This is a genomic window from Maribacter stanieri, from assembly GCF_900112245.1.
Taxonomy (GTDB): domain Bacteria; phylum Bacteroidota; class Bacteroidia; order Flavobacteriales; family Flavobacteriaceae; genus Maribacter; species Maribacter stanieri.
Genome location: NZ_FOYX01000001.1, coordinates 763,556 through 994,241 on the forward strand (window position 1 = coordinate 763,556; position 230,686 = coordinate 994,241).

Sequence of the window (230,686 nt, forward strand, 5' to 3'; positions counted from 1 at the left end):
TATGTTTCTTAATTAATTCTTTAGTGCTGAGTTTAGATAATGATGTCTGATTCATGTGCCTTTAATTAAAATAATTTCACCAGTTTCCCTTTTCATAGGTTAGTGCTATAGCTTTCTTTTAAAATTTATTTGCAGTTCGCTTGTGTTGCCTTATTCCTCCATTGAATCCAGTATTCTTGTAAGCCTTCTGGTGTGGTTTTCAAATCACTAATATGCAGTTCATCGTCAGGTAGTAAAACATTGCTTAATTCTTTCTTTCTAATCGCTAATAACGGGGCATGGTTCCAATCGCCCACATGGTCAAAAGAAGTAAAGGCATCGCATGGTTCGGTAACTGAAATAAAAGGAATTAGCAGTTTATGGGTAACCATACCTGAGCCCATACCCAATGTGGTCATTTTAATACTAGCAAAATCAACCTTGGTATATAAGCCCTTGTTATAGTATTCTTTTAATTTATCGCCAACTTTATGCGACATAGTGTTGGAGAACTGATGGGCAACATCAGATCCGTTTATAAATTCCGATCCATAATACGTGCCCTTACAACCATTTTCATCACATTCAATAGTAGTAGTGTTTGTATCATTAGCCAGACCATAAACCGTAGTTGGTAAGCAGCTTAAAATAAAGGGTAACAATAAATAATATCGTAACATAGAAATCCATTACTTAAGCTTCATTAATACTATTGCTCGTTCTCTTCTTCTTTAGACTTATTGTATTTAGTAAACTCTACCTTTTTATCTTCCAAAATTTTATAAAAGCGTCGGTGAGATATTTTAAGGTCTTTCGTTATTTGAGCTACCTTTTTCTTTTTCTTCTTGTACAGTTTAATCTCTGCAGTTACTGCCTTATTAAAATAATAGTTGTGCAGGGCATCCACAACCTCTAGTTCTGTCTTATTACTTGAATTTACAAGGTGGTCTATTTCAGATTTTATATTTTGTAAGCCTTTCATTTCTTTGGTTATTTTTCGGGCACAGGATCCGTGAACCTTTGTGTAAGATCGGCGTACTTTTCTAAATCTTCTAGGGAATGATTTCCATAATCATTGACAACATTGAATTTCACATTGTTGTTTGCTAAGAAAGTGGCTACTCTTTCTAATTCTTCTGGGGAACCTTTAATTTCAATCTTTGCCATTATTTACAAATGCATTTAGTTTAGTGTTTGCCTAATTTAACATTATTCTTTTGAATATGGGCAAGGCAGAGCCCAACCAATAGGTCTACCTCTTAAAGTTAATTCTTTTTTTAAGTTCCTTTCTACCACACTATCAATTCTATATGTTTTATTAAAATGGTTGAATTATTTTTTCTTGTATTGTGGTAACGGCTTGGTAAATCAGATTCTTTTACAAAACTATCTAAACAAAAAAAGCAGCCCAAAGGCTGCTTTTATATTATTCAAAAAATATCATTATTCTTAGTCACCGTAATAGGTAAACGTGGTTAAGTACGTTACGTTATCGCCACCATCTGCAGATACTGAAGAAACAGTTGCCGCTGTTGGATAATCGCCATCATAAGTATAAGACAGATTTATAGTGTATTCAATTTCACCTTCTGCGTTTTTATATACTATTTGAGATGGGTTGTTGTTTGGGAATAATGCTTTTGCCCTTACAATTTCTTCTGCCTGCGGTGCCGCTGCAAAGTTTAATTTAATTTGATCCAAGACATCGATCATACCTGCAGCCTCAGCTGTTTTGTAAAACGGATTCGGTTTGTTGTCATAAGAGATTTCTGCCGTATAATACACCACTTCTTCTTCCCCGGTCATATAATCATAATCGTACTCAATAAACTGCAACACAGATGGGTTTCCGTTCTCATCATACTCTTCTATTTGTCCGGTTTCAAAAGCATCATACGGAGATTCGTATAATTCTTCTACGTTTCCATTGTCTCCGTTACCGGTTACATTACTTAGGTTTCCATCTTCATACGTGAAATTGGTAGTTTCGGTTCCGTCGAAAATAGAGGTCAATCGTAAATCTCCGTTATAAGAAAATAAAATGTTATTACTCTCATCTGGATCTTCAACAGACGTAACATCAATAGAAGTAATTAGCTTTGTTTCTACATTTCCGTTTACATCTTCAAATTCTTCTGAAGTAGACTTCTCACAGCTAAAATTTATAACTGCAATCGATGATAATAATAGTAGGTGATTAATTCGTTTCATAGGTAAATTTTGGTTTTAATTTATTTGTTAGGTCTATACTTAACACATGTATTTTATAAATATTGCACGTGCCTTTATTACGGATTTCCGTAATATTTAGAACAAGTCAACCGCTATGGGATTTGTAGGAATATTTTGATGTAAATCTTTCTTGAAATTTTAAAAATGGCAACTATTTCTTAACATCCAATATTACATAAAACAGATACTTTGTGAGATACCTTAATTCCCTGTTAAACTTTAAAACAACAGGGGGCACCTACTATTATAATTCTTATTTTTAGTTAAGATACATGGTTCATGTATCACCAAACCAACAAACTTAAATCAACAACAACATGAAAAAATTACCAGTTTTCCTCATGGTCTTTTTATGCACCATAACTTCTTCAATTGCAAAAACTACAGATGTACTCCCCGAACCTGAAAACACCTTTATTGGCACTTGGACCATAGATGTCGTCGGTGGCGGTGTCGCTTGGCTAAAAGTGCATGAAGACCAAGGCGTTTTAGATGGAGAATTATTATGGATAGGAGGCAGTGTGCTTCCAATATCCGATGTGTATTTGGTAAATGAGAATACTTTGATCGTTACCCGTACTTCTGATGAAAAGCTTAAAACAACTTCAGGAAATGAACGCACACACACCAGAACATGGACAATGCGCATTACCAAAATAAATGAAGCCATTGCTGGTACCATGACCGGACCTGCTTGGGGAAAAACAGGCGAAAACATAAGTTATTTTACAGGTTCCCGTATGCCTGCTGTTGGTCATGCACCTAATTTGAAAGCATTAAAATATGGAAAGTCTATAAAGTTATTTAACGGAAAAGACTTGACCGGATGGAGAACCATTGACCCAAAAAGCCCGAACGGATTTAAAGTGGTAAACGGAACCATGCAAAATAACCCGGTACAACCTGAAAATGGAGAGCACATTTATTATGGAAACCTACGTACCGACCAAGAATTTGAAGATTTTAATCTAAAATTAGAGGTTAATGTACCTAAAGGAAATAATAGCGGTGTTTACCTTAAAGGGTTATATGAAATACAAGTTGTGGACTCTTACGGTCTAGAGTTAGACAGTCATAATATGGGAGCATTATATAGTCGTGTTACTCCAAGTGAAAATGCGGAAAAACCTGCAGGCGAATGGCAAACCCTAGATATTACCCTTGTAGACCGTCATGTAACGGTTATTTTAAATGGAAAAAAGATAATTGACAATGCTGCCGTTGAAGGTCCTACTGGTGGGGCAATCAGTTCTGATGTATTTGCTCCGGGTCCTATTTACTTACAGGGCGACCACGGTAATGTAGCTTATAGAAATATTGTATTGACGCCAATACAAAAATAACTCGTCTAGAATACAGAAAACACTCAATAATGACATCGTTATATAACAGTGTCATTATTTTCTGTGGTTTTAGATGTCACATAACAACTTATTAAAATCAACCTATGACCATCAACTTTAAAATCAAAAACCGACTGCCATTTCTTACCACAATGGTATGTGCTGTTTTATTCATTCAGTGTAAAACAGAACCCAAACCTGTTGCAAAAACAGTTATTAATGAAACCATTTTAAAAGCTCCCGACGGATTTTCAGTTGCCGAAATCGGTAAAGATTTGGGTGCTGTGAGGCATTTGACCGTTGCAAAAAACGGAGACATTTATGCCAACAGATCTGTATTAAAAGACGGTAAGGCAATTATCTTACTTAAAGACAGCAATAACGATGGCACTATAGATGAACAACAACAATTTGCCGAGTTGCCAGGCACCGGAATTTTAGCTACCGATGACTACCTATATGCTTCTTCTAATTCTGCCGTATTCCGTTATCAGCTAAATGAAAACCATGAGATTGTTGACACAAATTCTCCGGAAAAATTAGTGGACGGACTCATTGATATGGGTATGGACAATGCCAAGCCTTTTACCATTGACAATAATGATAACCTATATGTAACCATTGGTTCTTGGAACGACGCCTGTAGGGATGATAATTCAGGTATGATGCCGTGTACTTTATTGGACTCTGCAGGGGGTATCTGGAAGTTTAAAGCCAATATGCTCAATCAAACTTTTGCTGATGGTTCGCGATACGCTACGGGACTTAAAAATGCGGTGGGTATCAACTGGAATGCTAAAACGAATTCCTTATTTGCAACAGATCATGGTCGCGGTGGATTGCACAATTTTTATCCTGATGTATTTACCCAAAAACAGGATGGTGAATTACCTGCTGAAACTTTATATGAGCTTAAAGAAGGCGATGATGCGGGATGGCCTAAAACCTATTACGATCATTTTAAAAACAGTCGATTGCTTGCTCCTGAATATGGTGGTGACGGTGAGCAAATAGCCGAAGAAAATTTTATAAAACCTATAGCAGCCTTTCCTGCACATTTAGCCCCTAATGATTTGTTGTTCTATACCGGTGATATGTTTCCTGAGAAATATAAGAACGGAGCGTTCATTGCCTTTCACAATCAATCGTCTGAACTTAAAAAAGGATTCTTTGTAGCTTTTGTTCCTTTTAAAGATGGAAAGCCTAGCGGTGATTGGGAAATTTTCTTGGACAACTTTGCTGGATTCGATTTAGCAAACCCATCAGAAGGTACATTAAAACATCGCCCTTGTGGATTAGCACAAGGTCCGGATGGCGCATTATATGTGTGTGATGATTTTGGCGGAAGTATATTTAAGGTAACCTATTAATTTTCACACATGAAAAAGCATTTTATTCTAATCATTGTTGCCGTTTTTCCTTTGTGTGGGTTCGCTCAAGATGTTACGATTGTAAATCAATTTATCAGCTCGTTGACAGCGCCACAAAAGTCAAAAATAGTACATGAATTTAAAGAAGATACACGAGAAGATTGGCACTTTCTACCTTGGAGTTCTTATGAACGACAGGGACTTCCTTTAAAAGAGCTAACCGCAAATCAAAAGAAATTGGTTCACAAGCTTTTGCAATCTTCATTAAGCGAAAAGGGCTATAAGCAGACCACCGAAATTATTGGTTTAGAAAACGTATTGGCTGCTATTTCTGGAGACTCGGTCTATAGAGATCCCCAAAAATATTACGTTTCTATTTACGGCAACCCTGCAAATGAAGATACATGGATGTGGACTTTTGAAGGGCACCATGTGTCTTTACATTTTACAACCGTTGCCGATATGGTTTCCTATTCACCAAGATTCTTTGGTTCTAATCCTGGAAGAATAATGGATGGGAAACATAAAGGATTTAGTCCGCTGGTAAATGAAGAAGACTTAGGGCTAGCGCTCGTAAATATGTTAAGCGATAACCAGAAAAAGATTGTAATTTTTAATGACAAAGCATATAACGATATTCAAAGCTGGAATAATTCTGTAGCAGAAAAACTTCCCTCTGAAGGCATTTTGGTGAGCGATTTAAACGCAAACCAGAAAAAACAGGTTATGCGTATTATACATGAATATGTATCTACCATACCAACAGATCAAGCCAAGGAAAAAATGGATGCAATTAGAAACGAAGAATTAGATGACATGCGATTTGCATGGGCTGGGGCAACGGTTCTTGGTAAAGCACATTATTACCGTATTCAAGCCAAATCATTTATGATCGAATTTGATAATAGCCAAGACAATGCCAACCACATACATTCTGTCTGGCGCGATTTTGATGGTGATTTTGGTAGAGATTTATTAAAAGAACATTACAAAAACAGTACACATCATCACTAAGGTTTTCTTAGAATATTAAAAAAAAGCCCATCAGAATCTGATGGGCTTTTTTGTATTTAATTAATTATTTCTAAAATCACTTACTCTGCAGCACCTTCAAAAATGCTGTTGAAAATAAGCTTGTACGTTCCTCTTGGTTGCGCTCTAAATTGAGGTCTAAATGCAAACAACACTACAGAACCTTTACCATAAGTTGCTTTTACCATAGCTGGCTTTTTAGCAATGTACTTTTTCTCGCCCATTGCCCAGCCGCTCATTAATAAATCTTTTTCTGCATAGTTGGCAATAACTTCAACCTGTGGTGCCGGAGCATCTTTGATATCTTCTGTACCGCCTTCTCCCTTTTTCTCTTGTTTATCTATAACAAAAGCACGACTCTTATTAAAAGAAACCGCAACAGTGTCTTGCATACCAAAAGCCAACGGATGGGTTGTGTCTATCCCTGTTTTTATCAATGATCCAGGTATAAAGAACTCCTTACTATCCGTGCCTTCCGTAGCATCTTTAATTGGCAAACCAAATTGCTCTATTACATAATTACTGGCATCATCAAAAGCAATTAACGTTCCTCCATTTTTTACATAGTTGCTTAATGCTAAAGATCCTTCTAAACCAATACCTCCTGTAAATTTCTCTGGCATTTTTAATGGCGAATTACCATGTAAGATTGATTTTGCACGTTGAGACGGAAGTATTAAAACATCATACTGAGACAAATCTTTTGTTTGAATATCTTTATCATGAAGCGTATCTGTTTCAAAAGCATATTCATCCATTATAAAACGTGTCCATCCTTCATCCATATTAGAAACCCAAGACTTGTATAGCCCTACTTTTGGAGCATGCACCTTGGTCAATTCTACTTTTGGCTTTGCCGATAGCCCTGTAACTTCAAGACCATATTCGTTTGCCAAATCTTCTATAGAAGCACTACCACCAGATACAATATAAGAACCTGCAGGATACTCTGTTTTCCCAGATTTAAAGGATGCTTTCGTTTTATATGCCGTACCACCTGCTTTCAACACTTTATTTGTTGCTACTACAGATGCATTGCTATTGGCACTTAATAAATATCCAAAAGAAGCATTGCCTTTTACCTCACCTTCATAGTAAGATGCTAAATCTGACAACTTCTCTGTAACCACTTCAAAAGGTTCCGCAATTTTATCTACCGTAACTCCCATTTGCATAGGTAGTGTCCAACCAGCTAAATCATACGGAGTATCTGGAGGACCTCCAGGATATTGAAACCGAGTTGGATAATTTTGCTTTTCCATCAAGTCCATTAAATAGGGTCTAAACGCTTGTGCCGTATAAATTACATAAGCTCCTTTTTCATATTTCTTTCCGTTGATTTCAACGTTTTTGGTCGTTCTTTCTATTTCAATTCCACCTCGTTGCAACACATTTACAAGATTTACAGACTCAAAAGCATCCCATTGTTCTTTTCCGATTACATAAGCAAACGGACCTTCTGTTTTAGACTCTTCAATTGCAGAAGCACCCATTTTGTAGATATTATGCAAATAGTTGCTTTTGCGGTCAGCTGCTAAATCTAACGTTGCCCATGTAGCGGTCAACATATAATCTACGGCATCACGAAAATGAGATTCGCCACCTTTCCAGGGATCTGGGTACATAATATCGGTACCATCTGTAGGAGTACCACCGGCAACTGTTTTAGGTAGTTTTTCTGGATCATAGAATCTTGGTGTTGGTGAGGTATGACCCACTTCTGTCAAAATACCGATCATGTTATGGTAGTAAGGTGTTGTACGACCTCCACCGTTCCAAAACATGGTATAAAAGTTATCGGCAATTGCACCAGGCATATTCTCCAATGAAAAACGTTTGGTCATCGCAGAACCTACTTCACTAACTCCCGCAGTAATCGCTGGATGAATTTTAGGGTTCACTGGATCTGCATATGGGGGCAAAGATATTTTTGTCCACGATGGAGAAGATTGGTGGTGGTTATATACAATCTGCGGATACCACTCGTTGTATAAAATCTTAGTGACATTGTACGTCTCTGGCATGGTATTCATAAACCAATCCCTATTATTATCATGACCCATATAGTAGTGATATAAAATTGGAGGTCTAGATGTTTCATAGGCGGTACCTAAATTTTTCTTGTACCAGTCTACCACAATATCCAAACCATCGGGATTCATTACCGGCATTAAAATAGTAATGACGTTTTCCCTAATTTTTTTCATTTCAGTACTTTCAGAAGTGGTCAAGGTATACGCCAATTCTGAAGTCATTTGACCGTGAGCTAATTCGGTAGAGTGCATTCCGCCATCTACCCAAACAATTGCTTTACCTTCTTCAGATAATTTTAAAGCTTCATCTTCAGAAACTTGTACTCGTGCTAATTTGGTGCTGATGTCTTTCCACTTGTCTAAATCTTTTAAGTTCTCTTCACTAGAAATAAACAGGATGTACATTTTTCTACCCAACACCGTTGTGCCTATTTCTACTTTTTTAACCCTATCGGATGAAGCATCTAATTGAGATAAGTAATCTTCAATTTGGCTGTAGTCTGCCAATTTATAATCGTCGCCGACCTTAAAGCCGTAAACATCTTCTGGAGAAGGTACTTTTTGCGCCATCGAAACAGATATGCACGAGAGGGCTAGTACAAGGGTCAGTAACACCGACTTGCACTTAGAGTTTTTTGTAGTCATTTTCGAATTAGTTTGTTTGAACTAGGAATTTAAGAAATAGTAGAGAGCTAGATAAATGTTACGAAGAAAGATTATGTTAAAAGAAATGTTAATTTCTAAGTCGGTAATCTAACGGGGTTGATTTTATTGAATTGTATGTTAAGCTGAATTCTATCAGTAATTTAGAAAACACTTACGAGCTAATACTACCTAGTGTAAAAAGAAAATCACTTTACAATATTGTTATTTATTGGACCAGGCTGTTGAACTTTAATAGCGCGATTATAGGCAGGATTATTTTGAAAATACTCCGCCCGAGTAATTTTAGAGGTTTTGTGATCTCCCGTATGGCTCCACCCTGGTGGCATAAAAACATACATAATCTTATTTTTTATTCCTGGTGCCCTACTTACATCTTTAAAAAGAGCCGCGAACTCACCAAAATAGACATCAAGAAAATTACCCGAATCCATTTCTCTAGTAATACCATATTCTATTTCAATTTCTTTCTTCTCTTCTTGATACGTACCAAAAGCATGGTCCCATATATTCAATAGATTACAGAAATTAGTATCCATATACAACGGATTTCTTGCATGATGTACACGGTGGTGAGATGGTGTAAGTATTATCTTGTTCAAAGGTCCAAAACGTGCATCTTTAATTACATTCTCGCCTATATGGATAAATGCTCCATAAGTACCATCTATAAACATAATTAAAAACAACAGTTCTGGTTGAATACCCAATAAAATACAGACCGTAGTACGTATAATATCTGCATAAGGCGCCTCTAAAAAGAAATGTGCATGCGTTACCGAAAGATTCATGTTTTCAGGTGCATGATGTGTGGAATGAAGACACCAAAAAAGACGGACTTTATGACCCCAATAGTGATATAGAAAATGAGCAAGCTCCCACACGATATAGCCATAAATGAACCAATACCAAGTCATTTCTGTCTGGAACGGTGCATAAGATTGAAATAAGCCAATGCAAATTGTTACCATTGCAATAGCGATAAACCTACCTATAAATCTATTAAACACATATATTAAGAAATTTACCTTGTAAACTTTGGTATCTGGCTTTTTATAGATTAAACCTAGAATCAATTCTAATATTAATAAGAGTGGTATAATAGGGTAGATGAGCGATACTACACCATCAAATGTTCTGAACTTACCATAGTCTCCTGTCTGTAGTATTTCAAAAGCATTTGAAATACCTAGAAACCCAATTATTTCATTAAAAAATGTTTCGAAAATTTCCATGCTTATTGTTTTAGTAAAATATTAATGACATCACTACAAATACGTCATTAATTCTGATCTGAAATTATAAATATGGTTGATTCTACTAAAGAACTTTAAAAATAACAAAGGCATAAACAAATTCGACGAACAAGAGATCGGGGTCGACCGAAGTTGGAATTTATTGAATGGAGTATATTCTAATAAAACAGGTTTCTAGGCTTAAATTATTACGGGAACTTTGAAAAAATTAGAGGTTGAGCAAGTAGATATAAAGCGTATACCTGAATTACGACATTCTTAAAAACAAAAAAGAGAAGCCTTTTTGGCTTCTCTTAGTGGTCCCACCTGGACTCGAACCAGGGACCACCTGATTATGAGTCAGGTGCTCTAACCAGCTGAGCTATAGGACCGGTTACAATTCTATATGTTGCTCTGTAAACTCTTTTTTCGATTAAAATCGATAAAGACTGGTGCTCAAACCAGCAATTACAGAACTCGCGAATTGCGGATGCAATATTACTACTTATTTTTAACTGACACAAACAAAATAGTCCTTACTCCCTAATTTCTTGACACAGCTCGACCAATACCCCATTTGCAGTTTTTGGGTGAACGAAAGCAACTAACTTATTATCAGCTCCTTTTTTAGGCTTTTCATTCAGAAGTGTAAACCCTTCAGACTTTAATCTAGCTATTTCTGCTACGATATCTTCTACCTCAAATGCTACATGGTGTATGCCTTCTCCCTGTTTTTCTAAGAATTTGGCAATAGGTCCATCTGATTCTGTGGCAGCCAAAAGCTCGATTTTATTAGGTCCGTTTTGAAAGAAAGAAGTCATTACGCCTTCAGAAGCTACTTCTTCTTGTTTATAGGGTGCTACACCCAATAATTTCTCAAAAAGCGCATTGGAATCTTCCATGTTTTTCACCGCTATACCTAAATGTTCAATCTTTTTCATGTCTAAATTTGCTTCAGAGTGCATCACATAGGGGTTAAGATACATTTTAATATGTATTTTTGCAGTATGGAAACGCAAAGACAACGTAAAATAGCTGGGGTCATTCAAAAAGATATTGTAGATATTCTACAAAAAGCTGCCATTGATGGTGGACTTCGTAATACCCTTATATCTGTGTCTAAGGTTGCAGTGACCACAGATTTATCTATCGCGAAAATTTACCTAAGTATTTTTCCGAACGATAAAGCAGGTGAATTAATGGAAGGTATTAAATCTAACCAACCATTAATTAAACACGAACTTTCTCAACGTACCAGAAACCAACTGCGTAGGGTGCCAGAATTATTATTCTATTTAGACGATTCATTAGATTATATCGAGAATATTGAAAAGTCTTTAAAAAGAGAAGAAAACCCTATAGAGAATAGAGATTTATTACCTAAGCGTAAAAAGTCTTAATCGGTTGAATTTTCCGCTCTATATCGCCAAAAGATATGTACGTTCAAAAAGTACCCAGAACGCGGTTAACATCATTAATTTTATCACCTTTTTAGTTATAGTTATTGGTTCTGCAGCACTGTTTATTGTGCTTTCGGCTTTCGCCGGATTAAAAACCTTTAGCCTTTCCTTTACCGAGTCTTTTGATCCACAATTAAAAGCACTACCCGCAACTGGAAAGATTTTTACCCTATCACCAGAGCAAGAACAACGTTTACAATCTGTAGACGGACTCGCATTTTACTCTAAAGAAATAGAAGAGAAAGTATCTCTTGAACATCGAGGCAAAAATCATATTGCATATATAAAAGGTGTGGATAGTAACTACACCAAGGTTACCGGTGTAGACAGCACGCTCTATATTGGAGATTGGACTATTAACGACACTCAAGTTGTAGCGGGTTTGGGTATTGCCAATATTCTTGGGGTAACCATTAACCAGTTTCGCAGTCCAATGCAGATTTATGCTTTTAAACCCGGTAAAGGCTCTATATCTCAACAAAGTATATCATCGCTCTACAATCAATTGCCTATGGTTATTGGTGGGGTATATGCCGTAGAAGCTGATTTGGATAATAAATATGTATTTGCCGATTTACGTTTGACTCAGGCATTATTAGAAAAAGATTCCCTACAGATTTCTGGTATTAATTTTAAGATGGATGATGGTGTTGAACCTAGTGCTGTACGCTCAGAAATTCAGGCTGTTTTAGGTTCTAATGTGCAATTAAAAAATAGACAACAGCTGAATAGTACCCTCTATAAAATGTTGAATACCGAAAATGTAGCTACGTATCTTATTTTCACCTTAGTACTTATTATTGCTCTTTTCAATGTTGTTGGTGCTATCATTATGATGATATTAGACAAGCAACAGAATTCAAAAACACTGTACAGTCTTGGTACAACGATTAAGGAGTTAAGACGTATTTACTTTGTTCAAGGAATTCTTGTTACAGGTTTTGGAGGATTAATTGGCGTGCTAATAGGCGTGCTAATTGTATGGTCACAACTGGCATTTAGTTGGCTAAAAATTACACCATCACTAGCCTACCCAGTAAAGTTTGAGTTCATTAATATTACCATTGTTTTGGCAACAATTATTGTACTTGGTGTTATTGCTTCTAAAATAGCTAGTAGCCGTATCAATAAAAAATTGGTAGACCTTTAGAAGGCCCTCATTATCTGCCCAATACAATATCCCACCTTTGTTTTTGTTATCTTATAGCACAATTAACCATTAACAAAGGCATGAAGATTTCAAAAGTACCCTCCCCTACACTTTTAGTTATAACATTAATTATCTGTTCTCTTTTCACCACAAACGCACAGAAAGCTGGTGGGTTTTACGAAAAGCTACGAGAATTTAATTTCCCGTATTCCCCTGCTCCTGCTGGTGTAGTATATTACAAAATGGACCACAATTTAAAATCTGGTAGTATTACCATGAAAGACTACCGTGGTGAAATTGTTACTATCGATAATTTTAACCATAAGCGTCCCACTTATCATCCTGACTATAAAAATTATACGAATCCGCTTAGTGTGCTTCAAACGTATGATGACTTAAAAAGCAATAAAACCAACACCATTTATTACAACCTAAACAGTAGTAATATTGAATTGTATTACAATAAAGGTGAAAGCGATACTATCTATGATGTGTTCGCCAATTTTAAAGCTAAATATACTGCCAAATACCATGGCAAAATTATAGCTGAAGATTCTTTAATATTTAACGACAAAGTAGGCGAAATTGTTAGTAAGCTTAAAGGCAAAGATTTTGCTATAGTAGCTGTAAATAAAAGTAAAAATGTTTCCTACGATGCAAATGACCAAATTCTTGTAACGGTACATAATGCTTACCAAGGTTTTGTAAGAAGAGCACAAATGTCTTATGGCAAAAACAATATGGCTTTTATTAAGCTTAAGAAAACAAAGAAACTTGCTTCTGAAGATGACGTAAACCAACTTACGGAAGCTATTAAAAACTTGCAAGCCATAGATACAGGTCTTAAATCTAGAAATACAAGAAACGAAGAAGTACAACGGTTAATTGAAAAAATTACTGCCTTAATTGATTCTGAAGATTACAAGACATACGATGATTACAAAGTGTTTGTACACGGAAATTTAGGCTCGTTATATACTCTTCTAGAGGATTATGACACAGCAATAGCTCAATATGATTTAGGCGCATCACATAGCTCTCGTGGCGGTCTAAGTTCTTACCTGAATGATGGTAAACATAAAGCCGAATTTAGAAAGGAACGAAAAGAAAAGTTGTTTCTCGATGGAGAAAACAGCGTTAAACCTGAGTTTAGCGAAAGATACAATAAGCGATACCAAGGCAACTAACCAAAATTTATCTATAGACAGTATTTCATTTTCAGAACATGAAATACCCTAAAACATCTAACCAATGATCAAGAAAATCATTCCATTACTATTTGTTGTTCTCTTTAATTTACAGCTACAAGCTCAGTCTTTAAAATCTAAAGGTTTCAGGGTGTATATGCCCAACTATGCTGAACAATTGGCGCCCAGACAAAGCGAAACCTATTGGGCAGAAGTAGTATTAGGACCAGAAGAGGTATTAAACTTTACAAAAGACGAATTTCAAAAAGGTCTTCAGCTTGAGGATTTTAAAGAAATAACAGGTGAACAATCTCCAGATATGTTTTTTGCCATAAACGGTATATCAGCAGATGACTTAGAAGTTACAGGTACAATTGCACCTATAGCAGGTGATACCTATAGTATTGATATATCTCCAAAAGACAATAAAAGCGTAAAACTCCTTTTCTATTATAAAGAAGAATTGACACAATTATGGCAAATACCCCTTTTGCCAAAAGTAGATGTGCAAGGAAATAAAATTCCAATCACCATCAACTTTCCTGAAGATGAAAAAGAAAAGTATCTAATGTTAGAAAGTGGGCGTGCGGTGCCAGATATAAGTCCGTATATGGTAGAAATGTACTTGGATAAAAAGCTTGGAGAATCTTTTCTTTCGAAAATCATAAATACAATACAAGATATCTACGATAATAATATGGTGGAGATTTATACCAATTTTTACTTTGTAAAAGACAAGAAAAACAAAGCATTGGCAGATGAAACCAAAGACAAGCTTTCTGAGATGTCAGAACTATCTAAAGCCAGTTTATCTACCCTGAGTGCGGTAAGAGAAAATAAGAAGGAGATAGATGCACATATCACCTATTGGAAAAATTTATTACCAAATTATAAAGATACCAGTGACAAAAAAATAGCTAAAATTAGATGGGGTATACTTATGAACCTATCACAGTTGTCACTAATGGTAGAAGATTTTAAAAATGCAAACACCTATTTAAACCAAGCTTCTGAACTAGATGTAAAATCTAACGCAGTAAAACAATCACAAAAAGATTTAAGTAAGCTTTATTCTGATTACATGTTAAACTATAACGAAGCAACTGGAGAAAGAAAATATTCCAAAGGCTATGAAGTTAGCACCTCTGCAAAAATAATAAGAGTGTTATAATCTTATAGAGATTATGGATTCACAAATTCGTGATCTCCAAACTTTTGCATCACCTCATCAAAGGCTGCAAATACCGATGCAGAATCATCACTGGTCACCATCTTCATGCGATATTCCTTAAAATTTGGAATTCCCTTGAAATAGTTGGTATAATGTCTACGTGTCTCAAAAACACCTAGTATTTCTCCCTTCCAGTCAATGGACATTTGTAAATGACGACGAGCGGCATCTACCCGTTCTTCCATAGTTGGTGGAGCTAAATGGGTTCCTGTTTCAAAAAAGTGCTTAACCTCTCTAAATATCCAAGGATAACCAATACTTGCCCTGCCGATCATTGCTCCGTCCAAGCCGTATTCATCACGCATTTTCATGGCTGCTTCTGGAGAATCTACATCACCGTTACCAAATACAGGTATATGCATTCTAGGATTGTTCTTAACCTCTCTAATCGGGTTCCAATCTGCATTTCCCTTATACATTTGTGCACGGGTTCTACCATGTATTGAAATTGCTGCACAACCTACATCCTGTAATCGTTCTGCAACCTCAACAATTTTTATAGAATCATCATCCCAACCCAACCTAGTTTTAACGGTAATAGGCAAGTTGCTATGTTCAACCATAGCTTTGGTCAGAGAAACCATTAAATCTATGTCCTTTAATATTCCGGCTCCAGCACCTCTAGAAACCACCTTTTTTACCGGGCAACCAAAATTGATATCAATAATATCTGGTCTTGATTTCTCTACAATCTCTACAGATTGTAACATACTTTCTAAATTAGCCCCAAAAATTTGAATACCTACAGGGCGTTCCTTTTCATAAATATCAAGCTTCATAACGCTCTTTGCAGCATCACGGATTAACCCTTCAGATGATATAAATTCAGTATAAACCACATCGGCTCCCTGCTCTTTACAAAGGGCACGAAAAGGTGGGTCACTAACATCTTCCATTGGCGCTAAAAGCAATGGAAAATCTGGCAGTTGTATGTCTCCTATTTTTGGCACTGGTGTATTCTAATTTTCGGGTGCAAAGTTATATAAAAATAAGAGAAGCTCATTACATGCCAATTTTAGTAAACCTGATGGTTTTGAACCTCATGTTATATAATTAAATGCTAGTTTCTAGAAAGAATGTAAATTAGTGCCAAAACCAACCTTCTACTGTGCACATGCGCACAATCTAAAAAATCAGCTATAAAGTTTTAGACAATAATCTTATGAATAGTGCTATGCTTATTGTCTCCATTCCCTTTGAACCTATTGTATTTGGGATTAAATTAAACATGCACCTTATTCTTGAATACCTAGCCTTTTTTATAGGATTCAGGTATTACGTTTACTTACGTAAAAAAAGTACCGATATAATTTCTTCTAATAATCGCCTATCAATTATAATAGGTGCTGTTTTTGGTGCTTTGGTGCTTTCTAGAATCGTTGCCTTTTTTGAAAATCCGATAGCTCACCATAATGAGGATTGGCTTTTTAACCTCAACAATAAAACTATTATGGGCGGACTCTTTGGTGGGTTGTTAGGGGTAGAGCTTGCCAAAAAAATTATTGGTGAAAAACATTCTTCTGGAGACCTTTTTACGTTACCTATAATTCTTGGTATTATCATTGGTCGCTTGGGTTGTTTTCTCGCAGGTATAAAAGAGTTTACCTATGGAAAAGAAACTTCATTTTTTATGGGCATGGATTTAGGTGACGGAGTTACAAGGCACCCAATAGCGCTTTATGAAGTAGTTTTTCTTATACTTCTTTTTATAATCATAAAACGCCTTCAAAAAACAGCTATCTTTTTTGTAAATGGGAATTACTTTAAGCTTTTTATGGTCAGTTATTTCTCATTACGTTTCTGTATAGAATTTCTAAAACCAAATAGTTTTTATATGCTAGGTCTCAGTAGCATTCAATTATTATGTTTAATTTGTTTGATTTACTACTATAAATTCATCCTTCAGGGAATTACATATGTCCGAAAAAAACTATACGTATTATGATTTTACACTAAGTCTTTGTCCAGAATGTCTTAGAAGGGTAGATGCCAAAATCGTTTTTGAAAACGAGAAAGTGTATATGCTTAAGAACTGCAAAGAACATGGTAGGTCTAAAGTTTTAATTGCTGACGATATTGAATATTATAAGAACATAAGAAACTATAACAAAGCTTCTGAGTACCCAAAAACCTTTAATACAAAAACACACTATGGTTGCCCTTACGATTGCGGACTATGCCCAGATCACGAGCAACATTCATGTTTAACCGTAATTGAACTTACAGACCGTTGCAACCTTACATGCCCAACCTGTTATGCAGGATCTTCGCCCACTTATGGCAGACACAGAACCTTAGAGGAAATTAAAAAGATGTTGGATGTCATCGTTAAAAATGAAGGCGAGCCAGACGTTGTTCAGCTTAGTGGTGGTGAGCCAACTATACACCCAGAGTTTTTTGAAATACTGGATTACGCAAAATCACTTCCTATTCGGCATTTGATGTTAAATACGAACGGAATTAAAATTGCAAAGGATTTTGAATTCGCAAAACGATTGGCAACCTATGCCCCAGATTTTGAAGTGTATTTACAGTTCGATTCATTGGATAACAAAGTATTAAAAACACTAAGAGGCGCAGACCTGGCAGATGTTCGTTTACAGGCCCTTGACCATCTTAATAAATTAAACCTTTCTACCACACTTGTAATTGTTATACAAAAAGGTCTCAACGACCATGAAATGGGTAGCACTATTGACTTTGCCTTAAAACAGAAATGTGTACGTGGTGTTACGTTTCAACCCACGCAAATAGCTGGGCGATTAGAGAATTTTGAAGTGGATGAAAACCGAATTACATTAACCGAAGTACGACGAAAAATACTTGAGCAATCTCCTATTTTTGAATCTGATGATTTGATACCTGTACCATGTAATCCTGATGCTTTGGTGATGGCTTACGCCTTAAAATTAGGCGATGAAGTGAATCCGTTAACACGTTTTATAAACCCCGATGATTTATTGAACGAAGGTAAAAACACTATTATTTACGAGCAAGATGAGCAGCTACATGGTAAAATGATCGAACTTTTTAGCACAGGAAATTCTGTAGAAAAAGCATCGGAAAATCTTAAAAGTATTATGTGTTGCCTACCAGAAATTGATGCTCCAGAATTGGGTTATGACAATTTGTTTAGAATTATAATCATGCAATTTATAGACGCTCATAACTTTGATGTTCGTGCTATTAAAAAATCATGTGTACACATTGTAAACAAAGATTATAAGATTATTCCGTTTGAAACAATGAACCTTTTTTATAGGGATGATAAGATTGAACGTTTAAAAGAACTACAAAACGAAATGCTATGATATTAGAAGTTGGTAATCTAGACGGTCTTGCTACTTTATTGTTTCTTATAATGTTTGGTCCCGCAATATTGTTCATTATTATTGGAGCTATTTTGTTTTATTATAAGAAGAAAAAAGCGGGGAAAGTCTTTATGATTTTAGCAGGTGTATATTGCCTAATTAGCTTAGGAGTCTGTGGTGCAATGATGGCATAAACAAATTATAGACGTTTGCCTTCTTCAGTGTTTTTTCGTTTGTAATTGTCCCGTATTTTGGTATTTCCAAACTTATATCTAAAGCCAAATACGAACAATCGGGTCTCTTTTCTAGTACTTGTAATGTTATTTTGATCTAGATAATCTCTAGTAGAAAACATATTTCCGTTATTAAAAATATCATCAACACCCATAGAGATACTGGCATCTTTGTTCCAGAAAGTTTTTCTAAAATTTAGCCCTAATTTACTATACGATTCATAAGTAGCGTTTCCTTGAATAGATGGAGACAAATAAGTAAATGTTACATCTGCATAGAGCGATTTATCCTTTAAAAGTGTAAAGTAATTATTAGCGCGAAGATGAGTGGTCCAAATAGAATTTTCTATGGTAGTGTTTGTTTCTACATCTATAAAGCTATCCTTATCATGATAGTGGCTTACAAGAAAATACAAATACCAAAACGAGGTTAAATCTTTAGAAACACTCGCATCTATACCGTAAAAATAATTGGTTTCTAAATTTATATATTGAGCCCTAAGGGTATTGGTGGCATTGTCCTGAAAAATTTGTTGCACTTGCTCGTTCGATTTTTTATTGGCAAAGACTAGAACTTTAAAATCTCGGTCATAAACATAGTCAAACTGGACATAGTCACTATAGGCCGGTTTTAAACTAGGATTCCCTTCAGAAATAGAATTTGCTGACAAGTAAAATTGAAACGGATTTATACTACTATATCTTGGTCTGGTTATACGTCTATAATACTTAAAGTAAATAGCATTTTTCTCTTTCGTATAAGACATCGACATATTTGGGAACAGGTTAAAATAAGAACTGGTGTTTTGTAATGAAAGATTGTCTAATTCTCCTTTTGTATCTATATACTCCGTTCGTAAACCCAAATTTAATTTCCATTTATTCCAGCTGCTGTTTACACTAGCATAGCCTGCGTAAATTTGTTCGTCGTAATCAAATATACCCGAGCCTGTAGGGTTTATACCTTCTAAAGTATCGTCAAACCCAGATTGTATAATACTTGCCTCTGAATTTATCGTTGCAATTCTTAAACCTGTTTCCATTGTGGAGTGTTCAGATAACGGTAATGTAAGATCCGTTTGGGCACTAAAAAGATTAATGATTTGGTCAGAATTTATATTCAAGGTATTCTCGGAAGTGTTTTCTGTAAAACCTTGCACAATATCATTATTTACTTCTTGGTTTAGTTTAGAATCATAATATGTAAAGTGTGCATTAGTAGATAATTCCGCTCCTTTATCATTCAGCTTATAAACCCAATCTAAATAGTTAGACGAGTTGAATTTATCTGAATTCAAAATATTAAGTCCGTATAAACGCGCCATAAATTCACCCGTGGTGTCTTCTATATCAGTTATTGAAGAAAAATTTATTCCGCCGTTAGGTGAAAAGCTTGATGTGGAAGAAAGGCTAATTGCATTTTTCTCGTCTAATTCAACATCTAAGAAAAGGTTTAGATTATGGCTTCTTTTATTGCTTATAGATTTCTGTTCGGCCGTCCAAACTTCACTTTCTTGTCCGCTTTCAAAATAGGTAGTAATATCAGAATATCTCGTCCAATCTCTATCATGACTAAAACTGTAATTGGTAGAAAAATCTATCTTTTTTCCCTTAAAAAAATGATCCATACCCAAAGTATGTTTAGGTAATACTCCTTGTGTATATCTATTAAAAAGGGCTCCATTATACCCAGCAACTAGGTTTTTTTTCATTTTTATGTCAATCAACAAACCGCCTTCTGCACTGTATTTAGCCGGCGGACTCGTAATCACTTCTATAGATTCTACGTTGCTTGCAGAACTGCCCGTAAGTAGATTAATAATATCATCTTCCGGTAAATTAACGCGTTTACCATTGATCATAATATTCACCTTAGAACTACCATTTACATACAAACGATTATTCATCACCATTACACCCGGAGTTCGTTTTAGAACATCCCAAATATCACCATCAGAAAGTGCGGTATTTTCAACATTAAAAATATGACGATCTGCTAATTGTTCTAGTTTTGGTTTTTTTTGGGTTACTATAACCTCATCTAATTCTTGTGAGCTCTGTAGTATAAGAGGTGATATTTCAATACTTTCTGTAATGGTAGTTAATGGACTCTCTACCGTATTGGCAATATAACTTGCAACTATACGATAACTACTAGGTGATATAGCCTTAAATTCATAATATCCTTGATCATTTGTAACGGTACCCTTTATAAATTCACCTTCTTCACTTAGTAAAATTACATTTGCAAGAACCACAGGCTCGCTATTGTCATCTATCACTAAACCGTTTATAATAAAATCTTGAGAAAACGCCAGGGTAAACGTAAGACAAAGTAGTAATGTTATATAAGTATCCCTAGCCATTAAGTGTGCAAATTGTATTTAAATGTAGGAAAGTAATATTGAATTATCTTACAGTATTCTTAAATTTTTCTTAACAAATAAATAACCTGCTGACTACGAATATTTTAGCTCTATTCAAGGCGTTCGCGCTCAATTTTTTCAATATCACGTTGGTTGTCTTCTAGGCGAAAATTACCAAAGTTGTACGTGAATCCGAACTTTACATATTGGGTTTCTGGAACCGTTAAATAACCGTTGTCTTGGTTTAAATATTTAGAAGAAACAAACGCATTGCTTTTATTTAAAAGATCATTAGCGCTAATACTAAGTACTGCTCTATTTTTTAAAAAAGATTTTCTAAGACCTACGGTTAGGTTGGTAGATTCTTCTTGTATAAATGAGCCCTGCAAAAAACCAGAGAGATAAGTAAATCCCAATTCTCCTTTAAAACTACCATCTTTAGAAAGTGTAATATAATTGGTAAGATCAACGTACGCTCCATTAAAACTATTCTTATAAGAATATTCATCGCTTTGTAGAGCAATAAAAGATTCATCTTCATGAAAAATGGAAATATAGCTATACAAATACCAATTGTTTGTTATCGATTTACCGTATGTAAAATCAAAACCATACGATGTGCTTTCTAGAACGTTTTGAGTAATGTCTCGTAAAACAAAATTATCATTGTCCTGAAAAGTGAGCGTAGAAATATACATTCCATTATCACGATAATAGAAGTCAAAAAAGTATTCTTGATTAAGGGTATAGTTTAAGTTAAGATTGTGGCTAAAACTAGGTGTTAAATTAGGATTTCCCTCTTCAAAAGTTCGTTCGTTTATATAGGTTCTAAAAGGATTTAAATCTTCGTATCTAGGTCTTTGTACTTTTCTAGCATAATCAAAAGATAAGCTATGATGCTCATTAATATTATGAAGAACATATAATGAAGGAAAAAGTTCAAAATAACTTAACTTATTCATATCAGCAACATTTACAGATAACCCAGAACTTTCTGTCTGTTCTGCCCTAAGACCTGTTTTTAAGCTCCATTTTTCCCAATCTTTTGATAAGCTAAAATAACCAGCATAAACACTTTCATCATAGGTATAATCATCAGATAAATTAGGTATAAATTCTGTACCGTTATTCTGTAAAAAATAATCTAATCTACTTTCAGAATCAATAAAAGAACCTTTTACACCCGTTTCAAAAAATACACTACCTAAATAATCAGTATAATCTATTTGCGCCGTCTTTATATCTATTTGTTGATCTGCAAGGGTAGAGAAATTGAAATCGCGTAAAAAAGAACCACTAGGTAAAAAATAATTGGAATTAACATTTTGGTTACGATCTAAGTCGAAATAGGTATAGTGCGCATTTGCAGTTATATTTCCTTGATTTTTAAATTGATGTTTAAAAGTAAGGTCGCCCGAAATGTTATTCTTTTTTTCATTAAAAAAGCTGTTGGTGTTAAAAATAGAATCTAGAACTCCCGCGCCATTTTTAATTGTTGTCTCTTGAAAAAAATCTGCATCTCGCTTTGGCTGAAATTGTGCATTACTAGTTAAACTAAGAGAATTCTTATCATCAAATTCATAATCAACAACAAGACCAGCACTATGGTTATTACTTCTAATCACTTGGTCAAAATCAGTATCCCAAATAGAAACAATACCGCTGTCGTCCATAAAATTTGTGTTATTTATAGTGTTCTTATACTCCTTTTTGGGAGCATAATTATAACTGGCATTTAGGTTTAACTTCTTGGTCTTATAAAAATGAGAAGTGCCAAAATTATATTTAGGAAATACACCTTGAGTATACCCTGCATTAACATTACCCTTATAGCCTATTGATAGATTTTTACTGGTAACAATATTTAAAATTGAACCTCCTTCGGCATCATAACTTGCTGGTGGATTATGAATAACCTCTACCGATTTAATATTCTCGCCCTGGTAATTTTCTAGAAGACTTCTTACCTCTTCTGCAGATAATTGAACTTTTCGGTTATTAATATATACTGTAGTAGCTTGGTTTCTAACTTTAAGGTCATCGTTCATAACAATAACTCCAGGTGTTTGGCTTAAGATATTCCAAGAACTATTCTGAGAAAGCACTGTGTTTTCCACATTAAAAACAATACGGTCTACCTTACGTTCTACCACAGGCTTATTGCTTACAACGGTTACTTCGTTAAGCTCTTCTGTATGTTGTTCTAAAATTAAGGCTCCAATTTTAGTGTCTTTTAAAATCTCAATAGCTAAATTATCTGACATTTGACCAACGTAAGATGCCTTTAAAAAATATAGCCCTTCAGCAATATCTGAAAATAAAAAAACTCCATTTTCATCGGCAGAAGTACCTTTTACCAATACAGAATCTGTTACTGTAAGTAGAAAAATAGAAGCAAAAGCTACGGGTTCTTGATATTGGTCTTTAACCTCACCTTTAAGTTCAAAGGTTTGGCTATGTCCATAATGAGATAACCCTATGGTAAAGAATAAAATAGCAATTATTAGTTTCAAAGGCAATTTGGGGTTGATAGTCAAATCTAATTAAAAAAACGTTGTAATCCTTTACAATATATGTAATCCAAAGTAATCTAGACAACAATAATTAGGCAACCACACTAAAGCTTAGCGATATAAATTAGATTATATTTGCAATTGCTCTTTAGTGCCGGGCATTATTTCTAATATAAATTGGCATTATTATTACTGTTACCGCTATGAAAAACATTAGAAATTTCTGCATTATTGCACATATTGACCATGGTAAAAGCACCTTGGCAGACAGACTGTTAGAATTTACTGGTTCTGTTACCGATCGAGAGAAAAAGGAGCAATTACTTGACAGTATGGATCTTGAGAGAGAACGTGGTATCACCATTAAAAGTCATGCCATACAAATGGACTATACTTATAAGGGTGAACAATATATTCTTAATTTAATTGACACTCCTGGTCACGTTGATTTTTCATATGAAGTTTCTAGATCAATAGCGGCTTGTGAAGGTGCATTGTTGGTTGTAGATGCGGCACAAAGTATACAGGCACAGACCATTTCTAACCTGTACTTGGCTTTAGAAAATGATTTAGAGATAATTCCTGTTTTGAACAAGGTAGATTTACCTAGTGCAAACCCAGAAGAGGTAACAGATGATATAGTTGATCTTTTAGGCTGTAAAGCTGAAGATGTTATACCTGCCAGTGCAAAAACTGGTATAGGTATCGAAGAAATACTAAGCGCAATTATTGAAAGGGTACCCGCTCCAAAAGGAAACCCAGATGAAGCTTTACAAGCACTTGTGTTTGATTCTGTTTACAATCCTTTTAGAGGGGTTGAAACTTATTTTAGAGTAGTAAACGGGTCTATTAAAAAAGGACAAAAAATAAAATTCGTTGCAACCGATAAAAGTTATTTTGCCGATGAGGTAGGTACTTTAAAATTAACGCAACATCCAAGGAAAGAAATTCATGCAGGTGATGTTGGTTATTTAATTACTGGTATTAAAGATGCACGTGAAGTAAAAGTAGGTGATACAATTACTGATTCTGCTCACCCAACCACAAATGCAATTGCTGGTTTTGAAGATGTAAAACCAATGGTATTTGCAGGTATATATCCTGTTGACACCGAAGATTTTGAAGAATTAAGGTCTTCAATGGAAAAATTACAATTAAACGATGCTTCTTTAGTTTTCGCTGCTGAAAGTAGTGCTGCCTTAGGTTTCGGTTTTCGTTGTGGATTCTTAGGAATGTTACACATGGAAATCATTCAAGAGCGTTTAGAGCGTGAGTTTGATATGACCGTTATTACAACGGTACCCAACGTTAGTTATCACGCCTTTACACGTAAAGACCCTGATGTTCCCCTGATTGTCAATAACCCTACGGATTTACCCGATCCATCAACAATAGATCGTGTAGAGGAACCATATATTAAAGCAACCATTATTACAAAATCTGATTTTGTTGGTAATGTGATGTCTCTTTGTATAGAAAAAAGAGGGTTGATTACCAATCAAACTTATCTGACTACAGAGCGTGTTGAGCTAAATTTTGATATGCCACTGGCGGAAATAGTATTTGATTTCTATGATCGCCTTAAAACGGTTTCTAAAGGGTATGCTTCTTTCGATTATACTCCAATTGGTATGCGCGAATCTAAATTGGTTCGTGTAGATATTCTTTTAAACGCACAACCGGTTGATGCACTTTCCGCATTAATACATTTTGATAGTGCTACTACCATTGGTAAAAAGATGTGTGAGAAATTAAAAGAACTAATACCAAGGCAACAGTTTGATATTCCTATTCAAGCAGCAATAGGTTCTAAAATTATTTCTAGAGAAACCATAAAAGCTTTACGTAAAGATGTAACCGCTAAATGTTATGGTGGTGATATTTCTCGTAAAAGAAAATTATTAGAAAAGCAAAAGAAAGGTAAAAAACGAATGCGTCAGGTTGGTAATGTAGAAATTCCACAAGAGGCGTTTATGGCTGTTCTAAAATTAAACGACTAGCACTCCCGTAATATAATTTAATTTATTTGGCAGGCCAATTCTCTAAAGACCTCTTCATCTGTTGAGTTTTCCTTTAATTAGATAGCTGTTGTAGTATAAAGTAAAAATCTGCTCATGACCTTAAAATGAGCAGATATGAAAATACCATAGAAATTATTCTATGGTATTACAAATGAAAAGAACTTTGTGGTTATTTCGTATTGTCGTTGACCTCTTCTTTATCAGGGTCTTCCATAGGGAACATTTTACCCAAGTAAGCCAATTTGTATCCTTTTTGAATGTCGGTAAAGTCTTTACTGAAAGCAGTTATAATTTGAATATCTCCATCTGGATCTATTAAAAATAACGGCACAATGTCAGCATCAGCCTTTGTTATTTCTATTAAGCCTTCATAATGTTCTGTATCATGAAGTTCAATTTCGTGTATGGAAGGATATTTTCTTGCCGCTTCTGTCAATTTGATAAAATCATCGGTATGTGAAAACAATCCTTCTTTAGGGTTGTTTTCTGGGTCTCCCATTTCATCTGTGTCAACTAATCTAAAAGAACCATTCTCGCCAAATACGTCTTGAAACTTATCTATGGCATATCTATTTATATCAGAATTTGGGGTCAAAGCCATTAAATAACCTATATCGTTAAGCTCTATATTATCGGTTAGATTATCAGAATATATATTGGCTGAAATCGCCTCTAATCCTAATTTATTCGCCTTTTCGATGTTAGATTGATTGTTGTCAATAAGCACTACATGTCTATCATTTTTATGTAAATAATCTCCAATTAATCGAGATACTTTAGAAGCTCCTAAAATCAATATCCCTTCAGACTTATTAAGAAAAACACCAACTAGTTTAGCAAAAATTCTAGCGGTAGTCGCATTTAATAATACTGTACCTAAAACAATCATAAATACTAAAGGAGTAATATATTCTGCACCAGCTTCTCCCCTAGACAGTAATTTTGATCCAAAAAGTGAGGCTATCCCTGCCGCTACTATACCTCTTGGCCCTACCCAACTAATAAACAGTTTTTCATTTAATTTTAAATTAGAGCCAATAGAACTCAAAAACACTCCCAATGGTCTAATTATTAATACGATGGACAGGAATAATGCTATTGTTTTCCAAGTGTATATTAACTCTAAGTCTGCTATATTGATGTTAGCCGCCAATAATATGAATAATATTGATATTAGAAGAATACTCAATGATTCTTTAAAATAAAGCAACTCTTTAATGTTTGGCAAGTTTGTGTTCCCCATTACCATACCCATAACCACAACTGCTAAAAGACCAGATTCATGTGCAAAAACATCAGACATTACAAAAACCCCCAACACCACAGAAAGGGATACCACGTTTAATAAATAATGCGGAATGAAACTCTTTTTAATTAAGAATGTAAGCGCATGGGCAAAAGTAAATCCGAAGGTAAAACCAAATAACAGAATTTTTCCAAACTCTATCAGTGCCGTAAGTGTATATGCCTGACCTTCACCTACACTAATAAACTCATACACCAAAACCGCAGCCAATGCACCTATAGGATCAATTAGAATTCCCTCCCATTTTAAAATTGCCGAAACATCCTTTTTAAGTGGAATATTTCTTAAAATAGGGGTGATAACGGTAGGTCCCGTTACAATAATCAAAGCAGAAAACAAGAAACAAAGTTGCCACGAGAGTCCGAATAAAAAATATGCAGCCAAAGAGGCTCCAAAAAAAGTAGTTAAACTACCAAGTGTTATTAGTTTGGTTATAACTGGACCAATGTTGCGTATCTCTGATCGCTTTAAGGTTAGACCCCCTTCAAATAAAATTATACTTATAGCTAACGATACAAAGTAGTATAAACTTTCGCCAGGAAACAAACCATTGTTTCCATTCCAAATTGGTTCTATAAGTTTAGATCCATCTTCGGTATATAAAGTGGACAACGGACCTACAATTAATCCTATAAGAATTAGAGGTAAAATTGCTGGCAATTTTAATCGCCATGCAACCCATTGAGCAAGTATACCCAAAATGATAATTCCAGCAAGCTCTATCATTTAATTAGTTTTGGATAAAAATAACAATTAAACAGCATTATATCTCATAAAATCCAAAGCCATGAACGGCTATTTTAATTGTTTGATTTAACGGGGTTGGCCCTACTTCTTATTAATTAGCCTTACCTTGGAAGACACAACCTAATAACCGTTCACTTATCAAGTTATATAACTCCATTTTATTCGGCTTTGCATTTTCCCCTTCTCTAAAGGTAAATATATTAGAATCTACACGTATTGCATATTACTTAAACTGCAAACTTATTTTACTTCATGTAGGTGAAAAAACAGCTGAGAAGTCTGCCAAAATTGATGAAATTATTTCTGAAACAGATTATAGTGACAGTTTTATTGAAGTAATATGGAAAGAAGGTAACCCTGAGACCGTAATTACGAAAGCCTGTTTGGATCTTAAGATAGATTTACTGATTTTAGGAGCCCTTCAACATGAAAATAAATTTCAATTTTATGTTGGTTCAATTGCTAGAAAACTTACTAGAAAAGTAAATTGCTCTGTACTATTACTAATAAAACCCGCTGAAAAAAGAGTGCCCTGTAAGCATGTAGTGGTAAACGGGTTAGACGCTCCTGAAACACCCTTGGCTATTGAACATGCTTTTTTTATTTCTAATCTATTAGGTGCACAACAAATTACCATTGTAGAAGAAATCCACACAAAAGAGATTCATGTTGCTGTTGAAGATGATCGCTCATTAAAAAAAGCTAACATTATAAAACAACGCTTAAGGCATAGAGAAGATTCTAGGGTAAATAACATAGTAGGTACATTACCCGAAAATATCACCAAGGGCATTAAAGTAAAAACACAAAGTATTTTTGGTAAAAGAGGTTACTCCATAGGGCACTATGCAGAAGTGGTCAGAGCTGATTTACTAGTTATGAACGCCCCTATTAAAACAAGTATTTGGCATCGCATTTTTCCCCATGACATCGAATATATTCTTTCTGATTTACCAACCGATTTATTAATTGTTAGAAAATAGATTTGATCGCTAAAAAAAGTAAAAAAGCAAGTTTCATTTCAACGCTTCCTAAGAATTTATTTTCTGGATTCGTTGTTTCACTAATAGCGCTTCCTTTAGGTTTAGGACTGGCTCTTGCTAGTGAGGCTCCTCCTATTTCAGGTATTATAGCCGCTGTAGTTGGTGGTGTGGTCGTTGCGCTGTTAGGAGGTTCTAATGTAACTATAACCGGACCAGGCAATGGTTTAGTAATTGTTCTGTTGGGAGCTATTACAACGTTAGGGGGCGGAGATCTCTATGCGGGATATCTATTTACACTTGCTGCCATTGTTTTCTCTGGAATATTGATGCTTATTTTAGGTTTTCTAAAAATGGGACGATTAGCAGATTTTTTTCCGGCATCTGCTATTGAAGGTATGCTAGCAGCAATTGGGTTGGGTATATTGGCCAAGCAGTTTCATATAATGATTGGGCATAATAATGAACATGGTAGTATAGTTCAGCTTTTAATGCAGATTCCCGAAGGCTTAATAGATCTCTATCAAAACTTTCATATAGAAGAATTTATAGCTGCAATTATTGGTGTAATTGCACTTTTAATTATGGCAAATTATTCTAAAATTAGAAACAAGTATCTACACTTGATTCCCGCTCCTATGTGGATTCTAATCCTATCCGTAAGCTTTAGTTATATTTTTGTGTCGTTAGACTTACCATACCCATTAGAAGATAAGTTTTTGGTTAATATCCCAGATAACGTATTATCTAATTTGGCTTTTCCAGATTTTTCAAAAGCACTGGAAATTGATTTTATAATGACTGTTTTTGCTATTACCCTTATTGCCAGTATAGAATCTTTATTAAGTATAAAAGCTGTTGATAAACTAGACCCTGAAAGAAGACGATCTAATGTAAATAAAGACCTTAAGGCACTTGGTTTAGCTACTTCTCTTAGTGGTTTGGTGGGTGGTTTAAATGTCGTTACCGTTATTGCCAGAAGCTCAGTAAACGTAAATAACGGAGCAACCAATAGGTCTGCCAATATTTTTCATGCACTTTTCTTAGTCATTTTCGTATTGCTTTTTCAAGACCAATTAAGACGTATACCATTGGCTGCTTTGGCAGCGATACTAGTATATACCGGTTATAAACTTGCTACGCCAAAAAACCTACAAAAAATTGCTCTTATAGGTAAAGAGCAGATTATTATATTTTTGGCTACACTACTAACTACGCTGTTTACCAACTTAATAACGGGAATTGCAATAGGTATTTTAGTTACGTTTATTATACATGTAGTTTTAAATAGAAGTATCTCCCTTTTTGTAAATCATCTGGCCAAACCAAACATATTAATGTTCAAGGAAAAGGACGCTGGCAACTACTATATAAGCATTAAGTATTTTGCCACTTTTCTTAATTTTTATAAACTAAAAAACAAGCTAGACATTATCCCAGAGAACGAAAATGTAATCTTAGACTTTTCTTTATGCAGTTTTGTAGATCATACAGTTATGGAAGGATTAGAAAACTACGTAGATACGTTTAGTAAAAAAGAGGGAAGCATTGAAATTATTGGACTTGACAAGCATGGCGCAGACTCTAAACATCCCTTTGCTATTCGTAAATTATTACCGTTTAGTAAACTTGGTTCCATTGAAAAATACTTTACCAAAAGGCAACGATTATTAAAAACATTGGCCCAAGAATACAAGTGGTCTTATGAGCCAAAAAGGTCAGATAAAACTAAGTTTTTAAATAAATTCATATTCTTTAAAAACAGAAGAGTTCCTTATTTCTACAATAGTTTTTATGATGATTCTAAAACCTTTCATCTATTTGATGTAGAGTTTAATGAAGGGGAGTTTATCGCCAAAGAAATTGTTAAAACCACCATTTTACATATTAAATTAAAGCAAACTATACCTGTATTTTCCTTGGACAAAGAAGGCCTTTTGGATTTTGTATATGGAATGGCAGGATTTGAGGATATTGAACTAGAAAACCATCCGGATTTTAACAAGCGTTTTTTCTTAAGCGGTGAGCATAAAACAGATATTCAAGATTTATTTACAGACGAGTTAATTCTCTTTTTAGAAAGTAACCCTTATTACCATATTGAAACCAATGGTAATTCTATTCTGATCCTAAAGAAAGAGCGATTACTAAGCGTTAAGGAGATTAAGGCTATGCTTTACTTTGGAAAACAACTTAATCTACTATTATCTGAGAGTGTTTCTATATAAATGTAGAACAAAATAAAAGCAATTATTTAAATGATTTTGAGTGCTTAAGAAGTACTTTATTAATATCAATTTATGAGTATTGAACAAGTGTCTAAACTTTATAAAATCATAACCCTCTAATATACAATTCTTAAGTGTTTTTCTTACACTACTTTTTTATCTTACAAAAGACGAAGAAAATACGCCATTTTAGACAATACTTATTTAACTTAGCATAGCTCCCCAAAGCTCAACCGAATATTGTTTTAGGTAAAATGATTTCAATTGTTATTTATTCTTCTTTTATGGGGAAAGTATGTTGTTATCTACCAAAAACAGCCACACATCTTGTATGGTATAGTAGAATTAAATAATAAACCTAGTTAACCACAAGTATAATTGAAAAAACCAAAAATGTCTGAACCCGAAAAGAGTTCCGTCTTTAAAAACCCCTTATTATATGGTTTTTTAGCGTTTTTTCTTGTGCTCATTATTACCCAGTTCATTGCCTTTCAAAAATACCAACTTCATCAAAAGACAGAAAGACAAGAAATAGAACAAAGAGTTGCTACCTTAAAGGTGGACTTACAGAATGTATTAAGTCAAAGCTTTTACGCCACACAAACTTTATCCTTTATTGTTGGTCAATATGGAGTACCAAAAAATTTCGATAGCGTTGCACAATTACTTTTAAATAGTAACAAAAGTATTGATGCTCTTGAGTTAGTAAATAGTGATGGAGTAATTACCCATGTTTATCCATTAGAAGGAAATGAAGTATTAGGTCTTAACATTTTAAATGATCCAGACAATAAATTTGGAGCAAAGACCACTCTTGAAAAAGGAGATTATTACACCGCCGGACCTATATATTTAAGACAAGGTGGCTCTGGTATTATTGGAAGAAGACCTTTATATAAAGAAGGTGAATTTAATGGTTTTGTAGCAGCCGTTGTACGTTTAACAACCGTAGTTGATGAAATACAAATAGATACTATTAAAGAAGCTCCATTCGCTTATCAACTAGTTAAAATCAATCCAGATAATTCTGAAGAGACCTTTTACGCTTCTCAGGACATTAATAAGAATGAAGCAATATCTGTTCCACTTATAGCAAGCCAAGGAGAATGGAAACTATATGTTTTTTCAAATAACAACAGTTCGTATTCAACATCTATTCTATTTTCAGTGTTAGGCTTTTTATTATCTCTAGTTTGTGGAATTCTGTCTTGGTTTTTGATGAGGCAGCCGGCAAAATTAAACAAACTGGTAGATGAGAAAACAGCACTGTTAAAATCAAGTCAAGATAGATATCGCCTTTTAATAGAAGAGGCTTCCGACTGTATTATTTTAAGTGATTTTAGTGGTAATGTTTTAGACATCAACCCTTATGGGGTTCAAATGTTTGGTTATACTAAAGAACAATTGTTGACCAAAAACTTAAAGGATCTTGTTTCTGCCGAAGACTCAATTCAACTTCCATCTCGTTTTTTTAAATTAAAAGAAGGCAACACCATTCGTTCAGAGCGAAATTTCATTAAAAAAGATGGCACACCATTTTATGGGGAGGTAAGCGCAAAAAAATTAAATGAAAATGCGGTTTTAGGTATTATAAGAGATATTACCGAAAGAAAAGAACTTGAACTAATTGCCGAAGAAAATTTAGCGAAATTCAGTAAAGCTTATAATAATCGTTTTGTAGGTATGGTCATTAAAGACCACAATAACCGTTTTGTAGATGCTAATTCTTATTTTTTAAATTTAACGGGTTACACGTTAGAGGAAGTAAGAGGTAAAACAATTTCAGAATTAGGTTTAATGAATTTTGAAGAAGCACTTAAAAAGAATCCTAATCTAAATGTCTTTACAAATTCCAACCAAGTAGATAAAATAGAGGTTGAATTTACGGCCAAGAACGGTAAAAAACTTCATTTAGTCACCTCTATAGAACCATATGAATATTTAGGCACAAAATTTAGCTTAAGAACTTATATAGACCAAACGGAGGCTTATAATGCAAATTTAGCTACACTACAAAGCGAGAAAAAATATAAACAGTTTACAGAACGAATTTCAGATGCTTTTGTTGCTTTTGATAATGAATGGAATTTTGTTGACATCAATGCAAAGGCGGCCAAAATCGTTGGCATGGATGTTAATGAAATGCTAGGGAAGAATGTTTGGGACGAGTATCCAGATTTTAAAAACACAGAAGCTTATGCCATGTTCAAAGGTGCAATGGCAAGGCAGGTTTACACTTATTTTGAACAATATCATCCCAAAACAGATCGGTGGATTGAAAATCACATTTATCCCTCCACAAACGGATTATCGATATATTTTAGAGACATCACCCATAGAAAAAAAGAAGATCAGGAAAAACAAAAACTTATTTCTGTAATAGAAAATAGCCCTGGGTTTATTGGTTTGGCCACTATAGATGGCAAACCCATTTTTTTAAATGATGCTGGTAAAAAACTGATTGACTTACCATGCGATTTCGATATAAAAAATGCCACAATACATGATTTCTTCGCAGAGGAGTATAAAGATGTTATAACGAATGAACACCTACCTACCATCATGAAAAAAGGATTGTGGACCGGTGAAGTTCCCCTTAAAAATTTAAAATCTAAAAAAACAATTCCTCTAGAATTTTCGGGTTTCATAATAAAAGATAAAACTACTAATGAACCCATAGGTATTGGGTCTATAGGGTTTGATCTTACCGAACGTAAAAAATCACAAAAAGAAATTCTAGAACTGCAGGGCAAAATGAATGCAGCTATTAGAATTGGTAAAATTGGGTATTGGGATTTTGATGTAAAAACAGAAACATTTATTTGTTCCCCACTAATGTATACTATTTATGATATTGCTCCAGATAACGTACTAACAATTCCATTCTTAGAAACAATAATTCATCCAGATGATGTAGAAAAGCACCGCCAAAATGTTAGAGATTTAATAATAGAAAAAAGCACACATGCATTTACATACAGAATAATTGTTACTGATGGTTCTATAAAACATCTGATGGTGGAGGTTGAAGTTATTAGAGATCCAGAAAATATGGCCGTTAACTTTAGGGGTACCGTAATTGATATTACTAAAGAAAAAGAAGCCGATTTTGAGATTATAGAGCTCAAGGACAAGATGGATATTGCCATGCGTATTGGTAAAATAGGGTATTGGGATTATGATTTTTTTACAAAAATTCTTTATTGGTCTCCTAGGTTATTTGAAATATATGATGTTGATCCAGGAACAGAAATAACCTTGTCGTTCGTAGAAACTTTAATACACCCTGATGATTTAGAGAAACACAGTGAAATAGTGTATAATATAAGTGAAGACATTGATAACTATTCCATGTCATATAGAATAATACACAGAGACGGCACAATAAAATATTTGCTTGCCGAAATGGAAGTTGTACGCAACAAAGAAAAATCACCCTTAAAATATAGAGGTACTATTGTAGATATTACTAAGCAGAAAGAGGCTGAAAATGAAATACTATCGCTACAATCCAAAATGAATGCGGCAGTACGAATTGGAAAATTTGGATATTGGCATTGGGAAATGGACACCAACGTTGTTGAATGGTCAAAAGAAATGTATGAAATACATGAAATTGATCCAAGTGTTGTAATGACACCAGAATTGGTACGGGAAACAATCTATTCTGAAGATGTAGGTCTCATGGAAGCTAAAATTGCACAAAAGAAAGACCAGGGCAATTCAACTCCAAGTTTTTATAGAATTCAGCTAAAAGACAAATCGTTTAAATACTTTTTAGCATATTCAGAATTGGTTTATAATGAGAATAACGAGCCTATAACATACCGTGGTACGGCAATGGATATTACCAAAAGTGTATTAGCTGAAGAAGCCCTCAAAGAAAGTCAAGAGAAATTCTCAAAGGCCTTTCAAACAAATTTAATAGGTATGCTAATGTTAGATAGTTCCAGAAGAGTTATTGAAGCAAATGAAATGGCATACACTATTCTAAATACTACTAAAAGCAAGCTTATTGGTAAAACAATGCTGGAGAATAGAGACATTATTGTCAATGAAAATGAGCGTGAAAGATTATGGAAAAAGCTTAATATAGAAGGAGAAATTGTAAATGAAGAATACAAAATTGAATTAGAATGTGGTACCAAAAAAACTCTTTTACTATCTATGACTCCTCTGTATCTTAATGGAAAGAGAAGTTATCTTGTAAATATTTTTGACGATTCTAAAAGAAGAGAAGCAGAGAGAAATTTAGAAAATCAATATTTTGAGCTTCAAAAAACCAACTCAGAACTTGATAGTTTTGTTTATAGTGCCTCTCATGAATTAAGGGCTCCATTATCTTCTGTTCTAGGTCTAATTCATTTAATACAAATGGAGGAAATAGACCCTAAACTTTTTCAGCATATGAACATGATGGAAAAATCAATTGAAAGGTTAGACAGCTTCATTAAAGATATAATTGAATATTCTCGAAATAAACATGTTCAGGTTAAGCTAGAATCCATAAATTTTACTAATTTAATTGAACAATCGCTTGAAAGCTTCTGGTATTTAGAAAACACCAGTAAAATAAATATAGAAATTAGCGTAGATGAAATAATCGAATTTGTATCGGATAGTAAACGAATTTCAATTTTATTGAATAATTTTATATCAAACGCTATTAAATATCATGATGTGAATAAGGTTTCACCTTCAATTTGGATTAGTGTAAAAACGACCAAAAAAGAGGCAATCATTGAAATTAAAGATAATGGTGTTGGTATGGCCAAAGATCAATTAGAAAAGATTTTTAAAATGTTTTACAGAGTCTCATCTAAAGTTATGGGGTCTGGTATAGGGCTATATATTGTTAAAGAAGTAATTGTAAAATTAAATGGTAAAATAGAAGTAAAATCAAAGCTTGGAGAAGGTTCAACTTTTACTTTAAAAATACCAAATGAATCAAGTAGATTATAATATGACTAAGGATATAAATATTTTATTGATAGACGATTCCGATGTGGATAATTTTATAAATAAAGCCATCATTTCAAAAGAGGATAATATTTCTCAAATTACCACTATGACCTCTGGTCAAGATGCCTTAGAATATTTAACAGGTATAGTTGAAAATACCGAAGCTTACCCAGATGTAATTTTTCTTGATATTAAAATGCCAGGCATGAATGGGTTCGAGTTTTTAGATGAATATCAAAAAATGCCCGATTCAATTACCAACCATTGTAAAATATATATTTTAAGTTCTTCTATAGATTCAATAGATTCAGACAAGGGAAAACAATACCCTGTCGTTAGAAAACATTTAACTAAACCATTGGCTCATCATCAAATAGGGAATTTACTTGCAGAAGACTAATTACTTTAATGTAATTTGACATTGAAGTCCACGTAGTCTTTTATCTTGTTAAATTCAGTTTAGTAAGTACAAAATTAAAATTGTCCTTATAATCTGATGGTTAAATGATAATATCTTCTTAATATTTCTAAGATTACATGCACTTTTATTATTTTGCCCTTTATGAAAATTTATCCCGTTGAAACCGGTAATTTTAAACTAGATGGTGGCGCTATGTTTGGCGTAGTTCCAAAGACCATTTGGCAAAGAACAAACCCCGCAGACGATAATAATTTAATTGATATTGCAGCTAGAAGTCTTTTAATTGAAGACGGTGATCGATTAATTTTAGTTGACACCGGAATGGGCAATAAACAATCTGACCAATTTTTTGGATACTACTACCGTTGGGGAGATTTCAATATTGACTCGTCATTAAAAAAGCACGGGTTTCATAGAGATGATATAACCGATGTTTTTTTAACTCACCTTCATTTCGATCATGTTGGTGGTGCCATTCAATGGAACAAGAATAGAACAGGGTATGAACCTGCTTTTAAAAATGCCAAATTCTGGACCAATGAAAAGCATTGGAAATGGGCTACAGAACCAAACCCACGCGAAAAAGCATCATTTTTAAAAGAAAATCTAATGCCAATGAAGGAGAGTGGTCAATTAAACTTTATTGATCACACCAATGAAAGTTTCTTAAAAAATAGCCTCCTCGGTTTTGATATTCGTTTTGTTGATGGCCATACAGAAAAACAAATGCTACCCCAATTTTCTTATCAAGGAAAAACAATAGCTTACGTAGCAGACCTTATACCTACAGTAGGTCATATTCCTTTGCCATATGTTATTGGTTATGATACAAGACCGTTGATAACTATGACAGAAAAAGAGCTGTTTCTAAACGAAGCTGTTGAAAATAACTATTATCTATTCTTTGAACATGACGCACATAATCAACTTTGTACTTTAAAACATACAGAAAGAGGTGTGCGGTTAGATCAAGTTTTTACATTTGATCAACTCTTCAATTAACATTACACTAATAAACACAAACTATAAACATTTACTAAAAGTTACCCTCATATGACAAACACATATTTTAAATCAATTTTTGCCTTTTCTATTGCAGCAATATTAACTGGATGCGGAAGTACAAAAACTGCAGGTGGAAGCGGCTTGGTACTTACCCCTGTTGAAAACATTGATACAACACCTCTAAAAATTTCCGACTTAACCACAAGCGAGAAAAACAACTGGGGACATTTAGATTTGGTTACCGACACTATACCGGGTATGAGTGTTGATAAAGCATACTCAGAAATCATTAAAAACAAAAAAGGAACAAAAACTATTGTTGCTGTTTTGGATTCTGGTATTGATTTAAACCATGAAGACCTAGTAAATGTATTATGGACCAACACTAAGGAAAAAGCGGGTAATGGTATTGATGATGACGGAAATGGCTTTATAGATGATATACATGGGTATAACTTCTTAGGTGAATCTTACAATGAGCAATTAGAATATGTTCGTATGCTTCGTTTAAATATTGGAGATGCAGCGACCTTGTCTAAAGCGAAAGCAAAACTAGACTCAAAATATAATGAAGCATTACAAGGTAAAGAGCAGTATGAATCTATATACCAAGCTGTAAAAAATGCAGATGCAGACGTTCAAAAGTATTTAAAGAAAGATGTTTATACCAAACAAGATTTGTCTAGCATAAAAGCAACAGATGAAGCTATGCAACGTAACGTTGCCATATTAAATCAAATGTTCGGAATTAAAGAAACTATTCCAGATGTACTTAAAGATTTAAAAAATGGGCTTACTTATTATACAGAACAACTTAATTATAATTTAAATAAAGATTTTAATGGTAGAGAGCCTGTAGGTGATGATGCCTATGATATTACCGATGTTAATTACGGAAATGGAAACCCTATGAACAGGGTTGATGATGAAAGCCATGGTACCCACGTAGCGGGTATTATAGCCGCAGAACGTAATAACGGTAAGGGTGTAAACGGGGTTGCCAATAACGTTGCAATTATGAGTATAAGAGCTGTACCTAATGGTGATGAATACGATAAAGATATTGCAAGAGGTATTAGATATGCTGTGGATAATGGCGCTCGTGTAATAAATGGTAGTTTCGGAAAATCTTTTTCACCGAATGCAGAATGGGTTAATGAGGCTATAAAATATGCAGCAGATAACAATGTGCTTTTTGTTCATGCGGCTGGTAATGATGGCGCTAATTTAGATGATCCTATCAATGCAAATTTTCCTAATGATCAAATAAATAACGGACCAGAAATTGCCGACAACGTAATAACAGTTGGTGCTTTAAATCCTAAATATGGTTCTGAATTGGTGGCTAGCTATTCTAACTACGGTAAAATAAATGTTGATGTTTTTGCCCCGGGTACAGATATCTATTCTACTTACCCAAATAATGAATATGAATATTCTCCTGGTACTTCTATGGCTGCTCCTGGTGTTGCCGGTATTGCCGCTTTAGTTATGTCTCAATACCCAAGCCTAACGGCTGCTCAGGTTAAAAAAATAATTCTACAATCTGGTTTACCTATAAAGTCAAAAGTTGTTTTAGGCTCAGCGGGTAACAAAAGCGATACATTAGATCAAATATCTACATCTGGTAAAATTGCAAACGCATACAATGCATTGGTTCTTGCAAGTAAAGTAGCTGCAGGACAGGTAAAATTATAATAATTACACAACTCACATGACTAAATCATTTTTTACATTATTTACGGTATTATTTACAGTTGGATTGTTTGCTCAGAATAAAACCGACTATTGGCAACAACATGTAGATTATACCATGGCTGTAGATATGGATGTTGACAATTTTCAATATACCGGTACGCAGACCTTGGTCTATACCAATAATTCTCCCGACGAGTTAAATCGCGTGTATTTCCATTTGTACTTTAATGCTTTTCAGCCAGGTAGTGAAATGGATATTCGTTTACAAACTATTGCAGATCCAGACGGACGAATGATTACCGTAGACAAAAAAAGTAAAATCTCTTTACTTACCGAAAGTGAAATGGGTTACCTACATGCTACCTCATTAACACAAGATGGTAATAAAGTTTCTTATTCAGAAGAAGGTACCATTTTGGTTGTTGATTTAGCTAAGCCTATACCTGCAGGAGGAAAGTCTACTTTTAATATGGAATTTAAAGGGCAGGTACCATTACAAATTAGACGTTCTGGTAGAAATAGTGAAGAAGGTGTTGCCTTATCAATGAGCCAGTGGTTTCCAAAATTGGCTGAATATGACTTTGAAGGTTGGCATGCAGACCCTTATATAGCTCGTGAGTTTCAAGGTGTATGGGGTGATTTTGATGTAAAATTGACTATCGATAAAAATTATACAGTTGGTGGAACAGGTTATTTACAAAACCCAAACGAAATTGGTCATGGCTATGAGACACCAGGTACTAAGGTTAAAAAGCAAAAAGGTAAAACGTTAACTTGGCATTTTAAAGCCCCAATGGTACATGATTTTATGTGGGCTGCAGATCCAGAATACATTCATGATATTCAACAAGTACCTAATGGACCCGTGCTTCATTTTCTTTATAAGGACAATCCTAAAATCTTAGAAAACTGGAAAAAACTTCAGCCTAAAACAGTAGAGGCAATGGAGTTTTTCAATAAGAACATTGGTCAATATCCTTATGATCAATACTCGGTAATACAAGGTGGTGACGGTGGTATGGAGTATGCCATGTCAACACTTATAACCGGTGATCGTAAATTTGGAAGTCTAGTTGGTGTAATGGCGCATGAAATGGCGCACTCTTGGTTTCAACATATCTTAGCAACAAATGAAGCTAAACACGAGTGGATGGATGAAGGGTTTACTTCTTTTATCTCAAAGCTTTGCATGAGCGAAATAATGGATTATGAAAAAGAAAATCCTTTTGAGAGTACGTACAAAGGCTATAGAAACTTAGCTCTTTCAGGTAAAGAACAACCTCAAGGTACATATGCAGATCGTTACGCTCTTAATTTTGCATATGGCATTTCTGCATATAGCAAAGGTTCTATTTTTCTATCTCAACTAGGTTATGTTATTGGTCAAGATAAATTAATGGAAACTATTCGTAGGTATTACGATGAGTTTAAGTTTAAACATCCAGTACCAAATGACGTTAAACGTGTTGCGGAAAAAGTATCTGGCTTTGAATTAGATTGGTATTTAACAGATTGGACACAGACAACAAATACTATTGACTATGCAATTAAAGAAGTTGCAACATCAGAAAATACTACCAAAGTTACCTTAGAGCGTGTTGGTTTAATGCCAATGCCTATGGATATTTTGGTTGTTTACAATGATGATACAAGAGAAACTTTTTATGCGCCGTTACGTATGATGCGCGGAGAAAAAGCAAACCCATATGATGGTATTGAAAGAACGGTTATAGAAGACTGGGCCTGGGCTTACCCTACCTACGATTTTGTAATCAATAAACCAATGTCTTCCATAAAAGCAATTGTTTTAGATCCTTCTCAGTTAATGGCAGATGTGAATTTAGAAAATAATGTTTGGCAAGCAGAATAGTATCTTCTTCTAAAGTTTTAGATATTTATGCCCCCTTATTGGGGGCAAATTCTTTTTAATATTTATTTTATAATGGATAAATCCTTCGGAAAAAAGGAAAAACTTAAAAGCAAAACACTCATCACACAATTGTTTGAAGAGGGTAGCGGTATTTCTGTATATCCGTTGAAATTAATTTATCTATCCGTAGAGAATATTGAAGTACCAATTAAAACCGGGGTTACAGTTGCCAAACGTAATTTTAAAAGTGCAGTAGACAGAAACAAGATTAAACGTTTGCTTAGGGAGTCTTATAGACTTAATAAAGCACAGGTTTTTAACAATACAGATGCAAACTTTGCGTTTCTATTTTTATACCTTGGTAAGGATATGCCCACCTTTGAGCAGTTAGATCATAAAATGAAGCTCGTTTTAAACAAGTTTAAGCTACAGATTGATGAAAAAAATAATAAGTAAAAAAGTACTTGTACCCATAATTGCCATTGCCTTTCTATTTATTGGAAGTAGTTATAAAAGTGACTTTTTTGAAATAGCTAAACAGATTGAAATCTTTACCACCCTGTTCAAGGAATTGAACATGAATTATGTGGATGAAACTAACCCGGCAGAATTAATGGATACAGCCATTAAAAATATGCTAGAGGAATTAGATCCTTATACCAAATTTTTAAACGAACAAGACGTAGAGACTTACCGAATAAATAATGCGGGAGAATACTCTGGTATTGGCGCAATGGTACGTTCTTTTGACGATAAATTACTAATTATTGAACCACACCAAGGTTACCCGGCAGATAAAGCTGGTTTAAAGGCCGGTGACGAAATAATACAGATTGGAGATATCAAGGTAGCCGATTTTGAAAATAATGCCAGTGAGCTTTTAAAAGGGGCTAATGGCTCTACGGTCAATGTAACATACAAAAGACAAGGGAAAATTAATTCTACAAGTATTACCCGTGAAGGAATAGAGGTAGATGCAGTTCCTTTCTTTAAAATGATCGACAACAAAACCGGATACATTGTTTTGGCCAAGTTCAATGCCAAAGCTACAGAGCAAACAAAATCTGCCCTATTAGACTTAAAAGGAAAAGGTGCCGAGAAAATCATTTTAGATCTAAGAGGCAACCCTGGCGGATTATTATCTGAAGCTATAAATGTTACTAATCTTTTTGTTCCAAAAGGAGAGTTAGTGGTTACCACAAAATCTAAGGTCAAGAAATTTAATCGTGAGTATCATACCAACAATCAACCTGTAGATGAAGAAATTCCATTAGTTGTTTTAGTAAATGGTAGTAGTGCTTCTGCCAGTGAAATTGTTTCTGGTAGTTTACAAGATTTAGATAGAGCAGTAATTATGGGTGCCAGAAGTTTTGGAAAAGGCTTAGTACAACGCCCTCTTAAATTAACTTATGGTACACAATTAAAAGTTACTATTTCTAGATACTATACCTCCTCTGGTCGTTGCATACAATCGTTAGATTATTGGAACAGGGATGATAGTGGTAACGCCGTTCGCAATACTACTTTTAATGATTTTACAACCCGTAACGGTAGAAAAGTACAAGATGGTGGTGGTATTTTACCAGACATAGAAGTAGCAACTTCCAAAACCAACGACCTTACTTTAGCATTGCTACAGAACAATGTCATATTCGATTATGCTACCAATTATCATTATGCTCATAATTTAAATAACGTAACAGATTTTAAATTCTCTGATTCTGATTTTAATGAATTTAAAAATTATGTAAAGCAAAGTAGTTTCTCTTTTGAAACCAAGGCAGAGCAGGCAATTAAAAAGGCACTCTCAGGGGATGAAAACGACTTTTTAGGTTCTGATGTAAAGGATAGTTACAAAACCTTGTTAGCGAACATTGAAAAAGGTAAAATAAATGCGTTAGATAAGTACCAGAGCGAAATACAAAAGAATCTAGAAGATGAAATCGTAAAACGTTATTTCTACAGAGACGGTCTTTATCAATATTACTTAAATAATGACGACGCTATTCTAGCGGCTACAGAATTATTAAGCAACAATTCTAAGTATAGCGCTATTTTGAAATAGTTTACTTTACTTAATTCTTAAGTGACCGATCTAATTATAGGTACATGCTTTTGTATCTGAAACCTGGTAATACTCCTTATAATTACTTGCTTTTGGATCAGTGCACCCCTTTAGATTCCTGATTTTAATATCTCTAAAATCAATTGGCTGACCTTCACTTTGTAAAGCAATAAAACCTTCTTTCAAAAGCTTACCATCTTGTTTCATTTTAGGATCATAACCATTTGCTACCTCACCCCCAATTTGTGGATTTGTGTATTCTAACACTGTTTTACCATTAATGATGTGCTTAACTAACGAATCGTGATAAACTACTAACTCTGCTGTTACCCACTGATTCCCATAATACGTATCAGAAGTTGAATTGATACAATGTCTAGGATCAATTTTACCTTCAAAAACTACATCGGTACCTGGTGAACACATATTACCGGTTGGGCGTTCTTTACCCTCTTCTATACCTGCTAAAAACTGTATTTCTACACTTATAGGCCAATCTTGTTCTTTCAACATTGTCCGTGGGTCTTGCGAATGAAACATTACACCGCTATTCAAAATGGTATACTCTGGTGCGCCAGTATATAATTCCCCAACAAATCTATATTGTACCGTAAAATGAAAATCTGAAAAGGGTTTATCATAGTATAAATGTGAAAACCTATTATTAAAATCTCCCTCATATTTATCATATCTCACTTTCACCATATCATCTTCAGCGCGAAAGGTATCTGCATAATTATCCCCAACTTCATAGTGGTGAACTTTTGTTGTCCATCCGTTTAAATCATTTCCGTTATACATGGTTTCCCATCCATCATTTGTTTCTTGAGAATTGATAACTCCGCATCCTAATAACAATAAAAGAGAAGCGCCTAGTACTTGCGATTTAAGTTGTTGTTTATTCATGTTGATGGTGTTTAGTTGAATTATCAAGAAAGGGAACTGAGGTAAAAAATACATATATAAATATACTCAATGTTCTGATATCTTAGATGAGGCGATTATTAAGATGTATTCCAATCAATACCAGAATATCCGTTCATATATTATCATTACTTTTAAAAGTACAAACTAACAATACCATCAATACTTTTACTCAAAATGAGAAATCTACTATTATTAGCTACCAGCCTATTGTTTCTTCAATTTTCGCAAGCTCAAGAACCAAAAAAGGAAACTAAAAAGAAACCCATATCAGAAGCAAAATCTTTTATTACCAAGCACAAAGGGGTTTTTGGTGGTACAGCTATGGACTATACTACAACAGCTAAAGAAACTTTTTTAACCAATAAGGATGGCGATTCTATTGCTACATTTTGGTCTGTGGCGTATACAAAATCCAATATAGGAGATGTTACCAAAAGACCAGTTACGTTTGTATTTAACGGTGGTCCGGGTTCTGCATCAATGTGGTTACATATGGGATTTTTTGGACCTAAAATTGTAAAAGTAGATTCTGATGCTAAAAACGATGATGGTGCAGCACCTTACAATTTAGTAAACAATGAACATGGACTATTAGACATAACAGATTTGGTTTTTATAGATCCTGTAGGTACAGGCTATAGCAGATTAGTTGGCAAGGGTAAAGGAAAAGATTTTTACGGTTTAAAAGAAGATGTAGATTCATTTGCACAATTTATAAGAAAGTGGGTTACCGAAAACGAACGTTGGTTTTCTCCTAAATACTTAGCGGGTGAAAGTTATGGAACTACACGTGCTGCTGCACTTGGAAAAACCTTAGAGGGTTCTGGGCAAAATATGGCTTTAAATGGAATGATTTTAATTTCTCAAGCATTAGATTATGCCGGGTCTACTTCTGTAAAGAACAATATTACTTCATTCATTACTTATTTACCCAGCATGGCTGCTACTGCTTGGTATCATAAAAAAGCAGGTCAGGGCAAGTCTTTAGAAAGCTTTACACAAGAATGTAGAGATTTTACATACAACACCTATATACCTTCTTTGTATAAAGGCAATTCGTTAAGTGAAGTTGAAAAGAACACGATAGCAGAAAAACTATCTTATTTCACAGGGTTGGAAAAGAACTATATTCTACAATCTGATTTACGAATTTTAATGGGCCGTTTTCAAAAACAATTATTGTCTGACAAGGGTTTAGCCATTGGTAGATTAGATGGGCGGTTTATGGGTGATGAAGCTGATAAACTATCAGAAAATCCTCATTTGGGCGATGCTGCAAGTTATCAAATAAGTGCTGCCTATACTGCTAGCTTAAATCATTATTTTGCTTCAGAATTAAAGGTTAAAATGGATAGACCCTATATAACTTCTGGTGGTGGGTCTAATTGGAGATGGAGAACAGTACCCGATGGTAAATATTGGGAACCTATGCCTGTAAATACTGCTCCAGATTTAGGTGAAACTATGCGTAGAAATACTGCAATGAAAATAATGGTTGCAAGTGGATATTATGATTTAATTACTCCGTTTTTTGATGCAGAATATACTTTTGATAGAAATGGTATAGTAAAAGAACGTGTTGATATGAAATATTATGAAGCGGGCCATATGATGTATACACATGAGCCAGATTTAATAAAATTGAGCAAAGACATTCGTGAATTTATTGCTTCAGAATAGATAATTTAAAAAGGAATTATTACTGGTTTTTCTTTAGGATAACCGCCTGCTGCTCATTACACTTAAGATTGTAAAAGTTGACTATGTCCTTAACATGTTTTTTCTTAAACTCTTTGTTCTGAATCTTAGTTACTAAAACAGGACAATCAGAAAAATATTCTGATGCTGCATTTTTAAAATTTTTGCTAAAAAGTTGATTTGAGCCTAAATGCGTAATTTCTCCACTGTTTCCTTTACTTACATATAAATTGTTTATGTCGTAAAAGTTGCTGTGCATCATATTCATTTGACTATTTGCACCACCCACATACATTGGTGCTGAATAACCTCTTTGTTCAAGAACATATAAACTTACAGGTCCTATTTCTAGTTCTCTAACAACATTAAAAAAACCTTTGCGAATTTCTAAATAGATATACGTGGAAGGTTCTTCCCTATCGTTGATAACTACCTGTGCTAAATCTTCAAAATGATATCGTTGGGCTTTCTCTCTTTTTGCGTTTCTAAACTTTACTTGATCGCCATTTATAAGCTTGGCAAGACCATGAAGTTTCCTACCATCCTTAAAATATAATGTACCAACATCGTTTTGAGCAATAGTTGTAAATGATCCTAAAAAACAGCAGATTAAAACAAAGAATAACGTTTTTTTCATAGCAAGTTATTGATAGTGAACTATCATAAAACGAGCTTAACATAACAATGTTATAATTTTTATCTTAAAAACGATGAACTACCAATTCTATAAACTTAGGTTAATCTTTTAGAGGTTTAGTGATATTTAAATTCTTTAGTAGCGGATCTTCTTGATTTAATAATCGTTGCGTTCTTAAATAACGTCCAACATTAAATTCATCGTAATTTGGAGAATCTTTATCAACACTACTTATACGTACCATTTCAGATGCATGTATAAACTGATTATCACCAATCCACATACCAACATGAACTACCTTCTCTGAAGTTGTTTCTGTTGCTTTTCTTCCAAAGAACAACAAATCGCCTTTTTCTAATTTACTAAAATCTGAAACTGAATCTATTGGCATACCAGCATGTACTTGTTGTGATGCATCTCGTGGTATTACCATACCGTTTAAAAAGTAGATGGTTTTGGTATACCCACTACAATCAACTCCTTTGGTAGAAGTACCACCCCATAAATAAGGAACACCTATTAGAGTTCTTGAAGTTTCTATAAGTGAATCTGCTTGGTAATCTATGTTTGATAACCAAGTGTTATATTCTAGAGCCTCTTCTTTAGAAACATAAGCTTTTCTTCTATCTGGAAATTCTACTTCAAAAAAATTATCATCACTATTCAAAACTTTTAATAAGCTTCCTGCAACTAGATCAGACACTCTATTTTTAGCATCTATAGATGTAAATGCATGCCCATATGTATTAGTATAAATAATCTTTTCTGATGCTGTCCATTGCGCTACATCCTCTTCTGTCATCAACTGTATTCCACCTGGATCTACCCATGCTAAATACATATCTGGTGTTTGAATCAAATACCAATCTCCTTCTTTCTTTAAAACATTAACAACAGTCCCCAAAGTAGCTTGTGTTGCCAACTCTGCAGAGTGTTTTGGATTGCTTCTAAGGTTTGCTGCAGAAATGTTGATAATTGCTTTTGTCATACCTTCTAAATCATTAGCAGGTAATATTCTTACTTCATTCTTAGCTTTTATACCTTTTTCTTTTAAAACAATTTTCAATGAATCTATTGCTTTTGGCAAGTTGGTTTCGCCAACCAGAGTAAAACCTGATGGACCATCTAATACTTCTATATTAAAAAGAGCCGTTCGTTTATCTGGTGCAAATACATTCTTGACACCTTCAATTTCATTTGCCATCATTTTTTTTTCGTCCATATGTACGCCACATGCAGTATTTAAAGCAATCAAAATCAACACAAAAGTCTTCTGTAACAGTATTCTCTTCATCTCTAAAATAATTTCTAGTAGTATTTACCATGTGAAATTATGTAATTTTATCGCAAATGAAGAAACTAAAGGTCATAGAGCTTTTTGCAGGTGTTGGTGGATTTCGCTTAGGATTGGAGGATACTGATAGCTATGAGGTAGTTTGGAGCAATCAATGGGAACCCAGTACTAAAATACAGCATGCCTCAAAGGTTTATGAAGCTAGATTTGGACCCCAAAACCATCGCAATAAAGATATTTCTGAAGTGCCTACCAAGGATATTGCCGATGCAGATATTCTAGTTGGTGGTTTTCCCTGCCAAGATTACTCGGTTGCATCAACACTAAATAATTCTAAAGGTCTTATTGGTAAAAAAGGGGTTTTATGGTGGAGTATTCATAGAATTTTATCGGAAAAAAAGAACCCACCAAATTACCTATTTCTTGAAAATGTAGATCGATTACTAAAATCTCCTTCTAATCAACGCGGGAGAGATTTTGCCATAATGCTTAAAAGTTTAGATGACTTAGGTTATGCAGTAGAATGGCGGGTTATTAATGCTGCAGATTACGGAATGCCGCAAAGAAGAAGACGTATTTTTTTCTTAGGATACCATAAATCTACTCCGCTTTATAAACAATTTAAAAAAGCTACAGCCAAAGAGTGGATTTTTGAAAAGGGAACTATAGCAACCGCTTTTCCGATAACAAGCACTTCTTTAAAAATGACTTCTTTCGATATCACCGATAACTTAGTATCGCTATCTGAAAATTTTAATTTGGGTGAAAAATTATCTCCCTTTCAAAATACCGGCGTATTCATTAAAGGAAAAGTATACACCACTAAAACTACGGCTAGTTATATTGGTAAAAGAACAGTTTTAGCTGATGTTTTACAAAAAGGTCGTATACCTGAAGAATTCTACATTCCTGAAGAAGAACATGATAAATGGTATTATTTAAAAGGATCAAAAAAAGAAACCCGAACTTCTAAATCTGGTTTTGCTTATCATTATAATGAAGGTAATATGATTTTTCCTGATGCTCTAGACAATGCTTCAAGAACAATTATTACAGGGGAAGGTGGTAAAAGCGCATCAAGATTTAAACACGTTATCAATACTAAAAAAGGACTGCGCAGATTAACACCTGTTGAATTGGAACGCTTAAATATGTTCCCTGATAATCACACATTACTAGATGGTATTTCAAATACAAAAAGAGCATTTTTTATGGGTAATGCACTAGTAGTTGGTGTTGTAAAAAAAATTGGTGAAACCCTTGCCGAAAAAATTAAAACAACCTAGTTAATCTTCTTACTTTTCTTATTTTTTAGGATATACTTGTTTTTTAAAAAAACGTACTTCTTTTTAATTATTAACCACAACATATTGTTAATCAACGTTTAAAATTAGGAATTGTCCTTTTTTTTGTTATTTTATTAGGTATGGTAAAAGTAGAAAAGTCAGAAAATATAGAATTTTTAGAAAAATCAATTCAACATCTAGAAGCCACTGGGTTCGAGAATATAAAAGCTGATATGGAGGGTTACGAAACTCCTAAATCTTATTCTAGAAAAGGAAAAGAGGATAATATTACACCAGACATAGTAGCTATTAAAAATGGTAGAAAATATTATTTTGATATTAGTCTTAAATCTCCTAAAACGAGATTACTTAAATCTAAATGGCTCTTTTTAGATACCTTAAGTAGAATGAACTCTAACAGATTTAGAATTATTACTACCAGGGGCCATTATAAATTTACAGATAGTATGTTAGAGGATATTAATCTAACCAACAAAACACCAATTAAAATTTAAATATTCTATTTCAATAAAACTTATAAAAAAGCCCGCAAGTTGCGGGCTTTTTTATTTTTTGATCATTGCTATATGAGGTATACCGTCTTCTAAATACTCTTCTCCTGTTGCATTAAATCCTAAATCAGTATAAAATTTGGTAAGGTATTTTTGAGCTGAAATTTTTATTTCATTTTCACTAAAACGTTCTTCTACAGCTTTAATAGAAGCTTCCATAATTACTTTACCATAACCAAACTTTCTATGTTGTTTATGTACAGCTACTCTACCAATACTAGCCATATCAAAATAGATACCCGATTTAAAAATACGTGTATAAGCAACTACCTCATTATCATTTAGTCCTATAACATGAAGGGCCCTATCATCTTTACCATCTATATCTTGATAAACACAATCTTGTTCCACTACAAAAATCTCACTTCGCAATTGTAGTACTTTGTAAAGCTCTTGAATATCTAATTCTTTAAATTCTTTAATCTTAATATCTAGCATTAATTTGTTTATTTAACCAGTTATGTTCATATCTATAAACTAATAACTATTTAAAAATGAAATAGTTAAATATCTAATTTCAGGTTATTAACAATGTTAACAACAGATTATTGTAGTGGAATCTTTTCAATTCTGCGTTCATGCCTACCACCTTCAAAAGAAGTATTTAAAAAAGTAGAAACCATTTCAAGTGCTTGAGGTAGTGCTATATATCTAGCTGGTAAACTTAAAACGTTAGCATCATTATGTTCTCTAGCTAATTTAGTTATCTCTTTTGTCCAACATAAAGCAGCTCTAACATTTTGTTGTTTGTTTGCGGTCATACAAGCTCCATTACCACTACCACAGATTAAAATACCAAAATCTGCGTTACCACTTTCAACATCTAATGCAACGGGGTGCGCAAAATCAGGATAATCAACACTATTAGTGCCATCGGTACCATAATTTATAACTTCAACCTGTTTAGATTTTAATAGACCTATAATAGCTAACTTATATTCTGTACCAGCGTGATCGTTTCCAATAGCTATTTTCATATGCGTAATATTTAAAGGTTAATTGTTCATGATTTATATCCAGTGGGGGTGGAACTAAACCATGCTAAAGGTACAATAATCAGCGTTTCACAACAAAATTAGAGGGGTTGACAACAATAGTTACCTAGTAAATAATAATAATTGTTAATTAGTATGTTATAAGCAAGATTACTTCCTGCATAAATTGTTTAGAAAAAGTTGCTTAAAAATTTGGTTATTAAAGTTGACATCTGCTTACACTTTTAATCTACTTAACACGAATTTAAATATTATAAAGTGTTAGATGATTTTCATCAAATTAACAACCCTAGTTAACATTAAAATTACATTTAGTTATTAATAAATTCATGTTAATAGCAGTTATAAACCACGTTTAATAACTTCTCAAAATACTGATTCTCAATTGTAGATTATAAAAATAGATCGTCAACAAGTATTAGTATCTCATAATGTCAAGTAATATCCAAATAAGTTATTGCAGATATTAACAAGCTATAATAATCATTAATATTTAATTTAATTTAAAAGAAAAAATGCCATTTATGATATATATGTTAATAACAACTTATTTACTTAACTTTTCAATAAGAAGTAGACTAACAGGTAGTGAATTATAATTCGTAATTTTCCAATAAATTAAAAGTTTAATGTCAAAAAGAAATAAGAAGGCGAATAATCATAAAAAGAACGAAATTACCAAGGGTATTTTTACCGTTCTAGAGAAGGACCCGAATAAAAGTTTCAACTATAAGCAGATTGCTGCTAAGATTAATATTACAGAAGCTCAAGATAGAAATACCCTGATTAAAAGATTAACGGAGCTTAAAGAGAAAAAAAGAATTCAAGAAGTAGAAAGAGGTCAGTATAAAGTTTTAGAAAATACAAAATCTTACTACGAAGGCACAGTAGATGTTACAGGTAAAGGAAATGCCTATATTGTTGTTGATGGTATGGATGATGATATATTTATCCCTGCCAATAAATTAAACAAAGCTTTTCATAAAGATAAAGTAGAAGTTTATATCTACCCGAGAAGTAAAAGTAAAAAACTTGAAGGTGAGATAGTTAAAGTACTTGAAAGATACAAAACCACCTTTGTTGGTATTGTTGATATGCAAAAGACTTTTGCTTTTGTAAGACCTTCTGACTTTAGAATGTATACCGATATTTTTGTTTCTAAAGATAAATTAGGTGATGCAAAAGATGGTGAAAAAGTACTGGTAGAAATTACAGATTGGCCAGATGATGTTGATTCTCCCTTTGGTAAAGTAACAGAGGTCTTAGGTATACCTGGAGAACATGATACTGAAATTCATTCAATTCTGGCTGAATACGGTTTACCATATTCTTTTCCTGCAGATGTTCAGAATTTTGCTGATGGATTAGATACAAGTATAAAAGAGGAAGATATTAAAAAACGTAGAGATGTACGTGATGTGCTCACATTTACTATAGATCCAAAAGATGCCAAGGATTTTGATGATGCATTATCTTTTCAAAAATTAGAAAATGGGAATTATGAGATAGGTATTCATATTGCCGATGTATCTCATTACTTACAAAAGAATACTATTTTAGATGATGAAGCTTATGAAAGAGCTACATCTGTATATTTAGTTGATCGTGTGGTACCTATGTTACCAGAGGTTCTTTCTAATAATGCATGTTCACTAAGACCTAATGAAGAGAAATATACCTTTTCGGCCATTTTTGAACTGGATACTAATGCAATAATAAGAAATCAATGGTTTGGTAGAACTGTAATTGATTCTAACGAACGTTTTGCCTATGAAGAGGCTCAATATATCATTGAGACCGGTAGCGGCGATATACCGCAAGATATATCTATAAGAGATGCTGCTTATACAGTTTCTAAAGATGTTGTTGAGGCTACTTTGGAAATGGATAGATTAGCTAAAATTATGAGAGATAAACGTATGGATCAAGGAGCATTATCCTTTGATAAAGTTGAAGTACGTTTTAATTTAGATGAAAACAGTAATCCAATAGGTGTTTACTTCAAAGAATCTAAAGATGCTAATAAGCTTATAGAGGAGTTTATGCTGCTAGCGAATAGAAAAGTGGCAGAATTTATTGGAAAACAAAAACCTAAAAAGACTTTTGTTTATAGAATTCATGACGATCCAGACCCAGATAAATTAATGGCTTTGAATGGTATCGTCTCTAAATTTGGTCATAAATTAGATTTCAAGGATAAGAAATCTATAAGTTCTTCTTTAAACCAATTACTACAAGATGTAAAAGGCAAAAAAGAACAGAATATGGTAGATACGCTAACAATACGTAGTATGAGTAAAGCTATTTATACAATTGATAATATTGGTCATTATGGTTTAGCTTTTGATTATTATACTCATTTTACTTCTCCTATTCGTAGGTATCCAGATGTGATGGTGCATAGATTATTACAGCATTATTTAGATGGTGGTAGTTCTGCCAATGCAGAGGAGTTTGAAAAGAAATGTAAGCATTCTTCAGATATGGAGTACTTGGCTTCTAGCGCAGAGAGAGATTCTATTAAGTACATGCAGATTAAATTCATGCAAGATCATAAAGATGAAGAGTTCCGTGGTGTTATTAGTGGAGTTACCGAGTGGGGAATTTATGTGGAAATCATAGCTAACAAATGTGAGGGAATGATTCGTATTAGAGACATAAAAGGAGATTATTATATCTTTGATGAGAAGCAATATGCTATTATTGGTGAACGTACCAAAAAGAAATATACTTTAGGTGACGAGATAACTGTTATGGTTAAGAGTACCGATTTAGTTAAAAGGCATTTAGATTTTGCTTTGATTCCGGATAGTAATAAATAGTTTGGAATAGATTTTGGTATATGATGGCTGAATAGGAAAAACTATTGTTAAAAAAGTTTTTCTACAAAAATTACACGTAAAAGAATGAAACAAGTTTTAGTAATAATGTTTCTCTTAGGATGTCTTTTGGTTACTGGCCAGGATAATAAGATTACCCAAAGTTTAGAACCTTTTAAAGAATTGAAAGGATTTGATGGGTTATCCATTAACTTAATAAAGTCTACAGAAAATAAAGTAATCATATCAGGTGAAAATACTGATAAGGTAGCTATCGTTAATAACGAAGGTGTTTTAAAAATCCGAATGCAAATCGGTAAAATCTTTAGTGGATATAAAACCTTTGTAGATTTATATTATGCTGGCGATATTTTGGTGATAGATGTCAATGAAGATGCTAGAATTGTAACTGAAGATTTAATTCAACAAGATGTATTAGAGTTAAAAGCTCAAGAAGGTGGAGAATTAATAGTTAGTGCCAATGTTGAACAGATGTTAATAAAGTCCGTTTCTGGTGGAATAATAAGAACTACTGGTACTTCTAATCTACAAGATGTTCAAATAAACACTGGTGGTGTTTATGAAGGTAAAAATTTTGAAACGAATTTTTCAACTATCAATGTAAATGCAGGATCACGGGCGGAGATTAATGCTAGGGATTATGTGAAGGCTACGGTTAAAGCTGGTGGTGAGGTATTAGTATTTGGTAATCCAAAAAAGTTAGAAGAAAAAACAGTTTTTGGTGGTACAATTAAAAGAATGTAATAGTAAATGTTAGAAGATATACAGGCAGCAATTCCCTTAGGTTTTTTCTTAAGTTTTATGGTAGGTCCTGTATTCTTTGTTCTTTTACAAACAAGTGCTGTTAAAGGATTTAGAGCTGCTATAACTTTTGATTTAGGTGTTTTATTAGCTGATATTCTCTTTATATTAGTTGCTTATTTTAGTAGTTTTCAACTTCTAGAAAACTTAAGTAACCAACCGGGTTTATATGTTTTTGGTGGTGTTATTCTTTTGATTTACGGACTTTTTACTTTTTTTAAAGTTGATAAAAAGGTTATACCGGTGGAGTCTAAAAAAATTAGAAAATCAGATTTTTTTAGTCTTTTTATAAAAGGTTTTTTGCTGAACTTTATTAATATTGGAGTATTAGTATTTTGGTTAGGTATAATTATTATTGTTGGTCCCAGTTTAGATAATGAACCCAATCGTTTCTTTACTTTTTTCTCCACGGTACTCCTATCCTATTTTGTAACTGACATTTTCAAAATACTCTTAGCAAAGCAATTAAAGCGTAAGTTAACTCCTGCTAGGATATTATTAGTTAAAAAAATTATAGGTATCATCCTTATTATATGTGGACTAGTTCTTGTCGTTAAAGGTTTTTTACCTAAGAATAAGTTTAATATTGAACATGAGTTGGAAAGATTTGAAACCAATATTATAGAATAAAAAAAGCCGGCTATTAACCGGCTTTTTTTATTCTATATAAGTTTTTATTATTTCTTGTATTTATCGTTAAGAAGCTTAACAATATCAGCTGTAAGGTCATTGTCCTCTGTACCGTACAGTACACTACCACCATCTCCTCCACCTAAAATATAAGAGTATCCATTAGATTTTCCGTAAGCTTTAATTTCTTCTTTTACTTTAGAAACTATGCTGTCCATTTCAGTTTGACCTTCCATTTGTAATTGTTGGTCTTGCTGTTGAAGTTGTTGACCAATAATTTGTCCTTTCTGTTGCATAGCGGCATATTCCTCTTGAGCTTTTGATTGAGACATAGATTGTGCTTTTGTTTGGAATGCTTGCGCTTCCATTTGAAAAGCTTGAGATATACTATCTCGGGTTTTAGCTAAGGCATCTGCCTTTACTTTGAATTTAGATTCAACATCAATTTTTTGTTGATATTCATCCATCAATTTTACGTTATCTACGTAACCAATTTTTTCTTGTTGACAAGAAGCTAATAATGCAATAGCTAAAATTACAATTAGGTTTTTCATTTTTTTATTTTTGTGAGTTGCAAAAGTAATAAAGGTTTTAGAATGTAATTGTTTTAAAATTGATAATAGTAATGTGATTTTTGATTAAATAAGATATTCTTATATTAAATATTATTATAATAAATAAATCTTATTTTAAGTAGCTATTTTAAGTTGTATTTAATAGCTTTTTATAAAATTTATGATTAAGAGTATGATAATGGATTCAAATCTCCTTAAATCGTTTTAAAATGGCTTTTTACTTCTTTTTAAGGATGTATATAAGAGAAGAATACTCACCATTTGATTTTGCCTTAATATTTGATATCAAACCTCTGTAAAATGCTTTTAGATAGTTTGACTTTCCATTTTTGTATTTCTCGGATAAAAGAGAAACATAAAAAGAATCAAAATACATAGGTAGTGTTTTAGTTACTTTGAAATTATGTTTCTCAAATAGTATTTTAATTGCATCTTGTGAGAAGTGCCATAAATGTCTAGGCGTATCATATGCTGCCCAAAATTCTTTATAATGTTTTGCATCATAGGATTTATAATTTGGTACCGCTATAATTAAAATTCCATTGTCATCTAACTTTGTTTTAATAAGAGATATTTTTTCGTTTAAATTAGGCAGGTGTTCTAGTACATGCCATAAACTTATTATATTAAATTGTCTGTTTGGTAAATCTTCTAAGCTCTTATATATTTTAAGGTTTTTATTTGATGCTTTATTTCTTGCATTCTGATTAACCTCTACCCCAACAGTATTCCAATTTTTATTTTTCGCATAAGCTAAGAATTCACCTGTACCACATCCAATATCTAAAAGGCTTTTCTCATCTAATGAATATTGGTCGATTAGTTTTACCTTTTCGTTTAATGTTATTTTTTTTACTTGTTGATATACTTTTTCTATAACACTATTTTTATCATCTGAATGAGAAATATAGTTTTTAGGGTCGTAATATTTTTCTATATTTTCTGGTTGTGGTTCAGTTATTAGCATGTCGGATTCTTTATCAAAAATTAGATTGAAATATTCCTGGCTTACTAAATAGTCTTTTGTTTTGAATTTTATTTTTTTATCAAGCATATTTGGCTTGGTTGATGTATTTGATATTGATTAAATTTTCAATGTTCCACGTGGAACAATTTGTCCTACCTTCCGAGATATACTAAAAGAACACTGATGTCGCTTGGTGTAACTCCGCTAATTCTTGATGCTTGTGAAATTGTAACAGGTTGAATTTTTGTCATTTTTTCTCTTGCCTCAAATGACAAAGATTTCAATTTTGAGTAATCAAAATTGACTGGAATCTTTACAGCTTCTAGTCTATGTAGCTTGTCTGCATTTACTTTTTCCTTTGCTATATATCCTGAGTATTTAATTTGTACTTCTGCTTGTTCTAATATTTCGCTATCAAAATTGTTTTCTTTTACAAAGTTCGAAACATCTTCTAGTTGCAACATGTGGTCCATGGTAACGTTAGGTCTTGAAAATGCTTTGTACATTTTATCAGATTGTTTTACTAAAGAAGAATCAACGCTTTCAAAAATGGGATTAATATCTTTAGGAAGTACACTAGTTTCTCTAAAGAAGTTAACTAATGCTTCAGATTGCTCTAATTTTTCTTCCATCCTTTTCATGCGAGTATCTGTGGCTAAACCTATAGAATGACTTAATGGTGTTAATCTTAAATCGGCATTATCTTGTCTTAACAATGTTCTATATTCTGCCCTAGAAGTAAACATTCTATATGGTTCTTCTGTGCCTTTGGTAATTAGGTCATCTATAAGAACACCAATGTAGGCTTCATCTCTTTTTAATATTAAAGCATCTTTTTCTTGCAGTTTTAAATGTGCATTTATCCCAGCCATTAAACCTTGAGAAGCTGCTTCTTCGTAACCTGTAGTTCCATTAATTTGACCAGCGAAATATAAATTTTCAACTAGCTTAGTTTCTAAGGTATGTTTCAACTGAGTTGGTGGAAAGTAATCATATTCTATTGCATAACCTGGTCTAAAGAATTTTACGTTTTCAAAACCAACAACAGATCTTAATGCTTTAAACTGTACATCTTCTGGTAAAGAAGTTGAAAATCCGTTCACATAGACTTCTACAGTTTCCCAACCTTCTGGTTCAATAAACATTTGGTGACTGTCTTTATCTGCGAATCTGTTTATTTTATCTTCTATGGATGGACAATACCTTGGTCCTAAACTTTTAATTCTCCCATTGAACATTGGTGATCTATCAAATCCTTCTCTCAATAAATCATGTACCATGGCACTGGTATGTGTCATGTAACAATCTCGTTGATGAGTTAATGGTTTTGTTTTGGTATAAGAAAATTTTTCAGGGATAACATCTCCTGGTTGTACAATCATTTTAGAATAATCTAAGGATCTACCATCCACTCTTGGTGGTGTGCCGGTTTTCATTCTCCCACTTTCAAATCCTAATTCAACTAGTTGTTCGGTTATTCCTGTAGCTGCTCTTTCACCTGCTCTACCTCCACCAAATTGTTTTTCACCAATATGTATCAATCCATTTAGGAATGTTCCGTTAGTTAAAACAACAGATTTTGATTTTATATTTATTCCTAAGGATGTTTTAACTCCAACAACTTTATTGTTTTCTATTAACAATCCAGATACCATTTCCTGATAAAAATCTACGTTTTCCGTTCTTTCTAACATTAAACGCCATTCTTCTGCAAATCGCATTCTGTCATTTTGGGTTCTTGGACTCCACATTGCAGGACCCTTAGATTTGTTAAGCATCTTAAATTGTATAGCAGATTTGTCTGATACAATTCCGCTATAACCTCCTAGAGCGTCAATCTCTCTAACAATTTGCCCTTTAGCAATTCCTCCCATGGCTGGGTTACATGACATCTGTCCAATATTTTGCAGATTCATGGTTACTAATAAGGTTTTTGAACCCAAGTTTGCAGCTGCTGCTGCCGCTTCTGCACCGGCGTGTCCTCCGCCAACTACAATTACATCATATTCTTCTTCAAACATATCTTCTATTGTTCCACGTGGAACAGCTTTATTTTTTCTTCTTCTTTAGCGCGCATTTCGGTAGTAGCTGTATCCGATTTATCCGAATAACCCATAAGATGTAAAACCCCATGGATCATTACGCGCTTTAATTCGTTCTCAAAAGTTACATTAAATTCTGTTGCGTTCTCTTTAACTCGATCAATGGAAATGTATAAGTCTCCAGAAATATTTTTTCCAGATACATAGTCAAACGTAATAATGTCGGTTAAATAATCGTGTTGTAGGTAATCTTGGTTGATTTTAAGTAGATAATCATCGTCGCAAAAAATGTAATTCAATTCTTGAATTTTATATCCTTCCGTTTGGCAAGATGCTGTTATCCATAAATTGAATTTCTCCTCTACATCTAATTTAAAATCGCTTAGGTAATTATAATTAATCATTTGCTTTAAAATACTCTTTAACCTTTGTTTGAAAATTTTGCCGCAAAGGTAAGCTTTGCCTATTTAAAATTTCAACTTCATTATGATAATTATCTAATAATGAGGGTTTAGTAGTAATGGGGTTTGTGAAATCTTTAGTATTTCTACTACTTTCTCTTTCAGATTTCTCCCCTTGTTTTAAAGCTGCGTTTTCTAATTTTAATAATTCGTATTGTATAGTGTTGACTTTGTTGATAGTACGTTGTGTAATTCCGTTTTCTAGCAAGTCGTTCTCAAAATCTTCCATTTGTTTAATAAGCTTTTGACCAAGTTTTTGATCACCGCTATTAATCATATTTTTTAATTGATTTTCTAATTCTTGTCTGATTTTTTGTTGACTTTGGTAGATTTCGTAAATTTCTTTTAACTCAGCTTCACTTATTGAACCTTGTCCCTCCCCACCATTTATACCGTTTTGTCCATTTCCTTTCCCATCATTTCCACCTTTTCCATCTTTGCCGGCTTTTCCATTTCCCTTTCCTCCATTTTCACCTTCATTTTTTCCCTCGCCAGTTCCTTGCCCGCTCTTTCCATTAGCGCCTTGTTTTCCACCATCTCCTTTCTCCCCATTTTCACCCTGTTTTCCTTCACCCTGTTTTCCTTCCTTGCCTTCTTTTCCGGAATCACCTTGCTGACCCATTTTTTCTCCCAATTCCTGTTGACCTTTTATAATATCTGGTAATTGAAATCCACCTTCGCTTTGTCCAGAACCTTTTCCCATTTGCATACTTTCTTGCATATTATCCATAACTCCTGCTAGGAAATCCGCAAGACTATTTGCAGCTGTTAGAACATATTTTTGATGGGATATCCCTTGAAACATCTGTCCATCGGCCATTGTTTCTAATGATTTATCGATATTGTAATAGACTTCAGTAATTTGCTCGTTCACAAATTCAGAAAGTTCTGCCTGTCTAAGTGATAGCGCGAAAAGGCTGTCATCTACATGTTCAAAAAGACCCCTTAATTCATTTTGGTCACGAACTGTTTCTGAATATTGAGTAGCATCTTGGTCTTCTCGTGCAGTAAGTTTATCAAAGAGCGTCTCTTGTTTAAATGAAAATATGATAAGGTTATCAAGAATTTGTCGAAGCATTTCTGCATCTTCGGCAACAGATGAACCACCTCCACCTCCAGAAGAGGATTCTCCTAATTGTTCACTCATTTCCTTCATTTTATCCGCAGCAGATTTTTGTTTTTTACTCGCGTCAGATTTTGATTTGGATTCTGATGATTCTTCAGAATCTTTTTCTTTTTCTAGTTGTTTAAGCGCATCGTTTAGGTCTTCCTTTACTGCTTCTTTCTTAGCATTATCTAATTTTAGATCAATCGGATTTTTTAGCTTTTCATTGTCTCTTTTTAGGTCATTCAATTCTTCTGAAATCTTTTGAAATTCATCATTTAATTTTTCTTGTTTTTCAGGAGTATTTTCTTCTTTATTTTTTTTAGATAATTCTTCTTCCTTCTTAGCAATCTCTTCTAAATCTCTTGCTAATTGCGAAGCTTTTTCAGTAACATAATACCGTTTGGTCAATTCTAATAATTGCTCTAAACTTCTTTCACTATTTTGTTGCTTCTTTCCCAGTTCTTCTAGGCGTTTAGTTAAATCTTCCTTTTTGATTTTATCAGCAACTTTATTTAATTCTTCTAGAAGTTTTTGATTCTTTTTGGCTTCTTGTTCTTGACGTTCTAATCGCTCTTGTAACAATTGGTTTAATTTGTTATCCTTATTTTCATTATTTAGATTTTCTTTTAATTCCCGACTAAATTTTTGCATCTGTTCTTCTTGACGCTCTTGCTTTTTTAAGTAGTCTTTTATTTGAGTTTTATCATTAAAATTTAGACTGGTTTTTTCTTTCTGATTTTGGTTAATTTCTTTCAAAGATTCTTTTTGTTCTTTAGAACGTTCTAGAGAATTATCTAAATCTTTAATTAATGATTGTTGAGACTCAAGTTCGTTGTTTTTAAGTTGATTTTCATCCAGCAATACTCGTTGGTATATTTGACTTTTTGTTTTCTTACCATTATGTATTGCATCATTGTCAGTTACTTGAAAATAGAAATCGTAATTTTTTCCGGCTTCTATTTCTAACCCAGATGGAAAGGTGTAATAAAATTGTTGGTAGTTATTATTTGGTTTGGTAAGACTAATTGATTTTGACTCGTTTTCATTTCCAACCTCAAAATAAATTACATCTATATTAGTTAATCCGTAATCATCAGTTGCACTTCCTATATAGTATGATACATTCGGATTTATAGAATCCAAAACCTGATTCACTTTAATTGTAGGATAGCTATCTTTAATAACTTTAAAATCATAAGATAGTCGCTCATAATCTTGTGCGTTTTGGTTGGTGGTGGTTAATTCATAATTAAGGTTATTGTATACACGTTTTTCAATTGAAAACGTGTTTTCATCCTTATTAAATGGAATTATAGTGTCATTGGTTACTAGATTAATCTTATCGGTATTTTCTCCTAATATTTTCCAAGTAATTTTTGTCCCTTCTGGTATTACTGCGTTTCCGGTGCTTTTTATAGTTTCGTTTTTCTTTTTTAAATAGGAAGGATATGTTAAATCCATAATGAAATCTACAATAGAAGGAGTTTCTAATGCTATAAGGGAGTATTCTCTTGATGTAACTTCATTTGCACTGAAATTGAAGTTTGTGGTAGTAAGTGGCGGTGAAAAAGTATACTCAAAAAATCCATTTTGTTGTTGTAATAAAATTGATTTTCCATCAATTACAATAAATACATTTTCTGGTTTTACACTTCCTTTTGTAGCAACTTGAATAGTAAAAGATTCGTCTTGTAAAGTGCTTAGGTTATTTGTTAAAATTTCAAACTGAAATGGTGCAGGTTTTTCGTAAGCCATTTCATAATTAACAACACGCTCATAGGTTCCAAAAAAGTTATTCCAATTCCCAGAGATATATAATACCCCAATAATAAGAAGTGGGATAATTGCATACTTCAAATATTTTAATGAATCCTTAAAATTTATGGCACTAGAAAAAGGAATGGTATCCATTTGTTTGGACCGTTGAGCAATACTTGCCAATAAAAGTTCTGATTGTTGAGGATTTTCGGCTAGGTCTAATAAATTTTTAAGCTTATCTCCTACTTCTGGGAAGTGCTTGCCTATAATTGTAGCGGCATCTTTTGGACCAATTCCCTTTTTTAATTTTAGAAGATAAAAAATAGGAGTAAGTATATATTTAAAGAGTAAAAAGAGTTCGACACCTATAAAAATGGCAAATAATACCAATCGGCCTGTTGTATTTAACCATAGGTAGTACTCTATGCCTAATATTATCAGAAAAAACAACAATCCAAATGCAAAAAACAATAATACTCCTTTTAAAAGTACTTGAGAATAATGCTTTTGAATGAACTGATTTAACCGGTCTAAAATGTGCTTATAGTCTTGCAATTGCGTTTTTTATACCAAGATAACGGATTAAAAGACTGATTAGTAGGAATTATTTGTTAAAAGGAATTTCTAATCATTAACTGTTTATAAGAAAAAGGTGCGATATATATTAAATATACATAGCACCTTTTGTAGAAAATAATACTTGATAATTCTAATTAGTTTCCAAAATAACTTCATAATTAAGTTGGTTAACTACACCATTATCTTCAATAAGAAAGTAACCTGTTTTATTAGCAGCTATTGCGTTGTAGTTTTCTTCACTTAGAACGCTACTTGATACTGAAGAATTATAAATACTGTAGTTAGTTATTTCATAATTTACCGCAACCCATTTGTCAATATCAAAATTGACTAATTCTTCTGAGAAAGTAACGTTTAATTGCCCTGGAAAATACTGACTGTCCGGTGTAATTAATTTTGCCTCCAATACTGTTATATCTGGATGTACTGGGTAATCGTTAGTGGTAGTGAAGGAAGCTGTAGATTCTTTGGTTTTATAAGTATTTTGTGCTCTTGCGGTAACTATGACTTCATAGTCAGTATTTCTTTCAAAATCTGTTGGTAACGGAAATGGCTCTTGAAAAAATGTAATTTCTTATTCTGTTTCTGCCCCGCTATAGCTAATAGCTATAACTTTAATAGAGTGTTCTTCGCCCTCAGGATTGTAAAACCTGTGGTTTCTGTTGTGTAAGAACCGTAGGTCTTATGATATTCACCGTCTGTAAAAAGTTTGTAATAATCATCAGAACCATCTTCAATAGTAGGTGTTTGCCAGTCAATACCAACTACGTCATAAGTAATAAAATCATAGGTAATAGGAAAAGCAGATGGTGGCGTACCCAAAGTATGAAGCTCCGATGTATTTATACTGTCTTCTGCATCTTCAGCGGTTGTAACCACCTTTACAGGATAATTTCTAATTCCTCAACATTGTATTCTATTTCGCTAAGAATTTCTGCTAGTAATTCATCATCTAGAAACAAACTGTAACTTACAGTACTATTATTAGATGCGGTAACTTTTGTCCACATAATTTTAGCACTAGTTTGTGATATGTCTTGAAACTCAATTTCTAAAGAAGTAGCGTAATTTCATCGTTTGTGTTATCTACCTCAGTCATAGAATCGTCAGTAGAATCTGAGCTACAGCCTGTAACTAATAGAATTTAAAACACATAAAGGAAGTTCAAATAGTATTTCATTTTTCTTGGTTTAAGATTTTTAATTAACGTTGAACAAATTGTAATCGTATATGTTTTTACAATTTTATAAATCAGATATTTCATGTCGTTTTTATCTAGAATTTTCACTTGGTTTTTGGGGTCAAATATTCTTTTTTAATTCTAATCTGTACTAGATTATTGAATACTAGAGTTGTAAAGGGAATTTGTAAATATTTTTGATTTTCAGAAATTAATTAATGGACCGTAGATATATGGCTAAAGGTGTTTTTTATACCTTTGCCAAATGACAAAGAAAGTTCGTGTTCGTTTTGCCCCTAGTCCTACTGGGCCTTTACATATTGGTGGTGTGCGCACTGCCCTATTTAATTATTTATTTGCCAAAAAACATGGTGGAGATTTTATTCTAAGAATAGAAGATACAGACCAAAATAGATATGTTGAAGGTGCCGAGCAGTATATTATTGATTCTTTGAATTGGTGCGGAATTCCTTTTGATGAAGGTATTGGTAAAGATGGCGGTTTTGGTCCGTATAGACAGAGCGAGCGTAAATCGTTGTATAAAAAATATGCAGATGATTTGGTTGATAGCGGTAATGCATATTATGCTTTTGATACTTCTGAAAGTCTAGATGGGCACAGAAAAGATCATGAAGAAAAAGGTAAAACCTTTATTTACAATTGGCATAATAGATTAAAGCTTGATAATTCATTGTCTTTAATGCCAGAAGAGGTTAAAGCAAAGTTAGATAATGGCGATGATTATGTTATTCGTTTTTTAACTCCGCCAGATGAAACTTTACACTTAAAAGATTTAATACGTGGATCAATTAAAATTGATACCAACGTTTTAGACGATAAGGTTTTATTTAAGAGTGACGGTATGCCAACATACCATTTAGCAAATATTGTTGATGATCATTTAATGGAAATTAGCCATGTAATTCGTGGAGAAGAATGGTTGCCATCTATGGCGTTACACAAACAATTGTATGATGCTTTTGGTTGGGATTCTCCAGAATTTGCGCATTTACCATTGATAATGAAACCTGTTGGAAAGGGTAAATTAAGTAAGAGAGATGGTGAAAAAATGGGCTTTCCGGTTTTCCCTCTTTCTTGGAACGAATCCGTTGGGTACAAAGAATCGGGTTATTTCCCAGAAGCAGTTATAAATTTCTTGGCTTTATTAGGATGGAATCCTGGTACGGAACAAGAATTATTTTCTTTAGATGAATTGGTAGAAACCTTTAGTTTAGATCGTGTTAATAAATCTGGAGCGCGTTTTGACCCAGAAAAGACTAAATGGTACAATCAGCATTATCTTCAAGAAACAGCTGACAATGAGTTGGCTAAGTTATTTTTACCGACAATAAAGGAGAACATTTCTGATGATGATAAACTGAATTTAGATTATGTTACCAAAGTGGTTACGCTTATAAAAGAACGTGCAGTTTTCGTTTCTGACTTTTGGAATTTGAGCGATTATTTCTTTGTTGCTCCTACTGAATACAATGAGAAAGCAGCGAAAAAACAATGGAAAGAAGATACCGCTTCAATCATGAACGATCTTATTTCAGTCTTAAAACCTGTAGAAGATTTTTCTTCAGAAAACACGGAAAGTATAGTAAAAGCTTGGATTGGTGAGAAAGAATTATCTTTTGGAAAAGTAATGCCTCCTTTACGCCTATTCTTAGTTGGTGATATGAAAGGACCTCATATTTTCGATATTATGGCAATGATTGGAAAAGAGGAAAGTGTTTCTCGTATAAAAACAGCCCTAAATAAATTAGGTTAATTATTAATTTTCAAGGAAATAAAAATTGCTTATTTCCTTGAAAATTTACCTAAAACTTATTACTGTCTTATTCTATATTTTTAGATACAAAGATTTGATTAAGATAATTTGTTATAAATAGATTGTTGTTCTCTCTGCGCTACTTTAAATTATACGCTAAAGGAATTAGTGACACTTTAAAATCGGTTTCTGCTGCTGTAAGAACGATTTTGCGGGTTTAAAAAATAAAAATCGACCCTTCGGGTCTTTTAATAATTTAGAACGGCTTAAAACACGGCTATTTTAAATCTATTAACGCTATTATTTATTTTCCCAACGTTCATCTGCCCATACTTTCATTTCGGTTGGTGATAGAAAGGTCCAAGCAATTATTCTGCTCATTTTGTTTCCCTGTCCCATTGGTGTAGTCTTATGTTCTACAACGCCAACTTTTTCTAATCGGTCGTAGAATGAACGTAGATTTGATTGCTTAGACACCAATGTAGAAAACCAAGCGGAATTTTTTGAGAATTGTGTGCTTTCATTGATCATGTTTAAAACAAATCGTTTTTCTCCCCCATCTGTCCACAGTTCTCCACCTTGACCGCTAAAATTCAGTTCAGCTTTTTTAACCCTCTTTTTCTTTAGATTACTCAACTTACGTAAAGTACCCGCCTCGGCTTCTGCTTGCGTAGCATGAAATGGAGGGTTGCAAATCGTTAAATCAACTTTATCGGATTCATTTAAAATTCCAGAAAAAATATGCTCAGGTTTTGACTGTAATCTAAATGCTACTTTACCGTGAAGAGAAGGGTTAGAGGTTACAATTTTTTGTGCAGCTTCAATTGCCTTTGCGTCAATGTCTGAACCAATAAAGGACCAACCGTATTCGTTATTTCCAATGATAGGGTACACACAATTAGCTCCTACCCCAATATCTAAACATTTTATGGCATCCCCTTTTACTAAAACTCCGTCATTACTAGAGGCTAAAATATCAGAAATGTGGTGTATGTAATCTGCGCGCCCTGGTATTGGCGGACAAAGAAAACCATTAGGTATATCCCAAAAATCTAATCCGTATTGAGATATCAATAATGCTTTATTTAAAGCTTTTACAGCTTTCGGATTAAAGAAATCAACAGTAAAATTTCCGTATTTATTTTTGGTAACAAACTCCTTTAGTTCAGGATTTACCAGCTTTAATTGTTTTAGATCGTAACGACCGGTATGTTTGTTTCTAGGGTGTAAAGTTGGTTTTTCTAATTCCTCTTTCTTCTTTGAGTCTGCCATAATAATAATTGATTATTGAGACTTCAAAGCTAAAGCTAATTTTTAAGCAGTAGCTTTATTTCTTCGCATCCTCTTTGGTCCATACCAAAGCCAGAATCCAGTAATCGTAAAAACTAGAAGGGCCACACCCATAACCGTTGTGTAAAATACTTTTATTTGATTATTGCTAGTACCTAAATAATCATCTAAAATAGAACCATCGTGTATTTGTTCGATAAGATCAGAGTACCTTCTTTCTACATGTAATATTTCACCTGTGGTGCCATCCAATTGCAGACTCCAAATGTGGTCGGTATAAATAAATTTTACCATCCCTTTTTCTTTTCTTATATCTATTCGGTCAATTTCTGTAGATAAATCAGCTGATATAGAATCTAAAAGATAAGTATTTGCAATGATGTGTAATTGGTCAACGGGCATCCAATCTTTTAAGTTAGTGGACACTCCCTCATATGATTTAGATAAAATGATTCCGCCACTATGTTTTTTCCAACCTAAGAGAAGCCCGCTAATGGCAATAAAGAAAAAGAAGACAAATAATGCAGCTCCCGTAATCCTGTGTACTTTTCTAAAATTACGCAACCATTTGGCCTGTGTCTTTCTTTTAGTGTCTTTATGCATTAGTTTGGGTGGTTAACAGGCAATATAATCAGATTTAAAAAAGCGATATTAGAAGGAATTGTTAAAATATAATGTTTAACATTTTACAGCTCTTTAAGACCAATTGATTTAGTCTATTTTAATTGGAATTTTCGTTTGAAAGTTCTGGGTTTTCTTTAGTTATTGGTTCTTCGGTAGAATTCCACTCTTTTAAAGATTCATGGTTTTTTGCGATAGAATTTGTGTATAACAAAGCGTTGAATAAAGCTCTATAGGTTCCCATAGATTGTCCTCGCCATTGGGGCTGAAATCCAAAAAGAATAACATGTCCATCTTTATAGCGAACATCTACAGCCGCAGCTTTGTCATTCATGTATTCTTCACCTACCAAATAACCAGATAGTAAAGGCGAACCTTTTTCTTGATATTTTGATAGTATTTCGCCATCAAAACCATCAAGTGTTTTAAAAACGGGACTACCAAAAACAAATACACCAGATTTTTCTGGCATACCCGCCATAATAGGATGTTGATTATTATTGGTCACTTCTAGTATTGAACCACCCGTGAAAAATTGACTTTTTGTTAATTCTTGTACATTGTTTTCTATTGGTAAGTGAAGTTCATTTATTGCAAAATTTGTGCTTTTATTTAGGCAAACTAATGTTCCGCCGGCACTTACAAACGAGTCAATGTTTCTAACGCCCAATCCTTTTAATCCTCCTGCATACTGTGGTGGAGCCATACCTTTTTGAAAGCCATCTTCAATGATTCCCGGTCTTTCCGAAGCCATTAAAACAACGTCAAACCTGTCATTTAGATTTCCGTTATTAATATCTGCATTTCTAATTATAACATATGGTATATTAAAATTATCTAAGAGCCACCTTGTCCAGCCCATATCCATACTAGCCGTCCACGGATCATAAACTGCTATTCTAGAGTGCACATTAGTTTTAGGTTTGGTTGATGTAAGTCTAGCATTTACGGCATAATCTTTCACCCACTTTTGCATTTGTGATCTTGATGCATTACTTATAGCATACGTTTGTTGTTTTGGATTAAAACCAATAGCTAGATTTTGGTTCATTGCATCGCCAATAATTCGAAATGAATTGTTCTCTTTTGGGTCAATAACCATGGTACCACCACTACCCTTTAAAGTTCCGGGTAACGGCACTATTCCTGCAGCTACTTCATTAGTGTCAAAACCCGCTCCGCCTATAAAATCTGCTTTACTTAAATCTATACTGGTATCTGTGTTTTCCTCTAATGCTATTCCCTTAACCGGAATTAAAGATGAAGATATTGATTCTGGTAAAGGAGACATGGCTGCAACAACATCTACTTCCATTTGATATGGTAATGTCCAACCCGCAGCATCATAGGGTCGTTCTAAAGGACCGTCTGGTGATTCCCTTAAATCTGGATATTCTTGAATGTCTATTAGTTGTCTTGCCAACTCTCCAAATTCCTGAGCCATAGGTATAACCCATGTCCCTTTCGGATAGGTATTCCCTTCGAAAAATGTTTCAGAATCTAATTGAGAAATTTTAATTCCGTTAAAAGCTAGTCTTTTCAAGAATTCTACCGGGCGTACGGGATCGCGTTGTTTTTGTTTTATAAAATAGGCATAAGGTGGTTCTTGCTTATATTTTTCAATTGTGGTTACGCCTGCCTGATACTTGTTGAAAAGTAGGGTTTCTTTATATTTTGCGGCATAATCTAGAACGGCTATAGATGCTGTTTGCATATATTGAACAGCATCTCCTAGACGCCACCACCCACCTTTCCATGGGCTAGAGTACAGAGATTCAATACGTAAATCTGCTCGTTCTTTCGGAAAATCCTTAATGGTATAAAAGTGCGGAGTTGCAAATTTATAAAGGGATGTTTCTGTCCAGAACGATGGTATGTTCTGCATCATTGGCATGTAATCAATATAACCAGGGTACCAAGCATCAAAACCTTTACCCATATGTACAGCGCCTGGCAAGCCTTCCGTTTCTAATTCTTGTGCCATAGCCATACCAATCATATTTACTTCTCTGGCCATTAATGGCGGAGTTTGGGGAGCAACTGGTTCTGCAAAAGGTGGCAGCCAAATTCTAGTAGGAAATGGGGAAGATTGATGATGTACATGAATAATACTTGGTTCCCACTCACGCCAAGTGCTACCAACAACACGAGATTCAAGCTGATTTAGCATATAGGCATCACGATTATTATCGTGACCTACATATTTTTGATATAACCACGGTGTAGGCGCAGTTTCATAAGGGGTACCCACATTTCCTAAATACCAATTGGCAATGATATCTTGTCCATCAGGGTTTAAAGAGGGCCATAGAATAAGTATTACATCTTCAAAAATGGTCTGGTACTTTTCTGTTTTGGCTTTATTTACCAATTCATAGGCCAAAGTTATAATGTGTTGTGCTCCGGCAACTTCTGAGGCGTGTAGACCACCACTAATATCCACAATTGCTTTTCCTTCTTTTGCCAATGCTTTTGCCATCTCTCTTGTTAAGTTTTCAGGATGCGCTAATTGCTGTGAAATAGATTTATAGTGATCTATCTTTTGTAGATTTTCTGGTGTAGAGATTAATACATATTGCCATTCCCGTCCTTCAGATGTTTTTCCGGCATATCTCATCTCTACCATATCACTTGTGGCAGCTAGTTTTTCAAAATAATTAATTGACTGATCGTAAGTTGCTAAATTAAAATCCGAACCTATTTCAAAGCCTATTACCTCGGTTGGATTAGGAACTGCTTGAGCATTCGATTGCTGTATGAAGGAAAGAATTAGGAATAAGGGTGATAATATCAGATGTATAAATGCCACTTTTATTTTTGTGAATTTTGATAATATACTTTTATCAAATGATTTCATGAGGTTTGAATGTTAGTTTGTCTTACTAAATTATTAATTATGAGATAGCTAGTGTTATAAACAGGCTATAAGTGATTATCTTTATGATATTCTAATATTTACGGTAATAATTAAGTCAGTTTGATAATCGAATTGGCGTGATGCAAAACAATTAAATATTATACAATAGATTTTATCTATTTAAAACGAAATATTGATAAGTAAAATATTTATAATTTTACTATTGAGAAGTAAAAACAACTTAAAATTTATATAATCATGAGTAGTACTAACGGAAAAGGTGAAGCTTGGGATGTAAATGATCCCGCTGCAGCAAATTGTCCATTTTTAAATGGTGAAATGCATCAGGCAGCTGGTGGTGGAACAACTAACAAAGATTGGTGGCCAAATATGTTGAATCTTAATATTTTAAGATTGCATTCTAAAATGGCAGATCCAATGGATGATGATTTTAATTATGCTGAAGAGTTTAAATCTCTAGATTTAGCCGCCGTTAAACAAGATTTGACAGATTTAATGACGAATAGTCAAGATTGGTGGCCTGCAGATTATGGTCATTATGGACCATTCTTTATACGAATGGCTTGGCACAGTGCTGGAACGTACCGTATATCTGATGGTAGAGGTGGTGCGAGCGCAGGTAACCAACGTTTTGCCCCATTAAATAGTTGGCCAGATAACGCCAATCTAGATAAGGCCCGTTTATTATTATGGCCTATTAAGCAGAAATATGGCAAGAAAATTTCTTGGGCAGATTTATTGATACTTACTGGTAATGTTGCTCATGAAAGTATGGGATTGCCAATGTTCGGATTTGCCGGTGGTCGTGAAGATATATGGCAACCAGAAGAGGATATTTATTGGGGATCTGAAACAGAGTGGTTAGGAAACAAACAACGTTATGATGAAGATGGCAATGAGTTAGAAAACCCTCTAGGTGCTGCACATATGGGCTTAATTTATGTAAATCCAGAAGGGCATAATGCAAATCCTGATCCATTAGAAGCCGCTCATTATATTAGACAGACATTCAAAAGAATGGCAATGGATGATTATGAAACCGTTGCGCTTATTGCAGGTGGACATACATTCGGAAAAACACACGGTGCTGCAGATCCAGAAAAGTATGTAGGTTCTGAGCCAGCTGCTGCAGATATTACAGAACAAGGTTTAGGTTGGAAGAGTACTTATGGTACTGGGTCTGGTGCAGATACTATAACAAGTGGTATAGAAGGCGCATGGTCACAAACACCTACAAAATGGAGTCATTATTTCTTTGAAAACTTATTTGGTTTTGAGTGGGAATTAACTAAGAGTCCGGCTGGAGCTTGGCAATATAAGCCAGTTGGCGATGCCGGTGCTGGTGAAATGCCAGATGCTCATATACCAGGTAAGACACATCAACCATTTATGTTGGTTACCGATATGTCGCTACGTTTAGATCCTGAATATGAAAAAATTTCAAGAAACTTTTTAGAGAATCCAGACGAGTTTAAAGATGCCTATGCAAGAGCTTGGTATAAACTAACTCACCGTGACATGGGACCTACTAATCGTTATTTAGGACCAGAAGTACCAAAAGAAGTGCAGATATGGCAAGATCCAGTACCTGCCGTTGATTTTGATTTGATTGATGATGCCGATATTGAAAATTTAAAGACATTAATTTTAGCTTCAGGACTTTCTACGGCAGAAATAGTTTCTACTGCATGGGCTTCTGCATCCACTTTTAGAGGGTCAGATAAGCGTGGTGGTGCTAATGGTGGTCGTGTGCGTTTAGCTCCTCAAAAAGGTTGGAAAGTTAACAACCCTACACAGTTGGCTAAGGTTACCGCTACTTTAGAAAGAATTCAGAAAGAATTTAATGATAATCAATCTGGTAACAAAAAGGTGTCTTTTGCCGATTTAGTTGTTCTTGCTGGTTCAGCTGCTGTCGAAAATGCCGCAAAGTTGGCTGGTTTTGATACCAAAGTTGCTTTTAACGCTGGTCGTACAGATGCAACTCAGGAGAGTACTGATATTGAATCTTTTGATGCGCTTGAACCTATGGCAGACGGATTTAGAAATTATACAAAACAAAAACTATCTGTTCAAGCAGAAGAGTTATTAATTGATAGAGCAAACCTATTAACTTTAACTGCACCAGAAATGACTGTTCTTGTTGGTGGTCTTCGTGTACTTGGCGCCAATTATGATGGTTCTGATTACGGAGTATTTACTGATAAACCAGGATTGCTTACAAATGATTTCTTTATCAATTTATTAGATATGGGAACTACGTGGAAGGCTGCTTCTGACAACGATACTGTGTTTGAAGGTAGTGACCGTAAAACTGGTCATGTGAAATGGAAAGGGACTAGAGCAGATTTAATATTTGGTTCTAATTCTGAATTACGAGCATTGGCAGAAGTATATGGTACGGAAGATGCAAAACAGAAATTTGTTCGTGACTTCGCAAGAACTTGGACCAAGGTTATGAATTTAGATCGTTTTGATATCTAAATATATTCACTTTATAAATATTAAAAAGACAGCTATAATTAGCTGCCTTTTTCTTTTTAATATCTATCATTTGTTCAATGATTCTCCAAATGTCAGTAAGTTACTATCGGGGTCTAATAGAGCAAACTCCTTTTGTTTCCAAGGTTTAAGCTCTAGTTTTCCATTAGGGTGTATAGCTACATTGATATTTAATAACGATTGGTATAAGGTTTCTATATCGTTGGTGCGGATATAGACCTGTCCGTAGTTCTCTTTTGGATTTAGAGCTTCGAACAAAAAGAAATGTATTTCGATGTCATCCTTTTCTACCATCAAATACTCAGGATAATCTATTGTGCCTACTTTTTTAAACCCGAGTGAATTAACATAATAATCTATGGTAGCACTTTTGTTTCGCATCGGTAACTTCGGATTTATAGAGACAAGCATAGTTTGTGTGTTTTGATTAGCTCTAAATTAATCAATCTAAACCTAAGTTATGAAAGTCAGAAGTTCATTGATATAGTTTGAAAACCTATCGTAATCACAAAGTAGATTGAAGATTATGTATTTCTAGGCGCTATTCTGTAACAAATATGAAATAAATGCTACTAATACTATGAAGGCATTTAGTATCTTTCAATATTAACCTTAAAAGAAATAATTATGGGCTCATTTATTTGGATTCCGATTGCGTTTTTAGTGATTGCCACTATTCTATCGGGTGTATTTATTGTAAAACAGCAAACAGCGGTATTAATTGAAACATTCGGAAAATTTACTAGTGTAAGACAATCTGGTATTCAATTTAAAATTCCTTTTGTGCAACGAATTGCCGCACGTATTGGTTTAAAAATTCAACAATTAGATGTTATTATAGAAACTAAAACCTTAGATGATGTTTTTGTGAAACTTAAAGTATCAGTACAATATGTGGTGATTAAGGAAAAAGTTTATGAAGCATATTACCAGTTAGAATATCCACATGAACAAATTACTTCTTATGTATTTGATGTGGTTAGGGCTGAAGTACCTAAAATGAAATTGGATGATGTTTTTGTTAAAAAAGATGATATTGCCATAGCTGTAAAATCAGAATTGCAACAAGCAATGTTAGATTATGGATTTGATATTATTAAAACCTTGGTTACCGATATTGATCCAGATGCACAAGTAAAAGAAGCCATGAACCGTATTAATGCTTCTGAGCGTCAAAAAACTGCTGCGCAGTTTGAAGGTGATGCTGCACGTATTTTAATTGTAGAGAAAGCAAAAGCTGAGGCTGAAAGCAAAAGATTACAAGGTCAGGGTATTGCAGATCAAAGAAGAGAAATAGCTCGTGGTCTAGAAGAGTCTGTAGAGGTATTGAATAAAGTTGGTATTAATTCTCAAGAAGCTTCTGCATTAATTGTGGTAACACAACATTATGATACATTACAGAGCATAGGGGAAGCTACTAACACCAATTTAATATTATTACCGAATTCGCCTCAAGCAGGTAGTGATATGCTTAATAATATGGTTGCTAGTTTTACCGCTAGTAATATGATTGGTGAAACAATGAAAAAAACAAATAAACCTAAACTTAAAGAATAGCTCATTTTAGGTTTGATTATTTTTAGGAAAACCCGAGAACAAATGTTCTTGGGTTTTTTTATGCATTTTAAAAATTAGGACAAAGAAAGATATAGCTTTAAAAATTCATTTTAAGAAGCTATTTAAGCATTTCACAACCTTTATGATACCAATGGGTTTGTAAATTGAAAGAGGCTCGTAGACATTACGTCTTCGAGCCTCTTCTTATAAGAATATTCAATACTATAGAATAGTAGTAATAGGTATAACTAATACTATTTTTTCTCTTGAACTTTAGCCCAAGAATCTCTTAAACCAACAGTTCTATTAAAAACTAAATTATCTGCAGTGGTATCTGGATCAACACAGAAATAACCTATTCGTTGAAACTGAAAAGTATCTCCAGGTTGTGCATTTTTTAATGCAGGTTCTACATATCCGTTAATTACAGTTAATGAATCCGGATTAATAAAATCTAAGAAATCCTTGTCTTTATGTGTGTCTGGACTTTCATCTGTAAACAGGCGGTCATATAATCTAACTTCCGCTTTAACAGCATGCTCAATAGATATCCAGTGTAATGTTCCCTTAACTTTACGCAAACTTTCTTCTGTACCGCTTCCACTTTTACTTTTTGGGTCGTAAGTACACTGTACTTCAGTTATATTCCCTTCGGTATCTTTTGTACAGCTTTCAGCTTTAATAATGTAACCGTTTTTTAAGCGAACTTCATTGCCCAATTTTAAACGGAAGAATTTTTTATTGGCAGCTTCTCTAAAATCTTCCTGTTCAATATATATTTCTCTAGAAAATGGAACTTCTCTAGAACCTGCATTTTCATCTTCTGGAGAATTTTCTGCAACTAACCATTCCGTTTCACCTTCAGGGTAATTTGTAATTACCACCTTAAGTGGGTTCAGAACTCCCATTACCCTATGGGTTGTTTTATTTAAATGTTCCCTAACATTGAATTCAAGTAAAGAAACATCAATAAGGTTATCTCTTTTCGCAATACCAATAGTATCTACAAAATTGCGAATAGATTCCGGTGTATATCCTCTTCTACGTAATCCTGATATTGTTGGCATTCTTGGGTCATCCCAACCATTTACTACTCCCTTTTCAACCAATTGTGCCAACTTCCGCTTACTTACTACGGTATGGCTTAAGTTACGACGAGCAAACTCTCGTTGCTTAGGCCTTACTTTAGTTTCATCATATACTTGATCTAAAAACCAATTATATAACTCACGGTGCATTGCAAATTCTAGCGTACAGAAAGAATGTGATACTTGCTCTATATAATCACTTTCACCATGTGTCCAATCATACATCGGATAAATACACCAATCGGTATTTGTTCTGTGGTGCGCTTTATGTAATATACGGTACATGATAGGGTCTCTCATCAACATGTTAGATGAGGTCATATCTATCTTAGCTCTTAATACGTGAGTTCCTTCTTTAAACTCTCCGTTTTTCATCTTTTCAAACAGCTCTAAATTTTCTTCTATAGATCTATTTCTATTTGGACTATCTGTACCCGGTTCAGTAGGAGTTCCTTTTTGGGCAGCCATTTCTTCAGAAGATTGATTGTCCACATATGCCTTTCCTTGTTTAACCAATTCTACCGCCCAATCATATAGTTGCTGAAAGTAATCAGACGCATACCGTTCGGTATCCCACTTGAAACCTAACCATTCTACATCTTTTTTGATAGCATCTACAAATTCTTGCTCTTCTTTTGCAGGGTTTGTATCATCAAATCTCAGATTTACAGGTGCATTATACCTTAGACCTAAACCAAAGTTTAAACAAATAGAGCTTGCATGCCCAATATGTAAATAACCATTAGGTTCTGGAGGAAAACGAAAACGTAATTCGTCTTTGGTATAACCATTTACCAAGTCCTCTTCAACAATTTGTTCAATAAAATTCAAAGACTTTGATGTCTCGCTCATGTCATTATATTTCAAGCTACAAAAGTAGCAAAAATGGCTTAAAGGATAGGTTTAAATTGGATACACCTTACATAAAATGAGTTTCACAACATAAATCTTCCTTCCGACAACATAAAATTTCACTTCGTCGTATTAAATAACATATTTGTCTATGAAATGATGGTATAGTGAAATAATTTATTAACCAACTTTTCAACCGTAGTGGCCCCCATAACTACAAATACCTATGAGAACTTTGAACAAACTTACCGTAATTACAGCACTATCCATGCTTTTCTGCGCTTTTCAATTATCTGCGCAAGCAATAGTAATTAATGCTCCAGAACCTGCAGACAATCCAAATCTGTCAGGAAGTACACCATGGTCTGCCGTTTGCGCAGGTAATGGTGGTTTTAACGAATACTATGTAAATGTTACATGGATTGGAACTGCGAACGCAGGTAACGAGTTTATTCTCGAATTATCTGACGCCAGCGGTAGTTTTGCCAATGCACAAACATTGCAAACTATTACCGATCAAAATGCCGTAAAGGATTTTGATACCAGTTTTGCCATACCTACAGATACACGTGGTGAAGGGTATAAGATGAGGGTTAGAAGTACTGACCCGGTAAAGATCGGTAGTGAATCTCCTGCATACAATATGTATTACATGGATGTAACTTCTAATCTTAATATTAGTGAAAAAGGTGACGGAGTTCCCCCAGGTACTGTTTGTAGTACAGGACCGATTACTTTACAAGTTGATAATATAGCAAACCCTGAAACCTATCAATATATCTGGTTTCGAAGTGGGACAGAATTAACGTCGGAAACCGGACATACTTTGAATGTAACCCAATCTGGTATGTACAATGTATATATTAATTATGGACCGCGTTGTACTGGTTCTGGTAATACAGATTCAAATATAGTTGATGTAACTATTGGAGGGTCTGGAACTGGTATTGCCGTTACCGCACCAAGCAAGACTTCTTTGTGTAGTACGGACACCGAAATTTTAAGTATAGATCAAACCAATGCTTCATGGAGCTACCAATGGTTTAAAGATGACGCTGCAATTTTAGGAGCGACTGGAACAACTTATACAGTAAATGCTGCAAATGCAGGTTTTGAAGGAGATTATGCAGTTGAAATATCTGGTACTGGTATCTGTAATGAAAGATCAGCAGTAGTTTCTATGAACAATGCAGAACTATATACTGTTACAGTAGAAAATGAAATTAATACGGTTTTATTACCTACACAAACTCAATTGTTAAGTGTTAGCACAACTGCGAACACTCCAAGCTATAAGTGGTTTAGAAACAATGTTGAAATAAGCGGAGAAACAAGTAATTCAATAACGATATCTCAAGACGGTGAATATTACGCCGAGGTAACCCAAACAGGTGGTGCATGTGCTATCTCTTCAAAAAATTCGGAAACTACTACTGTAGTATCTCCTGCTTCTTTTGAGATGACTATAAATTATACTGATGCGTATACTTCTTGTGAATCTACAACTACAACTTTAGGTGTTGAGCAAATTAATGCTGTTGCAACAGATGGTACAAAAACAGATGTTACAAGTGCTTTAGTTGATGGGTTTACCTATCAATGGAGTAAAGATGGTGCAATTGTAAATGGTGCCACAAATAACGTTATTAGTTTAGCATCGAACTTAGAAAATGGGGACTATGAATTAAATGCGACCATTGATAGTTTTGATATAGATTCTAACTCGTTATCAATACAGCTTTTAACTAACGAAACTATTTCTATTACCAGTTCTGGAACTGTTTTTTGTAGTGGCGGAGAAACTATTTCACTTAGCACCACCAGCAATTTAAGTTCATCTACTTACGAATGGCAATTAGATGGTATTTCAATTAATACAACTGATGCTGTTTTGACGGTTTCTACAGCAGGTACCTATAGACTGACAATGGATAAGGATGGCTGTTCTTTGATCTCTAATGAGATTGTAGTTACACCGTTAGATGAGAATCTTATAACCCTTGACCCAGGTACTGAAGTTGTAATGCCAGAAGGCACTACTAAAACAGTAACTGCAAGTGGAGGTACTGCTTATAGATGGTTAGATGCAAATGCCGCTGAATTAAGCAATTCTGACAGCGTAACTTTTACAGATGCAGGTACGTATACCTTGATAGCATCTATAGATAACTGTGAGATTGTTAGACAGGTAGAAGTATCTTACTTAGATACATTTAAAGTACCTAATGTAATAACAGTTAATGGAGATGGTATTAATGACCAATGGGTTATTCCAAACTCTTACTCTAATAAGGCCGATGTAAATGTTATTATTTACAACGAACAAGGTCAAGAGATCGTAAACGAATTTGATTATAAAAATAATTGGCCGCAGTCTACTACTGCATTCACTAAACAAAATATGGTATTCTACTATAAAATTAGAAATGCCAGTGAAGTACTTAAACAAGGTACGATCACAGTAATACGTTAAGCTCACCATGCTAAAGAAAAGTGTTTTATATCTATTGTTATTTGTGTTAGCTATCATGAAGGTTAGCGGGCAAGAGGAGAATCCGTTTGTATCATACGACGTTCCTGCCCAGAATCTATTGAAGTATAACCGATTTTTAATCAACCCAACGTTTTCAACGGTTAGGGAAGACAAATCTTATATTAACTTGTTACACCGAAACCAATCGGTACAATTTGATGATAACAATCAGAACTATTTCTTAAGCTATAGTGGTCGTATTAGTGACAAAACAGGACTTGGATTAAGCTTGTACTCACAAAGGGAAGGTATACTTAGTAACTTTGGTGTACTGGCAAATTATGCCTATGGTATTAAACTGAACGATAAGAGTAATTTTACGTTCGGTGCAAATGTATCGTATTACCAAAGTGGCTTTGATAATGGTAGGGCTTCAACAGTAGAGGAAGATCCTTTTTTATCTGGATTGCAAGATCAGAACTTGTTATCGTTTCAGCCAGGTTTCAACCTTTCTTATGGTAAGTTTGATGTTGGTATGTTCGCAGAAAACCTTTTCGATTATAACTTAAAAACAAGTGAATCGGTAACGGAGTTTAAAGACAAAACATATTCAGGTCACCTACAATATACCCATCAGTTTGAAAATCAAACAGGAATTTTTGAAGAGGGTAGGTTGATGCCTTTGGCAAGAGTTAGAAAAGTAGGTGAAGAAGATGTAACCTTAGGCGGTAGTTTAATTCTTGATCTACCAAAATTAGGATGGATTCAAGGTGGTTACGATAGCTTTTATGGTGCAGCTGCCGGTGTTGGTTTTAACTTAAACCAAAGGATTTCTTTAGGCTATACCATGGAAAAAGGATTGTCTAATAACTTCGATAATTTTGGAGTTACACATGAAATATCATTTGCATACTCATTCTCGCCAAATCTTACTGAGGATAGGGTTATGTTAGAAGATGAATATGAAGATGATTTGGTACAGAATGATGAAGAGCCAGAGAATATTGCTACTAATGAGGAGATTGAAGAATTGAAGATGAAATTGGCAGAAAACGATGCCATTATTGAGGAGTTAATGTTCCGTCAAGATTCATTAGAGGCTATTCGCCAATCTGATTTAGAAAGACGTTTTGCCATGGTAATGCGTATGGTTAGAAATGAAACCAACGGTGAAAGACCAGATCTTGAGAATAAAGCAAAAGAGCTTTTTCTTGATGAGAATAGCAATACCGAAATTGCCTCTAACTATAACCCGAGTAATTCAGGTGAGGCAGTTACAAATAATCAAGCAGCTAGTCAAACGCAAAAAGATAGGGTAGCAATACTAACAAGCGAAAGAAAAGACCCTGTTGCAGAAAGACAAGAAGTTGTCGAGTCTAGTTCAGATGATAATACTTCAGTTGATAACAGGTTTAATGAACAAGTTCAGCCAAAAGATGCCGTAGTTGCAAATAGACCTCGAAATACCGCTAAACCTGTTGCAAAAACAACAAGAGAGGTTGCGCAAGATGCTGTTAAAAGTAGAAGATTTAAAGATTTACCTGATGTTAACGATGGGTATTATGTAGTTGCAAATGTGTACAAAGGTGGTCAGTATATGAATAACTTTATTAATGACCTTAATGAGAAGGGTATTAATGCTGATTATATTGATAACCCTAATACTGGTTTAAAGTATGTGTATTTGGACCGTTTTGAAACCTTTGAAGATGCTGTTGCCGCACATAATTCTAATCTAAATGGTAGATATGATGGTGCCATGTGGATTATGAATGTAGACAACAAATACACTAATGAAGCATATGCAAGTAATGTAAACAAGATTAAAGAAAAGAAATCTAAATATGATGCTGATGTGCTTACCTCAAATGTCATAGTTCGGGATAATGTTGCCTCTACAGATACTGATTCTAAGAATATAGTTATTGACGGAGCTGGATCTGGTTATTACTTAATTGCCAATGTATTTGCAAACCCAAACAATGCTAAGAAATTTGTAGCGCTATTAAATTCATTCGGTTTAAGCGCTAGTTATTTTATCAACCCCAAGAACAATTACAGATACGTATATCTAAAGAAGCACGACTCTTGGACCAATGCGTTAATCTCATATTACTCTAAGCTGAATGATGCTTATAATGATAAAATGTGGATTATGCGGGTTAATCAAGAACTCCTGGTATAGCGCGACTATTAACTAACTCAACGATTACACAAAGACCTTATCATCTCAGATGATAAGGTCTTTGTTGTTTCTACTGAATACAATTTCTAAGCTATACAAAATTGTATTTAATTTAATTCTAAATATACTCTTCATTATATTTTAATTGTTGTTGAATATTGATTCACTAACATTCATCAATAAAATTGAGTTGAAAAAAATAAAATACACATATAAAATATGATACCAATAAGTATTTTTATATATCACTTTTATTTGATTGTATTTTAAACCTAGATTGCATTTCTGCTCAAAGCGAAAATACCTTAAGTTTAAATTCATCATTTTCATAATTGCTAAATGCTATATATCGATTGAATATTGATTTCTTGATGCATTACTTCTTACTAATTCTTATCAAATGAATCGCAGTCAAATTACTAAGATGTAAAATCAACTTATATTCTTCAAAAGAGATTTTTGAACTATATATTTCTTGAGTATTCTTTAATTTTATAATAAGATGTTCATCTTCCAAATACCAACGTATCTCCTCTTCATTAGGTAGCTGAAACCAGTCACTATTTGAAGTAATCAATAGGCGCTGTTCTTCTTTAAATTTAAAAGTAGTCCCAATCATTTCGCTAAAGTCATTTTGTAGGCAAACTCCTGTTCTAGTAACTTGAACTTTTTCAATCTTCCATGTACCGATTAATTCTATCTTCAGTATAATATCAGACGCAACTTGACTTTTAATTAGTATAAGAAGTACTATTAGTATTCCTTTCATAAATTCAAGACGAATGAAATGACCTTAGGTTACTTGAGATTAAAATTGAGGACCAACTTTGAAATACGAACTTATTATATTGCTAATTTGAAAGTACTTGTACATCGGTTGGAACGGTTCTTGTTTTTACCAATTTATGAGAAAACCAATAATCTTGCTAATCCTCTTTTTTGCTCAATTATGTTTTGGTCAAGAGAAAGAAATATCTAAATCTTTTCTAATTGATCGTTGGAAGGTTGATAAGACTATAAAAGAAGGTGATACTGAAATTACAGTTTATAGGCGAAGTAGGACTTTGAAAATTGGTAACGAACTTCGTTTTTTGAGTACAGGCGAATATCGCATAACTTTTAATTCTGGAAGGAAAATAGGGCGGCGGTGCGGAAATGAAATTCGCTCGGGAGGGGTTAATGGATATTATCGTTTTAATTCCCAAGAACAATCAGTAACCCTTAAAAGCTACAATACTGATCCAATTATTAACTGGGATCTTGTGTGGATTGATGAGAATTCATTTGGAGTAAAAAAAGCAAAAGATAACATCACTTATAAATGAGCAAGTCTTTTTACTGTTGGTATTTGCCAATCGATATTAAAAAAAATACTTAGCAAGTAACCGGAAACCAAATAGATTTCCGGTTGTTATTTGTTATATTAAATCATGATAATCAAGATTTTTATTTTTCCCATTTAAATTGAAGTCCGTTTTTTGAAAATCAACCTAGCCGATATTTATTTTCAATATTATCTACGCTTTTTGTTTACAACGCTATACTTACAAACGTTCTTTCCCTCGTACCTAATTCTATGTTCAGATAATAGTTGTGCTATTATTTCTCTTGTTTCATCTTCATCCAGTTGAATTCTTTCTCCAAGATCTAGTTCATTTAATTGGCCGTTATTTTCAATCAGAGCTTTAATGTATCTTTCTTTATTTTCCATTTTTAGTTTTTTTTACTGCTATCATCATATGTGGACTAAAAGGTAAAATGTAGCTGTCGTTTTCTGTAATTTGAATAAGATCCATTAAATTTTTCTTCTTTTTATTATTTAGCATATTAGTGAAATAGTCTTTATCTAGCCAAGCCATTCCTTCAACGGCATAGGTATTTAGGTATGTTAATTCCTGATTTATAAATTCATTTTTTAATTGTTCGGGTTTGTGATAATAAGCCTCAGCTAAAAGCCAAGGAAAATCATCTGGGGGATTGTGAATTCCTGTCGTCAATTCACTCTTACACATTTCAAAGAATGACTTTTTATGAATAAGACCATTTAATAGACCAACTAAAGTTGATGCCGTATAATTTATAGCAAAACCCAAAATGATTCCGTTATTTTTTAAAACACGTTTAGCTTCTTTAATACTTATATCTCTATCTTCCTTTTTTTGTAGGTGATAAAGTGGTCCATGAAGAATTATGAGATCTGCAAATTTATTAGGAAAGTCTAATTCTTTAGATTCACCTGATTTAACTTGAAACTTATTCTTAAGTTTATTAGTTCTTTGTTTTGCTATTTGTAAATGTTTGAAAACAGGCTCAACCAAATAAACCTGATGTCCTTTTCGAGCTAGCCATTCTGAATATTTTCCTGTTCCTCCACCTATATCAATAATTTTTGAAGTTGTTGAAGGGATATACTTTTCAATGAGAGATTTAATTCTTTCAAATTCAATTATACCCATACCTTTTTCGAGTCTAGTTTCTTCAGATGCTTTATTATAAAAGTCTTCTATATTTCTACTTATTAACTGTTTACTTTTCATTTTTAATTCATTGTAAGATTATCACAATTTGAAGAATTTAATATCATTCAAAGTGATGATTCAACTGATTTTTAATCAATTGACTTTGTTTAAAATTTGATAATATAATTGGGTGTATTTACCTAGGCACTGGAAGATATCCATGCACTATTTACTCGATTGTCGAGATCGTCTTTTTAGAAAGACTCAGATAATATGTAGAATTAGTATAACAGATTTTAAAGATAGAAATTCTTAATTAATATTCCTGAATTGATTTACATAACAAGTAATTAAAATATAAAGGCAATGTGGTCTTATTGGTAGGTGAGATATCTCATAGTCGAACAGAATTTATTGCAATGAGTCTTCAGGCAGGCGATAATGTAACTACTATTGGTAGCCAAACTTCAAGTGCTGATGGTAATGTTAGTCGATTTGAAATGATAGGTAGCTATAAAACCATGATAACTGGTGTAGGAATATTTTATCCGGATAATACCGAAACTCAAAGAAAAGGTGTCAAAATTGAAATGGTGTGTAAACCAACTATCGATGGTATTGTAGCAGAAAAAAATGAAGTCTTAGAATGTGCTTTGAACTATATTAATAACTAAATGCTGCCCATTTCAATTAAAAGGGTTTAGAAAATGATATTTGCTTACAACTACATTATGCATTACTCGTAATAGGATAGCGCAACACTGTTTTTAAGCCAAAAGAAGTGTGTTTTTATAATTTCCCAGGAAGAACCACCCGAGTATATGAAAAGCCGCTAGAGCGGCTTATAATAATTCCTAAATCTTGTTTCTGTTGTGTGAAATTCTTGCCTAAAAAACCTTAAAAGCGCTTTATTTGGTAAACAATTAGCTTATAAATTGTAAAATAATCTGATTTCAAAAGCATTTTATTTTTCATTTCCTCTATAAAAAGCAAAGCGATTTCGCTAAAAATATAGTGTATTTATATGATTGTTTTGGCTGTTTAAAACAGTACTTTTCAAGTCAATATTATAGTATTTAATACTATAATAGAATAAAAAAAAGAGCGATTCTTTTAATCAAATTAGCTCTAGAAAACATGAAATTTTGCAACTCTTCAAAAATATTTTCATACTATATTTTTTTGAAATTACCTCAAACGATTAAATATTAAGATTGCGCTGCTAGGTGTATTATCGTTGAAATGCACTGTTTTTTTAAAAAACAAACCCATTCAATTTGCTGTTTCACAACAGAAAACATCGTTACTACAACAATAAATTCTTCACGTAACTACTAAGGTTAATATTTGTTATTGGAGAATTCCGCGTGGAACGATATGAAATTAATATTGCTTGAATGGATTCTTCAGAAATTATAGAAGATGACCAAACTGACTAGTTTTTTAGAATTTACCAAATACATTTCTCTTATGGGAAAACATTACTCAAAATGTTTATTTTTCATTTTATTCTTGGCATTAGGTTTGCAAACTGCGGTATCGCAGGTTAAAGAGCCTTTTCAAGTGCGATATGAGGCTGATATTCGTGGAGAATTAACATTCATTGCAAACAACATTGTTAACAGATACATACCAGAAAGTACAGGTGGTAGGTGGGTTAGAAATGGAAGAAGATGGAGATATGAAACATTTACAATTCCAGAGGTTTCTCCCAATGATCCGCTTAATGATACCGGAAACTCTTCTGATTACAATGATAATTACGACATGCAATATATTGATGTCGATAGTGATAGCAGCACATTTAGTTCTAGTAGTGCATATTTAGAAATACCCGATGTTGATTGTTCATTGGTACGTTATGCAGGATTGTATTGGTCTGCGGTTTATGTAAATTCTGATAGAAGTAACATTGATGATATTAAGTTTAGAACTCCGGGAGGAGCCTATCAAGACATAACGGCAGATGAGGTTATTTTTGATGGTAATGGAGATGCAGATTTTGGTTATTATAGTCCATACGCAGCCTATAAAGATGTAACCTCTATAGTCTCTGGATTAGCAGATCCCAATGGAGATTATTTTGTTGCCAATGTAAGAGCTAGTACAGGAAACAGTATTTCTGGTGGTATTTCTGGTGGTTGGAAAATGGTTGTTGTTTATGAGAACCCAAACCTACCAGGCGATAAATTTATTACCACTTTTGATGGTTATGCAGGTGTAAAATCAGGCGAGAGTATTGATATACCAGTAAACGGATTTACTACTTTACCAGCTCCATTTCCGGTTTATGCAAACATGGGTGTTGCTGCTTTAGAGGGTGATAATAGAATTGGTGGTGACGCATTACAAATAAATGCAAACGGGTCTTTTACAACATTATCAAACGGTCAAAACCCAGGAAACAATTTCTTTAATTCTAGTATAACTCAATTTGATACGCAGTATACAACAAGAAACCCAAACAGTATAAATACATTAGGTTGGGATGTTGACCTTTTTGAGATACCTAATGGTGGTGCTAGCAATACAATTATTCCTAACGGTTCAACTAGTGCTATTTTAAGGGCTAGTTCTTCTCAAGATAAGTACGATATCTTTTTTACTTCTTTTGATGTGGATATTATTGCTCCCAATATTGTATTGGAAAAAAGAGTACAGACTCCAGGAGGTGTAGATATTACAGGGCAAGGTGTACATTTAGGGCAAACATTAGATTATATTTTAACTTTTGAAAATATTGGTAACGATGATGGTGTAAATTATACGATTAGAGATGTATTACCAGTAAACGTTTCTCCTCCAGATGGCAGAAGTTTTTTCAACGCTACAGATTTTACATTTCCCGCACCTATATGTGAAGGCTTTCCAAGAACTTGTCATGAGATTACATATACGTATGACCCAGCTACGAGGGAAATAGTATTCAATATTCCAGATGTTTATGTTGATGATGAAGATGGTGAATATTCAATTGGTTTTAGAGTTCAAGTAGCTGAAAACTGTTTTGATTTCATAAATGCCTGTTCAGATTTAATTGAAAATTTAGCGTATAGTTCGTATAGAGGAGAGAACAACTCTGCTCAAGTTACAGATGATCCAAGTGTTACTGATTTTAATACTTGTGGATTTGTTGTTCCAGGAGCTACCAACTTCCTTTTAGATGATCTTTCTGATTGTAATTTTGAAAGAACGATAGAACTATGTGGTACTAGTGCTATTTTAAATGCTGGTGATGGTTTCGATTCATATATATGGTATCGAGATACAAACAGTAATGGAGAAATAGATGCTACAGATATTGAAATTAATGATGGTGATCCAGATAATGATCCAAGTACACAGGTTGTAACACTTGTTGGTCAATATATAGTAGATAAAATTGTTGCTGATCCTTGTAAAGGATTTAAAGAAATTATTAATGTAGAGCCATTTGGTTCTGGTAATTTACCAAATCCGGTAACAGAGTATTTTAATGAGGTAAATGGAGATACTGACCCAAGTAACGATATTCCTGGTGAAATAGTTTTCTGTAGTGATGACAGCTCTTTTTTACCAAAAATATTTTTATGTGGTATTAACGATTCACAACCATTAGCAGTCAACATTGTTGATGCTCAAAGTGTTTCTTGGGAATTGTTAGATGAAGGTAGTTGTGGTATTAATGCTGTTGTAGGTGAAGATTGTGCCAACAAAGCACTTACATGTTCTTGGACAGAGGTAGGTACCGGTAGTAATTACTTATTGAATGCGCCTGGTGAGTATAGACTTTCTGTAGTTTACCAAAATGGGTGTACAAGCCGTTTCTATTTTAAAGGTTTCCAGAACAACCTAGATATTGAATTTAATAATAGAGATATCGTTTGCGATACTGACGGCAATATTACTATTACAAATCTTGGAAGTGGATATGGATATCAACTTGTAGATAATGATACTAATGCTACTATCGTTCCATTTAGTGCAAACAACGGACCAAGTTTTGATTTTGCTTCTGGTGAAAATGGTTCTTATAGAGTAGAGGTCACTCAACTTGATACTAGCGGTAATCCAATTCAAGATGCTTGTATTTTCACAACTCCTGTTATAGGTATTCGTGAGCGTGCAATAACATATGATGTTAACGTTACGCCAGAAACTTGTTTTAGTTTAGGGACTATTAATCTTCAAATTACAGATGCAGATGCACCATATGCATTTGAAATAAGAAGTAATGATGGTACAAATGGCGGACTTGGAACTTTAATAGATAGCCAAAATGGTCATGGAGATAACAACTACACTTTTACAGATGTAAGTGCAGGTGATTATATCGCTTATATTTCAACAGATGATGGTTGTTCTTATAGTGAGGAAATTACCATAATTGATGAAAATGATTTAGCGGTAACAGCAAGTGTTTCTCAAGCTATTACTTGTGAAGACGGTACTATATTAATGAATGCTACAGGTGGAAATCCAGAATATACATATGCCATTTGGACCTATGTTGATGAAGGCGGAACTACAGTTACTTCGTTCCCATCTTTTGCAGATATACCGGCAACCAACTTTCAAACTAGTCAAACATTTAATGTTTCGGCACCAGGTGATTATACATTCTTAGTATTGGATAGAAATGGGTGTTATGTAGAATCTAACACGGTTACAATAGAGTATCAACCAACTGCAGATTTCGATCCTACAACAGTTACAGATGTGCTTTGCTTTGGTGAAGCTACGGGTAGAATTCAATATAATATTTCAAATGCTAACGGGTATACTTTACTATTTACATTGTTTGATTCGGCAGATCAACCTTTGGCAAATAATAGTTCTGGTAATTTTCCAAACTTAGCGGCAGGTGATTATAGAGTTACCATAAATCAAACTAGAGGTGCTGCTTCTTGTGATTCAGAAGAGACATTTACGATTGCTGCTCCTTTAGCTGCAATTAGTGGTGATGCAGTTTTAGTGCAAGATTATACTTGTTTGCAAGATGGTATCATTGAAGTGCAAAATGTTGCTGGTGGTACCGCTCCTTATTCGTATAGTATTGACGGAATTAACTTTGTTCCAGATACGACTGCCAATGCAAATCGTTTTGAAAATTTAACAGACGGTTCTTATACCCTTACCATAAGAGATGCTAACGATTGTACTTTTGTTACTAATCAAATTGTAATAGATAGACCAAATCCACCAACGGATTTAACTGTTGTTGAGTCTCAAATTACATGTCCGGCGCAAACTGCTAATTTAACGGTGAATGCTATTAATGGTACTGCACCTTATGTGTATTCAATTATTGCTCCCGCTACAATTGCACCAACTAGCACAACAGGAAATGAAGCTGCTTTCAATGGTCTTGCTCCTGATACGTATACAGTAAGGGTTACTGATGCCGATGGTTGTTTTTATGATGAAAATTACACGATTAATGCTATTAATCCAATGTCGGCAAGTGGTCAAACAACGCAACCGATTAGCTGTTTTGGTGCTGCAGACGGTATTATAAGTTTTAATGTAAATTTCCAGGCGGGTCAAAATTTCACTTACACGGTTACAGGTCCAACAGGAATTGTTAGAACAGGAGGTACAGAAGCTGTTATTGATAATATTAATGGTTTAGTTGCAGGTAATTATACAATTGATATTGTAGACACTGATACCAACTGTACATATACGGCTACCCATGAATTAGAAGGTCCGGCTTCGGCATTGGCAATTTCTAGTTTAACAGAAATACAACCAAGTTGTACTTCTGCCGGTAGTGTAAGTGTTCTTGCAACAGGTGGATGGGGTAGTTATGTTTACGAATTAAACAATCCAGACACTACAGTATTTGGTTCTAATTCTACAGGTTCTTTTAATGGGTTATCCCAATCTGGAACATATAACGGTACTATTACCGATGCTAACAATTGTAGTATTCCGTTCACGTTTGACCTTAATCCTGCAACAGCACCAGTTCTAGCTATAACCCCTAATCAAGAATGTTTTGATGATGCTGTTTTATTAACGCTGACAGCTAGTGTTTCTTCTGGTGGCGATGGTACTTTTGAATATAGCTTAAACGGTGGTGCTTTTAGTAGCACAAACGTATTTGCTAACCTATCTGCAGGAACATATACTGTTGATGTTAGAGATGGTAATAACTGTACGGACTCTGGTAGCATAACAATTGACCCTGCTTTAACGGTTACAGCAAGTGCCAGTACTATTACTGCTTGTGGCACAGATACCGATATAGATATTTCTGCTGCTGGTGGAGATGGTAATTATGTATATGCAGTAGTAGGTGACGGAGTTACACCAACTGCGAGCGATTTCGGTGTAAACAGTACAATTTCAGTTACCGGTACAGGTGATTATGATGTGTATGTAAGGGATAATAGTGGAAATGTTGATTTCTGCGAAACACCATTCGATATTACAATTGATCAAGATGCACCTTTAGCATTAGCGATTTCTAATTCTGATATACTTTGTAGTGGGGAAAACCAAGCGACTTTAACTATTGTTGCTACTGGTGGTGAAGCTCCAATTACTTATAGCATTAATAATGGTACAACATACCAACCAGAAAACACTTTTAACAATCTAGGAGCAGGCTCTTATAACATTCGAGTAAGAGATGTAAATAACTGTGAGATTGCTCAAACTTATACCATTTTAGAACCTTTCACACTTTCAGCATCTGCTGCGGTTACTCAATTAATAGAGTGTAATCCTAGCGATGGTGCTGAGGTTAGAGTAACAAATGCTCAAGGTGGTACTTCACCATATACTTATAGTTTTGATGGTGGTAGTACGTATGGTACAAGTGCAACAGGCTTTCTTTTGGCTGGTACACATACTATTTATATTCAAGATGCTAATAATTGTACATATCCAATGAGTGTTACAATTGATCAAGCACCAACTCCTCCAAATGTAGTGTTGACTCCAGAAGTTGATTATTCATGTGACGGAACTGGGATTGTAACCATTACACCAGATAATCCAAATTTAGATTATACCTATAATCTTAATGGTACAGCAAATACACCTGCAGATTCTAACGTTTTCACTAATGTACCAGTAGGTACACATACAATTACGGTTGATTATATTAGTAATACACCTCCTGCAAGAAGTGAATTATTAAGAGAAGATTTTGGAGTAGGACCAAATGTTTCGATAACACAAATTGATCCATTATTTTGTTATGAACCTCAAGATGGAACGCCAAGTTCTTGTGCCTCTTTTGGCACAGATACTCATATTCAAGATGGAGAATATTCTGTTACTAATACTATTATTAATCCTTATAATTGGTTAGTTCCAAATGAGCAATCAGGTGTAGCAAATGGAAGATATTTAGCAATTAATATTGGTGGTGTAGCAGGTGTTAATGGAGTTGTTTATGCTAAAAGAGGTGTTGAGGTAATTCCAAATAGAGATATTACAATTGCACTAGATATATTTAATTTAAAATACGTTGGTTCTACAGGTGCTAACGCTAATTTAGATATTCAACTTGTTGATTCTTCTGGAAATGTAATTACTAATTTGGTGACTGGTGAGGTTCCTAAAAGTACTGACCCTGATGTTTGGGAAAATTATACATTAACTCTTAATCCTGGAGCAGAAACAAATATAGATATTGTAATACGAACTATCGGTACGGCAACTCAAGGTAATGATGTTGTTATCGATAATATTCTTGCATTTCAAACTCCAGAACAATGTTCTCAAACCGTTTCTATTGATGTAACGGTTGATGCAGGTAATGCTTTCGAAGCAGCAATGCTTTCTTCAGAAGATTTAGATTGTAATGCAGATAATTCTGGTTCAATCACATTTGAAGTAGATAATTATGGAACAAGCGGATTTGAATATAGTTTGGATAATTTTGTGAGTATTTTAGGTAGTACTACAGTTTCACCTCAAACAATATCAGGTCTTGCTGCCGGAAATTATACAGTGTATGTTAGAGATGCAGGTAGTACACTACCGGGTTGTTCAACTTCATTTGACCATACAATTTCAGAGCCAACGTTAGTAGTTGCCGATGCAGATCTTACACAAGATTTTACTTGTAACAATGGTGGTGCCGAAATAACGGCAAGTGCAACTGGTGGAACGCCAGGATATGAGTATCAATTAGAAGAAGATGTTCTAGGTATTGTGACTGCATACCAAACAAGTACCGTTTTTAGCGGATTGCCTGCTGGAACGTACAATGTGCGCGTTATGGATGCTAATGGATGTATTGATTTAACCGATACGACGATTGTTATTACGGCTCCAGAAACACCGGTCTTCACTTTACAAGAAACGGTATGTTATAGCGGAAGTAATGATGCAACCATTCTTGTAGATGTTACTGCAGGAAATGGCGATTACCAATTTAGAATCAATGGTGGTTCTTATGTAACCCCGGCTCCAGTAAATGCTACGACATATACGTTCACGGGACTTTCAAACGGTACATATACTGTTGAGGTTACCGATGCTTTTGGTTGTGATGCTCCGGCTCAAACAGTAACCATAGAACAAGAAGTTACGGTTAGCGCAAGCGCTAGTACAATAACGGCTTGTGGTACTGATAGTGAAATTAATATTACCGCTGCAGGTGGTGATGGTAATTATGTATATGCGGTAGTTGCCAATGGTTCAACTCCAACAGCTGGCGATTATGCAGCAACCAATCCAGTTACCGTTTCTGGTGCTGGAGATTATGATGTTTATGTTCTTGATAATAATGGAGGCACAGATGCGTGTTCTGCAATGTATGATATAAATATAGCTCAAGATGCTCCTGTAGCAGCAACACCAACGGTTGTTGATGTTACTTGTTTTGGTGGTAACAACGGTAGTATTTCTTTAGTACCAAGTGGTGGTGAGGCTCCATATACCTATAGTATCAATGGCGGTACTTTTGGTACCGTAAGTTCATTCAATAACCTTACGGCAGGTACTTATGATGTTCGAGTAAGAGATGCAAATAATTGTGAGGCGGTATTATCACTTCCGGTAAGCGAGTTACCAGAAATAGTAGCAGAAAGCGTACAAACAGAAGCGTATACATGTAATCAATTAGCTGAAATTACAGTTGGTGGGGTAACACCTACAACTGGTGGTTCTGGTTCTTATCAATATAGCTTAAATGGTGGTACTTGGACTGCAGCGAATACTGGTGGAACAGTTTTTACTGGTTTATCTGATGGTACATTTACGGTTCAAGTTAGGGATGCGAATAATATTTCTTGTGTAAATAGTCTTCCAAATATCATTATTGCACCTTTACCAACAGCTCCTTTATTAAGTAGTTCTGTAGATTATAGTTGTGATGGTACAGGTATTATTACAATACTGCCAAATGATGCTTCTTATACCTACAGCATTGATGGAAATACACCACAAACTAGTAATGTATTTAACAACGCTACAGTTGGTCAACATACCATTTCTGTAGATTACGGTAGTGATTGTACTACAGACATTATAGTTGATGTTCAAGATGGTAATGCTTTTGATGCTGCAATTTTATCTTATGAAGATTTAGATTGTAATGCAGATGGTTCTGGTACGATAACTTTTGAAGTTGAGAATTTTGGAGCGGGAGGTTATGAATATAGCTATGATAGTGCTTTTGCTACTATCGAAGGTAGCGATACAGCACCTACCCATCAAATTACTGGGTTAGCTGCGGGTACTTATACTATTTATATTAGAGATGTTGACAATCCAATAGCTGGTTGTACTGAAATATTGACTCAAACAATTATTGAGCCAACCTTAGTGGTTGTCGATGCAGATCTTACACAAGATTTTACATGTAACAATGGCGGTGCAGAAATTACGGCTAGTGCAACAGGTGGTACTCCAGGTTATACGTATCAATTAGAAGAAGATGTACTCGGAATTATAACTGCATACCAAACAGAAACCGTTTTTAACGGACTGCCTGCCGGTACGTATTATGTTCGTGCGAGGGATGCAAATGGTTGTTCAGACTTAAGTGATACTCCAATTGTAGTCACTGCTCCATTAACTCCGGTATTTACACTTCAAGAAACGGTATGTTATAGTGGTAGTAATGATGCAACTATTGTTGTAGATGTTACTGCAGGAAATGGTGATTACCAATTTAGAATTAATTCAGGATCTTGGTTGACACCAACGCCAAGCAATGCATTAAGTTATACATTTAGCAATCTTACAAACGGAACCTACACTATAGATGTAAAAGATAGTTATGGCTGTCCTTCTGCTCAACAAAGTATTACCATAGAGCCACAATTGCAAGCTTTTGTTGATGTTGTGGATATAAGTAATTGTGCAGATGGTACTATTACGGTAACGCCTTCTGGAGGTGATGGCAATTATGCATATGCTTTTGTACCAACGACCACAAGCCCTACAGGCTTATTTGGGTCATCAAATTCATATATAGTAACCCCTGGCAATGAAGGTATTTATGATGTATATGTAAGAGACAATGCAGCGGGTACGCCTTTCTGTGAATATGTGGAAACTGTAGAGGTAGATCCAGCTGTAGCTTTAACTTTTACAGCATCTGCTACAAATCCAATTTGTCATGATGGTTTAGGAAATATAGAAGTTAATGTCACTTCTGGTGAGAACCCGTTTACTATTGAAATTATCGATTTAGATAATGGTGGAGCATCAAATCAGACTTTAACTAACGTTGTTACTTCAACAACAACATTTTACAATCTTTCTCCAGGAAATTATACTATTAATGTAAGAGATAACGATGGTTGTTTAATTTCTGATACGCCTGTAGAAATTGATAACCCTGATGAATTAACAGCAGATTTTGACCCTATTTTACCTCCTGGATGTGATCCTGATCCAAACCAGTACGGCTTTAGACTAATTAATTACCCTACTACTTTAGGAACTTTAGAATTTAGTGCAAATGGAGGGGCATCATGGCAATCAGGCGATACTTTCGTAGGTGTGCCTTATGCTTCTGGAACGGAAGTGGAACCTGCTATTAGGGTGGTTGGAACTAATTGCCGTATTGATTTGCCAAGATACACTATACCTTATCCTTTAGATAATCTTAATATTGATCTTACCGCTAATCTTATTAGCTGTAATAATCTTGAAGTTACTGTACAAGGAACGGCAGGTTTAGCGCCATACCAGTATACATACTCCGAAGATCCGGCAAATTTTGACTCTTCTACAGCTGTATGGACTGCTTATACACCAGGAAATCATGTATATTCTGGGTTAATACCTGGGCGAACGTATGTTTTTTATGTGCGGGATAGTAGTCCTTGTTTACGTCAAAGTAGTGTTAATGTAAATGACATTGCGCCTCCACCAGTGCAAATAGATGCCTTGGTAACCCCAACATGTGACGGGTTTAACAATGGGCAAATTACATACACTGTCACTGAAAATACATTGGGAGAACTAGGGGGTTCTTTCGATTGGGATTTTTACAGATTAGAACCTACTTTAGCACCAACCCTTGTTGATTCGGGTTCTATTCCTACATTTACTTCTGGAGATAGTTTTGTAGTACCTACCCCAGCAAGTTTACCAGAAGGTGATTATTATGTAGAAATTAGAGGTAATGCTCCAAATAATTGCATTATTGGAGGTGAAAATATTCGTGTTAGAGAATTAGACCCAATAACGTATACACCAGCTGTATTAAACGATATTACTTGTGCGAATAATGGAATAATACAGATTCAGAACATTCAAGGCGGTGGCGGAACTTATACTTACACCCTTAGCAGTAGTAATTTCACTTCAAACATTGTAACAACGTTGAGCTCTATAGAGGTTCCAATTTCTAATTTAGATGATGTTACAGTAACTCCTTTTGATATAAATATTGATGTAACAGATCAGTATGGTTGTACAGTGGTAACACAGACTGTTTCAATGAATACTGCCCAAAGTCCATCAATTGATAGTATTTCAATTGCAAATTGTGCAACACCGCTAAGTTTGACAGTAAATGCTACTGGTGGAACGGGAACATATTTATATTCTATAAATGGAGGTACCACTTATTTGGATAATGGAGGCGTATTTAACAATATAGCTTCAGGCGTATATAATGTATCTATCATTGACGGAAATGGATGTACAGATACCGATACGGTAGATGTTAATCCTGTTTTAGAAGCTGATGTTAGTCTCACTAAATTGTTGGATTGCTCTTCTTTACCTGATGCAGATATTACGATTGATGTGAATTTTGGCTCTGGTAATTATGATTATGAGATTTCTAATGGCTTGGGAGCTGTAGTAACAAGGACCAATCTGCCGACCAACCCATATATTTTTAATACGTCAGTGCCAGAAGATTATATCATTACCATATATGACAATAATACTTCCTTACCTGAATGTAATAGGGTGTTTACTATAACAGTGCCGCCAGCAGTAATGCCAGTAATATCTATTGACTCTTATAGTGACGCTAATTGCAATGATTCTGATGATGGAACTATTACGGTATCTGCAATAGATAGCGGTATAAGCCCCTTTACTTTTGAGATTATTTCAGGACCAGGAAGTAGCGCAACCTTTCCAATTGCGGCAACATCGTCTACAGCAACAAGGGCTACTTTTGAAGGCTTAGAAGGCGCGGTTACAACAGGAATTACGTATACCATTAGGGCAACTGCAGCTAATGGATGTTTTGTGGATACCACCCAAAATATTATTGAACCAGATGTTATTAATAATATTGATGCTTCTGTAGTTGAATTTGGTTGTACCGTTGGTAATAATTCAAACAATGCGACAGTAACAGTAGATACCGCTGCAATTACTGGAGGTAGTACTAATTATGTTATTTACGAATTCGTAGATAGTAGTTCTGCAGTAGTTCAATCTGGAGCATCGAATATATTGACCGTTACAGATAGAACTGGCGAGACCTATACTATTAATGTATACGACGACAAAGGGTGTTCTGGTAGCACAACTGCTACGGTATTACCTTATGATGAGATGACAGGTGCAACGGCTGCGGTAACCACTACAGTTACGTGTGCTCCAGGAAGTGATGGTGTAATTACGGTTACAGCAACATCTTCTGCTAGCGATAATACAAAATATGAATACAGTATAGATAACGGAACTACTTATGTTCCTACTAATGTCTTTGGCGGATTATCTGCTGGAAATTATAATTTCTTAATAAGACATATCGATACCGGTTGTGTTGTAACAGCTTCAGCTATAATTGAAGAACCAAATACGTTTTCTATTGATGTTGTTAAGACAAGTGATGTAGTTTGTTTTGGAACAGATACTGGCGAAGTAACCTTTGAATTGGTTGACGCAACGTATAACACAGGATTCGATTGGGAAATTTTCCGAACTGATAATACTTCTGTTGATAGTGGTTCGGAACTGGCAAATGGTCCAACTCCAATTATTAACTTAGGTGTTGGTGAATACTATGTTTCTATTTCGCAGGCTAATAATCCTTTCTGTACCAATGTTGAATATTTCAATATTGCAGGTCCCGATGCTGATATTACCGGAAACACTGTAGTAACTGATATTACTTGTGTGCCAGGAAACGATGGAACAATCACTATCACTGATGTTATTGGTGGTTGGGGTGGCTATACGTATTATGTTGACACGGTAGCACCAACATTGCCAACTGATTTCGTAGCCAACGCTACTTTTGATTCGTTACCTGCAGGTACATACCAAGCTTGGGTACGTGATGCTGAGGGTTGTGAGAAACTTATTCAAGATAATATTGTACTTGATGTTCCGGATCCGATTGCGGCAACATTACAAGTAAACATAGAGAACTGTACAAACCTACAGGGAGAGATAGAAGTGAGTTTGCCAACAGGTGGACAAGGTAGTAACTATACCTACCAATTGGTAATGGATAATGCTAACTTCCGTGCACCACAGAACACCAGAGTATTTTCAGGATTAGGTGCTGGGGAATACGAAGTAATTGTTACGGATCAGTGGGGTTGTACATTTACTACGTTACCTGTAGAATTATACGAACAATTAAGCGCAACTACTTCTGTAGACAAAGCAATTGATTGTACGGGGACAATTGGTGGAACAATATCAATAAATGTAACTGGTGGTTCTACAAACCTTGAATTTGTAATGACGCCTCCAACAGGTGCTGCAGTAACTCAGGCGAATAATCCAATTTTTACCGATCTTGTAGATGATGGTACCTATAGTTTCTTAATTAGAGATTTAGATACTACAAACCCTGTTTGTGAAATAACGGTAACGCAAGAGTTAGCTCCGGCTATTCAGCCAATATTTGCTGATACCCATATAGATATTACCTGTTTTGGAGCCAATGACGGTTCAATTACACTGACACAAACTGAAAACGGAGTAAACCCGTTGACATTCACTATATCTCCTGTAGCAGGAACATTTAATGCTAGCAGTAATACGTTTGAAGACTTACCTCCAAATACGTATGTAGTAACTGCAACAGGAACCAATGATTGTAGTTCAGTATCAGGTAACATCGTTATTGAAGAACCATTGCAGATTCTTAATGTGAATGCAGATGTAGTAGAGTTCGGTTGTACTGCTGGTAATAACCCGAACAATGCTACAATTACTGTTGACGAGACTGCCATTACCGGTGGTAGTAATACTTATGTTATTTACGAATTCGTAGATAGTAGTTCTGCTGTGGTACAATCTGGAGCATCTAACGTACTTACTGTTTCTAATAGAGCAGGAGATACATATACTATTAATGTTTATGATGATAAAGGCTGTTCAGGTAGTACAACTGCGACCGTACTTCCTTTTGATGCCATAATCGATGTAACTGCAGATGTAACGAATACCGTTACATGTGCGCCAGGAAATGACGGAGAATTGACAGTAACCGTGAATTCAACATTAAGTGACCCAACCAGGTTCGAATATAGTATTGATAATGGTACCAACTACCAAGCTTCTAATGTGTTCGGTAGTTTGTCTGCAGGATCGTATACGATATTGGCAAGACACATAGATACAGGTTGTATTGTTTCCGCAGCACAAACTATAGCAGAACCAAATACATTTACTATTAACATTGTTAAAACAAGTGATGTCATTTGTTATGGAACTGCTACTGGTGCGGTAAATTTTGAACTAGTAGATACAACATACCCTGGCGGATTTACTTGGACTATTTATGATACCAATGGAACTTTAGCGAATACGGCTGATGATACGGTTGTAATTTCTAATACAGAAGCTGCAAACGGTCCTACCGCAGATATCAATTTAAACGCAGGTAGTTACTACGTTTCTATAACCCAAGATAATAACCCATTCTGTACAAATACAGAAGCATTCACTATAAATGGACCAACAGCTGATATCAGTGGAAATACTGTAGTAACTGATATTACTTGTAATCCAGGTAATGACGGTTCAATAACTATTACCAACGTAGTTGGTGGTTGGGGTGGCTATACGTATTATGTAGGTGTAGGTGTTCCTATAACTACAGATTTCGTAGCAGGTGCTACTTTCTCTCCTCTTTCTGCAGGTACATACCAAGCTTGGGCACGTGATGCTGAAGGTTGTGAAAGATTGATTCAGGATAATATTGTACTTGATATTCCAGACCCGATAGCAGCAATATTAGAAGTAAACATAGAGAACTGCACAAACTTACAAGGAGAAATTGAAGTTAGTATGCCTACTGGCGGACAAGGAAGTAATTATACATACCAATTAATCAAAGACGGTACAGATTTCCGTGCACCTCAGAATACTAGAGTATTCTCTGGTTTAGGTGCTGGTAGTTATGAGGTATCAATTATTGATCAATGGGGTTGTCCTTTTACAACTAATGCGGTGGTGCTTTATGAGCAAATGGATGTTTCTGCGACAGTAGATAAGTCTATTGATTGTACGGTGACTCCAGGTGGAGAAATCACGGTTAACGTAACCGGTGGTTCTACAAACCTTGAGTTTGAAATGACTACGCCATTAGGTAGTATTGTAACGCAAACTACAGGTGTATTTACAAACTTAACCGAGCCAGGAACATACACATTTGAGGTTAGAGACCTAGATACAACAAACCCTGTTTGTGAAAGAGAAGTGACCCAAACATTAGATGCACCGGTAGACCCAGTCTTATTGAATGCTACGATAGTAAATGTAAGTTGTTTTGGAGATACTGATGGTAGTATTAGAGCCAATATTGACCCAGCTACCGACGATAACCCTGTTTATCAATATGAATTATATGAAATAGCCGATTTGGTAAATCCGATTGTTCCAGCTCAAAATGACCCATTATTTACAGGTTTAGCGGCAGGAGAATACCAAGTAAGAGTAATTTCTAGTAGAGGTTGTGAGGGTATCAAGAATGAAACTATTACTGAGCCAACACAATTAACGGTTAGTGCGGTGGCAACAGAATTTAGCTGTTCCCCAAGTAACAGTGTGAACGCTGCAACCATAACGGCAACAGCTGGTGCAGGTACTGGTACCGCTCCATACTTGTACAGTATTGATAATGTTATCTTCCAATCATCGAACACATTCAATGTTACAGATAATGGAAGTGTTCAAACCATAGATGTTTATGTAAAAGATGCCAATGGTTGTTCTGAGCCTACGACTGTTACGATTCAACCATTAAATACATTTACGGCGACTGTCGCTCAAAATGTAGCTATTAATTGTACGGTTGATGAAACGATAACGATTACCGTTGCTGATAATGGTTTGGCACATAACTACGGTTATGAGTTGTTACCAATTGGTAATGCCACAGGTACTTTGGTAAGTACTACAGCAACTTCTGCAACGTACGATTTAAACACTGTTGGTTCTTATGTATTTAGAGTTACAGATTTAGATACGGGTTGTTTTGTAAATACAGCTAGTTATACGGTTGCTCCGTTCGATTTAATTACGGCTACTGCAACTGCTATTTCAGAAGTAACTTGTTTTGGTGATACTAATGGCAGTTTAGAAATTGATATTGATGGATATACTGGTAATTATAATTACGAGGTTTTTAATACTGCTGGTGTTTCAGTAATAGCATCGACTGCAACTGACACTAGTATTAACCCAAGAACAATAACAGGATTATCTGGTGGTAGCTATTACGTAACTATTACAGAGACTGATATTCCTTTATGTTCTGAAGACACGAACATAATAACGATTATATCTCCAGATAGACCTTTAAGTGGTGTAGTTACTCCGCTGGCAGAAGCTACTTGTACAGATGATCAAGGAGAAATAAGAGTTGCCGTACAAGGTGGATATAAGCCTTATGATATTGTTGTAACGAATACTACAACTGGTGATATATATACAATGGATGATGTTAATGAAGGTATCTTCACGGAACTAGCTGCGGGTGATTTCACAGTAAGCATTACCGATGATGCCGGATGTGTAGTAAACTATACAGAAACATTGACTCCTGCTACTCCAATAATAGCTAATGCAACTCCGCTTGTTACGGACTTAGCTTGTTACGGTGACACAGGAGCTGTGGTAACAGCAAATGTAACAGGAGGCGGTAGTGGTACATATGGATATCAGTTAAATTATTATGATGCAACTGGTTCAACCATTATAACTACAACGGGAGTACAAACGAATCCTAATTTTAGAGATTTAGGGGCTGGATTCTACAGTGTTACTGTTGTTGACGGATGGAACTGTGATACCACAACAAATACTGTTGAGGTTAGAGAGCCAACGGAAGTACAGGCTAGCTTAATTAGAACCGATGCTTTAACCTGTGCAACAGGAGCAGAATTTGAACTTACCGCAACAGGTGGTAGTGGAACGTATGAGTATAGTGTTGATAACATCAATTTCTTACCAATGACAGGCAATGTAGTTTACTTGCCAGAAACGGGTACGTATCAAGCTGGTAGATACCAATTCTATGTGCGTGATGCCATTAACGGTTGTGAATCTGCGATTTCTAATGCAATAACTGAAAGTGAGATTCCACCTTTGGAATTAATGGTTGATAGAACAGCAGCTGTACTTAACTGTACAGGAGAAAGTACTGCAATCATTTATGCAAGTGCTGATGGCGGATTAGGAAACTACCAATATGCATTGTTTACCGATAGTTCTTTAAACGTAGCGTCAAGAATTGCAGGTCCTCAATCACAGGGAGTATTTAGAGATTTAGGAGCAGGTACATATTATGTAACAGTAACAAGTGAAGACTGTGAAACTACAGCTGAAGAGGTGATAATTGTTGACCCTATTCCATTATCTTATACTGAAAATGTGATAGATATTACATGTTCTGGTGAGAATGATGGTGAAATTACGGTTACATTATCTGGTGGTGCAGGAGGTTATCAATATGCAATTTCTCCGAATTTAAATCAATTCTATACTGAAGGGGTATTTACGGAATTGGCTCCTGGAGAGTATACTGTCATCGCTCAAGACCAAAATGGTTGTTTCGAATATTTAACATACACTATTTCAGAACCGGCAAGTTTAGCGGTAACCGTAGATACGACACCAGAAATTTGTGTTGATAGTCAAGATGGTTCTATCATACTTGAAATTACAGGAGGTACGGCACCATACAGTACGGCATTGAATTCTAATGATGATGCAGATTTTGTGTTGAACAGAACAGAATTCTTTGACATGGCTGCAGGTAATTACCTAATCGTAATTAAAGATGCAAATGGTTGCGATACCAATGTTGTAGTTGATATAGAAACAGGTGTTAACTTAAATGCTACCATAGAGCCATTTTATGAATGTTCAGGTGCTACTCCAGAAAATTATATAAATATCACTTTAGAAGATGATAGTGTAATTGGCGATGTGCTTTATGCGATAGATTCTGTTGATCCGGCGGCTTTACAATTGAACCCTGATTTTAGAAATACAGCACCAGGTAACCATTACATTACTATAGCTCATGCTAATGGATGTATTCAAACAATTGATTTTGTAATTGAAGCATTTGAGCCATTGACGCTTGCTCTAGAGCAAAATAATATGAACGAAATAACAGCAGTTGTAGAAGGTGGTAGAGAAGGATACACTTACTATTTCGATGGTTATGATAATGGAGATAATAATACGTTCTATATCACAAGAACAGACACCTATGAGGTTCGTGTTGTTGATGAGAACGGATGTTCTTCCATCGCTAATATATTTATGGAGTTCATAGACATTGAAGTGCCTAATTTCTTTACTCCTGACGGTGATGGGCAGAACGATTTATGGATACCTAGAAACATAGAACAATACCCACAAATACTAATAAAAATATTTGATCGTTATGGTAGAGTGGTTTCAGAACAATCTGTTGATTCAGAAGGTTGGGACGGAACATATTTAGACAATGAATTGCCAACCGGAGACTACTGGTATGTAGTTAAACTGAATGGCGATAGAGACGAAAGAGAATTTGTTGGACACTTTACCCTATACCGTTAAAACTTAACCTAAAAATGATGATGCGGAACAGTCTATTGACATTGGTATTATTTATAAGCGTTTTCTCCCTTAGAGGGCAGGAGCTTACGATACCTCAATTATCTCAGTACCTTGCTGATAACCCTTTTGTAATGTCACCTACATACGCAGGTATTGGTGACCACGTTAAAATAAGACTTAACGGACTTACACAATGGGTAGGTATAAAAGATGCACCTGATACCCAATCTCTAGCTGCAGATATGCGAATTGGAGAAAAATCTGGTATTGGTACCTTATTATATAATGATAGTAATGGTGAAACAAAGCAACAAGGAGCAAGGTTTTCTTTTGCGCACCACCTTACCTTAGACCGTTATGATGATGAATTTTTGTCTTTCGGTATTTCATATAACTTTAACCAGTTTAGAATTGATAATACAAATCCAGATTTAGTTGCCGATCCTTCTTATGTTGGTGATAAGGCTACAACAAACCATAACTTTGATTTAGGGGTGTTGTACAGGTATGATAAATTCTATTTCAGTGTTAATGCATCTAATATTTTAGATAAGGATTTAAGTAATTTCAACGCTTTATATGAGCCTAATAGATTAAGAAACTATTACGTTTATACGGGTTACAGATACATGAAGAAAAGAACCAGTAAGATGGAAATTGAGCCTTCTGTGTTATTTCAATTGTTTGAAAGTGATGGTCGTTCTGTTACCGATTTAAACTTGAAATTCAGATTTTACGATTTTGAAGATTATTTCTATGCAGGTATCAACTATCGTTTCTTAAATGATCAAATTGGTAATCCGCTTTATATTGCTCCAATAGCAGGTTTAAAGAAGAGTAATTTTTACTTCGGATATTCATATCAGGTAATTCTAAACGAACTACTTGGGTATAGTTCAGGTACTCACGTAATCACCTTAGGGGTAGATTTATTTCAAGGTATCAGTAATTGTCGTTGTACGTATTAATCCTTCATGGAGATTCATTAAGTTTGTTCTCCAGAAAATAGCAAATGGGTAAAGTACAATTAGAGAATATAAAAGCATATGCCCATCATGGGTGTTTGGCTGAAGAAACGAATATTGGCAGTGACTATTTAGTCAATGTTTCTGTAGATACAGATTTACTGACAGCTTCTGTCTCCGATCAATTAAAAGACACGGTAGATTACGTACATATCAATCGGATAGTAAAGCAAGAAATGGCAATACCATCTAAGTTGTTAGAGCACGTAGCCAAAAGAATCATTGATCGTATATTCATTGAACTTCCAACAGTAGATACCGCAACAGTTTCTGTTTCTAAAATTAATCCACCTATAAATGGGGATGTAGAAAAGGTAACTGTATCATTGAATTTGCAAAGAGGACAAACAGTAAACTAAGGCGTTAGACCTTAAATATCATATTTCCTATAATTTCTTGGTTTTGAATGCAGCTTAGATTGGGATAATTGTTTATTTTTGCTCTCGCTTAAAAATGGCATCGTGGCCGAGTGGCTAGGCACAGCTCTGCAAAAGCTTGTACAGCGGTTCGAATCCGCTCGATGCCTCCAAAACCCTCCAATTAGGAGGGTTTTTTGTTTCTTATCATTTGTGAATAAAATGATTCCGCGAATTATTAAGTCAGTTTTCTGCTCTTGAAAAAAGAAGTTTCTAAGCTTGCAAAAGGAATACTAGTATAATGGTGGGTATAAAATATACTGCAATGGTTTTAGCACCTTCGTAATCTTTGGCAATTCTTTGTCCAAATAACAACATAAGTAATGTTATACTAGATAGAATTGCGCCATAGAATGCAAATTCCGTTGCTTTAGAACTTAGAATTTGATAGATTCCAACGACACAAAGTAAACCTGCTACAACCTCCGTAACCAATATTATGCCTACTAATAACGGAACAATATTTTTAAATGGTGTTTCAGAAAAATGTCCTTTTAACCAAGAAATATTGCCGTTCCAATCTGTAATTTTATCAAAGCCACTTTGTAAAAAAGTGATAATCAAAAACAATAATAATAATATTTCAGTGGCATTATTCAATACTGCATTCATATTGGTGGTTTATTTAAGTTCAGATTTTTTTCTGTGAAGTAATCGTGTTAGTTTAATAGAAAGATCGGTAAAAATTATTTTTGAATTTCCATTTCTTTCTACATGATATATGGCATCCTCTAATTCTTTGGTGATATCTAAAATATTGTTTTCATGCACAAAAGGCGCAAACTTTTTTAATTGAAATCCTTCTGCGTGAATTTTTAGATATGCGAGTTCCTCTGCTCCATAATTAATCATTAAGGCTTGCCTCATGACAGTTATGCAATAGCTCAAGAAATTCTTTTGTGTTTCTCTACCTGTTTTTGCAACTTCTTCGCTCCACAATAACAATTCATGAATAGCTGCCTTATTACCTTTTGCTTTGAATGCAGTGCGCACCCATTGCACAAACCAATTTTCGAACACTAAATCTTCAGAATCGTTATTTAAAAGATCAAGGGCTTTGTTAAAGTTACCGTTAGCTTCATGCGCAAGACGCATTGCTTCTGGTTTAGCGGCACCTTTTTCGATTAAAGCATTTGCAATGGTATCTTCTGCCAAAGGCGGAAAATGCACTACTTGACATCTAGATTTTATAGTTTGTATAATCTGCTCTTCATCTTCACACAGCAGTAAGAAAATGGTTTTATCGGGCGGTTCTTCTATAAGTTTCAATAGTTTATTTGAAGCTGCTGTGTTCATTTTTTCAGCCATCCAGATCAACATCACTTTGTAACCACCTTCATATGATTTTAAAGACAGCTTCTTTACAATATCCTGTGCTTCATCAACACCAATTTGTCCTTGTTTTTTTTCTATTTCAATATGGCGATACCAGTCAAAAAGGTTTCCGTAAGGTTGTGCTAAGATAAACTCTCGCCATTCTTTCATGTAATGATTGCTAACGGCATGAGATTTTACTCTATCAGAATTAGATACTGGAAATGCAAAATGTACATCTGGATGTGCAAATGACTTGAATTTTAAATTGCAGGCTTCATTTCCACCATTGTTTTCTCCATTCGCGTTTTGGCAAATAACATATTGAGCGTAGGCCAAAGCCATAGGCAGAAGGCCACAGCCTTCTGGACCCACAAATAATTGCGCATGAGGTATTCTACCAGCATCTGCACTTGAAGATAAGTGGTTTTTAATATGAGAAAGTCCTAGAATATCATTGAATAACATAGATTCAAATATAGTTGTTTAAAGCACAACAAATTTAATGGTATTACGTGTAAATTATCCTATTTAGCACTTTACCCCAAGCCTTTTAATCTTTACATTTGCTACTTAATAAAAGGAAAATCACATGAAAGTACTGAATGACTTTAATTTTGAAAATAAAAAGGCGTTAATAAGAGTGGACTTTAATGTTCCATTAAATGACAAATTTGAAGTAACGGATACAAATAGAATAGAGGCTGCTAAACCTACTATTATTAAAGTTCTGGAAGACGGTGGTAGCGCTGTACTTATGAGTCATTTAGGAAGACCAAAAGGAGAACGTAATCCAGATTTGTCTTTAAGTCACATTGTAGATGCTGTATCGGCAATAATAGGAGTAACCGTAAAGTTTGTTGGAGACTGTGTTGGTGAAGAAGCTGAAAAGGCAGTTGCCGAATTAAAGAACGGAGAGGTACTTTTATTAGAGAACCTTAGATATTATAGCGAAGAAGAAAAGGGTGATGAAGCTTTTGCTGAAAAGCTTTCAAAACTTGGAGATATATATGTTAATGATGCCTTTGGTACAGCACACCGTGCACACGCTTCTACTACTGTAGTAGCTAAGTTTTTCCCAGACGCTAAATGTTTTGGCTATTTACTAGCGAAGGAAATAGAAGCTATTGAAAAAGTAATGGCCACAGGAGACAAACCGGTTTTGGCAATATTAGGGGGTGCAAAAGTTTCTTCTAAAATTACCATAATTGAAAATATACTTGATAAAGTAGATGATTTGATCATTGGAGGAGGAATGACGTACACCTTTATTAAAGCTCAGGGAGGCAAAGTAGGGGATTCTATCTGTGAAGATGACAAGATGGAACTTGCTATGGAGATTCTTGAAAAAGCGAAGCAAAAAGGAGTGAACGTTCATATTCCTGTAGATGTAATTGCTGCTGATGCTTTTGATGCGAATGCAAACACACAAGTGGTAGATGTAGACAAAATACCAGATGGTTGGCAAGGTTTAGATGCGGGTCCAGATACTTTACAGAATTTCAAAAAAGTAATTCTAGCTTCTAAAACAATTCTTTGGAACGGACCAATCGGAGTTTTTGAAATGGAAAAATTTGCTGCTGGAACTATAGCTGTAGGTAATTATATTGCAGAAGCTACTAAAGCAGGTTCTTTTTCATTAGTTGGTGGTGGAGATTCTGTTGCTGCCGTGAAACAATTTGGCTTCGAAGACAAAGTTAGTTATGTATCAACAGGCGGAGGTGCAATGTTAGAAAGTTTAGAAGGTAAAACCTTACCAGGTATCGCTGCAATATTAGCATAGTAAAGGCGTTATCGACAAACGGCATATAACGAAAATTTGTGCATTTTAAGAGAATATATTTTATTCTCATTAAAAAATGTACGATTTTCGTTTGTTCCGTTAACATATTTTCGCCCCATGATAAATAAAGTAACCTATAATTGTTTTTATTTTTTAGGATTAGCACTGGTTCCCATCTTAGGATCAGCTCAGCAGACGAATCCTATTGCTACTGTCTCAGATTCCTTAAATACCAATATTGTAGTTGTAAATGACTCACTAAACAGTGTAGTGCCATTAAATCAATTAGATGTTGTACAGGGTTCCAAAACTGAAAAATTAGTATTATTTAAAGAAACAGAGGCATCTTCCTATAATCTTCAGGATAATAAACTGGCAGCAAAGTTTGATAGTCTATGGATGAAAGAACTTGTTGATGCCGCACCTCTTTTTGATGAAATGTATCAAGAGGTAATGGAGTTAGACACAGCTTCTACAATCGTTTTTGATCTACCGACAGATACATTAAAAATGCGTTTGGCAAAATTAAACGCAAAGACGCCATTTAATGTAGAATACAATAAATCTTTAGAAAGCGTTATTAAATCTTTTTTAACTAGAAAAAGAGGTTTAATGGAACGTATGCTTACCATTAGCCAATTTTACTTTCCTTTATTTGAACAAGAATTCGACAATAAGAATATTCCATTAGAAATGAAATATTTATCTATTGTTGAGTCGGCTTTGAACCCTAAGGCACGTTCTAGAGTAGGGGCAACGGGACTATGGCAATTTATGTACGGTACAGGTAAAGAGATGAAATTAAACATCAACAGCTATGTAGATGAGCGTAGTGACCCTATTAAATCTACTGCAGCAGCTGCTAACTACTTAAATAGATTACATAGAATATATGATGATTGGGATTTGGCTTTGGCAGCTTATAATTCTGGACCTGGTAATGTAAACAAAGCTATTCGTAGAAGTGGCGGAAAAAGAAATTATTGGAATATTAGACACAACCTGCCTAGAGAAACAGCTGGTTATGTTCCAGCTTTTCAAGCAACAATGTATATTTTCGAATATGCAGAGGAACATGGTCTAAAAGCAAAAAAAGCAGATCGCGCTTATTTTGAAACAGATACCATTCACGTAAAGAGTCTTATTACATTTGATCAGATTTCTGAACTAACGGATATAGATAAGGAGGAACTTACAGTTTTAAATCCTCATTATAAGTTAGATGTAATCCCTTTTGTAGAGGGAAAAATACATGCATTAAGACTACCAGTTCATAAAATGGGGAAGTTTGTTGCCAATGAAGAGGCTATATATGCACATGTTGAAAAAGAATTAAAGAGTAAGGAAAGTCCTATTGCAGAAATAACAAAGCAAGCAAGCGAAAACAGTATTCGATACAGAGTAAAGGATGGTGATTTTCTTGGAAAAATTGCTGAGCGCTTTGGGGTACGTGTAAGCCAATTGAAACAATGGAATGGTTTACGTAGTAATAATTTACGTATTGGACAACGACTTACGGTATACCCAAGAAAGAATAATACTTCATCAGTAAAACCTAGGGAAACACCATCTAGGACTGAAGTTGCCAATAATTCAAAAACCCACGAAGTAAGAAGTGGAGATTCATTATGGACTATTTCTAGAAAATATCCTGGTGTAAGTATTGAAAATTTACGAAAGTGGAACGGTATTAGTGGTAATAACTTAAAACCGGGCACAAAACTTAAATTGTGCGACTGTTCATCGTAAACCAAAATACCAATGAAAAAAAGAATTTCACTTTGTTTTTTAGCAATTTTAGGATTGTCAATTGCCTGTAAAGAAGAAGGCAAAGCAGATTATCTTCCAGAATCTGTAGGCGCTATGAATACCTTAACGGTAGTTATAGACAATGATCTTTGGAATAGTAGCGTAGGTGATGCCATTCGTGAGAATTACACGGCAGCAGCTCAAGGATTAACTTGGGATGAAGCGCTATTTAGTGTTACACAGATTCCGCAACAAATTTTTTCAGGATCTATTCGTAATACTAGTTCTGTTTTATATGTAATGGAAGACACTTTAAATGTAGCCCACATGAAGTCCAATATGTACTCCAAACCACAAAAGGTAGGTGTAATAAAGGGGCGAGATAAAGAAGAACTAATTGCAAATATTAACAAAACTGCGCCTGAGTTTATTGCTGATTTTAAAGAATTAGAAATTGGAAAAGCTCAAAAGCGATTTGAAAAGTCTTTAAGTAAAGAAAAAGCATTTCAAAATAAATTTGATATTTCCATGAAAATCCCATCTATATATAGAGTGGGAAGAGAAGAAGATAACTTTGTGTGGATAGATCGTCAGATTCAAAAGGGAAACATGAATATTATCGCCTATACCATGCCATGGGATAGCTTTAAAAACGATTCTACCTTTGTACAAGACATTATTAGAATGCGAGATTCTATTGGTGAACTTTACATAGGTGGTGAAGATATACCTGGCAAGAAGAATCATATGGTTACCGAAAAGGCTTTTTCTCCATATGTCTTCCCTGCTGAGGTTTCAGGAAAAAAGGCAGCAGAGGCAAGGGGTATTTGGGAAATGTCCGCTTACCCTATGGCAGGACCGTTTTTAACCTATATTATCAACGATAAAGAGAACAAACGTAAGTTAATTCTTGAAGGTTTTGTTTTTGCTCCAGCTACTAAAAAGAGAGATTACATGTTCGAGCTAGAAGCAATAATGAAGTCTGTTCGGTTCAATGTTGGGGAAAAAGAGAAATAATTTAATTAAAATATAGTAAATGTAAAAGGCTCAGGAAATTCCTGAGCCTTTTTTATGTGGATCGGTGTAGAATAACTTGGTACACCTTTATGTTTTATAATTACTTATAAATTACTGAATGAAAACCCTGTTGACACTCTATAAATTAATGCATATGCTGCAAAAGCAATTAACAAGAAACATGACCAAGAAAATATTTTAAAGTAATTTTCTAAAATAAAACTTTTCCAATTTTTAAAGGCTTCTGTATAAATTTCTTTGACTAGAGTAATTTTTTCCATTTTCAATAATTTAGTTGTTGCTTGGGGTAAAGTTGTTGATTATTAAAGGCTTTATTGAATAGATCAGTTAAAAGGATAATTTACTCTATAAAATGTACGTAGTTAAATTGAAATTCTATGAACGGTAAATTAGGCAGGTAAACTACAACGTAGGCTAATTTTTGAAAGTCGATAAGTAGTTTATAATATAGGATTAACGGAAGACGTACACACTGATCACCAGACACTTATAATGCTGTGTTATTTAGTTAGAATCATTGCAAGCATTAAAACCGGATTTATATAAAACAAAAAGACCCGCCAATTGGCGGGTCTTTTATGATACCTAATTTTTACATTACATATTTACTATAATGAATTCTGATCTACGGTTAAGGTAGTGCTGCTCTTCTGTACAACGTACTGTTCCATCACAGTTGTTAAGTAACTGCTCTTCACCATAACCAATTGCACTTTCTATTCTAGATGGGTCTATACCCTGCGCTATAATATAGTCTCTAGTAGATTTAGCACGCTTGTCAGATAAATACTTGTTATAGACTGCATCACCCCTAGAATCCGTATGAGATTCAATTTTAATTACCATGTTTGGAGAATCGTTCATTACAGCAACTAACTTATCAAGTTCTAAGGCTGCATCTGTTCGTATATAAGATTTATCGAAATTAAAGTGAATCATCTCTGTCTTAAGTTTCTTGATGCCATTTTCAACAGCAATCATATCATTAAGTTTTCTCATGGAAACATCTACATTAACTATCTCATTCTCCTTCGTGGCAGCTTCCCTAGTGTCATCAAAGTAAGATCCTTTAGTTGTTTTTAATACATACCTAGTATCTGCGTCTAAATCTTCGAAAATAAAGTTACCGTTCTCGTCGGTCTCCATTTCTTTAAGTTTAATGTTGTTCTCATCCAATAACTGTACTAAAGCGTTCGGCATTAAATCTCCAGTAATCAGTTCTGTTACTATACCAGATATGGCATTAATACTGGTCGGTATTTCTTCAACATGTAATGTTTTAAAAGAGTAAATATCATCATCTCCTTTACCACCATCACGGTTAGAGGCAAAGTATCCTTTTTGAGTTTCTTCATTTACTATGAAAGAAAAATCATCTTTTTTACTATTTACTGGCTTACCTACATTACGTACTTCTAAAAAGCCATCTTCGTCATCAAAGGCAACTTCAAAGACATCTAATCCACCTAATCCTACATGACCGTCAGATGAAAAGTATAGTTTTTTATCATTTATAAAAGGGAACATTTCTTTATGTTCCGTATTTATTTCAGGACCAAGGTTTCTAGGAGAAGAGAATGAACCATCTTCTAGTACATCTACAACAAAAATATCTGTTTCACCTATACTACCTGGCATATCCGATACAAAGTATAACTGCTTACCATCTTTGCTCAGTGCTGGGTGACCGGTTGAGTAATCATCACTATTAAATGATACTTCTTCTGCTTCTAACCACTCACCATTTATTTTTTTAGAGCGGTATATTTTAAGGTGGTTAATTCCGTTTTTATCACGTTTTAATTTTTTACCATAATTATTTCTGGTAAAATACATCGTCTCGTTATCTGGAGAAAACGCTACAGATGCTTCATGGTATTTTGTATTTATCTTTTTAGAAAATTTAATAGCATCTTTAAAGTCTTGAGATTCTTCATTTACTTTAGCAACGAATAAATCTAAGTAAGGCTGATTGTTCCATTTGTACTTTCTAGTTGTAAATATGGATGAATCTTTTGCAGATGCATAAACCACTTGGTCTCCATTATAATACATTGGAGAAAATTCAGAATATTTTGAGTTAATATTAATGTTCTTTATATCAAACTTTTCTTCCATTCGTAAAAGTCCGTCCAATACAATTTCATTTTGTTTTGTAACTGGCTCAATCTCTTCGCCGGCTAATTTCTTGTTGTATAATTTTAAAAGTCGCTTAGACCTTTTATAGTTTCCAATTCCTTTAAGAGAGTGTGCATATTTAAATAAGTAGTCAGAACTCATCTCAGATTCATATTTCGTATAAAGAGTGTTGTACCATTTATACGCATTTTCCATATCCGTATTAAAGTAGTGCGCATCGCCAGCTTTTTTTAATACATCATATGAATATGCTTTTTCTCCCTTAGACAAAGCTTGCTCATATAATTTTGCAGCTTCTGCATACCACATTTTATCAAAATATTCATCTGCTCTTTTTATCAGTTTGGTTTTCGCTTCTGGACTATTGTCTTTAGCTTCACTTAACATATTATAAGTTACATCTTCAACAGGTATTGCATTGGTGTCATCAACAGATTCGGTTTCAATAGCTGTCAAATTTGTATTTTCAATTGGTTCAGATTCAACAACTATTGAATCAATGTCTTCAACTATTTCGCTTTCGCCGTTTAACATTTTAAGAACCCAAACTTCATCTTCATAACGGTTGTCAAATTTTGTTGAACAATCGTTTAAAGCATCTTTCCAAGAAGTGTAATGGTTTAGATATAAATAGTATAATTCGTTTTGAGGATTTTGAAAATATCCTGCATCGAATCCTTTTTTGTTTAGCTTCTTTACTTGTGATTTTAAATTTTTGCTTTTAGAGAAGGTTCCGGCAATTACGTAATATCCATTTTCTGTGCTTTCAATATTTTGAAAAGCTCTGTATGGAATAGCAATAGATTCTGCCGCTTTTTGGAATTCCTTTTTATCGTTTTCTGCAAACTCAGAATCTAGAGACGTATCAGTATTGGTGGATACATCTGTCACAAATTCACCTTGAATGTTTTGAGCTTGGGCAAATATGATAAAGACCAGAAAAAATAAGTTTAATACACTTCTCATAGACATAATTCTAAGCTAAGCTTTACGCTCAACAGGGGTTTTAAGTATAGTACCAACGGTTATTAATAGATTTTTAGTACTATATGTCTAACGAAATTAGCCGTAAAGCGATATTCTAAATACTTATTGTTGTGAAAGAGGGATTTTTTGTCGTGTAAGTATGATAATTAGTAGCCTCATTGTTCTAGATGGTACCGTTTAACGGATATTTTGAGAGTTTTATAGTGAAGTAATTACCATAGAAAGTAAGATGTTGAATGTGGAAAAAGTATACGCATAAAAAAAGTCCTGAAATACAGGACTTTATAATTTTATAAGTAGAAAAATTGGATTTAATCCTTTTTCTTTTCTTCTAATTGTTCATCTTCTTTGGATGCGTCTTTAAATTCTTTAATCCCACTTCCTAAACCTCTCATAAGTTCAGGGATTTTTTTTCCTCCGAATAATAGTAGTATAACCACTACTACTAGAATTATTTGCGGGGCACCTATAGCTAAAAAAGTAGATAAAATTGTCATAAGACTATAATTTATGAATGGATTTCAAAGATACTAAAAAGTTATTAGTTTGGTGTTAATATTAAAGGCAAGTGAAATTTATTTACAATTCTAAATCCGAACCTCTTTTATTACTGTAAAATGGCTATTAAGAGCCTGTGATTATTAACATAATACGTAGTGGTATATTTTTTTATTTAAAGGAAACGAGTTGATTTAATTCACATAATATTAGATATTAATTGAAAACAAAGAAAAATCTCATGAGTTCCAGAGTTATAAGTACCTAAGTTGTTCGTTGTTAAATCATATACATGACCCAAATTGAATTGTGGATTTATTTGAAAACTTTTTTAATAACGAATAACCACTTGAGGTAAGGTCGTGATTGCTGGCTGTTTTGTTGTGGTGCTTGTATTTAATAGTAAGAGCTTCTTAAATTTGTGCGCAATTGGAAGAAAATTGCACATTATACCAATCACTTGTTTTATTGAAAGTAAATAAAATAACAACTTGAATTTCTCGGTTTTATAAATATTATTCTCATCAAAGTTGAATATACTTTATTGTAATAATAATACTTGCATCAACATATTCGCTACATAGAGCCATAATTTATAATTGCGTGATAAGATTTAGTCTGTATTCTGAATAAGTTTACTGTTTAAATATAAAATGATGAAAGATGCGCTTTATGTGTTGTGATATTTGAGCTCTCATTATAATTGTTGACAACAAACCTGGACTTTATCATGATAGCTTTTTAGGATAAAATTTAATTAATTTTACTGTAAACCAGAAAGCGTATAAAACTTAAGTTAAGAAAAATTGAACTAGTCTTTTTAATAATTACTTTTAAAGACTGTCATAATTAAATTCTAAGTTTATCTTTGTTAGGATGGCCAAGAAAAAAGTCAAAAAACGTAAAGAAATAAAACGAAAGTTACTTCATAAGTACCGTTTGGTAATATTGAACGAAAGTACTTTTGAAGAAAAGATATCATTTAAATTAAGCAGACTCAATGTTTTTGTAACAGGGTCTCTTTTTATGATTACTTTAATTTGCTTAACTACCTTGTTAATTGCTTTTACACCATTACGTGAATATATTCCAGGATATTCCTCAACGAGATTAAAAAGAGAAGCTACAGAGTTAACCTATAAAACAGACTCTCTAATTAGAACTTTAAACTATACCAATAGGTATTTAGATAACATACGTATGGTTTTAAAGGGCGACATAGAGAATACGGTAGTAAATAGAGATTCTCTATTTCAACAATTTAAATTAGATCCGGCATCTGTAGACCTTACCCCTATAAAGGAAGATTCCTTATTAAGAGCTGAAGTTGCGCTTGAAGATAAGTACAATTTGTTTGAACGAACAATTGACAAGAAAAACCTGGTTCTATTTACACCCGTTTCTGGATCAATTTCAATGGATTTTAATCCAAATGAAAAACACTATGCTGTTGATATCACTGCCGTAACCGATAGTCCGGTAAAAGCAATTGCCAATGGTACAGTTATCTTTTCTGAATGGACAGCAGACACCGGTTATGTAATAATTATTGAACATGAAGGTGGTTTACTAAGTGTATACAAACATAATGGCTCATTATCTAAATATCAAGGGAATATAGTTAGAGGAGGCGAAGTTATTGCCGCGGTAGGGAATACCGGTGAACTTACCACTGGACCACACCTTCATTTTGAAATTTGGGACAATGGAACACCTATAGATCCTGTAAATTATATTGATTTTAATTAAAATTAAATGTCTTTAAAGACCATTGCTGCTAAAATATTTGCGCATCGCATTGCCAAAAGAACGGAGAAGTGGGTGAGCAACCCTATTGAGACTCAAGAAAAAGTTTTTAAAGAACTTATTTCTAAAGGGAGTACGACTAAATTTGGTAAAGATCACAAACTGAGTAAAATACAATCGCATAATGATTATATAGCCCAAGTTCCAATTAGGGATTATGAGGAACTTAAGGAATATGTAAGTTTAGCTGTCAATGGAGAAGAAAATATTTTATGGCCAGGTAAGCCATTATATTTTGCAAAAACTTCTGGTACAACTTCTGGTGCTAAATTCATACCAATTACTGAGGGTAGTATCAAAGAACAAGTAAAAGCATCAAGAAATGCAATTTTAAATTATATACACGAAACTGGTAATGCAGATTTTGTATCTGGTAAAATGATTTTCTTGCAAGGCAGCCCTGTTTTACAAGAAAAAAACGGTGTCAAGCTTGGAAGACTTTCTGGAATTTCGGCACATTATGTTCCTAATTATTTGCAGAAAAATAGAATGCCAAGTTGGGAAACAAATTGTATAGAAGATTGGGAAACCAAAGTGAATGCTATAGTCGAAGAAACCAAGAATGAAGATATGACCGTAATTGCGGGCATACCTTCGTGGGTTCAGATGTATTTTGAGAAGCTGAAAGAAAATACCGGTGAGTATGTTGGTGATTTATTTAAAAACTTTGAACTTTTTATTTATGGAGGTGTTAATTACGAACCATATAGAAAGAAATTCGAAACACTAATTGGAAGAAAAGTTGCCAGTATAGAATTGTTTCCTGCAAGTGAAGGGTTTTTTGCATACCAAAATTCCCAAAAGGAAAACGGAATGTTACTGTTGTTAGATGCAGGAATATTTTATGAATTTGTAAAATCTGATGAGTTTTTTAGTGAGCACCCTAAAAGAATTACTTTAAAGGATGTAGAAATAGGGGTAGATTATGTTATGATAATAACTACCAATGCAGGGTTATGGGCGTATAATCTTGGTGATACCATTCGGTTTATTTCTACTTATCCTTTTAAAATAGTAGTTTCAGGGCGTATAAAGCATTTCATTTCAGCATTTGGTGAACATGTTATAGCCAAAGAAGTAGAAGAGGCAATGTTAGTAGCAACCAGTGCAACTGATGCTAGTGTAAGTGAGTTTACCGTTGCACCACAAATTACGCCACAAGAAAATGAATTGCCTTTTCATGAATGGTTTATAGAGTTTGAAAAAGAACCTAGTAACATGGCCTTTTTTATTCAAGAATTGGACTTGGCGCTACAGAAACAGAACAGTTATTATTATGATTTGATAGTGGGTAAAGTTTTACAAACACTAAAGGTTACTCCAGTTAATAGTGGAGGGTTTTTAGAATACATGAAATCAATTGGGAAGCTTGGAGGTCAGAACAAAGTTCAGCGATTATCTAATGACCGTAAAGTGGTTGATGGTCTATCTAAATTTAAGAAGCAAAACGGTTAGTTTTAAATAACTAATTATAAATCGTAATTTTGTTTGAAATCACCAATGGGAAAAGCAATTACTACAACTAGGGCACAAGAGTCTACAAATGCAATAGAACGCATGTATATTACTATGCGTCATCTTTTTAATAGAGGTTTTTATAAACCTAACGGAGTTTCTGGTGAAGCTTTAAAAAATGCATTGCTGCAATTGAGACCTGAAATTTACGGTTCGGTTGGTGAGGAGAAGGCTGAATTAAATGGTCTTATTTATGTGCTTGAAAGGTTACCAGAAGGTATAGAACAGTGTTCGTTTATAAACCTGACTTCTGATGAAGGATATGGTATTTCTCATATTAATCCAATAATTCCACCTAAAAGAAGAAGAAATTGCTATCGTATAGACGAAGAGCAAATGAATATTGAGATAACCAGAGGTAGGTCTGATATCTATGATATTCTAACACACTTAACTTTTCTTTTCATTGAATCGGAAAAAATTTGTAATCGTGTATTAATAACCGATACTAATAGAACCATTAGAGACTGGGCCAAACTAGAAAGTGCAGTTCAAAAGGATGAATTGACTCAAGCGGAACGCGAAATTGCTCTAATACATACGGCAAACATTTTAGGAAGATCTTTTGAGGAAATTTTAGATGTCTATAAAAAATTCTCGACGAAGAATAATCCTGATCGTTTCTTAAATGTTATTTATTGGTTAGGTAAGTTGGCTTTAGATGAGGAAATCTCTGGAGAGAAAAGAGCCGTTACTTTTAGTGCATTACTAAGAGAAAGACTAGGTCACCATATTCATGGAGAAAGGTGGGCTAATAATATTAAAGAGGTTTTAACCAAAAACAATCTTTTACATAGGCCTATTCATATCATTTCGGCCAATATGCATAGTGTGATGAATTCATTGTTTGCCAAAGTTGCTTTAAAAAGTGAATTTCCAAATACAGATTCCTTAGAAATTTACGAGGCGCTAAGTAGTACTGGCAATGCTGCACTTAGAAAAAAGGTTACTGATTTGGCAGAGAAAAACGGTATGATTTCTATGGATGATACCTCTGGAACTAATATTGATGTTCAAATTTTTGACACCGCTAAAATAAAAGTTAACAATTGCTCATATGAGTTTTCTGAAAAGGAGCTTGATAAGAAACCTGTTATATTCGTAATGGATTATGCATTTGGTGAGCAAGCGTATGAAACCATAGATGAGTTGTTAAAACCATATATTACTAAAAAGAACGCACCGTCTCTAATAAATGTGGACTCTGTTTCAATAATGGGGAAAGCAGGTATTCTAGAAGGTGGGAAAGGAGATTTAATGATTCCTTCTGCACATATTTTTGAAGGTACAGCAGATAATTATCCTTTTAAAAATGAATTGTGTGCTAAAGACTTTGAAGGTTATGGTTTAGAGGTTTTCGAAGGTACTATGGTTACTGTTTTAGGAACATCACTTCAAAATAAAGATATTCTTAAGTTCTTTCATAAATCAACTTGGAATGTAATTGGTTTAGAAATGGAAGGTGTGCATTATCAGAAAGCAATACAGTCAGCTTCTAAAATAAGAAAGAGTATAGGTGAAGATGTAAAAGTGCGTTATGCATATTATGCATCGGATAACCCATTAGAAACAGGAAGTACTTTAGCGTCTGGCGGATTGGGTACAACAGGAGTAAAGCCAACATATCTTATTACAGATAAAATTTTAAAGCAAATATTTAATACATAAAATGAACGAGAATCAAATACCAGATAAACAGAATAGTTCCGACGAAATTGATTTGGGGCAATTGTTTCAATTAATAGGCAATGGTTTTAATGCCATTTTTAATTGGTTTTTAAGAGTATTTCTATATCTAAAAAGAAATTTATTATTACTTATTGTTTTAGTTGTTATTGGTTTAGCGATTGGGTATGGTCTAAATCAGATTATTTCGGAAAAGTATAAATCAGAGGTAATTGTTAAGCCTCAATTAGAAAGTAAAAACTATTTATATGACGTTGTAAATGAGATACAATCTAACATACAAGCAAAAGATACTTTATTTTTTAATACTATAGGAATTGATGATGTTGATTTTACAGGTTTGAAAATTGAAATAGGTAGGGTAGCAGAGGCAAGCAATTCTGAAAGTGATTTAAAATATTTGGAGCTGCTACAAAGTTTTGAAAATACGGATGCAATTGCAGATATAGTTAGAGAAGAATTACAAAACAAAAGCTCTTTTAACCATAGAATTACTTTTTATTACAACAACGCTGCATTTGGTAAGGAGTTTGCAAAAAAGGTCTTAGATTATATTAACTCCAATTCATATTTTAACGGGCTATTAAAAATTTATAGAAATAACGCTCAGAATCGAATTGAACAGGATGAGAAATTATTGAAACAAGTAGACGAAATTATAGTTAATTATACTAATGGTCTAGTTAAAAAAGGAAATAACACAGCAACAGATAAAATTATTCTTGATAACCAAGAGCAAGTAAATATAGCTGATATTTTTGAATACAAAACGGGATTGATAAGAGATATAGAAACTAAAAAACTAGAATTAGAAGAACGTACTGTGCCAGTAAGTGTAATTAACCTTGGAGAAACACAGGTAGAGCATAAATCCTTTTTTGGCAAGAGTATAGTTTTGATTCCTATTTTACTTGTTTTAGGGTTTTTCATATTCTCAGCACTCATTTATTTAAATAAGAAGGCAAAATCTTTAATGTAGTTTATGACAGACCAGCCATCTAACAACACAATTCTAATTACTGGTGGTGCTGGTTTTATAGGGAGCAATTTTATTGTTTACTTATTAGCGAAATATCCGAATATTAGAGTAGTTAACTTAGATAAACTAACCTATGCTGGAGACGTACACAATTTTAGTGAATTGAGGAGTAATCCTAATTACACTTTTATTGAAGGTGATATTTGCGATGCAACCTTAGTTTCAAAATTATTTCATAAGCATCAAATAAAGGGCGTAATCAATTTTGCCGCAGAGTCACATGTAGATAATTCAATTAGCTCTCCTGGGCAATTCATAAAGACCAATATCGAAGGTACTTTTATATTATTAGAGGCAGCTAGAAGCTATTGGAAAGGTAAAAATTATAGATTTCATCATATTAGCACAGATGAAGTTTATGGGTCTTTAGGTGAAAATGGGTTTTTTACCGAAGGGTCAAATTACCAGCCAAATAGTCCTTATAGTGCATCTAAGGCTTCATCTGATTTTTTGGTTAGAAGCTATCATCATACTTATAGTATGAACGTAGTGACCAGTAATTGTTCAAATAATTTTGGACCAAAACAGCATGATGAAAAATTAATTCCTACCATTATTAGATCAGCTATAAAAGGATTAAAAATTCCGATTTATGGCAATGGTAAGAATGTAAGGGATTGGTTGTTTGTAGAGGATCATTGCAAAGGAATAGATCTTATCTTTTTTAATGGCATAGCTGGTGAAACCTACCTTTTGGGAGGAAATAATGAATATGATAATTTAACGATAGCTGAAAAAATTTGTGAATTTATAGATACAAAAGTGCCCAAAAGCAATGGCAGTTACAGAGACCAAATTAAATTTGTTGATGATCGATTAGGTCATGATTTTAGGTATGCCATTGATGCATCTAAAATTAAAAAAGAACTAGGTTGGAATGCTTTAGAAAGCTTCCATACTGGTTTAGAGAAGACAGTTGACTGGTATTTAAAAAAGTATCAATCTAAATAATTATGAAAGGAATTTTACTTGCAGGTGGTACGGGATCGCGACTTTGGCCTTTGACAAAAGCATTAAGTAAACAGTTAATGCCAATTTACGATAAGCCAATGATTTATTACCCGTTATCTACGCTAATGATTGCTGGAATAAGGGAGATTTTAATAATAACGACACCAGATGATTTACCGTTATTCAAAAAACTACTGTCGGATGGTAAGCAATTGGGTTGTACATTTCAATATGCTATTCAGCCAGAACCAAAGGGTTTGGCCGAGGCTTTTATTATAGGTAAGGAGTTTATTGGAAATAGTAAGGTTGCTCTAATTTTAGGAGATAATATTTTTTATGGTAATGGTCTGGAAAAATTATTAAAAGAAAATTCTAAGCCAGAAGGCGGTATAATTTATGGGTATCATGTAAATAACCCAAATAGATATGGTGTGGTTGAATTTGATGAATTTGGAAAAGCTATTTCAATTGTTGAAAAACCTCAAATTCCTAAATCTAATTACGCTATTCCGGGAATTTATTTTTATGATAATAATGTAGTAAAGATAGCAGAGCAAATAAAACCGAGCAATAGAGGAGAACTGGAAATCACAGATGTAAATATTGCTTACTTAAATAAAGGTAACTTGAAAGTAAGTGTTCTTGATAAAGGAATTGCTTGGTTAGATACGGGCACCTTTAGTTCTTTGATGAACGCATCTCAGTTTGTGCAAGTAATAGAAGAACGTCAAGGTTTAAAAATAGGTTGTATAGAAGAGATAGCATATACCCAGGGCTTTATTAAAGCAAAACAACTGGAAAAGTTAGCTGAGCCGTTATTAAAAAGTGGATACGGAGAATATTTAATGCGCCTGATTAAATGAAAATATTTGAATCAAAATTAAAAGGATGTTTAATCTTGGAACCCCAAATTTATCAGGATGAACGAGGGATGTTTTTTGAGGTATTCAGAAAAAATGAATTGGAGTTCTTTTTAGGTTATAATATTGATTTTGTTCAAGAGAATACCTCTATTTCTAAAAAAGGGGTTTTACGTGGGTTGCACTACCAAAAAGAACTAGGAGCCCAGGCTAAATTAGTTTCCGTCCAAAGAGGAGAAGTAATAGACGTGGTGGTTGATTTAAGACCAAGCAGTGAAACTTTTGGGCAGCATATTAAGGTAAATCTATCTGATCAAAACCGTAAAAGCCTTTTTATACCAAAAGGTATGGCTCATGGTTTTGTAACACTTTCCAACGAAGTAATTTTCACTTATTTATGTGATAGTTATTACGACCCAGAATTGGAATCGGGCATTTTATATAGTGATCCAGATTTAAGAATAGACTGGAGCTACCCGATTTCAAAACTAATTGTCTCAGAAAAAGATATGCTTCTACCTAGTTTCAAAGATTTCGAAAAATGAAAAAAGTATTAGTAACAGGAGCCAATGGCCAACTAGGTCAATGTTTGCAAAAAATAGCCCCTTCATATAAAGAATTGAATTTTAAATTTAACAGTTCCAAGGAGTTAGATATTACTGATATTTTAGAAATCGAAACAGCATTTGTAAAGGGCAATTTTGATTATTGTATCAACTGCGCCGCATATACTAATGTAGAACAAGCTGAGAAAACACCGGATATTGCTTACAAGGTAAATGTAGAAGGTGTTAAGAATTTAGCTAATGTTTGTAAAAGTTATAACACAACCTTAATACACATTTCTACCGATTATGTCTTTGATGGTGAAAAAGATGAACCGTATACTGTTAAAGATGTACCTAATCCAATTAATGAATATGGTAAATCTAAATTACTAGGTGAAAAGCATATTCAAGAGATAATGGACAATTATTGTATTATAAGAACATCTTGGTTGTATTCTGAATTTGGTAAGAATTTCTATACTACTATTTTAAAAAAGGCTAAAGCTGGAGAAAATCTTTCGGTTACCGATGAACAGTTGGGTTGTCCTACTAATGCTAATAATTTGGCATTGCATATAATAAGGAAGTTGACTCAGAATAATATCTGCGGTATTGAACACTTTACGGATGGATATTCCTGTACATGGTTTGATTTCGCCAGAGAGATATTAATTGAGCATGAATTACAGATGATGGTTCAATTACACAGAGATAAGAATTATCGTACTTTTGTTAAAAGACCAGTAAACAGTGTGCTGAAATAGCATTTAATAAATCTGAATTATGAAAATACTTAACCTTATTGGAAGGGAAATCGAGTTATTTGAGAATGATATTGCCACCCATGAAAACGAATTAAGTGAAATAGTAGGTAATTCCTCGTTTCTTGTCATTGGTGGTGCGGGATCTATAGGGCAGGCTGTGACAAAAGAAATATTTAAACGAAATCCTAAAAAACTCCATGTCGTTGATATTAGCGAGAATAATATGGTGGAATTAGTTAGAGATATTCGTAGTTCATTTGGTTATATAGACGGTGATTTTCAAACTTTTGCTTTAGATATTGGTTCTAGAGAATATGATGCTTTTATAGAAGCAGATGGTAAGTATGATTATGTGCTTAACCTTTCGGCTTTAAAACACGTTAGGAGCGAGAAAGACCCTTTCACATTAATGCGTATGATAGAGGTCAATATATTTAATACCGATAAAACTATTAAACAGGCAATAGCAAAAGGGTCAAAAAAATATTTCTGTGTATCGACAGATAAAGCTGCAAACCCGGTAAATATGATGGGGGCTTCAAAACGCATTATGGAAATGTTCCTAATGAGAAACAGTGCAGAGATACCCATATCCACTGCCCGTTTTGCAAATGTGGCTTTTTCTGATGGGTCATTATTACATGGTTTTGATCAAAGAATTAAAAAAGGTCAACCCATTGTAGCGCCTAATGATATAAAAAGATATTTCGTTATACCTCAAGAAAGTGGTGAGCTCTGTTTAATGTCTTGTATTTTTGGCGATAATAGGGATATTTTTTTTCCAAAGCTAGATGAAGGGCTGCATTTAATATCGTTTGCAGACATTGCAGTAAAATATTTAAGATCGCTAGGTTATGAGCCTTACTTATGTGAAAATGAACAAGAAGCTAGAGATTTAGTAAAAGTACTTCCTAAAGAAGGAAAATGGCCATGTCTATTTACTGGTAGCGATACAACGGGGGAGAAGGATTTCGAAGAATTTTTTACAAATTCGGAAACTTTGGATATGAATCGATTCCAAAAATTAGGGGTCATAAAAAACAAACTTGAGGTCAATCATAAAAAGTTGGAATATTTTGAAAACACTATTGACCAAATAAAACAGCAACGAACTTGGTCAAAAGAGCCAATTGTAGATTTGTTCTTTGAAATGATACCTGCTTTTGGCCATAAAGAAACCGGTAAGTATTTAGATAGTAAAATGTAGCTTTAATGATTCAAGAAACAATAGATTTTATTAGGTCGCATTATGAGAGCGAAGACTTTATACCTCTTCACGAGCCTTATTTTGCCGGTAATGAAAAAAAGTATTTAAATGAATGTATTGATACAACATTTGTATCTAGTGTAGGTAAATTTGTCGACAAATTCGAAAAGGATATAGCAAATTTTACGGGTTCAAAGTTTGCGATAGCCACTGTAAACGGTACTTCAGCTTTACATATTGCATTACAACTTGCAGGTGTAGAAAGAGAAGATGAAGTGTTAACTCAGTCATTAACGTTTATAGCCACTTGTAATGCAATCAGTTATATAGGAGCTAACCCTGTTTTTATAGATGTTGATAAAAATACAATGGGGCTGTCCCCTGAAAAATTAAAGCAATTTTTATCAGAGGAAACAATCATTAAAGATGAGGTTTGTATCAATAAAAAGACCAAACGCAAAATAAAGGCGGTAATACCAATGCATACATTTGGAATGCCAATTAATATTGATGATTTAAAAGCTGTTTGTGAGCCATATAATATTAAAATTATAGAGGACGCAGCAGAATCGTTAGGAAGTTATGATAACCATGTTCATACAGGAACGAAAGGTTTGGCAGGTACATTGAGTTTTAATGGAAATAAAACCATTACTACTGGTGGTGGTGGAATGATCTTAACAAATGACGAACATCTAGCAAGAAAAGCCAAACATATAACAACTACCGCTAAAATTCCTCATCGTTGGGATTTTAAACATGACCAGATTGGATATAATTATAGAATGCCGAATATTAATGCGGCACTTGGTTGTGCCCAGTTAGAAAAATTACCTGAAATTTTACAGAACAAACGAGATTTAGCCCAAAAATATGTAGGCTTTTTTAATAATAAATCGGCACGTTTTGTTACAGAACCTGATAATACATCTGCAAACTATTGGTTAAATTCCATTGTTCTTGAGAATCCTAATGTTAGAGATGAGTTTTTGTCGGCTACTAATGATGCAGGAGTGATGACCAGGCCTATTTGGAAGCTAATGTCTAGCTTGCCCATGTTTAAAAAAGCTCAAAAGGGAAATCTGGACAATTCTATTTGGCTAGAAGAACGTGTAATTAATATTCCAAGTAGTGTCAAAAAATAAGCAAATTTATTTTTTAGGATATTCTGGACATGCATATGTTGCAATGGATGTCGCTTACGATAATGGTTTTGACATTAAAGGTTATTTCGATCGGCAAGAAAATTTAGATAATCCATATAAAATTCAATATTTTGGAAGTGAAGCTAATATAGATTTAAAAGATTTTGTAAAAGATTGTTATGTATTTCCAGCTATGGGGTCGAATACCATAAGAAAAAGATTATATTCATTATTAAATCAATTAAACATTAAACAATTGGTATTAGCACACTCTACTGCCTTTGTCTCTGATACAGCAGTAATAGGAGAATCTACTTTAATAAATCCTAACGTTTCTATCAATGCTTTGGCAAAAATAGGAAAAGCATGTATTATCAATACTGGAAGCATAATAGAACATGAATGTCATATTGGTAATTTTTCACATATTGCACCGGGAGCCGTGTTAGCTGGTAACGTTAAAATAGGAGAAAATTGTTTTGTAGGAGCAAGGGCCGTTATCAAACAAGGGGTATCAATAGCTGATAATGTTATTGTTGGTGCAGGTTCAGTGGTTTTGAACAATATAGATGGGAAAGGGACATGGGTAGGAAATCCTGCTAAACAACTAATAAAATAATGAAAAACAGAGTACTGATAATTGCTGAAGCGGGTGTAAACCACAATGGGGATATTACTTTAGCAAAAAAATTAATAGATGCAGCAGCAGATGCAGGGGTAGATTACGTTAAGTTTCAGACATTTAACTCTAAAAAACTTGTTAGTAAATCAGCTCAAAAAGCCGATTACCAAAAACAAAATACCAATGATGAAGTAGAATCTCAGTTAAAGATGCTACAAAAACTTGAACTAAGTAAAAACGACCACCTTATATTAATCGATTATTGTAAAACCAAGAATATTAAGTTTTTATCAACCGCTTTTGACCTAGATAGTATTGATTTTTTAGAAGAACTTAAAATTGATTTGTGGAAAGTACCTTCTGGTGAAATTACAAATTTACCGTATTTAAGAAAACTAGGGGGCTTAGGAAAACCGGTGATAATCTCCACAGGTATGGCCGAGATGTCAGAAATTGAAGATGCAATAAATGTTGTTACTTCATCTGGTACAGATATAAAAGATATTACTGTTTTGCATTGTAATACAGAATATCCAACACCCATGCAAGACGTGAACTTGACGGCGATGAACACTATAAAAGATGTGTTTAAAGTGCCTATAGGTTATTCTGACCATACTTTGGGGATTGAAATCCCTATAGCCGCTGTAGCTCTTGGAGCCACCGTTATCGAAAAACATTTTACCCTTGATAACAGCATGGATGGTCCTGATCATAAAGCCTCGTTAGAACCCCAGGAGCTTAAAAAAATGGTGACTGCAATAAGAAATATTGAACAAGCTATGGGTAATGGAATTAAAGTTCCAAGCCCAAGTGAAACCAAGAACAAACCAATTGCTCGTAAAAGTATCGTTGCCAATAGAGAGATTTTAAAGGGAGAGATTTTTGATGAAAAAAATTTAACTATTAAACGTCCTGGAACGGGTATTTCACCAATGAAATGGGATAAGGTTATAGGAAGTAGAGCTAAAAAAGATTATAAAGCTGACGATTTAATATGAGAAATATTGCCGTTGTTACCGGAACTAGAGCAGAGTATGGACTTTTAAAACCATTACTGTACGCAATTAAGGAGACAGAAGGTTTTAAGTTACAACTTCTGGTGACAGGTATGCATCTTATGTCTGAATTTGGAAACACTTACCAACAAATAGAGAAAGACGGATTTGAAATAGACGCAAAAGTTGAAGATGGCTTAGAAGGGGATGATGCCCTTGCTATTTCATCTGCAGTGGGCAGAGCAGTAATAGGTTTTGCAGAAGCGTATAATCGCTTAGAACCAAACTTGATTGTAGTACTTGGAGACCGAAGTGAAATTCTTGCTGCCGTGACTGCTGCCATAATAGCAAACATACCGGTTGCACATATTCATGGAGGGGAGACCACTGAAGGTGCTTATGATGAGTTTATACGGCACGCAATCACTAAAATGAGTCATCTGCACTTTGCAAGTTGTGAAATTTATAGAAAGAGGATAATTCAATTGGGAGAAAACCCCACTACAGTTTTTAATGTAGGGGCTATAGGAATTGATAGTATCAAAAAATTAGAATTATTGTCTATTGATGAATTTGAAAAAGCTATAAACTATAAACTTAATAAAACTAATGTTTTAATAACATTTCACCCAGTAACACTGGAAGATGATACAGCTGAATATCAATTTCAAGAATTAATTGATGCTTTAGACATTTTGTCTGAAGTAACACTAATATTCACTAAACCTAATTCTGATAAAGGAGGAGCATCTATTGTTAAAATAATAGATAATTACGTTACCAGAAACCCCAATAAGGCTATAAGTTTCAATTCTTTAGGACAGCTTAGGTATCTTTCAGCGTTACAGTATGTTGATTTTGTTATAGGAAATTCCTCAAGTGGGATATTAGAAGTTCCAATATTTAAAAAACCTACAATAAATATTGGAGATCGCCAAAAAGGTAGAGAAATGACCAAAAGTATCATTAATTGTAAACCGAATAAAAAAGATATATTTCAAGCTATTCAAAAAGCTTTAAATGCTCAATTTAATATCGAAATTCAAAATCAATCTAATCCGTATGGCAATGGCACAGCAACTAATCAAATAATGGATGTTTTAGTGAGAAGTCATTTAAAAAATACTAAAAAGTCATTTTACGATCTTTACAATGAATTATGAAAAATATAATAATACATAAGAATAAATCAATTTTAGAGGCCTTAGAGCAGCTAAATTCTATCCGAGATGTAAGTCGCTTAATTCTTTTCGTTTATGATGATAATGAATCTATAATTGGATCGTTAACGGACGGCGATATAAGAAGAGCGCTTGTTAGAAATAAAGATTTAAATCAAAAAGTTTCTTTGGTTTGCAATATTAATTTCAAATTTATTCATTCAGATTATGACTTTCTGAATTTAAATGAATACCGAAAAAAAGATTTAAAAATTCTGCCAGTATTATCAGCAGAAAAACAATTAATTAAGGTATTGGACTTAGAACGAATAAAATCAGTTCTTCCTTTAGAATGTATGATTATGGCTGGAGGTAGAGGAAAGCGATTGAGCCCGTTAACGGACAATACCCCAAAACCAATGCTAATTTTAGGAGATAAGCCAATAATAGAACATAATATAGATAGATTAATATCATATGGAGTTACTAAAATTTATATATCTGTTAAATACTTAGGTGAACAAATAAAGGAATATTTCGGGGACGGAAGTTCAAAAGGAATTTCCATAGAATATATTTGGGAAAATAAGCCGTTAGGAACTGCAGGGGCATTGACTTTAGTAGAAAAATTCAACTCCAGAAATGTTCTATTAATGAATAGTGATTTATTTACTAACGTTGACTTTGAAGATCTTTATCTATCCTTTTTGAAATCAGATGCCGAAATGGCAGTGTCGTCAACAGAATACAAAGTGGATGTGCCTTATGCTGTTTTTGAAACTAATGGTGATGAAGTAATAGATTTTAAGGAGAAGCCAACATTTTTTTATCAGTCAAATGCAGGAATTTACATTTTGAAGAAAGAATTAATAGACGAAATTCCTAAAAATCAATACTATGACATAACTGATTTAATGGAAAAAATAGTAAAAGAAAAGCGAAAACTAATTTACAACCCTATAACTGGATTTTGGATTGATATTGGAAAACCTGTAGATTATGATTACGCTAAGAATTTTATAAAACATTTAGATCATTAATGAATAATTTAGTTGTTATCCCAGCTAGGGGCGGGTCTAAAGGAATTCCTGGCAAGAACATTAAAATTTTTAAAGGAAAACCTCTGATATTACACGCTGTAGATGCAGCAAAGAAAATTTTTAACGATAATGAAATTATTGTTTCCACAGATGATATTAAAATAAAAGAGGTGGTCGAAGATAGTGGCTTAGTGGTTCCGTTCATCAGACCTTCAAATTTGGCTACTGATACTGCTGGTACATATGAAGTCTTATTACATGCTGTTGATTATTTTGAGAAAATCCATGGAGAAATAGAAACATTGGTATTATTACAACCTACATCACCATTTAGAACCTCTGAACATATAAGAGAGGCCTTAGAGTTATACAATTCTTATAGCAATATTGATATGGTTGTTTCAGTATCAGAGACAAAATCTAACCCATATTATGTTCTTTTTGAGGAAAATGATGAAGGTTTTTTGAATCATTCAAAAAAAGGAAATTTTATAAGAAGACAAGATTGCCCTAAAGTATGGGAGTATAATGGTGCAATTTATATTATTAATATTAAAGCTTTAAAGAAAACTAAACTATCAAGTTTTAAGAGAGTAGTAAAATATGTAATGGATGAGAAATCTTCACTAGATTTAGATTCGCAAATAGATTTGTTATTTGCAGAATATCTTTTAAAATTGGAAAATGACATTTAAAGCATCGTTTGTAATATTTATCATAGGATTATTTGTTGGAGATAATCCAGAAGTCAAAATAATGTTATCAAACATTGAAGGAAGAACCACGATATTGACACAAAAAGGTTCGTCAAGAGCAACAGCTTACATAGATTCGAATAAAATAATAGAAACTGAGGAACATGTTTTCACAACCTATTTAATATATGAAGATGGTAAACATTTTATAGCTTTAAAATCTTTCTCTAAAGAAAATAAAAAATGGTCAAAAGAGATTGTTTTGGATGAAGTAAATGATAATCATGGTGGCGGTTCATTATCAATTGATAGTCAGGGTTATTTACATATAGCTTATGGTCCACATGTGGGTCCCTTTGTATATAGGAAATCTGTTAATCCGAACGATATTGGATTTTTTGGCGATCCGATGTTCGTTGGTAACAACATGACTTACCCTTCTCTCGCAATTGATAATAATGATAAAATTTATCTACTTGGTAGGCATACGATAATTAAAGGAAAGTGGAGCCTAAGATTATTTCATAAAAATGCGGAAGATAAAAATTGGTCATCAGGAAAGGATATTTTGTACTCTAATTATGCTAACTGGCCAGATATAAAAGATATTAAAAAAGGTGATCCAAAGTACTTATATGTAAAAAATGGATATTCTAGATGGAACAAATCAATAGTAATTGATAAATTAAATAATCTACATATTACTTTTAAAAATTATGAATATTTACCAAGAAATGAAAAATATAGTTTTACTAATAACGGTAATGGAGGTTCTTATTTAATTGGTTATTTAAAATCTGAAGATGGGGGGATGACTTGGAAAAATAAAGACAAGTTAATTACAACCCCAGCTTATCCATCAGAAATAGAAATAATAGATGGTAACTCAGACCCCAAAAAAGTTGAATGTAATTATGGCATAAGTAATCTAATTTTAGATAAACATAATACTCCGCATGTAGCATTTTCAAAAGAATATGATTCAACATCAACTTTTTATTTAGCTTATAAAAAGGGGGATATTTGGGAACGTAAATTAATAAATCACGATAAAACTAATCAAAGCTTTATGTATTCGCCTTCTTCAATTAGTTATTTTGATAATCATTTTTATATTGTTGCAACTGCAATAAATAAAAGTAATTACGATAGGCAGGAACTATGGGGTAAAGAGCAAAGACATTCCTTCTTACAGATATTTAAATTAAATTCAAGATATAAAATTGTTAAAGTTTTTAGTAGTCAAGACTTAATGGTGAGTAATCCATCTTGGCTTCCAAGCTTAGGTCGAGGAAATGAATATCCACCTAAATTATTATTTACTCAAGGTGATAGTAAGTCTAATAGTACGGTTGTGCATTATACCGATTTGAATTAAATTATTTTTAATGAGTCAACTAAACCGTATTGAGAAAGAATTCAATATTGCTAACATTAAACATGATGGGGTCTGTATTTGGCCAATCATTAAAAGTTATTTAATTACATTAGAACCAACCAAAAGTGAAATACTTAAAAAGCCTAAAAGCATAATAAAATTATTGTTGAAAAATCTATTTCTAGATATCTTTTCAACTCATAAAATTTTCAAATCTAAAATATGGGTATTCACAAATTCTGAAAGAAGATATGCAATTAATAATTCATATTTTGATAGAGTAACATCTGGTTTGTTAGATTACTTTGATAATTATGTATTATTTGAAAATCCCATTCCTAAAGGGCGTTCTTCTAAAAACAAACTTCAAAAAGGTGAATTTTTAATTGGAATGTCTTGGATTTATTTAATTCAATTTTTAATTCTCAAATTCTCAAAAACACCAAGAATAGAAGCTTTTGTAGATTTAGAAAATTACTTAGAACAGGATTTAAGTAAAATAAAAGATATTTATCATCGATATCATGCTGGATATTTATTTTATAATTTCTTATTCAAATTCATAAAGCCCAAGGGGGTGTTTTTGGTATGTTATTATTCTAATTTTGGCTTGGTAAAAGCCTGTAAAAAAAATAGAATACCTGTTTTGGAATTGCAACATGGAATTGTAACCAAAAATCATAGGGCATATAACTTTGCTAAAACTTTAAACGGACCGTTTACACCAGATTATTTTTTAAGTTATGGTCCCTATTTTAATAGTATTGTTAAAAATGGAAATTTGGTGTTAAAAAAAAATACTTTAAACTACGGGTACTCTTTTTTATATGAGGCAAACAAAAAATTGAGAAAGACCGATGAAATAGAAAAGCTTTTAACAAAATTTAATAAAGTTATATGTATAACTGGGCAATTAGAAAATACTGACCGTAAACTACTTAAGCTTGTAGGAAATGTTTCAGATGAGTTTGCGGATATTTGTTTTGTTTATAAGCCAAGGAATAAAAATAATATGGTAACATTTAAAGAAAAAAGTAATTTTATTAAATGGGAAGATATTAATACTTATTTATTAATGAAGTATTGTGACTATCATATTACAATATATTCTACCTGTGCTATTGAAAGTATTGCACTTGGTACTCCTAACATCGCAATCAATATTGACAACCTTTATTCCGCCCATTTAAAGGATATAATAGGAGATAATGAATACAACCATGTGGTTGACAGTGAAAAGGAGTTAAATAAGCTTCTATTACGTTTGTCTAATACTAATTATAATAATAAAATGGTTGTTCAATCCATAAGTAATGTAATTTCTCCAATGATATCAAAAGAACTTTTCTCTAATTTTTTTAATAAAGTAGTGAAAGAGAAATCTAACCATCATTAAAAAACTTTTTAATTTACTGTAGCCTAACACTTTATTATAAAAATTAAAATTGTATTCAAGTAAATCAATTTTGTTTGAGGAAATAGAATCTTCATGTTTACGATAAAATGAAAGAGCTAATGGCAAATTATAAGCAAATTCAGATTTTTCTATTATGTTGATAAAAAGACTCCAATCTTGTCTTTTACGAATATTGGCCATATATATTTTCCCCAATTTTTTAGCATTATAAATAACTGTGGATGTGAGTATATAATTATTTTTTAAAAGATCATTTCTTGAAACAACTTTTTTACATCTAATATTTTTTTTGTTTTTTGTATTGAACTGAACATAATCGGTAAATGTAAAAGTGTAACTTCCGTCTAACATGAATTCTACTTGTTTCTCAAGCTTTTTAGGGTCCCAATAATCATCGTTGTCTAAAAAAGCGATAAACTCTCCCGTTGCCTGTCTAATTGCATTATTTCTTGCGACTGCAGCGCCTTTATTCTCATTATGAATAACTGGAGAAATTATTCTGTCATCATTATAGTTGTTAATTAATTCAACACTATTGTCGCTTGAATTATCATCACAAATTATTAATTCCCAGTTTGTATAAGTTTGATTTAAAACAGAATTTATACAGTCTTCAATATATTTTGCGCCATTATAATTAGGAACAATTATAGAAACAAGAATATTGTTAATCATTTATGTTGGGGTTTAATATATTACTTTTTGATGTGTTTTCTAATAGTGCGAAAAATATAACAAACAACATTATTCCTCTTTGTCTATAAAGTATACATTCCATCATTAATAGTAATGTAAAACTTATCCAGAAAAAAGCTAAAGCATAATTTTGTTTTTCTATTGCTTGTTTTATAACTAAAATAAGTAATAATGAGAGGGTAATTAAGCCTGCGTAACCCCAATCAATATAATTATTAATAAACTGATTGTGAGTATTATAAGTTTTGGTTTTGAATGGAAATTCGTTTTTGAACTTTTTAGAATATGTATTTTTAATTTTCTCTTCTGCTATACCAGTACCTTGAATTCCTCCATTACCTTCATTAATTACAGATGCCCCCAGAATATAAATTTTAATTCTATTATTAATAGAGTAATTTCTTTCTAATATATTATCTCTTTTTCCATACCATTCAAATACTTGTGAGTACCTATTAAAAAGAAGAGTATCCTTAAAAACATAAGTAATTGAAAATAAGCTGGCAATGCAAAATATATAAATGAATAGATATTTGAGGTGTTTTTTTTTAATAATTGCTAGGATAAAAAGGTAAATTAAAGAGCCAAATAAAATTGAAATAATCATAGCTCTAGAACCTATCATGAAAAGGTGAATAAAGAAATAGGTTAAAGTGATCCACTTTAGCCTACTTGTGGTCAACTTAAATTGATAAATTAGTATAGCAGAGAAGAAAGTGTACAAGCTTAAATATATATGATTAAAGTAATTTGGGTTGGTATACCTGGTATATAAAAAGCGATAATATTCACGACCTTCTTTAACTATAAACAATGATTGATTAGTAATCATATCAATAATTGCCGATATATCAAGAAAAACTAATAAAATTATGTTGCCTAAAACAAAACAATTTATAAATAACATGTTCTTATTTCTAAGATCTTGAAAAATATAGAATAGAAAAGGACTAAATAAAAATGGCAATAATCTTGTTAAGTAATTTTTTTTGGATTCTGGATTAATAATTACCCCTGTAACTCCAATGAGAAAATAAGCCACCATTAAAACTATTATTATTTTAGATGTTCTTTGTAGTATAATGTTCTTCTTCTTCTTTATCAAATTAACTAGGGAAAAAAAAATGAACCCTATGAATAAAATAGCACTAATATTCTCTTTTAAGAATAACCCGAATATAGTTATACAGCCTAGAATTACTAAACAATTTTTTAAATTAAGATTTTTCAATTGTGTTTAGTTTTAAGTAAGGAATAGTCAAAATTGCTATAAAATTAAATAGTGCAAGTAAAATTCTCAAACTACTGGAATATGAAATTTCCGCCATCCCTATTAGATAAAACAAAATGAATAAATTCCACCATAAATATAATCTTCTATCAGGCATATTATCTGTTCCTTTAATGATGGGAAATATAATTATTAAAAAAACTATGTAGGAAACTATGGTAAACATGAAACCATACCTAACATGAAGATCACCAAGAAAAATAGTGGGTGCAGCACCCTTTTCATTATATCCAGGATATATTTCTTGAAATGTTTCCTTTTTAATTACTTGATATTCGTAAATATCTCCTTTATATAAATTCCTTCTTTTCATTGAGATTCTGGTGATAAATCCTGAACCTTGCGTGACAAAAAACCTTCTTGGTGGCGATTCTAATAAGTACATGAAAGTTTCTTTATTAAATTCTTTGCCCTTACTTATTGTGTAAATAACCAACATACCCGAGATGGCAAAAAATCCTATCAAAATATATTTGAAATTGAATTTGATACCAGAAAATAACAATGCAAATATTATAAAAAAGGTTACCAAACCCTTATGACCCCCTGATGTAAGTATAAACACCACTATAAGTAGCAATAGAATCTTTGATATATTACCTTTAATATGTTTAATAAAAAAGAAATAACCCGAAGGAATAAAAATCATAAAAAATGATGAAAACGTATAGAAGAGCTTAACAGAGTCGGATTGATCAAACCTTTCTGGTAAATTACCTGTTAAAATAAATTTGACCAATGGTAGTTGATTTATATATACTAAAAGATATAATCCAACAAGTATAAACCAAAATAAAAAATATAGAAACATTAATTTTTGATTTCTATCTCTGTAGTTTTGAAAGTATTTATTAAGTATTGATTTTTTGGTATGCGCTAAAATATATGAATAAAATATTGAGATGGTAAATATAATTGTTCCATATATTTCAAAAACTATAACGTCCTGCCACTCAAAGCTATTGGAATAGGAAATATAGCCTAATTCATAATAAACCGCCGGTCCGATAAATATAATAAACAGAAAGAAAAAATGAATAATATAGGAACTTGCAAAAAGATTTTTCTTTTTGAAATAATAAACGTTTAGAAGAAAAACGAACAATAGTAAATAAATCATAACTAACTTAATTAAAAAATTTTGAATTAGTCATCTCGATTAAACATACGTTTCTATTTAAGGTTAAATTGTTCATAAACTTCTATTGTGAGTTTTTTTTTCATACGTCTAAATTCGGTAAATAATTATTATTTAGGATGGCTTTAATGAAGAATTAATATTCTTTATTATAACTGGAATGTAAAATTTAATTAATAAGAGTGATTTATACTGTGGACATTTTAATAAGCCTATATCTCTTATTGTTATAATGTCAAACTTTTATGTGCGAAGTTTAAACTCTCCAAATAAGTGACTAAAACAATTTATGTATGTATTTTAAATTGATTTACCGGGGTGTCTGTTTTATTTGCACATAGTTTTTACCATTTCTTAAATTTTATTTGAGATGAAATTCAAATCATTATTATAGTTTACATGTTTAAGTATATCAATTTTCTTTTGTCTTGTTTCTGTCCCATTTTGTTTTGTTTTTTGTCCCAACATTACAAAGTACTTTAATATAGACGTTTTTTTGAGGTAAGTTCGATTTTTAATCCTTGTTGGCTAAAATTTTAAGATATTATAATTTGATTTTCATAATGTTAGCTATTTTATATTGGTTTAAAATTACTGTTAGTAAATCTGAACAAATCAGTATTCTTGATTTAAGAATATTTAAAGGTCGTCATTTAGAATTTTCGATAATAATAGCTCCAATATTGTGTAGAGTACTATATATGAAACTAAGGTGGCAAAAGCTGCACCAAATAATCCCCATTTAGGAATAAGATAAAAATTTAAAATGATATTGATTAAAGCGCTTATGAAAGATAGACTAGCTATCCAACCTGTTTTTTCTTCAAAAAATAGTTGATTTACTTTAAATCTATATAAACCTTGAAAAAAGTAGCCCGATAATAGAGCTAAATAAATAGTATTTTCAACTTTATAATCTTCTCCAACATAAAATTTGTAAATAAGGGGCATAATAAAATAAATAATTATACCAAATATTAAAATTGATAGTGAATAGTATTTAAATGTTTTGTTGAAAATTATCATGAATCCTTTTTTGTCTATCGCCATGTTTTTCATAAAATATGGAGTCCATGCCATTGAAAATGAAGTAATTAATAAACTCATTACCATGCATAGTTGATAAATGACAGAATATTTGCCTAATTGCGCTGTTCCAAGATAATCGTTTATGAAATAGCGATCTGCGTAATTTAAAATGTTATTGAAAAAAGTGTGTAAAATTAGCGGTGATGAATAAATCAATATTTTATTCAGTAACTTTTTGTCTACTAAAAAAGTAATGCTCTTATCTTTTAATAACAGATAGCCAATGAATAATGCTGATAAGAAAGAAGAAGAAAAAAGTGAAAATATCCTTACATTATAATTATTGTATAGTGACAAGAAAATGATTGATAATATAATATCTAAACCTGCCTTACTTAACCTTATTATGGCAAATTGTTTCAAGTTTTCTTCATTTCTTTTTAAAATTAAAAACCCTTCGATTATTAAGTTTAAGAATACATAAAAAACAATTAATATCACTAATTGTTTTTTATCGGTATTAAGGTCGAAAATATTGAATGTATATGTGCCGAGTATAGACAAGAGTGTTGATCCTACGCCTAGAATTAGAATACATGTGAAAACAACAGAAATGTATTTCTTTCTATTTTCTATGGTAAAGTATAATTTACTAATAGATTGAATAATACATAAACCAATAATAGGAGTAAGAAAAAAGGTAGATGTTGTGAATAAGTCAATTACTCCAATATCATTTGAACTCAAATTCCAAGTTAGTATTGGTAAAATTATAAATGGAGTGAGGGAGTTTAAAAGATTTATAATTGTGTAACCGCTAAAATTTAGAAATAAGCTCTTTTTTTTAAAGTTCATAAAAAATTAATGATTCTATATTTTCCCAAATTAATTATAGTTGAAAACAAATGTAATTTTTTTATGACCAGTATAGTGATATTAAATTGGATTAAATTCAATTAGCGTATTTGATATATGGATGTTTTTGTTCTTTTATAATTGCATATGAGAATTGCCAATACATGTGATTTTTTACATAATGATATTGCTTAAAACATTAGGAATATTAGTTATTAGAGTATTCGTTAATGCTATAATTGTTTAAAAGTTCAAATAACATAGTTGTTTCGAATCAAAATCATTTAATTTGTAAAGTAATTTTTAAAAATAATTTTTCGGCTTGAAATATAAAAAAGGTAGATGGTCTAAATTAATTAAGCCATTAATGTCATTAGTTGATTTGACAATATTAGTATTTGGCGTTTTTTTATTTGAAATTAAATTAGTCAACTATTATGTATTTATTGGGTATGTAATTATTGCTTGGATAATCATATCATTAAAAAATGAATTTTATAATGTTGAGAGACAAGCAAGAGTTATTCAGTTATTTTCCCTCTTAATAAGACAGATTTTATTGTTTATAATTGTCTTATATGCATATATGGGCTTTTTTAAACAACCTGAGGTTGGAAGACTAGCATTAGCAAGTTATGTTGTTTATGTTACTGTTGTAGTTTTTCTCTTTAAATATTTGGCATTTTTTCTTTTAAAGAAATTTCGGGTTTTGTTAAAGGGCAATGGTAGAAGTGTTATTGTAATAGGTGATAATGCGAAAACAAGGCAGCTTATAAAGATTTTTCAGACAAAATTGGATTATGGGTTAAATTTTAAGGCTAAATTCTCTGTTAGAGATAAGGATTTTTCCTTGATGAAATGTTTGGAATATGTTGTTGAAAATAATATTGATGAAATTTATTTTTCTGTGGCTGAGTTATCTAATGATCAAATAACAAATCTTGTTAATTTTGCAGAAAACAACCTAAGAACGTTAAAGTTTATACCAGATAATAAAGATATTTTTGCAAGAAATTTAAAGTACGAGTATTACGATTATATTCCAATTCTATCCTTGAGAAAGATAGCTTTGCATGACCCGATTAATGCTTTTATCAAAAGATTCTTTGACATCATCTTTTCTTCATTGGTTATATTATTAGTGTTGTCATGGTTAACGCCATTAATGGCTATCTTAATCAAATTGGAGTCTAAGGGTCCTACTTTGTTCTTACAAAAAAGGCATGGTTTGGATAATCGGGAGTTTTATTGTTTTAAATATAGGTCGATGGCAGTTAACCGTGGTAATGATGCACTGCATGTTACGAAGAACGATATGCGAGTTACCAAAATTGGAAAATTTATCAGAAAAACTAGTTTAGACGAAATGCCACAGTTTTACAACGTATTCTTTGGTCAGATGTCTGTTGTTGGACCTAGGCCTCATATGGTATCCCTCTCTGAAGTATATATGAAGAAAGCTAATAGGTATATGCTACGACATAGTGTTAAACCGGGTATAACTGGCTTGGCTCAAGTAAGTGGGTTTAGAGGAGAAATAGAAGCAGATACAGATATAATCAATAGAGTTAAATATGACATTTTCTACCTAGAAAACTGGTCTTTGTTATTGGATTTAGGTATTATTATTCAAACTGTTACAAATCTATTTAAGGGAGAAGAAAAAGCCTACTAGAATTATTATGAAAAAAATATTAATTACAGGTGCCGCTGGCTTTTTAGGTTCTCATTTGTGTGATCGTTTTATAGATGAAGGTTTCCATGTCATTGCAATGGATAACTTGATTACAGGAGATTTAAATAATATCTCTCATTTATTTTCGCTTTCAAATTTTGAATTTCACCATCATGATGTAACAAAATTTGTACATGTATCTGGTAAACTTGATTATATTTTACATTTTGCCTCGCCAGCTAGCCCTATTGATTATTTAAAAATTCCAATTAAAACCTTAAAAGTTGGATCCTTAGGGACGCTAAACCTTCTAGGCTTGGCGAAAGAAAAAGGGGCTAGAATTTTGGTTGCTTCAACTTCCGAAGTTTATGGTGATCCATTAGTTCATCCTCAAAATGAGGAATATTTTGGTAATGTAAATCCTATTGGTCCTCGTGGGGTTTATGACGAGGCTAAACGCTTCATGGAGTCTATCACAATGGCTTATCATAGACATCATGGACTAGATACTCGAATTGTACGTATTTTTAACACATATGGCTCTAGAATGCGTTTAAATGACGGACGGGTAGTACCAGCATTTATGGGGCAAGCGCTACGTGGTGAAGATTTAACGGTTTTTGGTGATGGTTCTCAAAGTAGATCTTTTTGTTATATAGATGATCAAGTAGAAGGAATATACCGTTTATTATTTAGCGATTACACTGACCCTATTAATATTGGAAATCCACACGAAACAACTATTAAAGAATTTGCTGAGGAGATTATTGCTTTAACTGGGACTAAACAGAAGGTAATATATAAGCCGCTTCCTCAGGATGACCCTACACAACGTCAACCTGATATCACCAAAGCGAAGGAAATTTTAGGATGGGAGCCAAAAGTGCATAGAAATGAAGGATTAAAAATCGTATACGATTATTTCAAATCGTTGTCACCAGAAGACTTACAGAGGAAAGAGCATAGAGATTTCTCTACTAAATAAAAATTTAAAAGAGCAAGAAGTATTTTTGCAAAAATTAATAAAATGAATATTTTAATTCTAGGATCAGGAGGTCGCGAGCATACTTTTGCTTGGAAATTGGCACAGAGTAATAAATTATCGAAACTTTTTGTTGCACCAGGAAATGCTGGTACAGAAAAAATCGCAATAAATATACCAATTGGTGTAAACGATTTTGATGCTATTAAAAAATTAGTGTTAGAAGAAAATATAGAACTTGTTTTTGTAGGACCAGAAGATCCTTTGGTAAATGGAATTCATGATTTCTTTCTGAATGATCAAGAATTAAAAACTATTGCAGTTATTGGTCCAGAAAAATTAGCAGCAACACTAGAGGGGAGTAAAGAATTTGCAAAGGAGTTTATGATGAGACATCATATTCCTACTGCTCAATATAAAAGCTTCACATCCGAAACCGTAGAAGACGGATTTAAATTTTTGGAAGAACTTAATCCTCCATTTGTTTTAAAAGCTGATGGATTAGCTGCAGGTAAAGGTGTGGTAATTCTTAATGACCTTAATGAAGCAAAAATAGAGCTTAAGTCAATGTTGGTTGATGAGAAGTTTGGAGCTGCAAGTGCAACTGTAGTTATTGAAGAGTTTCTTGACGGTATAGAACTAAGTGTTTTTGTACTAACCGATGGTGATAGTTATAAAGTTTTACCAACGGCAAAGGATTACAAAAGAATAGGCGAAGGGGATACCGGACTAAATACGGGAGGTATGGGGGCTATTTCACCCGTTCCATTCGCTGATAAAGCTTTTATGGACAAGATAGAACAGAGAATCGTTAAACCTACCGTAGAGGGTCTTAAAAAGGATAATATGCCTTATAAAGGTTTTATTTTCATCGGATTGATTAAAGTAGGTGAAGATCCTAAAGTTATCGAGTATAATGTTAGAATGGGCGATCCAGAAACTGAAGTTGTACTTCCCCGTATTCAAAACGATATGGTTGAACTGCTAAAAGCGGTAGCTAATCAAACATTATCTAATATTGATTTAAAGTTAGACGATAGGACGGCAACAACAGTAATGACCGTTTCTGGGGGTTATCCTGGGTCTTATGAAAAAGGAAAGGAAATAAAAGGAATTGAATCCATTAAAGATTCTTTAATTTTTCACGCGGGCACAACTTTAAAAGATGGTAAAGTAGTAACTAACGGAGGTAGGGTAATGGCAATTACTTCTTTTGGTACGGATTTTAAATCGGCACTTGCGCAATCGTATATAAATGTAGAAAAACTTTCCTTTGAAGGAATGAATTATAGAAAAGACTTGGGATTTGATCTTTAGGTAAAATGAATCTTATCGACTTTAAAACTCTTAAAGTCGATAAGATTCAACTTTATAATTATAAGTATGAATGAGAAGTACTTGATTTATCTTCTACTCCTTCATCGTTATACTTCTTTAATTCAAGCATCCAATAAACGAATGCTACAGAACCAATTAACATAAATATCCAATTAAGGATATTTGCCAAAGCCCAGCTATCGGCAAAACGTAAAAAATCTAACGGTGCAAATAGAACATTTACGAACAAATCTGCAATTCCTTCAAAAAATGATTTCATCTTATTACTATATTTACCAGCAAAAATATAAAAAGCTTAGATGATTTCAAGCATTTTTGAGAAAACAAAACCGGTGAATTTCATCATTCTTCTGGTTTTTTTGTTTCTATTCTACTGGTCAGTTCAATTTTATCTACTAGATTCAACGTTTAGCGAGGTAGAATTAGTGCCTTCAATAGGTGTTTTAGCTATTCTTTTATTCAGTGTTTTTATCGTTGATTTTGTAGTTAAACGTAATAAACTAACTGGATCCAATTCTTTTGCCATTCTTTATTTTACACTACTCTTTGTAGTTTTTCCAGAAACTTTAGGCGATAACAAAGCTATCTTTACAAGTTTCTTCTTATTGCTTGCCATGAGGCGGTTGTTAAGTATTAAATCTTTAAAAAATATAAAACTTAAAATTTTTGATGCTGGTCTTTGGATCTGTATTTCAAGTATTTTTTATGAATGGGCACTACTTTATTTACTTTTAGTTTTTGCGGCTATTTATATTTACGAACCTAAAAACATTAGAAATTGGCTGGTAATTATATCTGTTGGGGTTTGTTTCATTTTAATACTCTATGGTATATTAATATTTTTAGATAAACCATATTTCATACAAAAGCATTATGATTTTGCTATAAATTATGATGCTATATTCCCTATAAAATGGTGGTCTAGCTTAAAAATGTCATTGTTTGCTATATTAAATATGGCACTAGCATTTTCAACATTTATACATTTAAGTAAATCTGGGGTAGGCAAGGTCATTATAATGAGATTAATAGCTTTTTCTTTTGTAATTGGACTCGTAGTTAATATTCTAGTTACTTCAGATAATAACAATGCGGTTATGATTACATTTTTTCCTTCAGTGATTTTTATCGTAAATTATCTGGAGTCTATTAAAAAGCCTAAGTTTCTAGAACTAGTACTTATTTCTAGTATTGTTGTGCCAATTATAGTTTTTGTAACCAAACTATAGGTTTCCTCTTTAAACTTTATCTTTGTAAAAAAGGACTCTATGTTTAGCGAATTCGCATTTAATATATTTAATACTAGTATTGAAAAATATCACATTAAAGATGATGTGTATCAAAATTTTGAAAATCCTTATTCTAAAGATGATATAGAACATCTGTTATACAGAAAGAATTGGATTGATACTGTACAATGGCATTATGAAGATATCATTAGAAATCCTGATATCAACCCTAATGATGCGTTAGTTCTTAAACGAAAGATTGATGCTAGTAATCAAGATAGAACAGATTTGGTAGAATTTATCGATAGTTATTTTCTAAATAAATATAAGTCGGTAGAGATAAAACCGTCAGCTACTATTAATACTGAAAGTCCTGCTTGGGCAATTGATCGCCTATCTATTTTGGCATTGAAGGTTTATCATATGAAAGAGGAGGCAACTAGAGTAGATGCTTCAATGGAGCATAAAGAGAAATGTCAGGCAAAGTTGAATATTCTATTGGAACAAAAAAAAGATCTTTCCTTGGCTATCGATCAATTACTTAGCGATATTGAAAATGGTACTAAGTATATGAAGGTTTATAAGCAAATGAAGATGTATAATGATGAGGAACTAAATCCCATCCTTCGTGGCAATAAATAATTCTACCCACATTCTGGTTATTAGATTATCCGCTATGGGTGATGTTGCTATGACTGTTCCTGTTATTTTAGGTGTTATAAAGAAGTATCCTCAGATTAAAATTACCGTTCTAACAAAATCATTTACAGCACCAATATTTGCAGATATACCAAACGTTTCTGTTTTTAAAGCTGATGTAAAAGGTAAGCACAAGGGTTTTAAGGGACTTTGGAGGCTCTATCGTGAATTGAAATCACTTGATGCTGATGTTGTTGCAGATTTACACAATGTATTGCGTAGTACTATCCTAAAACAGTTTTTCAGATTTTCATCAATTCCATTTATTCAAATTGATAAAGGAAGAGCTGAAAAGAAAGAATTGATTAATCCTAATAGGGTTTCACTACAACCACTTACATCTACTTTTGAACGTTATGCAGATGTATTTAATAAGTTAGGATATCCAATTGCTACTAATGAAATGGGGTTTCTATCTTCTAAACCTATTCCTGAAACGTTATTTGATTTAAATGTTACTAAGGGAATGATGCTAATCGGAATTGCCCCTTTTGCCGCGTTTCAGGGTAAAATGTATCCGTTGCCATTAATGGAAAAGGTGATAAAAATCTTGAATAATACTGATAAGTATAATATTGTTTTGTTTGGAGGTGGGAAAAAGGAAATAGAAGTACTTAATACGTGGGAACAGCAATATAATAATTGCCACAAAGCAGCGGGAATATTATCATTTTCTGATGAACTTAATTTAATTTCAAACTTAAAACTGATGTTGGCAATGGATAGTGGTAACGCCCATTTAGCGGCTATGTACGGAGTGCCAACCTTAACTATTTGGGGAATTACCCACCCCTATGCCGGTTTTTACCCCTTTAGTCAACCTAAAGAGAATGCGCTACTATCCGATAGAAATAAATATCCTGCGATACCTACATCCATTTACGGCAATAAATATCCTGAGGGTTATGAAAATGTCATGGAAACCATTTCACCAGAAACTGTTGTTGCAAAAGTAATAGAGGTTTTAAATAGTAATATTTAAGATATAACTTTTGATTCTATACTCTTAAAGTACTGACGCAACTGAGACATAAATCGATATTTTTTAGCTGATGGTGCTGCACTTGTCATTAAAGTTCTTACTCCAAAATAAGAGCTCATTAAAAAAGTAGCTGCTGCTTCGCAATCTACATGACGATCTAAATACCCATTGAACTTTCCTTTTTGTAATGCCGTAACCAGATTTACTTCCCAAACAGTAACAATTTCGTTTAAGTGACGCATGATTACCTCATTCTTGCCATTAAATTCAGTTAAGAAGTTACTAAGAATACAACCATAATCAAGTTCATTATGAACTGCGGTTTCCATAGCATCGTCAAAACATTTTGTTATCAAGGTTAGTGGATTATCGTGACCTTCAATAGGTTCTATTAAAGTGCTGTAAATTTTACGTGCCAATAAATTTTGAATGATCTGTATGAAAAAGTCTTCTTTAGAATCAAAATGATAATAAAATGCACCTTTAGATAATTCTAGTTTTTTTAGAATATCATCTACACTGGTATCGTAATACCCTTTGGCATAAAACAATTCTAATCCGGTAGTCTGTAAACGTTGCATGGTTGCCATGCGTTTTAGGCTCTTGTTCATAATATTGAGATTGGGGTAAATCCGACCATATGGTCTGTATATAGAACTTCCGATTTATAATAAGCTTTAATATTTCTAGACTAGATGCATTTTTTTTCGATAAACGTACATTTTATAGGTGTTTAACATCCTTTTTACACTACTTAACAAACTAAGTGGTCAGTTTGAGAATAGGTTTTTAATAAATTGTTTTTTTAAAATTAAGCCTTGATCAATTGTTGATGAGCATATTTTTTCACCCTTCAACATTTATTACTTTTTATGGCTTTAAACAATTTTACTTAGGCGGGTTTGTATTATTTAAGTTCAATTAAGAAAAATTAAAACATTTCACTTGAAGTAAAACACTTTTCTTAATTTCACTTTTTTCAAGAGATATTATGTGTTACTTAGTTTTATAAGATTTTGTATTTCAGAGAATCATAATGGGTGAATTATGTATTAAGTAATCTTTAGATTTTAATGTAGTTGTTTTGTTATTAAATTTTAGTTTAAAAAATTTTATTTTATGAAGAGAAAACTCTTAGTATTTGTTTTAGTCGCTGTTTTGTTTTTAATGAATGCCTGTCTTCAACAAAGTCAAAATAGGAAATTAGACACTTCAACGTATAAAATAAAAACAGAAATAGATACAGTAAATTTATTAACAGATGTTTCTCCCATTTTTGAAGATGGTGATGTAAACGCAATAATTGAAATTCCTGCTGGAACAGTGGATAAATGGGAACTTAATAAATCAAATGGAAAAATAGAATGGGAATTAGTTGACGATAAACCGCGGATAGTTGAATATTTAGGATATCCAGGTAATTATGGAATGATTCCAAGAACCTTACTTTCAAAGGAGAATGGAGGTGATGGAGACCCCCTTGATATTATTGTTTTAGGGTCTAGCATTGAAAGAGCAAGTATTGTTAAGTGTAAGATAATTGGTGTATTGTATTTGTTAGATAGGGGAGAAAAAGATGATAAATTAATAGCAATAGCGGAAAATTCAACATTTTATAAGGTCAATAATATTGCTGAATTGGATGAAAAATATAACGGTATTACAGAAATTATAGAATTATGGTTTTCTAATTATAAAGGTCCAAATAAAATGATTTCAAATGGGTTTGGAGAAAAAAATAATGCCCTTGATATTTTGAAAATTGCAATAAATGAATATCAACTAAATAAGAATAAAGTTATTAAGAAGTAGTTTTGAGTTACCAATCTTTTAGAATGTCAGTTTTTTTTGAATTGATTTTAAAAAAGTATGAAAAGTTATATTATCTCGGCATCAATAGCTTATTTAAAAAAAATAATTACTTCGCTAGGTGTATATTTAGATTATTAAACATAAGCTGTTTCAAATGGAAAAATCGGGAATACTTTTAAATTTGTTTAACCAAATAATTTTTATACAGAAGTTTGTCTTGGATTTTTTATAAGTATACTAAAAAATAAGTTTTATTTATTCAGAGATTTGGATAATTAAAAAAGTTTTAATGCTAGTAACAAGAATATGACTAGATGCCCAAGTTTCACCCTTGGATAAATTTTCATTCTTAGGTTTTAGAGGTTTAATGTTAAACCAATTTATAGGCTTTATGAAACAAGTCGACCTTGCACTTTGTAAATATATTCTTTCAAAACCATTAGTAAGTATTAACTTTGTAAATTAACTAACAACCAGATTCTATACAATTATGAATGAATTACTCAGTCAATTTGAATTAAACTCCCAAGAAAATTTTTCAATTCTCACTTTTTTATTAAATATTATAATTGCGATTATTCTACTTTTTATCCTTTCTAAATTATATGTAAAATACGGAAATTCTATTTCTAATAGAGAACAATTATCACGTGTTTTTATATTAGTTGGTGTAACCACCTTTATTATTATATCAATTGTAAAATCTTCCTTAGCCCTTTCGTTGGGTTTGGTAGGGGCTTTGTCCATAGTTCGTTTTAGAACCGCTATAAAGGAACCTGAAGAATTGGGCTTTTTCTTTATTTCAATAGCTGTAGGTCTTGGAATGGGGGCTAATCAATTTTTACCAACATTTACTGGTTTTGTATTACTTGCTTTAGTTATAGTTTTAATGAAAAAAAATAAATTAAGTGATTCTATTTCTCAAAATTTAATTTTAAGCTTATCTACAACAGACAAAAACGGAAATGAAATTATAGATGAAATTAGCTCAGTTTTGTCTATGCATACTACACAGCTAGAAATGAAAAGACTTAATATTACCAAAGAAAATTTTGATGTTAATTTTTTAATTAATCTGTCAAATTTAGAAGGATTACAAGTTATAGCAAAAGAACTAAAAAATTTAGATGCGGATATTAATATTACTTTTATTGATAGTGGCATTTAAATATGAGAGAAAAATTAATGTCTTTCTACTTCCCTTATATAAATTTTAAAAAATTGCTATGAGAATACAAAATAATAGAAAATCTTTCAAATTTGCTATTCCATTATTACTCCTTATCCCATTAATTCTCTTTTCCTTACAATTAGCTTTTAATAAAGAAAAGGTAACGAAAAAGACTGAAAACAATGTAAGTGATTTTATGTCTCCTACTGTTTTAAAAGACGCATTCAGCATAAATAAGATTATAGTTAATGACATAAATAATATTCATAAAGATTCAATCTGTTCCATACATCTCATCAATGAATTTGGTAGAACCAATTTATATTATGTATATAACGCGCCACTGACATCAAGACAATTAGGTGATAAATTTTTTCTACATATTTATCTAAAAGATAATAAGGAATGGGCAAAATCTGGGAAAGGTAAATTTATCAATTTGGATTTTTATACCAAACCTGTGGAAACAACTATAAACGGGAAGACTTATTTTGTATTCAAAAGATTATTTGAACATAAATTAATGACACTTGATAATATAGATTATATAAACACTGGGCGTTTCAAAAAAGGAATTTCCGGAAGGTCATATGGTTTGAGTAAACTTAAAATTAACAATATTCCATTATCAAATAGATTAAATAATCTAGAAAACATCGTATTAACATTAAAGGAGAAAGATTATGACAAATTAAGCGACAAAAGAAAATCTGCATTAGAAATAGGGATTTTAACTTCCGAAGATAGTGATTTTGTTAAAGCTACTATTTCCTCTAAACACATTGGTAGATTAAAATCTGAATTGCGTTTAAAAGGAGATTGGACAGATCATTTAACTGATTCTGTCAAATGGTCGTTTAAAGTTAAATTGGAAGATGAGAATACTTTTTTTGGAATGCGAAAATTCTCTATTCAGCAACCAAAGGCACGAAACTATGTGTGGGAGTGGTTATTTAATAAATCAATGAAGGATAATGATTTAGTTGGCTTGCGATATGATTTTATAAATGTTGATTTGAAAATAGCAAAAAAGAATACTACGGTCAATAAAATCATGGGTATAATGGCAATTGAAGAATCCTTTGATAAGTATTTAATTGAAAACAACAAAAGAAGAGAAGGTATAATTTTAAATTTTGATGAATCTTTATTGTGGGCAGATAGAAGTAAACAAAGAGAGTTAAATTTACCTAGTTCTACTATAGATTCAGATTTGTCTTTAATCGATAATGCTCCTATCTCTGTTTTTAATGAGTCAAAAGTACTTTCTTCCCCAATTTTAAGAAAACAATTTAATATTGCAAAAAATTTATTGAATGGTTTGAGAAAAGGAGAATTGAAAATTTCAGAGGTGTTTGATCTTGATAAGCTAACTTTCTATGTTGCTTTGTCAAATTTGTTTGGAGGTCATCATGGTTTAATTTGGCATAACTTAAGAATATATTATAACCCTGTTACAAATAAATTGGAACCAGTATCTTATGACTCTAATTCTGGAACTAAAATAGATTATATAAGAAATTATATTTTTTATGAAAATGATGACCTATATAAACAGAAATTAGTAGAAAAGTTAGAGTTGGTTAGCAGTAGTGAATTTATTAACAATTTACTTAATTCAAATTATAATGAGTTAAATTCATTAATAGTTAATCTAAACACTGAATTTGACATTAATTTTGATAGGTCTATACTAGAGCATAACAGCAACTTTATTAAAAAGCAGATTCACCCCTCAGATGCTGTGATCACGCATCTATACAATCACACTTCAAATGAGATGGTGTTAAGGGTTTATAATATTTCTAATTATCCAATTACCATCAATTCCTTAAAAACATTTAAAGGAACAATTCTCTCAAATCAAATTCAAAATAGTATTATTTTGCCAGATGAGAAGAAAATTGTTTCAATTCCATTGAAGAGTTCTTTTATAAATGCTTTTGTTTCTAAAAAGAATAAAAAAGGAGAATTTCGTTACCCAAAGGATGTTAGTAAAATACATTTGGATTTTAATATTCTTGGTTCAAAACATAATGACTTCGTAAATATAATACCATATAAGGAAGAGGATGCTGATTTTGTAAAAAAGTATAATCAATTTTCGGACTTAAGTTTATTTGAATTTATCACTGTTAATGAAAATGAAAAAAATATAGTATTTAAATCGGGTACTTATAAAACAAATAAAATAATTCGTATTCCTTCTGGGTATACCGTTCAAATTGAGAAAGGCTTTAGTTTAGATTTGTCAAATAAAGCTTCATTATTATCTTATTCCCCTATGATTTGCAAAGGAACCAAGACTGATCCTATTACATTTAAATCTTCGGACGGTACAGGGAATGGGATTTTTGTTTCCAATTGTGACCAAATTTCTATTTTAGATTTTTGTCATTTTAGCAATCTTTCTAACCCAAATGTTATGGATTGGAGCCTATCTGGAGCAGTAAATTTTAATGAAGCGAATGTTCGAATTACAAACTCAACTTTTGAAAATAATAGGTGTGAGGATGGATTGAATATTATAAGATCAGATTTCTATTTAGGGTCGGTCAATTTTAAGAATACCTTTTCTGATGCCTTTGACGGTGATTTTGTTACAGGAAAACTAGAAAACTGTTCTTTTTTAAATAGTGGGAATGATGGTATTGATGTTTCAGGTTCTTCATTGGAAATTAAGAATGTAGTCGTTACAAATGCTTCTGATAAAGCCATAAGTATTGGAGAAGGTAGTAAATTGACTGGAGGACAAGTGAAAATTGTAGGTGGGGAAATTGGAGTGGTGAGTAAAGATTTGTCAATTATAGAACTTGATAACGTGAATATCACAGATTCAAAATTAGCGATTTCTAGCTTTCAAAAGAAAAGTGAATATGGACCTGGCACTATCAGTCTTACTAATTTAACTTTAATTGATAATACGTTAGATCATTTAATTGAAGAAAATTCTGAATTAAGCATAGAGGGTAAATTAGTAGAAACCAAATCTTCTAAAGTAATTGATAAAATGTATGGCAACGAGTATGGAAAAAGTAGTAAGTAATACCGCAAAATCGTCAATACTTTCAGAGGATAATCTAAGATATGAACGTAAATACATTTGTTCCAGTGCTTATTTGGAAGATTTAGTACAAAATCTTTTTTCCAATAGTTATGGTTTTAAAGAGATATTTGAAAAACGTAGAGTCAACAATGTTTATTTCGATGATTATAATTACAACTTTTATAAGCAAAATGTTTCAGGTATAGGTAATCGCGAAAAATTTAGATTGAGATGGTATGGCGATAATTTTTCTGTAGTAGATAAGTCAGCTATTGAAATTAAAAAAAAATTTGGAGAAGTAGGGGATAAGATAACCCACAGATTAGATGATTTAGTTTTAGATATAAAATCTGTTAACATTTACAATTTGGTGGAAATAATTACTGAAAAGATTGAAGATAATTTGGTTTTAAAAAATCGATTACAACAATTACAACCCACTCTTTTCAACTCTTACGAAAGACGGTATTTCTTGTCTGATTGTAAAAAATTTAGAATTACATTAGATTTTCATCAAAGGTTTTATGATCCTTATTACACTAATTACGTTGCTTCTGAAAGACGTATTGAAGATGATATTGTGGTGTTGGAGTTAAAATATAATCTTAACGATGACGGAGAGGCCAGAGGGATTTCTCAAGAATTTGAATATAGGGTTTCACGAAATTCTAAATATGTTCAAGGAATAGATTTAATTAAAGGGTTGTCTTTTTAAAATACCTTTTTAGATAATTCTAATTTTTTTAGAATATCATCTACACTGGTATCGTAATACCCTTTGGCATAAAACAATTCTAATCCGGTAGTCTGTAAACGTTGCATGGTTGCCATGCGTTTTAGGCTCTTGTTCATAATATTGAGATTTGGGTAAATCCGACCATATGGTCTGTATATAGAACTTCCGATTTATAATAAGCTTTAATATTTCTAGACTAGATGCATTTTTTTTCGATAAACGTACTATATAATGGTGTATGGCAATGTTTTTAAAGCCGTTTACAAACTAAACGGTCAGTTACTTTTTCGTTATTTTATTAAATTTGGAGGGTGTTTTAAATAAAAACCGCCAGATGTAAAGCATCTAGCGGTTAAATAATTAAAGCTTCAAATGGTGTTAAGCAACAGTACCTTGGCAGCTACTACCTGCACCTGCCGTACAACCATAACAATGTTGTGAAATAATAATATTTCTATCGTTTAATAAATCTTCATTGTAGTCTTTAATGTGCTTGACCTTGCTAGCTACTTTTAAGTCTAACATCTGATTAAAATCACAGTCATACAACCATCCGTCCCAACTAATGGAAATAGTGTTTGTACACATTACATTTGCTACGGCAGAAGGGTTGTATGCTTCAACCAGCGCATACATATAATCTTCATAATTCTCTGAGGCTATCAAATAATCTAAGAAACGTGCAATAGGTAAGTTGGTAATAGCAAAAAGACTGTGGAATTGAATATCAAAATCTTCCTTTAGGGCTTTTTTGAAATCTTTTTCCATTGCTACTTGGTCACCTGGTAAATAAGCGCCTGATGGGTTGTAAACCAAATCCAACTTTAAATCGCTACCTGGCATACCATACCCTCTTTCATTCAATTCTTGCAATGCCTTTATCGACTTATCAAAAACTCCGTCTCCTCTTTGTTTATCCGTTTTACCACGGGTATAATGTGGCATTGAAGAAATAATGTGGACGTTATGCTTTTTAAAGAAATCTGGTAAGTGATAGTATTTCTTGTTTGCCCTTATAATAGTTAAGTTAGAACGAACAATAAAATCTTTGATTCCAGCTTTAGCAGCTTCTTCTACAAACCATTCAAAATCCGGATTCATTTCTGGTGCTCCACCAGTTAAATCTAAAGTGTGGGCTCCTGTATTTTTTATGACCTCTAAGCATTGTTGCATAGTTTCACGAGTCATAATCTCTTTACGATCGGGACCAGCATCTACATGGCAATGTTCGCAAACTTGATTACACATGTAACCAACATTAATTTGCAAAATTTCCAACTTTTTTGGACGTAAAGGAAAATGTCCTATCTCGGCAATTTTATCCTTAAAATAGGGCAATTCGCCATCAGCGAAGATTCCTCCGTTTAGTATTTCTAATTGTTTATTGGAAACTGCTAAATCGTTCCCTTTAGCTTTTAATGATTTTGTAGCCATTCTTTTTTTGTTGTTGGTTGATGGTTGTCTGTTGTTCGTTTTATTACGAACCTAAAAACAATTCAACCTATTTTAATTTCCTTTTAATAGATAGCAATTTCTATTTCTTCTTTAATATCAAAATTGTTCTAAGGCGATGTAGAAAATAACTAACAACCGACAACGAACAACTATCAACCAAACTACATGGACAATTTATTATACTTATTCATCATTTGTACACCATGAACCAATGTTGCTCCACTTTCAATTGCAGCCCCAACATGTACAGCCTCCATCATTTCTTCTTTTGTTATTCCCTTTTGTAATCCGTCTTTGGTATAGGCATCAATACAGTACGGACATTTAACAACATGAGATACAGCTAGTGCAATTAGAGACTTTTCTCTAGCACTTAGTGCGCCTTCTTCGAAAACCTTACCATAATAATCGAAAAATTTTGTTCCTAATTCTTCGCTCCACTCTGTAATTTTTCCGAATTTTCTTAAATCTGCTGGATCGTAGTACGTATTTGCCATCTTTTTTTGTGTTTTAGGTTTTATTGAATCTTTTTGTTCTTGGTTAAAATGAATCGGAATTCCCTGCCCCATTTTTTCTATTTCTGGGAGAATTTCCATGTTATCCCAAATACCAGAAGTAAGCGTGTCTCCATAGGCTTCAGGTAAATGATTTTTATACATTAATTTTTGCGCTGTTTCGGCATCGTATTCAAATGATTGATGTGTGAAGCTTACTTCGCCATTAATAACATCCAAAAGCATATACCAAACTCTATTTGTACCATCATTTGCTGGCATACCAATTACGCCAGGGTTTAGCCATAGCTTATCTTTTATAGATTGATGAAATGGTAGCCCGCAATGACCTGCTATGATGATATCACTTTTAGTCTCATCAAAACATCGTTCTTTACTTTCGGTGGCATTTGACTTGAATATAAATTCAGAAGTATTTCCATAGTTTCCATGGACAACGGTTACTTTTTTACCAGCATAATCAAAACTGATGTACTCTGGTATTTCTTTCATCCAATCTAAAGATTGTTGCGATAAATGTCCTTTCGTATACGGAAACCACATTTTTGAAAAATCATCGCAACGGCTACCACTTTTAAAATCGCATCCACAGTCTTCACTGTCACTAGCTAGTTGTAGTTCTACATTACCTGCAATGCTTAATGCACCCCATTTTTGAAACAATTGAATAGTTTCTTCAGGTTGTGCACAGTAACCGGTTAAATCGCCGGTACTTATACAGTTCTCTGGTTTTACCCCAGCCTCCTCAGCTATAAATATTAACTTTTCCAAAGCTTGTAGGTTGCTATAAACCCCTCCAAAAAGCAAAAGCTTTCCTTCCTTTACACCAATATGTTTTATTTCTTTATCCATGTAGGTATTATATAAACGAATAGGCAACAGATGATGCCCCAAAAATTAATCCAGAGTAAACTGGCGTATTTGCCAGTAGTAAATATCATATTTTCTGGAAACCAATTAAATATTAAAAGGAAGCCAAATAACAATCCGACAAAAACACTTAAATGAAAACTGATTTTAGGTGCTTTGTCTTTCCAAAAAATAAAAATAGGGGTCAAGCCTATGACCATAGTTCCGCTAATGGTAGTAGCAGATAATATCTCTGCATCTAAAAAAACAGGAATTGTACCTAACACTGCAATAGCAACCATAGACCAACGACCGAATTTTAAAGTGTTTCCTAAATTTAAGTCTAGAGCTAATAGTTTAGAGAATGAGGAAAAAGTAGAATCTAATGTAGAGGCTGCGGAAGTAATCATAATAAAATTGATGACCAACAATATTATAGTTCCAAAGGCTTTCCCAACTTGTACAGCTGCCTGCCCTTGCATTCCTTGAGATTGTGCGTAAACACCAATAATACTGAATAGGATTATACAGATGGCACCCAGTACGCTTGCCCATAAAAAACTCTTTAGTGTAACCTTTGGACTGCTGATAAATCCTCTATCCGTCAAAACCGGATCATGAAAGGGATAGCTGAAAGATTGAAGTAGCGCTGCAAACAGTAAATTAAGACCTGTTTCAAATGACCATATCCCAGTACTTGCAACTTCAGTTACAGATAAATCTGTTTCCTTCCCAAAAATTGTGAACAATATTACCGCTAAAAGTATTGAAAAGAGCCCCATTTGGACAACATCGGTAAAAATTGAACTACTCATACCTCCTTTTAAAACATAAGCCAAGGTCAAGGCTGTAAACACTAATATTGACCAATAGTAGGCACTAGTACCCATATCTCCAAAATAAGAACCTATGACCATAGTGTTACTCCACACTTCATTGAATAACCGGAATGCTATAAGAATAGAAAAGATGGTAACTGCTGTTTTACCAAACTTAGACGATAGAAAATGATGTATACTGGTGTATTTACCATGTAGCCTCATTTTATAAATGACGATACCCGCAACTGCAAAAGACAAATAATACCCTGCATAAGCTACGCCACCAACGATACCAAAATCTAATCCTAAATTTGCAGCATTAGTAATGCTCTTTGCAAAAATCCAAGAGATGATTAAGCTACCCATCAACATAAATGTATTGGGCGCCTTCTTTTTTTGGACTGCCTTAAAAAACTGGTTAGTGTCTTTTGCCCATGGGGAAAGGAAAAACAACACCAAACTAGATGCTATTATTAATCCCCATTGCCATATTTTCACTTCAGTCATAATTATTTTATTTTCCTAACTCCTAACTATTGCTCATCCCACCAAACAGGCACATTTATACTATTACCTTCCGTATTGTTTGAAGCAGTGTTATAATTGACACTATTTAATGCTTCTTCTTCAGAAGGATAGGGCATGCGAATCGGAATTAAATTGTTATTTAAACTAGCCGATATCGTTTTCAATTGCGGGAAACCGGTTCTTCTATATTCTACCCAACCTTCATAGCCGTTTATGCTATTTGCAATCCATTTCTGAGTGATAATATTTTCCAATGTGTTACCATCGTTCAGTGCAGCATCAACCGTTAAATAATCCGCAGGTAGGTCAACTTGCCAGTAATCAAAAGCTTGAGTTACCCCTGTGTTATATAACGTTTCTGTATCGGCTGTTATAAGCCCTTTTTGTGCAGCTTCAGCCAAAAGGAAATGTGTTTCCATGCTTGTCATGAAATTGGCGTCTAACAACCCTGTATTCTCTCTAAAAATTGTTCCTAATAAGGAATAATCGGCTAAGGAAACTCCGGCAGAGGCATCTATTCCATTTAAGAGTCCGTTGTATCCGTTATCTGAACTATTTGCAAATGGGCGGTAAAGACGATTAATACGCGGGTCATTTAAGTCGGTCAATATTTCGTCCATTGTTTCAGAAAGTACGTAATTGTTGAAATCACCTATTCTTAATCTGGCTAACCTAAAATTATTTGGTTCTCCATCGGTAAAGTTGAAAATGGCATTTTCACTATTATCATCAATGAAATTACCTTCGGCAACTATGATTTGTAATTGGGCGGCAACATTTATTTTGCTCGAAACTCGCATTAGATATTTAATCTTTAGCGAGTTTGCAAAACGAATCCATCCCTCTAAATCTCCATTGAATAGAATATCACCGTCTAGTGCAATTGTACCTGTATAGTTTTCTATAGCAGCAATACCTTTATCAAGGTTATCAAAAACACCATTTTCATCCATGTAAATAGATTCTTGAGAATCGTAGACCGGAGTAACGGTTTCTGTATCACCTTTAAATGCTTCAGAATAAGGAACATCTCCAAATAAATCTGTTAACCCTGCTGCCATGTAGGCTTTCATTATTCTTGCAGGACCTTCATAGACCGCAAAGGCAGTATTTTCTTGAGATAAATTCAATATGATCTCATTGTCTCTTAGATTTTGATAGAATATAGGCCAAGGATTACCTCCTAGTTGAGGTGATTTTAAATCATGTCTATCAAATAGATTGAAATCAAGAGCAGTACTATATTGTCCTAAAAGATTGCCTGCCGTAAAACCTTCATAAGACATTTGTTCCCCATAATCATAGATTACTTGCCTAAGCAATAAACTAGGTTGCACTGTTACCGGTGCGTTTGTATTCGTATTAATTTCTTCAAAGTCTTTTGTGCAGCTAATGATTAACATTAAGACTAGAACGGTGTATATATATCTCATCTTCTTTTTCTTAAAAATTAAATCCTGCTTTAAAACCTATACTTCTTGTTGTTGCATATGACATATCTTCTACGCCACTTATAAATCCTAGTCCTTGCACCGCTAATTGCTCTGGGTCAAAATGCGGATTCTCTGTAATGGCAAACAGATTCTTTCCAATTAGGGATAAATTCAAGGTTGCATTTTGATTGAATACACTAAGATTTTCAAAAGTGTAACCAATAGATACTTGACGTAGTTTTAAAAAGGAAGCATCATACGTATTGTTTTCCTCATGGTTTCTATCATAAAACTGTCGGTAGTAACTTTCTGCAGAAACCGCTACTGTATTTGGTGTGTAAACAGGATTTTCTTGAGTACCTGTATTTACAACGCCTTCGGGTACAATTCCTGTTTCTGGTCTAAAAGCTGTTTCTGCCAGCTGACCACCAACATTACCCAATGCTCTTGTTCTAGAAACTATGATTCCACCTTGTCGCCAATCGAATAGAAAACCTAAATTCCAGTTTTTATAATTGAATTGATTATTGAAACCTAACATAAAATCTGGATTGTAATTCCCTAATTTTTGTAGTTCATTATCTGGAATGTATCTGCCTTCATCCGTTAAGATAAAATCTCCATTTTCGTTTTTCAAATAGCCAGTTCCGTATAGATCACCAACGCGACCACCTTCTTCTGCCTGTAAAAATACCGTTTGGTTTTGACTGTCGTATATTCTTGAATATGCCAGTGTTAACCTACCTTCATCTTGTGGTAAGCTTTCTACGGTAGACCTGTTTGTGCTAAAATTTAAAGTACTATTCCATTTCAGATTTTGACTTATTACTGGTGAAATACCGAGAATAATCTCCACACCTTTTGAACGTACTTCACCACCATTGACTACTTGTTGGTTATACCCTGATGAAATGCCTATAGGCAATGAAATAATCTGGTCTTTCGTTAATGCGTTATAGTACGAGACATCAAAACGAAGCTGATCGCCAAACAATCTTACATCTGCACCTACTTCAAAAGAAGAGGTTGATTCTGGTTGAAGATTTGCATTTGCGATAGTATTTGAATTGCTGAAAGTAGGCTGACCATTAAAAGGTGTTTGAGCAACAAAAGCCCCTGTTGTTTGGTACGGATTTGTATCATTACCAACCTGTGCCCAACTTGCCCGTAATTTTGCAAAAGAAATTGTTTTAGGTAACTCAACTACTTCTGATAGAATAAAGCTACTGGAAACCGATGGATAAAAGAATGAGGTATTATCTACTGAAAATGGAGTTGCCAATGCGCTAGACCAATCGTTTCGTCCTGTAACATCTATGAAAAGGAAATCTTTATATCCGAATTTTGCCAAGCCGTAAAAACTGTTGATTCGTTTATTTGATTCAAACTCGAATACTTCTATAGGGGATGCGGCATTGGATAATCTAAAAATACCTGGTTGTGCTAAACTTGTTGTCTGCGATTGTGAGGTAAATGCTTTTTGGTCTAAACGATTTCCACCAAGTGAAACATCTACACTAAAATCATTAAATTTATTTGCATAGTTTAATAGAAAATCTGTGTTTACCTCTCTATAGAACACATCATGTTCGGCATATCCGCCATTTGAGAATCGATTAGAACTATAGGCTCTTTTTAATTGACGTAGTTCACTAGAGTAATCCATTCCTGTTCTAATGGACGCTGTTAAATTTTCTGTGATATCGTAGCTAGCTGAAATATTTCCAAAAACCCGATCCCTATTAAAAGAGTTGGTGTTTTCATTAAGGATAAAATAAGGATTGTCAAAAAACGTATAGTTATAAGAATACTGTTGTATGCCTTCTAAGCCAGGTTGCCAATAGTTTTTTAAATTTTCAATATTTAAGGAACGTGGTCCCCATGCTACCAAAGAATAATTTGCGTTTTCTGATCCGTAGCCATTAGAGGGTCGGTTGTCGCTATTAGAATTGATATAACTTATGGATGAATTGATGCGGAGCTTATTAATAGGTTGAAAACTCAATCGTGTACTAATAGTTTGTCTGTCTAAATTAACCCCTGGAATAATCGACTCACTACGCAAATCTGTAAACGAAAGTCGATAGTTGCCTTTTTCAAATCCGTTAGAAATAGCAATATTATTAATCAGGGTAGTTCCGGTTTCATAGAAGTTCTTCAAGTTATCAGGATTCGATTTAAACTCCGTAGGTGTTATCGTATTCCCATTATAAAGAGCTGTATCTCCACCTCGCACTACGGTTCCATCTGCTAGTGTTACTGGACTATCATATTGGGGAATTAAGTTACCGACATCTAAACGAGGTCCCCAACTGTAGGTAATCAAATCATTGGTGCCACCACCTAATCCGTCTACAAAAGCAAACTCACCAGAATTACCTTGTCCGTATTCATTTTGAAAATCTGGTAGTTGAAAAGCGGAATCCACAAAAAAGCTGGTGTTGTAGCTTACTCCCAACCCTTTCGTATTCTTACCACTTTTAGTTTCAATAATAATAACACCATTAGAAGCTCTTGTTCCGTATAGTGCCGCAGCACTTGGACCTTTTAAAACGGATACTTCGGCAATATCATCAGGGTTTACCTCCATAGCTCCGTTACCAAAATCAATTTCTTGAAAGCCGGCAGCAGCTTCACTGGTAAAATTAAAAACCGAGTTGTTATTAATAGGCACTCCATCTACAATAAACAACGGATTGTTATTAGAGAAAGAAGCTTCACCACGAATAGTAATTTTTGAGGAAGAACCAACTCCAGTTGCGCCTTGGTTAATAGTTACACCTGCTAATTTCCCCGAAAGGTTATCCAAGAAATTTACAGATTTTACCTCCGTAACTCCCTTGGCATCTAAACTTTGTACGACATAACCCAATTCTTTGGTTTCCCGTTTTAGTCCTAATGCGGTCAATACTACTTCGTCTAAAACTTCAGAAGAATCATTTAAAGTTATATTAATGGTTCGTTTATTGTTTATCGAAACTATTTGAGTTTCAAATCCTAAAACAGAAAATTCAATTGCTCCCGAGAGGTTAAGAACTTCTAATGAATATATTCCATCTTCATTGGTCGTTGAACCGGTTAACGTGCCAGACAATAGAATGTTTACGTATGGTATCGTATTGCCATCGGTATCGGTCACAATACCTGTAATTGTTTCTTGAGCATTGACCATGTTTAACATAAACAATGTCAACACTAGTACTAAGTGTTTCATATATAGCTTTGGACTGATTTTTCATTTACCCAACTATTGGATAAAGGGGGATTTAGATAAATGAAACTACAGGAGAGCCTTTATTGTAAAGAAAGCTATTAGGTAATAGAGTTGAGAAGTTCTGGTTAGCGTAGAATAGACTTCTGGTTCTTTTTAATAAACCTATAATCAACAATAACAAAGTGGATGATAGGCCAAAGGAAAACGATAGTATGGAATGTAAATCCCTTTCGTTATCCAAATCCTGTAGAACAGGTAATTTTATTAATTCAGACGATTCTTCTTGTAACCACAATGAAATTTGGTGGTATAAGCTGAATCGTTGCCATGGTAAATTTTGAAATTCTGCAACTTCGAAGTTAGATTTTTGTAAACCTAATAAATAGAAACCGCCATCAATAGAAGGACCAATTACAGTCTTACCTAAAGCTAATTGATTAGCAGTATGTTTAAGATGTTGTGTTTTTAAATGGGGAGTATCATTACCAATGGTAATTAAATTAGAAAATCCTTTATCAAAAACAGTAGCAATAGCATTTGTAAAACGTTCGCCAAAAGTAGCGCCAACTTGATCTTTATCTGAAAAATGAAAAACAGGTAAACCTGTGTTTTTTGCTTTTTTAAGAGTGGTTTTGGTTAGTACATCAAATAATTGCTCACCTTTGGGAATTGACTTATTCGCCAAGTCTTCTTTGGCGGAATTGGCAAATACCAAAATTGCAGTTGTACCCTGTGAATTCAATTAAATTTTCTTTCTCGTTGTTAAACTTACGTAAAAATAAAGCAAAGGTTTTCTAAGTATAACTAATTTGTATCATTAAAATAGACGAAATATCTTACTTTAAGTCAAAATGTCAGTTTTAGACCATGTGGTCGGTTTCAAACAATAAGGTTCATTATCTAACTTATATAATCACCTATAAACATGATATATAATAGGATAAAGTACTTCTTTTTGAGTATTTGCCCATGCTAATTTTATGCTTACAGACCACTTAGTCTAAAAAATCCCTTAAAATTTCAAAAAGTTTTAGATTTTTTTTAGCATTGACAGGCATAGACATGGCATAGCTATTGCCGTTAAGGCATCAGAAGAATTTTAAAAATTAATTATATATGAAATCAGACACAAATACCAAAGGCGCTTGGAAGGTTTACCTCTTCTCAGCGGTTATTGCCCTTGCAGTTAGTTTAGGGGTAATACAATTGAACAAACAAAACGAAAAAGAAAACACAGGAGTAACGGTGGTTGAATCTGTTCCTGGTGCACATGCTTTGTATACAAAGGATAACGAAGGAAATATTAAACCGTTAGATTTTACCGATACTTCAGAAAAGGTTCTAGATGCTGTGGTGCATATTAAATCAACCCAAACGGGATCATCCTATCAAAATCAAGGAGCTAGGGAATTGCCAGACCCTTTTAAAGAGTTTTTTGGTGATATGTTTAAAGGACAATCTCCAGAAGGTACGCGTTCGCAACCTAGGGTTGGTACGGGATCAGGAGTTATCATTAACGACAAAGGTTATATAGTAACCAATAATCATGTAATTGACAATGCTGATGAGGTTGAGGTTACCTTATATAATAACCAATCTTACAAGGCTACCGTAATAGGTACGGATCCAACTACGGATTTAGCACTTTTACAGATTAAAGCTGACAATCTTAAAACTATGTCATTGGTAAATTCAGATGATGTTGAAGTGGGAGAATGGGTGTTGGCTGTAGGTAATCCGCTTGGATTAAATTCAACGGTTACTGCAGGTATCGTTAGTGCCAAAGCGAGAAATATTCATATTAATGCCGATAAATTTGCCGTAGAAAGTTTTATACAGACAGATGCAGCTATTAACCCTGGTAATAGTGGTGGTGCGCTAGTGAATCTTGACGGTAATTTGGTCGGAATTAATACGGCTATTGCTAGTACAACCGGTACTTACACAGGTTACGGATTTGCAGTACCTAGCAATATAGTTACTAAAGTGGTTGAAGACCTTTTAAAATATGGTAACGTGCAACGTGGTATGCTAGGGGTAACCATTAGAACGATGGATAGTAACTTGGCCAAAGAGAAAGATGTTGATTTTACCAAAGGAGTTTGGGTAGAGCAAGTTGGTGAAGATAGTGGTGCAGATTTGGCAGGTATTGAATCTGGAGATATTATTATTAGTGTAAATGGTAAAGAAACAGCTACATCACCTAGACTTCAAGAAATTATTGCAGGTAAACGACCAGGTGATAAAGTGACTATTGTAGTAAATAGAAACGGTAAAGAAAAAGAGCTAGAAGTAGAGCTTCATAACTCTCAAGGTGGTACCAATATCATAAAGAAAGAAGATAAAGAAGTATTTAACCTTCTTGGAGCCGATTTTGAGAATGTCAATAAAGAGATAGGAAAGAAGTTTGGTTTAGACGGTGCTGTTCAGGTGACTAAATTATATCCTGGAAAAATTAAGAAAGAAACTCAAATGCGTGAAGGGTTTATTATTACGCATATTGACGGTAAACGTGTAAAAGATATTGATGATGTAGCATCTGCGCTAGAGGGTAAAAAAGGTGGAGTTATGTTAGAAGGTATTTATGAAGACGGAAGTAAATATTATTATGCCTTCGGATTAGATTCATAGTCCGCATTAATGATTAATTTTATGCCGAGCGGATAATAGTATTCGTTCGGCATTTTTTTTGAATTAATTCTAGATAGATGCAAATAGGTTCTAAGTCCATAGGTTTGGTGCTTTCCGGTGGGGGCATTAGAGGCATGGCACATATAGGTGTTATAAAGGCAATGCAAGAGTTTGGTTTAGAAGCCAATGTTGTATCCGGAAGTAGTATTGGCGCTTTAGTAGGCGCTTTGTATGCAGCAGATAAGCCTGTTGTTGATATGTTGCGGTTTTTTAAAGAAACGCCGTTATTCAAATACAATTATTTTGCGGTAGCAAAACCCGGATTATTAAATAGTGAAAGCTATATAAACTCTTTTAAACAGTATTTTCCAGAAGATAGTTTTGAAGCTTTAAACAGAGAACTTCATGTGGTAGCCACCAACTTGCAAAAAGGCGAAGAACTATTCATTGATAAAGGTGAATTGATAAAACCCTTATTAGCTTCTGCAGCATTACCTCCTGTTTTTAGTCCGGTGGAGTATAACGGTGAACTATACGCAGATGGCGGAATCATGAATAATTTTCCTTCAGAACCGGTTTTGTCTAAAGTAGAATATGTTATAGGTAGCAACGTTTCTGTCGTTTCTAAATTGGAGAAGAAACACCTGAATAATTCTTTTCAATTAACGGGTCGTGTAACCGGATTGATGATTTACGCCATCAACAGACAAAAAATTAATAATTGTCACCTTATTCTTGAGTCACAAGAGTTAGAGCATATCGGTTTATTAGACAGAAGGGGAATTGAAAAGGCATATGCAATAGGTTATGAAACTGCTGTAAATAAATTTAGGGCAATTTTCCCTGAATAATTTAAATGCTTAAAGCATGGCACTTAATAATAAGGTACCAACAATCCATAGCACAAGAGAAATAACTCCTCCTATAACCAGAAAGTGTTTAAACTTATAAATTCCCATACTGTAGATAAGTGCGTTAGTTTGGTAGCCTAATGGTGTAAAAAAACTAAAGTTTGCAGCGAACATTACACAGAGTATAAAAGGTTTTGGGTCTAAGCTTAGACCGCTGGCTAATGAAATACCTATAGGAGCCATAATAATGGCAGTGGCATTATTAGAAACTACACTGCTTAAAACCATGGTGGTTAAAAACAATAAACCAATAATAAATATTGGTTGTTGCCCAGCCATTAGCGCTAACAATTCCTCTGTAATCCACGTATCTGCTTTTGCATTACTCATGGCAATACCTAACGGTATCATTCCTGCCAATAAGAATATAATTTGCCAGTTTATCTTTTCATAAATGCGATTCAATTCTACACATTTAAAAAGTAGCATAGCTAGCGTTCCAGTAATTACACTAGTCATTACTTCAAACACACCAGTTGCTGCCATGGTTATGGTAGCAATAAGAATTAAGATGGATAAGTTTCTTTTAAATGGGGTAGCAGGTGTACGGCCTTCATATTGGTTCAATACAGCTAAATTATTACTGTTTTCAAAATTTGAAACATATTCAGGTTTGGTTTGAATCAATAGTCGGTCACCAACATGAAGTTTAGTAAATTCATGGTTACTTTGGTGTAATCGATTTTTAAGAATTCTTAGTTTTTTTCTTTTATTGACCGCTAATGGAATTGCCCTAGGGATCAACATAGTTTTTAGTTCAGATAGGTTTCTACCAAGAAACTTAGACCCAGGTAATAACAATAATTCTAATAGTAAGTTTTCGTCTTTTGTCTCGTTAGTGTCTTCATCTTTTTTATTGGAATCGCTTACCTTTTTTATTTGTGTGTTTTTGGTGGATTTGAAATGGTCTTTTTCTTCTAAATCAATTTCAAAATAACCTTCGCCACGCATTTTTTGAAGATTTTCTAAACTGCAATGCAAAAGAATAATATCGTTCGGCTTAATGAGTAAATCATGATTTAACAAGTTTTGGTCGTACCCATTACGTGTTAAACGCAAAACGGTGATATCCACTTCTTTGAACATGAAGCTTTCACCAATGGGTTTTTCTGCCAAAGGGGAATCGGGTTCTATGGTCAAAGTTAATAGGTATCGATCTAGGTCATAATTATCAGACAGTTCGCCGTTGTCTTTTGGTAAAAAGCGATAAAAGAGTGCAATGATACCCATTGAAATGCCTAAGAAAGTAATCCCAAATAATGAGAATTCAAAAAAACCGAGTTTCTCGCCCGTGTATCTGGCAGCAATATTACTGACTAATAGGTTAGTTGAGGTACCCATTAAGGTACAGCTACCACCAAGAATACTAGCGAAGGAAATAGGTAGTAAAAGCTTACCTGGAGGCAATTGATACTTCTCTCGTAATTCTGCAACAATTTTTATAAATACAATGACTACAGCCGTTGAACTTACAAAGGCAGAAATACTACCGGCAATTAGCATAATGGCAACCATTGCTAATACTACGGGCCAGTTTTTTAAAATTTTTAATCCTTTGGCGAGATAGGATATTGCTCCGTTCTCTTCTAGACCTATTGCTAAAATCATTAAGCATAATATGGTAATGACCGCTTTGTTAGAGAATCCACTAACGGCTTCCTCCGGTGAAACCAACCCTGTAAGTAATAAAGCGGCAATAATGCAGAAGGATATTTTATCCATCGGGAAAATCTCAAAAGCAAATAAGATAATTACCGCTGCGATTATTATGAATACACCTATGATTTCTATGGACATAGCTAGTGAGCGTTGAAAATACTATCAAAGGTATTTTAACGTCCCAGATAGAATAACTCTATCGAATAAATTTTAGCTTTTAAAAGAGTAAATAGGAGGTAAAAAAAACGTCTTTGCATGGTACGAGGCAATCTGGTAGATAATAACAATTATTCAACAGATTGCCGCGTTCGCAAAGACGTTACAATTAAGTTTGTTTAGCGCTTATCTAAACATCATCATAATCTACCTTAATAGTAGGTGTAGTAGCGTGTGCTTGGCAGGTAAGAATAAATCCGTCTGCTATTTCCTTATCGGTTAGAATTTGGTTCATCATCATTTCTGCTTTTCCTTCAGTTACTTTAGCAATACAACTACTACATACTCCGCCTTGGCATGAGTATGGCGCATCAATATTTTCTTTTAAAACAGCATCAAGAATTACTGTTTTCTTATCCATGGTAAACTGAAATTCTTCATCGTCAACAAGTACCGTAACAGAAGTTTGGCCATCTACTTGTACCGGTAATTCCTCTTTTATTTCTGTTGGAGTAAAAAGTTCAAAATGGATTTTATCCTTTTCAACTTCATTTTCTAATAAAGTGTCTTGTACCAAACGGATCATTTCTTCTGGTCCGCATAAATAGTAGCCATCAAAATCAACATCCTTATGCTTGTTCAATAGGGCATAATTGACGGTGGAAGTATCTATTCTACCGAATAAAGCCTTGTCTTCACGTGTTTGACTGTTGGTGAAGTATACAAAAAACCGATTGGCATATTCTAGTTCTAGTTTTACCAAATCGGTGTAAAACATTGTCTCTTCGTATGATTTGTTTCCGTAAACCAAAACAAATTTGTTCTTAGGGTTACCATCTAAAACAGACTTTACAATACTCATTATAGGAGTAATACCACTACCTGCAGCAAAAGCTGCTATATTCTGAACATCTTTCGTTGTTTTAAAAACGAAACGACCTTCTGGCTCCATAACTTCTAGCGTATCACCAACTTTTAATTGTGAATTTGCGTAGTTAGAGAATCCGCCATTATCCACTTTTTTAATGCCAATGGTGATTCCGTCTTTTTCAGGAGAAGAACTAATAGAATATGCTCTTCTAAGTTCTTTACCTTTAATTTCTTTTTTTATGGTGATGTACTGACCTGCCGTAAAAGTGAAAGTCTGTGCCAATTCTTTCGGAATTGAAAATGTAACGGCAACTGAAGTTGGCGTTAATTTTTTAATATGTTTTACCGTTAATGGGTGAAAATGCGACATATGTTGGTTTCTTTAAATCGAATTACAAAATTAAGCATTGCTTTTACGATATAGAATGACATTTGTCAAAAAATCTGAATCTCTAAGTTTTTCAATGATAGATTCATCTAAATAATCCTTAATTTTTCTCTTTCGAAAAAAAAGTTCTAAAAAATGTCCCTAATTTGATTTTGGTAACGTCATGGGGTAAACAATGAGAACTTAGAGCGAGTTCTATGTAAAATTAAAACAGTTAAATTATGAAAGATTTTATGATGATTTTCATCGGTGCAGATTATCAAGAATTAGGTTTATCACCAGAACAACTACAAACACGAATGGGTAAGTGGTTCGCTTGGAACGAAAAAATGCAAAAACAAGGAATTGTTAAGGGAGGTGAAGCTTTAGTACCTAGTGTAAAAAGAGTTTCTGGACCTAAACGTACCGTAACTGATGCTCCTTTAATAGAAGGTAAAGAATTGATCGGTGGTTACTATATTGTACAGGCTGAAAATGCCGATGCAGTGGTTAAAATTGCCGAAGATTATCCAGATTATGATTTAGACGGAACTGTTGAAATCAGGGAAGTAATGGTTTTTGAACAATAATATATTATGGAACATAATGTAGTAGACCATCTTTTTAGACATCATTACGGAAAGATGGTCGCTATTTTAACCCGGTTTTTTGGACTCTCTTATATTGAAACTATTGAAGATGCGGTACAGGATACCTTTATAAAAGCAACTTCGCAATGGCGAACTAAAATACCCGATAATCCAGAGGGATGGTTGAACCGAGTTGCCAAAAATAGAACCATTGATATTCTTCGTAGTATACAGGCAGAAAAGAATAGAAACCTTAGCATTACAACTGGGGCATCATCTTTACAAATAGACGAACTGTTTTTAGATCATGAGGTTGCAGACAGTCAGTTGCGAATGATTTTTGTTGCCTGTCACCCAAGTTTACACCCCAGCGAACAAATAGCCTTTGCTTTAAAAACCATTTCTGGATTTAGTACTAAGGAAATCGCTGCCGCATTATTGACTAAAGAAGAAACAATTGTCAAACGATTGACCCGTGCTAAAAAATCTATTCGAGAAAATAACATTCAATTTAAATACCCAGCTCCCGAAGCTATTCCTGAAAGAATGGTACGAGTTATGGAAGTAATCTATTTGACATTTAATGAAGGCTTCCATTCTACAAACAAAGAAAAATTAATAAAAGAAGATTTGTGTGGAGAAGCTATTCGTCTTTGTCAATTACTTTTAAAAAAGGAACAATTTAGAAGTGGCAGTTTGTACGCACTTTTTGCATTGCTTTGTTTTCATATGTCACGACTAGAAAGCAAAGTTTCCTCTGATAATCAAATAGTTAATTTGAAGCATCAAGACCGTACCAAATGGTATTTTCTATTGATAAAGATGGGAAACAGCGCTATGCTTAAAGCTATGGATTATGATGACACGTCAGTTTATCATTATGAAGCTGCCATAGCCTCGGAACATTTAAATGCCAAAACATTTAAAGATACCAATTGGAAAAACATCTCTTATTGGTACGAACAATTATATACGTTTGAACCTAATATGTTTACGTTGTTAAATCATGCAACAGTATGTCTTCAGTTAACTGATTTTGAAAAAACACATCAATTATTAAAAATAGTTGATGTTGCAGAACTTGGTCAAAGAGCCTATTTATATTACGGTTGTTATGCGGAATATTATATCAATAAAGGAGAGAAAGAACTAGCAATTTCTTTTTTAGATAAAGCATTGCTGGAAACTTCGAATTCGCTAGAGAGAAATTTTTTGATGAAGAGGAGGGATGATATAACTTGTTGATAATGAGTAATAAATAATATAAGTAAGGTCTTGTTTAAAGATATATTCAATAAGTCTTGTAACAAACTCAAGATTTTTCTTACTTATATTCTGAATACTAAAACCAACCGAATGTTTAAACGTTTTTCTTCATTACAATGGAAATCCTTTTTTAGGTCTTCTAACCTTGGTAAAAGTCTGGGGATAAAAATAGTAATGGGCTTTTTTGGCGTATATATGCTTTTATCACTTGCTGCTACAGGTGCAGGAATGTACTTTATCTTAAAAGAAGTATTTCCAGATCAGAGCCCTATGTGGAGCATTAGTCAATATTTCATTTACTGGATTTTAATTGAATTATTTTTACGATACTTCATGCAGAAATTACCGGTGATGGATATAAAACCATTCTTGACTACACCGGTCAAGAAAAGCACCATCGCACATTATATATTGGGAAGATCGGCGGCATCTATCTATAACTTATTGACACTATTCTTTGTTGTACCCTTTGCAATTGTTTTATTGGTTAATGGCTACCCTGCAGTAAATGTTTTATTATGGATAGTGGGTATCATGGGTATTATACTTAGTATTAATTATGTTAACCTGCTTGTAAATAAGAATGATAAAGTTCTTATTGGGATAGGAAGTATTCTTGCATTGGGATATGGATTGGATTATTTTGGAGTGTTCTCTGTTAAAGAGTTTTTTGCACCTGTTTTTCATGCGCTTTATGCATATCCAATTACGGTATTGATTCCGATTGCTTTAGCAGGAATTATATATTATGTCAATTTTAAATACCTACGAGATAAGATTTATCTAGATGCTAAGCTTCAATCGAAATCAGTAGAAGCAAATACTTCAGATATGTCTTGGACAAAGCGTTTTGGAGAAATGGGTTCTTTCTTGCAACTTGATTTAAAAATGATTTGGAGAAATAAACGAACCAAGTCTCAAGTATTTATTTCCTTACTTTTTGTTTTTTATGGCTTGGTGTTCTATACCGTGGAAGCCTATAGTAGTATGATGCCAATGAAAGCATTTGTTGGTGTATTTATGACAGGAATTTTCTTAAGTAATTTTGGTCAATTTATACCAGCTTGGGATAGTAGCTATTATAGTATGATGATGTCGCAAAACATACCAATGCGAAAGTATTTAGAATCTAAAGTTATTTTGATAACTGTAAGTGTTGTGGGTATGTTTTTATTGACGATACCTTATGTTTACTTTGGTTGGGAGGCTTTAGCTATTAATTTTGGTTGCGCACTGTATAACTTAGGTGTAAATATACCGGTCATTTTATATTTTGGTTCATTCAACAAAAAAAGAATCGAATTGGATCAGAGTCCGTTTGGTAACATGCAGGGCGCAAGTGCTACTCAGTTTTTGGTAATGCTTCCGGTAATGGTGGTTCCAATAATTATCTTTTCCATCTTTTATTACATCTTTAATATAGAAGTTGCAGTCGGAGTATTATCGGTTCTAGGCATCATTGGTTTTGCCATGAAGAACTATTTACTAGGTTTAATTACGGAGCAGTACAAGAAAAAGAAATACGGAATGATTGCTGGTTTTAAAGAGAAGGCTAGTTAAGCTTTTTCAGTTTATAACATCACAATTCATCTCTAACAAATTAGAATAACAAGATTATGATTACAATAGAAAATTTATCAAAAATATACGGTTCACAAAAAGTCCTTAATATCGAATCTTTAAACATTCCAACAGGGCAAAGCTTTGGTTTAGTAGGTAACAACGGTGCAGGTAAGACAACACTTTTTAGTTTGTTGCTAGATTTAATACAACCTACTACTGGTTATATCATTAATAATGATGTTCAAGTAAACACCAGTGAAGATTGGAAACCGTTTACTTCATCGTTTATAGATGAAACGTTTTTAATTGGATATCTGACTCCCGAAGAGTATTTCTACTTTATAGGTGATCTTCGTGGTCAAAATAAAGCAGATGTAGATGCATTATTGGCACAGTATCAAGATTTTTTCCACGGCGAAATTTTAGGTCAAAAGAAGTACTTGAGAGATTTATCTAAAGGAAATCAAAAGAAAGCTGGTATTGTAGCTTCATTTATTGGGAACCCTAAAGTGGTTATTTTAGACGAGCCTTTTGCAAATTTGGATCCAACCACTCAAATTCGTTTAAAGCAAATTATTAAAGAACTGGCCGAACAAAAAGACGTAACCGTTTTAGTTTCTAGTCACGATCTAATTCACGTGACCGAAGTTTGCGAACGTATTGTGGTGTTGAACAAAGGTGAGGTGGTTAAAGATATAGAAACATCTGCTGAAACATTGAAAGAACTAGAGGTATTCTTTGGTGCGGAAAGTGCACAGGTAGTTATGGAATAAATAGAGGATTATATGTCCTTTAGAGTGCAGTCGAGAACTACTTGTAGTTGAAAAATCAATTAGATTTCGATTTTCCTAAATTAGACAAACTGCATTATACACAAAACTTATAAAACCGACCCAATGGTCGGTTTTTCATTTCTATCATTTTAACCGATGTAATATAAATTCCGATAAAGATGTTATTCGCTAGATAAAGTGCAAGAAATTGAATTGCGCTTCACAATTTTGACTCAGAACAAACTACTTGGTCGGTAAAATTTAATGGTATAAGTTTAGAAGTGATGTAAATGCTTAAAAATAAATATGCGGTTTACCGATGAACGGCATAATATTCTGGTTGTTTTTAAGTTAAACATACATACGTAGATCATCTATTTTGAATCTTAGAAACAAACTTATTTTATCCGGTGTTTTGGCGAGTATGCTTTTTAATGCATGTTCGACCAAGAAAGATGCTTTTATTAATCGTAATTGGCATGCGCTAAACACTAAGTACAACACATTATATAACGGTAATATTGCTTTTGAAGAAGGGCGCAATACCTTAAATGACACCTACCAAGATGACTATTTTGAAGTCTTGCCTATAGAGCGTTTAGAGGTTAGTGGCGAAATTAAACTAGATTCAGAAGACAACAATCCTAATTTTCTTATTGCGGAAGAGAAAGCTACAAAAGCTATTCAACGCCATAGTATGGATATTAAAGATGAGGAGCGTAACCCGCAAATAGATGAAGCTTTTCTATTATTAGGTAAAGCCCGTTATTTTGATGAACGCTACATTCCTGCATTAGAATCATTTAATTACATCTTAAACAAATACTCTCAAAGCGATAAGCTTAACGAAGCTAGTATTTGGAGAGAAAAGGTGAATATTAGATTAGAGAACGATGATCTTGCCATTAAGAATTTAAAACGCTTGATGAAGTATGAGCGTTTAAAGGATCAAGAGTATGCAGATGCAAGAGCAATGATGGCGCAAGCATTCATAAATCTTAATGCACCAGATACAGCTGTTCAAAACCTAAAAATTGCATCGCATTACACAAGTAAAAATCCAGAAAAAGGAAGATACTATTATATAATAGGACAGTTGTACAATCAGCTAGGTTATAAGGATAGTGCTAATTATGCTTTTGACAAGGTGATAGATTTAAATAGAAAATCGCCTAGGGTTTACATGATCAATGCGAAAATTGAAAAACTAAAGAATACTGAAATTACCGCTGAAAATAAAGAAGAGGTTTTGGAGTATTTGACTAAAATGGAATTGAACAGGGAGAACAGACCCTTTTTAGATAACATATATAGACAATTGGCTGAGTTTCATTTAGCGCAGGAGTCTGATAGTTTGGCATTGGTGTATTTCAACAAATCTTTGCGTGCATCTCAAAACAAGCCAAAACTAAATGCGCTTAATTATGAGAATTTAGCAGAGTATAACTTTTACGAAAGTGTTTATAAACCTGCAGGTGCATATTACGATAGTGTACTTACTAACTTAAATGAGAATACGAAGAAGTTTCGTGCTATTAAAAAGAAGAGAGACAATTTAGAGGATGTTATTAAGTACGAAGACATCGTACAATACGCAGATAGTGTAATTACAGTATATCAAATGCCAAAAGATGAGCAATTGGCATATTTTGGAAAGCATATAGAGGAGTTGCAAAAAGCTAAAGAAGCTGCTCAGAAAAAAGAAAAAGAAAGAATTACAGATGGCTTTGCCGCATTTTCAAATAGTAAAGGTGGAAAGGAAAATAAAGGAAAATTCTATTTCTATAATATTACCAGTTTAGGTTACGGTCAAAACGATTTTAAAAACCGCTGGGGTAATAGAGAATTAACCGATGATTGGCGTTGGTCTGACAAATCGGTTGTAAATACTGATAATTTAGCGTTACAAAACGCTGTGGGAGCAAATGATAGTTTAAGTGTGGTTAGTGATGATGAGAAATTCTCATTAGAATATTATATGGATCGTTTACCAACCGATGTTGCCGTAATTGACAGTTTAAAAACAGAACGTAATTTTGCTAACTATCAACTTGGGTTAATATATAAGGAGAAGTTTAATGAAAATCTTTTAGCGGCCGGTAAATTAGAGAATGTTTTGGCATCGAATTCAGAAGAACGATTGATTCTACCTTCTAAATACAATTTATATAAAATCTACGAAGAAGTAGATAGTCCGTTAAAAGAAGCTATGAAGGCCGATATTATTGCCAACCATGGAGATTCTAGATATGCAGAGATTCTATTGAATCCGCAGGCGGTATTGGCAAATAGTTCTGATAGTCCAGAAAAGCGATACGAGAGTTTATTTAAACAATATAAGGACCAACAGTATTTACAGGTCATTACAGGGGCAGAGGAAAACATCAATAGGTTTACAGGAGATCCTATTGTTCCTAAATTTGAAATGCTGAAAGCAAACGCAATTGGTAGACTACAAGGTTTTGAGTTATTTAAGGAAGCACTTAATTATGTGGCTTTGACCTACCCTAACAATCCGGAAGGTAAAAAGGCAGAACAGATGATTGCTGAACAGCTTCCAAAATTAGAACCAAAGGAGTTTTCACCAGAGACAGATTCTAAGGGAACATCAAATTGGAAAGTAGTTTTCCCTTTTAAAAGAAGTAATACAGAGAAGGCATTAAAGCTGATGGAAATGTTAGATAAATCTATTGAAGATCTTAAATACAAAAATGTAGTTTCTAGGGATATTTATAACCTCGAAGATCAATTTGTAGTGGTTCATGGCTTTAAGTCAAAAGAATTTGCACTTGGCTATGCAGAGCTACTAAAAAACAATAAGGATTACCGCGTTGCTGATGAGAATTTTGTAGTTTTATCGGAGAACTATAAGATTATTCAAGTGCACAAAAATATAATCGATTATAGAAATACGCTTTTAACCCCAAAACCGTGAACAATGTTTTCAGACAGACAAAAACCTAAGACTATGAGTGAAGTAGGAGGGCAACCTAATAGAATTGAAAAGAATACAAAGATTAAAGGAGATATAATTTCTGAAGCAGATTTTCGTATCGATGGTAAGCTAGATGGTAATGTAAAAACTTCTGGTAAAGTAGTAATCGGTAAAGACGGTTATATACATGGTAAAGTAGAATGTGTAAATGCCGATATAGAAGGTAGCTTTAATGGAGAACTTTTAGTGTCTGATTTATTATCTTTAAAAGCATCTGCAGTAATAGAAGGTGTAGTTTCCGTAAGTAAATTAGCTGTGGAGCCAGGCGCAACTTTCAATGCATCTTGTAATATGGGTGGTAAAAAAGGAGCTGCTAACAATGAAGGTCATAAATCATCTAATAGTAATGGATCCACAAAAGCCTCGTAATGATAATTCTGAGCTTTTAAGAAATGCCGCAAGCTTATCTGGTGTAGCTATACAAATGGGCGTCACTATTTTCTTGGGCAATCTTTTAGGGGAATGGTTAGATCAAAAATTTGAAAAAACGTTTTTAGAGGATACATTTACATTACTTGCTGTATTTTTGTCTATCTATTTGGTCATAAAAAAAGTTATGGCATTAAATAAATAAGCGTTGTTAAAAAATATCATATTATATATAGTCGTGTTCACTGTTGTGGGCGCGACTTCTTATTTTCTGCAAAATTTCGTTTTATCTACTCCACCATCCTATTTTGGTCCGTTGTTGATAAAAGCCTATAGTTTTCATTACCTGTTTTCATTAACCTTGGTTATAGTGTTCTTAATTGCATCAAAAAACAAATCTTTTTTTGAACAGTTGGGTTTTATTTATATGGGCGTGCTCGTTTTTAAGTTAACACTCGTTGCAGCTATATTCTATCCATACCTTTTGGGTGAATTGGTTATGCCTCAATTATATAGGGGTTTGCTAATGCTCCCAGCAATTATTTTTTTGTTTCTAGAAGTGTTTTTTATTTCTAAAATTATGGGGAATAAAAGACTCTAAATTTTAAAGCTTTAAAATTGGGTAGTTTATGCAATAATTAACTACTTTTGCGCAAAATTTCTAGGGGCTTAATTTTTGACAAATAACTAATGATGCAAGTTTCAAATACGTTTAAAACCTTATTACAACTTCTAATACTTTGTTTTTCAATGCAAAGTTTTGCGTTCTCCGATACGGAGCAAGAAGGCGCAGTAAGTACTAAGGAACAGGTAGATGAGTATATTTTACATCACCTTAAAGATTCTCATGACTTTCATTTATTCTCTTATTCTAATGATGCAGGAGAAAGAAAGCACGTTGGTTTTCCTTTACCGGTAATTTTATGGTCTAGTAACGGTTTGGCGACTTTTATGTCATCAGAATTCCATCATGACGATAATGGTCAGGTTATAGTTGAGAGAAACGGCTCAAAGTTTGTAAAACTTCACAGTAAAATTTACGAATTAGATAATGGCGCATCTTCGGTTAGTTTTGAAGAAGAGCACCATGCAACCAATGCTCATAAAGTTTTAGATTTTTCTATTACTAAAAGTGTAGTTGGGGTTTTATTGGTAGGTCTATTAATGTTATTGGCATTTTCTTCATTGGCTAAGCAATATGCAAAGAAAAGTATCCCTACTGGGTTCGGTAGAGTATTGGAGCCTTTAGTACTTTATGTTAGAGATGAAATAGCTAGGCCTAATATTGGTGAAAAGCATTACAGAAAATTTACGGGGTACCTGTTAACCGTGTTCTTTTTTATATGGATACTAAACTTAATGGGTCTTACTCCTTTTGGCTTTAATGTTACTGGTCAGATTGCGGTAACTGCATGTTTGGCAATATTCACCTTAGTTATCTATACAGTTAGTGGAAATAAAGATTATTGGATGCACATTTTGTGGATGCCAGGTGTACCGGTTTTTGTAAAGCCTATTTTGGCTATTATAGAATTAGCTGGTGCATTTATCATTAAACCTTTTTCATTATTAGTTCGTTTGTTCGCAAACATATCTGCAGGGCATATTGTAGTAATGAGTTTAATTGCAATCATGTTTACACTTAAGAAAAGTTTAGGTGTGGTAGGTGCTACAGGTTTATCTTTGGTATTGTCATTTTTCATCACCCTTATTGAGGTGTTGGTAGCCTTTTTACAGGCATATATATTTACAGCACTTTCAGCTCTATTTATAGGTATGGCGGTTGCGGAACATGATCACGATCATGAGCATGATTCTCATGGTCATGAAGTGGCGGATGTTGAGGATGTAAGAGGAGATTTTATTTAACAAGAGTTTTTTTAATTTAATTATATAAATCAATTGGTATGGTAACTTACAATTTAATTGGAGCAGGATTAATCGTAATCGGAGCAGGTTTAGGTCTTGGTCAAATCGGTGGTAAAGCAATGGAAGGTATTGCTCGTCAACCAGAAGCGGCAGGAAAAATTCAAACTGCAATGATTATTGTAGCTGCACTTTTAGAAGGTTTAGCATTCGGTGCTTTGTTCTTAGGAAAATAAGAACTCGAAAACCCAAAGACATCTTCCTGTAACGGTTGGTTACAGGAAATGTTTTTTAATTATTGATTTAGATTTTAAAGATTTAAGATATGGAAGTTTTATTGAACGATTTTTCACCTGGTTTGTTTGTAGTACAGACAATATTATTATTAGGTTTAATATTCTTAATGGTAAAATTTGCTTGGAAACCTATTTTGAATTCGTTGAACGAAAGAGAGAGTGGTATACAAGAAGCATTAGCTGCAGCTGAAAAAGCAAAGGCAGATATGCAGAACTTACAGGCTGATAATGAAAAAATGCTTCAAGAGGCTCGTTCTGAGCGTGAAGCTATGTTGAAAGAAGCACGTGAGATCAAAGAGAAAATGATTTCAGATTCTAAAGAGCAGGCTAAGATAGAAGGAGATAAGATGTTGAAGCAAGCGCAAGCTGCTATTGAAAGCGAGAAGAAAGCTGCTGTTGCAGATATTAAGAGTCAAGTTGCAGAATTGTCTGTAGCTATCGCAGAGAAAGTTATAAAAGAGGAGTTATCTAGCAACGAAAAGCAATTGAAGTTGGTTGATACAATGTTGAGCGATATAAAACTTAACTAAAAAAAATAATGAGCGAATCTAGAGCTGCATTACGTTACGCAAAGGCGATATTGGACATGGCCAAGGAAAATAAAGCCTTGGTTGCTGTTGAGAAAGATATGCGTTCAATCGTCGCTACTATTTCAGATAGTAAAGAATTAAAAGATGTATTGGCAAGTCCGGTTGTATCCGGTGCTTCTAAAAAGAATGCGTTACTTGAAATTTTCAAAGGATGCGATTCAATTACTGAAGGTACTATTAGCATGTTGGTTGATAACAAGCGTGTAGGTATGCTAAATGAAGTTGCTTTAAAATACATTATTCTTAATGAGCAATTAAAAGGAAAAGGTGTAGCTTATGTTACTACTGCTGTTCCTTTAGATGCTGCTACAGAGAAAAAAGTACTTAAACATATTGCTACCATTACTTCTGATGAGGTAACTATTGAGAATAAAATCGACGAAAGTATTATTGGCGGTTTTATCTTAAGAGTTGGAGATTTACAGTACGATGCTAGTGTAAGCAATAAGCTTAACAATTTAAAAAGAGAATTTTCTAATAGTCTATAATAACTATATAAGGCAAAAGACGATTTGTCAATAGCCTAATATCTTATACTAATTAAAAATGGCAGGAGTAAAAGCCGCTGAAGTATCAGCAATTTTAAAGAAACAATTATCAGGATTTGATGCTACCGCTACTTTAGATGAAGTAGGTACTGTATTAACTGTAGGTGATGGTATTGCAAGAATCTACGGATTAGCCAATGCTCAATACGGAGAATTAGTTGAGTTCGAAGGTGGACTTGAAGGTATCGTTCTTAACCTGGAAGAAGATAACGTAGGTGTGGTTCTTTTAGGACCTTCTAAATCTGTTGGTGAAGGTGATACTGTAAAACGTACGCAACGAATCGCTTCTGTAAAAGTTGGTGAAGGAATTGTTGGTCGTGTGGTTGATACTCTAGGTAACCCAATTGATGGTAAAGGACCTATAACTGGTGATACTTATGAAATGCCATTAGAGCGTAAAGCTCCAGGTGTTATCTACAGAGAGCCTGTAACTGAGCCAATGCAATCAGGTATCAAAGCAATTGATGCGATGATCCCGGTTGGTAGAGGGCAGAGAGAGCTTGTTATTGGTGACCGTCAAACTGGTAAGACTACGGTTTGTATCGATACCATTTTGAACCAAAAAGAATTTTATGATGCTGGTGAGCCTGTTTACTGTATCTATGTTGCCATAGGTCAAAAAGCATCTACTGTTGCCGGTATTGCTCAAGTATTAGAAGATAAAGGTGCAATGGCATATACTACCATTGTAGCTGCTAACGCATCTGATCCAGCACCAATGCAAGTATATGCACCATTTACTGGAGCGTCTATCGGTGAGTATTTCCGTGATACAGGTCGTCCTGCATTAATTATATATGATGATTTATCAAAACAAGCGGTAGCTTACCGTGAGGTTTCTCTTTTGTTAAGAAGACCACCGGGACGTGAAGCGTATCCAGGTGATGTTTTCTACCTACACTCTAGATTATTAGAGCGTGCAGCAAAAGTTATCAATGATGATGATATTGCAAAAGAAATGAATGATTTGCCAGAGGTGTTAAAGCCAATGGTAAAAGGTGGTGGTTCTTTAACGGCTTTGCCAATTATTGAAACACAAGCAGGTGATGTTTCTGCTTATATCCCAACAAACGTAATTTCTATTACTGACGGACAGATATTCTTAGAGCAAGATTTATTCAACCAAGGTGTAAGACCAGCAATTAACGTAGGTATTTCTGTATCTCGTGTTGGTGGTAACGCTCAGATTAAATCAATGAAAAAAGTTGCAGGTACTTTGAAACTAGATCAAGCACAGTTCCGTGAATTAGAAGCTTTTGCTAAGTTTGGTTCAGATTTAGATGCAGCTACGTTGAACGTTATTGAAAAAGGACGTAGAAACGTTGAAATATTAAAACAAGCACAAAACGATCCTTATACTGTTGAAGATCAGGTTGCAATTATCTACGCAGGTTCTAAGAACTTGTTAAGAGATGTACCTGTAGAGAAAGTAAAAGAATTTGAACGTGATTACTTAGAGTTTTTGAACGCTAAGCACAGAGGTGTTCTTGATACATTGAAGGCAGGTAAACTTACTGATGAAGTAACGGATACATTGACTTCTGTTTGTAAAGAGCTTTCTGCAAAATATAAGAAATAAATAAGTACTGAGTTAGAGGTACAAACTTTTACTTAGTTGGTATTGGTTTGTACTTTTTGCTAAACACTGAATATAATGGCAAATTTAAAGGAAATACGAAATAGGATTTCATCGGTTTCTTCAACGATGCAGATAACCAGTGCCATGAAAATGGTATCTGCTGCTAAACTGAAGAAAGCCCAAGATGCTATTACGGCAATGCGTCCATACTCAGATAAGCTAACTGAATTACTACAAAACTTAAGTTCTAGTTTAGAAGGTGATACAGGTAGTGTTTATGCCGATAATCGTGTTGTAAATAAAGTTTTAGTGGTTTCTATCACTTCTAATAGAGGTCTTTGTGGCGCTTTTAACACTAATATTTTAAAGCAGTCAGTTAACCTTGCAGAAAATGTTTATGCTGGTAAAGAAGTTGACTTTGTAGCTGTTGGAAAAAAAGCAAACGATTATTTAGGAAAACGTTATAATGTCATTGCAAACCATAGTGGCATATATGACGATTTAACTTTTGATAAGGTAGCTGATATTGCTGAAGATTTAATGGAACTCTTTACAGCAGGTACATATGACCGTATTGAAATTATATATAATAAATTCAAGAATGCGGCTACTCAAATAGTGATGACAGAGCAGTTTTTACCAATTGTTCCATTACAGGAAGTTGAGGTAACTGCAAGTGCAGATTATACATTTGAGCCTACAAAGATTGAAATCATTGAAGAATTGATTCCTAAGTCTTTAAAGACACAATTGTATAAAGGTATTAGAGATTCATTTGCAAGTGAACATGGTGCTCGTATGACAGCTATGCATAAAGCAACAGATAATGCTACCGAAATGCGTGATCAGTTGAAATTAACATATAACAAAGCAAGGCAAGCAGCTATTACCAATGAAATTTTGGAAATTGTTGGTGGAGCAGAAGCTTTGAATAATTAATTGCAGTTGCTAATATAGCCAAGCGATTATATATTTATCATGATATTTAAAACCCCACTGTACAGTGGGGTTTTTCATTTTATACATTTTAGAGTCCTTTTTTTATCCGACTTTTGTCTTGACCATGAAATCTAACAAAACAGCCTTACTTTTTATTTTTATTACTATTCTAGTAGATGTTATTGGTATTGGTATCATCTTACCAATTATACCTGACTTGATCATGGACTTGACAGGAGAAGGAAATCACATGGCTATTATATATGGCATGTGGCTTACGACCGCTTTTGCTGGTATGCAATTTTTGTTTTCTCCGGTACTAGGGGAAATTTCCGATAGATTTGGTAGACGACCAATTTTACTTTTGGCACTTTTAGGTCTTAGTATAGACTACTTAATTCATGCTTGGGCGCCAACGATAACATGGTTATTCTTAGGTCGGTTTTTAGCAGGAATTACAGGAGCTAGTTTTACGGTAGCATCTGCCTACATCGCAGATGTAAGTACAAAAGAAAATAAGGCAAAAAACTTTGGGTTAATTGGCGCTGCTTTTGGAATAGGATTTATAATTGGTCCCGGTATTGGCGGATTTTTCGGAGAGATTAATATTCGATTACCGTTTTACATTGCTGCAGGCTTAACATTTGCCAATTTCCTATTTGGTTATTTCTTTGTACCTGAGTCGTTGACAGTGGAGAATAGGCGACAAATTAACTTCACCAAGATGATTCCTGGGGTTTCTTTGTTTGCATTGCGAAATTATAAAGGCATCCTTTTATTGATATCTGCATTCTTTTTAGCAAATCTGGCAGGTCAGGCATTACCATCAACTTGGTCATATTATGGCATTGAAAGATATGATTGGAATCCTAGACAAATTGGGTTGTCACTGATGGTAGTAGGCTTATTGGTTGCAATAGTTCAAGGTTTTTTAGTAGGTAAGTTGGTTACAAAATTTGGGAAGCGTAAAGTCATTATTTTCGGATTTCTTTTGTGGACGGTTGGTATGTTTCTATTCTCTTTCGCAAAAGAACCTTGGATGCTGTATGCTTTCCTAATTCCATATGCACTAGGTGGTATTGCCGGTCCAACAATACAAGGTGTAATATCAAATCAAGTCTCTGAAAAAGAACAAGGAATTTTACAAGGTTCTATAACAGGTCTTGTGAGTATTACCGCAATTTTGGGGCAATTCATATTCGCTCCCGTATTTTATTATTTTATACGACCAGAGGCATCTATTTATTTTCCTGGTGCTCCATATGCCCTAGCGGCTATATTTCTTTTAGCGGCGTTTGTATTAGCTTTTACGGCTATAAAACGTATGGATGTAGAGCCAGAATAATTTTTTTTGATTTTTCATGTAACATTTTTTAATAATTGAATCTAAAGGGCAAACAAACAAAAACTCTTACGATGAAAATTATTAAAAAATTACTATTCGCGTTTCTAATTCTTTGCACTCTTTCAATCACTGCTCAAGACAATCCTTTTAAGGTTGATGTTGTTGGAGCCGGCGAACCAATTCTTTTGTTTCCGGGATTTGCATGTACAGGTGATGTTTGGAATGATACTGTAAGCGAACTATCTAAAAATTATGAATGTCACGTTTTTACTTTTGCAGGTTTTGGAAATGTTCCGGCTGTTGAAAAACCATGGCTTCCAAAAATAAAAGAAGGTGTTCTTGCTTACATTTCAGAAAATGAACTGGAACACCCAATTTTGATTGGTCACAGTCTAGGTGGTGCGTTAGCTTTATGGATGGCCACTGAAAGTAGTTCTTACAAAAAGTTGATTGTTGTAGATGCCTTGCCGTCAACTGGTGCCTTAATGATGCCTGATTTTAAAAGTGAATATATGGTGTATGATTCCCCTTATAACAAACAGTTATTAGAAATGAACGATGCCGATTTCGAAAATATGGCAATTCAAATGGCAGGTAGTATGACTTCCAATAAATCAAAACAATTACAAATTAAAGACTGGATGCTTCAGGCAGATAGAGAAACTTATGTGTATGGTTATACCGATTTATTAAAGCTAGATTTACGTGAAGATCTTTCTAAAATAAATACACCAGTTACTATATTGGCTGCCACGGAACCTTATGGACTTGAAATGGCTAAATCTACTTATGATACACAATATAAAGCTTTAGATGAATATACTGTTGAATTTGCTAATGGTTCATCGCATTTCATCATGTATGATCAACCAAAATGGTTCATAGAAAACCTTAAAAATGCTTTAAATAACTAATGGCTTCTAAAGAGAATACATACAAGAATATTTATAAGGAAAACTATGCTAAGGTAATGCGTCTATGTATGGGTTATACGGTAGGTGACGAAGCTCTTGCTAAAGATTTAGCTCAAGAAACCTTTATAAAGGTTTGGCAAAATCTAGATGGTTTTAGAAATGAGAGTGGAATTGGAACGTGGATTTACAGGATATGTGTAAATACTTGTCTAGCTGAAATTCGAAAACAGCGTAAAAAAGATAGAAATCTATCACTTGATAACATTCAAGTAAGCGATTCTGATGAGAATCCTAACGAAAAAGAAGATATGCTGGTTCAATTATATAGCTGTATCGATAAATTAAGTAGTATCAATAAAGCTATTATTTTATTGGAGTTAGAAGGTTTGCCCCAACTAGAAATTTCTGAAATTATGGGGATAAAACATGAAGCTATTCGAACTAGAGTGCATAGAATAAAACAACAACTTACAAAATGTGTCAACAATGAATAATTTTGAAGAATTACAAAATAAATGGCAGAACCAATCTGGAATGTCTGCTACCGACAATGGATTCGAAGCCTTATTAAAAAGTGTAAAATCTATCGAGAACAAGCAAAAAACAGGAAACATTGTTTTAACGATAACAATCCTTATTCTCTTGTCTTTTTTAATCTACGTTTCTGGATATAATAGCAACACATTTTTACTAGGAATCGGCTTAATGGTTGGGAGTTTAGTGGTTAGAATTGCTATTGAATTGTATAGTTTAAAGAAGTTAAGGAGTATAAATTTCAGTAAAGATTCTAATACTTTCAAAAGTGATTTAACCAATTATTATAGTTTCAGAAAATATACCCATTATCTAATTACGCCTTTAGCCTTAGTGACTTACGCTATCGGATTTGTAATTCTATTGCCGCAATTTAAAGCGACTTTATCTCATGGGTTTTATCTATATATACTATTCTCAGCAATAGTGTTTCTTTTAATTTTCTGTGTATTTATATACAAACAGATTAAAAACGAACTCAGTAAATTGAAACAATTACAAGTACAGGATTAATTGTTATATGTGATAGCAATGTTAAATGACTTATTAAACCCATATTACTTATTATCTTTATAAGAATAATATGGGTCTAATGAAATACGTACTTAGTTACTTTTTACTTTTCTGTCTTTGTTTAACCAGTTGCACCTCGCAGAAAAAACTACAAACGGAAACTCCGTTCGAAATTGGTAAAGCTAGTAGCCAACCCTATGTTGGCGGACGAGAAGAAAGTGGTTCTGGTACTGAATTACGTATTCCGGTTTCATTACTTGAAAATTCTGATATAGTAATAAATGAAGTTTATTTTCGTGGTAAGCAGGTAAAGGCATTAGTGAATACGGTAGATAATCAAAATATGATTGTAGTTAGAATACCCAATGATAGTCCAGAATCGTCAGAAACAAAGGATTTATCATTAAATTCAGATGAAGCAGTTATAAGTTATCTTGATAATGGTGAAACTAAATATGCTAAGGTAAAGGGTGTAAAACAAAAGCAGCCTTTAATTTATAAGGGCGCACCTAAAAACTAACTTTGTAACTAGGCTTTTAATAGGTACTTTTATCACCTGAATTTATAGTGTTTGAATCCACTCAAAAAACTTTTTAAACAAACGGCAATTTATGGCTTGGCAACTGTCTTGCCACGGATGATTTCGTTCTTGTTGGTGCCTATTTATACAGATGTAATGGCGCCTGGGAAGTATGGCGAAGTCACCCTCATTTTTTCTTGGTTTGCCATTTTTAATGTTTTTCTGGCCTACGGAATGGAAACTGCCTTTTTTAGGTTTTATAAGGAATCGGAGAATAGAAAGAAAGTAGTTAGTACTTCATTATTGTCTATAATGGGCTCTACGGCATTGTTGGTTTTAATTGGTATTCTATTTAAAGAAAAATTATCTGCAGCATTAAATATTGATTTGCCTTTCATGAATTATGTGTTAGGAATATTAGCTTTAGATGCATTGGCAATAATACCTTTTGCATGGCTAAGAGCTAACGAAAAACCAATGCGATATGCTATTGTAAAAATTCTAAATGTTTCGCTTAATCTAGGTCTTACATTATTTTTCTTAATTCTGTTGCCTAAAATTGCTCAAGAAACGTCGACAGGGTTTTTACATTCTCTCTATAAAGTCGACTATGAAATTCCTTATATTTTAATTGCTAATTTAATTGCAAGTGCAATAACATTGTTATTAATGATAAGGGTTTATATACGTAGACCTTATGAGTTTGATAAGGAGCTTTGGAAAAGAATGGTGCGTTATGCAATGCCTGTTATGGTAGCTGGCGTAGCATTTACTATTAATGAGGTTTTTGACCGTTATTTACTTTCCGAATTGTTACCTGAAGATATCGCTAAAAGTGAAATGGGAAAATATTCGGCATGTTATAAATTGGCGCTTTTTATGACACTTTTTGCGACGGCTTTCCGTATGGGAATAGAACCTTTTTTCTTTAGTCATTCCGATACTAAGAACCCTCAAAAAGCATATGCGCAAATCACAAATTATTTTGTGGTTTTAGGGAGTATTATTTTATTGTCGGTTGTAGTTTTTTCTGATATTCTTAAGCAACTTTTGGTTCTTAATGAGGCGTATTGGGATGCTATGCCAATTGTACCTTTAATTGTTTTGGCCAGTTTTTTTCTAGGTATCTATCACAATCTATCTGTTTGGTACAAGGTGACCGACCGAACTAAATTTGGTGCGTATATTTCATTAATTGGGGCAGTATTGACTATAATCGTCAACTTGATTTTTATACCTTATTTTGGATATATGGCATCGGCAGTGGCGACACTATTAGCTTATGGAACGATGATGTTTCTTTCGTTTTATTTTGGAAGAATGTATTATCCAATTCCTTATAACTTCAGAAAAATTATATTTTATTTAGTAGTATCCATCTTGTTTTCTACTATTTCATTTTACATTTTTGATAGAAACCTTTTAGTAGGTATACCGTTATTATTACTATTCTTAGGCTTGGTGTATAAGTTGGAATTTGATAATCTTAAAAAATTATATTTAAATAGATGAACATAAAAATTATAAATAAATCGAATCACGATTTACCACATTACGAAACGGAAGCATCTGCTGGGATGGATTTAAGGGCAAACCTTACTGAGTCCGTTACATTGCAACCGTTAGGCAGAGCTATTATACCAACTGGTCTTTTCGTTGAATTACCTATAGGTATAGAGGCTCAAGTTAGACCTAGAAGTGGATTGGCTGCTAAAAAAGGTGTTACTGTACTAAATGCGCCTGGCACAATTGATGCTGATTATAGAGGCGAAGTCGGAGTAATATTGATAAATCTTGGTAGTGAAGATTTTATCGTTGAAAACGGTGAACGTATAGCACAAATGGTTATTGCCAAACATGAACGTGCAGAATGGAATGTTGTAGATAGTTTGTCTGAAACCGCAAGGGGTGAAGGCGGATTCGGTAGTACGGGTGTAAAGTAATAGCTTATAGAACTATATGAAGAAGTTAATTTTTTTGGGTTTAGTCATTGGAGTTTTCAATTCTCCAATGTCAAGTTATGCTCAAGAAGATCAAGATATTGATGTGGAACAGAGTGCAGAAGTTTTTCTAGAAGAATACTCTGACACTTTTCAAGAGAACTTTTTCGAGGGGTTAAAGCAAAAAGGAATTAGAAATTACGACCGGGCTATTACCTATTTCTTAGAGTGTAAAAAGTTGCAACCACAAAATACGGTAGTTTCTTTTGAATTGGCTAAGTTTCACTTGTATGATAAGCAATTAATCGTAGCTCAAGAATATGCTTTAGAGGCACTCAACGGTGAGCCAGAAAATTATTGGTATGCGGAAACGCTGATTAATATAGTTGAAGCTAGAAAATCGGTAATTGAAGAAGTGAAAGAAGAATTGCCATGGAACAATACTGTTTTAAGAGGAAACATCGCTGAAATATACTTTTTAAAAGGTGATTATCTAAATGCAAAATCTGTATTGAAAGGGGTTAAAACTTCTAAGAAATATGAACGTTTAGAAATGAAAATTACAGATTCTATCGCTAAACAGTCAAAGAAAATCAATCCTATTTTACAGTCACCAAAGCCGGTTTCTAGTCAAGATTTAGATAGTGTAGAAGATTATAAAATTCAGATTGAAACACTACTTGGCGCTACTACCGATAATGTAAAGCTATTTCAAACCACAGAAGAGGCAATAGAGAATTTTCCGTCTCAACCTTATTTTTATTATGCTAATGGGGCGGCTTTAAATAGGGCTCAGAAACATAAAGAAGCTATAGATATTTTAGAGACAGCATTAGATTACCTTATTGATGATGTTTCTCTGGAAAATGCTATTTATAAAGAATTGGTAAATGCCTATACAGCTACCAACAATACGTCTAAGGCAAATATGTACCTTAGTAAAATTAAATCTTGATTTTAGATGATGAAGTTTTTGAGAACGATTAAATCAAAGCAAATTTTTACTGCAGTCATGATAATTTTTATGGCGTCTTGTAAAAGTACAAAGGTGGTTTCTGGAGGTACTGTAGATGAGAAATTATCGTCTAAATCTGTTATAAAGGCACACTACCAAAATGAAGCTGGCTTTAAAACATTGAGTGGTAGGGTTAAAATTAGCTACTCAGATGGTGAATTTACCCAGAACGTATCTGTAAGCATACGAATGGAAAAAGACAAAGCCATTTGGATGAGTGCTCCACTTGGTATTGTAAAGGCATACATTACTCCTGATAGGGTATCATTTTATAACAAGTTACAGAATGAATATTTTGATGGTGATTTTTCTTATCTGAGTGAATTGCTAGGTACCGATGTAGATTTTTCCATTTTACAAAATCTATTAACGGGTCAAGCAATCGTAGATTTAAGAGAGGAAAAATATGATATTGATATTTCTGATGATTCTTATAGGTTAACACCAAAACAGCAAGGAACTTTATATAAGACCTTATTTAAAGTGGAGCCTAAGAATTTTAAAATGGCTTTACAACAGCTTTCCCAACCTACTGAGAAGCGATTACTAGAGATAACCTATCAGAACTATCAGATTTTAGATAAGGAAATTTTACCTAATGAAATTATGGTAAGGGCAATTAGTAAAGACCAAGTTAATAATATTGACCTTGAGTTTAAGAATTTGGAATTGAATGGTGCGGTTAACTTTCCTTATTCAATACCAAAAGGTTTTAATGAAATAGAGCTTTAAACAGATGTTGTTCAAATTAAGTAATATTCTTTTTCTGTTAGTATTGATCACTACGGTGTCTGTCTTTGGGCAAACTAGTGAGCAAAAGGCTTTGGAGGAAAAACGTGAACAACTTCAGTCAGAAATTCGCGATATAAACCGCTTGCTTTTTGCAGAAAAAAAAGAAAAAGGTAATGTCTTAGATCAAATGGAAGCCCTTGATAAAAAGATTACTGTTCGCCAGCAATTAATACGGGTAACCAACCAACAATCTAATTTGTTGAATAGACAGATCAATACTAATATTAGAAATATTGGTAAACTAAAAACTGAACTACAAGAGGTAAAGGATGAGTATGCTAAGATGATTCAAAAATCATATCAGAACAAATCCAAGCAAAACAGATTAATGTTCCTGTTGTCTTCTGAAAGTTTTTTTCAGGCATTTAAAAGGCTTCAATACATGAAGCAGTATACGGATTATAGAAAGGAGCAAGGAGCTCAGATTTTAGCTAAAACCGAAGAGCTTTCACGTCTAAATGCAGACCTAAACGAAGAGAGAAAGGTAAAGGAAGTGTTATTAGCTCAAAATAAGAAAGCAAAAGACCAATTATTTGGCGAGATACAAACGCAAAAAGCATTGTTAGGTACTATTCGTAAGAACGAGAGTAAGTATGCCAGTGCCATAGATGCAAAAAAGAAGGAAGCTAGAAAGATTGATCAACAGATAGAGAAGCTTATTAGAAGTGCAATTGCAGCTTCAAATAAAAAATCTGGTAGCACTACTAAGAACACTAGTAAGTTCGTCTTAACTCCTGAGGCTACTATAATCGCAAATAACTTTTCGGCAAACAAAGGCAAGTTAATATGGCCGGTGGAGAAAGGAATTAAAAGTCAAGGATTTGGAGTTTATGCAGATCCAGTATATCCAGGAATAAAGCATCAAAGTAATGGGGTAATTATAGCTACGGACGAAGGGTCTAAAGCCCGTGCTATTTTTGAAGGAGAGGTTATTGCTATTTTGGCAGTACCTGGCGGTAATAAAGGAGTACAGATTAAGCATGGTAACTTTATAAGTACCTATTACAATCTGTCTGAACTGTATGTGAAAAAAGGGGATAAAGTAGCTAGTAAAGAAGAACTCGGTGTTGTATATACCAATAGGAATAATGGTCAAACCCGATTAAAATTTTACTTATATCAAGATACTTCGCGTTTAAACCCAGAAGATTGGGTGTATCGTCTTTAAAACTTTATAAGCATGAGTGAACAACACACTATATCAGATATTAAAGGAAGCTTTGAATTACGTAACGGGGTAAAGATGCCGTACTTAGGTTTGGGAACTTACCAATCAGATAATGACCAAGAAGTTGTAGATGCGGTAAAGAGTGCACTTCAATTAGGGTATCGGCATATTGATACTGCGGCAGCCTATAAAAATGAAGAAGGTGTAGGGCAAGGTATACGCGAAAGTGGAATAGATAGAAGTGAAATATTTTTGGTGACCAAAGTTTGGAATGCTGACCAAGGATATGACGAAACACTAAAAGCTTTTGATGCGAGTTTAAATCGTTTGGGTGTCGACTACCTAGATTTATACCTTATTCATTGGCCAGTTGCAGGAAAGTACAAAGAAACTTGGAGAGCTTTAGAACATCTGTATGCTCAAAAGAAAATTAGAGCTATAGGAGTTAGTAATTTTCTAAAACATCACTTAGAAGATCTGATGAGCGAATGTAAGGTGGTGCCTATGGTCAACCAAATGGAGTTTCATCCGTACTTGGTGCAGCAAGACCTTATCGATTTTTGTACTTCGAACGGAATTCAATACGAGTCTTGGTCTCCTTTTATGCAGGGTAAGGTGTTTGAATTAGATATTTGTGCGGACTTAGCTAAAAAACACAATAAGAGTGTGGCACAGATTATTTTACGTTATAATCTGCAAAAAGGTATTGTTGCAATTCCAAAATCTGTACATGCAAAACGTATAGCATCTAATGCCGATATTTTTGATTTTGAGTTGTCTATAGCTGATATTACTTTTTTAGATGGATTGGAAACAGGAGAACGTTCAGGACCTGATCCCGATAACTTCAATTTTTAGCAGCTAATTTTATCAATACTATTTTTCTGTTATTTTAATAATATGATATCTTTAATTCTGAGTTATCATATTGATTTTCATGTTATTATGTAAGTGTTGGTTGATTAATTTTTCCGAATTTTACTGTATTAATTAGTAAAAGGGAACTATTATGAGCAACACGATCACTTTAAATTCAGAGTCTACTCAAAATCAATTAGAGAAGAAAACTAAATCACCAAGTTTTAATTTCAACTGGTCTCTAAAGCCAATTGTGGTATATGTCGCTTTCTTAGCTATATGTTTGACTTTAGCTTACGGTGGACTAATTGCATATTCTATCTCCTTTTTCATAATAGGAAGCATTGGTCTGGCTGCACTTTATATTTGGAATAATGCAAACAAAATTGAAATGGACCTTTCTTTTAAAGTTGATTTGAAACAATCAGAGTTGGAAAAAGATTTGTACCGAGAGGTGGCTTAATAGAATTTTTATTAAAATAAGTTATAATATAGTTGCATCTTCAGCCCCTATATTTTCCGCGAAAATAACTCGCTAAGCTACTTATATTTTATTATGCGTATTACTTCGTAAACAAAGCTTTAAGTTCGGTAGCGTCATCAGGCTTCATTTTACCTGCTAAAACCAAACTTAATTGCTTTCTACGTAGAGCACCTTCAAAACGGGTAATTTCTAATGGTGTCTCTGGAACTAGTTCTGGTACTTCTGTAGGTTTACCTGTATCATCAACTGCAACAAACGTATAAATAGCCTCATTTGCCTTGGTGCGCTTACCGTTAAAACGGTCTTCGATCCAAACATCTATGTAGACCTCCATTGAGGTGTTATATGCTCTAGAAACGGCTGCTTCAACTGTAACTACACTTCCTAAGGGTATTGCTAAATTAAAGGCTACATGATTTACCGATGCGGTAACGGTAATTCTACGACTATGTCTACCGGCAGCAATACTTGCAGCACGATCCATACGGGCCAATAATTCTCCTCCAAATAGATTTTGAAGTGCGTTGGTCTCACTTGGGAGTACCATATCGGTCATTGTAGTACGAGATGCTGCTGGAGTTTTTGTTTCCATTAATTAGAAATTTTCCGCAAAGATACGGGCATCAACAGTAGTTATAAAATGTGTGCAGGTTTATTTTTCAGATAATAACCAAGCGTCTTTTGATTGTGTACGCTTAATTTCACGCAAAGCATTTAATGCATCGGTAGAATTTGTATAACTGTCAAAAGTAACCATGTGAAGACCGTGCGCGTTTGTGCCGTAATAGCCTGCATTAAATCCATTAGCCTTAAGCTGCTCAATTTTTCTGTCTGCGTTACCTTTTACTCTAAAAGCACCTGCAACTATATAATGGGTTTCACTATTATCGTTGGCTAAAGAAGTGACATTTGAGATGGTAGAAGCATCAACAGTAACTGTAGGTAACTCTAAAGGAGATAAATCAAAAAACGTAGCTTCTTGAATTTGTTTGTTTACAAACTCTTGAGCATCTTGTCTTGCAACTTGCTCATTAGTACGTTGCTGTTGAAAAGCACGATAACCGGTTACACCAGTAGAAAAGGCTAACATTAGTATAGCAGCATATTTTAAATAAGGTCTAAAACCTTTATTTTCTCTGCGCTCAGGACTAATTGTAAACGGTACTTTTTCTTCTATTTGAACAACTTCTTCTTTTAAAACTTCTCTTGTAACAGGAATAGAATTAAAATTTGAAAGTCCAAAAGATGAGGTTAGATAGTTTGTTTCATTAGCTGGTTGAAACAATATCTTGTCTTCATTATTTTTTGATAAAGAACCTATATTTTTTAAGTGTAGCGATGTTTCTTGAGATAAAACATCTTGCCATGCTTTTACTTGATTTTCAATTTCTACCAATGCTGTTTCAAAAGAAACTTTTTCTGCATTTGACACATAAGAAACCAATAGCCCGTCATTTATAGCAAGTTGTTTGTTGAATACAATAGACTTATTGGGCGCGCTAAACGTATTGGTAACCACGTTTAATTTGGCAGAATTTTTTTGGGTAAGGAATGCACCAAAACCTGGGACAACAACACAGTTGTACCTATAAAGTAAATCGCTGATATAGTGTTCTAGAACCATAGTTGCACAAATATGAAAAAAATAAAGAGGTATAAAAACATCTTTGGTAACTTTTTATTAACATATTTTTTCCCCTAATTTGTGAACAGGAAATGAAAACTATACAACACACTGCTGATGAACTCATTGCAATACTTAGGTTGCAACATGTTCCAAATATTGGAGATATCCTTGCTAAGAAATTAATTTCGCATTGCGGGAGTCCAACTGCAATTTTTGAAGACAAAAAGGAAAATCTGCTTAAAATTGATGGAATTGGGACACATACTATTAGACATTTATTTGACTTGGAACATTTAGAAGCTGCAGAAGCAGAATATAATTATGTTTTAAAGAACAATATAACATGTACCTATTTTTTAGACGATTCATACCCTACTTATTTAAAACATTGTATTGACGGACCTATTCTTTTATTCCAAAAAGGGAATATTGATTTGTACCAACGTAAATTGATTAGTGTAGTAGGCACTAGAAATATTACTAGTTATGGCATGGCTTTTTGCGAGCAGTTTATTGAGGAAGTAGCTCCTCTTAATCCTGTTATTATTAGTGGCTTTGCTTACGGAGTAGATATTTGTATTCAAAGAGAAGCAATAAAACACGGTTTGCAAACTGTAGGATGCTTAGCACATGGGCTAAACCAAATTTATCCAAAAGTTCATGCCAAATATCAGGCAGATATTCTAAAGAATGGTGGATTCTACACTGAATTTTGGAGCACGAGTAATCCAGAACGAGAAAATTTTTTAAAACGGAATAGGATAATAGCGGGTGTTAGTGAAGCTACTGTAGTGGTGGAATCTGCGGAAAAAGGAGGGAGCCTTGTAACTGCAGATATAGCCAATAGTTATAATAGAGATGTTTTTGCAGTGCCTGGTAGAACAACGGATAAGTATAGTTTGGGATGCAATAATCTCATTAAACAGCAAAAAGCGCATGTAATGACATCCGCTGCAGATTTGATCTATTTACTAGATTGGGATATAGAAGAAAAGAAAAATAACCCCATTCAAAAGCAACTTTTTATAGAGCTTAACGAAACTGAGCAGGGTATTTATACCTATTTGCAAAATAATGGCAAACAGTTGTTGGATAGTATTGCGCTAGAGTGTAAAATTCCAATTTATAAAACATCTTCAACCTTGTTATCTATGGAAATGAAGGGAGTCATTAGACCTTTGCCAGGTAAATTGTTTGAGGCTATTTAGATTTTTACAGACTGGCTAGTTTGTTTCTTAATGAGTAGTCAGATTAATTTTAATTAATAATTCTTTTCATCGATATTTTGTCATTCCAAATCGGATAATGAAATAAGGTGGTAAGTTTATTAAAAACAAAAAACCGACCATTTGGTCGGTTTCGTTGTAATATCAATTTTTAAAGAATTTATTAGTAACCGAGTTTTTCACGAACTCGTTCCAAAACACCATCCGCTACTTTTCTAGCTTTTTCCGCCCCTAAAGCTAAAGCATCATCAATCTCATTTAGGTTGTTCATGTAATAATTGAATTTTTCACGAGGCTCTTCAAACTTGTTAACTATCACTTCGTACAATGCTTGTTTAGCATGTCCGTAACCATAATTTCCAGCTAGGTAATTTGCACTCATTTCTTCAATTTGTGGTTGTGAAGCTAAAATTTTATATAAAGCAAATACGTTGTCATTGGTTGGGTCTTTTGGTTCCTCCATTGGAGTACTATCCGTTTGTATTCCCATAATTTGCTTTCTCAATTGCTTATCCGTTTGAAAAAGACTGATTAGGTTTCCTTTACTCTTGCTCATTTTAGCACCATCGGTACCTGGTATGTACATAGTTTCTTCTTGAACCTTTCCGTCAGGTAGAACAAAAGTTTCTCCTAATTGGGCATGAAAACGAGAAGCTACATCACGTGTCATCTCAATATGTTGCATTTGATCTTTTCCAACTGGTACGATATTGGCATCGTATAGTAAAATATCCGCAGCCATTAACATTGGGTAAGTAAAAAGACCGGCATTTACATCATCAAGTCTATCAGCTTTATCTTTAAAGGAATGCGCAAGTGTTAACCGTTGGTATGGAAAAAAACAACTTAAGTACCAAGATAACTCTGTAGTTTGTGGTACATCACTTTGTCTATAAAATACAGTATTCTCAATATCTAACCCAAATGCAAGCCAAGTAGCAGCCACAGCATAGGTGTTATGGCGTAATTCTTCGCCATTTTTTATTTGAGTCAAGGAATGCATATCTGCAATGAAAAGAAAAGATTCATTAGCAGGGTTATTAGCCATTTCTATTGCAGGCTTTATTGCTCCTAGTATATTTCCTAAATGTGGTGTACCTGTACTTTGTATACCAGTTAAAATTCTTGCCATTATCTTTATTTCTAAGAAAGCAAAGGTAAAACAAATACAAAAAAACTATCGTAAATAACTACTTTTGATTTATGCTTAAATTGGTTAAACAAACCGGTCAAACTATATATCGAATTTGGTTTTATATTCTAGTGGCCGTTCCTATTCTACTCTTTTTTCCATTTCTTGTCATTTTTGCTTCAAGGGAAGCGTGGTATCCACAGTTTTTTTGGATGGCCAGAAACCTCTGGGCTAGATTTATACTATATGGTATGTTTTGCTTTCCAAAGGTAACCTATGAGCAGAAGTTGGTTAAAAATAAGAGCTATATGTTAGTTGCCAACCATACCAGTATGTTAGATATTATGCTAATGCTCGTGGTAAGTAGAAATCCTTTTGTATTCGTTGGTAAAAAGGAATTGGTTAAAATTCCATTGTTCGGATTCTTCTATAAACGGGTATGTATTATGGTAGATAGAGACAATACCCAAAGTAGAACTGGTGTATATAGAAGGGCGCAAAAAAGACTTCAACAAGGTTTAAGTATCTGTATTTTTCCAGAAGGAGGCGTACCAGAAGAGCATGTATTGCTTGATAAATTTAAGGATGGTGCCTTTAAAATGGCTATAGCCCATAAAATTCCTGTAGTACCTATGACTTTTTATGATAACAAGAAACGTTTTTCATTTACTTTTTTTAGTGGAGGTCCTGGTAAATGCAGGGCTAAAGTGCATTCATTTATAGAAACTAAGTCACTGGAGGCAGATGATACCATAACATTAAGAGAAGGGGTTCGGGAAACAATTCTTAATGATTTAGTCAAAAACGTTTAAAACCTGTAGCCAAGATTAATACCGCCTTTACCTATTAATGTAAAATCTCTATCGTTTTTAAATAGATTACGACCTATACCTGCATCTATTTCTACGATAAAACCTCTTTTAGTGAGTAGTTTAACACCTGTGCCAATACCTAAGGCAAAATCGACTACATTTTCTTCGTAGCCAGAATTGGAATAATATGAGTCAGTTGGTTCGTCGTAATATGAATCAAAAATGTAATCATCAACAGAATTCAACATTCCAAAGGCTTCCACAAAGAAACCAGAAGCATATTTCTTTCCAAAATATTGACGGTAGTAAGGTGACACATAATAGTTGACATCAATAGTCTCGTCATCATAAGTAAATAGAACATCAACACCAATACCAGATTCTTCGTTAAGTAAATATTGATAATCTAACTCAATAGCGCCTAAGATTAAAAAAAGACCATTTATTTTTAATTCTTGATTTTTATCTGAAGTAATTATTTGGTCATCTACATGTTGCGAATAGATAGAAACACTTAAAAGACAGATGCAAAACAGAATTATTTTTTTCATGTTTAATTTTTAAAACTTAAAAGTAAGACCACTATAAACTCCGACGGAATAAGGTCTAAAAGTTCCGTTAATTTCTGAAAAGGTATTCAATTGATATTTGAATATTGGCTCAACATTAAAACGGATTTTTTGCGAAAAATTATAGTTAAGTCCAAGTCCCATATTGGCACTAAAATTTAGGTCGTTTATGTTGTTCGCCTCCCCAATTTCAGTGGTAAGATCACCGGCTGTCAAAGAAACAGAGTTATTTATAAGAAGAAGAGAGCTTACGCCGCCAATTATATTTACACCAAATTTTTTATCAATAAGTGCGTAGTTCAATTCTATCGGTAACTCTAGGTAACCAAATTGTTGGGACATATAACCTTCTCTAGTTGGGCTTTTTGCCGTTACATCTAGCGCAAAGTTTGCCGTACTATATTTATCTGAAGTAACTATCTTACTAGAGATAGTTAATGTGTTGGATGTTTCTGCATAATCGATGGTTGCTAATTGTCCATTGCTAGATGCGAAACTTGAAGAAGAAGAGAAAGCAACATCTTCGGTATCATATCCATAATCTACTTTATTAATACCTGATCTAATGGTAAGTTTCTTTGTAACGGCATAGGCTACAGAAACACCATAACTCATGTTTACATTTCCTGATTTGGAATTAGGTGTAAAGATTGAATTTACAGGGGATCCCTCGCCAAGAGCACTAAAATATACTGGTGCAACATTAGGTCCTGCAGACCATCTGTTACTTGCAACTTTTTCCTTTTTTAATTCCTCCTGATTTTCAATTTCTTCAAATATCGATTTCTTATTTGTATCAGGCTCTTCTACTATTTCTTTGATTTCAGTGTTTTTCGCAATAGTACTTTCTGCTTCCATTTTTTTGAAGTCTATCGCTTCTTTAGAGTTTTCATCAATTTTGGCAATACTTTCTTTTTTGATAATACTGTTTTCTGATGAATCTATGCTGTTGTTATTTTTTTCTTGTAAAGCGCTATTCTCTGCTATCAAAGCATGAGATGTGCTATTGTTAGAATTAGTATCGCTTTCACTAAATTTAACTGACGGTGGCGATTTATGAGTATTGCTCTTGGTATTTTTATTTGCTATGTTATTTACAATAGCGGACTCATTTTGCCCTTTTGGTATAGGGTTGTCAGAATTGTTAACAACATTCTTCTCAATGATGCTTTGTTCAACTAGTTCATTGTTGTTTAGATTTAGTGAGTCTAGAAGTATATCTTCTGCTGAATTTGATGACTTCTCACTGTCTTCCTTTATAGGATTCTCAGTGTCAACCAATATTTCATTCATCGGTTGGTCGCTTGAAACTGAATTAAATAGGATTAGACCTATAGCCAAAGCAGCTGCAATACCACTTAATTGCCACCAGATTGGTATAACTCGTCTTTTTTTCTTCTTATTTAATGACGCATCAATTGCCCGCCAGACTTTATTGTCTGGTGTTTGCTTGAAGTCCGATAGCTTGTCTCGGAAAAGTTCGTCTAAATTCTTCTTCTGCATCTAGTACTTTTTCTGTCTATAATCTAAAAGATTATAAAAAGTGTGTTGTTATTATTATGAGGACGCTAATAATTGATTGCGTCAGCTTAGTCTCTATTTTTTCTTTTAACAATGCTCTTGCCCTGGCAAGATTAGATTTGGAGGTGCCTACTGAGGTTCCTAACAACTCGCTAATCTCTTTATGGGTGTATCCATCCAAAACATATAAGTTGAATGTAGCACGATACTTATTTGGTAATTCTTGTATAAAACCTAAAAGGGTTTGTAAACTTATATCGCTAAAGGCATCATCTACGGTAACTTCTTCTTCTGTGTTCTCAGAAACCACATTTAAGTACTCTTCTTTTCTGTATTTCTGTAAAGCAGTATTAACGGTAATTCTTTTCATCCAACCTTCAAAAGAACCTGTGTTTTTAAACTGACCTACTTTATCATAGATAGTCATGAAACTATCATGTAGGGTGTCTTCTGCCTGCGATTTAGATTTGGAGTATTTTAAACATATACCAAAGAGGGTAGTTGCATAGGCTCTATATAATAGTTCCTGCGCTTTACGGTCTCCTTTTTTACAATTATGTATGAGTTCTTCTAGACTCACAAATGGTTGGTTGTTTTAAGATTTATTTACAGGAACGACAATTTCCATATACTGGGCTTCTCCTTCAGTATTGTCTCCAATATAAAATTTAAATGTGTAGGGATCGGTATAGATTACTTGAAAGTTGAAAGATGCCGTTTCTTGAACAGACTCTTCCATGCAATTATCAATATCCGTTCTGGTTGCGCCTACAGCAACAATACTTCTTACGGTCAAGGAATCTTTAACAACATCAAAACCTTCGTAATACGTACAAGTATCAGGTTTTAGGTAATTTACAGAAATCTTATAGGTTTTATTTAAATCAAAAGATTCTGGTACTTCTGCATCGACAATTTCTAAAGCAGTAAAATAGAAATTGGCGTCATCATCATCAATAGAACAACCATTGCATATAAATACTACGATCATGGTCAATAGTATTAACTTATTTCTCATCATATAATAGTTTTATTTATAAGATGAAAATGAAGTGCAATGGTTGCGTTAATTCATTTATGTTAACTTAAATAAAGCTGAACTTAAGCATTTAAGGCAGCAATGGCCTCTCTAATTTTGCCATCTAATTCCTCAAAAAGTTCAGGGTTATCTAAAAGTAGGTTTTTAACGGCATCACGACCTTGACCTAATTTTGTATCGCCGTAGCTAAACCATGACCCACTCTTTTTTACAATTTCGTATTCAACACCTAAGTCGATAACTTCACCAACTTTAGAAATACCTTCACCATACATAATATCGAATTCAGTTGTACGGAAAGGTGGTGCCACTTTGTTCTTTACAACTTTAACTCTGGTCTTGTTACCTTGAACATTACCGTCTGTATCTTTTATTTGTGTAGATCTTCTAATATCTAAACGAACAGATGCGTAAAACTTAAGGGCATTACCACCAGTAGTAGTTTCTGGGTTACCGAACATTACACCAATTTTTTCACGTAATTGGTTAATAAAAATAACGGTACAATTGGTTTTACTGATAGACCCTGTTAGTTTTCTTAATGCTTGTGACATTAAACGTGCATGAAGACCCATTTTAGAATCTCCCATTTCTCCTTCAATTTCACTTTTAGGAGTCAATGCTGCAACTGAATCTATTACTACAATATCTATAGCTCCTGAGCGAATTAGGTTATCAGCTATCTCTAAACCTTGCTCACCATTATCTGGTTGAGAAATAATTAAGTTGTCTATGTCTACACCTAATTTTTGAGCATAAAAACGATCAAAAGCATGCTCTGCATCTATAAATGCAGCAATACCGCCATTTTTCTGTGCTTCTGCAATTGCATGTAGGGTCAATGTTGTTTTACCTGAAGATTCTGGTCCGTATATTTCAATTACCCTACCTCTTGGGTAGCCACCTACGCCTAATGCAATATCCAAACCTAATGAGCCAGAAGGTATCACTTCAACATCTGCAACAACACTATCACCCATTTTCATTACGGCGCCCTTACCGTAGGTCTTATCCATCTTGTCAAGGGTCAACTTTAATGCTTTTAATTTTGCTTCTTTTTCAGAACTCATTTTCTATTTTTTTTGGAAAGCTAAATTACCAAATCTTTTTTGATTTGAATAATATTGAACCGATTACGCAACCATTTTAGTCAATAACTATCTTTTAGAAAATAGAAGTTACTTCATTGGTTATAAATAGCTGTTTTAGTGAATGCGATTATAGGTGGCTATATCCTTTTTATATTCTTTTAAGAATGCTATGAAAAAGAAAAAATGGAATAGTCGATAAAGAGTCTTGTTACAAACAAGGCTCTTTTTTTATGCTTTAAAGTGGTTAACCTTAATAAAATAGGTGCTTTTTTCAATATTATAGTTATTTTTGCCATTCGAATTTTTTCTATAAACCTTCTGTCCATTGGCAGACTTAAATTATTAGTATAGCATGCAACTGTACAATACGTTAAGTGCAATAGAAAGAGCAGCTTTAATCGAAGAAGCGGGTAAGGAACGCCTTACTATCTCTTTCTATACTTATGCACACATTGGTAATACCAACATTTTTAGAAATCACCTTTTTATTAACTGGAACGAGATGGATGTTCTTGGGCGAATTTATGTTGCTCATGAGGGTATTAATGCCCAACTTTCTGTACCAGCTGAAAATTTCAATGTTTTTAAAGAACATTTAGATAGTATTTCTTTTTTAGAGAATGTGCGTCTAAATATTGCCATTGAGCAAGACAATCTTTCCTTTTTAAAACTGAAAGTGAAAGTGCGTAATAAGATTGTAGCCGACGGATTAGAAGATAATTCTTTTGATGTCACCAATAAAGGTATTCATGTGGGTGCAGAACAATTTAATGAACTCATTGAAGATCCAGATACGGTTCTCGTAGATATGCGTAATCATTACGAGAGTGAAATTGGTCATTTCAAAAATGCAATAACACCAGATGTAGATACGTTTAGAGATTCATTGGATATTATTGAGCGAGATTTAGCCGATCATAAAAAGGATAAAAAATTGGTCATGTATTGTACTGGTGGAATTCGTTGTGAAAAAGCTAGTGCCTATTATAAGCATAAAGGCTTTGAGCAAGTGTACCAGTTAGAAGGCGGAATCATTGAGTATACACGACAGGTCGAAAATAACAATCTTGAAAATAAATTCAAGGGAAAGAATTTTGTTTTTGATCATCGTAGAGGTGAGCGAATTAGCGACGATGTTATTGCTAACTGTCATCAATGTGGCGAACCTTGCGACGAGCATGTAAATTGTGCTAACGAAGCTTGCCATTTACTGTTCATTCAATGTAAATCTTGTGCTGAAAAAATGAACAACTGTTGTTCGGATAAATGTAAAGAGGTTCATGAACTACCTTTTGAGGAGCAAAAAGCCTTAAGAAAAGGTAAAGTTGTTAGTAATAAGATATTTAAAAAGGGTCGTTCAGAGGTGTTGAAGTTTAAAAAATAGAGGCTAGAATTTGAAGTTGAATAGGGAGATAATACCTGGTTTTAATTTTTAAAAATAACAGATTTAAGGTTGTTGAATCTTGTTTTTTCAACTATCCCAAATTAAGGGTAAAGTCACTATTTAAAATAGTTGCCGTTAACTTAGCTTTTATTTCACATTAAAAAAACTGTATCTTTACCTATAAGTTTTTTATGAACCTTTTTTGGTGAATTTTAAAAGATTCGACCAAGTCAATATATATAATATGGGTTGTAGTAGTTGTTCTACCGGTAAGGATGGACAACCAAAGGGATGCAAGAACAACGGTACTTGCGGTACAGATGGTTGCAATAAATTGACAGTCTTTGACTGGCTTTCAAATATGTCGCTCCCTAATGGGGAACGACCATTCGATTTTGTTGAAGTACGATTTAAAAATAGTAGAAAAGAATTTTTTCAAAACACAGAGAATCTTTCACTTTCCATTGGCGATATAGTTGCCACACAAGCACAATCAGGTCATGATATTGGTATGGTTACCTTAACAGGTGAACTTGTACGTGTGCAAATGAAGCGAAAGAAAGAATCTTTCACTGTTGAAGATGCTCCAAAAGTCTACAGAAAAGCTAGTCAGAAAGACATAGATATTTGGCAGAAATGTCGTGATCGAGAAGAAGAAATAAAGAAAAGAGCGCGTGAAATTGCTATTATCTTAAAGCTTCAAATGAAGATTTCTGATGTTGAATTTCAAGGAGATGGCTCTAAAGCTACGTTTTATTATACGGCAGATGAACGTGTAGATTTTCGTCAGCTTATAAAAGACATGGCAAAAGCATTCGGTATTCGTATAGAAATGCGTCAAATTGGGTATCGACAAGAAGCTCAAAGACTTGGTGGTATAGGGTCTTGTGGTAGAGAATTATGTTGTTCTACATGGCTAACAGATTTTAGGTCTGTAAGTACGTCTGCAGCTCGTTATCAGCAGTTATCATTGAATCCGCAAAAACTTGCTGGTCAATGCGGAAAATTAAAATGTTGTCTTAATTATGAGCTAGATGTTTATTTAGATGCTCTAAAAGATTTCCCTTCTCAAGATACTAAGTTATTTACCGATAAAGGACTCGCTTTTTGTCAAAAGACCGATATTTTTAAAGAGATGCTTTGGTTTTCATATAAAGAGGATCCGGGTAATTGGCACGTTCTTTCTAAAGATCAAGTAAATGAGATCTTAGAGAAAAACAAGAAGAAAGAAAAGGTAGCTAGTTTAGAAATGTACGCAATGGAAATTGTCGTAGAAGAAAAAGTAGTTTTTGAAAATGTTGTTGGTCAAGATAGCTTAACACGTTTTGATAAACCTAAGGGTAGCGTCAATAGGAACAAAAATAAGAATCGGAATAGAAACCGAAATAAGAACAAGAACAAAAACCGTAACAAAAATCAGAAAAATGCGTAGCTTATCTTGTTGCTTTTTAGCCTTAGTGCTTTTTGCATCTTGTGATAGTAATATTATAAAATCTGAATATCAAAGCTTAGAAGATGGTGTTTGGAATAAAGATAATGTACTAGAATTTTCCCTTTCCGAAATGGATACCGTTTCTGGGCATGATATATTTATTAATGTTAGAAACGACAATACCTTTCCCTATAGTAACTTATTTATTATAGCTTCTATAACTACGCCAGAAGGTGAAGTGACTAAAGATACTTTAGAGTATGCTATGTCACTACCAGACGGTACTTGGTTAGGAAAAGGTAGTGGAAGTATCAAAGAAAATAAATTGTGGTATAAAGAAAACATCGTTTTTTCATCTTCTGGCGTATATACTATTGAGGTATCACAGGCGATGCGTAAAAATGGTAATGTTTCTGGTGTAATTGGACTGGAAGGTATTACCGATGTAGGTATAGAAGTAACAAAAAGCACCCCTTAAAAATGGCAAAAGCGGTAAAGAAAAAAACAACCAATAATTTCTCCAAATTCATTATGTGGTTTTGGATTTTATTTGCGTCAGGTATTGCCTTAGTCGGATTAATATTCTTGTCTGCCTCTTGGGGTTTGTTCGGTGAACTTCCTCCTTATGAGTATTTAGAAAATCCGCAGACGAACTTAGCCTCTCAAATTATATCTTCTGATGGTAATTTGCTTGGTAAATTTTATTTAGACGATAACCGTACAGATGTAAAGTTTGATGATTTACCAGAGAATTTGGTAAATGCATTGATTGCAACTGAAGATGCACGTTTTAAAGATCATTCTGGTATTGATGCAAGAGGTACATTTAGGGCATTTGCATATTTAGGGAGCAAAGGTGGCGCAAGTACAATATCTCAGCAATTGGCACGTCAACTATTTGTTGGGGTTCGTTCTAGAAGTAAGTTCGATGCTATAAAACAGAAAATAAAAGAATGGGTTTTAGCAATTAGATTAGAACGTAGTTATACCAAAGAAGAGATTATAAGTATGTATTTTAATATATACGATTTTGGTAATAATGCGGATGGTATTCGTTCGGCAGCTCGTATTTATTTTGGTAAAGAACCAAAAGATCTGAAGACAGAAGAGTCGGCAATGTTAGTGGGTATGTTTAAAAACTCATCACTTTTCAATCCACTTCGAAGAGAAGAAATGGTAAAGAATCGTAGAGATGTTGTTTTGGCTCAAATGGCAAAATATGACTTCATTACAGAAGTAGAAAAAGATTCGCTACAGGCTATGAAAATGGATATTAATTACAATCCAGAAACGCATAGTGTTGGTTTGGCTACTTATTTTAGAATGTATCTACAGCGTTTTATGAAAGACTGGATAAACAAGAATCCGAAACCAGCTATTGGAGACGAATCTGACAGATACAATCTTTACTTAGACGGACTCAAAATTTACACGACCATTGATTCTAAAATGCAGGCTAATGCAGAAGAAGCTGTCAATGAACATATGACAAAATTACAAGCTGAGTTTTTTCATCAGAATACCCCTGATAGAAATAAGACAGCACCTTTCTTAGATATTACACCTGAAGAAACTAAAGGTATAATGGAACGTGCCATGAAATCTTCGCCTAGATGGAAAATCATGGAAAGTGCTGGTAAATCTGAAAAGGAAATTCGTGAGTCTTTTGATAAGAAGACCGAAATGACGGTTTTTGATTGGAAAAGTCCTACTAAAGAAAAAGATACTATTCTTACACCTAGAGATTCTATTCGTTATTACAAAGCTTTTTTAAGAACGGCAATGATGTCAATGGAACCACAAACAGGTCATGTTAAAGCGTGGGTCGGTGGTATTAATTACAAGCATTTTCAATATGATAATGTAATTCAAGGAGCAAGACAGGCGGGTTCTACGTTTAAACCATTTGTATACGCGGCAGCAATTGATCAATTGCGACTGTCGCCTTGTGAGACTCGCCCAGATACGCAATATTGTATAGAGGCTGGTAAGCATGGTAACGTTGAGCCTTGGTGCCCAAGAAACTCCGATATGAAGTATTCAGGAACTAGTTATACCTTAAAAAGAGCTTTAGCAAATTCTGTGAATACAGTTACTGCTCAATTAATAGATGAGGTTGGTCCAAAATCTGTGGTAAGCATGGTTCGTAACTTAGGGTTATCTGGAGATATTTTAGAAGTGCCTTCTATTGCGTTAGGAGCTTTGGATGTAAATGTCTATGAAATGGTAGGTGCATATGGTGCTTTTGCCAATCAAGGGGTTTATGTAAAACCAGTTATGGTTACACGTATTGAAAATAAAGACGGAACGGTATTGTATGAATATGTGCCGGAAACTAAAGATGTATTGAGTAAAGATGTTTCGTACGCTATTTTAGATTTAATGAAAGGCGTAACTCAAGGTGGTTCTGGTACACGCTTACGAACGACAAATGCTAATAAATGGAGACCTGAATATGATGAAATTATTACAGGTTACCCTTATGAATTAACTAACCCTATTGCTGGTAAAACAGGTACAACCCAAAATAATAGTGATGGTTGGTTTATGGGTATGGTTCCAAATTTAGTTACCGGTGTTTGGGTAGGTGGAGAGGAAAGAGCCGTTCACTTTAAAAGCATTACTTACGGTCAAGGAGCATCAATGGCTTTACCTATTTGGGGTCTTTATATGACAAAAAATTATGCTGATGAAGAATTAGGTATTTCTAAAGAAGATTTTGAGAAGCCAAGTAATATGTCTATCGAGATTGATTGCGATAAGTTTGCTGAAGGTATTAAGAAAGACAATGATATTGAAGACGACTTAGAAGATTTAGATTTTTAATAGAACACCAAAGCATATTTAAAAAGGTCTTAGCATTCGCTAAGACCTTTTTTTATTTTATCCCATTTATAATCGGTATTTTAGTAACAAGATAATTAAGAATAAAATGATACGTAAAACAGTAACGAATGTAACCGATGCATTAGCTGGAGTACAAGATGGAATGACCTTTATGTTAGGTGGTTTCGGTCTTTGTGGTATTCCTGAAAATGCTATTAGCGAGTTAGTAAGATTAGGTGTAAAGGATATTACTTGCATTTCTAATAATGCTGGAGTAGATGATTTTGGCTTGGGATTATTGTTGCATCAACATCAAATAAAAAAAATGGTGTCATCATATGTAGGGGAGAATGATGAGTTTGAACGCCAAATGCTTAGTGGGGAATTGGAAGTAGAATTAACTCCACAAGGTACTTTAGCAGAGAAATGTAGAGCGGCACAAGCCGGTTTTCCTGCATTTTTTACTCCTGCAGGTTACGGTACCGAAGTTGCCGAAGGAAAAGAGGTTCGTGAGTTTGATGGAAAAATGTACATTTTAGAAGAGGCTTTTAAGGCAGATTTTGCATTTGTAAAGGCGTGGAAGGGCGATGCTGCCGGTAATTTGATTTTCAAGGGTACTGCAAGAAACTTTAATCCTTGTATGTGTGGTGCAGCGACTATTACTGTGGCTGAGGTTGAAGAGTTAGTTCCTGAAGGGGAATTAGATCCTAACCAAATACATATTCCCGGAATTTTTGTGCAACGCATTTTTCAAGGAAAAGATTACGAAAAAAGAATAGAACAAAGAACTGTACGTCAAAAATAAGCTCATGTTAGATAAAAACGGAATTGCAAAAAGAATTGCACAAGAAGTGGAAGACGGCTATTATGTAAACCTTGGTATAGGTATACCAACTTTGGTTGCAAATTATGTTCGGGATGATATAAGTGTAGAATTTCAAAGTGAAAATGGAATCTTGGGTATGGGTCCTTTTCCTATAGAAGGAGAGGAAGATGCAGATTTGATTAATGCAGGAAAACAAACCATTACTGCTTTACCTGGTGCATCTTATTTTGATTCTGCTACTAGTTTTGCCATGATCAGAGGAAAGCACGTAGACCTTACTATTTTGGGTGCTATGGAAGTTTCAGAGAATGGTGACATAGCCAATTGGAAGATTCCCGGTAAAATGGTAAAAGGTATGGGTGGTGCAATGGATTTGGTTGCGTCTGCAGAGAATATTATTGTAGCTATGATGCATACAAATAGAGCAGGTGAGTCTAAACTTTTAAAAAGATGTAGTTTGCCTTTAACAGGTGTTGGTTGCGTTAAAAAGATCGTTACAAATTTAGCGGTGTTAGAAGTAACGGAAGATGGATTCTTATTATTAGAAAGAGCTCCTGGTGTAACCGTAGAAGATATTAAAGCTGCTACAGAAGGTAATTTAATTGTTAAAGAGGATATTTTAGAGATGAATGTTTAGGTAAATCATCGGTAAATTGTGCTTTTCAATTTTTTCACAACATGTTATAATCACTACACAACAATTATTGTAAAAAACGAGGATAACCAATGTATATTTAAAACTCAATTATACCCCATAACCTATTAATTACTTAACCATCATGAATTCTCAAATTAACCACACCGCTAACGAAAACAAAATTCAAGTTTATAGAAATGACTTTTTTAGTGGATTCTTAAGACTAACTAAAAAGTTATTTATGTTATAAATTACTTTTTACAATTTTAAAAGAGCGACTTATTTAAGTCGCTCTTTTTTTTTGCTCATTTTTCACCTTAGTAGCTATAATTCTAAACGGTATTCATTCTATTATTCTGTGTGAAAAGAATTTATCTTTTCTGTTGATGAACTAACTTTATAAGGTTCACCACAGTTTTAATACATTTTACCACAAATATTATTTTGTAAGAAAAAGACTACATATATTTGAAATGTAATAAAGAGTGAATCCCAAATCGCTTTTTGAAACTTAACCTAAAATGAAGTATTTATTAAGTTGTCTTGTCTTGTTGGTAGTAGCTACCTCATGTTCAAAAATCGAAGAAAATAATGATCCTATTATTGGTATTTGGCAACATACGGTAAAAACCGCTACCAATACAAATAAGATGGTAGTTGATAATGAAGAATGGATATTTAACGATGTCTATTTAGGAAGGTTTCATGGTTATAAGAACGGTCAAGTTGTATACCTAACAGATTTCAACTGGAGTGTAAATGGTTCTATTTATACTGTAAGTTACCCTGGTACAGATTTTCCAGATGATTTTGTAGAAATGCAGAAAACCGATGAAGGAGTACTGCTGATTAGAACAGAAGGTAAAATATTCGCAGAAAAACAGTAATAAGTTCGCAATTGAAAAATGCCCATGAACACTTGTATTGTACATAATTGACAATACACAGTATAATAAATTACCAAATCAACCTTTTTATAACATTTCCCCCGAATAGGAGCAAAGTAATTTGCTCCTTTTTTTATTTTAGTGGTATGGAACTTACATATACCCTATGTTCATTAGAGGATCTGCAGCTACTAAGACAAATTTCTGAAGAAACTTTCTCTATTGCCTTTGCAAAAGATAACAATCCTATTGATTTTAAAAATTATATTGAAAAAGCTTTTGCATTAGTAAGAATTAAGGAAGAATTGTTAAACCCTAATAGTGATTTCTTTTTCGCATATCATGATAATGAACTAGTAGCGTATTTTAAGGTTAATGTAGAAGAAGCTCAATCAGATGTTAAAAGAGATGATAGTTTAGAGCTTGAGCGTATTTATGTATTATCACAATTTCAAGGATTAGGTATAGGGGAGAAACTTCTCGATCACATAAAAAAATTGGCTTCTGAAAAAAACAAGAAAATGCTTTGGCTAGGAGTGTGGCAAGAGAATAAAAAAGCTGTAAAGTTCTATGAACGTCATGGATTTGAAAAATTTGATACCCATCCCTATTTTATAGGTTCAGATGAACAAACAGATTGGCTAATGCGTTTCAATTTAAGTACCTTGTAATATCAAACTAACTCATATGAAATTTAATTACCTCGTTTTCTTCGCGCTTTGCGGTTTCTTAAATCTAAGTGCCCAAGAATATTATTTTCCTAAAGCAAATGCAGATTGGGAACAAAAATCTCCTAAAACCTTTAAAATTAAAGATGCTCCGTTACAAGAGGCGGTTGCCTTTGCTGAGGCGAACGAATATTCAGGTTCTAGAGACTTGCGTATTGCAATAGTAAAAGGTTTTGAGCGCGAACCATTTCATCAAATACTAGGTCGTACTAAAAAGCGTGGTGGACCTGCTGGTATGATTATTAAAAATGGCTATATAGTTGCACAATGGGGAGATACCAAAAGAGTAGATATGACCTTTAGTGTAACCAAAAGTTTTTTAAGTACTATGGCCGGGCTTGCCGAAGATGAGGGAAAAATAGCTGACACAAAAGATTTAGTTATCGATTATATCTGGGACGGCACTTTTGATGGTGCACATAATTCTAAGATAACTTGGGAACATTTATTACAACAAAACTCAGCTTGGTCAGGTGAACTTTGGGGAGGAAAAGACTGGGCAGATAGACCGCCAAGTGATGGTGATATTGATGATTGGAAATTAGCACAGCCAAAAGAACCTGGTACGGTAATGGAATATAATGATGTTCGTGTAAACGTATTGGCATACTCACTTACGCATGTTTGGCGCAAACCAATGCCTTTGGTTTTGAAAGAGAAAGTTATGGATAAAATTGGTGCCTCTACAACATGGCGCTGGTTTGGATATGATAATGCTTGGACGGAAATTGACGGACTTCAGATGAAATCGGTTACTGGTGGTGGTCATTCTGGTGCCGGTATGTTTATTAGTGCAGAAGATATGGCGCGCTTTGGGCTGTTGTTTTTAAATAATGGAAAGTGGAAGAATGAACAATTGATTTCAGAAAAATGGATTAAGAAAGCAACTACGCCCTCAACACCCAATGCTAACTACGGATATATGTGGTGGTTGAACCAAAAAGGAGATAGGCATTGGGAGGGATTATCTGAAAATATATATTACGCTGCCGGTTTTGGCGGTAATTTTATTGTGATAGATAAAGAGCACGATTTGGTAGTGGTAACCCGTTGGCTAGAACCTAGTAAAGTAGGAGAATTTATGACAAAAGTAAATGCCGCTTTTTAAATTTCAATAATCATAATTTACAGAGAATTTGAACTGCTTGTTCTAATGTTTCTTGCTTTTTTGCAAAGCAGAATCTTAGCATATGGTCATTTCTATTATTGACATTAAAAGAGGAGATCGGTATAGATGCTATGCCGTTTTCGGTGATTAATCGTTTGCCAATAATTTCATCCTGTTCCATTGAAATTGTAGAATAATCCAATAACTGGAAATAGGTGCCTTTTGATGGTCTAAATTTAAATTTAGACGATTTTATTCCTTCTAGAAAGAAATCACGCTTTTGCTTGTAAAAATTGTTCAAATCTAAATAATGCGATGGATTTTTCAAGTACTCAGCTAATGCTCGTTGCACAGGGTGGTCTACACAGAACACCGCAAATTGATGCACCTTTCTAAACTCTTTCATTAATTCTGCCGGTGCTACGCAATAGCCAACTTTCCATCCTGTTACATGAAATGTTTTTCCGAAAGAGGCACAGATGAAACTTCTCTGTGCTAAATCATTAAACCGAGATGCGCTTTCGTGAGTTTGTTTATCAAAAATTATATGCTCGTAAACTTCGTCGCTTAATAAAAGGATGTTGGTTGGTTTTAAAATAGCTTCTAACTGCTCCATATCCCATTTAGATAAAATGGTGCCACTAGGATTGTGAGGTGTGTTTAAAATGACCATTTTGGTCTTATCCGTAATTTTTTGTTGAAACACAGACCAATCAATTTTGTAATCTGGAGCATCTAATTGAACATAAACCGGAATGCCACCATTTAAGATTATTGCCGGCTCATAACAATCGTAAGCGGGTTTTATGACAATTACTTCGTCTCCCTTATTAATAAACGCTGTAATAGCCGTAAAAATAGCTTCAGTTGCACCTACTGTAACAGTTACTTCATTCTCGGGGTCATATGTGCGATTATGAAGTATTTCTATTTTTTCTGAAATAGCTTCCCTAAGACCAAAATATCCTGGCATTGGTGCATATTGATTATGACCATTATTCAAAGCATCTGTAACCAATGATTTTAATTTATCATCGGCTTCAAAATTCGGAAACCCCTGTGAAAGATCAATAGCATTATGCGCTCTAGCAAGATTACCTACTGTTGTGAAAATCGTTGTTTTAACATCGGGTAGTTTTGATGCCTTTATAAGTAGTCTATAATCCATAGCAGTAAATGTATGAATTTTGAGAATGCTCATAAAAAAAGCCCAACCGATTGGTTGGGCTTTTCAATTCTATTAAAATGAATTATGCGTGTTGCATTTCATGTTTTCCTTCTTTTATTTCCTCAATTAATTTGGAATTAAAAGCAGGTAAATCATCAGGATTTCTACTTGTTACAAATCCTTCATCTACAACAACCTCTTGGTCTACCCAATTGGCTCCTGCATTCACCAAATCATCTTTAATAGAATTAAATGATGTCATTTTTCTTCCTTCTACTACTCCTGCACTAATTAATGTCCATGGTGCATGGCAAATAGCCGCTACAGGTTTCTTTAATTTAAAGAAATCGCGTACAAAATTCAATACAGTTTCTTCTCTCCTTAGTAAATCAGGATTAATTACTCCGCCTGGTAAAACAAGTGCATTATAGTCTTCTGCCTTTACTTCACTTAATGTTTTATCCACTTTATAGCTGTTAGACCAATTTCCATCTGTCCAACCTTTTATCTCTCCTTTTTCTAAACTTACTATTTCTACATTAAAGCCTTCTTTTTCCATGGCTTCTTTTGGAGATTTTAATTCACTTTCTTCAAATCCATTTGTAGCTAAAATTGCTATCCTCTTCATATTATATAGTTTTAAACGATTATTAATTTGTTTGATACTAAGTTACAAATCAGTTAGGGCGAAAGTCGTTAAGGCTATATTAAATAAGGGTTGGCAACGGTTAAACATTTATTAAATGAACTTTATAAATCTCATTTTGTGCTCATTTGCACGCTGTTTAAGTGTACAATCGTTTTAGTAATACATTCTTCAAGATTTTTCTTCACTTCGGTTTCCCAAAATCTAAACACGGTGTATCCGAGCTTATTCAATTCTAAATTCACTTCTTTATCGCGTTGTATGTTGCGTTCAATTTTTGCAATCCAAAACTCTCTATTGGTTTTAACTTTGGGTTTTCGTTCTTCCCAATTTTTACCATGCCAATATTCCCCATCAATAAATATGACAGTTTTGTATTTAGGTAGGGCAATGTCTGGTTTGCCTATTAATTTTTTATAATCTATACGGTAACGATATCCTTCTGCATATAGCGCTTTTCTAAAAGCAAGTTCTGGTTTGGTGTTCTTGCCCTTTATCTTACTCATTATTTTTGAGCGTTGTGGAGTGGTATAGAAACCAGATTCCTCATTGAATCTAGGAACAATAATTCGTTCTTTTGAATAGTCTTCTGGCATATTATAAAAATAAAAAATCCCGAACCTTTACGGTCGGGATTTTAAAAACTTTATGATAGTAAGCTTAACCTTTAACGTTAGCGCTTAAAAATTCTCGGTTCATTCTTGCTATGTTTTCTAAAGAAATTCCTTTCGGACATTCCACTTCGCAAGCACCAGTATTGGTACAGTTTCCAAAACCTTCCAAATCCATTTGTGCAACCATGTTTTGAACACGATCAACAGCCTCTATACGACCTTGTGGTAATAAAGCATATTGAGATACTTTTGCACCTACAAATAACATAGCGGATGCATTTTTACAACTTGCAACACAAGCTCCACAACCAATACAAGTTGCAGCATCCATAGCCTCATCAGCAGCATACTTAGAAATAGGAATAGAATTGGCATCTTGAGTATTACCGGAAGTGTTTACAGATATATACCCACCAGCATGTTGAATACGGTCAAAAGAACTTCTATCAACAACTAAATCTTTTATTACAGGAAATGCCTTAGCTCTAAATGGTTCAATAGTAATTGTGTCACCATCTTTGAACATACGCATGTGCAATTGACATGTTGTTACACCTCTATCCGGTCCGTGTGCCTCACCATTTATGAACATTGAACACATACCGCAGATACCTTCTCTACAATCGTGGTCAAAAGCTACTGGTTCTTCACCCTTGTTAATTAGTTGTTCGTTAAGAACATCCATCATTTCTAAGAACGACATATGTTCAGAAATCTCTGTCACTTTATAATCGACCATTTTACCCTTAGCTTGGGCATTTGATTGTCTCCAAATTTTTAATGTCAGATTCATATTTTAAGTATTGAGTAGTGAGTATTATGTAATGAAGTAAATCATTTGTAATAGCTCAATACTATTTATTTATAACTTCTTTGTTTTAATTCGATTTCGTTGAACTCTAATTGTTCTTTGTGTAAAACGGCATCTCCAGGTTCTCCTTTATATTCCCATGCAGAAACGAATGCGAAATCAACATCATTACGTTTAGCTTCACCTTCTTGCTCGCCACCTAATTCTACAGATTCTTCTCTAAAGTGACCTCCACAAGATTCTTCTCTTGCCAAAGCATCTTTAGCGAATAATTCTCCTAATTCTAAGAAATCTGCTACACGACCAGCTTTCTCTAACTCGGCATTAAGTTCAGTTGCAGTACCAGGTACACTTACATTTTTGTAGAAATCTTCACGTAAAGCTTTGATTTCAGACATAGCTTCTTTTAAGCCTTTAGCGTTACGAGACATTCCACATTTCTCCCACATAATATTACCTAATTTTTTATGGTAATAATCTACGGAATGAGAACCTTTGTTATTCACAAAGAAATTAATTTTATCAGTTACTTCCTTTTCAGCAGCATCAAATTCTGGAGTATCGGTTGCTATCTTACCTGTACGAATTTCGTGAGATAGGTAATCGCCAATTGTGTATGGCAATACAAAGTAACCATCAGCCAAACCTTGCATTAAGGCAGAAGCTCCAAGTCTGTTTGCACCGTGATCAGAGAAGTTTGCTTCACCTATACAGTAAAGACCTTCTACAGTAGTCATTAAGTTATAATCTACCCAAACACCACCCATAGTATAATGTACCGCTGGGTAAATCATCATTGGAGTTTTGTATGGATCTTGATCAACGATTTTCTCATACATTTGAAACAGGTTACCGTACTTCGCTTTTACGATAGCGGCACCTAATTCATATATCTTATCTGCAGAAGCGTTGGTTATATTATGAATTTTAGCTTGTTCAATTCCGTAACGTTCTATTGCAGAAGCAAAATCCAAATAAACAGCCTCACCAGTTGCGTTAACACCATAACCAGCATCGCAACGTTCTTTTGCAGCTCTCGAAGCAACATCACGTGGAACCAAGTTACCAAATGCAGGGTATCTTCTTTCTAAGTAATAATCTCTTTCATCTTCAGACAAATCGGTTGGCTTTTTCTTGCCTTCGCGTATTGCCATCACATCTTCCATATTCTTAGGAACCCAAATACGACCATCGTTACGTAAAGATTCAGACATTAACGTTAGTTTAGACTGATAATCTCCAGAACGAGGAATACAAGTAGGGTGAATTTGTGTATAACAAGGGTTTGCAAAAAATGCTCCCTTTTTGTGTATTTTCCAAGCTGCAGTAGCATTAGACCCCATTGCATTGGTCGAAAGGAAATAAACGTTTCCGTATCCACCAGAAGCAATAACAACAGCATGTGCGGAGTGGCGTTCTATTTCACCGGTAACCAAGTTACGAGCTATAATACCACGAGCCTTGCCATTTACTTTTACAACATCTAACATTTCATGACGGTTGAACGGGGTAATTTTACCACGTGCAATTTGTCTGTTCATTGCTGAATAAGCTCCAAGCAATAATTGTTGTCCGGTTTGTCCTTTTGCATAGAAAGTACGAGAAACTAATACACCACCAAATGAACGGTTGTCTAATAGTCCGCCATAATCACGTGCAAATGGTACACCTTGAGCAACACATTGGTCAATGATGTTTGCAGATACTTCGGCTAATCTATATACGTTTGCTTCTCTTGAACGGTAATCACCACCTTTTACGGTATCATAAAATAACCGGTACGTAGAATCACCATCTCCTTGATAATTTTTTGCAGCGTTAATACCACCTTGTGCAGCAATAGAGTGTGCTCTTCTTGGAGAATCTTGGTAGCAAAATGTTTTTACATTATAGCCTAATTCTGCTAAAGTTGCAGCAGCAGAACCACCTGCTAATCCAGTACCAACAACTATAACATCTATATTACGTTTGTTGGCAGGGTTAACCAAATCAATATGGTTCTTATAATCGGTCCACTTCGTTTTCAACGGACCTTTAGGTACTTTTGAGTCTAATACAGACATAAGTAATAGGTGTTAATGATGATTAAAATGATGAAAAAGGGCGATTACTATGAATCCCAAAGGAATTGCAATAGCATACACTTTACCAAACAATTGTAATTTTTCTTTTCTCATACTAGATGCACCGGCAGACTGAAATGCAGAACTAAAACCGTGCATAAGGTGTAGTGATAAGAAAATAAAGGCGATTACATAAGCGCCAACGCGAAGTGGGTTTTCAAACTTATGGGCTAGTTCTTCAAAATATCTGAAGCCTTCACCATTAGGCAATAAACCCGTCATGTCGCCTTGAATATACTTCGTGTTAATTTCTGGAATCCAAAAATCAATAAAGTGAAGTACCAAGAAAGCCAAAATGGTTAAACCGCTGTAAATCATATTACGGCTCATCCAAGATGAATTTGCTGCACCATTGTTTTTAGCATATTTTTTTACCCTAGCACCTCTGTTTCTTGCTTCTAAAATGAAACCCATTACAAAGTGATAGATTACACCGAAAATTAAGACAGGTTGCAAGACATATTGTACGGCCCAAAAAGTACCCATAAAATGCGAAGCTTCATTGAACGCATCTGGACTGAAAACCGATAACATGTTAATTGCAAAATGCTGAAGTAGAAAAAACATTAAAAAGAAAGCAGAAAGCGCCATTGCGTACTTTCTACCAATCGAAGATTTAAAAAATCCGCTCATTAGTTGTTAATTTTATATGCGAATTTACATCACAAGCAAGTTATTAACAAGAATTAATGGGTTTTAGTATGTCTATTTAGATTGATTTTAAAATCAATTTTCAAGATGTTTAAGATTTATCTTGAATTAAGGCTTCGGAATTGTGAATCTTTCAACAAAACTCAGACTAAGAAGGAACCGAGTCTGCCGGATTTTTAGAAATTTTTAATGCCCAGTCAACAGCTTTGTCCAAATCTGTAAATTCTTTAATTCTTTTTGGAAAAATTAAACGCTTTAACATCAAGCTTACTATGTTACCACTTAAAGGACCTACTGAAGCAATATGCTGCATGTCAAAACGGTTTTTATGAAACTTGAACCAATCAAATGGAGCTACATTATATCTATTGATTCTATTGGCAATATATATTAATGGAATTGTATTATCGTAAATTTCTTGAGCTGCGTAGACAGCTTTTTTGGCATTATCCCATTTGAAACGAACTCCTTCATGCATTTCAGATATTACAATACCTCCTTTGAAAAAGTAGAACACACCAAATTCAAACTCCCTAATCTCCTTGATTTGATTAAATAATTCGAGTTCTCGAATTCGTTTCATGCCTGTATCTTAACGGGAGGCAAAAATACTGATTATTACCTTAATAGCTTATAAAAACATCGATAAACGGTATGCTTATTAGCTAGAATCAGTTTTTTAAAAAGTAAAATTACTTTTCCATATCCTTTAGCTGTATTTCTAAGGCCTTTGTAGATAATTGTACTTCTATTAATGATAGTACTAAAGAGATCATTAACGCAAATAGGCTAATGCTAAATATTAAACTAGCCCAAAAAATTAAATCTGCATAAATAAGTGCCATAGTTATAACAGCCAATAGAAAACTAACAATCGCTGTAGCTTGCATGTTTTTTATGATTGTAAGGCGCTTGCGCAATTTTTGAACTTGTAGACCAACTGAAGGTGATGCAGTTTCCTGGTATTTTTGATGCAATTGACGTATTAATGCTGCAATGGCTAAATAACGCGCATTATAGGCTAGCATAGTCAATGAAATAGCTGGAAAAAGTAGTGCCGGTATTCCTAATGTTAATTCCATAATTATTTCTTCTTAATCTGTGGCTATGCCAAAATAGGTCCATGTAGCGTCTATTGAAAAAGGATTGCTCTGTCCGTGAATCTCACCTGGTTCTATGGTTATACAATTACCAGGACCAACTTCATAATCTTTTCCTGAGATTGTAAAAATCGCTTTTCCCGTTTGAATATGAAATACCTCGTACATCGTATCATGTTTGTGTAATTCTACTTGTTGACCAGGTTTAAAAACGGCGGTACCGTACATCATTAATTGTGGTATTTCTCCACGATTTATCAAAGTTCTCTTTTTGATCTCTGGGTTATGGCTAACTCCTAAATCGGGTAGTGCATTCCAATCGACTATCTTCATAGACTATTCTATTTCAAAAGTGATGTTTTCAGTTGTACCGTTCCCTTTAATTTCTACCGTATATGACCCTTTAGGTAGATATGTACTACCATTATCTGCCTGCTTCAATTCTGTTTTATGTTTTTTAAGGTAACTCAGCTTTCCAATTTTGGAGAATGCTAAATCGTAAGATAAAATATTCAATCCCTTATTGGCTATTACTTCAGTTTCGCTAACTACAATATCATCAGAAGATTTAATTTTAGCTTGGTACACATCATCTCTATCAGAATAAAAGGTAACGTCTAAGCCTGGTGTGCTTGCTTTGGACCATGAGCTCCATGAATTTCCCCAACGACTAGAATGCTTTATGTTTTCTAGTGGATAGGTGTGTAATGCCTTTTTTAATACCTCAGGAGACATCGTTTGTAATGCTGAAATATCTGCCTTGTAAATACTTCTACCGTGTGTGCCAACCAATAAGTGTCTAGCCTTTTTCTGAATAGCCAAATCATGAACCGCCACATAAGGCATTCCATTTTGAAAAGAATTCCATGATGCCCCACGATCTAAGCTTACGTATAAGCCATTGTCAGTACCAACAAATAATACATTCTCATTTTCGGTGTCTTCAATTATTACATTTACAGCAGATGTAGGTATGTTGTTCGAAATATTTTTCCAAGTAGCACCTTTGTCTTCACTAACATATACATAAGGTGTAAAATCATCTGAACGATATCCATTTAAGGTTGCATAAACTCTATTCTTTTGATGTTTAGATGCGATTACTCTACTTACCCATAAATTCTGAGGTAGGGTTTTAGATATAACCTCCCAGCTTCCACCTCCATTATCTGTTCGTTGTATGAGACCGTCATCACTACCGGTGTATATTAATCCAAATTTAAAAGGGGATTCAGATATAGTAGCTAAGGTTCCAAAAGCTACATTACCTTTTTTTCCGCCTTGGGTTAAATCAGCCGAAATAGCTTCCCAAGTATCACCTTGATTCAATGAGCGATGTAACTTATTGCTCCCCATGTATAATATGTCTTGGTTATGTGGAGATAATAGAATAGGGGATTGCCAATTGAATCGATACGGAGTCTCGCCCAATTCATGTTTTGGCTGAATGTAATTTCTCTGGTTTTTTTCTAAATCTATTCTAAAATAATTTCCAAATTGATAGCCTGTATAAACTATATTGGCATTTCTACTATCTACTTGAACTTGCATACCATCTCCACCTAATATAGATTTCCAAGGGTACTGTCCTGTCTGTTGCCATTTGGTATTTTCTTCGGCATTATGTGGTCCCATCCATACACCATTATCCTGTAGGCCTCCGTAAACATTGTACGGTTCTTCATTATCTACGGCAATGGCATAGAATTGACCAACGGTTGGCGAGTTGTTTTTAAACCAATTTTTACCATCATCATAACTAGTGTTCACTCCACCATCGTTACCATTGATTAAGTGCCCTGGTAAATTAGGGTTGACCCAAAGTGAATGGTGATCAGAATGTACATTATCGCTATTAATAGAAACATATGTTTTGCCGCCGTCTTTAGATGAAATAATGGGAACACCGGATAGATAAATGGCATCTACATTATTGGGGTCTACACTTATTTGGGCAAAATAATAACCGTAGCTATAGAAAAGATCATCTATATATTCATCGTTTTGCTTTGACCATGATTTGCCGGCATCATTGCTTCTGTATACTTCAGCACCTATTACAGGTGTATCAAATAACATAGAATTCGCATCTTCTAAATACAGTGCTAGATCTGCGGGTTGTACAGAATTACTTCGTACCAATTGTTTTACGTTGGCAGCTCTATATTTTTCCTGAAAATTATTGGTCTTTAGAAACTCGTTCAGGTCCTTATCATCCAAGTCTAGAAATTGTGCTTTTGTGAGGGATTTGAAATCGTCTTTTGTTAAGCCAGCTTGCTTTTCTTTCATCTCATTAGATTTATTTCTTCTAAATTGATTGTCATGAACAGCATAAACGGTATTGTCGTCAAAGACAGCTAAGCCTATTCTACCTACACCATTACCTGTAGGGAACCCGCTAGTTGGTGTAGAAATTTTAGACCAAGTATTTCCTGCATCTGTACTTTTGTAAATACCAGACCCTTCACCGTTTCCAATAAAGTCCCAAGCTTTTCTATCTTTTTGCCAAGCTGCGGCATATTGAATGTTATAATTATTTGGAGAAACCGCTACGTCTATAATACCTGTTTCTTCATTAATGAACAATGTATTTTTCCAAGTTTTACCACCATCTGTGGTTTTATAAATTCCACGTTCCTTATTCGGTGAATATAAATGTCCGGTTACACCAATTGTTACTTCATTTGGATTGTTGGGGTTAATGACAATTCGCCCAATATGATGTGAATCACTTAAGCCCATATTTTGCCACGTTTTGCCTTTGTCGGTAGACTTTAAAATACCGATTCCTGCGTATGAAGAACGAGACGAATTATTCTCCCCTGTACCAACCCAAATTGTTCCACTTTGCCAGTGTACCGCTATGTCTCCAAGATTTTGGGTCTGGGTATCATCCATTACAGGAGTAAAAGTATTTCCGTTATTATTGGTATACCACAAACCGCCAGAAGCATAAGCAACATAATATTCTGTAGGATTATCTTTGTTTACCGCTAAATCTACTACTCGACCGCTCATTACAGACGGACCAATATTTTTCAACGGAATATTTTTAACCAAAGAATTGGCGTCCATGGCTTTTTTAGCCATTAAAGATTCATCTATTTTTTGTGAAGTAGTAGGCTGTATTTGTGCCGATGCGATTGAAATACTGGTAAGTAGTAGAAAGTAGAACTGTTTCATTTTCATGTTTTGTATAGCTAACGGTAAGTTAATGATAACTTTTTCTCTTGGCAAAACTTGTGCTTATACTGCTATTTTGTCTCGCGTAGAGATTTAGTAAATTCATTGGATTTAGTGGTAATATTTAAATGCGCCTTTTTAATAGCATCTGATACTGTATCGTCTGTTTTAGGCACTACATCGTTTACTGTTGAGATGGCTTTTTTATACCAATCTTCCCAGGCTTTCAAAATGATAATTTCATCTTCAATTTTCTTTCCCGTTTTAATGGCTTTAAGACTTAATTGATGTTCCTCTTCTAAACGTTCAATTGCTCTTCGTTCTAAATTTGAGATTTGATTCAATGCAAAATCAAATTTTGCATTTACCAATTCTAAACCACTAACTAAAGCAGCTGTGCCTACATTTTTTAAAGTTTCTTGAGATACTTTATCTATGCGGTCATTATCGGTATGGTAAAATTGATCTGTAAAATGCCAAAGTAGTAGTCCGGGTATATTTGCTTTCAAAAAAGGAGTGTGATCACTACCTCCTTCAAAAGGATTGGTTTCTACCACCCAATTGGCGTGTTTGCCTTGTTTTTTGAAAGTGGACAGGATGAAATCATTCAGGTAGTGTGGTTTCATTTCGTCAATAGATAAAACTTCACCACCCCATTCACTATGCTTGTCTTTTCCCCGGGTCCATATAGCACTTGGGTCTGGCATTTTTTCGATTAAAAAAGTACCTCCTGTAACAGCGGTATTTTCACCTACCATGTCCAAACTAATTCCCCACTTAATGCCTTTCGCGCGTTTAGAGTCTTCTTCAATATACCTACGGGTAGATATAATCTCATCTCCCCATAAAAAAGTCATAGTTCTGTCAAACTCAATTTTTCCTTCAGCGAATAATTTGGCAGCTGTTTTAGCCATTTCTAATTGAGCACCTACACCAGTTGCGTTGTCATTAGCACCAGGCTCTTGAATATGTGCACTGTATACTAAGCGTTCATCAGGTAATACGCTACCTTTTATATTAGCAATAATCGTTAGTTCTTCTGATGGGTACCTTTTGGTCTGAATATTCACAAGAACTTCTGTTTTGCCTTTTTGGAGCTGTGTTTTTAGTTTCTCTTTTGCTTCGTAGGATAATGCAATGCCCCAAAAATTCCCATTATCTTGAGAAGGAAGACTTCTAAACTGAATTGAGGTTTTATTTTTCTTTGGCTGTAAATAAGCCGGATTGTCATAGGTGATAATACCTATGGCACCATTTTTAATAGCTGTCTTGGTGATTTGACGAGCCTTTAGTTTTGCAAAAACAACTTTTCCTTTTACCGAAATAGTGTTTAAATCATCTATAGATTTGATCCAAACTACTTCAGCTTTAATTCCTTCTTTTGGAGTAGAAACGGAATTTAAATAGGTCATGTTACGGTTGGTTTCCGAAAGTAACAATGGTGTGTCTTCGCCAGCAATTTGCAATGAAGCTGATATGGGTTCCCAAGTTTGGTTGTCCATTACCCGTTTTTCTATACGATAGGTAAGTCGGTCTTCTGTCTTGGCATTTTCTTCCAAAATAAAACCGGCAGCTTGTAAACTATCTGCAATTAGGTAGATGGTTTTATTAAAGCCTGTGTTGCCAACAACACGCCAGTAATCTTCTACAAAATCTGTGGTTTCATATGCAGTTTTACCAGTAAATTCAGATCTTATTAGACTAAAATAACCCACTGGTTTTTCTTCAGAATGCTGAGAGCATCCTGTTAAAAAAGAGAAACAAAGTATTGAAAGTATAATACTCCGTTTCATCTTTATTGTTTCATGTATATGATTAAATATTATTCTTCCCATTTCCATTCATTACCAATGATCAATTTCTCTTTTAAATCATTCTTGATCATGAACTCTTTGGTAGTTTCACTATCCATTTTGGTCGCTGGTAATTTATCGGCATTTGCAACGGCATATAGCATCATTGTGCCAAAACGTGCCGTGTTTTTCATATGGTCTTCATTTACCAGATTAAAATCATCACAATCAGAATGATAACAACCGTAAATAGAGCGGTCTAAATTACTGTGTACAGATAAAATTGGAACACCTTCTAACATAAACGGTTGGTGATCACTATGTAGACCAGATTTGTTTGAAAAAGTATTCTGGTAGATAGTATCCTGTTGCTGAATTGCATCACCTAAATCGGTAAAAAATTGTTCGTTATCTAGTTTTCCGCCAGCGTTCATACCAATTGGGTTACCAGACATATCTAAGTTCATCATGTATTTAATGTTCTCAATAGTCTTGTTTTCAATAGCTTGCTCAACTAAAAATTTAGAACCAAGTAATCCTTGTTCTTCACCCATGAACATTACGAACTTTACCGTACGTTTTGGTTTTAAGTTGTTTGCCTTAAAAGCTCTTGCAATATCTAAAACAGCAAAAGAGCCAATACCGTTATCTATAGCGCCAGTTGCTAAATCCCAAGAATCTAAATGCCCTCCAAGTACAATTTCTTCTTGCGGTATTTCAGTTCCGGGTAATGTTGCAACAACATTTCTTGCTTTAATGACATCACTGGTATTGGTCATATCAATTTTGGCAGTAGCTTTTTTAGATTTTAATGTCTCTTTTAATGCCATACCATCTTCTTTGCCAATACATACAGCAGGAATAGGAATTAATTCTCCTGTTACAGAAGCCGTACCAGTTAATAAAACCCCATTGTCTACTTGATTAATGATGATGATGCCAATTGCACCATATTTAATGGCTAAAGCTGTTTTTTCACTTCGGTGTAAATTACTTAATCCTTCTTCACTTCCTGGTAAAATAGAAATATAAACTAAGGAGATTTTTCCTTTCACAGCATCTGGGTTAGCAGCATAGTCCGCATCTAAACCATTGCCCATATCTATTATTTCTCCTGTTACATTTGCTTTAATAGGTGCGTGACCTAGTGTTACAACTTTTATATCTTCGTCATTAATCTGTAATGAAACCTCGCCTCTAGCCCATGCTTCTACTTCAAAAGTTTGGTAAGCAACATCTTCAAAACCATATTCCTTGAATTTATTGAATGTGTATTCTTCAGCCTTGGCTCCGTTTGTAGATCCGGTTAATCTATGACCAATGGTTTCTGTAGCCTCTTTTAAGGTGCTATAACCTTTTGAGTTTGCTTTGATTTCTGTATCGATACGCGCAAAAAGTTCAGATTGAGTTTCTTCTTTTTTGGTTTCTGAGCATGCCTGAAGGCACAAAGCACCTACTAATAGGTAAGCGATTTTTTTCATGAGTTGTATGTGTTTGGTTTAGGTATACAAGTTAGCCAATTTGTAGTTAAGAATATGAGAAGGTGTTCTTGTAAATCTTATAATTCTATGCCCTATTTTTTAAGGAAACAACACATAATGCGTAATTTTATATCAAAATAAGAATTCATGAAATACGATCAAATACCTAACTCCCTATTTATAAAGAACCGTAAGAAGTTTATGGACCGCATGCTGCCTAAAAGTATTGCTGTATTTAACTCTAATGATATTTACCCTATAGGAGCCGATAGTGTTTTACCTTTTGAGCAACATAGAGATATTTTCTATCTGTCTGGAGCTGATCAAGAGGAAACCATTTTGGTACTTTTCCCCGATGCAATTAATAAAAAACATCGCGAGGTTCTTTTTGTTCGCGAAACCAATGAACATATTGCTATTTGGGAAGGTGAAAAATTAACGAAAGAGAAGGCTACAGAAGTTTCAGGTATTGAAACTGTTTGTTGGTTGCAAGATTTCGATAAAATTTTCTTCGACCTAATGACTGAGGCTGAAACTATTTATTTCAACACCAACGAGCATTATAGACAAGCGGTAGAAACGCAAACTCGCGAAGATAGATTCATAGAAAAATGTAAGCGTGAATATCCTGCACATAAAGCTGCTAAAAGCAATCCTATACTTCAGGAGATTAGAGGAATCAAGGAGCCCGAAGAAATTGATATTATGCAAACTGCGTGTAATATCACAGAAAAGGGATTTCGTAGACTACTTGGCTTTGTGAAACCTGGGGTGATGGAATATGAGATTGAAGCAGAATTATTGCATGAGTTTATACGAAACAGATCTAAAGGTTTTGCATACCAACCAATTATTGCTTCCGGTAACAATGCGAACGTATTGCACTATTTAGAGAATAATAAGCCATGTAATGATGGCGATTTAATTTTGATGGATGTTGCTGCAGAGTATGCTAATTATTCTAGTGACTTAACAAGAACTATTCCTGTGAACGGTAAATTCACGAAGCGCCAGAAAGAAGTATATAATGCCGTTTTACGAGTTAAAGATGATGCCACCAAAATGTTAGTGCCAGGTACACTTTGGGCAGAGTACCATAAGGAATGTGGTAAACTGATGACTTCTGAACTTTTAGGGTTAGGTTTATTGGATAAAGCCGATGTACAAAATGAAAATCCTGAATGGCCTGCATATAAAAAATACTTTATGCATGGTACAAGTCATCATATTGGGTTAAATACGCATGATTATGGTGCGTTAAAAACTCCTATGAAAGCAAATATGGTATTCACTGTAGAACCGGGAATTTACATTCCGGCAGAAAATATGGGTATTCGTTTAGAAGATGATGTAGTAATTCAAGAAAAGGGTGAACCTTTTAACCTTATGGCTAATATTCCGATCAAAGCAGAGGAGATTGAAGATTTAATGAACAAATAAGAATAGATGATGAAATTAGTATCGTGGAACGTTAATGGCATTAGGGCTTCAGTTAAAAAAGGATTTGAGGATATCGTTAAAGATTTTGATGCAGATGTGTTTTGTGTTCAAGAGACAAAGGCGCAAGATGATCAGGTTGCTGAAGCATTGAAAGATATTACCGATTACGAGCTCTTTAGTAATAGTGCAGAAAGAAAAGGTTATTCTGGTACCGGAATTTTATCTAAGCAGAAACCCGTGGCATTCAACAAGAATATGGGGATTGAAATTCATGATTTAGAAGGAAGGATTACCCATTCTGAATTTGAACACTTTCATTTGGTTAATGTCTATATTCCGAATAGTGGTAGTGGATTAAAACGTTTGGATTACCGTGCCGGATGGGATAAAGATTTTACCAACTACCTTAAAGAATTGTCAAAAACCAAACCTTTGATTATTACGGGCGACTTTAATGTAGCGCATACTGCTAACGATTTGGCGAACCCAAAAAGTAATTACAACAAAACATCAGGATTTACACAAGTTGAGATTGATGGATTTGACCATATGCTAAAGGAATTGAACTTGGTAGATAGTTTTAGAAAATTACACCCTACTACGTTCGATAAATATACCTTTTGGAGTGCGAGAGGTGGTGCAAGAGGTAGAAATGTAGGTTGGCGTTTAGATTACTTTTTGGTAAGTGAATCTATTTGGGATAAAGTAACATCGGCTGAGATACACGATCAAATAATGGGTAGTGATCATTGCCCAATTAGTTTAGAAATAGAATTTTAGAATATGGGGTTGTTTTTATTAATGCAAGATGCTTCTGAGATTGAAAAAAAGATTCAGGAAGCACCTGATAACTCATATGAAATAGGTGTAGCTATTGGAACCTACTTGCCTTTTGTGGCAATGGTTTTAATAGCTTATGCCTTTTATTACTATTCTAAGAAGAGAAAAAACCGATAGTACTTTTTTTGAAATTTATTCTGGCTTACTTCTGTATATAATGTTAGCGGCGATAAACACAACCAAAGCAGGTAATACCCAGCCCAAACTATATTGCTGAAGCGGAATCCATGAAAATGTATCTGCAGCAGGTGACAATGCACTTATGCTTCCTAAGAAATCTGGAATACTAAAAAGTATAGTGGTAATCGTTACCGCCTTAAAAACTATAGATGATGCATATTTATTTGGTACTACATTCAATAAAATAAGGATTATAGTAATTGGATAGATAAACATTAGCGATGGTATGGCTACAGCAATAATGTAGGCAACGTTAAATTGCCCTACCAATACCCCAAGTACACTTCCAAGAATTGCAGTTATTGTGTAGACTGATTTCGAATCATTGAATCTAGATGCTGCAAAATCTGCAGTTCCGGTAACAATACCCACTGCTGTGGTAAAACATGCTAATCCTACCAGAATACTCAGAAACAAATTACCAATGTTACCTAGGCTTTGTTTAGCTAAACCAGACAATATCTCAGTTCTAGTAGTTTCCGCATTAAAAGCGGTATGTGACAATGCACCAGAAAGAATTAGTCCCATATAAATTAAGAACAATGCTAATCCGGCAAACCATGCCGCATTTCTGATTAATGTTTTCTTATCCTCATAAGATGCATGGGTGTATTTCAAATTGATAGAAATAATGATTACGCCGCCAACTACTACAGCGCCAATAGCATCAAATGTTTGGTAGCCTTCTAGTATTCCGTTAGTAAAAGGACTAGCTATAGAAGTACTGCCGAAGTCGAATGGGAATGAAAAAATGGTTATTCCAATTATTAAAATCAGGATGATAATGATCGCAGGCGTTAAAATTTTGCCCAATATGTTCAATATTTTAGATCGGTTTAAAGCGAATAGTAAAACCAAGGCAAAATAAATACTGCTAGTAAACCAAGAAGAGATGTCCCAATACGGCTGTATGGCCATTTCGTGCGTTACAGATGCTGTCCTTGGGCTTGGTAAGGCAATAGCTATAGCGTAAATGAAGAATGCATAGATTAAACTGAACGTTGGTGAAACTTTATTTCCAAAATCAATTAATGTGCCTTGCAACTTGGCATGTGCCAAAATACCAAGAACAGGAATGGCCACTGCCGATAATCCAAAACCTATAGTTACGATAAGCCATTGATTTCCAGAATTAAAACCTAATAATGGAGGTAAAATAAGGTTGCCAGCCCCAAAAAAAAGCGAGAACAAAGCAAAGGCTGTAACGAGAGTTTCCTTCTTTTTAAACATGGGTACAAATTAAGTGAAAGATTATTAAAAAACAGGTAAGCCAAGGTTTTTGATTTTCTGAAACAGCAAAATAAAGCACATTGACAACAGGTTATGTAAAACTCACAACAAATAGTGGTACAGGCCTTTAATATACAGTACTTTAACTAAAGGAAAATAAGCGTATGCATATTTCCTTGAGTTTCAACCTAAAATATTAATCGCATTTTCTCGATCACCCAAATCGGAATTTTTGCAAAAATACCTACAGCATGAAAAAAATATTCTGCAGCATTTTCGGACATCACTATTCTATTTCCAAAAAAGTAACCTCTCATATTAAAGAGTACAAATGTATTCACTGCCAAAAAGAGGTAACAACAGATGTAAGTGGTAACCTATCTATTTTAACTCCTGAATTACAAGATATCAATAGAACTTTAGAGCATATTTACCAAAGAAGACATACTGCTACGCAACAAGTAGCATAATTAGCTTTCTTTTAGTTAAAAGAATTCCAACCCTGTGCGGTCAATGGAATCTTAGTATTGTTCCTGGAAACCAAGAATGCTCCTTCGTCTTTTCCCGTGGTATGCCCTATGACGGTTAAGTTTGGATTGCCTTTTATTTTCGGGAATTCTTTTTGGTCAATAGTGAATAACAGTTCATAATCCTCACCGCCACTTAGTGCAACAAGGGTACTGTCCATTTTAAACTCTTCACAAGCAGAAATAACCGTTGGGTCTAGTGGAATTTTATCCTCATAAAGATCAAAACCTATTCCGCTGCTTTTGCTTAAGTGTAAAATCTCAGATGAAAGTCCGTCACTTATATCGATCATCGATGTAGGGTGAACATCTAATGTTTTCAATAAATCGGTAATATCTTTTCTAGCTTCAGGCTTTAACTGTCGCTCTACTATATAAGAATACGGCTCTAAATCTGGTTGACTGTTCGGATTTACTTTAAAAACTTCTTTTTCGCGCTCTAAGACTTGTAGTCCCATGTAAGATGCGCCTAAATCTCCTGTTACTACTAACAGGTTATTCTCTTTTGCCCCTGATCTATAGGCAATATCTTCTTCATTAGCGACACCAATAGCGGTTACACTAATCATTAACCCAGTTTTTGATGAGGTAGTATCACCACCAACTAAATCTACGTTGTAACTTTTGCATGCTGTAGCTACACCTGCATAAAATTCTTCAAGCGCTTCTAAAGGAAATCTATTGGAAACGGCAATTGAAATAGTTACTTGTGTAGCAGTTGCATTCATGGCATAAATATCAGATAGATTTACCATTATAGACTTATAGCCCAAATGTTTAAGCGGCATATAAGCAAGATCAAAATGTACGCCCTCTATTAAGAGGTCTGTACTTATGACTGTTTTTTTATTTTTAAAATCTAAAACCGCAGCGTCATCACCAATCGCCTTGATGGTAGATTGTTGTTTGATTTTGAAATTTTTGGTAAGGTGTTCTATGAGTCCGAATTCACCTAATTTCTCTAACGAGGTTCTTTCTTGATCTTTATCTTCTAGCATATTGCAAAAATAAGAAGTAAAACCAGATGTATGGCATAAAAAAAACCGAAGCTTTTCAACTTCGGTTTTAGTGTAAAATTTATGTTGTGTTTTTAAAGTCTATCCTACTGAATAACCATCTCTATAGGTACGTTTTACATATTTGTTTGCTGGCTCAAAATTGGTAATTTTCATATTTGCAGCATCCCACTGTAGGCGTTTTCTACCGTGATATTGTTTTCCACCACCCCAGAAACTCTGGTTTTCAACAGTTGGGTCTACTTCAAAATAAGATTTAAGTGCCAAATTACCGATGAGAATACTTTCTGTAAATGGTCCTGCGTAATCAAAAGAAGAACTGGTTTCTGCATTTCCGTAACCGGCCATACAGGCATTAACCCATTGTAAATAATGACCTTCTGGTACACGAGCAATCGTCTGTTCTACTTCAAACTGTTCGTTAAGTGTCAATGGTAATAAACGTGGATTGGCGCCATAGCAATCTGCCATTAGTTTCCCTTTTGTACCAATAAATAGTACGCCACCATCCCAGTTTCCTAGTGCTTCATCATCACCTAATTCTTCTGGTCTTTCCGGTAGTAATCCACCATCCATCCAAGTAACTTTTATTTTTCCTTTCCCGTCAGTTCTTGGGTAGCTTAAATGTATTTTACTTGAATTCGGGAAACTTTTTGGGTAATCTTTATATTGGAAATTACCACTGAAAGAATCGGAAACACTGCATTCTACAGTATCTGGATATAATATTGGCAATATTCTATATACAGGGTCCATAATATGGCAAGCCATATCGCCAAGTGCACCTGTTCCAAAATCTGACCAACCTCTCCAGTCAAAAGGTAAATAAGCATTATTGTAATCTCGCATCGCTGCAGTACCTAACCAAAGATCCCAATTTAATCCTTTTGGTACGCGGTCTTTTTTAGTAGGAGTTTGTAGTGCTTGTGGCCAAATTGCTCTGTTTGTCCAGCATTTTACGGTATGCACTTCACCAATAATCCCTGTATCATAAATTTCTTTCATGGTACGTACACCATCTCCAGAACCGCCTTGGTTACCCATCTGAGTAACTACTTGAAACTTTTTAGCTGCTTCTGTCAACATTCTTGCTTCCCAAATATCATGGGTCAACGGTTTTTGAACATAAACATGCTTGCCCATAGACATTGCCTGGTAAGCTGCAACGGCATGGTTGTGATCTGGTGTAGATACTGATACGGCATCAATATTTTTGCCTTCTTTATCTAACATCTCCCGAAAGTCATTGTAATAGCTTGCTTTAGGAAATGCCTCTCTGGAAGCAATTGCCTGTCTGTCATCAACATCGCATAAGGATACAATGTTTACATTAGGGCTCTCGGCAAAGGATGCAATATCGCTTTGACCTTTACCACCTGCACCAATACCGGCAATATTTAGTTTATCGCTTGGTGCAATATAACCGGTGCCGCCTAGTACGTGTCTTGGTACGATCATAAAACCGGCAGCGGCCATGCCAGTGTTTTTCATGAATTTTCTTCGAGTGTTGTTTTTGTCGTTTGATTTGTTGTTTGACATAGGTTGTTGTTGTTTGATTTAGTATTGAAGGTAATTTAATTCTTTGAATTTAAGGAAGGTTGATAGGTTTAATGGATTCCTTATCATAACAATTTAAAACGTTAAGTTTTGAAAATTAATAATTTATATAATTATTTTGATTTGTCTTTTAACATTTTCTTTACTTTTTAAAATGTGTAGTCTGTGGCTTGCAAAAGCAAAATCAGGTATTCTTAGGAAGGTTTTAAGTTAATTATGATGGTTTTTTAGAAAGCAAATTGTTTGGATTACTAGTAATATGCAGGCAGAGCACTAGTAGTGGTTGTTGGGTAGTTTGGGTAATTCTTTCACTAATCAACATTAAAAGAAAACGTATAATTTATCCTATATAAATTATACTAATACCGCTCTTTTCAATTATAGTATTTCTCTATCAACTTATACTTTATATTAATGTTAGGTTCTATGGAAAAAACCTACTTATGACGTATATTTGTAAACTATTTAGATTAAATCTAGTTAATTATGATTCAAGTATCAGAAACGGCTAAACAGAAAGTTATCAACCTTATGACAGAAGAAGGTTTTGATGCTACAACGGATTTTGTTCGTGTGGGTGTCAAGAGTGGCGGATGTAGCGGATTGTCATACGAGTTAAACTTCGATAATAAGAAAGACGATGCAGATAAAGTGTTCGAAGACAACAATGTACGTATCATTGTAGATAAAAAAAGCTTTTTATATTTAGTGGGTACGGTTTTAGAATACTCTGGAGGTCTTAACGGAAAGGGTTTTGTATTCAACAACCCTAACGCACAAAGAACGTGTGGTTGTGGCGAGAGTTTTTCATTATAAGAATTGAAGTTTTAAATATGTAAAAGACTAGGTGGGTAATTTTTTGAACTCATTTGTTTTTACTTATTAACTATAATATATGGCATATACAGAAGAAGAATTAAAGAAAGAATTGGAAACCAAGGAGTATGAATATGGTTTCTATACAGATATAGAATCTGATACATTCCCTATTGGCTTAAACGAAGAAATTGTTATTGCTATTTCAAAGAAAAAGGAAGAACCGGAGTGGATGACGCAGTGGCGTTTAGAAGCTTTTCGAGTTTGGGAAAGTATGGAAGAGCCTAACTGGGCGAATGTACACTATGATAAACCAGATTTTCAGAATATTAGTTATTATTCTGCGCCAAAATCTGCTGATCCTAATAAAACCTTGGATGATGTAGATCCAGATTTGTTAGAAATGTATCGTAAGCTTGGTATTTCTGTTGATGAACAAAAGAAATTACAGAATGTTGCGGTAGACATCGTGGTAGATTCTGTTTCTGTAGCAACAACTTTTAAAAAGACGTTGGCAGAAAAAGGAATTATTTTTATGCCAATTTCAGAGGCTATAAAAGAGCACCCGGAGTTGGTGAAGAAGTATATGGGTACTGTTGTGCCACAAAAAGATAATTTTTATGCTGCTCTAAATTCTGCGGTATTTACCGATGGTTCTTTTTGTTATATACCAAAAGGTGTTAGATGCCCAATGGAGCTATCTACGTACTTTAGAATTAATCAAGCAGGTACAGGTCAATTTGAGCGTACATTGCTTATTGCAGATGAGGATAGTTATGTAAGTTATTTAGAAGGTTGTACCGCTCCTTCAAGAGATGAAAATCAATTGCATGCAGCGGTTGTAGAGCTAATTGCTTTAGACGGTGCAGAAATAAAGTATTCTACCGTTCAAAACTGGTTCCCTGGAAATAAGGAAGGTAAAGGGGGTGTTTACAATTTCGTAACTAAAAGAGCAATTTGCGAAAAGAACGCTAAAGTATCTTGGACACAAGTTGAAACAGGTTCGGCAGTTACATGGAAATATCCTTCTTGTATTTTAAAAGGAGACAATTCTATCGGTGAATTTTATTCTATAGCCGTAACCAATAATTACCAACAAGCAGATACAGGTACCAAAATGATTCATCTTGGTAAAAACACTAAGAGTACTATTATATCTAAAGGTATTTCTGCAGGTAAATCTCAGAATAGTTACCGCGGATTGGTACAGGTGAATAGCCGTGCCGATGG

187 protein-coding genes, 2 tRNA genes and 2 pseudogenes (2 of these 191 cut by a window edge) are annotated in these 230,686 nt (G+C 33.9%); 112 read left to right on the forward strand and 79 right to left on the reverse strand.

Features of this window, described 5'->3' with window-relative positions:
- The 5 genes from BM296_RS03430 to BM296_RS03445 form a co-directional block, all read right to left on the reverse strand.
- Positions 1 to 55 carry the beginning of a hypothetical protein gene (locus BM296_RS03430; RefSeq protein WP_091901460.1) on the reverse strand. The gene continues 188 nt to the left of window position 1, outside the view, so the window shows 55 of its 243 coding nt (coding positions 1-55); the start codon lies at positions 53 to 55; the stop codon falls past the left edge of the window.
- Between the two features lie 70 nt (positions 56 to 125).
- Positions 126 to 659, reverse strand: a complete 534-nt coding sequence (locus BM296_RS03435; RefSeq protein WP_091901462.1) for a hypothetical protein — start codon at positions 657 to 659, stop codon at positions 126 to 128.
- A 29-nt stretch (positions 660 to 688) separates the two neighbouring features.
- Entirely contained in the window at positions 689 to 961 is a 273-nt protein-coding gene (locus tag BM296_RS03440) for a hypothetical protein (RefSeq protein ID WP_091901463.1), read from the reverse strand.
- Positions 962 to 969: 8 nt separating this feature from the next.
- On the reverse strand, positions 970 to 1,146 hold the full coding sequence (locus BM296_RS19375; RefSeq protein WP_177214912.1) for a hypothetical protein: 177 nt from the start codon (positions 1,144 to 1,146) through the stop codon (positions 970 to 972).
- A 282-nt stretch (positions 1,147 to 1,428) separates the two neighbouring features.
- The gene (locus tag BM296_RS03445) at positions 1,429 to 2,190 is read right to left on the reverse strand and encodes a hypothetical protein (RefSeq protein WP_091901465.1); all 762 of its coding nucleotides are present in this window, start codon (positions 2,188 to 2,190) and stop codon (positions 1,429 to 1,431) included.
- A gap of 338 nt (positions 2,191 to 2,528) precedes the next feature.
- Here BM296_RS03445 and BM296_RS03450 point away from each other — a divergent pair, with 338 nt between their 5' ends.
- The 3 genes from BM296_RS03450 (at position 2,529) to BM296_RS03460 (ending at position 5,938) form a co-directional block, all read left to right on the forward strand.
- Positions 2,529 to 3,554 carry a 3-keto-disaccharide hydrolase gene (locus BM296_RS03450; RefSeq protein WP_091901467.1) on the forward strand — a complete coding sequence of 342 codons (1,026 nt, stop codon included), beginning with the start codon at positions 2,529 to 2,531 and terminating at the stop codon, positions 3,552 to 3,554.
- Between the two features lie 104 nt (positions 3,555 to 3,658).
- Positions 3,659 to 4,924, forward strand: a complete 1,266-nt coding sequence (locus BM296_RS03455; RefSeq protein ID WP_091901469.1) for a PQQ-dependent sugar dehydrogenase — start codon at positions 3,659 to 3,661, stop codon at positions 4,922 to 4,924.
- Between the two features lie 9 nt (positions 4,925 to 4,933).
- The gene (locus tag BM296_RS03460; RefSeq protein ID WP_091901471.1) at positions 4,934 to 5,938 is read left to right on the forward strand and encodes a DUF3500 domain-containing protein; all 1,005 of its coding nucleotides are present in this window, start codon (positions 4,934 to 4,936) and stop codon (positions 5,936 to 5,938) included.
- Positions 5,939 to 6,018: 80 nt separating this feature from the next.
- On the opposite strand, the gene BM296_RS03465 is transcribed toward BM296_RS03460, so the two are convergent.
- From BM296_RS03465 to mce, 4 genes are all read right to left on the reverse strand, one after another.
- Positions 6,019 to 8,559: a M14 family metallopeptidase gene (locus BM296_RS03465; RefSeq protein ID WP_245786960.1), complete on the reverse strand. Its 2,541-nt coding sequence runs from the start codon at positions 8,557 to 8,559 to the stop codon at positions 6,019 to 6,021.
- Between the two features lie 281 nt (positions 8,560 to 8,840).
- Entirely contained in the window at positions 8,841 to 9,887 is a 1,047-nt protein-coding gene (locus tag BM296_RS03470; protein WP_091901475.1) for a sterol desaturase family protein, read from the reverse strand.
- Between the two features lie 318 nt (positions 9,888 to 10,205).
- Positions 10,206 to 10,279: transfer RNA gene (locus tag BM296_RS03475), tRNA-Ile, on the reverse strand.
- Between the two features lie 144 nt (positions 10,280 to 10,423).
- On the reverse strand, positions 10,424 to 10,828 hold the full coding sequence (gene mce / locus BM296_RS03480) for a methylmalonyl-CoA epimerase (RefSeq protein ID WP_091902937.1): 405 nt from the start codon (positions 10,826 to 10,828) through the stop codon (positions 10,424 to 10,426).
- A 66-nt stretch (positions 10,829 to 10,894) separates the two neighbouring features.
- Here mce and rbfA point away from each other — a divergent pair, with 66 nt between their 5' ends.
- The 4 genes from rbfA to BM296_RS03500 all read left to right on the forward strand — a co-directional run bounded on the left by rbfA (position 10,895) and on the right by BM296_RS03500 (position 14,855).
- Positions 10,895 to 11,287: a 30S ribosome-binding factor RbfA gene (gene rbfA, locus BM296_RS03485; RefSeq protein ID WP_027065546.1), complete on the forward strand. Its 393-nt coding sequence runs from the start codon at positions 10,895 to 10,897 to the stop codon at positions 11,285 to 11,287.
- 4 nt (positions 11,288 to 11,291) lie between these two features.
- Positions 11,292 to 12,497 carry an ABC transporter permease gene (locus BM296_RS03490; protein WP_091901477.1) on the forward strand — a complete coding sequence of 402 codons (1,206 nt, stop codon included), beginning with the start codon at positions 11,292 to 11,294 and terminating at the stop codon, positions 12,495 to 12,497.
- An 80-nt stretch (positions 12,498 to 12,577) separates the two neighbouring features.
- Entirely contained in the window at positions 12,578 to 13,684 is a 1,107-nt protein-coding gene (locus tag BM296_RS03495) for a hypothetical protein (protein ID WP_091901479.1), read from the forward strand.
- Between the two features lie 64 nt (positions 13,685 to 13,748).
- A complete protein-coding gene (locus BM296_RS03500) occupies positions 13,749 to 14,855 on the forward strand; it encodes a hypothetical protein (protein WP_091901481.1) in 1,107 nt (368 codons plus the stop codon).
- An 11-nt stretch (positions 14,856 to 14,866) separates the two neighbouring features.
- Here the strand turns inward: BM296_RS03500 and dusB are convergent, their stop codons facing one another.
- Entirely contained in the window at positions 14,867 to 15,865 is a 999-nt protein-coding gene (gene dusB / locus BM296_RS03505) for a tRNA dihydrouridine synthase DusB (protein WP_027065542.1), read from the reverse strand.
- Positions 15,866 to 16,077: 212 nt separating this feature from the next.
- Here dusB and BM296_RS03510 point away from each other — a divergent pair, with 212 nt between their 5' ends.
- The 3 genes from BM296_RS03510 to BM296_RS03520 are packed head-to-tail and all read left to right on the forward strand — an operon-like array spanning position 16,078 to position 18,420.
- Positions 16,078 to 16,860 (forward strand): prolipoprotein diacylglyceryl transferase family protein, encoded by a 783-nt coding sequence (locus BM296_RS03510; RefSeq protein ID WP_231500513.1) that lies wholly within the window; start codon positions 16,078 to 16,080, stop codon positions 16,858 to 16,860.
- Entirely contained in the window at positions 16,832 to 18,226 is a 1,395-nt protein-coding gene (locus tag BM296_RS03515; RefSeq protein WP_091901483.1) for a radical SAM protein, read from the forward strand. Before BM296_RS03510 ends, BM296_RS03515 begins: the two co-directional genes overlap by 29 nt.
- The gene (locus BM296_RS03520) at positions 18,223 to 18,420 is read left to right on the forward strand and encodes a hypothetical protein (RefSeq protein WP_027065539.1); all 198 of its coding nucleotides are present in this window, start codon (positions 18,223 to 18,225) and stop codon (positions 18,418 to 18,420) included. The genes BM296_RS03515 and BM296_RS03520 overlap by 4 nt, the downstream gene beginning before the upstream one ends.
- Before the next feature lie 5 nt (positions 18,421 to 18,425).
- On the opposite strand, the gene BM296_RS03525 is transcribed toward BM296_RS03520, so the two are convergent.
- Together BM296_RS03525 and BM296_RS03530 are read right to left on the reverse strand one after the other, a co-directional pair.
- Complete coding sequence (locus BM296_RS03525; RefSeq protein ID WP_091901485.1) at positions 18,426 to 20,825, reverse strand: outer membrane beta-barrel protein; 2,400 nt, start codon at positions 20,823 to 20,825, stop codon at positions 18,426 to 18,428.
- Positions 20,826 to 20,935: 110 nt separating this feature from the next.
- Positions 20,936 to 23,338 carry an outer membrane beta-barrel family protein gene (locus BM296_RS03530; RefSeq protein ID WP_091902938.1) on the reverse strand — a complete coding sequence of 801 codons (2,403 nt, stop codon included), beginning with the start codon at positions 23,336 to 23,338 and terminating at the stop codon, positions 20,936 to 20,938.
- Positions 23,339 to 23,541: 203 nt separating this feature from the next.
- Here BM296_RS03530 and lepA point away from each other — a divergent pair, with 203 nt between their 5' ends.
- Positions 23,542 to 25,338: a translation elongation factor 4 gene (lepA, locus tag BM296_RS03535; RefSeq protein WP_091901486.1), complete on the forward strand. Its 1,797-nt coding sequence runs from the start codon at positions 23,542 to 23,544 to the stop codon at positions 25,336 to 25,338.
- A 190-nt stretch (positions 25,339 to 25,528) separates the two neighbouring features.
- Here the strand turns inward: lepA and BM296_RS03540 are convergent, their stop codons facing one another.
- Positions 25,529 to 27,391, reverse strand: coding sequence for a cation:proton antiporter (locus tag BM296_RS03540; RefSeq protein WP_027065535.1), 1,863 nt, complete (start codon positions 27,389 to 27,391; stop codon positions 25,529 to 25,531).
- Between the two features lie 320 nt (positions 27,392 to 27,711).
- Here BM296_RS03540 and BM296_RS03545 point away from each other — a divergent pair, with 320 nt between their 5' ends.
- The 9 genes from BM296_RS03545 (at position 27,712) to BM296_RS03585 (ending at position 42,641) form a co-directional block, all read left to right on the forward strand.
- Entirely contained in the window at positions 27,712 to 28,395 is a 684-nt protein-coding gene (locus BM296_RS03545) for a universal stress protein (RefSeq protein ID WP_394365301.1), read from the forward strand.
- A 2-nt stretch (positions 28,396 to 28,397) separates the two neighbouring features.
- Positions 28,398 to 30,620 (forward strand): SulP family inorganic anion transporter, encoded by a 2,223-nt coding sequence (locus BM296_RS03550; protein WP_394365292.1) that lies wholly within the window; start codon positions 28,398 to 28,400, stop codon positions 30,618 to 30,620.
- A 378-nt stretch (positions 30,621 to 30,998) separates the two neighbouring features.
- A complete protein-coding gene (locus BM296_RS03555; protein ID WP_218157856.1) occupies positions 30,999 to 35,582 on the forward strand; it encodes a PAS domain S-box protein in 4,584 nt (1,527 codons plus the stop codon).
- Positions 35,563 to 35,982 (forward strand): response regulator, encoded by a 420-nt coding sequence (locus BM296_RS03560; protein ID WP_091901492.1) that lies wholly within the window; start codon positions 35,563 to 35,565, stop codon positions 35,980 to 35,982. The genes BM296_RS03555 and BM296_RS03560 overlap by 20 nt, the downstream gene beginning before the upstream one ends.
- A gap of 162 nt (positions 35,983 to 36,144) precedes the next feature.
- Entirely contained in the window at positions 36,145 to 37,005 is an 861-nt protein-coding gene (locus BM296_RS03565) for an MBL fold metallo-hydrolase (protein WP_091901494.1), read from the forward strand.
- A 51-nt stretch (positions 37,006 to 37,056) separates the two neighbouring features.
- A complete protein-coding gene (locus BM296_RS03570) occupies positions 37,057 to 38,706 on the forward strand; it encodes a S8 family peptidase (protein ID WP_091901495.1) in 1,650 nt (549 codons plus the stop codon).
- 16 nt (positions 38,707 to 38,722) lie between these two features.
- Positions 38,723 to 40,576, forward strand: coding sequence for a M1 family metallopeptidase (locus BM296_RS03575; protein ID WP_091901497.1), 1,854 nt, complete (start codon positions 38,723 to 38,725; stop codon positions 40,574 to 40,576).
- Between the two features lie 72 nt (positions 40,577 to 40,648).
- Positions 40,649 to 41,032 carry a ribonuclease P protein component gene (gene rnpA, locus BM296_RS03580; protein ID WP_091902940.1) on the forward strand — a complete coding sequence of 128 codons (384 nt, stop codon included), beginning with the start codon at positions 40,649 to 40,651 and terminating at the stop codon, positions 41,030 to 41,032.
- The gene (locus BM296_RS03585) at positions 41,013 to 42,641 is read left to right on the forward strand and encodes a S41 family peptidase (RefSeq protein ID WP_091901499.1); all 1,629 of its coding nucleotides are present in this window, start codon (positions 41,013 to 41,015) and stop codon (positions 42,639 to 42,641) included. The genes rnpA and BM296_RS03585 overlap by 20 nt, the downstream gene beginning before the upstream one ends.
- A 30-nt stretch (positions 42,642 to 42,671) precedes the next feature.
- Here BM296_RS03585 and BM296_RS03590 read toward each other — a convergent pair whose 3' ends face one another.
- Positions 42,672 to 43,547, reverse strand: a complete 876-nt coding sequence (locus BM296_RS03590) for a 3-keto-disaccharide hydrolase (RefSeq protein ID WP_091901501.1) — start codon at positions 43,545 to 43,547, stop codon at positions 42,672 to 42,674.
- Between the two features lie 195 nt (positions 43,548 to 43,742).
- On the opposite strand from BM296_RS03590, the gene BM296_RS03595 reads away from it, so the two are divergent.
- Entirely contained in the window at positions 43,743 to 45,248 is a 1,506-nt protein-coding gene (locus BM296_RS03595) for a S10 family peptidase (RefSeq protein ID WP_091901503.1), read from the forward strand.
- 19 nt (positions 45,249 to 45,267) lie between these two features.
- Here the strand turns inward: BM296_RS03595 and BM296_RS03600 are convergent, their stop codons facing one another.
- Both BM296_RS03600 and BM296_RS03605 read right to left on the reverse strand, forming a co-directional pair.
- Entirely contained in the window at positions 45,268 to 45,903 is a 636-nt protein-coding gene (locus BM296_RS03600; protein WP_091901505.1) for a hypothetical protein, read from the reverse strand.
- A 100-nt stretch (positions 45,904 to 46,003) separates the two neighbouring features.
- A complete protein-coding gene (locus BM296_RS03605) occupies positions 46,004 to 47,197 on the reverse strand; it encodes an SH3 domain-containing C40 family peptidase (protein ID WP_091901507.1) in 1,194 nt (397 codons plus the stop codon).
- A gap of 56 nt (positions 47,198 to 47,253) precedes the next feature.
- Here BM296_RS03605 and dcm point away from each other — a divergent pair, with 56 nt between their 5' ends.
- Positions 47,254 to 48,483 (forward strand): DNA (cytosine-5-)-methyltransferase, encoded by a 1,230-nt coding sequence (gene dcm, locus BM296_RS03610; protein ID WP_091901509.1) that lies wholly within the window; start codon positions 47,254 to 47,256, stop codon positions 48,481 to 48,483.
- Between the two features lie 140 nt (positions 48,484 to 48,623).
- On the forward strand, positions 48,624 to 48,998 hold the full coding sequence (locus tag BM296_RS03615) for a hypothetical protein (RefSeq protein WP_027065522.1): 375 nt from the start codon (positions 48,624 to 48,626) through the stop codon (positions 48,996 to 48,998).
- 51 nt (positions 48,999 to 49,049) lie between these two features.
- On the opposite strand, the gene BM296_RS03620 is transcribed toward BM296_RS03615, so the two are convergent.
- Positions 49,050 to 49,493: a GNAT family N-acetyltransferase gene (locus tag BM296_RS03620; RefSeq protein WP_027065521.1), complete on the reverse strand. Its 444-nt coding sequence runs from the start codon at positions 49,491 to 49,493 to the stop codon at positions 49,050 to 49,052.
- Positions 49,494 to 49,600: 107 nt separating this feature from the next.
- A complete protein-coding gene (gene rpiB / locus BM296_RS03625; RefSeq protein WP_027065520.1) occupies positions 49,601 to 50,032 on the reverse strand; it encodes a ribose 5-phosphate isomerase B in 432 nt (143 codons plus the stop codon).
- A 647-nt stretch (positions 50,033 to 50,679) separates the two neighbouring features.
- Here rpiB and rnr point away from each other — a divergent pair.
- From rnr to BM296_RS03640, 3 genes are all read left to right on the forward strand, one after another.
- Complete coding sequence (rnr, locus tag BM296_RS03630) at positions 50,680 to 52,872, forward strand: ribonuclease R (protein WP_091901511.1); 2,193 nt, start codon at positions 50,680 to 50,682, stop codon at positions 52,870 to 52,872.
- 84 nt (positions 52,873 to 52,956) lie between these two features.
- Positions 52,957 to 53,634 carry a head GIN domain-containing protein gene (locus tag BM296_RS03635; RefSeq protein WP_091901513.1) on the forward strand — a complete coding sequence of 226 codons (678 nt, stop codon included), beginning with the start codon at positions 52,957 to 52,959 and terminating at the stop codon, positions 53,632 to 53,634.
- 6 nt (positions 53,635 to 53,640) lie between these two features.
- Positions 53,641 to 54,321 (forward strand): LysE family translocator, encoded by a 681-nt coding sequence (locus BM296_RS03640; protein ID WP_091901515.1) that lies wholly within the window; start codon positions 53,641 to 53,643, stop codon positions 54,319 to 54,321.
- Positions 54,322 to 54,368: 47 nt separating this feature from the next.
- Here BM296_RS03640 and BM296_RS03645 read toward each other — a convergent pair whose 3' ends face one another.
- The 8 genes from BM296_RS03645 to BM296_RS19685 all read right to left on the reverse strand — a co-directional run bounded on the left by BM296_RS03645 (position 54,369) and on the right by BM296_RS19685 (position 62,821).
- Entirely contained in the window at positions 54,369 to 54,875 is a 507-nt protein-coding gene (locus tag BM296_RS03645; protein ID WP_091901517.1) for an OmpH/Skp family outer membrane protein, read from the reverse strand.
- A 238-nt stretch (positions 54,876 to 55,113) separates the two neighbouring features.
- Positions 55,114 to 55,950: a class I SAM-dependent methyltransferase gene (locus BM296_RS03650; RefSeq protein WP_091901519.1), complete on the reverse strand. Its 837-nt coding sequence runs from the start codon at positions 55,948 to 55,950 to the stop codon at positions 55,114 to 55,116.
- Between the two features lie 65 nt (positions 55,951 to 56,015).
- Positions 56,016 to 57,884 carry a tRNA uridine-5-carboxymethylaminomethyl(34) synthesis enzyme MnmG gene (gene mnmG, locus BM296_RS03655; protein WP_091901521.1) on the reverse strand — a complete coding sequence of 623 codons (1,869 nt, stop codon included), beginning with the start codon at positions 57,882 to 57,884 and terminating at the stop codon, positions 56,016 to 56,018.
- 5 nt (positions 57,885 to 57,889) lie between these two features.
- Positions 57,890 to 58,309 (reverse strand): rRNA maturation RNase YbeY, encoded by a 420-nt coding sequence (gene ybeY, locus BM296_RS03660; RefSeq protein ID WP_091901523.1) that lies wholly within the window; start codon positions 58,307 to 58,309, stop codon positions 57,890 to 57,892.
- The gene (locus tag BM296_RS03665; RefSeq protein ID WP_091901525.1) at positions 58,302 to 61,787 is read right to left on the reverse strand and encodes a DUF4175 family protein; all 3,486 of its coding nucleotides are present in this window, start codon (positions 61,785 to 61,787) and stop codon (positions 58,302 to 58,304) included. The genes ybeY and BM296_RS03665 overlap by 8 nt, the downstream gene beginning before the upstream one ends.
- Before the next feature lie 154 nt (positions 61,788 to 61,941).
- Positions 61,942 to 62,217: a hypothetical protein gene (locus BM296_RS03670; protein ID WP_091901528.1), complete on the reverse strand. Its 276-nt coding sequence runs from the start codon at positions 62,215 to 62,217 to the stop codon at positions 61,942 to 61,944.
- Positions 62,218 to 62,417: 200 nt separating this feature from the next.
- Positions 62,418 to 62,690: a hypothetical protein gene (locus tag BM296_RS03675; RefSeq protein ID WP_091901530.1), complete on the reverse strand. Its 273-nt coding sequence runs from the start codon at positions 62,688 to 62,690 to the stop codon at positions 62,418 to 62,420.
- Between the two features lie 2 nt (positions 62,691 to 62,692).
- Complete coding sequence (locus tag BM296_RS19685; protein WP_262493889.1) at positions 62,693 to 62,821, reverse strand: hypothetical protein; 129 nt, start codon at positions 62,819 to 62,821, stop codon at positions 62,693 to 62,695.
- A gap of 435 nt (positions 62,822 to 63,256) precedes the next feature.
- Between BM296_RS19685 and gltX the strand changes: the two genes are divergently transcribed.
- A complete protein-coding gene (gene gltX, locus BM296_RS03680; RefSeq protein WP_091901531.1) occupies positions 63,257 to 64,765 on the forward strand; it encodes a glutamate--tRNA ligase in 1,509 nt (502 codons plus the stop codon).
- 300 nt (positions 64,766 to 65,065) lie between these two features.
- Here gltX and rlmF read toward each other — a convergent pair whose 3' ends face one another.
- The 3 genes from rlmF to BM296_RS03695 form a co-directional block, all read right to left on the reverse strand.
- On the reverse strand, positions 65,066 to 66,037 hold the full coding sequence (gene rlmF, locus BM296_RS03685) for a 23S rRNA (adenine(1618)-N(6))-methyltransferase RlmF (protein ID WP_091901533.1): 972 nt from the start codon (positions 66,035 to 66,037) through the stop codon (positions 65,066 to 65,068).
- Between the two features lie 42 nt (positions 66,038 to 66,079).
- Positions 66,080 to 66,658: a PepSY-associated transmembrane domain-containing protein gene (locus BM296_RS03690; RefSeq protein WP_091901535.1), complete on the reverse strand. Its 579-nt coding sequence runs from the start codon at positions 66,656 to 66,658 to the stop codon at positions 66,080 to 66,082.
- 118 nt (positions 66,659 to 66,776) lie between these two features.
- Positions 66,777 to 69,533, reverse strand: a complete 2,757-nt coding sequence (locus tag BM296_RS03695; RefSeq protein ID WP_091901537.1) for a M14 family metallopeptidase — start codon at positions 69,531 to 69,533, stop codon at positions 66,777 to 66,779.
- Between the two features lie 258 nt (positions 69,534 to 69,791).
- Between BM296_RS03695 and katG the strand changes: the two genes are divergently transcribed.
- Positions 69,792 to 72,035 (forward strand): catalase/peroxidase HPI, encoded by a 2,244-nt coding sequence (gene katG, locus BM296_RS03700; protein WP_091901539.1) that lies wholly within the window; start codon positions 69,792 to 69,794, stop codon positions 72,033 to 72,035.
- Positions 72,036 to 72,101: 66 nt separating this feature from the next.
- Here katG and BM296_RS03705 read toward each other — a convergent pair whose 3' ends face one another.
- Positions 72,102 to 72,464, reverse strand: a complete 363-nt coding sequence (locus BM296_RS03705) for a bleomycin resistance protein (RefSeq protein ID WP_091901541.1) — start codon at positions 72,462 to 72,464, stop codon at positions 72,102 to 72,104.
- Positions 72,465 to 72,680: 216 nt separating this feature from the next.
- On the opposite strand from BM296_RS03705, the gene BM296_RS03710 reads away from it, so the two are divergent.
- Positions 72,681 to 73,610 (forward strand): SPFH domain-containing protein, encoded by a 930-nt coding sequence (locus tag BM296_RS03710; RefSeq protein WP_073241412.1) that lies wholly within the window; start codon positions 72,681 to 72,683, stop codon positions 73,608 to 73,610.
- Positions 73,611 to 73,864: 254 nt separating this feature from the next.
- On the opposite strand, the gene BM296_RS03715 is transcribed toward BM296_RS03710, so the two are convergent.
- Positions 73,865 to 75,550, reverse strand: a complete 1,686-nt coding sequence (locus BM296_RS03715) for a glutamine--tRNA ligase/YqeY domain fusion protein (RefSeq protein ID WP_091901543.1) — start codon at positions 75,548 to 75,550, stop codon at positions 73,865 to 73,867.
- Between the two features lie 226 nt (positions 75,551 to 75,776).
- Between BM296_RS03715 and BM296_RS03720 the strand changes: the two genes are divergently transcribed.
- Positions 75,777 to 78,023, forward strand: coding sequence for a T9SS type B sorting domain-containing protein (locus BM296_RS03720; protein ID WP_091901545.1), 2,247 nt, complete (start codon positions 75,777 to 75,779; stop codon positions 78,021 to 78,023).
- Between the two features lie 7 nt (positions 78,024 to 78,030).
- Positions 78,031 to 80,208, forward strand: a complete 2,178-nt coding sequence (locus tag BM296_RS03725) for a PorP/SprF family type IX secretion system membrane protein (RefSeq protein ID WP_091901547.1) — start codon at positions 78,031 to 78,033, stop codon at positions 80,206 to 80,208.
- Between the two features lie 376 nt (positions 80,209 to 80,584).
- Here BM296_RS03725 and BM296_RS03730 read toward each other — a convergent pair whose 3' ends face one another.
- Entirely contained in the window at positions 80,585 to 80,977 is a 393-nt protein-coding gene (locus BM296_RS03730; protein WP_091901549.1) for a hypothetical protein, read from the reverse strand.
- A 136-nt stretch (positions 80,978 to 81,113) separates the two neighbouring features.
- Here BM296_RS03730 and BM296_RS03735 point away from each other — a divergent pair, with 136 nt between their 5' ends.
- Positions 81,114 to 81,533: a hypothetical protein gene (locus BM296_RS03735; RefSeq protein ID WP_091901551.1), complete on the forward strand. Its 420-nt coding sequence runs from the start codon at positions 81,114 to 81,116 to the stop codon at positions 81,531 to 81,533.
- A 188-nt stretch (positions 81,534 to 81,721) separates the two neighbouring features.
- On the opposite strand, the gene BM296_RS03740 is transcribed toward BM296_RS03735, so the two are convergent.
- Both BM296_RS03740 and BM296_RS03745 read right to left on the reverse strand, forming a co-directional pair.
- Positions 81,722 to 81,919, reverse strand: coding sequence for a hypothetical protein (locus tag BM296_RS03740; protein WP_091901552.1), 198 nt, complete (start codon positions 81,917 to 81,919; stop codon positions 81,722 to 81,724).
- Complete coding sequence (locus BM296_RS03745; protein ID WP_091901554.1) at positions 81,909 to 82,745, reverse strand: class I SAM-dependent methyltransferase; 837 nt, start codon at positions 82,743 to 82,745, stop codon at positions 81,909 to 81,911. Before BM296_RS03745 ends, BM296_RS03740 begins: the two co-directional genes overlap by 11 nt.
- Before the next feature lie 287 nt (positions 82,746 to 83,032).
- Between BM296_RS03745 and BM296_RS03750 the strand changes: the two are divergent.
- The 5 genes and pseudogenes from BM296_RS03750 to BM296_RS03770 form a co-directional block, all read left to right on the forward strand.
- Positions 83,033 to 83,341: pseudogene (locus BM296_RS03750) on the forward strand (S41 family peptidase); the annotation flags it as partial.
- 796 nt (positions 83,342 to 84,137) lie between these two features.
- Positions 84,138 to 102,110 (forward strand): T9SS type B sorting domain-containing protein, encoded by a 17,973-nt coding sequence (locus tag BM296_RS03755; RefSeq protein ID WP_218157857.1) that lies wholly within the window; start codon positions 84,138 to 84,140, stop codon positions 102,108 to 102,110.
- Between the two features lie 17 nt (positions 102,111 to 102,127).
- Positions 102,128 to 103,078 (forward strand): PorP/SprF family type IX secretion system membrane protein, encoded by a 951-nt coding sequence (locus BM296_RS03760; protein WP_455565247.1) that lies wholly within the window; start codon positions 102,128 to 102,130, stop codon positions 103,076 to 103,078.
- Between the two features lie 44 nt (positions 103,079 to 103,122).
- Positions 103,123 to 103,494 carry a dihydroneopterin aldolase gene (gene folB / locus BM296_RS03765; protein ID WP_027065496.1) on the forward strand — a complete coding sequence of 124 codons (372 nt, stop codon included), beginning with the start codon at positions 103,123 to 103,125 and terminating at the stop codon, positions 103,492 to 103,494.
- Positions 103,495 to 103,590: 96 nt separating this feature from the next.
- A tRNA-Cys gene (locus BM296_RS03770) sits at positions 103,591 to 103,664 on the forward strand.
- Positions 103,665 to 103,764: 100 nt separating this feature from the next.
- On the opposite strand, the gene BM296_RS03775 is transcribed toward BM296_RS03770, so the two are convergent.
- Positions 103,765 to 104,163, reverse strand: coding sequence for a DoxX family membrane protein (locus BM296_RS03775; RefSeq protein WP_177214913.1), 399 nt, complete (start codon positions 104,161 to 104,163; stop codon positions 103,765 to 103,767).
- 9 nt (positions 104,164 to 104,172) lie between these two features.
- Positions 104,173 to 105,333 carry a DNA polymerase III subunit gene (locus tag BM296_RS03780; RefSeq protein ID WP_091901561.1) on the reverse strand — a complete coding sequence of 387 codons (1,161 nt, stop codon included), beginning with the start codon at positions 105,331 to 105,333 and terminating at the stop codon, positions 104,173 to 104,175.
- 124 nt (positions 105,334 to 105,457) lie between these two features.
- Here BM296_RS03780 and BM296_RS03785 point away from each other — a divergent pair, with 124 nt between their 5' ends.
- The 3 genes from BM296_RS03785 (at position 105,458) to BM296_RS03795 (ending at position 109,414) form a co-directional block, all read left to right on the forward strand.
- On the forward strand, positions 105,458 to 106,648 hold the full coding sequence (locus tag BM296_RS03785) for a phosphoglycerate kinase (protein WP_027065493.1): 1,191 nt from the start codon (positions 105,458 to 105,460) through the stop codon (positions 106,646 to 106,648).
- 117 nt (positions 106,649 to 106,765) lie between these two features.
- Complete coding sequence (locus BM296_RS03790; protein ID WP_091901564.1) at positions 106,766 to 108,397, forward strand: LysM peptidoglycan-binding domain-containing protein; 1,632 nt, start codon at positions 106,766 to 106,768, stop codon at positions 108,395 to 108,397.
- Between the two features lie 12 nt (positions 108,398 to 108,409).
- The gene (locus BM296_RS03795; protein ID WP_091901567.1) at positions 108,410 to 109,414 is read left to right on the forward strand and encodes a DUF4837 family protein; all 1,005 of its coding nucleotides are present in this window, start codon (positions 108,410 to 108,412) and stop codon (positions 109,412 to 109,414) included.
- 104 nt (positions 109,415 to 109,518) lie between these two features.
- On the opposite strand, the gene BM296_RS19380 is transcribed toward BM296_RS03795, so the two are convergent.
- From BM296_RS19380 to BM296_RS19690, 4 genes are all read right to left on the reverse strand, one after another.
- Positions 109,519 to 109,695: a DUF6747 family protein gene (locus tag BM296_RS19380; RefSeq protein ID WP_177214914.1), complete on the reverse strand. Its 177-nt coding sequence runs from the start codon at positions 109,693 to 109,695 to the stop codon at positions 109,519 to 109,521.
- 337 nt (positions 109,696 to 110,032) lie between these two features.
- Positions 110,033 to 112,540, reverse strand: a complete 2,508-nt coding sequence (locus BM296_RS03800; protein ID WP_091902942.1) for an OmpA family protein — start codon at positions 112,538 to 112,540, stop codon at positions 110,033 to 110,035.
- Positions 112,541 to 112,872: 332 nt separating this feature from the next.
- Complete coding sequence (gene tatA / locus BM296_RS03805) at positions 112,873 to 113,058, reverse strand: twin-arginine translocase TatA/TatE family subunit (protein ID WP_027065489.1); 186 nt, start codon at positions 113,056 to 113,058, stop codon at positions 112,873 to 112,875.
- A 200-nt stretch (positions 113,059 to 113,258) separates the two neighbouring features.
- Positions 113,259 to 113,378, reverse strand: coding sequence for a type IX secretion system membrane protein PorP/SprF (locus BM296_RS19690; protein WP_143099060.1), 120 nt, complete (start codon positions 113,376 to 113,378; stop codon positions 113,259 to 113,261).
- A 557-nt stretch (positions 113,379 to 113,935) separates the two neighbouring features.
- On the opposite strand from BM296_RS19690, the gene BM296_RS03810 reads away from it, so the two are divergent.
- The 17 genes from BM296_RS03810 to BM296_RS03890 all read left to right on the forward strand — a co-directional run bounded on the left by BM296_RS03810 (position 113,936) and on the right by BM296_RS03890 (position 131,869).
- On the forward strand, positions 113,936 to 114,808 hold the full coding sequence (locus BM296_RS03810) for a M23 family metallopeptidase (RefSeq protein WP_091901569.1): 873 nt from the start codon (positions 113,936 to 113,938) through the stop codon (positions 114,806 to 114,808).
- Between the two features lie 6 nt (positions 114,809 to 114,814).
- Complete coding sequence (locus tag BM296_RS03815) at positions 114,815 to 116,320, forward strand: GH3 family acyl-acid amido synthetase (protein ID WP_091901571.1); 1,506 nt, start codon at positions 114,815 to 114,817, stop codon at positions 116,318 to 116,320.
- Between the two features lie 45 nt (positions 116,321 to 116,365).
- The gene (locus BM296_RS03820; RefSeq protein ID WP_091901573.1) at positions 116,366 to 118,048 is read left to right on the forward strand and encodes a DUF6909 family protein; all 1,683 of its coding nucleotides are present in this window, start codon (positions 116,366 to 116,368) and stop codon (positions 118,046 to 118,048) included.
- 1 nt (position 118,049) lies between these two features.
- Positions 118,050 to 119,045, forward strand: a complete 996-nt coding sequence (locus BM296_RS03825; protein ID WP_027065485.1) for a hypothetical protein — start codon at positions 118,050 to 118,052, stop codon at positions 119,043 to 119,045.
- Between the two features lie 3 nt (positions 119,046 to 119,048).
- Positions 119,049 to 120,056, forward strand: coding sequence for a dTDP-glucose 4,6-dehydratase (rfbB, locus tag BM296_RS03830; RefSeq protein ID WP_027065484.1), 1,008 nt, complete (start codon positions 119,049 to 119,051; stop codon positions 120,054 to 120,056).
- Positions 120,057 to 120,058: 2 nt separating this feature from the next.
- The gene (gene rfbA / locus BM296_RS03835) at positions 120,059 to 120,919 is read left to right on the forward strand and encodes a glucose-1-phosphate thymidylyltransferase RfbA (RefSeq protein WP_027065483.1); all 861 of its coding nucleotides are present in this window, start codon (positions 120,059 to 120,061) and stop codon (positions 120,917 to 120,919) included.
- On the forward strand, positions 120,916 to 121,461 hold the full coding sequence (gene rfbC / locus BM296_RS03840) for a dTDP-4-dehydrorhamnose 3,5-epimerase (protein WP_027065482.1): 546 nt from the start codon (positions 120,916 to 120,918) through the stop codon (positions 121,459 to 121,461). The genes rfbA and rfbC overlap by 4 nt, the downstream gene beginning before the upstream one ends.
- Positions 121,458 to 122,228: a dTDP-4-dehydrorhamnose reductase gene (gene rfbD, locus BM296_RS03845; protein WP_091901575.1), complete on the forward strand. Its 771-nt coding sequence runs from the start codon at positions 121,458 to 121,460 to the stop codon at positions 122,226 to 122,228. The genes rfbC and rfbD overlap by 4 nt, the downstream gene beginning before the upstream one ends.
- 19 nt (positions 122,229 to 122,247) lie before the next feature.
- The gene (locus tag BM296_RS03850; protein ID WP_218157858.1) at positions 122,248 to 123,435 is read left to right on the forward strand and encodes a UDP-N-acetylglucosamine 4,6-dehydratase; all 1,188 of its coding nucleotides are present in this window, start codon (positions 122,248 to 122,250) and stop codon (positions 123,433 to 123,435) included.
- 5 nt (positions 123,436 to 123,440) lie between these two features.
- Positions 123,441 to 124,580, forward strand: coding sequence for a LegC family aminotransferase (locus BM296_RS03855; protein WP_027065479.1), 1,140 nt, complete (start codon positions 123,441 to 123,443; stop codon positions 124,578 to 124,580).
- The gene (locus BM296_RS03860; RefSeq protein WP_027065478.1) at positions 124,567 to 125,199 is read left to right on the forward strand and encodes an acetyltransferase; all 633 of its coding nucleotides are present in this window, start codon (positions 124,567 to 124,569) and stop codon (positions 125,197 to 125,199) included. Before BM296_RS03855 ends, BM296_RS03860 begins: the two co-directional genes overlap by 14 nt.
- Entirely contained in the window at positions 125,199 to 126,203 is a 1,005-nt protein-coding gene (neuB, locus tag BM296_RS03865; protein ID WP_091901579.1) for an N-acetylneuraminate synthase, read from the forward strand. Before BM296_RS03860 ends, neuB begins: the two co-directional genes overlap by 1 nt.
- On the forward strand, positions 126,200 to 127,363 hold the full coding sequence (neuC, locus tag BM296_RS03870) for a UDP-N-acetylglucosamine 2-epimerase (protein ID WP_027065476.1): 1,164 nt from the start codon (positions 126,200 to 126,202) through the stop codon (positions 127,361 to 127,363). Before neuB ends, neuC begins: the two co-directional genes overlap by 4 nt.
- Entirely contained in the window at positions 127,357 to 128,400 is a 1,044-nt protein-coding gene (locus BM296_RS03875; RefSeq protein ID WP_091901580.1) for a nucleotidyltransferase family protein, read from the forward strand. Before neuC ends, BM296_RS03875 begins: the two co-directional genes overlap by 7 nt.
- The gene (locus BM296_RS03880; protein WP_027065474.1) at positions 128,400 to 129,095 is read left to right on the forward strand and encodes an acylneuraminate cytidylyltransferase family protein; all 696 of its coding nucleotides are present in this window, start codon (positions 128,400 to 128,402) and stop codon (positions 129,093 to 129,095) included. The genes BM296_RS03875 and BM296_RS03880 overlap by 1 nt, the downstream gene beginning before the upstream one ends.
- On the forward strand, positions 129,085 to 130,473 hold the full coding sequence (locus BM296_RS03885) for a BNR-4 repeat-containing protein (protein ID WP_027065473.1): 1,389 nt from the start codon (positions 129,085 to 129,087) through the stop codon (positions 130,471 to 130,473). The genes BM296_RS03880 and BM296_RS03885 overlap by 11 nt, the downstream gene beginning before the upstream one ends.
- A gap of 292 nt (positions 130,474 to 130,765) precedes the next feature.
- Complete coding sequence (locus BM296_RS03890; protein ID WP_218157859.1) at positions 130,766 to 131,869, forward strand: DUF354 domain-containing protein; 1,104 nt, start codon at positions 130,766 to 130,768, stop codon at positions 131,867 to 131,869.
- Here the strand turns inward: BM296_RS03890 and BM296_RS03895 are convergent.
- The 4 genes from BM296_RS03895 to BM296_RS03910 form a co-directional block, all read right to left on the reverse strand.
- Positions 131,807 to 132,565 (reverse strand): glycosyltransferase family 2 protein, encoded by a 759-nt coding sequence (locus BM296_RS03895; RefSeq protein WP_091901584.1) that lies wholly within the window; start codon positions 132,563 to 132,565, stop codon positions 131,807 to 131,809. The genes BM296_RS03890 and BM296_RS03895 overlap by 63 nt on opposite strands.
- Entirely contained in the window at positions 132,558 to 133,817 is a 1,260-nt protein-coding gene (locus BM296_RS03900; RefSeq protein ID WP_091901586.1) for an O-antigen ligase family protein, read from the reverse strand. The genes BM296_RS03895 and BM296_RS03900 overlap by 8 nt, the downstream gene beginning before the upstream one ends.
- Positions 133,804 to 134,997 (reverse strand): hypothetical protein, encoded by a 1,194-nt coding sequence (locus BM296_RS03905; protein WP_091901587.1) that lies wholly within the window; start codon positions 134,995 to 134,997, stop codon positions 133,804 to 133,806. The genes BM296_RS03900 and BM296_RS03905 overlap by 14 nt, the downstream gene beginning before the upstream one ends.
- A gap of 657 nt (positions 134,998 to 135,654) precedes the next feature.
- Positions 135,655 to 136,899, reverse strand: coding sequence for a lipopolysaccharide biosynthesis protein (locus BM296_RS03910; RefSeq protein ID WP_091901589.1), 1,245 nt, complete (start codon positions 136,897 to 136,899; stop codon positions 135,655 to 135,657).
- A 322-nt stretch (positions 136,900 to 137,221) separates the two neighbouring features.
- Between BM296_RS03910 and BM296_RS03915 the strand changes: the two genes are divergently transcribed.
- From BM296_RS03915 to purD, 3 genes are read left to right on the forward strand one after another with little or no spacing between them, the layout of a single operon-like run.
- The gene (locus BM296_RS03915; protein ID WP_091901591.1) at positions 137,222 to 138,574 is read left to right on the forward strand and encodes an exopolysaccharide biosynthesis polyprenyl glycosylphosphotransferase; all 1,353 of its coding nucleotides are present in this window, start codon (positions 137,222 to 137,224) and stop codon (positions 138,572 to 138,574) included.
- Between the two features lie 7 nt (positions 138,575 to 138,581).
- A complete protein-coding gene (locus BM296_RS03920; protein WP_091901593.1) occupies positions 138,582 to 139,559 on the forward strand; it encodes a UDP-glucuronic acid decarboxylase family protein in 978 nt (325 codons plus the stop codon).
- 42 nt (positions 139,560 to 139,601) lie between these two features.
- Positions 139,602 to 140,873, forward strand: coding sequence for a phosphoribosylamine--glycine ligase (gene purD, locus BM296_RS03925; RefSeq protein WP_091901595.1), 1,272 nt, complete (start codon positions 139,602 to 139,604; stop codon positions 140,871 to 140,873).
- A 58-nt stretch (positions 140,874 to 140,931) separates the two neighbouring features.
- Here the strand turns inward: purD and BM296_RS03930 are convergent, their stop codons facing one another.
- Complete coding sequence (locus BM296_RS03930; RefSeq protein ID WP_027065464.1) at positions 140,932 to 141,153, reverse strand: DUF6341 family protein; 222 nt, start codon at positions 141,151 to 141,153, stop codon at positions 140,932 to 140,934.
- A gap of 40 nt (positions 141,154 to 141,193) precedes the next feature.
- On the opposite strand from BM296_RS03930, the gene BM296_RS03935 reads away from it, so the two are divergent.
- Genes BM296_RS03935 through BM296_RS03945 form a run of 3 tightly spaced genes read left to right on the forward strand, consistent with a single transcriptional unit; the run spans position 141,194 to position 143,804 of the window.
- Positions 141,194 to 142,123, forward strand: coding sequence for a DUF6427 family protein (locus BM296_RS03935; RefSeq protein WP_091901597.1), 930 nt, complete (start codon positions 141,194 to 141,196; stop codon positions 142,121 to 142,123).
- Positions 142,124 to 142,162: 39 nt separating this feature from the next.
- Positions 142,163 to 142,765: a DUF4254 domain-containing protein gene (locus tag BM296_RS03940; protein ID WP_091901599.1), complete on the forward strand. Its 603-nt coding sequence runs from the start codon at positions 142,163 to 142,165 to the stop codon at positions 142,763 to 142,765.
- Positions 142,752 to 143,804: a glycosyltransferase family 9 protein gene (locus BM296_RS03945; protein ID WP_317041473.1), complete on the forward strand. Its 1,053-nt coding sequence runs from the start codon at positions 142,752 to 142,754 to the stop codon at positions 143,802 to 143,804. The genes BM296_RS03940 and BM296_RS03945 overlap by 14 nt, the downstream gene beginning before the upstream one ends.
- On the opposite strand, the gene BM296_RS03950 is transcribed toward BM296_RS03945, so the two are convergent.
- A complete protein-coding gene (locus tag BM296_RS03950) occupies positions 143,801 to 144,415 on the reverse strand; it encodes a TetR/AcrR family transcriptional regulator (protein ID WP_091901603.1) in 615 nt (204 codons plus the stop codon). The two genes, BM296_RS03945 and BM296_RS03950, sit on opposite strands and share 4 nt — an antisense overlap.
- A gap of 508 nt (positions 144,416 to 144,923) precedes the next feature.
- On the opposite strand from BM296_RS03950, the gene BM296_RS03955 reads away from it, so the two are divergent.
- The 4 genes from BM296_RS03955 (at position 144,924) to BM296_RS03970 (ending at position 150,548) form a co-directional block, all read left to right on the forward strand.
- Positions 144,924 to 145,616: an inorganic diphosphatase gene (locus tag BM296_RS03955; protein WP_027065459.1), complete on the forward strand. Its 693-nt coding sequence runs from the start codon at positions 144,924 to 144,926 to the stop codon at positions 145,614 to 145,616.
- A gap of 490 nt (positions 145,617 to 146,106) precedes the next feature.
- Positions 146,107 to 146,784: a DUF4956 domain-containing protein gene (locus tag BM296_RS03960; RefSeq protein ID WP_091901606.1), complete on the forward strand. Its 678-nt coding sequence runs from the start codon at positions 146,107 to 146,109 to the stop codon at positions 146,782 to 146,784.
- A 58-nt stretch (positions 146,785 to 146,842) separates the two neighbouring features.
- Complete coding sequence (locus tag BM296_RS03965; protein ID WP_091901608.1) at positions 146,843 to 149,833, forward strand: right-handed parallel beta-helix repeat-containing protein; 2,991 nt, start codon at positions 146,843 to 146,845, stop codon at positions 149,831 to 149,833.
- Positions 149,814 to 150,548: a polyphosphate polymerase domain-containing protein gene (locus BM296_RS03970; RefSeq protein ID WP_177214915.1), complete on the forward strand. Its 735-nt coding sequence runs from the start codon at positions 149,814 to 149,816 to the stop codon at positions 150,546 to 150,548. Before BM296_RS03965 ends, BM296_RS03970 begins: the two co-directional genes overlap by 20 nt.
- Here BM296_RS03970 and BM296_RS03975 read toward each other — a convergent pair.
- The 8 genes and pseudogenes from BM296_RS03975 to BM296_RS04010 all read right to left on the reverse strand — a co-directional run bounded on the left by BM296_RS03975 (position 150,545) and on the right by BM296_RS04010 (position 160,126).
- A complete protein-coding gene (locus BM296_RS03975) occupies positions 150,545 to 150,685 on the reverse strand; it encodes a TetR/AcrR family transcriptional regulator (protein ID WP_245786961.1) in 141 nt (46 codons plus the stop codon). The genes BM296_RS03970 and BM296_RS03975 overlap by 4 nt on opposite strands.
- A 262-nt stretch (positions 150,686 to 150,947) precedes the next feature.
- Positions 150,948 to 152,003: an arsenosugar biosynthesis radical SAM (seleno)protein ArsS gene (arsS, locus tag BM296_RS03980; protein WP_091901612.1), complete on the reverse strand. Its 1,056-nt coding sequence runs from the start codon at positions 152,001 to 152,003 to the stop codon at positions 150,948 to 150,950.
- A 182-nt stretch (positions 152,004 to 152,185) separates the two neighbouring features.
- Complete coding sequence (locus BM296_RS03985) at positions 152,186 to 152,521, reverse strand: arsenosugar biosynthesis-associated peroxidase-like protein (protein WP_081819435.1); 336 nt, start codon at positions 152,519 to 152,521, stop codon at positions 152,186 to 152,188.
- 240 nt (positions 152,522 to 152,761) lie between these two features.
- Positions 152,762 to 153,391, reverse strand: a pseudogene (locus BM296_RS03990) (metallophosphoesterase family protein); the annotation flags it as partial.
- Positions 153,376 to 154,716, reverse strand: coding sequence for an SLC5/6 family protein (locus BM296_RS03995; protein WP_091901614.1), 1,341 nt, complete (start codon positions 154,714 to 154,716; stop codon positions 153,376 to 153,378). The pseudogene BM296_RS03990 and the gene BM296_RS03995, both read right to left, overlap by 16 nt.
- 26 nt (positions 154,717 to 154,742) lie before the next feature.
- Positions 154,743 to 156,170: a SusD/RagB family nutrient-binding outer membrane lipoprotein gene (locus BM296_RS04000; protein ID WP_091901616.1), complete on the reverse strand. Its 1,428-nt coding sequence runs from the start codon at positions 156,168 to 156,170 to the stop codon at positions 154,743 to 154,745.
- A gap of 10 nt (positions 156,171 to 156,180) precedes the next feature.
- Complete coding sequence (locus BM296_RS04005; protein WP_091901618.1) at positions 156,181 to 159,384, reverse strand: SusC/RagA family TonB-linked outer membrane protein; 3,204 nt, start codon at positions 159,382 to 159,384, stop codon at positions 156,181 to 156,183.
- A 52-nt stretch (positions 159,385 to 159,436) separates the two neighbouring features.
- Positions 159,437 to 160,126, reverse strand: a complete 690-nt coding sequence (locus tag BM296_RS04010; RefSeq protein ID WP_091901620.1) for a TIGR04282 family arsenosugar biosynthesis glycosyltransferase — start codon at positions 160,124 to 160,126, stop codon at positions 159,437 to 159,439.
- 374 nt (positions 160,127 to 160,500) lie between these two features.
- Between BM296_RS04010 and BM296_RS04015 the strand changes: the two genes are divergently transcribed.
- Both BM296_RS04015 and BM296_RS04020 read left to right on the forward strand, forming a co-directional pair.
- Entirely contained in the window at positions 160,501 to 162,015 is a 1,515-nt protein-coding gene (locus BM296_RS04015) for a Do family serine endopeptidase (protein WP_091901622.1), read from the forward strand.
- A 77-nt stretch (positions 162,016 to 162,092) separates the two neighbouring features.
- Positions 162,093 to 162,866 (forward strand): patatin-like phospholipase family protein, encoded by a 774-nt coding sequence (locus BM296_RS04020; protein ID WP_091901624.1) that lies wholly within the window; start codon positions 162,093 to 162,095, stop codon positions 162,864 to 162,866.
- 9 nt (positions 162,867 to 162,875) lie between these two features.
- Here the strand turns inward: BM296_RS04020 and BM296_RS04025 are convergent, their stop codons facing one another.
- Together BM296_RS04025 and BM296_RS04030 are read right to left on the reverse strand one after the other, a co-directional pair.
- The gene (locus tag BM296_RS04025; protein ID WP_091901626.1) at positions 162,876 to 164,723 is read right to left on the reverse strand and encodes an SLC13 family permease; all 1,848 of its coding nucleotides are present in this window, start codon (positions 164,721 to 164,723) and stop codon (positions 162,876 to 162,878) included.
- 208 nt (positions 164,724 to 164,931) lie between these two features.
- Positions 164,932 to 165,981 (reverse strand): ferredoxin--NADP reductase, encoded by a 1,050-nt coding sequence (locus tag BM296_RS04030; protein ID WP_091901628.1) that lies wholly within the window; start codon positions 165,979 to 165,981, stop codon positions 164,932 to 164,934.
- A gap of 239 nt (positions 165,982 to 166,220) precedes the next feature.
- On the opposite strand from BM296_RS04030, the gene BM296_RS04035 reads away from it, so the two are divergent.
- The 26 genes from BM296_RS04035 to BM296_RS04155 all read left to right on the forward strand — a co-directional run bounded on the left by BM296_RS04035 (position 166,221) and on the right by BM296_RS04155 (position 189,414).
- Positions 166,221 to 166,568, forward strand: coding sequence for a YciI family protein (locus BM296_RS04035; protein WP_027065446.1), 348 nt, complete (start codon positions 166,221 to 166,223; stop codon positions 166,566 to 166,568).
- Positions 166,569 to 166,574: 6 nt separating this feature from the next.
- Entirely contained in the window at positions 166,575 to 167,813 is a 1,239-nt protein-coding gene (locus BM296_RS04040; protein WP_091901630.1) for an RNA polymerase sigma factor, read from the forward strand.
- 111 nt (positions 167,814 to 167,924) lie between these two features.
- Complete coding sequence (locus tag BM296_RS04045) at positions 167,925 to 169,394, forward strand: DUF5687 family protein (protein WP_091901632.1); 1,470 nt, start codon at positions 167,925 to 167,927, stop codon at positions 169,392 to 169,394.
- A 56-nt stretch (positions 169,395 to 169,450) separates the two neighbouring features.
- A complete protein-coding gene (locus BM296_RS04050) occupies positions 169,451 to 170,170 on the forward strand; it encodes an ABC transporter ATP-binding protein (protein WP_091901634.1) in 720 nt (239 codons plus the stop codon).
- A gap of 424 nt (positions 170,171 to 170,594) precedes the next feature.
- Positions 170,595 to 173,105 carry a type IX secretion system periplasmic lipoprotein PorW/SprE gene (gene porW, locus BM296_RS04055; RefSeq protein ID WP_394365302.1) on the forward strand — a complete coding sequence of 837 codons (2,511 nt, stop codon included), beginning with the start codon at positions 170,595 to 170,597 and terminating at the stop codon, positions 173,103 to 173,105.
- A gap of 3 nt (positions 173,106 to 173,108) precedes the next feature.
- A complete protein-coding gene (locus tag BM296_RS04060) occupies positions 173,109 to 173,534 on the forward strand; it encodes a bactofilin family protein (RefSeq protein WP_027065441.1) in 426 nt (141 codons plus the stop codon).
- A complete protein-coding gene (locus tag BM296_RS04065) occupies positions 173,512 to 173,739 on the forward strand; it encodes an AtpZ/AtpI family protein (RefSeq protein WP_027065440.1) in 228 nt (75 codons plus the stop codon). The genes BM296_RS04060 and BM296_RS04065 overlap by 23 nt, the downstream gene beginning before the upstream one ends.
- Before the next feature lie 3 nt (positions 173,740 to 173,742).
- Positions 173,743 to 174,135, forward strand: coding sequence for a DUF6168 family protein (locus BM296_RS19770; RefSeq protein WP_394365293.1), 393 nt, complete (start codon positions 173,743 to 173,745; stop codon positions 174,133 to 174,135).
- Positions 174,136 to 174,224: 89 nt separating this feature from the next.
- Entirely contained in the window at positions 174,225 to 175,403 is a 1,179-nt protein-coding gene (gene atpB, locus BM296_RS04070) for a F0F1 ATP synthase subunit A (RefSeq protein WP_394365294.1), read from the forward strand.
- Positions 175,404 to 175,441: 38 nt separating this feature from the next.
- Positions 175,442 to 175,636, forward strand: a complete 195-nt coding sequence (atpE, locus tag BM296_RS04075; protein WP_027065438.1) for an ATP synthase F0 subunit C — start codon at positions 175,442 to 175,444, stop codon at positions 175,634 to 175,636.
- 89 nt (positions 175,637 to 175,725) lie between these two features.
- Positions 175,726 to 176,226 carry a F0F1 ATP synthase subunit B gene (locus tag BM296_RS04080; RefSeq protein WP_027065437.1) on the forward strand — a complete coding sequence of 167 codons (501 nt, stop codon included), beginning with the start codon at positions 175,726 to 175,728 and terminating at the stop codon, positions 176,224 to 176,226.
- A gap of 8 nt (positions 176,227 to 176,234) precedes the next feature.
- On the forward strand, positions 176,235 to 176,774 hold the full coding sequence (gene atpH, locus BM296_RS04085) for an ATP synthase F1 subunit delta (protein ID WP_091901638.1): 540 nt from the start codon (positions 176,235 to 176,237) through the stop codon (positions 176,772 to 176,774).
- A 58-nt stretch (positions 176,775 to 176,832) separates the two neighbouring features.
- Positions 176,833 to 178,413: a F0F1 ATP synthase subunit alpha gene (gene atpA, locus BM296_RS04090; RefSeq protein WP_091901640.1), complete on the forward strand. Its 1,581-nt coding sequence runs from the start codon at positions 176,833 to 176,835 to the stop codon at positions 178,411 to 178,413.
- A gap of 75 nt (positions 178,414 to 178,488) precedes the next feature.
- The gene (gene atpG / locus BM296_RS04095; protein ID WP_091901641.1) at positions 178,489 to 179,352 is read left to right on the forward strand and encodes an ATP synthase F1 subunit gamma; all 864 of its coding nucleotides are present in this window, start codon (positions 178,489 to 178,491) and stop codon (positions 179,350 to 179,352) included.
- Positions 179,353 to 179,476: 124 nt separating this feature from the next.
- Positions 179,477 to 180,697: a TCR/Tet family MFS transporter gene (locus tag BM296_RS04100; protein WP_027065433.1), complete on the forward strand. Its 1,221-nt coding sequence runs from the start codon at positions 179,477 to 179,479 to the stop codon at positions 180,695 to 180,697.
- 71 nt (positions 180,698 to 180,768) lie between these two features.
- Complete coding sequence (locus BM296_RS04105) at positions 180,769 to 181,611, forward strand: alpha/beta fold hydrolase (RefSeq protein WP_091901642.1); 843 nt, start codon at positions 180,769 to 180,771, stop codon at positions 181,609 to 181,611.
- On the forward strand, positions 181,611 to 182,105 hold the full coding sequence (locus tag BM296_RS04110) for an RNA polymerase sigma factor (protein ID WP_091901644.1): 495 nt from the start codon (positions 181,611 to 181,613) through the stop codon (positions 182,103 to 182,105). Before BM296_RS04105 ends, BM296_RS04110 begins: the two co-directional genes overlap by 1 nt.
- Positions 182,098 to 182,658, forward strand: a complete 561-nt coding sequence (locus BM296_RS04115; protein WP_091901646.1) for a hypothetical protein — start codon at positions 182,098 to 182,100, stop codon at positions 182,656 to 182,658. The genes BM296_RS04110 and BM296_RS04115 overlap by 8 nt, the downstream gene beginning before the upstream one ends.
- A 79-nt stretch (positions 182,659 to 182,737) precedes the next feature.
- Complete coding sequence (locus BM296_RS04120; RefSeq protein ID WP_143099039.1) at positions 182,738 to 183,178, forward strand: hypothetical protein; 441 nt, start codon at positions 182,738 to 182,740, stop codon at positions 183,176 to 183,178.
- A gap of 51 nt (positions 183,179 to 183,229) precedes the next feature.
- Positions 183,230 to 184,690 (forward strand): lipopolysaccharide biosynthesis protein, encoded by a 1,461-nt coding sequence (locus BM296_RS04125; RefSeq protein WP_091901650.1) that lies wholly within the window; start codon positions 183,230 to 183,232, stop codon positions 184,688 to 184,690.
- A complete protein-coding gene (gene dut / locus BM296_RS04130) occupies positions 184,687 to 185,121 on the forward strand; it encodes a dUTP diphosphatase (RefSeq protein ID WP_091901651.1) in 435 nt (144 codons plus the stop codon). Before BM296_RS04125 ends, dut begins: the two co-directional genes overlap by 4 nt.
- A gap of 16 nt (positions 185,122 to 185,137) precedes the next feature.
- Positions 185,138 to 186,073 (forward strand): tetratricopeptide repeat protein, encoded by a 936-nt coding sequence (locus BM296_RS04135; protein ID WP_091901653.1) that lies wholly within the window; start codon positions 185,138 to 185,140, stop codon positions 186,071 to 186,073.
- A 6-nt stretch (positions 186,074 to 186,079) separates the two neighbouring features.
- Positions 186,080 to 186,865: a lipoprotein insertase outer membrane protein LolB1 gene (locus tag BM296_RS04140; protein WP_177214916.1), complete on the forward strand. Its 786-nt coding sequence runs from the start codon at positions 186,080 to 186,082 to the stop codon at positions 186,863 to 186,865.
- A 4-nt stretch (positions 186,866 to 186,869) separates the two neighbouring features.
- Positions 186,870 to 188,093, forward strand: a complete 1,224-nt coding sequence (locus BM296_RS04145) for a murein hydrolase activator EnvC family protein (RefSeq protein ID WP_091901656.1) — start codon at positions 186,870 to 186,872, stop codon at positions 188,091 to 188,093.
- A gap of 12 nt (positions 188,094 to 188,105) precedes the next feature.
- Complete coding sequence (locus tag BM296_RS04150) at positions 188,106 to 188,951, forward strand: aldo/keto reductase (RefSeq protein ID WP_091901658.1); 846 nt, start codon at positions 188,106 to 188,108, stop codon at positions 188,949 to 188,951.
- A gap of 151 nt (positions 188,952 to 189,102) precedes the next feature.
- Positions 189,103 to 189,414, forward strand: coding sequence for a hypothetical protein (locus BM296_RS04155; RefSeq protein WP_027065422.1), 312 nt, complete (start codon positions 189,103 to 189,105; stop codon positions 189,412 to 189,414).
- Positions 189,415 to 189,514: 100 nt separating this feature from the next.
- On the opposite strand, the gene BM296_RS04160 is transcribed toward BM296_RS04155, so the two are convergent.
- Positions 189,515 to 190,027 carry an acyl-CoA thioesterase gene (locus BM296_RS04160; protein WP_091901659.1) on the reverse strand — a complete coding sequence of 171 codons (513 nt, stop codon included), beginning with the start codon at positions 190,025 to 190,027 and terminating at the stop codon, positions 189,515 to 189,517.
- Between the two features lie 60 nt (positions 190,028 to 190,087).
- The gene (locus BM296_RS04165; protein ID WP_027065420.1) at positions 190,088 to 191,059 is read right to left on the reverse strand and encodes an HU domain-containing protein; all 972 of its coding nucleotides are present in this window, start codon (positions 191,057 to 191,059) and stop codon (positions 190,088 to 190,090) included.
- Positions 191,060 to 191,151: 92 nt separating this feature from the next.
- On the opposite strand from BM296_RS04165, the gene dprA reads away from it, so the two are divergent.
- Positions 191,152 to 192,270, forward strand: coding sequence for a DNA-processing protein DprA (gene dprA, locus BM296_RS04170; RefSeq protein ID WP_091901661.1), 1,119 nt, complete (start codon positions 191,152 to 191,154; stop codon positions 192,268 to 192,270).
- Between the two features lie 181 nt (positions 192,271 to 192,451).
- Here the strand turns inward: dprA and trpS are convergent, their stop codons facing one another.
- Positions 192,452 to 193,420 carry a tryptophan--tRNA ligase gene (trpS, locus tag BM296_RS04175; RefSeq protein ID WP_027065418.1) on the reverse strand — a complete coding sequence of 323 codons (969 nt, stop codon included), beginning with the start codon at positions 193,418 to 193,420 and terminating at the stop codon, positions 192,452 to 192,454.
- A gap of 71 nt (positions 193,421 to 193,491) precedes the next feature.
- On the opposite strand from trpS, the gene BM296_RS04180 reads away from it, so the two are divergent.
- Entirely contained in the window at positions 193,492 to 194,232 is a 741-nt protein-coding gene (locus BM296_RS04180) for a lysophospholipid acyltransferase family protein (protein WP_091901663.1), read from the forward strand.
- Here the strand turns inward: BM296_RS04180 and BM296_RS04185 are convergent.
- The 5 genes from BM296_RS04185 to recA all read right to left on the reverse strand — a co-directional run bounded on the left by BM296_RS04185 (position 194,229) and on the right by recA (position 198,431).
- The gene (locus tag BM296_RS04185; protein WP_027065416.1) at positions 194,229 to 194,783 is read right to left on the reverse strand and encodes a DUF3575 domain-containing protein; all 555 of its coding nucleotides are present in this window, start codon (positions 194,781 to 194,783) and stop codon (positions 194,229 to 194,231) included. The two genes, BM296_RS04180 and BM296_RS04185, sit on opposite strands and share 4 nt — an antisense overlap.
- Positions 194,784 to 194,792: 9 nt before the next feature.
- Entirely contained in the window at positions 194,793 to 196,304 is a 1,512-nt protein-coding gene (locus BM296_RS04190; RefSeq protein ID WP_091901665.1) for an outer membrane beta-barrel protein, read from the reverse strand.
- Positions 196,305 to 196,335: 31 nt separating this feature from the next.
- Positions 196,336 to 196,902, reverse strand: coding sequence for an RNA polymerase sigma factor (locus tag BM296_RS04195; RefSeq protein WP_091901667.1), 567 nt, complete (start codon positions 196,900 to 196,902; stop codon positions 196,336 to 196,338).
- A 15-nt stretch (positions 196,903 to 196,917) separates the two neighbouring features.
- Positions 196,918 to 197,343 (reverse strand): hypothetical protein, encoded by a 426-nt coding sequence (locus BM296_RS04200; RefSeq protein ID WP_245786962.1) that lies wholly within the window; start codon positions 197,341 to 197,343, stop codon positions 196,918 to 196,920.
- A gap of 80 nt (positions 197,344 to 197,423) precedes the next feature.
- Entirely contained in the window at positions 197,424 to 198,431 is a 1,008-nt protein-coding gene (gene recA, locus BM296_RS04205; protein WP_027065412.1) for a recombinase RecA, read from the reverse strand.
- A gap of 373 nt (positions 198,432 to 198,804) precedes the next feature.
- On the opposite strand from recA, the gene trhO reads away from it, so the two are divergent.
- The 9 genes from trhO to BM296_RS04250 all read left to right on the forward strand — a co-directional run bounded on the left by trhO (position 198,805) and on the right by BM296_RS04250 (position 208,280).
- Entirely contained in the window at positions 198,805 to 199,836 is a 1,032-nt protein-coding gene (trhO, locus tag BM296_RS04210; RefSeq protein ID WP_091901669.1) for an oxygen-dependent tRNA uridine(34) hydroxylase TrhO, read from the forward strand.
- Between the two features lie 244 nt (positions 199,837 to 200,080).
- On the forward strand, positions 200,081 to 201,268 hold the full coding sequence (locus BM296_RS04215) for a PSP1 domain-containing protein (protein ID WP_027065410.1): 1,188 nt from the start codon (positions 200,081 to 200,083) through the stop codon (positions 201,266 to 201,268).
- The gene (locus tag BM296_RS04220; RefSeq protein WP_027065409.1) at positions 201,261 to 201,746 is read left to right on the forward strand and encodes a gliding motility lipoprotein GldH; all 486 of its coding nucleotides are present in this window, start codon (positions 201,261 to 201,263) and stop codon (positions 201,744 to 201,746) included. Before BM296_RS04215 ends, BM296_RS04220 begins: the two co-directional genes overlap by 8 nt.
- A gap of 2 nt (positions 201,747 to 201,748) precedes the next feature.
- Positions 201,749 to 204,094, forward strand: coding sequence for a transglycosylase domain-containing protein (locus BM296_RS04225; RefSeq protein WP_091901671.1), 2,346 nt, complete (start codon positions 201,749 to 201,751; stop codon positions 204,092 to 204,094).
- Between the two features lie 106 nt (positions 204,095 to 204,200).
- Positions 204,201 to 204,899, forward strand: a complete 699-nt coding sequence (locus tag BM296_RS04230; RefSeq protein ID WP_027065407.1) for a CoA transferase subunit A — start codon at positions 204,201 to 204,203, stop codon at positions 204,897 to 204,899.
- Between the two features lie 4 nt (positions 204,900 to 204,903).
- Positions 204,904 to 205,557 carry a CoA transferase subunit B gene (locus BM296_RS04235; RefSeq protein WP_091901673.1) on the forward strand — a complete coding sequence of 218 codons (654 nt, stop codon included), beginning with the start codon at positions 204,904 to 204,906 and terminating at the stop codon, positions 205,555 to 205,557.
- 521 nt (positions 205,558 to 206,078) lie between these two features.
- The gene (locus BM296_RS04240) at positions 206,079 to 206,444 is read left to right on the forward strand and encodes a hypothetical protein (RefSeq protein WP_027065405.1); all 366 of its coding nucleotides are present in this window, start codon (positions 206,079 to 206,081) and stop codon (positions 206,442 to 206,444) included.
- A gap of 146 nt (positions 206,445 to 206,590) precedes the next feature.
- On the forward strand, positions 206,591 to 207,115 hold the full coding sequence (locus BM296_RS04245) for a GNAT family N-acetyltransferase (protein ID WP_091901675.1): 525 nt from the start codon (positions 206,591 to 206,593) through the stop codon (positions 207,113 to 207,115).
- A gap of 16 nt (positions 207,116 to 207,131) precedes the next feature.
- Complete coding sequence (locus BM296_RS04250) at positions 207,132 to 208,280, forward strand: serine hydrolase domain-containing protein (RefSeq protein ID WP_091901677.1); 1,149 nt, start codon at positions 207,132 to 207,134, stop codon at positions 208,278 to 208,280.
- Positions 208,281 to 208,290: 10 nt separating this feature from the next.
- Here BM296_RS04250 and BM296_RS04255 read toward each other — a convergent pair whose 3' ends face one another.
- The 12 genes from BM296_RS04255 to BM296_RS04310 all read right to left on the reverse strand — a co-directional run bounded on the left by BM296_RS04255 (position 208,291) and on the right by BM296_RS04310 (position 221,850).
- Complete coding sequence (locus BM296_RS04255; RefSeq protein ID WP_091901679.1) at positions 208,291 to 209,448, reverse strand: methionine aminotransferase; 1,158 nt, start codon at positions 209,446 to 209,448, stop codon at positions 208,291 to 208,293.
- Positions 209,449 to 209,530: 82 nt separating this feature from the next.
- Positions 209,531 to 210,076, reverse strand: a complete 546-nt coding sequence (locus BM296_RS04260; RefSeq protein WP_091901681.1) for a type 1 glutamine amidotransferase domain-containing protein — start codon at positions 210,074 to 210,076, stop codon at positions 209,531 to 209,533.
- A gap of 131 nt (positions 210,077 to 210,207) precedes the next feature.
- Positions 210,208 to 210,690, reverse strand: coding sequence for a very short patch repair endonuclease (locus tag BM296_RS04265; RefSeq protein ID WP_091901683.1), 483 nt, complete (start codon positions 210,688 to 210,690; stop codon positions 210,208 to 210,210).
- Between the two features lie 64 nt (positions 210,691 to 210,754).
- Complete coding sequence (locus BM296_RS04270; RefSeq protein WP_091901685.1) at positions 210,755 to 211,501, reverse strand: succinate dehydrogenase/fumarate reductase iron-sulfur subunit; 747 nt, start codon at positions 211,499 to 211,501, stop codon at positions 210,755 to 210,757.
- Positions 211,502 to 211,566: 65 nt separating this feature from the next.
- Complete coding sequence (locus BM296_RS04275; protein WP_091901689.1) at positions 211,567 to 213,582, reverse strand: fumarate reductase/succinate dehydrogenase flavoprotein subunit; 2,016 nt, start codon at positions 213,580 to 213,582, stop codon at positions 211,567 to 211,569.
- 12 nt (positions 213,583 to 213,594) lie between these two features.
- Entirely contained in the window at positions 213,595 to 214,275 is a 681-nt protein-coding gene (locus BM296_RS04280; RefSeq protein ID WP_027065397.1) for a succinate dehydrogenase cytochrome b subunit, read from the reverse strand.
- A 166-nt stretch (positions 214,276 to 214,441) separates the two neighbouring features.
- Complete coding sequence (locus tag BM296_RS04285) at positions 214,442 to 214,876, reverse strand: hypothetical protein (RefSeq protein WP_091901692.1); 435 nt, start codon at positions 214,874 to 214,876, stop codon at positions 214,442 to 214,444.
- A gap of 109 nt (positions 214,877 to 214,985) precedes the next feature.
- Entirely contained in the window at positions 214,986 to 215,375 is a 390-nt protein-coding gene (locus tag BM296_RS04290) for a DUF2721 domain-containing protein (RefSeq protein ID WP_027065395.1), read from the reverse strand.
- A gap of 12 nt (positions 215,376 to 215,387) precedes the next feature.
- On the reverse strand, positions 215,388 to 215,726 hold the full coding sequence (locus BM296_RS04295) for a cupin domain-containing protein (RefSeq protein WP_091901693.1): 339 nt from the start codon (positions 215,724 to 215,726) through the stop codon (positions 215,388 to 215,390).
- A 3-nt stretch (positions 215,727 to 215,729) separates the two neighbouring features.
- Positions 215,730 to 218,582: a VPS10 domain-containing protein gene (locus BM296_RS04300; RefSeq protein ID WP_091901694.1), complete on the reverse strand. Its 2,853-nt coding sequence runs from the start codon at positions 218,580 to 218,582 to the stop codon at positions 215,730 to 215,732.
- A gap of 65 nt (positions 218,583 to 218,647) precedes the next feature.
- Positions 218,648 to 220,369 carry a M28 family peptidase gene (locus tag BM296_RS04305; RefSeq protein ID WP_091902944.1) on the reverse strand — a complete coding sequence of 574 codons (1,722 nt, stop codon included), beginning with the start codon at positions 220,367 to 220,369 and terminating at the stop codon, positions 218,648 to 218,650.
- A gap of 29 nt (positions 220,370 to 220,398) precedes the next feature.
- Positions 220,399 to 221,850: a M20/M25/M40 family metallo-hydrolase gene (locus tag BM296_RS04310; protein ID WP_091901696.1), complete on the reverse strand. Its 1,452-nt coding sequence runs from the start codon at positions 221,848 to 221,850 to the stop codon at positions 220,399 to 220,401.
- A 147-nt stretch (positions 221,851 to 221,997) separates the two neighbouring features.
- On the opposite strand from BM296_RS04310, the gene BM296_RS04315 reads away from it, so the two are divergent.
- The 3 genes from BM296_RS04315 to BM296_RS19385 are packed head-to-tail and all read left to right on the forward strand — an operon-like array spanning position 221,998 to position 224,247.
- Positions 221,998 to 223,290, forward strand: coding sequence for an aminopeptidase P family protein (locus tag BM296_RS04315; protein ID WP_091901698.1), 1,293 nt, complete (start codon positions 221,998 to 222,000; stop codon positions 223,288 to 223,290).
- Between the two features lie 6 nt (positions 223,291 to 223,296).
- Positions 223,297 to 224,070, forward strand: coding sequence for an exodeoxyribonuclease III (locus BM296_RS04320; protein WP_317041475.1), 774 nt, complete (start codon positions 223,297 to 223,299; stop codon positions 224,068 to 224,070).
- A 3-nt stretch (positions 224,071 to 224,073) separates the two neighbouring features.
- Positions 224,074 to 224,247, forward strand: a complete 174-nt coding sequence (locus tag BM296_RS19385) for a hypothetical protein (RefSeq protein WP_177214917.1) — start codon at positions 224,074 to 224,076, stop codon at positions 224,245 to 224,247.
- 15 nt (positions 224,248 to 224,262) lie between these two features.
- On the opposite strand, the gene BM296_RS04325 is transcribed toward BM296_RS19385, so the two are convergent.
- Positions 224,263 to 225,540, reverse strand: a complete 1,278-nt coding sequence (locus BM296_RS04325; RefSeq protein WP_091901699.1) for a branched-chain amino acid transport system II carrier protein — start codon at positions 225,538 to 225,540, stop codon at positions 224,263 to 224,265.
- Positions 225,541 to 225,791: 251 nt separating this feature from the next.
- Here BM296_RS04325 and BM296_RS04330 point away from each other — a divergent pair, with 251 nt between their 5' ends.
- On the forward strand, positions 225,792 to 226,010 hold the full coding sequence (locus BM296_RS04330) for a DUF1660 family phage protein (protein WP_027065388.1): 219 nt from the start codon (positions 225,792 to 225,794) through the stop codon (positions 226,008 to 226,010).
- Between the two features lie 11 nt (positions 226,011 to 226,021).
- Here BM296_RS04330 and thiL read toward each other — a convergent pair whose 3' ends face one another.
- Together thiL and BM296_RS04340 are read right to left on the reverse strand one after the other, a co-directional pair.
- On the reverse strand, positions 226,022 to 227,065 hold the full coding sequence (gene thiL / locus BM296_RS04335; protein ID WP_027065387.1) for a thiamine-phosphate kinase: 1,044 nt from the start codon (positions 227,063 to 227,065) through the stop codon (positions 226,022 to 226,024).
- 99 nt (positions 227,066 to 227,164) lie between these two features.
- The gene (locus tag BM296_RS04340; RefSeq protein WP_027065386.1) at positions 227,165 to 228,622 is read right to left on the reverse strand and encodes a Gfo/Idh/MocA family protein; all 1,458 of its coding nucleotides are present in this window, start codon (positions 228,620 to 228,622) and stop codon (positions 227,165 to 227,167) included.
- Between the two features lie 504 nt (positions 228,623 to 229,126).
- Here BM296_RS04340 and BM296_RS04345 point away from each other — a divergent pair.
- Entirely contained in the window at positions 229,127 to 229,456 is a 330-nt protein-coding gene (locus BM296_RS04345; RefSeq protein WP_027065385.1) for a HesB/IscA family protein, read from the forward strand.
- Between the two features lie 79 nt (positions 229,457 to 229,535).
- Positions 229,536 to 230,686, forward strand: partial view of a Fe-S cluster assembly protein SufB gene (gene sufB / locus BM296_RS04350; RefSeq protein WP_027065384.1) — the 5' portion only. It continues 295 nt past the right edge of the window; only the first 1,151 of its 1,446 coding nucleotides appear in the window; the start codon lies at positions 229,536 to 229,538; its stop codon lies beyond the right edge, outside the window.

Excerpts from the sequence above, each read along its gene's own strand:
- BM296_RS03435 (WP_091901462.1), bottom strand. The coding sequence starts at position 659 with ATGTTACGATATTATTTATTGTTACCCTTTATTTTAAGCTGCTTACCA.
- BM296_RS03440 (WP_091901463.1), bottom strand. The coding sequence starts at position 961 with ATGAAAGGCTTACAAAATATAAAATCTGAAATAGACCACCTTGTAAAT.
- BM296_RS19375 (WP_177214912.1), bottom strand. The coding sequence starts at position 1,146 with ATGGCAAAGATTGAAATTAAAGGTTCCCCAGAAGAATTAGAAAGAGTA.
- BM296_RS03445 (WP_091901465.1), bottom strand. The coding sequence starts at position 2,190 with ATGAAACGAATTAATCACCTACTATTATTATCATCGATTGCAGTTATA.
- BM296_RS03450 (WP_091901467.1), top strand. The coding sequence starts at position 2,529 with ATGAAAAAATTACCAGTTTTCCTCATGGTCTTTTTATGCACCATAACT.
- BM296_RS03455 (WP_091901469.1), top strand. The coding sequence starts at position 3,659 with ATGACCATCAACTTTAAAATCAAAAACCGACTGCCATTTCTTACCACA.
- BM296_RS03460 (WP_091901471.1), top strand. The coding sequence starts at position 4,934 with ATGAAAAAGCATTTTATTCTAATCATTGTTGCCGTTTTTCCTTTGTGT.
- BM296_RS03465 (WP_245786960.1), bottom strand. The coding sequence starts at position 8,559 with ATGGCGCAAAAAGTACCTTCTCCAGAAGATGTTTACGGCTTTAAGGTC.
- BM296_RS03470 (WP_091901475.1), bottom strand. The coding sequence starts at position 9,887 with ATGGAAATTTTCGAAACATTTTTTAATGAAATAATTGGGTTTCTAGGT.
- mce (WP_091902937.1), bottom strand. The coding sequence starts at position 10,828 with ATGAAAAAGATTGAACATTTAGGTATAGCGGTGAAAAACATGGAAGAT.
- rbfA (WP_027065546.1), top strand. The coding sequence starts at position 10,895 with ATGGAAACGCAAAGACAACGTAAAATAGCTGGGGTCATTCAAAAAGAT.
- BM296_RS03495 (WP_091901479.1), top strand. The coding sequence starts at position 12,578 with ATGAAGATTTCAAAAGTACCCTCCCCTACACTTTTAGTTATAACATTA.
- BM296_RS03500 (WP_091901481.1), top strand. The coding sequence starts at position 13,749 with ATGATCAAGAAAATCATTCCATTACTATTTGTTGTTCTCTTTAATTTA.
- BM296_RS03510 (WP_231500513.1), top strand. The coding sequence starts at position 16,078 with ATGAATAGTGCTATGCTTATTGTCTCCATTCCCTTTGAACCTATTGTA.
- BM296_RS03515 (WP_091901483.1), top strand. The coding sequence starts at position 16,832 with ATGTCCGAAAAAAACTATACGTATTATGATTTTACACTAAGTCTTTGT.
- BM296_RS03520 (WP_027065539.1), top strand. The coding sequence starts at position 18,223 with ATGATATTAGAAGTTGGTAATCTAGACGGTCTTGCTACTTTATTGTTT.
- BM296_RS03525 (WP_091901485.1), bottom strand. The coding sequence starts at position 20,825 with ATGGCTAGGGATACTTATATAACATTACTACTTTGTCTTACGTTTACC.
- lepA (WP_091901486.1), top strand. The coding sequence starts at position 23,542 with ATGAAAAACATTAGAAATTTCTGCATTATTGCACATATTGACCATGGT.
- BM296_RS03540 (WP_027065535.1), bottom strand. The coding sequence starts at position 27,391 with ATGATAGAGCTTGCTGGAATTATCATTTTGGGTATACTTGCTCAATGG.
- BM296_RS03560 (WP_091901492.1), top strand. The coding sequence starts at position 35,563 with ATGAATCAAGTAGATTATAATATGACTAAGGATATAAATATTTTATTG.
- BM296_RS03565 (WP_091901494.1), top strand. The coding sequence starts at position 36,145 with ATGAAAATTTATCCCGTTGAAACCGGTAATTTTAAACTAGATGGTGGC.
- BM296_RS03570 (WP_091901495.1), top strand. The coding sequence starts at position 37,057 with ATGACAAACACATATTTTAAATCAATTTTTGCCTTTTCTATTGCAGCA.
- BM296_RS03575 (WP_091901497.1), top strand. The coding sequence starts at position 38,723 with ATGACTAAATCATTTTTTACATTATTTACGGTATTATTTACAGTTGGA.
- rnpA (WP_091902940.1), top strand. The coding sequence starts at position 40,649 with ATGGATAAATCCTTCGGAAAAAAGGAAAAACTTAAAAGCAAAACACTC.
- BM296_RS03585 (WP_091901499.1), top strand. The coding sequence starts at position 41,013 with ATGAAAAAAATAATAAGTAAAAAAGTACTTGTACCCATAATTGCCATT.
- BM296_RS03590 (WP_091901501.1), bottom strand. The coding sequence starts at position 43,547 with ATGAATAAACAACAACTTAAATCGCAAGTACTAGGCGCTTCTCTTTTA.
- BM296_RS03595 (WP_091901503.1), top strand. The coding sequence starts at position 43,743 with ATGAGAAATCTACTATTATTAGCTACCAGCCTATTGTTTCTTCAATTT.
- BM296_RS03600 (WP_091901505.1), bottom strand. The coding sequence starts at position 45,903 with ATGAAAAAAACGTTATTCTTTGTTTTAATCTGCTGTTTTTTAGGATCA.
- BM296_RS03605 (WP_091901507.1), bottom strand. The coding sequence starts at position 47,197 with ATGAAGAGAATACTGTTACAGAAGACTTTTGTGTTGATTTTGATTGCT.
- dcm (WP_091901509.1), top strand. The coding sequence starts at position 47,254 with ATGAAGAAACTAAAGGTCATAGAGCTTTTTGCAGGTGTTGGTGGATTT.
- BM296_RS03615 (WP_027065522.1), top strand. The coding sequence starts at position 48,624 with ATGGTAAAAGTAGAAAAGTCAGAAAATATAGAATTTTTAGAAAAATCA.
- BM296_RS03620 (WP_027065521.1), bottom strand. The coding sequence starts at position 49,493 with ATGCTAGATATTAAGATTAAAGAATTTAAAGAATTAGATATTCAAGAG.
- rpiB (WP_027065520.1), bottom strand. The coding sequence starts at position 50,032 with ATGAAAATAGCTATTGGAAACGATCACGCTGGTACAGAATATAAGTTA.
- rnr (WP_091901511.1), top strand. The coding sequence starts at position 50,680 with ATGTCAAAAAGAAATAAGAAGGCGAATAATCATAAAAAGAACGAAATT.
- BM296_RS03635 (WP_091901513.1), top strand. The coding sequence starts at position 52,957 with ATGAAACAAGTTTTAGTAATAATGTTTCTCTTAGGATGTCTTTTGGTT.
- BM296_RS03640 (WP_091901515.1), top strand. The coding sequence starts at position 53,641 with ATGTTAGAAGATATACAGGCAGCAATTCCCTTAGGTTTTTTCTTAAGT.
- BM296_RS03645 (WP_091901517.1), bottom strand. The coding sequence starts at position 54,875 with ATGAAAAACCTAATTGTAATTTTAGCTATTGCATTATTAGCTTCTTGT.
- BM296_RS03650 (WP_091901519.1), bottom strand. The coding sequence starts at position 55,950 with ATGCTTGATAAAAAAATAAAATTCAAAACAAAAGACTATTTAGTAAGC.
- mnmG (WP_091901521.1), bottom strand. The coding sequence starts at position 57,884 with ATGTTTGAAGAAGAATATGATGTAATTGTAGTTGGCGGAGGACACGCC.
- ybeY (WP_091901523.1), bottom strand. The coding sequence starts at position 58,309 with ATGATTAATTATAATTACCTAAGCGATTTTAAATTAGATGTAGAGGAG.
- BM296_RS19685 (WP_262493889.1), bottom strand. The coding sequence starts at position 62,821 with ATGTGGACAAAAGTTACCGCATCTAATAATAGTACTGTAAGTTACAGT.
- gltX (WP_091901531.1), top strand. The coding sequence starts at position 63,257 with ATGACAAAGAAAGTTCGTGTTCGTTTTGCCCCTAGTCCTACTGGGCCT.
- rlmF (WP_091901533.1), bottom strand. The coding sequence starts at position 66,037 with ATGGCAGACTCAAAGAAGAAAGAGGAATTAGAAAAACCAACTTTACAC.
- BM296_RS03690 (WP_091901535.1), bottom strand. The coding sequence starts at position 66,658 with ATGCATAAAGACACTAAAAGAAAGACACAGGCCAAATGGTTGCGTAAT.
- BM296_RS03695 (WP_091901537.1), bottom strand. The coding sequence starts at position 69,533 with ATGAAATCATTTGATAAAAGTATATTATCAAAATTCACAAAAATAAAA.
- katG (WP_091901539.1), top strand. The coding sequence starts at position 69,792 with ATGAGTAGTACTAACGGAAAAGGTGAAGCTTGGGATGTAAATGATCCC.
- BM296_RS03705 (WP_091901541.1), bottom strand. The coding sequence starts at position 72,464 with ATGCTTGTCTCTATAAATCCGAAGTTACCGATGCGAAACAAAAGTGCT.
- BM296_RS03710 (WP_073241412.1), top strand. The coding sequence starts at position 72,681 with ATGGGCTCATTTATTTGGATTCCGATTGCGTTTTTAGTGATTGCCACT.
- BM296_RS03715 (WP_091901543.1), bottom strand. The coding sequence starts at position 75,550 with ATGAGCGAGACATCAAAGTCTTTGAATTTTATTGAACAAATTGTTGAA.
- BM296_RS03720 (WP_091901545.1), top strand. The coding sequence starts at position 75,777 with ATGAGAACTTTGAACAAACTTACCGTAATTACAGCACTATCCATGCTT.
- BM296_RS03725 (WP_091901547.1), top strand. The coding sequence starts at position 78,031 with ATGCTAAAGAAAAGTGTTTTATATCTATTGTTATTTGTGTTAGCTATC.
- BM296_RS03730 (WP_091901549.1), bottom strand. The coding sequence starts at position 80,977 with ATGAAAGGAATACTAATAGTACTTCTTATACTAATTAAAAGTCAAGTT.
- BM296_RS03735 (WP_091901551.1), top strand. The coding sequence starts at position 81,114 with ATGAGAAAACCAATAATCTTGCTAATCCTCTTTTTTGCTCAATTATGT.
- BM296_RS03740 (WP_091901552.1), bottom strand. The coding sequence starts at position 81,919 with ATGGAAAATAAAGAAAGATACATTAAAGCTCTGATTGAAAATAACGGC.
- BM296_RS03745 (WP_091901554.1), bottom strand. The coding sequence starts at position 82,745 with ATGAAAAGTAAACAGTTAATAAGTAGAAATATAGAAGACTTTTATAAT.
- BM296_RS03755 (WP_218157857.1), top strand. The coding sequence starts at position 84,138 with ATGGGAAAACATTACTCAAAATGTTTATTTTTCATTTTATTCTTGGCA.
- BM296_RS03760 (WP_455565247.1), top strand. The coding sequence starts at position 102,128 with ATGATGCGGAACAGTCTATTGACATTGGTATTATTTATAAGCGTTTTC.
- folB (WP_027065496.1), top strand. The coding sequence starts at position 103,123 with ATGGGTAAAGTACAATTAGAGAATATAAAAGCATATGCCCATCATGGG.
- BM296_RS03775 (WP_177214913.1), bottom strand. The coding sequence starts at position 104,163 with ATGAATGCAGTATTGAATAATGCCACTGAAATATTATTATTATTGTTT.
- BM296_RS03780 (WP_091901561.1), bottom strand. The coding sequence starts at position 105,333 with ATGTTATTCAATGATATTCTAGGACTTTCTCATATTAAAAACCACTTA.
- BM296_RS03785 (WP_027065493.1), top strand. The coding sequence starts at position 105,458 with ATGAAAGTACTGAATGACTTTAATTTTGAAAATAAAAAGGCGTTAATA.
- BM296_RS03790 (WP_091901564.1), top strand. The coding sequence starts at position 106,766 with ATGATAAATAAAGTAACCTATAATTGTTTTTATTTTTTAGGATTAGCA.
- BM296_RS03795 (WP_091901567.1), top strand. The coding sequence starts at position 108,410 with ATGAAAAAAAGAATTTCACTTTGTTTTTTAGCAATTTTAGGATTGTCA.
- BM296_RS19380 (WP_177214914.1), bottom strand. The coding sequence starts at position 109,695 with ATGGAAAAAATTACTCTAGTCAAAGAAATTTATACAGAAGCCTTTAAA.
- BM296_RS03800 (WP_091902942.1), bottom strand. The coding sequence starts at position 112,540 with ATGAGAAGTGTATTAAACTTATTTTTTCTGGTCTTTATCATATTTGCC.
- tatA (WP_027065489.1), bottom strand. The coding sequence starts at position 113,058 with ATGACAATTTTATCTACTTTTTTAGCTATAGGTGCCCCGCAAATAATT.
- BM296_RS03810 (WP_091901569.1), top strand. The coding sequence starts at position 113,936 with ATGGCCAAGAAAAAAGTCAAAAAACGTAAAGAAATAAAACGAAAGTTA.
- BM296_RS03815 (WP_091901571.1), top strand. The coding sequence starts at position 114,815 with ATGTCTTTAAAGACCATTGCTGCTAAAATATTTGCGCATCGCATTGCC.
- BM296_RS03820 (WP_091901573.1), top strand. The coding sequence starts at position 116,366 with ATGGGAAAAGCAATTACTACAACTAGGGCACAAGAGTCTACAAATGCA.
- BM296_RS03825 (WP_027065485.1), top strand. The coding sequence starts at position 118,050 with ATGAACGAGAATCAAATACCAGATAAACAGAATAGTTCCGACGAAATT.
- rfbB (WP_027065484.1), top strand. The coding sequence starts at position 119,049 with ATGACAGACCAGCCATCTAACAACACAATTCTAATTACTGGTGGTGCT.
- rfbA (WP_027065483.1), top strand. The coding sequence starts at position 120,059 with ATGAAAGGAATTTTACTTGCAGGTGGTACGGGATCGCGACTTTGGCCT.
- rfbC (WP_027065482.1), top strand. The coding sequence starts at position 120,916 with ATGAAAATATTTGAATCAAAATTAAAAGGATGTTTAATCTTGGAACCC.
- rfbD (WP_091901575.1), top strand. The coding sequence starts at position 121,458 with ATGAAAAAAGTATTAGTAACAGGAGCCAATGGCCAACTAGGTCAATGT.
- BM296_RS03850 (WP_218157858.1), top strand. The coding sequence starts at position 122,248 with ATGAAAATACTTAACCTTATTGGAAGGGAAATCGAGTTATTTGAGAAT.
- BM296_RS03855 (WP_027065479.1), top strand. The coding sequence starts at position 123,441 with ATGATTCAAGAAACAATAGATTTTATTAGGTCGCATTATGAGAGCGAA.
- neuB (WP_091901579.1), top strand. The coding sequence starts at position 125,199 with ATGAAAAACAGAGTACTGATAATTGCTGAAGCGGGTGTAAACCACAAT.
- neuC (WP_027065476.1), top strand. The coding sequence starts at position 126,200 with ATGAGAAATATTGCCGTTGTTACCGGAACTAGAGCAGAGTATGGACTT.
- BM296_RS03880 (WP_027065474.1), top strand. The coding sequence starts at position 128,400 with ATGAATAATTTAGTTGTTATCCCAGCTAGGGGCGGGTCTAAAGGAATT.
- BM296_RS03885 (WP_027065473.1), top strand. The coding sequence starts at position 129,085 with ATGACATTTAAAGCATCGTTTGTAATATTTATCATAGGATTATTTGTT.
- BM296_RS03895 (WP_091901584.1), bottom strand. The coding sequence starts at position 132,565 with ATGATTAACAATATTCTTGTTTCTATAATTGTTCCTAATTATAATGGC.
- BM296_RS03905 (WP_091901587.1), bottom strand. The coding sequence starts at position 134,997 with ATGATTTATTTACTATTGTTCGTTTTTCTTCTAAACGTTTATTATTTC.
- BM296_RS03910 (WP_091901589.1), bottom strand. The coding sequence starts at position 136,899 with ATGAACTTTAAAAAAAAGAGCTTATTTCTAAATTTTAGCGGTTACACA.
- BM296_RS03920 (WP_091901593.1), top strand. The coding sequence starts at position 138,582 with ATGAAAAAAATATTAATTACAGGTGCCGCTGGCTTTTTAGGTTCTCAT.
- purD (WP_091901595.1), top strand. The coding sequence starts at position 139,602 with ATGAATATTTTAATTCTAGGATCAGGAGGTCGCGAGCATACTTTTGCT.
- BM296_RS03930 (WP_027065464.1), bottom strand. The coding sequence starts at position 141,153 with ATGAAATCATTTTTTGAAGGAATTGCAGATTTGTTCGTAAATGTTCTA.
- BM296_RS03935 (WP_091901597.1), top strand. The coding sequence starts at position 141,194 with ATGATTTCAAGCATTTTTGAGAAAACAAAACCGGTGAATTTCATCATT.
- BM296_RS03940 (WP_091901599.1), top strand. The coding sequence starts at position 142,163 with ATGTTTAGCGAATTCGCATTTAATATATTTAATACTAGTATTGAAAAA.
- BM296_RS03950 (WP_091901603.1), bottom strand. The coding sequence starts at position 144,415 with ATGAACAAGAGCCTAAAACGCATGGCAACCATGCAACGTTTACAGACT.
- BM296_RS03955 (WP_027065459.1), top strand. The coding sequence starts at position 144,924 with ATGAAGAGAAAACTCTTAGTATTTGTTTTAGTCGCTGTTTTGTTTTTA.
- BM296_RS03960 (WP_091901606.1), top strand. The coding sequence starts at position 146,107 with ATGAATGAATTACTCAGTCAATTTGAATTAAACTCCCAAGAAAATTTT.
- BM296_RS03965 (WP_091901608.1), top strand. The coding sequence starts at position 146,843 with ATGAGAATACAAAATAATAGAAAATCTTTCAAATTTGCTATTCCATTA.
- BM296_RS03970 (WP_177214915.1), top strand. The coding sequence starts at position 149,814 with ATGGAAAAAGTAGTAAGTAATACCGCAAAATCGTCAATACTTTCAGAG.
- BM296_RS03975 (WP_245786961.1), bottom strand. The coding sequence starts at position 150,685 with ATGAACAAGAGCCTAAAACGCATGGCAACCATGCAACGTTTACAGACT.
- arsS (WP_091901612.1), bottom strand. The coding sequence starts at position 152,003 with ATGGCTACAAAATCATTAAAAGCTAAAGGGAACGATTTAGCAGTTTCC.
- BM296_RS03985 (WP_081819435.1), bottom strand. The coding sequence starts at position 152,521 with ATGGCAAATACGTACTACGATCCAGCAGATTTAAGAAAATTCGGAAAA.
- BM296_RS03995 (WP_091901614.1), bottom strand. The coding sequence starts at position 154,716 with ATGACTGAAGTGAAAATATGGCAATGGGGATTAATAATAGCATCTAGT.
- BM296_RS04000 (WP_091901616.1), bottom strand. The coding sequence starts at position 156,170 with ATGAGATATATATACACCGTTCTAGTCTTAATGTTAATCATTAGCTGC.
- BM296_RS04005 (WP_091901618.1), bottom strand. The coding sequence starts at position 159,384 with ATGAAACACTTAGTACTAGTGTTGACATTGTTTATGTTAAACATGGTC.
- BM296_RS04015 (WP_091901622.1), top strand. The coding sequence starts at position 160,501 with ATGAAATCAGACACAAATACCAAAGGCGCTTGGAAGGTTTACCTCTTC.
- BM296_RS04020 (WP_091901624.1), top strand. The coding sequence starts at position 162,093 with ATGCAAATAGGTTCTAAGTCCATAGGTTTGGTGCTTTCCGGTGGGGGC.
- BM296_RS04025 (WP_091901626.1), bottom strand. The coding sequence starts at position 164,723 with ATGTCCATAGAAATCATAGGTGTATTCATAATAATCGCAGCGGTAATT.
- BM296_RS04030 (WP_091901628.1), bottom strand. The coding sequence starts at position 165,981 with ATGTCGCATTTTCACCCATTAACGGTAAAACATATTAAAAAATTAACG.
- BM296_RS04035 (WP_027065446.1), top strand. The coding sequence starts at position 166,221 with ATGAAAGATTTTATGATGATTTTCATCGGTGCAGATTATCAAGAATTA.
- BM296_RS04040 (WP_091901630.1), top strand. The coding sequence starts at position 166,575 with ATGGAACATAATGTAGTAGACCATCTTTTTAGACATCATTACGGAAAG.
- BM296_RS04045 (WP_091901632.1), top strand. The coding sequence starts at position 167,925 with ATGTTTAAACGTTTTTCTTCATTACAATGGAAATCCTTTTTTAGGTCT.
- BM296_RS04050 (WP_091901634.1), top strand. The coding sequence starts at position 169,451 with ATGATTACAATAGAAAATTTATCAAAAATATACGGTTCACAAAAAGTC.
- porW (WP_394365302.1), top strand. The coding sequence starts at position 170,595 with ATGCTTTTTAATGCATGTTCGACCAAGAAAGATGCTTTTATTAATCGT.
- BM296_RS04060 (WP_027065441.1), top strand. The coding sequence starts at position 173,109 with ATGTTTTCAGACAGACAAAAACCTAAGACTATGAGTGAAGTAGGAGGG.
- BM296_RS04065 (WP_027065440.1), top strand. The coding sequence starts at position 173,512 with ATGGATCCACAAAAGCCTCGTAATGATAATTCTGAGCTTTTAAGAAAT.
- atpB (WP_394365294.1), top strand. The coding sequence starts at position 174,225 with ATGATGCAAGTTTCAAATACGTTTAAAACCTTATTACAACTTCTAATA.
- atpE (WP_027065438.1), top strand. The coding sequence starts at position 175,442 with ATGGTAACTTACAATTTAATTGGAGCAGGATTAATCGTAATCGGAGCA.
- BM296_RS04080 (WP_027065437.1), top strand. The coding sequence starts at position 175,726 with ATGGAAGTTTTATTGAACGATTTTTCACCTGGTTTGTTTGTAGTACAG.
- atpH (WP_091901638.1), top strand. The coding sequence starts at position 176,235 with ATGAGCGAATCTAGAGCTGCATTACGTTACGCAAAGGCGATATTGGAC.
- atpA (WP_091901640.1), top strand. The coding sequence starts at position 176,833 with ATGGCAGGAGTAAAAGCCGCTGAAGTATCAGCAATTTTAAAGAAACAA.
- atpG (WP_091901641.1), top strand. The coding sequence starts at position 178,489 with ATGGCAAATTTAAAGGAAATACGAAATAGGATTTCATCGGTTTCTTCA.
- BM296_RS04100 (WP_027065433.1), top strand. The coding sequence starts at position 179,477 with ATGAAATCTAACAAAACAGCCTTACTTTTTATTTTTATTACTATTCTA.
- BM296_RS04105 (WP_091901642.1), top strand. The coding sequence starts at position 180,769 with ATGAAAATTATTAAAAAATTACTATTCGCGTTTCTAATTCTTTGCACT.
- BM296_RS04110 (WP_091901644.1), top strand. The coding sequence starts at position 181,611 with ATGGCTTCTAAAGAGAATACATACAAGAATATTTATAAGGAAAACTAT.
- BM296_RS04115 (WP_091901646.1), top strand. The coding sequence starts at position 182,098 with ATGAATAATTTTGAAGAATTACAAAATAAATGGCAGAACCAATCTGGA.
- BM296_RS04120 (WP_143099039.1), top strand. The coding sequence starts at position 182,738 with ATGAAATACGTACTTAGTTACTTTTTACTTTTCTGTCTTTGTTTAACC.
- dut (WP_091901651.1), top strand. The coding sequence starts at position 184,687 with ATGAACATAAAAATTATAAATAAATCGAATCACGATTTACCACATTAC.
- BM296_RS04135 (WP_091901653.1), top strand. The coding sequence starts at position 185,138 with ATGAAGAAGTTAATTTTTTTGGGTTTAGTCATTGGAGTTTTCAATTCT.
- BM296_RS04140 (WP_177214916.1), top strand. The coding sequence starts at position 186,080 with ATGATGAAGTTTTTGAGAACGATTAAATCAAAGCAAATTTTTACTGCA.
- BM296_RS04145 (WP_091901656.1), top strand. The coding sequence starts at position 186,870 with ATGTTGTTCAAATTAAGTAATATTCTTTTTCTGTTAGTATTGATCACT.
- BM296_RS04150 (WP_091901658.1), top strand. The coding sequence starts at position 188,106 with ATGAGTGAACAACACACTATATCAGATATTAAAGGAAGCTTTGAATTA.
- BM296_RS04155 (WP_027065422.1), top strand. The coding sequence starts at position 189,103 with ATGAGCAACACGATCACTTTAAATTCAGAGTCTACTCAAAATCAATTA.
- BM296_RS04160 (WP_091901659.1), bottom strand. The coding sequence starts at position 190,027 with ATGGAAACAAAAACTCCAGCAGCATCTCGTACTACAATGACCGATATG.
- BM296_RS04165 (WP_027065420.1), bottom strand. The coding sequence starts at position 191,059 with ATGGTTCTAGAACACTATATCAGCGATTTACTTTATAGGTACAACTGT.
- dprA (WP_091901661.1), top strand. The coding sequence starts at position 191,152 with ATGAAAACTATACAACACACTGCTGATGAACTCATTGCAATACTTAGG.
- trpS (WP_027065418.1), bottom strand. The coding sequence starts at position 193,420 with ATGGCAAGAATTTTAACTGGTATACAAAGTACAGGTACACCACATTTA.
- BM296_RS04180 (WP_091901663.1), top strand. The coding sequence starts at position 193,492 with ATGCTTAAATTGGTTAAACAAACCGGTCAAACTATATATCGAATTTGG.
- BM296_RS04185 (WP_027065416.1), bottom strand. The coding sequence starts at position 194,783 with ATGAAAAAAATAATTCTGTTTTGCATCTGTCTTTTAAGTGTTTCTATC.
- BM296_RS04190 (WP_091901665.1), bottom strand. The coding sequence starts at position 196,304 with ATGCAGAAGAAGAATTTAGACGAACTTTTCCGAGACAAGCTATCGGAC.
- BM296_RS04200 (WP_245786962.1), bottom strand. The coding sequence starts at position 197,343 with ATGATGAGAAATAAGTTAATACTATTGACCATGATCGTAGTATTTATA.
- recA (WP_027065412.1), bottom strand. The coding sequence starts at position 198,431 with ATGAGTTCTGAAAAAGAAGCAAAATTAAAAGCATTAAAGTTGACCCTT.
- trhO (WP_091901669.1), top strand. The coding sequence starts at position 198,805 with ATGCAACTGTACAATACGTTAAGTGCAATAGAAAGAGCAGCTTTAATC.
- BM296_RS04215 (WP_027065410.1), top strand. The coding sequence starts at position 200,081 with ATGGGTTGTAGTAGTTGTTCTACCGGTAAGGATGGACAACCAAAGGGA.
- BM296_RS04220 (WP_027065409.1), top strand. The coding sequence starts at position 201,261 with ATGCGTAGCTTATCTTGTTGCTTTTTAGCCTTAGTGCTTTTTGCATCT.
- BM296_RS04225 (WP_091901671.1), top strand. The coding sequence starts at position 201,749 with ATGGCAAAAGCGGTAAAGAAAAAAACAACCAATAATTTCTCCAAATTC.
- BM296_RS04230 (WP_027065407.1), top strand. The coding sequence starts at position 204,201 with ATGATACGTAAAACAGTAACGAATGTAACCGATGCATTAGCTGGAGTA.
- BM296_RS04235 (WP_091901673.1), top strand. The coding sequence starts at position 204,904 with ATGTTAGATAAAAACGGAATTGCAAAAAGAATTGCACAAGAAGTGGAA.
- BM296_RS04240 (WP_027065405.1), top strand. The coding sequence starts at position 206,079 with ATGAAGTATTTATTAAGTTGTCTTGTCTTGTTGGTAGTAGCTACCTCA.
- BM296_RS04245 (WP_091901675.1), top strand. The coding sequence starts at position 206,591 with ATGGAACTTACATATACCCTATGTTCATTAGAGGATCTGCAGCTACTA.
- BM296_RS04250 (WP_091901677.1), top strand. The coding sequence starts at position 207,132 with ATGAAATTTAATTACCTCGTTTTCTTCGCGCTTTGCGGTTTCTTAAAT.
- BM296_RS04255 (WP_091901679.1), bottom strand. The coding sequence starts at position 209,448 with ATGGATTATAGACTACTTATAAAGGCATCAAAACTACCCGATGTTAAA.
- BM296_RS04260 (WP_091901681.1), bottom strand. The coding sequence starts at position 210,076 with ATGAAGAGGATAGCAATTTTAGCTACAAATGGATTTGAAGAAAGTGAA.
- BM296_RS04265 (WP_091901683.1), bottom strand. The coding sequence starts at position 210,690 with ATGCCAGAAGACTATTCAAAAGAACGAATTATTGTTCCTAGATTCAAT.
- BM296_RS04270 (WP_091901685.1), bottom strand. The coding sequence starts at position 211,501 with ATGAATCTGACATTAAAAATTTGGAGACAATCAAATGCCCAAGCTAAG.
- BM296_RS04275 (WP_091901689.1), bottom strand. The coding sequence starts at position 213,582 with ATGTCTGTATTAGACTCAAAAGTACCTAAAGGTCCGTTGAAAACGAAG.
- BM296_RS04280 (WP_027065397.1), bottom strand. The coding sequence starts at position 214,275 with ATGAGCGGATTTTTTAAATCTTCGATTGGTAGAAAGTACGCAATGGCG.
- BM296_RS04285 (WP_091901692.1), bottom strand. The coding sequence starts at position 214,876 with ATGAAACGAATTCGAGAACTCGAATTATTTAATCAAATCAAGGAGATT.
- BM296_RS04290 (WP_027065395.1), bottom strand. The coding sequence starts at position 215,375 with ATGGAATTAACATTAGGAATACCGGCACTACTTTTTCCAGCTATTTCA.
- BM296_RS04295 (WP_091901693.1), bottom strand. The coding sequence starts at position 215,726 with ATGAAGATAGTCGATTGGAATGCACTACCCGATTTAGGAGTTAGCCAT.
- BM296_RS04300 (WP_091901694.1), bottom strand. The coding sequence starts at position 218,582 with ATGAAAATGAAACAGTTCTACTTTCTACTACTTACCAGTATTTCAATC.
- BM296_RS04305 (WP_091902944.1), bottom strand. The coding sequence starts at position 220,369 with ATGAAACGGAGTATTATACTTTCAATACTTTGTTTCTCTTTTTTAACA.
- BM296_RS04310 (WP_091901696.1), bottom strand. The coding sequence starts at position 221,850 with ATGAAAAAAATCGCTTACCTATTAGTAGGTGCTTTGTGCCTTCAGGCA.
- BM296_RS04315 (WP_091901698.1), top strand. The coding sequence starts at position 221,998 with ATGAAATACGATCAAATACCTAACTCCCTATTTATAAAGAACCGTAAG.
- BM296_RS04320 (WP_317041475.1), top strand. The coding sequence starts at position 223,297 with ATGATGAAATTAGTATCGTGGAACGTTAATGGCATTAGGGCTTCAGTT.
- BM296_RS19385 (WP_177214917.1), top strand. The coding sequence starts at position 224,074 with ATGGGGTTGTTTTTATTAATGCAAGATGCTTCTGAGATTGAAAAAAAG.
- BM296_RS04325 (WP_091901699.1), bottom strand. The coding sequence starts at position 225,540 with ATGTTTAAAAAGAAGGAAACTCTCGTTACAGCCTTTGCTTTGTTCTCG.
- BM296_RS04330 (WP_027065388.1), top strand. The coding sequence starts at position 225,792 with ATGAAAAAAATATTCTGCAGCATTTTCGGACATCACTATTCTATTTCC.
- thiL (WP_027065387.1), bottom strand. The coding sequence starts at position 227,065 with ATGCTAGAAGATAAAGATCAAGAAAGAACCTCGTTAGAGAAATTAGGT.
- BM296_RS04340 (WP_027065386.1), bottom strand. The coding sequence starts at position 228,622 with ATGTCAAACAACAAATCAAACGACAAAAACAACACTCGAAGAAAATTC.
- BM296_RS04345 (WP_027065385.1), top strand. The coding sequence starts at position 229,127 with ATGATTCAAGTATCAGAAACGGCTAAACAGAAAGTTATCAACCTTATG.